This window comes from Selenomonas sp. oral taxon 136, assembly GCF_001554015.1.
In the GTDB taxonomy this organism is placed as follows: Bacteria; Bacillota; Negativicutes; order Selenomonadales; family Selenomonadaceae; genus Centipeda; species Centipeda felix.
On sequence record NZ_CP014239.1, the window covers coordinates 1 to 230,686 of the forward strand.

The 230,686-nt window shown below is 55.0% G+C and carries 199 protein-coding genes, 4 tRNA genes, 1 other RNA gene, 6 pseudogenes and 2 riboswitches (1 of these 212 cut by a window edge); of the genes and pseudogenes, 29 read left to right on the top strand and 181 right to left on the bottom strand.

The genetic code is table 11. The features are described 5' to 3' along the window. Positions 1-8 precede the first annotated feature (8 nt). The 13 genes from rlmD to mnmA all read right to left on the bottom strand — a co-directional run bounded on the left by rlmD (position 9) and on the right by mnmA (position 13,082). Positions 9-1,418 (bottom strand): 23S rRNA (uracil(1939)-C(5))-methyltransferase RlmD, encoded by a 1,410-nt coding sequence (gene rlmD, locus AXE86_RS00005; RefSeq protein ID WP_061943271.1) that lies wholly within the window; start codon positions 1,416-1,418, stop codon positions 9-11. After that, positions 1,415-2,083, bottom strand: a complete 669-nt coding sequence (locus AXE86_RS00010; RefSeq protein ID WP_061943275.1) for an HAD family hydrolase — start codon at positions 2,081-2,083, stop codon at positions 1,415-1,417. The genes rlmD and AXE86_RS00010 overlap by 4 nt, the downstream gene beginning before the upstream one ends. A gap of 59 nt (positions 2,084-2,142) precedes the next feature. Further along, on the bottom strand, positions 2,143-3,582 hold the full coding sequence (gatB, locus tag AXE86_RS00015) for an Asp-tRNA(Asn)/Glu-tRNA(Gln) amidotransferase subunit GatB (RefSeq protein ID WP_061943278.1): 1,440 nt from the start codon (positions 3,580-3,582) through the stop codon (positions 2,143-2,145). After that, on the bottom strand, positions 3,579-5,045 hold the full coding sequence (gene gatA / locus AXE86_RS00020) for an Asp-tRNA(Asn)/Glu-tRNA(Gln) amidotransferase subunit GatA (RefSeq protein ID WP_061943280.1): 1,467 nt from the start codon (positions 5,043-5,045) through the stop codon (positions 3,579-3,581). Before gatA ends, gatB begins: the two co-directional genes overlap by 4 nt. Positions 5,046-5,057: 12 nt before the next feature. Further along, positions 5,058-5,348, bottom strand: coding sequence for an Asp-tRNA(Asn)/Glu-tRNA(Gln) amidotransferase subunit GatC (gene gatC, locus AXE86_RS00025; RefSeq protein WP_061943283.1), 291 nt, complete (start codon positions 5,346-5,348; stop codon positions 5,058-5,060). 144 nt (positions 5,349-5,492) lie between these two features. After that, complete coding sequence (speB, locus tag AXE86_RS00030; RefSeq protein WP_061943286.1) at positions 5,493-6,374, bottom strand: agmatinase; 882 nt, start codon at positions 6,372-6,374, stop codon at positions 5,493-5,495. Continuing rightward, the gene (gene speE, locus AXE86_RS00035; protein WP_006689405.1) at positions 6,355-7,215 is read right to left on the bottom strand and encodes a polyamine aminopropyltransferase; all 861 of its coding nucleotides are present in this window, start codon (positions 7,213-7,215) and stop codon (positions 6,355-6,357) included. Before speE ends, speB begins: the two co-directional genes overlap by 20 nt. A 3-nt stretch (positions 7,216-7,218) precedes the next feature. Then, entirely contained in the window at positions 7,219-8,673 is a 1,455-nt protein-coding gene (locus AXE86_RS00040) for an aminotransferase class I/II-fold pyridoxal phosphate-dependent enzyme (protein ID WP_061943289.1), read from the bottom strand. Beyond that, positions 8,673-9,614: an ABC transporter substrate-binding protein gene (locus AXE86_RS00045; protein ID WP_061943292.1), complete on the bottom strand. Its 942-nt coding sequence runs from the start codon at positions 9,612-9,614 to the stop codon at positions 8,673-8,675. The genes AXE86_RS00040 and AXE86_RS00045 overlap by 1 nt, the downstream gene beginning before the upstream one ends. Then, complete coding sequence (locus tag AXE86_RS00050) at positions 9,611-10,012, bottom strand: DUF3783 domain-containing protein (protein ID WP_061943295.1); 402 nt, start codon at positions 10,010-10,012, stop codon at positions 9,611-9,613. The genes AXE86_RS00045 and AXE86_RS00050 overlap by 4 nt, the downstream gene beginning before the upstream one ends. Positions 10,013-10,025: 13 nt before the next feature. Beyond that, positions 10,026-10,907 (bottom strand): NYN domain-containing protein, encoded by an 882-nt coding sequence (locus AXE86_RS00055; RefSeq protein ID WP_061943298.1) that lies wholly within the window; start codon positions 10,905-10,907, stop codon positions 10,026-10,028. An 11-nt stretch (positions 10,908-10,918) separates the two neighbouring features. After that, entirely contained in the window at positions 10,919-11,968 is a 1,050-nt protein-coding gene (locus tag AXE86_RS00060; RefSeq protein ID WP_061943301.1) for a hypothetical protein, read from the bottom strand. Positions 11,969-11,996: 28 nt separating this feature from the next. Next, positions 11,997-13,082: a tRNA 2-thiouridine(34) synthase MnmA gene (mnmA, locus tag AXE86_RS00065; RefSeq protein ID WP_170950753.1), complete on the bottom strand. Its 1,086-nt coding sequence runs from the start codon at positions 13,080-13,082 to the stop codon at positions 11,997-11,999. 147 nt (positions 13,083-13,229) lie between these two features. On the opposite strand from mnmA, the gene AXE86_RS00070 reads away from it, so the two are divergent. After that, positions 13,230-14,477: a tRNA(Met) cytidine acetate ligase gene (locus AXE86_RS00070; protein ID WP_061943309.1), complete on the top strand. Its 1,248-nt coding sequence runs from the start codon at positions 13,230-13,232 to the stop codon at positions 14,475-14,477. Positions 14,478-14,499: 22 nt separating this feature from the next. Continuing rightward, positions 14,500-15,738, top strand: a complete 1,239-nt coding sequence (locus AXE86_RS00075; RefSeq protein ID WP_198145272.1) for an ATP-binding protein — start codon at positions 14,500-14,502, stop codon at positions 15,736-15,738. 8 nt (positions 15,739-15,746) lie between these two features. On the opposite strand, the gene AXE86_RS00080 is transcribed toward AXE86_RS00075, so the two are convergent. The 29 genes and pseudogenes from AXE86_RS00080 to AXE86_RS00215 all read right to left on the bottom strand — a co-directional run. Continuing rightward, positions 15,747-16,631 (bottom strand): diacylglycerol/lipid kinase family protein, encoded by an 885-nt coding sequence (locus tag AXE86_RS00080; protein WP_009441992.1) that lies wholly within the window; start codon positions 16,629-16,631, stop codon positions 15,747-15,749. Then, the gene (locus tag AXE86_RS00085) at positions 16,628-18,283 is read right to left on the bottom strand and encodes a putative polysaccharide biosynthesis protein (RefSeq protein WP_198145273.1); all 1,656 of its coding nucleotides are present in this window, start codon (positions 18,281-18,283) and stop codon (positions 16,628-16,630) included. The genes AXE86_RS00080 and AXE86_RS00085 overlap by 4 nt, the downstream gene beginning before the upstream one ends. Positions 18,284-18,430: 147 nt before the next feature. Beyond that, positions 18,431-19,750 (bottom strand): glutamate-1-semialdehyde 2,1-aminomutase, encoded by a 1,320-nt coding sequence (gene hemL, locus AXE86_RS00090; protein WP_061943318.1) that lies wholly within the window; start codon positions 19,748-19,750, stop codon positions 18,431-18,433. A gap of 12 nt (positions 19,751-19,762) precedes the next feature. Beyond that, positions 19,763-20,734 carry a porphobilinogen synthase gene (gene hemB / locus AXE86_RS00095; protein WP_061943321.1) on the bottom strand — a complete coding sequence of 324 codons (972 nt, stop codon included), beginning with the start codon at positions 20,732-20,734 and terminating at the stop codon, positions 19,763-19,765. After that, positions 20,731-22,251, bottom strand: coding sequence for a uroporphyrinogen-III C-methyltransferase (gene cobA / locus AXE86_RS00100; RefSeq protein ID WP_061943324.1), 1,521 nt, complete (start codon positions 22,249-22,251; stop codon positions 20,731-20,733). The genes hemB and cobA overlap by 4 nt, the downstream gene beginning before the upstream one ends. After that, positions 22,248-23,183 carry a hydroxymethylbilane synthase gene (gene hemC, locus AXE86_RS00105; protein ID WP_061943327.1) on the bottom strand — a complete coding sequence of 312 codons (936 nt, stop codon included), beginning with the start codon at positions 23,181-23,183 and terminating at the stop codon, positions 22,248-22,250. The genes cobA and hemC overlap by 4 nt, the downstream gene beginning before the upstream one ends. Next, entirely contained in the window at positions 23,101-24,462 is a 1,362-nt protein-coding gene (gene hemA / locus AXE86_RS00110) for a glutamyl-tRNA reductase (RefSeq protein WP_006689390.1), read from the bottom strand. Before hemA ends, hemC begins: the two co-directional genes overlap by 83 nt. Beyond that, positions 24,416-25,078, bottom strand: a complete 663-nt coding sequence (locus AXE86_RS00115; protein WP_061943330.1) for a precorrin-2 dehydrogenase/sirohydrochlorin ferrochelatase family protein — start codon at positions 25,076-25,078, stop codon at positions 24,416-24,418. Before AXE86_RS00115 ends, hemA begins: the two co-directional genes overlap by 47 nt. A gap of 140 nt (positions 25,079-25,218) precedes the next feature. Then, entirely contained in the window at positions 25,219-25,980 is a 762-nt protein-coding gene (gene surE / locus AXE86_RS00120; protein WP_061943333.1) for a 5'/3'-nucleotidase SurE, read from the bottom strand. A gap of 79 nt (positions 25,981-26,059) precedes the next feature. Beyond that, positions 26,060-26,135, bottom strand: a tRNA-Lys gene (locus AXE86_RS00125). Between the two features lie 136 nt (positions 26,136-26,271). Next, positions 26,272-27,222 carry a malate dehydrogenase gene (locus tag AXE86_RS00130; protein ID WP_009441983.1) on the bottom strand — a complete coding sequence of 317 codons (951 nt, stop codon included), beginning with the start codon at positions 27,220-27,222 and terminating at the stop codon, positions 26,272-26,274. A gap of 196 nt (positions 27,223-27,418) precedes the next feature. Next, on the bottom strand, positions 27,419-27,574 hold the full coding sequence (locus tag AXE86_RS12525; RefSeq protein ID WP_198145316.1) for a hypothetical protein: 156 nt from the start codon (positions 27,572-27,574) through the stop codon (positions 27,419-27,421). Between the two features lie 233 nt (positions 27,575-27,807). Further along, positions 27,808-27,884 (bottom strand) — tRNA-Met (locus AXE86_RS00135). A 2-nt stretch (positions 27,885-27,886) separates the two neighbouring features. After that, positions 27,887-27,972 (bottom strand) — tRNA-Tyr (locus tag AXE86_RS00140). A gap of 56 nt (positions 27,973-28,028) precedes the next feature. Continuing rightward, complete coding sequence (lysS, locus tag AXE86_RS00145) at positions 28,029-29,534, bottom strand: lysine--tRNA ligase (RefSeq protein WP_061943336.1); 1,506 nt, start codon at positions 29,532-29,534, stop codon at positions 28,029-28,031. Positions 29,535-29,545: 11 nt separating this feature from the next. Next, the gene (gene greA, locus AXE86_RS00150) at positions 29,546-30,016 is read right to left on the bottom strand and encodes a transcription elongation factor GreA (protein WP_006689565.1); all 471 of its coding nucleotides are present in this window, start codon (positions 30,014-30,016) and stop codon (positions 29,546-29,548) included. A gap of 13 nt (positions 30,017-30,029) precedes the next feature. Then, positions 30,030-30,326, bottom strand: coding sequence for a GIY-YIG nuclease family protein (locus AXE86_RS00155; RefSeq protein ID WP_061943340.1), 297 nt, complete (start codon positions 30,324-30,326; stop codon positions 30,030-30,032). Next, positions 30,323-30,931 carry a peptidylprolyl isomerase gene (locus AXE86_RS00160; protein ID WP_061943343.1) on the bottom strand — a complete coding sequence of 203 codons (609 nt, stop codon included), beginning with the start codon at positions 30,929-30,931 and terminating at the stop codon, positions 30,323-30,325. Before AXE86_RS00160 ends, AXE86_RS00155 begins: the two co-directional genes overlap by 4 nt. A 23-nt stretch (positions 30,932-30,954) precedes the next feature. Further along, on the bottom strand, positions 30,955-31,671 hold the full coding sequence (locus tag AXE86_RS00165; RefSeq protein WP_061943346.1) for an MBL fold metallo-hydrolase: 717 nt from the start codon (positions 31,669-31,671) through the stop codon (positions 30,955-30,957). Between the two features lie 6 nt (positions 31,672-31,677). Continuing rightward, a complete protein-coding gene (locus AXE86_RS00170) occupies positions 31,678-32,598 on the bottom strand; it encodes a YitT family protein (protein WP_061943349.1) in 921 nt (306 codons plus the stop codon). Then, positions 32,595-33,257, bottom strand: coding sequence for a hypothetical protein (locus AXE86_RS00175; RefSeq protein WP_083501133.1), 663 nt, complete (start codon positions 33,255-33,257; stop codon positions 32,595-32,597). Before AXE86_RS00175 ends, AXE86_RS00170 begins: the two co-directional genes overlap by 4 nt. 25 nt (positions 33,258-33,282) lie before the next feature. Further along, the gene (locus AXE86_RS00180) at positions 33,283-34,515 is read right to left on the bottom strand and encodes an aminopeptidase (RefSeq protein WP_061943352.1); all 1,233 of its coding nucleotides are present in this window, start codon (positions 34,513-34,515) and stop codon (positions 33,283-33,285) included. Between the two features lies 1 nt (position 34,516). Next, on the bottom strand, positions 34,517-34,960 hold the full coding sequence (dtd, locus tag AXE86_RS00185; RefSeq protein ID WP_061946895.1) for a D-aminoacyl-tRNA deacylase: 444 nt from the start codon (positions 34,958-34,960) through the stop codon (positions 34,517-34,519). 79 nt (positions 34,961-35,039) lie between these two features. Then, positions 35,040-36,323, bottom strand: a complete 1,284-nt coding sequence (locus AXE86_RS00190; RefSeq protein ID WP_061943355.1) for a M18 family aminopeptidase — start codon at positions 36,321-36,323, stop codon at positions 35,040-35,042. Between the two features lie 67 nt (positions 36,324-36,390). After that, positions 36,391-36,467 (bottom strand) — tRNA-Pro (locus AXE86_RS00195). Positions 36,468-36,585: 118 nt separating this feature from the next. After that, positions 36,586-37,656 (bottom strand): IS30 family transposase, encoded by a 1,071-nt coding sequence (locus AXE86_RS00200; RefSeq protein ID WP_061943358.1) that lies wholly within the window; start codon positions 37,654-37,656, stop codon positions 36,586-36,588. 125 nt (positions 37,657-37,781) lie between these two features. Further along, complete coding sequence (tadA, locus tag AXE86_RS00205) at positions 37,782-38,243, bottom strand: tRNA adenosine(34) deaminase TadA (RefSeq protein WP_009442474.1); 462 nt, start codon at positions 38,241-38,243, stop codon at positions 37,782-37,784. Further along, on the bottom strand, positions 38,233-38,511 hold the full coding sequence (locus AXE86_RS00210) for a hypothetical protein (protein ID WP_009442475.1): 279 nt from the start codon (positions 38,509-38,511) through the stop codon (positions 38,233-38,235). The genes tadA and AXE86_RS00210 overlap by 11 nt, the downstream gene beginning before the upstream one ends. A gap of 163 nt (positions 38,512-38,674) precedes the next feature. After that, a pseudogene (locus AXE86_RS00215) lies at positions 38,675-39,661 on the bottom strand (transposase); the annotation flags it as partial. A 181-nt stretch (positions 39,662-39,842) separates the two neighbouring features. Between AXE86_RS00215 and AXE86_RS00220 the strand changes: the two are divergent. The 8 genes from AXE86_RS00220 (at position 39,843) to AXE86_RS00245 (ending at position 52,606) form a co-directional block, all read left to right on the top strand. Next, positions 39,843-40,802: an AAA family ATPase gene (locus AXE86_RS00220; protein WP_061943361.1), complete on the top strand. Its 960-nt coding sequence runs from the start codon at positions 39,843-39,845 to the stop codon at positions 40,800-40,802. A gap of 5 nt (positions 40,803-40,807) precedes the next feature. Beyond that, positions 40,808-43,156 (top strand): S8 family peptidase, encoded by a 2,349-nt coding sequence (locus AXE86_RS00225; protein WP_198145274.1) that lies wholly within the window; start codon positions 40,808-40,810, stop codon positions 43,154-43,156. 215 nt (positions 43,157-43,371) lie between these two features. Further along, complete coding sequence (locus tag AXE86_RS13540; protein WP_071884664.1) at positions 43,372-43,605, top strand: helix-turn-helix domain-containing protein; 234 nt, start codon at positions 43,372-43,374, stop codon at positions 43,603-43,605. Continuing rightward, entirely contained in the window at positions 43,592-43,675 is an 84-nt protein-coding gene (locus AXE86_RS13545; protein WP_442983650.1) for an IS3 family transposase, read from the top strand. The genes AXE86_RS13540 and AXE86_RS13545 overlap by 14 nt, the downstream gene beginning before the upstream one ends. Positions 43,676-43,922: 247 nt before the next feature. Beyond that, entirely contained in the window at positions 43,923-46,811 is a 2,889-nt protein-coding gene (locus AXE86_RS00230; protein WP_061943364.1) for an ATP-dependent helicase, read from the top strand. Positions 46,812-46,825: 14 nt separating this feature from the next. Next, the gene (locus tag AXE86_RS00235) at positions 46,826-48,688 is read left to right on the top strand and encodes a site-specific DNA-methyltransferase (protein WP_061943367.1); all 1,863 of its coding nucleotides are present in this window, start codon (positions 46,826-46,828) and stop codon (positions 48,686-48,688) included. Next, positions 48,689-51,316 carry a TnsA endonuclease N-terminal domain-containing protein gene (locus AXE86_RS00240; RefSeq protein WP_061943370.1) on the top strand — a complete coding sequence of 876 codons (2,628 nt, stop codon included), beginning with the start codon at positions 48,689-48,691 and terminating at the stop codon, positions 51,314-51,316. It begins immediately after the preceding gene. Between the two features lie 375 nt (positions 51,317-51,691). Beyond that, positions 51,692-52,606 (top strand): Fic family protein, encoded by a 915-nt coding sequence (locus AXE86_RS00245; RefSeq protein ID WP_061943373.1) that lies wholly within the window; start codon positions 51,692-51,694, stop codon positions 52,604-52,606. Positions 52,607-52,651: 45 nt separating this feature from the next. Here AXE86_RS00245 and AXE86_RS00250 read toward each other — a convergent pair whose 3' ends face one another. The 57 genes and pseudogenes from AXE86_RS00250 to AXE86_RS11785 form a co-directional block, all read right to left on the bottom strand. Continuing rightward, on the bottom strand, positions 52,652-53,167 hold the full coding sequence (locus tag AXE86_RS00250; RefSeq protein ID WP_157064387.1) for an O-acetyl-ADP-ribose deacetylase: 516 nt from the start codon (positions 53,165-53,167) through the stop codon (positions 52,652-52,654). A 192-nt stretch (positions 53,168-53,359) separates the two neighbouring features. Next, complete coding sequence (locus AXE86_RS00255) at positions 53,360-53,707, bottom strand: histidine triad nucleotide-binding protein (RefSeq protein WP_061943379.1); 348 nt, start codon at positions 53,705-53,707, stop codon at positions 53,360-53,362. Between the two features lie 66 nt (positions 53,708-53,773). Then, entirely contained in the window at positions 53,774-57,568 is a 3,795-nt protein-coding gene (gene addA / locus AXE86_RS00260) for a helicase-exonuclease AddAB subunit AddA (RefSeq protein WP_061943381.1), read from the bottom strand. Beyond that, entirely contained in the window at positions 57,522-61,118 is a 3,597-nt protein-coding gene (locus tag AXE86_RS00265) for a PD-(D/E)XK nuclease family protein (RefSeq protein ID WP_061943384.1), read from the bottom strand. Before AXE86_RS00265 ends, addA begins: the two co-directional genes overlap by 47 nt. Next, positions 61,115-64,195, bottom strand: a complete 3,081-nt coding sequence (locus tag AXE86_RS00270; RefSeq protein ID WP_061943387.1) for an AAA family ATPase — start codon at positions 64,193-64,195, stop codon at positions 61,115-61,117. Before AXE86_RS00270 ends, AXE86_RS00265 begins: the two co-directional genes overlap by 4 nt. Beyond that, a complete protein-coding gene (locus AXE86_RS00275; RefSeq protein ID WP_061943390.1) occupies positions 64,192-65,337 on the bottom strand; it encodes an exonuclease SbcCD subunit D in 1,146 nt (381 codons plus the stop codon). The genes AXE86_RS00270 and AXE86_RS00275 overlap by 4 nt, the downstream gene beginning before the upstream one ends. A 69-nt stretch (positions 65,338-65,406) precedes the next feature. Further along, positions 65,407-67,440 carry an NAD-dependent DNA ligase LigA gene (ligA, locus tag AXE86_RS00280; RefSeq protein ID WP_061943393.1) on the bottom strand — a complete coding sequence of 678 codons (2,034 nt, stop codon included), beginning with the start codon at positions 67,438-67,440 and terminating at the stop codon, positions 65,407-65,409. Positions 67,441-67,447: 7 nt separating this feature from the next. Then, complete coding sequence (gene pcrA / locus AXE86_RS00285) at positions 67,448-69,688, bottom strand: DNA helicase PcrA (RefSeq protein WP_061943397.1); 2,241 nt, start codon at positions 69,686-69,688, stop codon at positions 67,448-67,450. A 79-nt stretch (positions 69,689-69,767) separates the two neighbouring features. Further along, a complete protein-coding gene (locus tag AXE86_RS00290; protein ID WP_039980876.1) occupies positions 69,768-71,414 on the bottom strand; it encodes a putative manganese-dependent inorganic diphosphatase in 1,647 nt (548 codons plus the stop codon). A gap of 129 nt (positions 71,415-71,543) precedes the next feature. Further along, positions 71,544-71,900: a YraN family protein gene (locus tag AXE86_RS00295; RefSeq protein ID WP_061943400.1), complete on the bottom strand. Its 357-nt coding sequence runs from the start codon at positions 71,898-71,900 to the stop codon at positions 71,544-71,546. Beyond that, positions 71,897-72,208 carry an EscU/YscU/HrcU family type III secretion system export apparatus switch protein gene (locus AXE86_RS00300; protein WP_006689416.1) on the bottom strand — a complete coding sequence of 104 codons (312 nt, stop codon included), beginning with the start codon at positions 72,206-72,208 and terminating at the stop codon, positions 71,897-71,899. Before AXE86_RS00300 ends, AXE86_RS00295 begins: the two co-directional genes overlap by 4 nt. Positions 72,209-72,304: 96 nt before the next feature. Then, positions 72,305-74,458, bottom strand: a complete 2,154-nt coding sequence (locus tag AXE86_RS00305; RefSeq protein ID WP_061943403.1) for a hypothetical protein — start codon at positions 74,456-74,458, stop codon at positions 72,305-72,307. Beyond that, positions 74,448-75,227, bottom strand: a complete 780-nt coding sequence (locus tag AXE86_RS00310) for a ribonuclease HII (RefSeq protein ID WP_061943406.1) — start codon at positions 75,225-75,227, stop codon at positions 74,448-74,450. Before AXE86_RS00310 ends, AXE86_RS00305 begins: the two co-directional genes overlap by 11 nt. A gap of 26 nt (positions 75,228-75,253) precedes the next feature. Beyond that, positions 75,254-76,144, bottom strand: coding sequence for a ribosome biogenesis GTPase YlqF (gene ylqF, locus AXE86_RS00315; RefSeq protein WP_061943408.1), 891 nt, complete (start codon positions 76,142-76,144; stop codon positions 75,254-75,256). A 205-nt stretch (positions 76,145-76,349) separates the two neighbouring features. Next, a complete protein-coding gene (locus AXE86_RS00320) occupies positions 76,350-76,970 on the bottom strand; it encodes a hypothetical protein (protein WP_061943412.1) in 621 nt (206 codons plus the stop codon). 44 nt (positions 76,971-77,014) lie between these two features. Next, a complete protein-coding gene (locus AXE86_RS00325) occupies positions 77,015-77,551 on the bottom strand; it encodes an N-acetylmuramoyl-L-alanine amidase family protein (protein WP_061943415.1) in 537 nt (178 codons plus the stop codon). Beyond that, a complete protein-coding gene (locus tag AXE86_RS00330) occupies positions 77,548-77,973 on the bottom strand; it encodes a phage holin family protein (protein ID WP_061946896.1) in 426 nt (141 codons plus the stop codon). Before AXE86_RS00330 ends, AXE86_RS00325 begins: the two co-directional genes overlap by 4 nt. Continuing rightward, complete coding sequence (locus AXE86_RS00335; RefSeq protein ID WP_061943418.1) at positions 77,973-79,076, bottom strand: hypothetical protein; 1,104 nt, start codon at positions 79,074-79,076, stop codon at positions 77,973-77,975. The genes AXE86_RS00330 and AXE86_RS00335 overlap by 1 nt, the downstream gene beginning before the upstream one ends. A 4-nt stretch (positions 79,077-79,080) precedes the next feature. Beyond that, a complete protein-coding gene (locus AXE86_RS00340; protein ID WP_061943421.1) occupies positions 79,081-79,302 on the bottom strand; it encodes a hypothetical protein in 222 nt (73 codons plus the stop codon). Continuing rightward, entirely contained in the window at positions 79,299-80,993 is a 1,695-nt protein-coding gene (locus tag AXE86_RS00345) for a hypothetical protein (RefSeq protein ID WP_061943424.1), read from the bottom strand. Before AXE86_RS00345 ends, AXE86_RS00340 begins: the two co-directional genes overlap by 4 nt. Further along, positions 80,990-81,910 (bottom strand): hypothetical protein, encoded by a 921-nt coding sequence (locus AXE86_RS00350; RefSeq protein WP_061943427.1) that lies wholly within the window; start codon positions 81,908-81,910, stop codon positions 80,990-80,992. Before AXE86_RS00350 ends, AXE86_RS00345 begins: the two co-directional genes overlap by 4 nt. A gap of 10 nt (positions 81,911-81,920) precedes the next feature. After that, on the bottom strand, positions 81,921-82,334 hold the full coding sequence (locus tag AXE86_RS00355) for a hypothetical protein (protein WP_061943430.1): 414 nt from the start codon (positions 82,332-82,334) through the stop codon (positions 81,921-81,923). A gap of 2 nt (positions 82,335-82,336) precedes the next feature. Next, complete coding sequence (locus AXE86_RS00360; protein WP_083501135.1) at positions 82,337-82,690, bottom strand: phosphoribosylformylglycinamidine cyclo-ligase; 354 nt, start codon at positions 82,688-82,690, stop codon at positions 82,337-82,339. Continuing rightward, positions 82,650-85,202 carry a hypothetical protein gene (locus tag AXE86_RS00365; protein WP_061943433.1) on the bottom strand — a complete coding sequence of 851 codons (2,553 nt, stop codon included), beginning with the start codon at positions 85,200-85,202 and terminating at the stop codon, positions 82,650-82,652. The genes AXE86_RS00360 and AXE86_RS00365 overlap by 41 nt, the downstream gene beginning before the upstream one ends. A gap of 186 nt (positions 85,203-85,388) precedes the next feature. Then, positions 85,389-85,703, bottom strand: coding sequence for a phage tail assembly chaperone G (gpG, locus tag AXE86_RS00370; RefSeq protein WP_061943436.1), 315 nt, complete (start codon positions 85,701-85,703; stop codon positions 85,389-85,391). 11 nt (positions 85,704-85,714) lie between these two features. After that, a complete protein-coding gene (locus AXE86_RS00375; protein ID WP_061943439.1) occupies positions 85,715-86,314 on the bottom strand; it encodes a major tail protein in 600 nt (199 codons plus the stop codon). Position 86,315: 1 nt separating this feature from the next. Beyond that, positions 86,316-86,678, bottom strand: coding sequence for a tail completion protein gp17 (gene gp17 / locus AXE86_RS00380; RefSeq protein WP_061943442.1), 363 nt, complete (start codon positions 86,676-86,678; stop codon positions 86,316-86,318). After that, positions 86,675-87,073 carry an HK97 gp10 family phage protein gene (locus tag AXE86_RS00385; RefSeq protein ID WP_061943444.1) on the bottom strand — a complete coding sequence of 133 codons (399 nt, stop codon included), beginning with the start codon at positions 87,071-87,073 and terminating at the stop codon, positions 86,675-86,677. The genes gp17 and AXE86_RS00385 overlap by 4 nt, the downstream gene beginning before the upstream one ends. Beyond that, entirely contained in the window at positions 87,066-87,392 is a 327-nt protein-coding gene (locus tag AXE86_RS00390; protein ID WP_061943447.1) for a phage head closure protein, read from the bottom strand. The genes AXE86_RS00385 and AXE86_RS00390 overlap by 8 nt, the downstream gene beginning before the upstream one ends. A 12-nt stretch (positions 87,393-87,404) precedes the next feature. Beyond that, positions 87,405-87,680 (bottom strand): head-tail connector protein, encoded by a 276-nt coding sequence (locus AXE86_RS00395; RefSeq protein ID WP_061943449.1) that lies wholly within the window; start codon positions 87,678-87,680, stop codon positions 87,405-87,407. Between the two features lie 28 nt (positions 87,681-87,708). Then, positions 87,709-88,881 carry a phage major capsid protein gene (locus AXE86_RS00400; protein WP_061943451.1) on the bottom strand — a complete coding sequence of 391 codons (1,173 nt, stop codon included), beginning with the start codon at positions 88,879-88,881 and terminating at the stop codon, positions 87,709-87,711. Between the two features lie 13 nt (positions 88,882-88,894). Next, complete coding sequence (locus AXE86_RS00405) at positions 88,895-89,590, bottom strand: head maturation protease, ClpP-related (protein WP_061943454.1); 696 nt, start codon at positions 89,588-89,590, stop codon at positions 88,895-88,897. Continuing rightward, complete coding sequence (locus tag AXE86_RS00410) at positions 89,580-90,836, bottom strand: phage portal protein (protein ID WP_061943457.1); 1,257 nt, start codon at positions 90,834-90,836, stop codon at positions 89,580-89,582. Before AXE86_RS00410 ends, AXE86_RS00405 begins: the two co-directional genes overlap by 11 nt. 14 nt (positions 90,837-90,850) lie before the next feature. Then, the gene (locus tag AXE86_RS00415; RefSeq protein ID WP_061943460.1) at positions 90,851-92,452 is read right to left on the bottom strand and encodes a terminase large subunit; all 1,602 of its coding nucleotides are present in this window, start codon (positions 92,450-92,452) and stop codon (positions 90,851-90,853) included. 12 nt (positions 92,453-92,464) lie between these two features. After that, positions 92,465-93,031, bottom strand: a complete 567-nt coding sequence (locus AXE86_RS00420) for a P27 family phage terminase small subunit (protein ID WP_061943463.1) — start codon at positions 93,029-93,031, stop codon at positions 92,465-92,467. Positions 93,032-93,142: 111 nt separating this feature from the next. Further along, positions 93,143-93,499, bottom strand: coding sequence for an HNH endonuclease signature motif containing protein (locus AXE86_RS00425; RefSeq protein ID WP_061943465.1), 357 nt, complete (start codon positions 93,497-93,499; stop codon positions 93,143-93,145). Between the two features lie 109 nt (positions 93,500-93,608). Next, the gene (locus AXE86_RS00430; protein ID WP_061943468.1) at positions 93,609-94,037 is read right to left on the bottom strand and encodes a hypothetical protein; all 429 of its coding nucleotides are present in this window, start codon (positions 94,035-94,037) and stop codon (positions 93,609-93,611) included. 72 nt (positions 94,038-94,109) lie between these two features. Then, positions 94,110-94,481, bottom strand: coding sequence for a hypothetical protein (locus tag AXE86_RS00435; RefSeq protein ID WP_061943470.1), 372 nt, complete (start codon positions 94,479-94,481; stop codon positions 94,110-94,112). 13 nt (positions 94,482-94,494) lie between these two features. Then, positions 94,495-94,881 (bottom strand): annotated as a pseudogene (locus AXE86_RS00440) (single-stranded DNA-binding protein). Continuing rightward, on the bottom strand, positions 94,878-95,306 hold the full coding sequence (locus tag AXE86_RS00445) for a hypothetical protein (protein ID WP_061943473.1): 429 nt from the start codon (positions 95,304-95,306) through the stop codon (positions 94,878-94,880). Before AXE86_RS00445 ends, AXE86_RS00440 begins: the two are co-directional and overlap by 4 nt. A 76-nt stretch (positions 95,307-95,382) precedes the next feature. Beyond that, on the bottom strand, positions 95,383-95,850 hold the full coding sequence (locus AXE86_RS00450) for a class I SAM-dependent methyltransferase (RefSeq protein WP_232294888.1): 468 nt from the start codon (positions 95,848-95,850) through the stop codon (positions 95,383-95,385). 19 nt (positions 95,851-95,869) lie between these two features. After that, positions 95,870-96,265, bottom strand: coding sequence for a dATP/dGTP diphosphohydrolase domain-containing protein (locus AXE86_RS00455; RefSeq protein ID WP_232294889.1), 396 nt, complete (start codon positions 96,263-96,265; stop codon positions 95,870-95,872). Positions 96,266-96,312: 47 nt separating this feature from the next. Then, positions 96,313-96,759, bottom strand: coding sequence for a hypothetical protein (locus tag AXE86_RS00460; protein WP_061943478.1), 447 nt, complete (start codon positions 96,757-96,759; stop codon positions 96,313-96,315). Positions 96,760-97,096: 337 nt separating this feature from the next. Beyond that, positions 97,097-100,042 carry a DUF927 domain-containing protein gene (locus AXE86_RS00465; RefSeq protein ID WP_061943481.1) on the bottom strand — a complete coding sequence of 982 codons (2,946 nt, stop codon included), beginning with the start codon at positions 100,040-100,042 and terminating at the stop codon, positions 97,097-97,099. 20 nt (positions 100,043-100,062) lie between these two features. Further along, positions 100,063-100,455 carry a VRR-NUC domain-containing protein gene (locus AXE86_RS00470; protein WP_061943484.1) on the bottom strand — a complete coding sequence of 131 codons (393 nt, stop codon included), beginning with the start codon at positions 100,453-100,455 and terminating at the stop codon, positions 100,063-100,065. A 3-nt stretch (positions 100,456-100,458) separates the two neighbouring features. Further along, positions 100,459-101,823, bottom strand: a complete 1,365-nt coding sequence (locus AXE86_RS00475; protein WP_061943487.1) for a DEAD/DEAH box helicase — start codon at positions 101,821-101,823, stop codon at positions 100,459-100,461. 6 nt (positions 101,824-101,829) lie between these two features. After that, positions 101,830-102,375 carry a single-stranded DNA-binding protein gene (gene ssb, locus AXE86_RS00480; RefSeq protein ID WP_061943489.1) on the bottom strand — a complete coding sequence of 182 codons (546 nt, stop codon included), beginning with the start codon at positions 102,373-102,375 and terminating at the stop codon, positions 101,830-101,832. A 15-nt stretch (positions 102,376-102,390) separates the two neighbouring features. Further along, positions 102,391-103,071, bottom strand: coding sequence for an ERF family protein (locus AXE86_RS00485; RefSeq protein WP_061943492.1), 681 nt, complete (start codon positions 103,069-103,071; stop codon positions 102,391-102,393). Continuing rightward, the gene (locus AXE86_RS00490; protein ID WP_061943494.1) at positions 103,068-103,571 is read right to left on the bottom strand and encodes a siphovirus Gp157 family protein; all 504 of its coding nucleotides are present in this window, start codon (positions 103,569-103,571) and stop codon (positions 103,068-103,070) included. Before AXE86_RS00490 ends, AXE86_RS00485 begins: the two co-directional genes overlap by 4 nt. A gap of 11 nt (positions 103,572-103,582) precedes the next feature. Next, on the bottom strand, positions 103,583-103,930 hold the full coding sequence (locus tag AXE86_RS00495; protein WP_061943497.1) for a hypothetical protein: 348 nt from the start codon (positions 103,928-103,930) through the stop codon (positions 103,583-103,585). A 15-nt stretch (positions 103,931-103,945) separates the two neighbouring features. Further along, on the bottom strand, positions 103,946-104,170 hold the full coding sequence (locus AXE86_RS00500) for a hypothetical protein (RefSeq protein ID WP_061943499.1): 225 nt from the start codon (positions 104,168-104,170) through the stop codon (positions 103,946-103,948). A gap of 223 nt (positions 104,171-104,393) precedes the next feature. After that, positions 104,394-104,579, bottom strand: coding sequence for a hypothetical protein (locus AXE86_RS00505; protein WP_061943501.1), 186 nt, complete (start codon positions 104,577-104,579; stop codon positions 104,394-104,396). Next, positions 104,576-104,887: a LysM peptidoglycan-binding domain-containing protein gene (locus AXE86_RS00510; protein ID WP_061946898.1), complete on the bottom strand. Its 312-nt coding sequence runs from the start codon at positions 104,885-104,887 to the stop codon at positions 104,576-104,578. The genes AXE86_RS00505 and AXE86_RS00510 overlap by 4 nt, the downstream gene beginning before the upstream one ends. Continuing rightward, positions 104,887-105,198, bottom strand: a complete 312-nt coding sequence (locus AXE86_RS00515; RefSeq protein WP_061943504.1) for a helix-turn-helix domain-containing protein — start codon at positions 105,196-105,198, stop codon at positions 104,887-104,889. The genes AXE86_RS00510 and AXE86_RS00515 overlap by 1 nt, the downstream gene beginning before the upstream one ends. A 76-nt stretch (positions 105,199-105,274) precedes the next feature. Continuing rightward, positions 105,275-106,027, bottom strand: a complete 753-nt coding sequence (locus tag AXE86_RS00520) for a BRO-N domain-containing protein (protein WP_071884665.1) — start codon at positions 106,025-106,027, stop codon at positions 105,275-105,277. Next, positions 106,024-106,242: a hypothetical protein gene (locus AXE86_RS00525; protein ID WP_061943507.1), complete on the bottom strand. Its 219-nt coding sequence runs from the start codon at positions 106,240-106,242 to the stop codon at positions 106,024-106,026. The genes AXE86_RS00520 and AXE86_RS00525 overlap by 4 nt, the downstream gene beginning before the upstream one ends. A gap of 39 nt (positions 106,243-106,281) precedes the next feature. Next, complete coding sequence (locus AXE86_RS11785) at positions 106,282-106,515, bottom strand: helix-turn-helix domain-containing protein (RefSeq protein WP_335338515.1); 234 nt, start codon at positions 106,513-106,515, stop codon at positions 106,282-106,284. 53 nt (positions 106,516-106,568) lie between these two features. On the opposite strand from AXE86_RS11785, the gene AXE86_RS00530 reads away from it, so the two are divergent. The 4 genes from AXE86_RS00530 (at position 106,569) to AXE86_RS00545 (ending at position 111,009) form a co-directional block, all read left to right on the top strand. Continuing rightward, entirely contained in the window at positions 106,569-106,940 is a 372-nt protein-coding gene (locus AXE86_RS00530) for a helix-turn-helix domain-containing protein (protein ID WP_198145276.1), read from the top strand. A 6-nt stretch (positions 106,941-106,946) separates the two neighbouring features. Then, the gene (locus tag AXE86_RS00535) at positions 106,947-108,026 is read left to right on the top strand and encodes an ImmA/IrrE family metallo-endopeptidase (RefSeq protein ID WP_061943510.1); all 1,080 of its coding nucleotides are present in this window, start codon (positions 106,947-106,949) and stop codon (positions 108,024-108,026) included. A 196-nt stretch (positions 108,027-108,222) separates the two neighbouring features. Continuing rightward, complete coding sequence (locus tag AXE86_RS00540; protein ID WP_061943513.1) at positions 108,223-110,298, top strand: AAA family ATPase; 2,076 nt, start codon at positions 108,223-108,225, stop codon at positions 110,296-110,298. A 36-nt stretch (positions 110,299-110,334) separates the two neighbouring features. Further along, positions 110,335-111,009, top strand: coding sequence for a Fic family protein (locus AXE86_RS00545; protein ID WP_061943516.1), 675 nt, complete (start codon positions 110,335-110,337; stop codon positions 111,007-111,009). 45 nt (positions 111,010-111,054) lie between these two features. On the opposite strand, the gene AXE86_RS00550 is transcribed toward AXE86_RS00545, so the two are convergent. Both AXE86_RS00550 and AXE86_RS00555 read right to left on the bottom strand, forming a co-directional pair. After that, entirely contained in the window at positions 111,055-111,402 is a 348-nt protein-coding gene (locus AXE86_RS00550; RefSeq protein ID WP_232294890.1) for a type II toxin-antitoxin system PemK/MazF family toxin, read from the bottom strand. Further along, on the bottom strand, positions 111,386-111,580 hold the full coding sequence (locus tag AXE86_RS00555; protein ID WP_061943519.1) for a hypothetical protein: 195 nt from the start codon (positions 111,578-111,580) through the stop codon (positions 111,386-111,388). Before AXE86_RS00555 ends, AXE86_RS00550 begins: the two co-directional genes overlap by 17 nt. A 193-nt stretch (positions 111,581-111,773) precedes the next feature. Between AXE86_RS00555 and AXE86_RS00560 the strand changes: the two genes are divergently transcribed. Continuing rightward, entirely contained in the window at positions 111,774-113,045 is a 1,272-nt protein-coding gene (locus tag AXE86_RS00560; protein WP_061943522.1) for a tyrosine-type recombinase/integrase, read from the top strand. A 255-nt stretch (positions 113,046-113,300) separates the two neighbouring features. Here AXE86_RS00560 and AXE86_RS00565 read toward each other — a convergent pair whose 3' ends face one another. From AXE86_RS00565 to AXE86_RS12535, 22 genes are all read right to left on the bottom strand, one after another. Then, the gene (locus AXE86_RS00565) at positions 113,301-113,792 is read right to left on the bottom strand and encodes an SF0329 family protein (protein ID WP_061943524.1); all 492 of its coding nucleotides are present in this window, start codon (positions 113,790-113,792) and stop codon (positions 113,301-113,303) included. A gap of 237 nt (positions 113,793-114,029) precedes the next feature. Continuing rightward, positions 114,030-116,477: a DNA internalization-related competence protein ComEC/Rec2 gene (locus AXE86_RS00570; RefSeq protein ID WP_061943526.1), complete on the bottom strand. Its 2,448-nt coding sequence runs from the start codon at positions 116,475-116,477 to the stop codon at positions 114,030-114,032. After that, on the bottom strand, positions 116,474-117,040 hold the full coding sequence (locus AXE86_RS00575) for a helix-hairpin-helix domain-containing protein (protein WP_061943528.1): 567 nt from the start codon (positions 117,038-117,040) through the stop codon (positions 116,474-116,476). Before AXE86_RS00575 ends, AXE86_RS00570 begins: the two co-directional genes overlap by 4 nt. 26 nt (positions 117,041-117,066) lie before the next feature. Continuing rightward, positions 117,067-117,861: an adenosylmethionine decarboxylase gene (gene speD, locus AXE86_RS00580; protein WP_061943530.1), complete on the bottom strand. Its 795-nt coding sequence runs from the start codon at positions 117,859-117,861 to the stop codon at positions 117,067-117,069. 29 nt (positions 117,862-117,890) lie between these two features. After that, the gene (locus AXE86_RS00585) at positions 117,891-119,228 is read right to left on the bottom strand and encodes a replication-associated recombination protein A (RefSeq protein ID WP_061943532.1); all 1,338 of its coding nucleotides are present in this window, start codon (positions 119,226-119,228) and stop codon (positions 117,891-117,893) included. A 170-nt stretch (positions 119,229-119,398) separates the two neighbouring features. Next, the gene (gene hslU, locus AXE86_RS00590) at positions 119,399-120,796 is read right to left on the bottom strand and encodes an ATP-dependent protease ATPase subunit HslU (RefSeq protein ID WP_009442560.1); all 1,398 of its coding nucleotides are present in this window, start codon (positions 120,794-120,796) and stop codon (positions 119,399-119,401) included. Then, positions 120,793-121,332, bottom strand: coding sequence for an ATP-dependent protease subunit HslV (gene hslV, locus AXE86_RS00595; RefSeq protein ID WP_061943534.1), 540 nt, complete (start codon positions 121,330-121,332; stop codon positions 120,793-120,795). The genes hslU and hslV overlap by 4 nt, the downstream gene beginning before the upstream one ends. Next, positions 121,329-122,651: a methylenetetrahydrofolate--tRNA-(uracil(54)-C(5))-methyltransferase (FADH(2)-oxidizing) TrmFO gene (gene trmFO / locus AXE86_RS00600; protein ID WP_009442562.1), complete on the bottom strand. Its 1,323-nt coding sequence runs from the start codon at positions 122,649-122,651 to the stop codon at positions 121,329-121,331. The genes hslV and trmFO overlap by 4 nt, the downstream gene beginning before the upstream one ends. After that, a complete protein-coding gene (gene topA / locus AXE86_RS00605) occupies positions 122,648-124,978 on the bottom strand; it encodes a type I DNA topoisomerase (protein WP_198145277.1) in 2,331 nt (776 codons plus the stop codon). Before topA ends, trmFO begins: the two co-directional genes overlap by 4 nt. Continuing rightward, on the bottom strand, positions 124,941-126,032 hold the full coding sequence (gene dprA, locus AXE86_RS00610) for a DNA-processing protein DprA (RefSeq protein ID WP_061943544.1): 1,092 nt from the start codon (positions 126,030-126,032) through the stop codon (positions 124,941-124,943). Before dprA ends, topA begins: the two co-directional genes overlap by 38 nt. Positions 126,033-126,224: 192 nt before the next feature. Next, positions 126,225-126,887, bottom strand: a complete 663-nt coding sequence (locus AXE86_RS00615; RefSeq protein WP_009442565.1) for a C40 family peptidase — start codon at positions 126,885-126,887, stop codon at positions 126,225-126,227. Between the two features lie 36 nt (positions 126,888-126,923). Continuing rightward, positions 126,924-127,282: RNase P RNA component class A (rnpB, locus tag AXE86_RS00620), an RNA gene on the bottom strand. 147 nt (positions 127,283-127,429) lie between these two features. Then, positions 127,430-128,362: a dihydroorotate dehydrogenase gene (locus AXE86_RS00625; RefSeq protein ID WP_061943547.1), complete on the bottom strand. Its 933-nt coding sequence runs from the start codon at positions 128,360-128,362 to the stop codon at positions 127,430-127,432. After that, positions 128,352-129,137 (bottom strand): dihydroorotate dehydrogenase electron transfer subunit, encoded by a 786-nt coding sequence (locus AXE86_RS00630; protein ID WP_061943549.1) that lies wholly within the window; start codon positions 129,135-129,137, stop codon positions 128,352-128,354. Before AXE86_RS00630 ends, AXE86_RS00625 begins: the two co-directional genes overlap by 11 nt. After that, the gene (gene carB / locus AXE86_RS00635) at positions 129,109-132,336 is read right to left on the bottom strand and encodes a carbamoyl-phosphate synthase large subunit (RefSeq protein ID WP_061943552.1); all 3,228 of its coding nucleotides are present in this window, start codon (positions 132,334-132,336) and stop codon (positions 129,109-129,111) included. The genes AXE86_RS00630 and carB overlap by 29 nt, the downstream gene beginning before the upstream one ends. A gap of 4 nt (positions 132,337-132,340) precedes the next feature. After that, positions 132,341-133,414 carry a glutamine-hydrolyzing carbamoyl-phosphate synthase small subunit gene (gene carA / locus AXE86_RS00640; RefSeq protein ID WP_061943555.1) on the bottom strand — a complete coding sequence of 358 codons (1,074 nt, stop codon included), beginning with the start codon at positions 133,412-133,414 and terminating at the stop codon, positions 132,341-132,343. Beyond that, a complete protein-coding gene (locus tag AXE86_RS00645) occupies positions 133,411-134,703 on the bottom strand; it encodes a dihydroorotase (RefSeq protein WP_061943558.1) in 1,293 nt (430 codons plus the stop codon). The genes carA and AXE86_RS00645 overlap by 4 nt, the downstream gene beginning before the upstream one ends. Then, positions 134,704-135,651 carry an aspartate carbamoyltransferase catalytic subunit gene (locus AXE86_RS00650; RefSeq protein ID WP_061943561.1) on the bottom strand — a complete coding sequence of 316 codons (948 nt, stop codon included), beginning with the start codon at positions 135,649-135,651 and terminating at the stop codon, positions 134,704-134,706. Positions 135,652-135,934: 283 nt separating this feature from the next. Then, positions 135,935-137,335 carry an MATE family efflux transporter gene (locus AXE86_RS00655; RefSeq protein WP_061943564.1) on the bottom strand — a complete coding sequence of 467 codons (1,401 nt, stop codon included), beginning with the start codon at positions 137,333-137,335 and terminating at the stop codon, positions 135,935-135,937. 27 nt (positions 137,336-137,362) lie between these two features. After that, entirely contained in the window at positions 137,363-138,655 is a 1,293-nt protein-coding gene (locus AXE86_RS00660; protein WP_061943567.1) for a nitrogenase component 1, read from the bottom strand. Beyond that, the gene (locus AXE86_RS00665; RefSeq protein WP_061943570.1) at positions 138,648-139,955 is read right to left on the bottom strand and encodes a nitrogenase component 1; all 1,308 of its coding nucleotides are present in this window, start codon (positions 139,953-139,955) and stop codon (positions 138,648-138,650) included. Before AXE86_RS00665 ends, AXE86_RS00660 begins: the two co-directional genes overlap by 8 nt. Then, complete coding sequence (locus tag AXE86_RS12535; RefSeq protein WP_232294891.1) at positions 139,945-140,115, bottom strand: hypothetical protein; 171 nt, start codon at positions 140,113-140,115, stop codon at positions 139,945-139,947. Before AXE86_RS12535 ends, AXE86_RS00665 begins: the two co-directional genes overlap by 11 nt. Positions 140,116-140,302: 187 nt before the next feature. On the opposite strand from AXE86_RS12535, the gene AXE86_RS00670 reads away from it, so the two are divergent. Continuing rightward, a complete protein-coding gene (locus tag AXE86_RS00670) occupies positions 140,303-141,238 on the top strand; it encodes an aldo/keto reductase (RefSeq protein WP_232294892.1) in 936 nt (311 codons plus the stop codon). A gap of 77 nt (positions 141,239-141,315) precedes the next feature. On the opposite strand, the gene AXE86_RS00675 is transcribed toward AXE86_RS00670, so the two are convergent. The 18 genes and pseudogenes from AXE86_RS00675 to trmD form a co-directional block, all read right to left on the bottom strand. Then, a complete protein-coding gene (locus AXE86_RS00675) occupies positions 141,316-142,086 on the bottom strand; it encodes an ABC transporter ATP-binding protein (protein WP_061943576.1) in 771 nt (256 codons plus the stop codon). Further along, positions 142,083-143,078, bottom strand: coding sequence for a FecCD family ABC transporter permease (locus AXE86_RS00680; RefSeq protein ID WP_232294893.1), 996 nt, complete (start codon positions 143,076-143,078; stop codon positions 142,083-142,085). Before AXE86_RS00680 ends, AXE86_RS00675 begins: the two co-directional genes overlap by 4 nt. A gap of 20 nt (positions 143,079-143,098) precedes the next feature. Then, positions 143,099-143,980, bottom strand: a complete 882-nt coding sequence (locus AXE86_RS00685) for an ABC transporter substrate-binding protein (RefSeq protein WP_232294937.1) — start codon at positions 143,978-143,980, stop codon at positions 143,099-143,101. 21 nt (positions 143,981-144,001) lie between these two features. Further along, on the bottom strand, positions 144,002-144,199 hold the full coding sequence (locus tag AXE86_RS12960) for a hypothetical protein (RefSeq protein WP_232294894.1): 198 nt from the start codon (positions 144,197-144,199) through the stop codon (positions 144,002-144,004). A gap of 102 nt (positions 144,200-144,301) precedes the next feature. Beyond that, positions 144,302-145,360, bottom strand: coding sequence for an ABC transporter substrate-binding protein (locus tag AXE86_RS00690; RefSeq protein ID WP_232294895.1), 1,059 nt, complete (start codon positions 145,358-145,360; stop codon positions 144,302-144,304). An 87-nt stretch (positions 145,361-145,447) separates the two neighbouring features. Further along, a complete protein-coding gene (locus AXE86_RS00695; RefSeq protein WP_061943582.1) occupies positions 145,448-146,233 on the bottom strand; it encodes an ABC transporter ATP-binding protein in 786 nt (261 codons plus the stop codon). After that, positions 146,233-147,237 carry a FecCD family ABC transporter permease gene (locus AXE86_RS00700; protein ID WP_061943585.1) on the bottom strand — a complete coding sequence of 335 codons (1,005 nt, stop codon included), beginning with the start codon at positions 147,235-147,237 and terminating at the stop codon, positions 146,233-146,235. The genes AXE86_RS00695 and AXE86_RS00700 overlap by 1 nt, the downstream gene beginning before the upstream one ends. Positions 147,238-147,319: 82 nt before the next feature. Continuing rightward, positions 147,320-147,475, bottom strand: a riboswitch (molybdenum cofactor riboswitch). A 165-nt stretch (positions 147,476-147,640) separates the two neighbouring features. Further along, a complete protein-coding gene (locus AXE86_RS00705; protein WP_061943588.1) occupies positions 147,641-149,611 on the bottom strand; it encodes a TonB-dependent receptor plug domain-containing protein in 1,971 nt (656 codons plus the stop codon). Positions 149,612-149,693: 82 nt separating this feature from the next. Next, the gene (locus AXE86_RS00710) at positions 149,694-150,641 is read right to left on the bottom strand and encodes an ABC transporter substrate-binding protein (protein ID WP_061943591.1); all 948 of its coding nucleotides are present in this window, start codon (positions 150,639-150,641) and stop codon (positions 149,694-149,696) included. Beyond that, complete coding sequence (locus AXE86_RS00715) at positions 150,634-151,503, bottom strand: ABC transporter ATP-binding protein (RefSeq protein ID WP_232294896.1); 870 nt, start codon at positions 151,501-151,503, stop codon at positions 150,634-150,636. The genes AXE86_RS00710 and AXE86_RS00715 overlap by 8 nt, the downstream gene beginning before the upstream one ends. A gap of 20 nt (positions 151,504-151,523) precedes the next feature. After that, entirely contained in the window at positions 151,524-152,546 is a 1,023-nt protein-coding gene (locus tag AXE86_RS00720; protein WP_061943594.1) for a FecCD family ABC transporter permease, read from the bottom strand. Between the two features lie 164 nt (positions 152,547-152,710). Next, positions 152,711-154,072 carry a heme anaerobic degradation radical SAM methyltransferase ChuW/HutW gene (gene hutW, locus AXE86_RS00725; protein WP_061943597.1) on the bottom strand — a complete coding sequence of 454 codons (1,362 nt, stop codon included), beginning with the start codon at positions 154,070-154,072 and terminating at the stop codon, positions 152,711-152,713. 435 nt (positions 154,073-154,507) lie between these two features. Continuing rightward, positions 154,508-154,687: a FeoB-associated Cys-rich membrane protein gene (locus AXE86_RS00730; protein WP_061943600.1), complete on the bottom strand. Its 180-nt coding sequence runs from the start codon at positions 154,685-154,687 to the stop codon at positions 154,508-154,510. 27 nt (positions 154,688-154,714) lie between these two features. Then, positions 154,715-156,267: pseudogene (gene feoB, locus AXE86_RS00735) on the bottom strand (ferrous iron transport protein B). Positions 156,268-156,280: 13 nt separating this feature from the next. Beyond that, positions 156,281-156,505 (bottom strand): annotated as a pseudogene (locus tag AXE86_RS00740) (FeoA family protein). A gap of 218 nt (positions 156,506-156,723) precedes the next feature. Beyond that, positions 156,724-157,590, bottom strand: a complete 867-nt coding sequence (locus AXE86_RS00745) for a shikimate dehydrogenase (RefSeq protein ID WP_061943603.1) — start codon at positions 157,588-157,590, stop codon at positions 156,724-156,726. A gap of 17 nt (positions 157,591-157,607) precedes the next feature. Beyond that, positions 157,608-159,065, bottom strand: coding sequence for a nicotinate phosphoribosyltransferase (locus AXE86_RS00750; RefSeq protein ID WP_061943606.1), 1,458 nt, complete (start codon positions 159,063-159,065; stop codon positions 157,608-157,610). A gap of 37 nt (positions 159,066-159,102) precedes the next feature. Beyond that, positions 159,103-159,897: a tRNA (guanosine(37)-N1)-methyltransferase TrmD gene (trmD, locus tag AXE86_RS00755; RefSeq protein WP_061943609.1), complete on the bottom strand. Its 795-nt coding sequence runs from the start codon at positions 159,895-159,897 to the stop codon at positions 159,103-159,105. A 159-nt stretch (positions 159,898-160,056) separates the two neighbouring features. Here trmD and AXE86_RS00760 point away from each other — a divergent pair, with 159 nt between their 5' ends. Then, a complete protein-coding gene (locus AXE86_RS00760) occupies positions 160,057-160,830 on the top strand; it encodes a DUF4931 domain-containing protein (RefSeq protein WP_061946903.1) in 774 nt (257 codons plus the stop codon). Next, a complete protein-coding gene (locus AXE86_RS00765) occupies positions 160,818-161,717 on the top strand; it encodes a transglycosylase domain-containing protein (protein ID WP_083501136.1) in 900 nt (299 codons plus the stop codon). The genes AXE86_RS00760 and AXE86_RS00765 overlap by 13 nt, the downstream gene beginning before the upstream one ends. Before the next feature lie 45 nt (positions 161,718-161,762). On the opposite strand, the gene AXE86_RS00770 is transcribed toward AXE86_RS00765, so the two are convergent. The 9 genes from AXE86_RS00770 to AXE86_RS00810 all read right to left on the bottom strand — a co-directional run bounded on the left by AXE86_RS00770 (position 161,763) and on the right by AXE86_RS00810 (position 171,787). Then, a complete protein-coding gene (locus AXE86_RS00770; RefSeq protein WP_061943612.1) occupies positions 161,763-164,372 on the bottom strand; it encodes a TIGR03960 family B12-binding radical SAM protein in 2,610 nt (869 codons plus the stop codon). Positions 164,373-164,630: 258 nt separating this feature from the next. Beyond that, positions 164,631-165,737 carry a rod shape-determining protein RodA gene (rodA, locus tag AXE86_RS00775; RefSeq protein WP_009442583.1) on the bottom strand — a complete coding sequence of 369 codons (1,107 nt, stop codon included), beginning with the start codon at positions 165,735-165,737 and terminating at the stop codon, positions 164,631-164,633. After that, the gene (gene minE / locus AXE86_RS00780) at positions 165,734-166,015 is read right to left on the bottom strand and encodes a cell division topological specificity factor MinE (RefSeq protein ID WP_061943615.1); all 282 of its coding nucleotides are present in this window, start codon (positions 166,013-166,015) and stop codon (positions 165,734-165,736) included. The genes rodA and minE overlap by 4 nt, the downstream gene beginning before the upstream one ends. A gap of 12 nt (positions 166,016-166,027) precedes the next feature. Next, positions 166,028-166,822, bottom strand: a complete 795-nt coding sequence (gene minD, locus AXE86_RS00785) for a septum site-determining protein MinD (RefSeq protein WP_061943618.1) — start codon at positions 166,820-166,822, stop codon at positions 166,028-166,030. Positions 166,823-166,832: 10 nt separating this feature from the next. After that, entirely contained in the window at positions 166,833-167,480 is a 648-nt protein-coding gene (minC, locus tag AXE86_RS00790; RefSeq protein ID WP_050344266.1) for a septum site-determining protein MinC, read from the bottom strand. A 9-nt stretch (positions 167,481-167,489) separates the two neighbouring features. After that, positions 167,490-169,277: a penicillin-binding protein 2 gene (gene mrdA / locus AXE86_RS00795; protein ID WP_061943622.1), complete on the bottom strand. Its 1,788-nt coding sequence runs from the start codon at positions 169,275-169,277 to the stop codon at positions 167,490-167,492. A 46-nt stretch (positions 169,278-169,323) separates the two neighbouring features. Then, positions 169,324-169,818 (bottom strand): rod shape-determining protein MreD, encoded by a 495-nt coding sequence (gene mreD / locus AXE86_RS00800; RefSeq protein ID WP_061943625.1) that lies wholly within the window; start codon positions 169,816-169,818, stop codon positions 169,324-169,326. Further along, positions 169,815-170,756 carry a rod shape-determining protein MreC gene (gene mreC, locus AXE86_RS00805; protein WP_061943629.1) on the bottom strand — a complete coding sequence of 314 codons (942 nt, stop codon included), beginning with the start codon at positions 170,754-170,756 and terminating at the stop codon, positions 169,815-169,817. Before mreC ends, mreD begins: the two co-directional genes overlap by 4 nt. Further along, positions 170,753-171,787, bottom strand: coding sequence for a rod shape-determining protein (locus AXE86_RS00810; protein WP_061943632.1), 1,035 nt, complete (start codon positions 171,785-171,787; stop codon positions 170,753-170,755). The genes mreC and AXE86_RS00810 overlap by 4 nt, the downstream gene beginning before the upstream one ends. 309 nt (positions 171,788-172,096) lie before the next feature. On the opposite strand from AXE86_RS00810, the gene AXE86_RS00815 reads away from it, so the two are divergent. Beyond that, entirely contained in the window at positions 172,097-172,555 is a 459-nt protein-coding gene (locus AXE86_RS00815) for an S-adenosylmethionine decarboxylase family protein (protein WP_061943635.1), read from the top strand. 257 nt (positions 172,556-172,812) lie between these two features. Here AXE86_RS00815 and AXE86_RS00820 read toward each other — a convergent pair whose 3' ends face one another. Beyond that, complete coding sequence (locus AXE86_RS00820; RefSeq protein ID WP_009442592.1) at positions 172,813-173,262, bottom strand: Fur family transcriptional regulator; 450 nt, start codon at positions 173,260-173,262, stop codon at positions 172,813-172,815. Between the two features lie 193 nt (positions 173,263-173,455). Here AXE86_RS00820 and AXE86_RS12965 point away from each other — a divergent pair. From AXE86_RS12965 to AXE86_RS00830, 3 genes and pseudogenes are all read left to right on the top strand, one after another. After that, positions 173,456-173,578: pseudogene (locus AXE86_RS12965) on the top strand (secretion protein HlyD); the annotation flags it as partial. Positions 173,579-173,597: 19 nt separating this feature from the next. Beyond that, entirely contained in the window at positions 173,598-175,787 is a 2,190-nt protein-coding gene (locus AXE86_RS00825; RefSeq protein WP_061946905.1) for a Tex family protein, read from the top strand. After that, a complete protein-coding gene (locus tag AXE86_RS00830) occupies positions 175,784-177,547 on the top strand; it encodes a nicotinate-nucleotide--dimethylbenzimidazole phosphoribosyltransferase (RefSeq protein WP_061943638.1) in 1,764 nt (587 codons plus the stop codon). Before AXE86_RS00825 ends, AXE86_RS00830 begins: the two co-directional genes overlap by 4 nt. Positions 177,548-177,571: 24 nt before the next feature. Here AXE86_RS00830 and AXE86_RS00835 read toward each other — a convergent pair whose 3' ends face one another. Genes AXE86_RS00835 through AXE86_RS00855 form a run of 5 tightly spaced genes read right to left on the bottom strand, consistent with a single transcriptional unit; the run spans position 177,572 to position 181,864 of the window. Continuing rightward, positions 177,572-178,474, bottom strand: coding sequence for a hypothetical protein (locus tag AXE86_RS00835; protein ID WP_061943641.1), 903 nt, complete (start codon positions 178,472-178,474; stop codon positions 177,572-177,574). A gap of 16 nt (positions 178,475-178,490) precedes the next feature. Then, on the bottom strand, positions 178,491-179,435 hold the full coding sequence (locus AXE86_RS00840) for a nitronate monooxygenase (protein WP_061943644.1): 945 nt from the start codon (positions 179,433-179,435) through the stop codon (positions 178,491-178,493). Positions 179,436-179,446: 11 nt separating this feature from the next. Further along, positions 179,447-179,923, bottom strand: a complete 477-nt coding sequence (gene ispF, locus AXE86_RS00845; RefSeq protein WP_061943647.1) for a 2-C-methyl-D-erythritol 2,4-cyclodiphosphate synthase — start codon at positions 179,921-179,923, stop codon at positions 179,447-179,449. After that, positions 179,920-180,690 carry a 2-C-methyl-D-erythritol 4-phosphate cytidylyltransferase gene (gene ispD, locus AXE86_RS00850; RefSeq protein ID WP_061943650.1) on the bottom strand — a complete coding sequence of 257 codons (771 nt, stop codon included), beginning with the start codon at positions 180,688-180,690 and terminating at the stop codon, positions 179,920-179,922. The genes ispF and ispD overlap by 4 nt, the downstream gene beginning before the upstream one ends. 22 nt (positions 180,691-180,712) lie before the next feature. After that, the gene (locus tag AXE86_RS00855) at positions 180,713-181,864 is read right to left on the bottom strand and encodes a PIN/TRAM domain-containing protein (RefSeq protein WP_039980903.1); all 1,152 of its coding nucleotides are present in this window, start codon (positions 181,862-181,864) and stop codon (positions 180,713-180,715) included. A gap of 528 nt (positions 181,865-182,392) precedes the next feature. Between AXE86_RS00855 and AXE86_RS00860 the strand changes: the two are divergent. From AXE86_RS00860 to AXE86_RS00875, 4 genes and pseudogenes are all read left to right on the top strand, one after another. Then, positions 182,393-184,818, top strand: a pseudogene (locus AXE86_RS00860) (TonB-dependent receptor plug domain-containing protein). 22 nt (positions 184,819-184,840) lie between these two features. Further along, a complete protein-coding gene (locus AXE86_RS00865) occupies positions 184,841-185,461 on the top strand; it encodes a MotA/TolQ/ExbB proton channel family protein (RefSeq protein WP_061943653.1) in 621 nt (206 codons plus the stop codon). Continuing rightward, positions 185,461-185,868, top strand: a complete 408-nt coding sequence (locus AXE86_RS00870; RefSeq protein WP_061943656.1) for an ExbD/TolR family protein — start codon at positions 185,461-185,463, stop codon at positions 185,866-185,868. The genes AXE86_RS00865 and AXE86_RS00870 overlap by 1 nt, the downstream gene beginning before the upstream one ends. A gap of 4 nt (positions 185,869-185,872) precedes the next feature. Then, a complete protein-coding gene (locus AXE86_RS00875; RefSeq protein ID WP_061943659.1) occupies positions 185,873-186,679 on the top strand; it encodes a TonB family protein in 807 nt (268 codons plus the stop codon). Between the two features lie 41 nt (positions 186,680-186,720). Here AXE86_RS00875 and AXE86_RS00880 read toward each other — a convergent pair whose 3' ends face one another. The 3 genes from AXE86_RS00880 to pheS are packed head-to-tail and all read right to left on the bottom strand — an operon-like array spanning position 186,721 to position 190,470. Then, entirely contained in the window at positions 186,721-186,978 is a 258-nt protein-coding gene (locus AXE86_RS00880; protein ID WP_061943662.1) for a cell division protein ZapA, read from the bottom strand. Between the two features lie 15 nt (positions 186,979-186,993). Then, the gene (gene pheT / locus AXE86_RS00885) at positions 186,994-189,429 is read right to left on the bottom strand and encodes a phenylalanine--tRNA ligase subunit beta (protein WP_061943665.1); all 2,436 of its coding nucleotides are present in this window, start codon (positions 189,427-189,429) and stop codon (positions 186,994-186,996) included. 12 nt (positions 189,430-189,441) lie between these two features. Next, a complete protein-coding gene (gene pheS / locus AXE86_RS00890) occupies positions 189,442-190,470 on the bottom strand; it encodes a phenylalanine--tRNA ligase subunit alpha (protein ID WP_009442608.1) in 1,029 nt (342 codons plus the stop codon). 226 nt (positions 190,471-190,696) lie between these two features. On the opposite strand from pheS, the gene thiT reads away from it, so the two are divergent. Further along, on the top strand, positions 190,697-191,350 hold the full coding sequence (gene thiT / locus AXE86_RS00895) for an energy-coupled thiamine transporter ThiT (protein WP_061943669.1): 654 nt from the start codon (positions 190,697-190,699) through the stop codon (positions 191,348-191,350). Positions 191,351-191,389: 39 nt separating this feature from the next. On the opposite strand, the gene AXE86_RS00900 is transcribed toward thiT, so the two are convergent. From AXE86_RS00900 to AXE86_RS00915, 4 genes are all read right to left on the bottom strand, one after another. Then, positions 191,390-192,049 carry a TatD family nuclease-associated radical SAM protein gene (locus tag AXE86_RS00900; protein ID WP_061943672.1) on the bottom strand — a complete coding sequence of 220 codons (660 nt, stop codon included), beginning with the start codon at positions 192,047-192,049 and terminating at the stop codon, positions 191,390-191,392. Positions 192,050-192,283: 234 nt separating this feature from the next. Next, a complete protein-coding gene (locus AXE86_RS00905; protein WP_061943675.1) occupies positions 192,284-193,117 on the bottom strand; it encodes a pyridoxamine kinase in 834 nt (277 codons plus the stop codon). Further along, complete coding sequence (queF, locus tag AXE86_RS00910; RefSeq protein ID WP_061943678.1) at positions 193,114-193,605, bottom strand: preQ(1) synthase; 492 nt, start codon at positions 193,603-193,605, stop codon at positions 193,114-193,116. Before queF ends, AXE86_RS00905 begins: the two co-directional genes overlap by 4 nt. Further along, the gene (locus tag AXE86_RS00915) at positions 193,605-195,296 is read right to left on the bottom strand and encodes a sensor domain-containing protein (protein ID WP_061943681.1); all 1,692 of its coding nucleotides are present in this window, start codon (positions 195,294-195,296) and stop codon (positions 193,605-193,607) included. The genes queF and AXE86_RS00915 overlap by 1 nt, the downstream gene beginning before the upstream one ends. A 283-nt stretch (positions 195,297-195,579) precedes the next feature. On the opposite strand from AXE86_RS00915, the gene trxA reads away from it, so the two are divergent. Then, complete coding sequence (gene trxA, locus AXE86_RS00920) at positions 195,580-195,894, top strand: thioredoxin (RefSeq protein ID WP_061943684.1); 315 nt, start codon at positions 195,580-195,582, stop codon at positions 195,892-195,894. Positions 195,895-196,165: 271 nt separating this feature from the next. Here trxA and AXE86_RS00925 read toward each other — a convergent pair whose 3' ends face one another. From AXE86_RS00925 to AXE86_RS00970, 10 genes are all read right to left on the bottom strand, one after another. After that, the gene (locus AXE86_RS00925) at positions 196,166-205,747 is read right to left on the bottom strand and encodes an autotransporter outer membrane beta-barrel domain-containing protein (RefSeq protein WP_061943687.1); all 9,582 of its coding nucleotides are present in this window, start codon (positions 205,745-205,747) and stop codon (positions 196,166-196,168) included. Positions 205,748-205,774: 27 nt separating this feature from the next. Next, positions 205,775-208,297 (bottom strand): TonB-dependent receptor, encoded by a 2,523-nt coding sequence (locus AXE86_RS00930; protein ID WP_061943690.1) that lies wholly within the window; start codon positions 208,295-208,297, stop codon positions 205,775-205,777. Positions 208,298-208,537: 240 nt separating this feature from the next. Beyond that, positions 208,538-208,712, bottom strand: a riboswitch (cobalamin riboswitch). Between the two features lie 92 nt (positions 208,713-208,804). Then, entirely contained in the window at positions 208,805-209,635 is an 831-nt protein-coding gene (locus AXE86_RS00935) for a TrmH family RNA methyltransferase (RefSeq protein ID WP_061943693.1), read from the bottom strand. 50 nt (positions 209,636-209,685) lie between these two features. Further along, a complete protein-coding gene (gene rplT / locus AXE86_RS00940; protein WP_061943696.1) occupies positions 209,686-210,039 on the bottom strand; it encodes a 50S ribosomal protein L20 in 354 nt (117 codons plus the stop codon). Between the two features lie 50 nt (positions 210,040-210,089). Next, entirely contained in the window at positions 210,090-210,287 is a 198-nt protein-coding gene (gene rpmI, locus AXE86_RS00945) for a 50S ribosomal protein L35 (RefSeq protein ID WP_039980908.1), read from the bottom strand. Then, positions 210,274-210,840, bottom strand: a complete 567-nt coding sequence (infC, locus tag AXE86_RS00950) for a translation initiation factor IF-3 (protein ID WP_009442622.1) — start codon at positions 210,838-210,840, stop codon at positions 210,274-210,276. The genes rpmI and infC overlap by 14 nt, the downstream gene beginning before the upstream one ends. A gap of 195 nt (positions 210,841-211,035) precedes the next feature. Continuing rightward, a complete protein-coding gene (gene thrS, locus AXE86_RS00955) occupies positions 211,036-212,955 on the bottom strand; it encodes a threonine--tRNA ligase (protein ID WP_061943699.1) in 1,920 nt (639 codons plus the stop codon). A gap of 144 nt (positions 212,956-213,099) precedes the next feature. Continuing rightward, the gene (locus tag AXE86_RS00960) at positions 213,100-213,456 is read right to left on the bottom strand and encodes a LysM peptidoglycan-binding domain-containing protein (RefSeq protein WP_050749692.1); all 357 of its coding nucleotides are present in this window, start codon (positions 213,454-213,456) and stop codon (positions 213,100-213,102) included. Positions 213,457-213,645: 189 nt separating this feature from the next. Beyond that, a complete protein-coding gene (locus tag AXE86_RS00965; protein ID WP_061943701.1) occupies positions 213,646-217,953 on the bottom strand; it encodes a 2-hydroxyacyl-CoA dehydratase in 4,308 nt (1,435 codons plus the stop codon). 127 nt (positions 217,954-218,080) lie between these two features. Beyond that, positions 218,081-219,691 (bottom strand): MBL fold metallo-hydrolase RNA specificity domain-containing protein, encoded by a 1,611-nt coding sequence (locus tag AXE86_RS00970; protein ID WP_061943704.1) that lies wholly within the window; start codon positions 219,689-219,691, stop codon positions 218,081-218,083. Positions 219,692-219,855: 164 nt separating this feature from the next. On the opposite strand from AXE86_RS00970, the gene AXE86_RS00975 reads away from it, so the two are divergent. Then, entirely contained in the window at positions 219,856-220,716 is an 861-nt protein-coding gene (locus AXE86_RS00975; protein WP_061943706.1) for an NAD(P)-dependent oxidoreductase, read from the top strand. 112 nt (positions 220,717-220,828) lie between these two features. Here AXE86_RS00975 and rbr read toward each other — a convergent pair whose 3' ends face one another. The 8 genes from rbr to AXE86_RS01015 all read right to left on the bottom strand — a co-directional run. After that, on the bottom strand, positions 220,829-221,362 hold the full coding sequence (rbr, locus tag AXE86_RS00980) for a rubrerythrin (RefSeq protein WP_039980914.1): 534 nt from the start codon (positions 221,360-221,362) through the stop codon (positions 220,829-220,831). Positions 221,363-221,468: 106 nt separating this feature from the next. Next, positions 221,469-223,112, bottom strand: coding sequence for an FAD-dependent oxidoreductase (locus AXE86_RS00985; protein ID WP_061943709.1), 1,644 nt, complete (start codon positions 223,110-223,112; stop codon positions 221,469-221,471). A 74-nt stretch (positions 223,113-223,186) separates the two neighbouring features. Beyond that, the gene (gene ahpC / locus AXE86_RS00990; protein WP_039980918.1) at positions 223,187-223,765 is read right to left on the bottom strand and encodes an alkyl hydroperoxide reductase subunit C; all 579 of its coding nucleotides are present in this window, start codon (positions 223,763-223,765) and stop codon (positions 223,187-223,189) included. A 170-nt stretch (positions 223,766-223,935) separates the two neighbouring features. Then, complete coding sequence (locus tag AXE86_RS00995; protein WP_061943711.1) at positions 223,936-224,463, bottom strand: NapC/NirT family cytochrome c; 528 nt, start codon at positions 224,461-224,463, stop codon at positions 223,936-223,938. Positions 224,464-224,476: 13 nt separating this feature from the next. Continuing rightward, entirely contained in the window at positions 224,477-226,219 is a 1,743-nt protein-coding gene (locus tag AXE86_RS01000; RefSeq protein ID WP_061943714.1) for an FAD-dependent oxidoreductase, read from the bottom strand. A 123-nt stretch (positions 226,220-226,342) separates the two neighbouring features. After that, the gene (gene nspC, locus AXE86_RS01005; protein ID WP_061943716.1) at positions 226,343-227,479 is read right to left on the bottom strand and encodes a carboxynorspermidine decarboxylase; all 1,137 of its coding nucleotides are present in this window, start codon (positions 227,477-227,479) and stop codon (positions 226,343-226,345) included. Next, positions 227,479-228,678 carry a saccharopine dehydrogenase family protein gene (locus AXE86_RS01010; protein ID WP_061943719.1) on the bottom strand — a complete coding sequence of 400 codons (1,200 nt, stop codon included), beginning with the start codon at positions 228,676-228,678 and terminating at the stop codon, positions 227,479-227,481. Before AXE86_RS01010 ends, nspC begins: the two co-directional genes overlap by 1 nt. A gap of 124 nt (positions 228,679-228,802) precedes the next feature. After that, on the bottom strand, positions 228,803-230,686 hold the 3' portion of the coding sequence (locus tag AXE86_RS01015) for a methyl-accepting chemotaxis protein (RefSeq protein ID WP_061943722.1). It continues 123 nt past the right edge of the window; only the last 1,884 of its 2,007 coding nucleotides appear in the window; its start codon lies beyond the right edge, outside the window; the stop codon is at positions 228,803-228,805.

Here is a 230,686-nt window from a genome sequence, read left to right on the forward strand (position 1 = left end):
TATCCCGTTCATTTGGCTGCTGGAATGTCTCGTGACAATTTCGTGATGGTCTCCACGTGCGAAGTTTGTGGAAACAGATCGACCGGCTGTACTTCCTGCGCATGATAACCAAATTCTTTCAGTATGGCGAGGTCGCGTGCGAGAGTGGCGGGATTGCACGAGACGTAGACGATGCGCTGCGGCTTCATATCGGCGAAGGTTTTGAGGACGGTCGGCGTACAGCCCGCACGCGGCGGGTCAACGACAACAACGTCCGGACGAATGCCCTGTTTGTAGAGTGCCGGCATGACTTTTGTCGCGTCGCCGACGATAAACTCTGCATTTTTGACATGGTTATCGCGGGCATTCTTTCGTGCATCGAGAATGGCAGGCTGCACGATTTCGATGCCGTAGACCTTACGTGCTCTCTGGGCAAGAAAAAGGGTGATTGTCCCTGTGCCGCAGTAGGCGTCAATGACGGTCTCTGTCCCATGGAGATCCGCATAGGCAAGTGCCTGTTCATAGAGACGTTCAGCCTGCTGCGTATTGACCTGAAAAAAGGATCGCGGTGAAATGTGAAAATGCAGCCGTCCGAGCGCATCGAGGATGGTCGGCTTTCCCCAGAGGAGCACAGTGTCGCGTCCCATGATGACATTGTTCCGATAGGTCTGGATGTTTTGATGTACACTGACGAGGTTCGGTAATCGTTCTCGTAGCAGTCGAACAAAATCCTTTGCGCGTGGCAGCTGCTTGGTCGCTGTGACGATCACCGCCATAAGGTCGCCATTCTGCCCGACACGCCCGACGATGTGACGCAGGATGCCCTTGTGTGTGTCCTCATTGTAGACAGGAATGCGAAGCTGCGCGGCAATAGCACGTACGGCATTGGCAAGCGCATTATTCGGCTCACGCTGAATATGGCAGTTCTCCGTATCGATGATCGTATGGCTTCCCTGTGCGAAACAGCCAACGACGATTTTTCCCTTAGCGAGGCCGACGGGAAACTGCATTTTATTGCGATAGTTCCACGGTGACTGTGCCGCAAGTGTCTCCCTGACCAAGACATGAGGAAGTTTGCCGATATGGGACAGTGCATCGATCACCTGCTGACGCTTCGCGCGCAGTTGCGCCGCATAGGAAAGATGCTGGAGCTGACAGCCGCCGCACGCCTCATAAAGACTGCATAGAGGTGTAATGCGATCATTGCTCTGCTGAAAAATTTCCGCCAAACGTCCACGGGCATAGGAGGTTTTTACCTCCTCAATGCGTACCGTGACCCGTTCGCCGGGAAGTGCATTAGGGACAAATACGGTAAAGTTATCATATCGCCCGACGCCCTCGCCACTCGTTCCGAGCCGGTCAATGCAAATCTCATAGACTCCCCCTCGACGTACGGGAACCATCTGTACGCGTGTCTGCGCCTTTTGTGTTTTTTTCATGCCTCTCGAAACGTCACCTTTTCAAATAGTTCCATCGGAGTATTAAGGAGCACATCCGCGTCGTGTTCCCGGAGCTCCTGCTCCGTGCGAAATCCCCAGAGAACGCCCACCGCAAGCGTTTCTGCATTGCTTGCGGTGTCCATGTCGACCGAGCTGTCTCCGAAGTACGCTGTTTCCTGCCCCGTAACGCCAAGCTCTTTCATGATGTGCAGCACTTTCGTTGGATCCGGTTTTCGCGGAAGTCCCTCCCGATCACCGATGATCTCCCGAAACATATGCGGAGGAAACAGTGCCGTGATGATGCGTTCTGCCGCACTTTGATGCTTATTCGTGCAGACAGCCAATGGAATACCGCGACGGCAAAGCTCCTCCAGCATCTCCATAATACCGTCATAGGGAACGGTCTTATGCAGGAGGTTTTCAGCATAGCGTTCTTTGTACTCTGCCATAAAACGATGGACAAATGCGGCGTCCTCCGCCTGATGCGGCGGCAGAATCCGCTCAATCAGTTTCTGTGTCCCATTTCCGACAAAATATCGATACTTCTCCGCTGTATATGTCGGAAAATGATATGCTGACAGGACAGCATTGGCACTGTCCGCCAAATCTTCAAGCGAATTGATCAACGTGCCGTCCAAATCGAAAATCGCAGCCTTATACTGCATGGCAGTCTCTCCTTTTGAGAAAAACAGCCTTTCCCCTGCGGAAAAGACTGCTTGCTTTCTCAGCCAAGTTTTTTTGCCAAAAGTTCATTGACCATCTGCGGGTTTGCCTTGCCCTTGGACTGTTTCATCACTTGTCCGACCAAGGCACCAATCGCCTTTTTATTGCCGCCCTTGTAGTCCTCTACCGCCTTTGCATTGGCAGCAATGACTTGATCGACGATGCCTTCGATCTCCTTGGTGTCCGTAATCTGGATGAGCCCCTTGTCCTTGACGATCTTCTCGGGAGCATCAGGAGATGTCCACATTGCCTTGAACACGGTTTTGCCGATCTTAGAAGAAATCGTCCCCTTTGCGATGAGGAGAATCATCTCGCCGAGGCGCTTTGCATCGACAGGAGAGTCCTCGATCGTTTTCCCTTCTGCGTTCAGGTTCTTGGAGAGATCGCCCATCAGCCAGTTTGCCGCCAGTTTTGCATCCGCTCCTGTTGCAACAATGGCATCATAGTACTCAGCCATCGCACGCGAGCTCGTGATGATGCCCGCATCGTATGCGGAGAGTCCTGCCTCGTCCATCAGACGCATGCGACGGGCGTCCGGCAGCTCCGGCAGCTCACGCCGTACCGCCTCAATTTCCTCTTCACTCGTCACGATGGGCGGAAGATCGGGCTCCGGCATATAACGGTAGTCATGCGCCTCCTCTTTGCTGCGCATGGAGAGTGTCATACCACGCTCTGGATCCCACGTGCGTGTCTCCTGCACAATGTGTCCGCCGTCCTCGAGCACCTCCGTCTGACGCTCGATCTCATAGTTGATCGCATCTTCCAACGCTTTGAAGGAGTTGATGTTTTTCATCTCCGTCCGTGTGCCGAGCTGGTCTGAGCCGACAGGACGCAGGGAGACGTTGATGTCCGCACGGAGATTGCCCTCCTCCATGCGGCAGTTCGAGACATCAATATACTCCATGATCGACTTGATCTTCTCCATGTAGGCACGTGCCTCCTCGGCTGAGGACATATCGGGCTCGGAGACAATCTCAAGCAGGGGAACGCCAGTGCGGTTGTAGTCCACATTGGACGAAGCAGAATCCTTAATCGTCGTACCGGAGTGAACGAGTTTTCCTGCGTCCTCCTCCATGTGGATGCGCGTCAGGCGAATGCGCTTCTTCCCCTCTTCCGTATCGATATCCACCCAGCCATGTTCGGCGATAGGCAGGTCGTACTGCGAGGTTTGGAAGTTCTTCGGCAAATCCGGATAGTAGTAATTCTTGCGGTCAAACTTGCTGTATCCGTTAATCGTGCAGTTCGTCGCCAGCCCCGCCTTGATGGCGAAATGGACGACCTCACGGTTGACGACAGGGAGAACGCCGGGCAGACCGAGGCAGACGGGACAGACATGTGTGTTCTGCGGGGTTCCGAACCCCGTAGCACAGCCGCAGAAGATCTTGGTCTTTGTCTTGAGCTCGCAGTGAATCTCAAGGCCGATGACGGTTTCGTATTTCATGCCCTTCCTCCAATCGGCGCCATTTTCGTATGGAAATCATGCCCCTGCTCATAGGCAAACGCCGCACGCAGGATCGTCTCCTCCGCCAGCGGACGACCGATGATCTGAAGTCCGATCGGAAGTCTCTCCGCAGTGAAGCCGCAGGGGACGGAGATCCCGGGGAGCCCCGCGAGATTCAGTGGAACGGTCGAAATATCCTGCAGATACATCTGCAGGGGGCTCGTCATTTCACCGATGCGATACGCCGGTGTCGGTGCTGTCGGTGTCATGACGACATCCACCTGCTCAAAGGCTCGCGTAAAGTCCTGCTGAATGAGTGTCCGTACCTTCAGTGCCTTGAGGTAGTACGCATCGTAATATCCGGCGGAGAGTGCATAGTTGCCGATGAGGATGCGCCGTTTTACCTCCGCGCCAAATTTCTCCGTGCGCGTCCGCGTCATCATATCGACGAGATCCTCTCCGTCCACCCGTGCGCCATAACTGACCCCGTCATAGCGTTCCAGATTCGTCGCAGCCTCTGCAGGTGCAATCAGATAATAGGTGGAGACGGCATAGTCCGTATGCGGCAGGGAGATTTCACGAACCTCTGCCCCCATCGCCTCCATATCCGCAATCGCCTTGCGGACGGATGCCTCAACCTCCTGATCCATTCCGTCGATAAAATATTCCTTCGGGAGTCCGATCTTCAGCCCCTTGACATCTGCACGGAGTGCCTGTGTATAGTCGGGAACATTGGCGCGGCTGGCCGTCGAGTCCATCGGATCATGCCCTGCAATTACGTTTAGGAGATGGGCTGCATCCGTGACATCACGCGTAAGCGGTCCGATCTGATCGAGCGACGACGCATACGCCATCAGACCATAACGAGACACACGCCCATAGGTCGGCTTCAGTCCGACAATACCACAGAATGATGCGGGCTGACGAATTGACCCGCCTGTATCGCTGCCGAGCGCCCAAATCGCCGTTCCCGATGCCACGGCAGCGGCACTGCCGCCCGATGACCCACCGGGAACACGTGCCGTGTCCCAAGGGTTGTGCGTCGGCTGAAAGGCGGAGTGTTCCGTCGAGCCGCCCATGGCAAACTCATCGAGATTCGTCTTTCCGAGAATGACGGCGTCCTCTGCATGCAGCTTCGTCATGACCGTCGCATCATAGGGCGGAACAAAGTGCTCCAAGATCTTGGACGCGGCTGTCGTGCGTACACCGATGGTACAGATATTATCCTTAACAGCACCCGGAATCCCTGCGAGGAACGGAATCTTCTCTCCTGCGGCACGTTTTGCATCCACGGCATCTGCCTGAGCAAGCGCACCCTCGCGTGTTTCCAAAAGGTATGCGCCAACATCGCCCTCCACGGCATCCATGCGCGAAAGCACATCCTCGGTCAGTTCACGGGCGCTGATCTCGCTGCGCGCGAGCATATCGTGCAGGACATGCGCCGGTTTTTCATATAGACTCAAAACAGCCCCTCCTTACCCTTCGAGTACCTTCGGCACTTTGAAATACCCGTCCTCCTGCAGCGGTGCATTCGAAAGCGCCGCCTCGTTGGAAAGGGACGAGCGCACCTCGTCTGCGCGAAAGACATTCTCGATGGGCAGTGCATACGTCGTCGGCTCCACATCTTCCGTATCAACACGCGAGAGATTATCCACGTATGAGAGAAAGTCTCCCAGAGACGCCAGTGCCTCTTCCTTTTCCTCGGTCGGAATCGAAAGACGCGAGAGATGCGCGGTTACCCTGAGATCCTGTTCCGTTACCTTCATAGACTCCACCATCTTTCCATGCTTCGGGAAGCACTGATAAATGCGGTACGACCATCCGGCACACCTCGTTTTATCAGCGATTCCCTTAGTCGCAGTTTCCTCGCTATTATAACAAATCACTTCATCGGTATCAAACGGAAATCACTACACCTGCGGCGGACGGATAAAATCTGCTGAAAGTGCGAGCAGAATCTCCCGCAGGAGCTTGAGTGCCGTTGCCGTCGATGTACCGCTGGCGTCAAGCGGCGGCGAGAGCTCCACCATGTCGCATGCGACAACCCTGCATCCACGCACAACGGAGAGTGCCGCCTTCATCAGTTCGATGAACGTGACACCGCCTGCCTCCGGCGTTCCCGTACCGGGGAAGACGGAGGGATCGAGGACGTCGAGGTCAATCGTCAGATAGACAGGACGTCCGTGGAGGCCGGCAATCACATCCGAGAGCCCTGCAAAGGTAAATGGATGGAGATCCGTATGCCCTGCCCGTGCCCACTGCCATTCCGCACATTCGCCGCTGCGTATCCCAAACTGATGGATGCGCCCATCGCCGAGCAGATCCCACGCACGGCGGATAACGGTCGCATGGGAGAGTTTGTTGCCGAGATATTCTTCGCGCAGATCAGTATGTGCATCGAAGTGAATGACGGAGAGATCGGGATATCGCTTCGCCGCAGCTTCGATTGCGGGGAGGCTGACCAGATGCTCCCCGCCGATCAGAAAGGGCAGCTTTCCGCTGTGCAGGATCGCCTCTGCGCGCTCCCTGATCATCGCCAGTGCTCGTTCGGTATCGCCAAAGGGCAGCTCCAAATTCCCCCCGTCAAAGACGCGTGCATCCTCGAGATCGAGTTCCTGATACGGGCTGTACGTCTCCAGTCCGTATGACTCCGCCCGCATTGTACGGGCAGCAAACCGCGTACCCGGACGATAGGAGGTCGTCGAGTCAAACGGCGCACCAACGAGGACGATATGGCTCTCCTCATAGGTGTTATCGCAGCCGAGAAATGTTTCAACGTTGCGGTTCCACATCTTCGAGTATCTCCTCCACATAGTTCGGCAGAGCAAATGCTGCTGCATGAAGCTGCGTATTGTAGTAGCGCGTCCGAATGCCGAGTGCCTTCCATCGTGCAAAATCGACGCCCTCCACGGGGCGGCGGTTCTTGGATGAGAAGCCAAACAGCCAATGCCCCGACGGATACGTCGGAATATGCACCTGATAGACGCGGCTGTATGGGAACGAATGAACAATGCGCTTGTGCATCCGCTGCATGGCATAGGCGTCCTGCTCATAAAAGGGGCTTTCATGCTGGTTGATCATGATGCCGTCAGCTTTGAGCGCCTTGAAGCAGTTGCCATAAAACTCTTTGGTGAACAGTCCCTCTCCTGGTCCGAACGGATCCGTCGAGTCCACGATAATGAGATCGTAGACATCGACCGGTCGGCGCACAAAGCGCAGCCCGTCTTCACAGTGGATGCTCACCCGCGGATCATCCAGTCCTGCCGCCGTCGACGGCAGATATTCACGGCAGACATCGATCACCATCGCATCGATCTCCACGAGATCGATATGCCGCACCGACGGGTAGCGCAGCAGCTCCCGTACCGTCCCTCCATCCCCGCCGCCGATCACGAGGATGTTCTCTGCCTCCGGATGCACACACATCGGTACATGGGTGATCATCTCATGATAGATGAACTCATCCTTCTCTGTGAGCATCATATAGCCGTCAAGCGTCAAAAATCGCCCGAACTCGGGCGACTCGAATACGTCAATGCGCTGGAACTCGCTCTGCCCGCTGTAGAGCTGACGATCTACACGGATGGAGAACCGCACGTTCGGTGTATGTTCTTCCGTATACCAAAATTCCATGGTCTATCTCTCCGTCATTACATTGAGACGTTGTATACTCATATCCTCCGGCCCTGTGATCTGACAGCCCTTTTTCTTCGCATAGCGGATGTAGGTCAGAATCTCGTCCGTGATCTCCTCCCCCGGTGCAAGGATCGGGATACCGGGAGGATAGCACATGACAAACTCGGCACAGATACGTCCCTTGGTCTCTTGGATGGGCAGGGACTCCTTCTCCGCGTAGAACGCATCCTGCGGACCGCAGACGACCACGGGGTCGATATACTCCATCTTGAGCGTCTTGGAGGGATCCTTGCGATAGTTCCGACGGATCTCCGCCAGTGCCGCGACAAGCCGCTCAATATCCTTCGGACGGTCGCCAACGGAAACATAGGCAAGCAAGTTTGCGATATCCCCGAACTCGGTCTGGATGTCATAATCATCGCGCAGGATGTCATAGACCTCAATGCCGGCGAGCCCTGTTGCACATGTAAAGATGGACAGCTTCGTCGTATCGAAGTCATACACGGCATCACCGTCGATCAGCTCACGCCCATAGGCATAGTAGTCTCCGATGGTGTTGATCTCATCACGGGCATAGGCGACAAGTCCGATGATGCGGTCGATCACTTCACGGCCGCGCAGTGCCAAATTGCGGCGGCTGATATCAAGACTCGCGAGGAGCAGATACGAGGCACTCGTTGTCTGTGTGATATTGATGATCTGATGGACATATCCGAGCGGCATCGTATCCGCACAGAGAAGAATGGAGCTCTGCGTCAGCGAGCCGCCGGACTTGTGCATGCTGATCGCAGCCATATCCGCGCCCGCATCCATCGCCGCTGTTGGAAGCCGATCACTGAAATAGAGGTGCGTACCGTGCGCCTCATCGACCAATACCTTCATCCCGCGGGCATGCGCTTTCTCCGTAATGGCACGCAGATCCGAGCATATTCCGTAATAGGTCGGATTGTTGACAAATACCGCCTTGGCGTCCGGATGGCGCTCCATTGCTGCTGCAACATCGTCCGTGCGCATTCCGAGCGCAATCCCAAGCGTATCCTCAATGCCGGGATTGACATAGATCGGCACAGCGCCGCAGAGAATCAGTGCATTGATGGCACTGCGATGGACATTGCGCGGCATGATGATCTTGTCACCGCGTCCTACCGTCGATAGGATCATTGCCTGCACCGAACCCGTCGTCCCGCTGACCATGAAAAAAGCATGGGCGGCACGGAAGGCTTCTGCTGCCAGATGCTCTGCATCGCGAATCACAGAGACGGGATGGCAGAGATTGTCGAGCATCTTCATCGAGTTTACATCGACATCAAGACAGGCAGCTCCGAGGAATGCCGCCAACTCCGGATTTCCGCGGCCACGTTTGTGCCCCGGCACATCGAACGGAACGAGGCGTGCCCGCTTCATCCGTACAAGTGCCTCCTCTATGGGCGCATTCGTCTGGGAGAGATAGGGCATTACTTCTCCTCCGAAAGGAGGCGAGAGACCAGATCATCATAGCCGTAGGCGGCCGCATTTCCCTTACTCGTCACCCAGCGCACAGCCTCCGTCACATCCGACTCTGCCGGACTTCCCGCATGACGATAGGACGGCAGCACGAGAACATCCTTCGCCGCAGGCGGGAATCCACTCCGCTCCACGACGAGGTCCAGATACTCGGACTGCAGCGTATGGTTCAGATCGTCGACTGCTTTATTGTAGGCGCGATACATCGCCCGAACGGATTTCTCCTTATCCTGAAGGGCGGATTTGGAAAAGACGATTACCCCCGGATTGATACCGAGATCACCCGAGCCGATCACATAGTTACTGCCCGATGCCGCCGCGACGCTCGCCATCGGCTCAGGCAGAACTGCCGCTCCGAGATTTCCGCTGCGGAGCATCTCAAGACGTACCGGAATCTGCGGAATGACAACCTTTGCGACATCCTCTTCACGCATTCCGTTGGCGGCGAGAATCTCATCCGTCACATACTCGATGATCGTGTTCTTGGAAACGGCGATCTCCTTGCCACGCAGATCAGCAGGGGAGGCAATCCCCGCACCATCGGATGCAACGAGATTGTAATTGCCGTCCGTATAGGAAACAGCACGGACATCAAATCCGCCGGAACGGGCGAAAATCACAGCCAGAAGGTCAGACACCGCTCCATCGAGATTTCCGCTTTGCAGTGCCGCATCACGATCCATTGCACTCTTGAACGGCTGCAACTCTACCTCAACGCCTTCCTCGGCAAAGTAGCCGCGTTCCGCTGCAATAATGAACGGAATAGAGTCCGTATCGGGCATCAGCCCGATGGTCAGCTTCGGGAGCGGCTCACTTTTCTCCTGCACAGGAGCCCCACAGCCTCCCACAAGGAACAACGTCAGACAAAATAGGCAGGCAAGAATTTTCCTCATTCTATATTCCCTTCTATAGGCACTCTGCCGCCGTGTTCCTTCGCCATGTGCTCACACAGATAGCGCAGTGTCCACAGCGTATTGTACGGTGTAATGGATGATTTGTAGGTGATATGTGGAACGCCCGCATCTTCCACGGCATGGAGAACCTGTGTCAGGCGCTTCCCCTTCACCCCATCCAGCAGCATCACACGATGCGGAAATGAGAACACATCCCCCTCCTGCGCCGTTTGCTTCAAAAAACCTTTGCGGCCAAGGAGATAGCCGACCTTCTCACGCCATGCATCCGGCGAAAGGATCTGAACGCCCACTCCCATCGGACGCAGTGCACCCGTAATCAACTCCGCCTGATCTGCGGGAAACTGATAGAGCAGAACACGCTCCTTGCTGTTCGCCATGGCAAGCCCTCCATCATTTTGCTGAGAGACCGCGCATGAGGAGATACGTCACAAGTTCGTCCAGAGAGACTTCCTCTTCAAGCACCTTGCGGTCGAGGGATGCACGCAGGCTCTTGGGCAGACGAACAGTGAGAAATCCATTCATGACAGCGTTGCCCGCCTCATTCTTCGGCGTTGCTTCCTTTGCCGCAGACGCCGCTTTTGCCTTGGATGTCGTCTTCTTTGTCTCCTTGGGTGCAGGTGCCTTTTGTGTTGGTGCCTCTGCCGTGTGTTCTGCCGCGTCTTTCTTCTTCGCCGCAGCTGTCGTGCGTTTTTTCTGCTCGCGTGCCTTCCCCGCTGTTTCTGCGTTTACTTTTGCATTATTCTTCGTCGTCTTTTCTTCTGCTGCTTTCTTCTTTGCCACGTTTTCCTCCGTTTTCTTCTCCTCCTTTTTCCGTGCTGCCTTCTGCTCTTTCTCCATCGGCGGCGGGTATACGAAGAACTCGTTGTATGCGTTGCGCAAGTCCTCACTTGCCTGCTTTGTTCCAATGCCGATAATGTACGATGGATCCTCAGCGTTCAGCGACTCAGCAATACGTACGAAGTCAGAATCCGTTGTTATGATAAAGTACTTGCGCACCCCCTCTTGATAGAGGATCTGCGCCGAGTCATAGAGGGCAGAATCCAGAGAATTTTTTCCCAGAAAGGTACGGCTGATCTGTCGAAAGGTAAAGTCCGGGGACTCCATGAGCCGATCCCAACGCTTCTGATCGGGATGTGCCTCCCAATCCGAGACGACGATCATGCGGCATGGCTGGTAACGCTGTGCAATATCAATGGTATACTGAAGCATTTCAATCGGCGCATTCTCTATGTCGTAGAGGATCGCCACGGTATCATTGCTCGAATCGAGCATCCTATCTCTCCTCACTCTTCCGCATCGAAAAACAGACGCCGTGCGCGTTGTGCCAGGAAGGTTGCCTCTCCCTCGAGCACATCTGCCTGCCGCAGATTCGTCTCGGCAGAGCGGATCGTCGCTGCGTTCTTATCCGTCATCCACGCTGCATATCCCTCCGCGTAGGCGATATGGAGATCGCAGATCTTGATACGCAGCTGCTGGAGACTCTGCATCGTACGGGGAACGGAAACAGCACTCAGCTCTTCGCGCCGTTCCTGCCAGTCCGCGAGGACATCCTGCTCCATGATCTGGCGTGCCATGTCCCGTGTTGTCTGATTCCCCAGTGCGCCTGCGCCGAGCACACGATAGAGACGCATCTGTGCCGCACTGACGCTCTGATCATGCCGCCGAATAATGGCATCCGTCTCCTCAAGATACTGCTGAACCCGCAGGCGGCGCGCATTGCCCAAGAAGGCTGCATAATCATATAGATTCCGTATTGATACGACCTGCCAATCCCCATCATCCGAAGGAGCAAGGCAAACCTGAAACGTGAAATCCGCATCTGCTTCGTCCTGATGCGCAACGACATCGACCACCGCCGTACGTGCTGCCTGATCCACCGTCAGATTTGTCGTCTCACGGAACGAGAGGTCACGCAGGCCGATACGGGACAGGATATTCTCTGCGTCCGAACCGTCCTTTGCAGCATCCGCCGGCGGCCAATCGCCCTCCGTCAGATACGTATGAACCGCATCATTCAGCATTTTGATAAACGCCGGCTTGAGCATCTTTGAAAAATCCGCCAGAGCCGCAGACGTATCATGCGCTCCACCGAACTCCGTATCCATCGTCCCGGCCATGAAGTCATCATAGCCCATGTCAAGGACATCATCCAGACGCACATAACGCAAAAAAAGCGTCTCATCCCGCGTCTCAAAGGCGCGCTCAATTGAGCGAAGCGCATACTCCGGCGTCTTCGTATAGACGCGAAAATACCAAAAGAGCCCTGCAAGCACCAGCAGCACACAGAGCAGTGCGGCACATGCGGCCTTTATTTTCATGGCATGGCTCATCATCGTTGTTCCCTCTCTCCATCATAGCGGCTCATGGTATCACATGGTCGATGCTGCCGCCGCCCAGTACGGCATCGCCCTCATAGAATACAATGGACTGCCCCGGTGTCACAGCACGCTGTGGCTCGGAAAAATGTACCGCCACAGTACCATCGCCCTGTGGCTCCATCCACGCATCTGCCTCGCGTTTTCCATAGCGTATTTTTGCCCGCACACGACGAGGTTTGTGTGGTGGCCGCGACAGTGTCCAACTCAGATCTGACGCCGTCAGTGCGTGTGCAAAGACCTCATCAGATGCACCGACAATCACACGGTTTTCAGACGCATCCAACGCCGTCACGTAGAGCGGATGCTCTGCCGCAATCCCGAGTCCCCTGCGCTGCCCAATGGTATAAAAGGCAATGCCTTCATGTGTGCCGAGGACATGTCCCGTACGATCCGTGATCGCCCCCGTCTGCATCGTCTGCGGTGCGTGCGTACGCAGGTAGGACTTATAGTCGTCACGGGGGACAAAGCAGATCTCTTGACTCTCCGCCTTGTGGGCAACGGGAAGCCCATAGTCCTCCGCCATACGCCGAATCTCGTCCTTGCGATAATCCCCGAGCGGAAAGAGAACATGATCCATCATCTCCTGTGTCAGATGATAGAGCACGTAGGACTGATCCTTCGCCGCATCAATGCCCTTTCGCAGATGGTAGGTTCCATCTTCCGTATGCGTGATCCGAGCATAATGCCCTGTGGCAATATACTGTGCACCAAGCGCCCGTGTTTTCTCCAGCAGCCCTTCAAACTTAATATAGCGGTTGCACGCAATACACGGATTCGGCGTGCGCCCACGCGCGTACTCCTGCGTAAAATAGTCAATCACCAGCCGCTGAAATGGATCGGTGAAGTCCATCACATAGTGTGGAATCCCCAAGATATCTGCGACACGGCGCGCATCGTCCACACTCGAGAGAGAGCAACAGCTGCGCCCATCGAGGTCGGCGTCGCGCGCCTCCTCCGAGAGACGCATCGTCACACCGACGACTTCATATCCCTGCTCCTGAAGAAGTGCCGCCGTGACCGAGCTGTCCACACCTCCACTCATCGCGACGACAACACGTTGTTTCTCCATCCTTTGCTCCACTATGAAATTCAATCAAATGTGAATTTAGTATAGCATTCGCATTCCGAAAATACAAGATATTGTATTTGTGATCGAAGGGCTACACAAACGTATTCTTTTTTGATAAAATTAAAAAGAAAAAAGGGGAGGTGAACTATGGGCGTCATCGGGGTAATCGCCGAATACAATCCATTCCATTACGGTCATGCCTGGCAGCTTCGTGAACTGCGCCGAAGATTCCCCTCCGCAGGCGGCATCATCGTCGTCATGAGCGGCAGCATAACGCAGCGTGGAACGCCTGCCGTTCTCGACAAGTGGACACGGGCAGGGCACGCCGTCGACGGTGGTGCTGACCTCGTACTTGAACTCCCCTTTGCCTTTGCCTGCCGCAGCGCACAGGACTTTGCACGCGGCGGCGTCTCCCTCCTCATGCAGCTCGGCGTCGTCAGTCACCTTGCTTTCGGCACAGAGGCTGCGGACATTGCCCCGCTCGAAAGAGCTGCACGGGAGATCGACACAGAAAAAATCCAGCACAGGATTGCACATGGACTCTCCATGGGACTGTCCTACGCAGCGGCACTCTCCTCTGCCCTAGCGGAGCAGCTTGGCATCGAAGAACGCATCCTGCGTACGCCGAACAATATCCTCGGCATGGAGTACCTGCGCGCACTCCACGCCAAGGATGCAGACATCACTCCGCTTGCCCTGCCGCGCAAAACAGCGGCGCACGGAGAGACACGACTGCGCAGCGGCATCACCAGTGCATCCTCCATCCGCACAGTACTGGAACGGGACGTCCCCTCATGGGAGCACATCGCAGCGTGTGTCCTGCCAAACGTGCTTGGTGATCTGCGCCGTACCCATCCGCACGCACTCCCCTCTCACAGAGAACTCCTGCGTCTCCTGCGCTATGAGATCCTCACCATGACGGACACAGAGCTCCACAGCATCTACGGTATATCCGAGGGGATCGAAAACCGTCTGGTGCGTGCACTGCGTATGGCAGAGACCTACGAAGAGCTGCTGACACATGCATCATCCAAGCGCTATCCAAAGAGCCGCATCGGACGTCTCGCCATCCACCTCCTGCTCCGGCTGCAAAAAGTGCAGACAGAGGAATTTGACCATGCCGGCTGTCTCTACATCCGTCCATTGGTATTTAATGAAAGAGGAAAAACACTGCTGCGGCGCATCAAAAAAAATTCTCCACTTCCGATCATCACGCGTACGGCAGAAATTTTGTCGAGTGACGCGCGTGCGCGCTCCCCTGCAAAGCTGTCTCTGCTGCAGCAAATGCTTGCCTTCGATACGCGCGCCACAGAGCTGCGTATGTTGACACTGCCGCAGCAATACGGCAGTGCGTGCGGCACAGATTTTCTCTCATCACCGATCTATCATGAATGAGTTACAGAAAGGACTATGTTCTATGGCACCACAAGTCAATCTTTCCAACTTGCTCACCCTGCATAATTTGCGCATGGATCCTGTTCTCGCCGCACTGGAGGACGCCATAATGTACGGAGATGAGGGTGCAGAGGAGCGTAGTGAATGCTGCGCCGTGCTGATTGCCGCTGCAGAGAATCTTGGTCTGCGCGGAAATCTGCTGCCGCGTTACCTTCTTCACAGCATTACGCACACACCAAATATTGTCTCGGAGACAATGGAGCGGACGGGACTGCCGCCAGGAAATAGCCTGCGCCATATCTTCCATCAGGATATTGCTTTGCTGTATCCGATCTTCACACTTCCGACCAGTGCTTTTTTGAGGACTGAGGCGCTGGACGACTACGAGCCAACGAAAAATATCTATGATAAGACAGAGGACTTCATTCTTCCCTTGCTCGATGCGGCAAAGACGACGGAGGACTACGCCGAGGCATTATTAACATTCTACGCCCGCTATGGCTGTGGAGATATGGCATCCTATTCCGTGTTCCGCTGGGACAGTACGGCGCATCACATCTGCGGCATAGATCACTTTGAGCGTCCGCGTATGAAGGACATCATCGGGTATCAGCACCAGAAGGAGCTGCTCATCCGCAACACACACGCCTTCGTCCTCGGCAAGCCATCCAATCATGTACTCCTCGTTGGAGCACGCGGTACAGGAAAATCCTCTGCGGTTAAAGCTCTGGTCAGTGAATACGAAGACAGCATACGTCTTGTACAGGTGACCAAAGATCAGCTGCGTGATCTGCCCGCAATCATGAATGAACTGCGTCGCTACGCAGGACGAAAGTTTATCATCTTTTTGGACGATCTGTCCTTCGAGGACTCTGACACGGAGTTCAAGGCGGTCAAATCTTCCATCGAAGGAAGTGTATCGTCCTGTCCGTCCAATGTACGAATCTATGCGACGTCCAATCGTCGTCACCTCATCCGTGAAACATGGCGTGAGCGCGAGCAGGATGAGGTCTATCGCGACGACAGCATCAACGAAACGATTTCCCTCTCGGATCGATTCGGTCTCATCATTCAGTACCATACGCCGGATCAGGAGGAATATCTGGCGATCATCGACCACATGCTCACACAAAAAGGCATCCACCTGACCCCCGAGGAGCTGCGCATCGCTGGACTTCGTTGGGAGATGACGCACAGTGGGCGCAGTGGACGCACGGCGCAGCAATTTGTCGCCTACTATTTAGGAAACAACGAATCATAGGAAGAGGCTCAGCAATACACGGAGAGTGCGAGTGGGACGGTCTTCACACACAGTGGAAGACGCGGTCCGCATTCCCCGTCCACATCGCTAAAGAGCTGCGCACCCGTTGCAAGCTCAAACGTCCGCGCACGTATGTGTAGGATGTTGTCTCGCTCCGATACCGGTTTTCCGGCAAACAGGTCTGCCGCCACAGACATAAACTGCGGCAGGCCTGTTTTTTTTACGGCAAGGAGATCGAGCATCCCGTCATTGATCGCAATACCGCTGCCGATCTGCTTCATCCCGGCCACCACAGGGCTGTTGGCGATGACGAACAGAAAAATTTCTTCCTCATAGTGCTCACCATCCGCCGTAATGCGCACCGGAAATGAATGCAGGCGCGGAAGCTCTCCGATTCCCTTCAGATAGTAGGCGATTCTGCCAAGCGCATTCTTGTAGGCCGACTTCACCTCATGGGCGATCCCCGTCAGAACACCGGCACTGAGGACGTTAACAAAATAACGCCCCTGCCCTTCCAGAACTCCCAGATCGACGCGCCGCGACTCATCCGCCGCGATGCGCTCCACATAGGACTCCCAATCTCCGCCGATCCCAAGGTGCGTAGCAAAATCATTTGATGTTCCGCTGCCTAAGATACCGAGTGGTAGGTCGATCTTTGCATCCTGCAGTGCATTCACTACTGCGTGCACCGTTCCATCACCGCCTGCCGCCAGTACGCCAGCAGGGGCAATCTCACAGAGGAACTGGCTGAGCTGATCCTGCCCATTCCCACGCGTGCGATAGGGGCAAAGCATGATGTCGTGACGCTGAAAAAGCTCAATCAGCATATCCAGCTTCCCCTTGAAGAGAGCATGTCCCGAGACCGGATTGTAGATCAATGCCATTTTCTTCATGACTTATACACTCCAATCCGCTGTAAAAATCGGATGCCGACCGCGCCGACCATCGGCAGACGATGCAGATCCTCCTCGATCAGGCCGCGCAGCAGGATCATCGCTGCCACATAGACAAAGCAGCCGAAGAACACCGCACCGAAGGTAGAAATCGCAGCAATCCCCCACCATGCCAGTGTCCATGCGTAGAAAAAGTGGACAGCACATGCCATAATCCCGGCAGAACATATCGTCTTGATGAGCTGGAGGAGCTCGATACGATAGCCAATAAAACGGTAGATAAAGTAAAGATTGATGATCGCCGCGACACCCATATCTGCCGCCGTTGCCCATGCAGCGCCCATGATGCCGAGCCATGGGATCGCCGTCAGATGCCAGTTTAGAAAAATCTTTGCCGCCGCTGCGAGCACCATGTTCACCATGGGGATGGTCGGATGACCAAGTCCCTGCAAAATTCCCGTTGAGACTTGATGCAGACCGAGCAGGATGATGCTCACCGCCGAGATCATGACCGCAGGCCCCGCGCCCGGTGCATTGTAGATCAGCGAAGAAATTGGCGTCGCCAAAATAAACACAATGACAAAGGCGGGAAAACAGACGAAATTTGAAATGCGCACGGACGCCGCCGTCTGATCGTAGACGCGCGCCTGATCGCCAAGCACGCGTGACTCCGAGATGGCAGGCACAATACTCATCGCCATGGATGCAGTCAGGATCGTTGCCAGATTGACGAGCGGGACGGCCATGCCGTTCAGATAACCGAAAAGCTCCGTCGCCTCACTGATGCTATAGCCTGCTGCCTCAAGACGCTGCGGAACAATCATCAGATCTAGATTCGAGACCACGGGCAGCATAATGCTCGCCGCCGAGACTGGAAGTGCCAGCTTAAAAATACGATGAATGATCGAAAACCGCGTCTCGTAAGGAACATTCGGCAGCGGTTTCAGCTCCGTCCCGTAATCACGAACAATATCCCGCTCCAGTTTGATATGGAAGTAGACGAGAACAATGAGTCCTGTCACCGCCCCTGCAAAAGCCCCGAGCGACGCGCCGGCGGCTGCATAGTCCAGCCCCCATGGCATGAGAAGACTCGCAAGGACAATCATGGTCACCACGCGGAAAATCTGCTCTACGATCTGCGACACCGCCGTCGGCGTCATGCGCTGCCATCCCTGCAAATACCCGCGTGAACTGGCGAGCAGGGTCACGAAAAAGACCGTCGGGGCAAGCACCACCACAGCCTTGTAGGCACGCGCATCACGAATCAGCTGCCACTCGATCAGCCAGTCTGCCGCCAAATAGGTCAAAATCGAAAAGAGCAGTCCTGTCAGCACCATGAGCATCATAGAGATGCGAAATACACGCTTCGCTCCGTAGATATCCTTGAGTGCGACGCGCTCCGCCGTAATAATCGAAATCGCTACCGGAACACCGGCCTGCGAGACCGTCATGGCAAAAAAATAAATGGGGAACGCCATCTGGTAGAGACCAATACCTTCGCCGCCTAGAATGCGGGAGACGAAGATCCAGTTCAGCGACCCGATCACCTTGACCACAAAACCTGCGATGGTCAGAACAAAAGTACCCTTGAGAAAGGATTCTCCTTTGCTCTTCTTCCCTTCCGCAACATTCATCTCACTAATGAGAAACACCGCCTCAAATGCTAATTATGAGAATAATATCGATTGAATTATATCATGAACTGCTTCCACTATCAATGGACTTCACTCACACGGACAGATGTTTCAAATCACAAAAAGACCTCACACGATGCAGTCGCATGAGGTCTTTGCTGAAAATTATTTTCGTGCTTTTTTGACTGCGGCAAACGCCTTCTCCGAAGCGGCAACTGTGCGTTCAATGTCTTTGTCCGTATGCGCTCCCGACATGAATACCGTCTCAAACTGGGACGGAGCCAGATACACGCCCTCATCGAGCATCGTCTCAAACCAGATGCGGAAGGCATCCTGATCAGCAGCAGCGGCATCCTCATAGTTATAGACATCACGATCAATAAAGAAGATGCCGAACATCGATCCCGCCTGATGTGCACATATCGGCACGCCTGCCTCCTTTGCTGTGCGCTGCCAGCCAAGCAGGAGATTCTTCGTCTTGATGGTCAGCTCACGACTGTAATCCGCTTTCCCTTCTTCGGGGTCTGCCGTGATAAGCTTCAGCGTCTCAATGCCCGCCGTCATGGCAAGCGGATTGCCTGAGAGAGTGCCCGCCTGATAGACGGGACCCGAGGGCGAAATCTGCTCCATGATCTCACGGCGTCCGCCGTATGCCGCAACGGGCAGGCCTCCGCCGATGATCTTGCCGAGGCAGGTGAGATCGGGACGAATGCCATAGGCAGCCTGTGCACCGCCCAAGGACGCACGGAAGCCGCACATCACCTCATCAAAGATGAGAAGCGTGCCGTGCTGCTCGGTCAGCTCGCGCAGCAGAGAGAGATAACCCTGACGCGGCAGCACCAGCCCCATATTTCCCGCGACCGGCTCAACGATGACGGCGGCAATATGATCGCCCTCGCGCTCCATCACATCGCGGATGGCGTCCTCATCGTTGTACGGAACAGCAATCGTGTCCGCCGCTGTCCCCTTCGTCACACCGGGAGAACTTGGGACGCCGAAGGTCGCCATGCCTGAGCCTGCGCTGACGAGGAGGCTGTCGTTATGCCCGTGGTAGCATCCGATGAACTTGACGATTTTATCCCGTCCGGTATAGCCGCGTGCCAGACGCAGTGCACTCATCGTCGCCTCGGTTCCCGAGTTGACCATGCGGATGGATTCAATGGTTGGATAGACCGACTGAACGAGCTTAGCCAGCTCCGTCTCCATGAGCGTCGGTGCACCGTAGCTCGTCCCACGCGCCACAGCCTCCTGCAGAGCCTTCACCACCTGCGGATGTGCGTGCCCGACGATCATCGGCCCCCATGATCCCACGTAGTCGATGTAGGAGTTCCCATCAATATCGTAGATATATGCCCCCTCTGCACGTGAAATAAAGAGCGGATTGCCTCCCACATTGGCAAACGAACGGACGGGACTGTTGACCCCGCCGGGCATATACTGTTTTGCCTCATCAAAGGCAGCCTTTGATTTTTCGGTATGGCGCATATAGCTCTCTCCTTATCCGTTCATCCAGTCAGCAGCATCCAAGGCATGATAAGTGATGATGATCTTTGCACCGGCGCGCTTCATGCCCGTCAGTGTCTCCAGAACAATCCGCTGCTCATCAATCCAGCCGTTTACTGCCGCCGCCTTGACCATGGCGTACTCGCCGCTGACATTATAGACGGCAATGGGGCGATCAGTCACCTCATAGACACGACGTACCACATCGAGATAGGTAAGAGCCGGCTTTACCATAATGATGTCAGCACCCTCTTCCACATCCAGTGCAGTCTCTTTCAGTGCCTCACGGACATTCGCCGGGTCCATCTGATACTGCCTGCGGTCGCCGAAAGCGGGCGTGCTGTCCGCCGCATCGCGAAAAGGGCCATAGTATCCAGAGGCATACTTTACTGCGTAGCTCATGATGGAGGTGTTCTCAAATTTATTTTCGTCAAGTGCCTCACGAATGGCGGCGATGCGTCCATCCATCATATCGGATGGTGCAACGATGTCTGCCCCCGCCTTCGCCTGACTTACGGCAACCTTCTGCAGGAGTGCGAGTGTCCTGTCATTATCGACATAGTGTCCCGTGAGATGCCCACAGTGTCCATGTGTCGTATACTGGCAAAGGCACACATCACCGACAACCAGCAGCTCAGGAACGGCATCCTTGATCGCAGCGATCGCGCGCTGGACAGGACTCTCCATATCCCATGCAGAGCTGCCGTCCTCATCCTTATAAGCAGGAAGGCCGAACACCTCGACGGCGCGAATCCCACGCGCTGCGATCTCGTATGCGAGTGCTGCGACCTGATCCACAGAGTAGTGGAAACACCCCGGCATACTCGGGATCTCTTCTTTGATCTTCTCTCCGGGAACAACAAAGATCGGATAGACAAAATCGCGCACCGACAGTTCTGTCTCACGCACAAGATCGCGCATCCCGGACGAGATGCGCAGACGGCGCGGACGCTGGATCATACTCATTCTACACTCTCCCTTATACAGTCTACCAGTCCATCAATCGTATAGGTCATGGCAGTCATGGCAGGCACCAGCGCATAACTCTTTACGGTCTCCGCTGTTACCGGTCCAATGCAGGCAATCTTCGTATGCTGCAGCGGCGTAATATTGCCGAGCATGCGCACGAGGTTCTTGACGGTGGAGGAACTGGTAAAGGTAACGTAGTCAAACGCACCGTCCATCATCTGGGTAGCGAGCTCTTCCCCATGTTCTGTCTCGGGTACCGTCTCATAGGCTGCGGCAACATCCACAGTCGCCCCATGTGCACTCAAGGACTCAGGAAGAACGTCGCGTGCCTCCTGTGCGCGCGGCAGGAGGATATGGGCACGCGGCGGCAGAATCGGACGGAGCGCATCCACGACTGCCTCTGCGCGGAACTCCTGCGGCACAAGATCTGCCTCGATCCCGTAGGTGCGCAGACGATCCCGTGTCGCCGTACCGATGACAGCAATTTTAGCATAGCCGAGTGCTCGTGTATCCTTTCCTGCGTGATGAAGCCGCGCAAAGAAATGATCCACACCGTTGACACTCGTAAAGATCGCCCAGTGATAGTCCTGCAGTTTTCCGATGGCAGAATCCAGTCCAGCATACGAATCGGACGGCGGAACAATGCGAATCACCGGTGCCTCGACGCAGGATGCACCGAGTGCCGTCAGTTTCTCCGTCAATGCCGAGGCCTGAGCACGCGCACGTGTGACAAGAATGCGCTTCCCAAAAAGAGGACGGAACTCTCTGCGGTCGAACCAGCGCAGACGATCTCGCAGGCGCACCACATCTCCCACAATAAAGATCGCAGGAGGACGTATCCCATCACGACGTACCATCTCAGCCGCCTCACCGACCGTCGTCACGTACGTCTCCTGATCGGCACGCGTCCCCCATCGGATAAGTGCTGCCGGGGTATCTGCGGGACGCCCATTCTCGATCAAATGCTTCGTGATCTCAGGCAGATTTGCCACTCCCATCAGAAAGATCAGTGTATCCACACCTGTCGCGAGATGCTGCCAGCGGACATGAGACTCGGGTTTCGTCGGATCCTCGTGTCCCGTGACCACGGCAAAGGAAACCGCCACACCTCGATGTGTCACAGGAATACCGGCATAGGCCGGCACGCTGATCGCAGAGGTGACACCGGGCAGAATCTCAAAAGAAACTCCACGTTCCAGCAAAACAAGAGCCTCTTCCCCACCGCGGCCAAAGACGAACGGATCTCCGCCCTTCAGACGAACGACCGTCTTTCCCTCCTCCGCCTTGTCTGCGAGCAGGACATTGATCTCCTCCTGCCGCATTGTATGATGGCAGGACTGCTTGCCGACATAGATCCGCTCTGCTGCCTCAGGCACATAGGAGAGAATACTCTCATCGGCAAGATGGTCATAGACAACAACATCCGCCCGTTTCAGGCACTGCATCGCCCCCACGGTCAAAAGGCGCGGATCTCCGGGACCCGCGCCAACAAGAAACACCATTCCGTTCTTCATGCTGTAATTCCAATCTCTTTCAAAATCTCACGTCCGCCGGCATCGAGGAGCTCCTCGGCAAGAGCAGTTCCCAGAGCCTCAGCCTGCTCGCCTGCTCCGTGTGCATCAGAACGGCAGATACGCTGTCCATCGACCGAAGCAATCATAGCATCAATGGAAATCTGACCGTTAGCATCGACCTCAGCATAAACCCCGACAGGGATCTGACAGCCGCCCTCAACACGACGCAGGAAAGCGCGCTCTGCCTGTGCCGCCGTCGTCATACCTGCATCACGCAGAAACTCAATGGCGGAAAGAATTGCGGCATCCCCAGCACGGCATTCAATGGCAAGAGCTCCCTGCCCAACCGCAGGAAGCATCACAGAGCGCGGCAAAATGGTGCGGATACGACGTTCAAAACCGAGTCGCTTTAGTCCTGCCGCTGCAAGCACAATCGCATCGAACTCCCCTGCGTCGAGCTTGGCAAGACGCGTATTGACATTTCCGCGCAGATCACAGATCGTTAAATCGGGGCGCACGGCGAGAAGCTGTGCGCGGCGGCGCAGACTCGACGTACCCACGCGTGCCCCGACAGGAAGATCCTCCACTGCAGCGTAGTGTGCACTGACAAAGGCATCACCAGGGTCAAGCCGTGTTGTAATCGCACCGATGACCAGTCCGTCGGGAACCTCCGTCGGCATATCCTTCAGACTATGCACGGCAAGATCGACCGCATCATCCAGCATCGCCTGCTCAAGTTCCTTCGTAAAGAGCCCCTTGCCGCCGATTTTAGCGAGCGGTGCATCCATGATGCGATCTCCCTTCGTCGTCAGCTCACGCAGCTCCACACAGCAGGACGGATGTTCCTTTTTAATGGCCTCCGCCACATAGTTCGCCTGCCACAGAGCCAACTTGCTCGCTCGTGTACCGATAGTGATTGTGCCGCTGTTCACTGGTTCCTGTCTCTCCCATCGCATCTAACTTAAAAAGAGAACGCATTGCTTCGATGTAAAATGCCTCATCCTTGGTTCCCGCAGACGACCGCAGCTTCATCATCGGGATGCGCAGTATCTTTCGCACAATCATGCGGCTCATGTGCTCAACCTGACGGCCTTCCTCTTCCGAGAGATCGGGCAGCTTCGCGCTCACACGCTTGATCTCACGCGCGCGAATGCGCTCACATCGTCCTGAGAGCAGTGCCATAAGCGGCTGAAAGGAAAGATACTTGAAGCGTTCCTGAAGGGCAGCAACTTCCTCCTCCACAATTTTCTGTGCCTTGACCGCCTCCGCCTGCCGTTCTCCCAGGTGCTCATCCACCACTGCCTCGAGTGCGTCAATATTATAGAGCTCAATTCCCTTGATCCCCGCAACATCGGGGTCAACATCACGCGGAACGGCAATATCGATAAAGAAGATTTTGCGTCCCTGACGACGCGTCATGAGGCGGCGCGCCTCCCACGCCTTGATTACATAATGCGGTGCCCCAGTCGATGTAACGACAACATCAACATTTGTCGCATAGTCCATGGCACGATCAAACGGAATGGCCTCTCCGCCGATCCGCTCGGCAAGCCCCCGCGCGCGCTCAATATGACGGTTGGCAACATAGATCGTCTCAATCCCATGCGCACGCAGATGTTCTGCCGTCAATTCCGCCATCTTCCCTGCACCGAAGATCAATGCTCCGCAGCCGCCAAGCCCTCCCAGAGACGCAGCAGCAAGCTCGACAGCAGCATAGCTTACTGACACAGAACGGTAAGCGATGCGCGTTTCCGTCCGTACGCGTTTTCCCGTAGCAATAGCACGGTGAAAGAGCAAATTGAGGATCGTCCCGGTCACGCCTGCCTCTCGTGCCAACGCATACGCCCCCTTCACCTGTGAGAGAATCTGCCCCTCACCGAGTACAAGCGAGTCGAGACTCGACGCCACGCGGAAGAGATGCTCAATCGCCGCATCGTCAGTGTACGTATAGAGATATGCATCCAGATCATCGCCGCCCTGCGCCAGATCGCACAGGAACTGCCGCACGGAGCGCTCCCCCTCCGCGAGATCCTCCACAGCAGCGTAAAGCTCCGTTCGGTTGCAGGTAGACAGAACTACAAGCCCGCTCACTCCATCGTAATCGCCTAGGTTCTGGAGCCCCGTGCGCAGTTCCTCGCGCGAGAACGAAACCCGCTCACGTACATCAATCGGTGCAGTCCGATGATTGAGCCCCAAAGTCAAGAGCCGCATTCCGTAGTTCAACCTCTGCTTTCTCCATCGCACCATGACGAACCATGGTCAAAATATCGGGGCACAGTGCCGTATGCCAAAAGCGCGTGCGTGCACTGCTCGATGAAACACTCTCCTGTAGTTCCACCCGCAGGGATGATACACGCTCCAGCCACATTCCGAAGGCGGGCGGATACATCTCCTCCAGTTCCATCCGTATCGCACGCGAGAGCGCCGGACTGCCGCCTGCGGTCGAGACGGACAGCATCAGTTCGCCGCGGCGTATCGAGGCAGGTACCTGAAAAGTAGATGCCGCAGGATCATCAATGACATTGACAGGAATCCCTCTGCGTTTTGCCTCCGACGCCACGGCCGCATTGACCTCGCGCAGATTCGTCGCCGCGTAGATGAGAAACGCACCTTCGAGCATTCCGTCCGCATAGCATGTCTGCTTCCAGCACAGCCTGCCTGCCGCGGCATGCTCCTGCAGCACAGAAGTGACTTTTGGTGCGATAACACAGATGGATGCCTCCGTCCCAGCAGAGAGAATGCTGCATGCTTTACGCTCTGCCACCCTGCCGCCGCCGACAAGGATAAGAGAACGTCCGCTCAGATCGACATTCAGCGGATACAGCACACAACTCACTCCTCTTCACCGCGCGAATTTTAACTAAAGAAACATGAACCACATTCATATTTAATATTATACCGCATACAGGAATGAAAAAAAAGAGGAGAAGGCCGAATCTCCTCTCTTTATAGTGATTATCAATGTGGTTATAGCGCATCACCCAGTTGGCGCAGCAACGGATAGTCCGTCATATCCACGCCCAGTGGGGTCACCGCGATCAGCCCATGCTCCACCGCATAGATATCCGTTCCAATTCCCTTATCCGTATCGGACACCTCGCCTGCTACCTTGTAATGCACACGCCCCTCTTCCATCTCAATGCGCTCAAATGCATTCACGTAATCGCGTCCGCCCTGGCGGCAGAACACAAATCGCGGCTCATTCCCCGCCAGATCCTTCGGGAAGTTGATGTTCAACAAAAATGGCTGATCTGCAGCAGCAAGAACTTGTTCCATGAATGGGACAAAACAATCTGCCGCATCGGCAAATGAAAGACTGCTGCCATCAAGAAGCGAGAGTGCAAACGATGAAATTCCATGGAAATATCCCTCAAAAGCGGCACCAACCGTTCCCGAGTAGATCACATCCGTACCGAGATTTGACCCGTGGTTGATCCCTGAAAGCACAACATTTGGACGTTCCTCTGCAATCGCATCCAGGTAGAGCTTCGCACAGTCCGTCGGTGTGCCGTCGATCGCCCACGCCGCGACATGACACTCTGCATCGAAATTCTCATCCTCACGCACCTCAATCGCACGCCCGATCGTCAGCGCGTGAGACGTACCACTCTGCTGATGCATAGGAGCCGCAACCGTCACATGATGTGCTCCGGACAGGCGGCGCGCAAGTACATGAATCCCCTCTGCAGCAATCCCATCGTCATTTGATATCAGGATATTCAAAGGCATCTTCCTCTCATTTGCTTGATACACGAAAGGCAGGTTGGTATGCCAACCTGCCTAAAACCGCATATGCGGCCAACATTCATGGTGACCCACCACGGAATCGAACCGTGAACCTACTGATTAAGAGTCAGTTGCTCTGCCAGTTGAGCTAGTGAGTCGTCTGCACCTTGCGGTGCATAGCTATTATAGAGGAACAATACATGCCTGTCAATCCCCTTCGCGTGTTTTCCATAATCACGCGTACAAAAAAGGATCTCCGAAGAGATCCTTTTTTATTCCTTCACGGAGAAAAGATTACTTCAGTGCATCAGCGAGCTGTGCATTGACAGCACGTGCAGCCTCGACACTCTCCTCGAACTTCACCTTCTCCTCGCCCTCGAGCTTGACATCGACAACTTTCTCAAAGCCGCCCTTGCCGAGGACAATAGGAACACCGACGCAGAGTTCCTTCTCGCCATACTCGCCTTCGAGGTAGACGCAGCAAGGAATAACCTTCTTCGAATCGAGCGCAATCGCCTCAACCAGCGTTGCAGCAGATGCGCCCGGCGCATACCACGCAGACGTACCAAGAAGCCCCGTCAGCGTTGCGCCGCCGACCTTCGTCTTCTGGACAACATCAGCAAGGACATCCTTCGAGAGGAGCTGCGTGACAGGAATGCCGCGGAGCGTTGCAATGCTGACGAGCGGAACCATCGTCTTGTCATTGTGTCCGCCAATGACCATACCGTCCACATCGGTCGGGGTTGCAGGATGCCCTGCCTTGTTGAGTGCCTCAGAGAGATAATAACGGAAACGGCTGCTGTCAAGCATGCCGCCCATGCCGATGATGCGGTTGCGCGGAAGTCCTGTGGACTTGAGTGCAAGATAGGTCATCGCATCCATCGGGTTGGAGATGATGATGAAGATCGCATTCGGGGAATGCTTCAGCGCCTGCTCCACAACACTCTTGACGATCTTTGCATTGACGCCGACAAGCTCCTCACGCGTCATGCCCGGCTTACGCGGAAGACCGGAGGTAACAACGATAACATCGGAATTTGCCGTCGCAGCGTAGTCATTCGTAACACCCTTGACCGTCGTGTCAAAGCCGAGCGCATGCGAGCACTGCATCATGTCCATTGCCTTGCCCTCGGAGACACCCTCTTTGATGTCGATAAGGACAACCTCACTCGCAAACTTCTTGAGCGCAACGACGTTTGCTACGGTAGCACCTACGTTACCTGCACCAACAACAGTTACCTTCATACGTATTTCCTCCTTAGTAAAGCTCTTGTGCTGCTTGTTTCACAATAAACAACACAATTAGAACAAGGTATACCAATAGATCTGAACTATGAAATCATTATAACATCTCCATTCAGAAAAATCAATTACTTTTCCGTACTCAATGTCACAGTTACAGAAAATAAATGAAAAATTCTAACGCTGAGCGATGCTTTCTTCATTTTTGGAAGAATTTGGTCATAAATCGAGACGGCGGATCGGTCATCATAACATGGATGCCCATATAGAGACGATTTTTCTCCTCATACACCCGGCAGAACGCCGTCATATATTCACATAGTACATAGTCTGCCGGATTATATTTATACTCCATCGTCATCACCTCCCATAGGATTCATAAGCCAAATTATTCCTCATTATGAGACTCAATCCTCTGGTATCAAATCCACAAAATAATCGAGGACTCTATCAATAAAAGCCTCCTTCATCTTTATTAATTCCTTTAACTATTTATTCTAATTAAAATTTATGCCCTTTTATCTATAGACATGGCATTAAAAAATCCCCTCGTCCGAAAATCATCAGACGAGAGGATATATGTTCATTTGGTGGCGGCACAGAGATTTGAACTCCGGACACTGCGGGTATGAACCGCATGCTCTAGCCAACTGAGCTATGCCGCCGATGGTGGGCAGGGATGGATTCGAACCATCGTAATCCGAAGATGACAGATTTACAGTCTGTTGCCTTTAACCACTCGGCCACCTACCCAAAAACTTTGACAAGTATATGCGATAAGGCGCTCCTTTGTCAAGGAGTTTTTCCCGTTATTCAGCAAGCGGTTTCATCGTCGGGAACAGCAGCACATCGCGGATGGACGGGCTGTCCGTCAGGAGCATGACGAGGCGGTCAATGCCGATGCCAAGTCCGCCTGTCGGCGGAAGTCCGTACTCAAGTGCCGTCACATAGTCATGATCCATGACATGTGCCTCGGCATCCCCTGCCTCGCGCTGTGCGAGCTGATCCAGGAAGCGCTGTTCCTGATCGATGGGATCGTTCAGCTCCGTAAAGCCATTGGCGAGCTCACGCCCATAGATGAAGAACTCAAAGCGATCTGTGATGCGCGGGTCGTCCGCATTCCGCTTGGCGAGCGGCGAGATCTCCGTCGGATGTCCCGTGATGAAGGTCGGCTGCATCAGAGACTCCTCGACCTTCTCCTCAAATGCCGCATTGAGAATTCCACCGATGCCATGACGCTCCTCGAACGGGACGTGAATCTCGCGCGCCATGGCGCGTGCCTCGTCCACTGTACGGCAGGAGAGGAAGTCCTTCCCCGTCGCCTCACGGACAGCATCATTCATACTGATGGTACGCACCTGTCCGAGGTCGATCTCAACCCCCTGATACGTGATCTTCGTCATCCCCAGTACATCCTCTGCCGCCTGACGGACAATGCCCTCTGTGATCGCCATGAGATCGCGATGGTCAGCAAATGCCTGATAGATCTCAATGGAGGTAAACTCAGGGTTATGCCGTACGTCCATCCCCTCGTTGCGGAAGACGCGCCCCATCTCGTAGACGCGATCCAGTCCGCCGACGATCAGACGCTTTAGACTGAGCTCGGTCGCAATACGCAGATAGAGGTCGATGTCGAGCGCGTTGTGATGTGTGACAAAGGGACGCGCCGCTGCCCCGCCCGCGAGTGTGGAAAGCACGGGCGTCTCAACCTCTAGGAAGTCGCGCGCATCGAGATAGCGGCGAATCGATTGGAGGATTGCTGTGCGCTTGCGGAATGTCTCACGCACCTCCTGATTGACCATGAGATCAAGATAGCGCTGACGATAGCGTGTATCCACGTCCTTCAGTCCGTGGAACTTCTCAGGCAGAGGACGAAGCGCCTTGGCGAGGAGGTCAAAGTCCTCGACACGCACAGTCACCTCGCCGCGCCGCGTCTTAAAGACGACACCGCGAATGCCGATGATATCGCCAATATCGAGCCGCTTGAACTCTTCCTTGTACTTCTGTTCGCCGAGCACGTCAAGCTTAAAGTACACCTGAATGTTCCCCGTGCGGTCATTCAACGTGGAGAAGGACGCCTTGCCATGCCCGCGAATCGCCATCAGGCGTCCCGCGATGCGAACTTCCTTCCCTTCTTCATCCTCGGCGAGATGATCGTATTCCTTTTTCAGATCCGCCGCATAGTCCGTGACCTCATAGCGATGTCCAAACGGGGCAATCCCCATGGCGCGGAACGCATCCATCTTTTCCCGACGGACGCGCATCATTTCATTCAGATCCTGTTCCTGAGCAACGGATGCATGTTCTTCAGCCATCAATGTTCCTTTCACTTCTTGATATCGATAATCTTGTACTGGATGACACCCGCGGGGGCATTCACATTGATGGTGCGCCCGATTTTCTGTCCGAGGAGCGCCTCACCGAGCGGGGACTCATTCGAGATCTTTCCCTCATCGGGATCCGCCTCTGTCGAGCCGACGATGAGGAACGTCTCCTCCTCGTCAAACTCCAAATCCTTAACCGTCACACGGCTGCCCATCGTCACAGTCTTGCCGTCGCCCGCCTTGATGATGTCGGAGTTGCGAATCTTGTTCTCGAGCTCCTGAATCTCGCCCTCGAGAAATGCCTGCTCATTCTTCGCGTCATCGTACTCAGAGTTCTCGGAGAGGTCACCGAGAGCAATGGCGGCCTTTAAACGCTCTGCGATCTCGATGCGTCGAACGCTTTTGAGATAGTTGAGTTTCTCAACGAGCTTGTTGTACCCATCTTCGGTCAGCATGACCTTTTTCTCTGCCATGAAATGATCTCCTTCACTCTATGTGTACTTTTTTATTGATTTCATCCAGCAGAGCGGTGAGCTCCTCACCGCCTGACAGGACTAATGCTTCTCTTTGTGCATGCCGGAGTTTTTTGATCTGACATTCCCTCCGCTGCGCCTCCTCCTTCGTCGCAAAGGACTCGACATAGGCGAGGAAAACGGGGCGGTGCGCACGCGTGTACTTTGCCCCGCTGCCGTCGTTATGCGCACGAAGACGTCGCTCAAGGTCGTTCGTCCAGCCCGCGTAAAGGCTCCTGTCCGCGCACCGCAGGAGGTAGGTGTAGTTCATTCGTCCGCGGACTTGATCGTGATCTTCTCGATCACAACATCATGCACGGGTCGGTCTGCATAACCGGTCTGTGTGTGTCCAATGTCACGTACGACATCCATCCCCTCGATCACCTTTCCGAAAACGGAATGATGATCGTCCAGCCACGGCGTCGCAGCGAGCGTGATGAAGAACTGACTTCCGCCCGTATTGGGGCCCGCATTTGCCATGGAGAGGATACCCTCATCATCGTGACGGAGTGACGGGTCGAACTCATCGGGAATACTGTAGCCCGGACCACCCGTGCCATTCCCGTTCGGATCTCCGCCCTGAATCATGAATCCGTCGATGACGCGATGGAAAATCAGCCCGTCATAGAAGCCCTTCTCCACGAGGTCGATGAAATTCTTCGTCGTGATCGGTGCCTTGTCCTCAAACAGCTCGACCTCAAATGTTCCCTTATTCGTTGTAAAAATTGCGATGCGATTTGCCACGGTGTGTTGTTCTCCTTTTTGATTCTGTAACAGCTTGTTGAGTGACATCCCTGCGTTCCCGCTGTGCGCGATGCAAAGCACGGCAGCCAGAACGGCAACAACGAGCGCAAGGACAGAAAATTTCTTTCCCATTCTACCGAATGCTCTCCTATATTTCAACCAAAATTGGAAAATTTATGCCGCTCTCCCGCCGTGCAGGGGGACCACACAGGAATTTCACGCCCCTTGGCAAAGAAATCTGCGGAGGGCTGCCATGCGGGATAGCCAACGGAATGCATCGCAACGAGTGCGCGCGGGTTCGTCTCGGCGCAGAACACCTTCGCACCGCGTTCCATGGATGGCCCGAGACGCCCGTCCACGGGGAAAAACGCGACGTCACACGAAAGCCCTGCCAGCCGTTTCATCTGTTTCCGAAAGCCGTTCTCGGCAAACTTACGGTTCACCTCGGTGTCCCCTGTCCAATCCCACCAGTTGAAATCACCTGCATGGAAGATACGCTTTCCGTCCGCCTCGACGAGGAACGATGTTCCCTCATCCGTAGAGGAGAACGAGGTCACGGATATACACTCATCCTTCCACGCATCATAGCAACCGATCCACGTGGTCTTATCCTGCGGAATCCGTGCTGCTCCTGCATTCTCACGAATGTCCTCACTGAGGATATAGCGTTTGGTGTGTGCCGAAAAATCGGCAATCATCGGATTAAAGTGGTCAAAATGTGCATGTGACGCGAAAAAATACAATGGTGCATCCCCATGTGCCCCAATCTCCTTGGGTAGTACGCCGGCAGGATCATCAAACGCATCGAACACGAGCAGAATCTCTCCCACACGGATAAGAAAGCCGCTGTTCAGCAAATAGGTCGCTTCCATGAACACTCATCTCCTTTCATTTTCATCTTCCGCATTTTCATCGGATGCTGCGGCATCGTTTTGATTGATTCGCCCGAATCCACGCCCCATAACCTCATTTGCCGACATAATGATGACGAAGGCATGAGGATCGACATTATGGACGATAAATTTCAGTTTTCCGACCTGCGTTGTCCCGACGCAAACGAAGACAACGTTGCGCTCACGGCGCGTATATGCTCCCTGTCCATGCAGGAATGTGACACCGCGGTGCATGTTGTCGATGATACTCTCCGCGATTTCCCGATGGCGATCGGAGACAATCAGCACGGCCTTGCGCTGATTGAAGCCAGCGACGATCTTATCCACCATCGTCGCATTGATGAACATATAGATCAGCGTAAACATCGCCGGTGCCATGCCAAAGAGGAATGCGGCCATCAGCATGATGAGACAGTTGAGCGAGAAAAGCACGCCTCCCATGTGCAGATCATAGTACTTTCGCACGATCGCTGCAAGGATGTCGAATCCGCCCGTACTGCCGTTCATGCGGAACACCAAGCCGTAGCCGAGTCCTGCGAATACACCGCCGTACACTGTTGTCAGCATCATATCGTTCACCGGTGCATAGGCATTAAGTGGACGTGTGAGATCGAGCAGAAAAGAAAAAATCGCTGTACCGATGATAATATCGACTGTATACGCACGTCCCATCAGCTTCCACGCCATGAAGAGCAGCGGAATGTTATAGACGAACGTCTGCAGACCGATCGGCAGTCCGAACAGATAGTAGACAATCATCGCAATTCCGGTTGCACCGCCCGTGAGCAAATGCGCCGGAACGAGAAATAGATTGATCGCGCTGCTCGCGATGAGACATCCCAACGTGATACCGGCATAGCGCATGACGCGATGCCCCAGCATACGCATGTGCAGATGATGCGTCATGTTCCGTATCCTCCCAGACGAACAGGAGCAGCAGACGGCAGCGCAGTCACGTCAATCTCCTTCTGTTCGATGAAATCACGCGCAAGATCCTGCACACCAAACGGACTGTATGGAGCGCGTGAGAGTTCCTCTGTCTCCTCCTCGGTCAGCGGCAGCATGGTCATCCGCGCGGAAAGCAGTGCTCCGTGCTCGGCATCCAGATTCAACACGAGATGGCGGTGCACATTCATCGGATCGTCATAAACATAGCAGGTATGATCATCCCTGAACTGCCGCTGTGCTTTTCCAAACACACGAAAGATGTAGCTGCTCGTCGCACCATAGCGCACATCTTGCCGCAGACGGTACGCTTCTCCCATGAGGCTGATGTCCACCACCTTCTTTCCTGCGACAGTGGTCGAGACGACAACATCCCCGTATGTGAACGTACGCAGATGAATCCCATGAACCATCTGCGTCCCCTCTGTATCCTCCTCACCCCAGGCCTGTTTGAGTGACTGCTCTGCATCCCCGAGGGAAATGCCACGATAGGAAAAGTCCGTGTCCTGTATCTGCCCCGCCGCTTCTCCTCTTGCAAAGAGAACACAGAATGCCAGCATACAGGAAAGAAAAAAGAGGATGCTCTGCGTATTGTTCCGCATATTCTTCACCTCAACCATCGGAAGCAATCAGATAGGGACGTTCTCAAAAGGAAAAGCTGCCATGCTCCATGATCGTGATCTCCTCTCCCGCCCGCGTCCTGCCGATGACGGATAGATCTGCCGTTCCGATCATAAAGTCCTCGTGAACAAGGGAATGATTGACTCCATGACGGAGAAGCTCCTCCTCCGTCATGCCATCGCCTCCCCTGATGCACGTCGGATACGCCTTACCCAAGGCCAAATGACAGGACGCATTCTCATCAAAGAGCGTATTGTAAAAGAGGATACCGCTCGCAGAGATGGGCGACGCGTGCGGCACGAGAGCCACCTCGCCAAGGAAGGGTGCCCCCTCATCTGTCTGCAAGAGCTCGCGCAGATGCTCCTCCCCGCTCTCCGCATGGTAGTCCGTTACCTTCCCCGCACGGAATGTCAGCGAAAAACCAGAGATCAGATTTCCGTTATAGTGCAGGGGCTTCGACGCAACAACAACACCGTTCACACCGTCTCGCTTCGGCAGTGTGTAGACTTCCTCCGTGGGAATATTCGCGACAAACATCGTCCCCGATGCCGCCCATTCCGCACCGCCCATCCAGATATGCCCCTTGGGCAGCTCCACATGGAGATTCGTGCCCAGACCGTTCCGATAGTGAAGTTCCGAAAAATCATGTGCATTCAGAAAATCTGCCGTCTTCTGCAGAGCGGACACGTGCTCCTTCCACGCCGCAACGGGGTCAGACTCCTCCGACACGCGTACGGCACGCAGAATCTCCGTCCAGAGACGCGCGACCGCCGTCTCTTCTGTCTCATGTGGGAATACCTTGCACGCCCACGCAGGCGTAGGAGCAGAGACAACACACCACGTATTCTGATTGCTCATCAGCCGCGCACGATAGTCCTGCAGAGCCTTGCCTGCTGTCTGCCCCGCCTCCGTCAGACGCTTCGGGTCGACATCGGAGAAGAGATCCGGATTTTCCGCCGCGATGGAGATAAACGCAGCTCCCTGCGCCGCACTTTCATCATAGAAGGCCTTCCGCCATGCGGGAAACTCACGGAACCGTGCCGCAGGCGCCTGGCGAAAGCGGATGTGTGAGAACTCCTCATCACTCCAGTTCACGGCAACATCATGCGCACCCGCATTGTAGCCCTCCGCCGCGAGCGCATGGACAAAATCTGCACAAGTGATCGGCGCATGAATAACGAGCGGTTGGTCTTCCTGAAGATTCACGCCGACACGTACCACAAGAGCGGCATATTTACGAAGCAAATTCGTATTCATTCTATACCTCATCCGTATCAAAGAGGAGCGTCACGGGACCGTCGTTGACCGATGCCACCCGCATATCCGCACCGAATTCTCCATGTGCGACAGAAACGCCGTGTTCCCTTAGATGCGTCATAAACGCCTCATACATAGGAATTGCCACATCCGGCTTTGCCGCCTTGGAAAATCCCGGACGGCGCTTTTTGAGATCCGCAAAGAGCGTAAACTGCGAGATCACCAATACTGCACCGTTCACCTCAGAGAGCGCACGGTTCATCTTCCCCGCATCATCAGAGAACACGCGCAGATGAACGATCTTTTCCGCCAGATGCGCTGCATCGGCGTCCGTATCCTCCGGTGCAATACCAAGCAGAATGAGATAGCCCGTCCCGATCTGTCCATGCAGGACCCCATCAATATGGACGGATGCCTCCTTGACACGCGTGACCACTGCTCGCAACATATCACCCCGTTGTATTCTCCGTATTTTCTCTACATAATGTGCTCTATTATAACACGCCTTGCCGCGGATGTCTTTCCTATGCGGAGAAAAAAGACGAAAGAAGCCGCGTAAGTGCTGTCTGATCCTCTGCCCCCATGGTCTCGCGTGCAGAGTGCATCCCAAGAACAGGGACGCCGATATCCACCGTCCGCATTGGCAGCTGTGCCGATAGAATCGAGCCAAGTGTCGCCCCGCCCGGCGCATCCGAATGATTCGTAAACACCTGATAGGGGGTCTCCTCGTCCTCGCACAGTGTCCTTATGACAGCACGCCCGTAGGCATCCCCTGCATAGGATTGATTCGCCGCCACTTTCAGGACGACGCCTCCATTCAGCACGGGCTGATTCGTCGGATCTGCCTTCTCTGGTACATTGGGATGGAGTGCATGAGCAACATCCACCGAGAGACAGAATCCTTGCAGAATCGTCTCAAGATACTCCTCACGTGAGCATCCGAGGGCCGTATAGACCTGCTCCAAGATCATCCCCAACACAGCCGAGCCTGCGCCCTGCTTCGTACGGCTACCGACCTCCTCATTGTCAAAGAGCGCTGTGACACGGATCCCTTCTGTGCCATTCCAGTCATTCACAGCATCGAGACATGCCTTGACCGAGGACAGATTATCGAGGCGCGGCGCCGACAGAAACGCATTGTCCGCTCCCAGCAGGCAGCCGCACTCACAGGGATAGGCATTCAGATCATAGGACAGGATCTCCTCCGGGGGAGCATTCAGCTCCTCGGCGAGAAGTGCGATCAGTCTATCCTCGTCAGCGCCTTCTTCACGACCGTCAAGGAAGAGCAGCGGCAGGAGATCCTTCTGCGGCTTCAGCTCCACTCCCTCATTCACTTTACGGTTCATGTGTATCGCAAGATTCGGAACGATCATCAGCGGGCGGCGAAAATCGACACAGTGCATCTGCGGAGCAAGAGGATCTGCACTACGCACAGCCACAGCCCCTGCGAGGGAAAGGGGACGATCCATCCACGTACTGCGGATCATCCCGCCGTATACCTCCACATTGAGCTTGCCATAGCCGTGCTCATGCATCACCGCATGCGGCTTGACGCGCAGACATGGAAAATCCGTATGGGCACAGACAATGCGCAGCGGACCGTGCACATTCTCGCCAATCGAAACGACAACGCCGCCCGTATCAAACAGGGGAAAATAATAGCTGTGCCCCGCAGAAATTCCTTCCTCAGGAGACAGATGTGCCCCGAGCAGTGCATTGCACGTCCTGCCTGCCACATGATATGGCGAAGTCGCCGTATCAATAAAGTCAATCAATTCCTCGGCACATTTCATCTCTTCGTAGGTCACGTGAAAGCCCTCCGCCCCATAAACAGAAAAAGACCCGCCCACCGGCTGGTCTTCACTAAACAAAAAATGGTCGGGATGACAGGGTTCGAACCTGCGGCCTCATCGTCCCGAACGATGCGCGCTACCAAACTGCGCCACATCCCGACAACGATATGTATTCTAGCAAGTTTCATCGGAAAATGCAAGCATTATTTTTTCAGCTTGTCTGCCAAGGCAAATTGCAAGTTTAATTGTCGCAAGGTCTCGTTAAACTTTTAGCGAGTTATATCATCGCAGCATACATATCATTTGCTGACTTATATCCGAAAATTTTGGGCGGATAGTTGTTAACCCAATCTTCGATCCGCTGCAGTTCCTTCGGCTTCAATTTGCTGAAGTCCGTTCCCTTGGGAAGAAACCTGCGCAGCATCCGATTTCCGTTTTCGTTGCTTCCACGCTCCCAGCTGCTGTACGGATGCGCGTAATATACCTCGCCGCATTTGGCGGCACGCTTCATTCCTTCGCCATCCAAAAACTCTGACCCCTTGTTCGCCGTGATACTCTTGAATACGTGCGTAAAGTCTCCTTTGACGCGCCGCTGCAACCGACGAAGTGCTTGCAGTACTTCTTTTTGGCTCTTGTTCTTTATCAGAACATAGAGTGATTTCCTCGTCTGTCGTTCGACCAATGTTAAAATTACCGGCTTTGTCCCTTTGCGACCGACGACCAAGTCAATCTCCCAATGTCCGAACTCCTCTCTCCGATTCACCGGCTCAGGGCGCTCGTCGATGCTTTTCCCGTCCCGGTTATTCCACGCAACGCCGCGCCTGCTGTTTTCTGTCTGTTTGTCTCGATTCTTTTTGTAGAGGAGGTCGTCGTTTGTGAGTTCGAGAAACAGCTGCTGATCGATATAGTTATACAGGGGCTTGACACAAATGCGGACATCATAGCTCCAGCCGCGTTGACAGAGCTCACCGATAACTGCCGCAGGAGACCATTTTTCTGTTTTGATCTTATGTTCAATGTGTCGAGCAAGCGCGTGGTCTTTATCGATTTTCAGCCCCCGCCCTTTACGAGCAGCGTTTTCCTCGTGTCGCCTTTGTGCTGCATCGGCAAGATACACCCACTGCACCTGCAGGTCTCCGCAGGTCTTGATATTCTTCGTCGCAGGTTTGAGCTGTGCTGTCATTCCAAGACGCCGCTCCCGCTCAATCGTACGCTTGGAGCAGCCAATGTACGCGGCGATTTCCTGCGGCTTCAACCCGGCCTGGAAATAGGCTTCGATTTTGTACCGATCCAGCTCCGTCAGCTGTTTCCATTTCCCTGTTCTTGTAGTACAATGATTCTGTTCCATTTTGCAGTCTCACTTTCAGTTTCTTTTTGTGTTGTGACTAAAAGTTTAACTGAACCGTTTGCAAAATGGAACTTTTTGCGTCAATTTATTTACAACTTACGTCAGCTTGTCTGCCAAGCACGCAATCAACCCCTTTTCCGCCGCTCTCGAAAGAAGTTCTTGAGCAGAGCGGCACACTCCTCGGCCAATACCCCGGCACACACATCCGGTTGATGGTTCAGTCCCGGACATCCTGTGATATTGAACAGGGATTCACACGCCCCTGCTTTGCTGTCTGTGCTCCCGTAGACGACACGGCTGATGCGGCTCATCACGATTGCACCGGCACACATGGGACACGGCTCAATGGTGACATAGAGCGTCATCCCCGTCAGTCGCCAACGCCCTAGTGCCTTACAGGCACGGCGGATCGCAATCAGCTCTGCATGTGCTGTGGCATCGTGCTCCGTCTCACGTAGATTGTATCCACTCGAAATGACACTGCCTACATCATCGAGGATGACTGCACCGATGGGGACCTCTCCGCATTGATAGGCACGCCTCGCCTCTTCCAAGGCGAGGCGCATGCCATGAAGATCATCCGGCATGAGGCAGTTTTCTCTTTGCATCGGAAATGTCAGCCTTTCCCTGATAAAACAGGGACTGCGTTGCACGCCCGATCTCCAGATGATATGCCGTCTCGGAATCCTCCTGCTTCATCTGTCTCTTTTTCTTCTTTTCTACCTCATCTTCAAAGATAGAGGAAAAGGATTCATCCTTTTCTCGCTCTTCAAACCCTTTTCTGCGCTCAAAGAGCTCATCGTTATTGAAGCGGACGCGCTTAATGCGCATGACACGTTCAACTCGTTCTACCATTGCTGACACCTCCTTACATTCCAGAATGGATGTTATTTACGATCTCACCTTTAATATCGACATTTCGATGTAAACCTTAAACAGAAAGGGGCTGTTGCACGAAGGTAAATGATCTGACCCCCAAAAGTTAGATTCTATAAGTCTAACTTTTGGGGGTCAGATCATCAGCCACGAGTTTCCGGCTCCTTTTTCCGATGTGTGCATGAAAATCCTCCAAAAACGGGATGAGTGTCCGTGTATCTGTCGGGTTCGGGTAAACACCTGCCCATACGATAAAGGATGCCTCCACGCCATATTGCAGATTATATGCCGGCTTTAACTGCCCGTTCTTCATTGCATCTTCTTTCATCCGCATGAAGGTTGCCTCATAATCTGTCTTGGAAAAGCTGTTGCGGTCCCCGCAGATGTGCAGCTTCTTTGTGTAGTCCTTCAGACGGCTGATGTAAGAGTCCAGTATCTCCATGGTACGCTGAAGCACGGTCTTTCGTTTTCCGCTCCCGTAAACGAAGATGATGTTTTGCTCTTTTTGGATGCGTTTCAGATGGTGCAGGCGAATCTCAGAGCCACGGCGCAGGTGGATACCGAACTCTTTTTCTACGCCGGCAAGAAAGGTGTCGAGTTTCTCCATGAGTTTGGTACGGTTCTTTGCAATGCCTTTTTTCCAAACGAAGGTGTACTTGCCCGCAACTGCTTCGATCTTTGTGCCGTCGACAAAGAGGTTCTCAAACGAGATGGCTCCAACGGATGCAAGAAACTGTACCATTTGTGCCAGAATCTCCTTGGCGTAGGGGGCAAAGTGCTCCCTGCGAAAACGGGCAATGGTTGTGTGATCGGGTGCGGGTCGCCCTTCGAGCAGATACATGAAGTGAATGTCCCTTAGGCATACCTCCTCAATGCGGCGGGAACTGTAGATTTGATTCATGTATGTGTAGATGAGGATGGCAAGCAGCTGATGCGGTGATACGAGATCCCGCTCGGCACGCCGAAAGCTCTTGTAAAGAGGCGTAAGATCCATTTGATGGATGCAGTGGAGCAGGAGACGAACGGGATCGTCCTTCTTGATTTGAAATTCAAAGTTGAGGGGGAGGCTGGGTTGAAATGTGCCTCCGTAGGATGTATAATCCTTATGTAAAATTTGTTGCATACTCATATTTTACGCCAGAAGCCGGTGTTTGAAAACACCGGCTTCTGTGTTTTTTGCACAAAATTGAGGCTGTTGCACGTTGGTTTCGTGCAACAGCCCCTTTGTTATATTTTCAAACAAACGATTGTATTTATCTCAAAACCATAGTATCATATACAATGAATTATACTTCATGGGGGGTGATGATATGGCAACAGCGGATCAAATGAAAAGCCTTGTACGAGCATATGTCGATCATGATGATGCAAGGTTCAAGACCATCGTATTACAGATCGCTGCCCACGAAGCAAAACTAGGTCATGATGCCGTTGCACGCGAGCTTAAGACACAGATCGATAAACTGGGAAAACGAGTGGCTAGTATTGTTCAGCTCACACCACAAAATCCCATGCTTTTATTATCACTACCCAAACATGATCTATCAGAGCTCATTGTTCCGGACGAAATGTCCGAAAAGATTCAACGCATTCTGAACGAATATCGCAATCGGAGCAAACTTCATTCCTACGGTTTGATGAACCGACGCAAAATCTTAATCGAGGGACAGCCTGGGACAGGAAAGACCTTCACCGCCTCGGTCATTGCATCAGAGCTGTCTCTTCCACTCTATACGGTGCAGATGGATAAGCTTGTCACCAAGTTTATGGGAGAGACCAGCGCAAAACTACGTCAAATATTCGACAGCATCAACACACTCACCGGAGTGTACTTTTTTGATGAGTTTGATGCTATTGGAGCGGATCGCAGTCTCGACAATGAAGTCGGAGAAATGCGCCGCATCCTAAATTCCTTCCTCCAATTCATCGATCAGGACACATCTGACAGCATCATCATTGCAGCAACGAACAATCAGAAGCTACTGGATCAGGCTCTGTTCCGCCGCTTCGACGATGTACTGCACTACACACTTCCATCCGAAAACGAAATCCGCCGTCTGCTGGAATCCAAGCTCATCAGCTATTACAGACATTTCAAAATAACAAAGACGCTGATAAAGGCCGCCGACGGTCTCAATCATGCCGAGATCGTCAAAATCTGTGACGACGCCATAAAGACCTCCATCCTATCAGATCAGCCCTTGAGCGCAAAACAGATTGCATATCTATTGCAGGAAAGGAAAAACATCTATTCCTATAAGGAGGCGTAAGACAAATGGCAGTCGACAAAAAGAATATTTTTCTATCCCATACGGCTGCGCCATACCCATATTCCTCTAAATCGCATCCTGTGAAAAAGAATTATCCGCAACGGGATCCGGCGGCTCACGCCGCCTATATTCAGCGAAAACTATCCGAAGCCTATGTTGCTCATAATCTTACACAGAGTCAAGTCGCAGCGATTCGATATAAGGACGGCATTTACCTCGAGGTATCCGGCGCTGCCGGACATGATTTAGAAACACAGGGATTGGAAAGTCCCAGACAGGGAATCCGCCTCGTAAATATAAAAAAAGATCCTCAGACACAAACAGAAACCGCACTCGTATACATCCCCAATGGAAAAGAGTCCTATCTCATCAAAAAAATTGAAAGCTATGCCAACGAAAAAACACCGAAAAACCATCCCAGATATAATGAATTAGTCAGCAGCATCGAGGACATTCGATTAGCCCTGTTCAAATCATTTTGGTTCGATGCTCACACGATGTTCCCAGATGAAGAGCCCGTATGGTGTGAACTTTGGCTGCGATTTGGCGAATATGACAAATCCGCAGAAACTTGGGATAATGCTGAAAAAACGATCACCTCGATATGTCAGGATCTCAACATCCTAATCAACGAAAATCGCATCGTATTCCCAGAACGCCTCGTAAAGCTCATATATGCAAATGCCAACGGTCTAAGATCACTCGTCGAAAGCTGTTCTTTCATCGCCGAGATGCACCGTGCACCCGAGCCCACAGCCTTCTTTACAGAGCTGTCAAATCCCGATCAAAAAGACTGGGCAGACGAGCTATTATCCCGCACAACATTTGAACGTGAAAACGTTGCCGTATGTCTATTGGATACAGGTCTGAATTCTGCGCATCCATTATTAACCTCTGCTGCAGATAACGACCATATTCAATCGGTCGATGCCTCTTGGCGAACAACCGACCATCACGGACACGGCACTGAAATGGCCGGCGTTTCACTCTACTATGATTTGAAACAAGCACTGCTCTCAAAATCTCCGCTGAAGATAGCGCACGAAATTGAATCCGTAAAAATATTACCGCCGACAGGAGAAAATCCACCTGAACTATACGGAGCCATAACAGCGCAGGCCGTCGCGCTTGCCGAAATCGCGAATCCAATGGCAAAGCGTGTCCTATGTATGGCAGTGACCGCTCCCGCCTATAACACCAGAGACGGCAGCCCGACCTCTTGGTCTGCCGCAATCGACAACATCACATCCGGTGCAGAGGAAAATGATGAAAAACGCCTATTTGTAATCAGTGCCGGAAATGTGCATCCAAATGAGTTCGACTCAAGCCCATACCCGGAGACAAACAGACTGCACAGCGTCGAAAGTCCGGGGCAATCATGGAATGCCATCACCGTCGGTGCTTACTCCGATGACAGCACGATCAGCGATCCTGTTTTTCACGGGTTCACACCTCTTGCCAAAGCTGGAGCACTATCCCCCTACAGCTCAACGTCTTCTACTTGGGACAAAAAATGGCCGATAAAGCCGGAAGTTCTATTCACTGGCGGCAATGTTGCATCCAACGGCACCGACTATGATGCCTGCTCCGACCTTTCATTGCTGACAACGAATTATCAGCCGCTCAGAAAACTATTTTCAACCATCTGGGCAACGAGTGCAGCCACAGCACAAGCTGCGTATTTCTGTGCACAGCTGCTCAGTGAATATCCCGATATATGGCCGGAAACTGCTCGTGCCCTGATGATCCACTCTGCTTCCTGGACACAGGAAATGAAAGCGCAATTTTGCACCGAGGATACCAAAAGTAAAGGCAGACGTGATCTCCTGCACACGTGCGGCTATGGCATCCCAAACCTCGCTAAGGCAATCCAGTGCATGAACAACAGTGTCAACATGGTGATCCAGGGAGAACTGCAGCCCTTTGACAAGAAAAGTATGCACGAGATGCACCTGCATACCCTTCCTTGGCCAAAAGAAGTTCTGGGAGAGCTAGGCGAGACTCCTGTTACATTGAAATTGACCCTGTCCTACTTTATCGAACCGGGGCGGGGCGAGGTCGGTTGGAAGGACAAATATCGCTATCCGTCCTGTGGACTTCGTTTCGATGTCATCAACTCCAACGAAACCGAAGAGGACTTCAAAAAGCGCATCAACATGAAGATGCGCGGCGAAGATAAAAAAGACAAAGGCGATGGATCAAGCGGCAGTGACCGCTGGTACTTAGGCGCAAGCAATCGTGATGTCGGCTCCATCCACTCTGACTTTTGCGAACTGAGTGCCGTAGAGTTATCCGACTGTAACCTCATCGCAGTGTACCCCGTTGTCGGATGGTGGAGAGGCGCGACTATCTGAAACGTTATGACAAGAGCGTTCGATATTCGCTTGTCGTCTCCCTATCCACACCGAGCACAGATGTAGATTTATATACACCTATCATTACCCAGATTACTCCTGCGATTGAGATTCCAATTCCAACGCAAAGTTCCTCATAAAAAAGTAGGCAGATCTCGTCATGACCTGACCCCCAAAAGTTAGACTTAGAGAATCTAACTTTTGGGGGTATTGTAATGGCAAAATACAGTACAGAGTGTAAGCTGAAGGTTGTGCAGGAATATCATGCAGGACGCGGAAGCTATAAAACACTATCGAAGCTCTATCATGTTTCGCGCAAATCCATTGAGGAATGGGTAAAGGCTTATCAGGCATTCGGTGACGATGGACTCCGACGCTCCCGTGCACAGCAAACATACACTTTCAAATTTAAGTGTTCTGCGGTAGAATGTTATCATCTACTACAATGAATGCCGCATCAAGGAGTCTCTCGGCTGGCTCAGTCCTGTTCAGTTCCGTCGCAAACATCTCGCCGCATAGAAAAAAGCGCAGGAAATCGCTTTCCCACGCTTTCAGGTCTAACTTTTTGGGGTCACTACATCATTGAGTTGTCTGCTTTTTTATGAGGGATAGCTCCTCGATCTAGGAAGGAATTTTTATCTTCATGAAGAAGTAATTTGAACCATAAGGATTCGAAAAGTATTTTTAAAAAAATGATCACTGAGACCTGAGATAGTAGCTCTGAAATATTTGAGAAAAACATCATAACAGAAGGGACATACGAACCATGTTTGATTTTGGAAATGCAAACGATAGCCAACGAAAGGCGATCACCTCCACAACAGGTCCCGTCCTTATCACAGCGGGGCCTGGGACAGGCAAGACCTATACCCTCGTCCAGCGTACAATCTATCTCATAGAGGAATGTAACATAAAGCCGGAAAACATCCTCATCGCCACCTTCACAGAAAAGGCTGCGAAAGAACTGATCACTCGCATCACGAACGAACTCTCAAATCGAAACATCACAGTAAACCTCAACGAAATGTATGTCGGCACGTTTCATTCACTTTGTCTTCGTATTCTAAAGGAGCATTTGGAGTTTACACGAATACGTAAAAACTACCGTCTCCTAGATGCCTTCGATCAGCAATATATGGTATTTCAGAACATCGATCGTTTCAGAAGCATCCCGGAAATCAATCTTGTTCCGATGACCGGAGGTACATGGAGACAAGCAGGGCGAATCTGTAACTATGTCAATAATCTCTCCGAGGAACTGGTGCTTCCAGAGACCTTGCTCTCCGATCCTGCCCCGACGATTGCAGTGCTAGGCCGCATGATGAAAGAATACCATGATATCCTCACGGAAGATAACCTCGTTGACTTCTCATCGATTCAACGGGAAACCTATCATCTCCTTCGACACCATACGGACGTATTGGAAGAGTTCCACGCCAAGATTACACACATTATGGTCGACGAATACCAAGACACAAACTATATCCAAGAACAACTCATATTTCTCCTCGCAGGAAATCACAAGAACATTTGTGTGGTGGGGGACGATGATCAGGGCTTGTACCGCTTCCGCGGGGCAACCATACGAAACATCCTGGAATTCCCCGGAAAATTCCCCGTCGGTGAATGCCAAATCATACCGCTTGTCATCAATTACCGCTCCAACAGCGATATCGTTGATTTTTACAACGACTGGATGGCAACAACAAGTGGTGCAAAATTCAAATTTCACTGGAATGACTTCAGGTACGAAAAAAGAATCATACCTCACAAAAGGCCCTCATCCCCCTCGCCGGCAGTGGTACGGCTCTCAAGTACAGATGATATTGATGACTGGCATGAGAAGGTTTTGCATTTCATCAAAATGCTAAAATCTTCCGGCAAGCTCAATGATTATAATCAGATTGCGTTTCTCTTCCACTCGGTAAAGTCCAAACAAGCAACCGATCTCGCTAAATATCTGGAAGAAAACAACATAAATGTATACTCGCCGCGCTCGGATATGTTTTTCCAACGCCCCGAGATCAAACTTGCCATCGGCTGCCTCATGCTTATGTTCCCTCTCTATGTACAAGGTCTGGAAAATGATGATTATCGCTTTCTCCAATCAGAACATACACTCTACTACCGGCAGTGCATCCAGCTGGCAAATGACTATTTGATGAAGCCTGTGCATTCAAATCTTCTGAAGTGGATCCGCCGTCGCGGGGAGACTCATACCACTTTGACAGGCACCACGGATTACGCCTACTGCGACCTGATCTATCAATTATTTGAGTTTGATCCTTTCGTTCAGATTCTCGATACCAACCTAGATGCCGGGGTAGTCGATATCAGACCTGCACGAAACATCGCAAAGCTCACACAAATCATCGGGAAATTTGAATATCTTCATCGAATAGATGTTTTGGATGCAAAAAAATATCAGGGAAAGCGCCGTGTTGACCAGAATACGGAAAAACTATTCAACCTCTACCTCCGTCTACTTTATGACGGAGGCATTACAGAGTACGAAGATGACTCAGAGTATGCGCCGAGTGGCTGTGTCTCGTTCCTCACGATTCACCAGTCCAAGGGCATGGAGTTCCCCGTCGTCATTGTGGATTCCTTGTCAAGTGTGCCGAGAAAGAACCTAGATACACTGATGGTAGAGGTTGAGAAGAAATACTTCAAGCGCCCCACATTCGAACCGTATGAGACGATAAAGCTCTTTGACTTCTGGCGCCTCTACTACACGGCATTCTCTCGCGCACAAGATTTACTTGTTCTGACGTGCAACGAAACCACGCGCTCCCCAAGCAAATACTTCAAAGATCCTTATGCGAAACTTCCATCCGTAGAAAGCACCGCATTTGATATAGGTGACTTTGAGCTTCAAACGATAAAAAACGTGAACATAAAGAGCACATACTCGTTCACATCACACATCACAGTCTACGAAACCTGTGCCTTGCAGTATAAATTCTATAAGGAGCTGGACTTCATGCCTGTGCGAACGAACGCGATGCTCTTCGGCACACTCGTACACGAGACGATCGAGGACATACATCGAGCAGCTCTAAGACACGAAGAGCAGACAATCACAGAAAAAAACATCACCCGATGGTTTGACACGAACTACGGATCACTGACAAAGATGGAACACGCATACCTTGCGGCTCCTCAACGAGAGGCGGCGTTGCGGCAGGTGCTTCGCTATGCGGCAAGGCAAAGCGACAACTGGTCGAGCATCCAAGAAACAGAGGTTGATGTATCCCTGGTAAAGCCAAACTATATCATCGAAGGCAAAATTGACCTCATTCGTGGCGAGGGGGATACCGTCGAAATCGTTGACTTCAAATCGGAACGCAAGCCCAATCTAGAAAAAACGAAGGCTCGGCTCGAACGCTATCGACGCCAACTCCACATCTATGCCTATCTGGTGGAGGAACGCACCGGACAAAAAGTCAGCAAAATGCACCTCTATTATACCGGCGAGGATGAGGGCATACCAACGATCACCTACCCGTATACAAAGTCTGCTATAGATGGGACAATAGCAGCTTTTGATGATACAGTGCAGAAGATCATGAAAAAGGATTTCACTCACCGTGCTGATGACGCAAAGATTTGTAGGGAGTGTGATTTCCGATTTTACTGCAAGAAAAATCGCTGATTGGAGATTTTAACATGGATGAACAGATTTCTTTTGAGTTTGAACCCCGCCCCACGATCAAAGGCTTCCCTGAACTTCGCTGGACAGGAAAGCGCCCCTATCGCTCCACACAATACTATCCGGCGCAGCTCCGAGAATCGTATGGTCATGCGCAAGATAGTTGGATGAATAAGATTTTCTGGGGAGACAACCTCCAAGTCATGAGCCATATGATGAAAGAATACCGTGGCCAAATTGATCTTATCTACATCGATCCTCCGTTCGACAGTAAGGCGGACTACAAGAAAAAAATTGCGGTCAGAGGTCTTGGTAAAGCCGCATCGGATAGTTCATCCTTTGAAGAGAAACAATACACTGATATTTGGACGAACGATGAATACCTTCAATTTATGTATGAACGTTTGACAGTTATGAGAGAACTACTTTCTAAGCATGGAAGCATATATTTACATTGCGATTGGCACAAATCCCATTACCTAAGAACCATTATGGATGCAGTTTTTGGATCAAACAACTTTAAAAATGAGATCATCTGGTATTATCGCAGATGGAATATTACAAGTACTTCATTCGCAACCAACCATGATACACTCCTTTTTTATGCAAAAGGTGAAGCGCCACACACATATAACCAACTTTACATTCCTAAAAGTGAAAAATCAAGTGCCCAAGGAAAATCATGGAAAAGTATAATTGGCGAAGATGGTGTTCGTCGCTCCATCCAGACAGATGAGCCAACAAAAGGTGTCCCGATGCCGGATGTGTGGGAAATTTCTATGATAAATCCTGTTGCTAAAGAAAGAACATCTATTGGCTATCCTACACAGAAGCCAGAGGCTCTGATAGAAAGGATAGTAACTGCCTCCTCTAACCCTGGTGATCTTGTCTTTGACTGTTTTATGGGAAGCGGAACGACACAGGCCGTCGCTATGAAGCTTGGCCGGCGCTTCATAGGTGCAGACATCAACCTCGGTGCTGTCCAGACGACGACCAAAAGATTGATCTCCATTGCGGCAGACCTGAAGTCCTCACAGAAATCTCGGGGCTACGATTTCCAAGAGCCCGCCCTTTCGATAGCAGCATCTCCCTTTGCACCGTATCTTTCCTCATCGAAAGAAACGCCGCATGATGGGCAGGAGTCTGCTGAAGAAATTAAAGTTCTGTCCCGAGAAGATATCAAGTACACCGGCTTCGATGTCTATAACGTAAACAATTATGATTTCTTCCGTAATCCCATAGAGGCGCGCGATCTTCTGATTGCTGCTCTGGAAATCCAGCCGTTCCCTCAGAGCAACCTGTGGGACGGGGAGCTGGATGGCAGGATGGTTAAGATCATGCCGATTAATCGCATCGCCACCAAGGCAGATTTGAAGGAACTTCTCGCCAACCTCCCTTATAAAACCTACGAGAAGCGTAAGGGGGAGAATGCAAGCCAGCCGGTAGAACGCATCACCCTTGTCTGTATGGGGCATGAGCCCGATCTCAAGGCTGCACTGGAACAGGAACTCATCGAGTACAAGGTAGATGTCGAGATCATGGATATCCTTCGTGACAAGGCCAGTATCCAACTAAAGAGAGACTCTGAGGCGGAGGTTGTGCGTGAGGGAGAGAAACTCGTCATCCGTGCATTCTACCCCATGAACCTGATGCAGAAGCTCTCGCTCCAGAAGGAGTACATCGAGGACTGGCGCCAGCTCGTTGATTCGGTCATGGTCGATTGGAACTACGACGGTGTCGTCATGCAGCCGTCCGTGACGGATATCCCGAGTAAAGACGAGTGGGTCAGCGGGATCTACGACATCCCGAGTGACGCCGGCACAATCAAGGTCAAGATCACCGATCTCCTCTCTGAGTCGTTGGAACTGGAGGTGTCTTAAATGCCCATAGGATTTGACTCAACTTTTTCTTTCCACCAAGAACTGCTGGACTACTACAACTCCAACCGCAGGAAGATTCGCTCCCGTTATAATGACCTTACGAGAAAATTCCTCGCATACAACGACAGCGAGGAGAATCCCCACGCCTTTTTGCGCAAGCCACAGTTTGAGGCTCTGGAGATATATGTTTTCGTGAAGGAGTTCATGGATAATAAACAGGTCTACGAGATGTTTGATGACTGGCGTCATAGAAGAAATCACTTCTCCGACGCTTCCTACTACTCCATCGACAAAGGCGGTCAGGTCGAAATCTTCGCCAAGGTCACTGAGGAACAGACAGATGTGCTCTTCAAGCAGATGAAGAAATACCGAGAAGAGTACTCGAATTACATCTATGCTCTCACAATGGGGCTAGGAAAAACCATCCTCATGGCCACCTGTATCTTCTATGAGTTTCTGCTCGCAAAGAAGTATCCGAAAGATGTGCGGTTCTGCCACAACGCCCTCGTCTTCGCTCCCGACAAAACAGTTCTCCAGTCTCTCCGCGAAATCATGTCCTTCGACAAAACAAAGGTGGTTCCTCCGGAGTACGCACACGTACTCGATTCGAACATCAAGTTCCACTTTCTGGAGGAATCAGGAACTATCCTTCATACGATTGATGACTCCGATTTTAATATCATTATCTCCAATACGCAGAAAATTATCGTGAAAAAGAGCCGCAAAGAAGTGTCCCCTGCTCAGAAGCTTTTTAACAGCTCTCCTCTGCTTTCCACTGTCTATGGCACAGGCGATGATGTGCAGAGTGACGATGTATGGGATGATGGCACACTGAAGGACAATCAGAGGTTCAAAAAACTCTGTCGTCTTCCACAGCTTGGGGTCTATGTCGATGAGGCTCACCATCTCTTCGGAGCAGATCTGGAAAAGCAGATCCGCTCCGGCAAGACGAATAAAACGACCCTTCGAGACACCATCAATCTTCTTGCAGCAAACACCTCTATCGTAGCTTGCTATAACTACACGGGCACCCCGTATGTAAAGAATCAGGTTCTGCCGGAAGTAGTTTACGCCTACGGCCTGCGTGAATCTATCTGGAATGGTTTTTTGAAAGATGCCGACCCGCTCGGCTTTGAAAATGTCAAGAACGATGCGTTTCTTACCGCAGTCGTCACCACCTTCTGGGAACGCTACAGTACCAAGGTCTACGAGGGTCTAAATCCGAAACTCGCCATTTATGCAGCAAGCATAGAGGAAGCAGTCTCCGAGATACGCCCCGCTCTTGAGAAACTTCTTGTAAAACACGGAATCCCCACATCCAAGATTCTCTTAAATGTGGGCGATGCAAAGTACACAAAAGACGATGACATCAGGAATTTCAACAATCTTGATATCCCTGGAACAGAGGGAAACGAAAAACAGTTCATTATCCTTGTCGAAAAAGGAAAAGAAGGATGGAACTGTCGCTCTCTTTTTGGCGTGGCACTTTTTCGCAGCCCGAGATCAAAAGTCTTTGTTCTCCAAGCAACGATGCGTTGTCTCCGCGCACTTTCAGAGGATCGCCTGACTGCCACCATATTCCTCTCCAAGGAGAATTATGACACACTGGACGAGGAGCTTCATAAAAACTTCAACATGAAGATAAATGATATCAAAAAGCCACCAAGCGGCAATCGACATAAATATCAAGTACGAGTTCTTCCACCGCCAAGGAAGATTACGCTCAAACGAGTATGGCATGAATATAAACTTCATAAGAAGGAGTATTCCGCACCTGTAGATTTCAAATTGACAGACATTGACCTCTCGAAGTATGCCAGCATTATGTATGGACGAGACAGCCTTGCTCGCGATACTACTGTCAAGGAGAAAAATATTGATACTCTCCAAGAGAATATGAGGTACAGTGAACTCTCTCTCTCTGGAGAGGTGGCAAGATACTTAAATATCTCATGTATCCTCGCCGCAAGAATTCTCCGAGAATCTGTAGATGGAATCTCTGCTATTTTGAAGGTGGTCAACCGTTATAATGAGGTTATGGATGATTACATCATCCCCACTGTGTTCCATGCGCTCTTCGAAGTCACCTCAGAACTTAGGACAGAGGACAAAGAGCTAACTCTTCTGCACGAACCGGAGTGTGCAGAATACTACGAGTTCTCTGCGAAGGATGACTTGGTGATCACAAACCGCTACCCAGGCTTTACCCAAGATCAACTTAAGAAGAGCTTCCATGCCGACACTTACTGTTTCGACTCCATTCCTGAGCGGGAGTGCTTCATACAATATATCACCAGTGATAAGGTTTCAGAGATTTACTTCACAGGGATGTTTACCTCCAATCAAGGTGATCTCTCTATCCACTACTATGATCCCGAATCTGGTCGAGTTCGACAATATTATCCGGACTTCCTTGCAAGGATGGCCGATAACTCCTACCGGTTAATCGAAGTCAAAGGAGATAACAAAATTGATGATGCTGTAGTCAAAGCAAAACAAGCTGCTGCCGAGGAGCTCGCCGTGGCGAGTGGCATGAAATATCTCATATATGCCGGCAGCCATATTATCAATTCACACATACTGGCTGAAGGAATCGCTCCTACACAACAGGAATCAATCAACGTTTAATCTGTTCCCACAAAGGCGATACGTCGAAGCGGTCCTATGTGTATTTGGGTACCGAAACGGCTTCTGTTTGCAACAATAAAAACAGACGAACCTATTAGTATTTTCTTAAGGAATCGCTGATAAAAGATGCACCAAGATTGCGGTGCCAAATTTATCAGTACTTCCTTAGATTTGTCTCAATACAACATAATGATATCCTTACAGTCCCCAATCAAATACAGACAGGCACTCTAATTTGAATAGTTTTTATGATCTTCCGCGTTTCGTCAGTAACAGATTTTATGAGTTTAACTTTTCTTCCTTTACTTTTGTGGACAACCTCCTTTACTTTTTCCAATTTTGTGTAATAATAAGTAAAGGGGCGAGGTGAACGTCATGGTTTCATACGGTGGGCTGTTACAAAAGTTAAAATCCAGGCAACTAACAAAGACGGCACTTGCTGCACAGCTGGGCATTTCCTCTCGAACGATCGCTAAAATCGGACGAGGTGAGAGGATTGCCGATCATGTGCTTGTGAGGATTGCCGCATTCCTCGATTGTACGCCGGAGGAGCTCTGTCGCAGTGTGTCGGACAACGTTCTGCTCCAGACGCTGCACGACGAGAAGCAGATCCGAATGCCGGGCGGTCTGTACCACGAGCTTCAGATACGCATGACGTACAATTCCAATCACATCGAGGGCAGCAGACTCAGCGAGGATCAGACGCGAATGATCTTTGAGACGAATACCGTGGATGTTGCCGGAGGTGTTCCGGTCGACGATATCATCGAAACGGTCAACCACTTTCGTGCCATTGACTATGTAATTGACAAGGCGGAGGAGCCTCTCACGGAGGACACGGTAAAGGAGCTGCACCGCATTCTGAAACAGGGCACGAAGGACGCCGCCCTTGGATGGTTTGCCATCGGTGACTATAAGAAACGGGCAAATGCGGTCGGCGGGCGCGAAACCGTCGCACCGAGAGAAGTGCCTGCGCGGATGAATGCTCTCCTTTCCGCTTACGAATCTCTTCATTCGGTCACGATCCATGACATCATCCGCTTTCATCACGATTTTGAACGCATTCATCCCTTCCAAGACGGGAACGGCAGAGTAGGGCGATTGATTGCGCTCAAGGAGTGCCTGCGCTACGCCATTGTCCCGTTCATCATCGAGGACACAAAAAAAATGTTTTATTACAGGGGGCTGTCCGAATGGGAGCGAGAAAAAGGCTATCTGACGGACACCTGTCTTGACGGGCAGGATACCTTCAAAAAGATGATGGCTATGTTTGACCTCTCTGTGGAGTGATCATATTCATTCGTATTCCCTCATCTCATTTCGCCCTGCACATTTTTACCGGAGCTCTCTTTGTAGGTTCTGATAGACCGCATCATCCTGCGCGCTGAAGCTCACGATGGTCACGCACATGCCCGCATCTGGATGTGCGTCAAACCACTCCCGAATCGTCATGAGGGCGATCTCTGCCGCCGCCTCCTTCGGGTAGCCGTAGACACCGGTCGAGATGGCAGGGAACGCGATGGTATGCAGCCCGTGTGCCCGTGCGAGTTCAAGAGAGTTCCGATAGCAGGAGCGCAGGATCTGTGCATCGGATGCACTGCCGCTGTAGACGGGTCCGACCGTATGAATCACATAGCGCGCGGGCAGACGGTATCCTTTCGTGATCTTCGCCGCGCCCGTTTCGCAGCCGCCAAGGGTACGGCACTCCGCGAGGAGCTCCCTGCCCGCTGCCCGATGAATCGCTCCGTCAACCCCACCGCCGCCAAGGAGGCTTCGATTCGCCGCGTTTACGATGGCATCTACGGCGAGCGTCGTAATATCCCCCACGAAATAGACTATCTCATTCTTCAATGCGTTTGTCTCCAACATCATCATTCCTTCCAAAGGATGTATAATCCTTATGTAAAATTTGTTGCATACTCATATTTTACGCCAGAAGCCAGTGTTTGAAAACACCGGCTTCTGTGTTTTTTGCACAAAATTGAGGCTGTTGCACGTTGGTTTCGTGCAACAGCCTCGCTGATGGTAAAATACATACTCTTCTCAGCCGGGCGGCCATGCGAATGCACGTCCGCCGAGAAGGTGAAAGTGCAGATGCCCGACAGTCTGTCCCCCGTCTTCCCCTGTATTGGTGACGAGACGGAATCCGTCACCATCCACGCCAAGGCTGCGGGCAAGCTGCGGAACGACCTCTGTAAGAATATGTGCCGCCAGAGCTCCATCTTCCGCGCCAAAGTCCAGAACGCTGCGGATATGCTTCTTCGGTATGATGAGTACATGCTCCGGTGCCTGCGGGTCTAGGTCGCGAAAGGCAAGCACCGTATCGTCTTCATAGACTTTGGTCGACGGAATCTCTTCCTGTGCAATCTTGCAAAAAATACAATCTGCCATGTAATTCACTTCCTTTCAAGGAATCGCTGATATCAACAGGATTCGACGCAAGGAAGAATTTTCCTCCTATGCACTGGCCGCCTGACGCTCCATGCGTACTTCACGACCTGTATCCAGCAAAAACAGGTAGCATTCCTTCACTGGTCGCCCAAGGATCGTCTCTACGGCATCACAGTATAGGTCAATCTGGAACTGATAGCGTGTGCGTGCATCCTGCGGAGAAATATGACGATCCGTCTTATAGTCGAGAAGAATATAATCGCCGTTTTCTTCCTCAAAGAGGACGTCGATGATACCCTGCAGGAAAATGCGATCTGCCTCGTCCTGTGCCTCCTTATAGTATTTCTTCGCCGGCAGGAGCCGCCCGAACGGCAGCTCACGATATACACGCTTCGCCTCACGCAGACGGCGTCCGAGCGCCGAGGAAACAAACCGCCACACATTGCGGACATCGAGGCTCTGATATGCTTCTTCGGTCAGGATTCCCTGATCGAAAAGGGATCGTGCCTGACGCTCAATGGCCGCAATGTCAGGCACCTCCGCGAAATCAAGATGCTGCATGAGTGCATGCATGGCCGTGCCGCGCTCCATCGGACTCAATGCAGCACACTTTGTCGTGCGCAGAAAACGCGGCACTTCCCATTCCTGCCCGCCTGCCCCCGCGCCGACAGCAGGCGCAAAGGACGGCAGAACCTCCTCATCGGGGAAGTTTTCACGCTTGAGTTCCGTTACGCTGGTCTTTGCGTGGATCTGTTCCGTTCCCCTGCTGTCATACGTCCAACTGAGAACAGCGTCGACATACGGTGCACGTACTCCCGGCGGAAGCGGCTTTCCGCTGCGAATGGCAGAAAGTTCGGCATCTGCCGCCCTCTCCTCCTCACTACGTGACGTACGTACATCTGCTTTCTCAATCTGCACGGTGAATCGCGCTTTTTCATCGCTCCATTCCCGCAGCTGGATGCCCTCGACCCCCTCCATCAAGGCCTGTCCATCGGGATGCCGCATCAGTGTTAGGGCAATCCAGTCCAGATAGCAGGATGCACCGAGGATGGCAGCATCCGGGAACGTCTCTCCCTCCTCCCTCGCGTATTGCTGGCAGAAATCCCGCAGCTGCGCCAAGCGGCTCAAGCCGCTCCGAGAGGTGCGCAGTGTCCCCGTCAGGATGAGTTTTTCCTGCGCGCGTGTCATCGCAACATAGAGGATACGCATTTCCTCCGCGATCGTCTTGCGGCGGATCACCTCTTTGACGCTTCGCCGACCCAGCGTATCATATTTCTGCCGCCCGATTTCCGTGTTCTCATATACACGCACGCCGATCCCAGCATGTGCATGATAGAGGACGTCTCCTGATATATCCTGCGTATTAAACGCACCGGCTATATTTGCGAGAAAAACGACGGGAAACTCCAGTCCTTTACTGCGGTGAATGGTCATGATCCGCACGACATCTTCGCTCTCACCCAATGTCCGCGCGGCAGAGAGATCGGTACTGCGCCGCCGCAGAGCATCCATATAGCGCAGGAAACGAAACAGACCTCGTTCATTCGTACGCTCAAAATCGCCCGCACGATCGATGAGCATGCGCAAATTTGCCTGCCGCAGAATGCCGTCGGGAAGTGCGCCGACATAGTCATAGTACCCCGATGTACGGTATAGATGCCAGAGTAGCTCAGGCACACTGTGCAGCAATGCATCACGTCGCCAGCACCTTATCGTCTGCAGTGCCTCCTTTGCCTTATTTCGTACAGCAGGCGGAACCTCCTCTGCGTCTGCTCCCTTCAGAGCATCGTAGATCGAGCCAACAGGTGTGTGAATGCGCAGCAGGGCAAGTTCCTCCATCGACATCCCGATCATCGGCGATGTGAGGACGGCCGTCAGCGGAGTATCCTGCCGTGCATTGTCCAGGACAGCGAGAAGGGAAAGCATCATGCGTATTTCGCTTGCCTCAAAATACCCTGCCGTATCATCTGCATAGGACGGAATGCCCGCTTCTCGCAGGGCATCCATCAGGATAACTGCCCGTTCCTTTGCGCCGCGCAGCAGGACGACAATATCGCTCCAGCGCAGAGCTTTTCCGCTCTGGACAGTATATCCTGCATCGACCAGCTCTTTGATGCGACGCGCGATATAGTGTGACTCCACCGCAAAGGCAGCCAGCTCTTCGCCCTCATCGTCCGCCTCCTCTGCGGAGTAATCCGCATCCAGGAGATCGATCTCCAACGGCGATGCCAAAGATTTCCCCGCAGGATCGTCGTCAAAGGTGCGTCCCGAATTCAGGCGTGCACTCTGATCGTAGGCGATCTCGACCGCCGACTCCGTCATGATCTGCGAGAATATCTCATTGATGGGCTGCAGCACCTCGGCGCGGCTGCGGAAGTTCTCTGACATGGTGATCAGTTCACCGGCAGAGCTGCCCTGACGATAGGCACGATAGGTATGTTGGAAAAGGCTCGGATCCGCCAGCCGAAAACGATAGATACTCTGCTTCACGTCGCCGACAATAAAGCGGTTGTCATCACGCGCGATCTGCCGCAGGATACCCTCTTGAAGCCCATTCGTATCCTGATATTCATCCACCATGATCGCTGCATAGTATGCACGAAGCTCCTCTGCGATATCCGTCGGATCAACGGAATTCAGATCATCCTGCAGCTGCTCTGGATGCCGACACAGGAGTGCCAATGCACGATGCTCCAGATCACTGAAGTCCAAAAGAGAACGCTCCAATTTCTCCTTTTGAAAGGCATGATGAAAATCCAATGCCAGACGGGCATATTGGCGAATGGCGGTATTCGCTCTATTCTCCGCGGCACAGAGCTCCTCTGCTGTGGCGGGCAGCTGATCGACAGCGGCGTCCCATGCCTTGTAAATGTTCGTTATCTTTTTTTTCAACGCACCGCCAAGCTCTGGATCATAGTTCTCGATGGACTTGTGCGGGATGCTTTTCCGCTGTTTCTTTGCAGCAGCCGCATCCACACGAAAGCGTTCCCATGCCTGATCTTTTGCGCCGCTTATGAGGAGCTGCAGCCCGCCCTGCAGTTCCTCATAGAGATCCAGATTATAATGGATGACTGTCATGTATTTCTCAGCTGCCGTGCGCAGTTCCGCATCCCCCTGCATCAGAACGTCCATTGTGCTGTGGTATCCGGCACATAGATCGGACAGTTTTTCATGCAGCTCTCGCGCCAGCACATCAAACCCACGCCGCTTCCAGTACGGCGCATCATCTTCTTCCTGTCCCTGCCGGCTGAGCCATACCGCAGGCGAAGGCTGACTGAGCGCGAAGTCATAGAGTGCGAGCACCTCTTCCTTGAGTTTCTCATCGTCCCCCTTGACACCTCCATAGGCATCGGCAAAGGCAAGAAATTCATCACTGCTCCCCTGTGCTGCCTCCTCGTATTTTCGCTCAAGGAGTTCATCCATGACATCGCGTTTGAGCAGACGTATTTCCTGCTCACTTGCCAGACGAAATGTCGGAGGAATGTCGGTCGCGTCGATATGCGCCTGCAGAAGTCGCTGGCAGAATGAATGAAACGTGGAAATGTCTGCGCCTGTCAGCAGAATGCGCTGACGCTCAAGGCGGTCAATTTCCTTGCTGATGCCAGCATCCCCGGCAATGGCATCGATCTCCGCATTGAGTGCTGCCTCGATACGCTCGCGCATTTCAAGAGCGGCGGCCTTCGTAAAGGTAAGAACCAGAATACGATCTAGGGACAGCTCCTCATTCCGCACCTGCGAAATAATCCGCTCCACCAATACGCGCGTCTTCCCGGAACCTGCCGCCGCTGCCACGAGAATATTGTGTCCTCTCGCATCAATCGCACGCTGTTGGTCTGCTGTGAATGTCAGCCGATCCGCCATCGCAATTCCCCTCCTCTACGATCCGTGCAATTTCTTCCATCGCCTCCTGCGCATTATCGGCGATATCATGATATACGTCCCCCTGCCGAAGTGTAGGATCGAAAGCGCAGATGGTATGATAGTCACAATACGTACACGCATTGCGATCCTGAAAGCGATAGGGGTAGACGCGGATATCTCCGTGCAGAATGTCCTCCGCCGTCGCGCGGATCAGCTGCGGCAAAAAGGAAAGCAGCTGCTGAAATTCCTCGTGTGAACGCACAAATTTCGCCGAGGATTTGGAGAGACTGTTATCTTTGTTGAACGAGATGCAAATATGATCCGCCGCCTGATCGAGCTGCTTCATGATATCCGCATCGTCGAGCAGCATCCCCGTGAGTGCCATGCCCTTCATCACCTGGCGTCGGAGAGCCGTCTCATCCAGGCGCACGTTACAAGGGACAATTGGGTTTTTCACCGGAGCATAGAGCATCCCTGCGGGAAACACCTCCCCCGTATCCAGGATGGAGCGCACGACGAAGAGATACAGGAGAAGCTGCATCTTCAGTCCGTGCCGAATCTCAGGCAGGAGGAGGGACGTCGCCCCCGTTTTATAGTCGAGAACCAGATAGTAGGCATGATGATCCATCACATCCAGACGGTCGATCTGCCCGCGCAGAGAGAGTGTCATGCCGTCCGCAAGCGGAAAATCCGCCAGGCGGACGCCGTCATTTCTGCGCCCGAAGCTGATCTCAAACCCATAGGGATGAAAGGAAGATGCCGCCGCCCATGACGTAAGATGCTGTATTGTCTGTTGTGCTGTGCAGCGGATCCTTTCGATGCGGTGCCGATAGCTGGCACGGCTCATCAGCACGGTGCTGTGCACCTGCGGGATCAGTTCCTGCAGCAGTTCCTCGATCTTCTCTGGAGCTTCTGCCAATGCCACGCACCAATCGTTGCCGTATGCACTGCGCACCCACTCACCGTAACCGCGCAGGATGCCGTGCAGAAGTGTCCCGAAGTCATTGCTCTGAAATTCGTAGCGATCACGCTGCTGCAGCCGCAGCCCGTACATAGCAAAGTGGCGGAACGGGCACTGGCGAAACGTCTCCAGCCGTGTGGTACTTCCGCTGAGCCGACGGTCGCGCGTAAACAGCCGAGCTGCCACGGGAGCAGGGATGGACACTTCGCGCGGTGGGAGAAAAAGTCCATGGAGCATACGCCGCAGGAGCGGCTGCATCACAGCATCCTGCAGCATCCAGTTGTAGACATCCCCCCACATGGCGGGCATTTCCCCGCGCTCTTTCTTTTCACGCAGCGCAGCAGTCAGATGCGAGAGTGCAGGATACGGTGCAGAGAGGAGCAGCGGATCATCTCGCCCAGCCAAGGCAAGCGGGATGGAGAAAAAGGAACTGCTGATTCGGCGCAGCCGTGCGATCAGCGGCGACGGAGCAAGGGTCGAACCATCCACCGAAGAAAGCGCATACGACACCCAGAGGTAGTCGCGTGCCTCCGTAAATCCACGGTAGAGCTGATACCGTTCCAAAAAGCTCTGCTGTGTGCGCCCCCCAAAGGCGGTATGCCCGGAATCCGCTCCCGCCGTCTGAAGAGACTCACCGATGAAGAGGAGTTCTGTATCGGAAAATACGCCGCTCGTCGTTCCCGCGCGCGGCATGATGCCGGCATTCGCCCCAATGACAAAAACAGCACGCGCTCCCGCGATGCTGTTCTGATCAAAGGAGGCAACGGTGACATGATCCAGCCCCGGCGGAATCAGGGCAATGGACATGGCGTCAAGTCCATCGCTCAAGAGCTCCTCATAGTCCCGGCTCGATAGCGGGTCGTCTCCGCGCACCTCGACCAGCTGATCAAAAAGTGCCATACAGGAGCTCCAGATCTGGCGATGAGCGGCAGCATCCGCCAATCGACCTTCCCGATCTGCCGTTTCGCTCCACAGGCGGAGTGTCTGCGGAACACATAACTCATCGAGGAAGTCGTAGAGTGCCTTCGTACGCACACGCGCCGTGCTCTCATGCCGTCGCAGGTGCCCGGTCAGGAGGGAAAGCGGTTCTGCAATCCGACGGCGCAGATGATCCAGCCACTGCTCTTCCCTGAGGCGTTCTTCCTCCTCGTCCAAATGCAGCTCATGTTCTGTGACCCGCCGCTGGACAAAGTCCCACGGCTCTGTCGCCGTCCACTGTGATTCACTGCGAATCCCGTAGGCAAGGCAGTAGTTTTCCAGACGATCGACAGCCTCCTGCCAATCCGCACAGAGTGGAGGAGCATCTTCGTCCTCCTCTGCTTCGAGCAACGGAAAGAAGCCTGTGCGCAGCGCACGGAAGACAGTCTCATACGCCCACCCACGCCACGTCATCTGTGCAACAGCACGCAGGAGCTCAGCAAGCGGATGATGCGCACTCGGGCGTTTGACATCCAGATAAAATGGAATGCCGCAATCCGCAAAAGCAAGTGAGAGCAGATCGCCGTAGAGATCGACATCACGCACAAGCACGGCGATCTCGCGGTAGCGATACCCATTGTCGCGTGCGAGGCGGAGGATGTCTGCCGCCGCCGTCTCCACCTCAAGACGCGGATTGGCTGCCTCGACGATACGTATGGAATCATCCTTCGCGGGCGTGATATGTCCGTGGCCGAACAGCTGTGCTTCCAGCAGACGAAGCCCCTCCGTCCGCGCCCGATGCTGCACTGGCATCAGTCGAATTCCAATCTCCGCCGATGGCTGCTCATCCGTAAAGATCTGCTGCAGGAGGTGCATCGTCTGATAACTGCGCGCAAACAGCCCCGTATCATAGATATTTTCCGGCAAATTGGTAAATACATGCGTTCCATCATCACGTCCGTCCATCGTGAGGCTGACATGAACGGTATCAACAACGCGAAACAGCGCGCGAAAGACCGCAAGTTCCTGCGGATTGAAAAAATCGAATCCGTCCACCCACAGTTCGGCGCCGCGCAGAAATGGTGCATCAATGAGCTGTGCGGCGAGCCGCTCCATCCGATCGGTGTGATCGGTCAGTCGCCCCTCCATGCGGGCAGCGAGTTCATCCATGATCGTGGCAAGCTCTGTCAGCTTCGCTGACAGCCGTGCATGCTCTCCTGTACTGACATCTGCTGCCTGACGCAGATGATCGGAGCTGAGCCGATCACGCTTCAGTTCTGCGATCGTATGCCCGAGTACCTCCGTAAACCCACGCTTGTGCACGGAGCGCTGAAAGACGGAGAGTTCTCTGCTGTGCTGCAGCAAAATATCCTTGAGCAGGATACGCCTGCCGATATCGCTGATGCGCGGCAGATGTTCCCCGCCGGTCTCAAGCAGCACCTGCCGACCAAGGCGACGAAACCCAAATACATACACTTGAAGGAATCCCGCTCCATGCGTCAGAGCCTCGGCCAGTGCCCGCTCCGCCGCATAGGTCATGTGCTCGGGAACGAGAAGGATGCGCTGACGCCCGAGCGGCTCCTCCCGCAGCACATCCTTCATCGCCGTGAGACAGTCATATGTTTTGCCCGTACCCGACCGCCCAATGATAAACTCCAGCCATGCCGTCATAATGCCAATCTCCCGCTTTGCGTAAAGGATGCATAGCTGCCGTTCTGCCCGCGGCACACTTCCAGATGGACGGGAATCCGTGCACGCAGTTCCTCGATGTGAGAAATGATGCCAACCAGCCGACCGCCCTCACGCTGCACATCGAGAAGCGCGCGAATGGCAACGTCAAGCGTCTCACTGTCCAGAGATCCGAAGCCTTCGTCGATGAAAATCATATCGAGATGCATTCCGCCCGCATAATGCTGCACGACATCCGAGAGCCCAAGTGCCAGTGACAGGGAGGCGAGGAATGTCTCTCCGCCGGAGAGGGTGCGTGCGAGACGCGGGAAACCCGTATACTCATCAAAGACATCGATCTCAAGCCCCCACCACTTCTTCTTTTGTCCGCCCTCCCCGTGGATAAAGCGGTAACGTCCCCGGCTCATCATCATCAGCCGCTCGTTCGCGGCATCGATGACATCGGACAGAATCGAGCGCAGGACATAGGTCTGAAAATGGATCTGATAGGGTGGTTTTGCCGCAGCGACATTCGCGAGTTTCCCGATCACACGGTAGCGCTTATCGCGGGCTGCTCCCGCCCGTTCCAGCGCATCCATTTCCTTGGTCATGCGCGTATAGAGAGCCCTGCGCTCCATGCGGACGCCCTGTGCTCGCGCGCTGTCCTGCACACGCTGATCGGCGATGCGCTCCGCTTCGGTCAGTGCCTCCATGTCCGGCGGACAAAGCCCCTTTGCTGCTGCCTCGGCCGCCTTCACCAGCTCCTCTGCCGCCTGAAACGCCGTATCATACGCGGTGATACGTTCACGTACTTTTTCCAGATAGTCGCTCTTTGCCCAGTCTCCCACAATCGCATGATGGTATTCTTCCTCGGTCAGAAAATCTGCTGCACAATATGCAGCCGTATACGCTTCCTGCGCCGCTTGCCGCACTTCTTCCGCTTCCTTCAGAACGCGCTGCGCCGCCGCCTTAGCACTCTCCGTACGAGCACATTTCTGCTCCGCCGCCTTCTCACGCTTCTCTGCTTCAGCGCGGGCGGTTTCCGCTGTTTTTACTTCCCGTTCCAGAAGTGCCGCCGCTTCCCGTACTGCCTCTGCATCACGATACTCCTCGGGCAGCTGACGCTCCAATGCATTCTTCTCCCCCTCATGAAGCCCTATGAGATTACGATTCTTTTGAAGCAGGGCTTCCTGCTCTTTCTGCAGCTCTTTCCGCGCAAAGAGCTGATGCTGCTCTTCGGCATACGTTTTCTCAAGGGCTTTGCACGCATTCTGTGCACGGCGGAGCTGCTTTTCCCGTTCCGCGACACGCACACAGAACGCCTCCATGGTTTCATCCGCGAGAAGCTCTTTTATGTGTTTTTGCTCATGGAGAAGCTCCTGCTCAAGCCGAAGGCACGCTGCCTTTTCCTGCTCTGCCTGAGCAGTGCATTTCTGCAGCTCCTTTTCTGCTGTTTCCACATGCTGCATGCATACATCCATCTCTTGTGCGGACGGGATCTCCTCCGCATGGACGGCAGGACTTGGATGTGCGAGAGATCCGCAGACCGGACAAGGTGTGTCTGCCTGCAGTGTCTGCGCCAGACGTGCGGCACTGCCCATGTCGTAGAGGGTGCGCAGACGGCGCTGCGTCGTCCGTACGTCGGATAATGCCTCCTCTGCCGTCTGCAGTTTTTTCTGCGATTTTTTGACACGTGTGCGTGCTGATGTCAGTGCATCTTCTAGTTCACGTATGTGGTCCGACGCCTTTTGGCAGTGTTCAAGCCGTTTCTTCTCCTGCTGAATGATCTCACTCCCGACCAGGATCTGATGCAGTCTTGCACGTTCTTCTTCGTACTTCTTCTGTGCCTCGGTGAGACGTTCAATCTCCGCTGCGCCGCTTTTATATTTTTCTTCTCCCTCTGCGGCACGGACGCGAAGATCGCGCAGGGCAGAAGTACATTCCTGGTAACGGTTCGCCAGCGGAGCGTAATCCCTCATGCGGCGCAGCTGCTCCACATTTTGCGTATGCTCATCTGCATGGGCTTCCACTTGCTTTAGGCATTCTATGGATGCATCATGTTCCGTCTTCGCAGCAGCGCAGTCCTTTGCTGCGGATACGTATGCCTCTCTGCGGGTGCGTTCCGTGTTCAACGCTTCGATGTAGCTGCGCTCCTTGTAGAGCACCGGTTGTGCACGCTGTGCACGTGACAGGCGTACACGAAAGTTGCGGACAGACTCTGCCTGTTCGCGCTTTTTTTCCAAATCACTTTGTGCCGCATCCCGTGCACTGAGTTTCTGCTGTGCAGCAGCCCCCTCTTCACGTGCCCGCCGTGTACTCTTCTGCACCTTTTCGAGCTCCCGTAAGATTTCGTCCTGACGGCGTATCTCCTCCGAAAGTTCAGAGAGACGCGTGCGGAGTTCGTCCGATGACGCCATTCCCTCTGCGCGCAGAATGCCTTCCGCGCGCTCACGCTCCGTCTGTGCCGTCCGCTCAAGCTGCTGTGCCTCTTTCGTCAGTGCTTCTTCAATGCGCTGATACCGTTCCGTACGGAAAATACGCTGCATAATGGCGCTGCGATCCTTGACTTCTGCCAACAAAAACCGCTGAAACTGTCCCTGTGGGAGGAGAACGACCTGACGAAACTGGTCAGCATCGAATCCGATCAGCTGACTGATGCGTTCCGAGACATCCGTGATATTCGCGGCAAGCAGTTTTTCCTCGCCTGTCTTGCCAACATCGGGCAGTCGAAATAGTTGTCCCGTCGCTGCCCGCCGCGTCATCTTTCCGCGTGACATACGAGAATAGGCAGGAGAACGCAGCACGCGGTAACGACGTTGCCCGAGCGCGAATACATACTCCACCTCCGTCGTCCGATCCGGCGATGCTGTAGAGGAACGCAGCATTGCTCCCTCGCGTATATCCCCGCTGGACTCTCCGTAGAGGGCGAATACGATCGCGTCCAAAATAGTGGTCTTTCCGGAGCCCGTCACTCCATGGATCAAAAGGAATGGGGCATCAGCAAGGGCTGTCTCAAAATCCAAAATCTGCTCGTCCACATAGGAGCCGAACGCCTGGATGCGGAGTTTCAGCGGTCTCATTGCATTCTCTCCTCCTGTTCCAACGCATCGATGATATGCGTAAGTTCCTCGGTCTCCTCCTGCGTCATTTTCTCCGTGGTCATCTCCGCATAGAAATCCGCAAAGAGATGGAGATCTGACTTGCCGCGCTCATAGTTTCGCACTTCGTTGGAGGAATGTCCCATGTGAATGTTCGGGCGCGTGATGAGAAAAAGATTTGGGTAGACGCGACGCAGCTTTTCATGGGCGGCGAGTACGGCATCTGTGTCGGTAAGCTCCACGCAGATATAGTCCTCGTGTGAAAGAGGATCGAACTCATCAGACATGATCTCAGCCATTTTTCCTCTCACGATCCGCACATCATGCCGCGGTGTCAGCGGATAGAATGTGTGGGAGACAGCCCCTGCCGCATCGATATCGACCAGTGTGACTCCCTTTTTCTGATGTGACTCATCAAAGGAATACTTGAGCAGAGATCCGGCATAGCGAATCTGCTCCGCCCCCGCGCGCTGGGGCGCGTGCAGGTGTCCAAGCGCCGTGTAATTGTATGGCCTGAATTTATCCGCGTGTACCTGATCACTGCCCCCCACGGAGAGGGTATGCTCGGATTCGGAGGTCTGACCGCCGATCACAAAGGCATGGGCAACGGCAACACTGCGTGCGCCCTGCGGTATCATCGCCCGTGAGGAGGCAATCTGAACATCCAATGCCGTATCGAAGGACGGCGTTTCGTCCAGTGAAAAAGACTCGCGGATATGCGGCGGATCGCCATAGGGAAGCAGCGAGAAGTACACGTCCCCGAATGCATCGGACAGCACGACGGGAGCTGCCTCCGCGTCGAGAGTGCCTGCAATATACACGCCGGAGGATTGCAGCAGCTGTGCACCGAATGCCAAACGAACTGCACTGTCATGATTTCCTGCAATACAGAGGACCTTGATCCCCTGCTCTGCCAGTCGTGTCAGCACTGTATTAAACAACGCTACGGCTTCGGGCGGCGGCACTGCCCGATCATAGACATCGCCCGCGAGAACGAGTGCATCCGGTCGGACGTCGCGGCACAGCGCCAGAAGTTCTTCCAGCACATACGCCTGGTCTTCCGTCATGTGCCGCTGTCCGAAAAGTTTGCCCAGATGCCAGTCTGCTGTATGGATAAAGCGCATAATAGACCCTCATATTGGATGACAACAGTCTGATTTCATTCGTACGATCGTCGATAGCTTTCTCGCCGTTTACACGTCGTCCTTTTCTTCCGAAATCATGGCGCGAAGAGCCACCTCATCCAAGACGGGGATGCCGAGATCCTCCGCCTTTTTCAGCTTGCTTCCTGCCGCTTCTCCCGCGACAAGATAATCGGTCTTCTTTGAAACAGAGCCCTTCACCAGGCCTCCGTGAGCCGTGATAAGGGCACTGCATTCCTCACGGGACAGAGTCGGCAGTGTCCCCGTGATAACAAAACTCTTTCCGGCGAGTGCCGCCCCCACACGCTCCGTTCGTGTTCCTGCAAAGTTTACTCCGGCTGCACGCAGACGATCCAGCAGTGCACAGGCGGATGCAGAGGAGAAGAACTCCGCCAGCTTCTGTGCCGTAATCTCACCCATATCCGGGACAGCGAGAATGCGTTCAGGGGACTCGCGCGCCGCCTCCTGCAGGGCATCAATGGATGAAAACTCCTGCATCAGCGCAGCAGCTGCCGCGCGTCCGATGCCTGCAATTCCCAATCCTGTCAAAAGACGCTCGGGAGGGTTTTGCTTGCTCGCTTCGATTGCTGCAAGACGCTGATCGACACTCTTTGCGCGTCCAATCAGACCGGAGGCAATGAGTTCCTCTCGATGCGTATGCAAAGAAAAAATATCCGCGATATCGTGAATATATCCTGCGTGGACAAGAGCAATAACAGCAGCTGCTCCTAGCCCCTTGATATCCATCGCGCTGCGGCTGACGAAGTTCAGGAGATGGTTTTCGATCTGTGCTGGGCATACAGGATTTTGGCAGCGCATATCCGCCGTATCTGCTTCGCGTACGACATGTGCGCCGCAGACGGGACAGACATCCGGAATCACATAGGGGCGGCTGTTCTGCGGCCGTTTTTCCTTCAGCACCGCCTTGACGCGCGGGATGATTTCTCCCGACTTATAGACGAGAATAGTATCACTGATACGAATGTCCAGACGGTCAATATAGTCCTGATTGTGCAGGGTCGCCCGCTCGACGCGCGTTCCGCAGAGCCCCACGGGATCGAACACGGCAGTCGGTGTGATGCGGCCTGTCCGTCCGACGGAAAGCTCAATATCGCGAAGTACTGTCTCCTTCTCCTCCGGCGGATACTTATAGGCAATCGCCCAACGCGGTGCCTTTGCTGTCACTCCGAGTTCCTCGCGCATAGCAAAGGAGTTCACCTTAACCACGGCTCCATCGATATCATAGGGCAGGCTGCCGCGCCGCGCACCGATCTCCTCGACGGCGGCCCAGACCTCCTCCGCCGTACGGCAGACACGATAGTTCGCAATCGTCTTGATCCCCTGAGCCTGCATGAAGGCATACGCCTCGGTATGAGAGGAAAATACGCGGCCGTCACTGCGCTGCAAATTGAATACGAACATAGACAGCCTGCGCTCCTTTGTGATGCGCGAATCCAGCTGCCGCAGAGTTCCTGCGGCACAATTGCGCGGATTGGCAAAGGCCTTCAGCCCGAGGAGTTCCTGCCGCTCGTTGACCTCGGCAAATGCGGCGCGCTCCATATAGACTTCACCGCGCACCTCAAAATATGGCAGCGTCTCATGCAGCTCCTGTGCAACATCGTCGATCACACGTGCATTCACCGTCACGTCTTCTCCCTGCACAATACCGTCACCTCGTGTGATCGCACGTGCAAGCACACCATTCTCGTAGCGAAGTGCCAAAGACAATCCGTCGATCTTTTCCTCGACGACAAATTCCGCCGCAGGAAACTGCGCAAGAACACTATCGACAAACGCACGAATCTCCTCCTCGGAGAATACATCCTGCAAGGAGAGCATCGGTACATCATGAGGAACAAGTACGCCGACTTCACGTTGTGCTGAGCCTCCCACGGTGCGTGTCGGTGAGTTCTTCGTAATGAGCTCCGGATACGCCGCCTCAAGTTTTTTCAGGCGCATCATCAGCATATCGAAGTCATAATCCGAAATCTCAGATTCATTATCGTCATAGTACTGCTTAGAATACTTCCGTATTTTACGCCGAAGCTCTGACAGCTCTGTCTTTACCTCATCAATCTTGCTCATGATTTCCTCACAGCTTCAAAATCGGTGCATACTTTTGCACGAACTTCTTGATTCCTTCCCCCGGGAATGCAATGGACAGCTCGGCATCCTCACCTGATCCGCTGATGGCGACAATGCGCCCGTCCCCCCACTTACTGTGGCGCACAGCATCCCCCGCCTGAAAGGCTGCCGACGCGTCAGGGCGGATCACACTGCCGTCCGCCGCCGTATGCTGCGGCGGCGGCATATAGCGTTTTCGCTCCGTGCGGGTACTGCGCTCACTCCATATATTGGACGGTGCGCGCAGATCAGCCCCGCCAAAGAAGTCCGCCTCCTTATGCTCGACCAGCTCCTCCGGAATCTCTGCCAGAAAGCGTGAAGGCCGCGACATCTCCGTACGTCCGTAGATCGTTCGCTGTCGTGCATAGGTGAGATAGAGCCGGCGCTCAGCGCGTGTGATGCCAACATAGCACGTACGCCGCTCCTCCTCGATCTCCGTATCATCAAGCAGCGTGCGGGAATGCGGAAAGAGCCCCTCCTCCATCCCCGCCATAAAAACGGTGGGAAACTCCAGCCCCTTCGCTGCGTGAAACGTCATGAGCGTCACTGTCCCGTCCGACTGCTCCGTCTGATCGACATCGGAAATCAGCGCAATCTGTGCGAGGAAATCCGCAAGCCCGCTCTCCCCCTCCGCTGCACCATCATCAAAGTTCTTCGCCACACTGATGAACTCACGCAGGTTTTCGAGACGGTCACGATTGTCTTCCTTCTTCTCCTCCTCAAGCGCAGCGGCATAACCAGACGTCTCGATCACATCCTCGACAATCTCATGGATGGGACGCGTCCCGAGCTGTCCCATAAAGGTAAAGATCATGGCGGCAAACTCCTCCAGTGCCAGCTTTACCTTGGCGGAGAGTTTGGGAATCATGGAGAGCAGCTGAGCGTCCGTAATCACCTCAAAGAGAGAGATGCGGTACTCCTCTGCCGTCTCCATCATGCGGGCGATGGACGTAGGGCCAAGACCACGGCGCGGGACATTGATGATGCGCAGAAGGCTCAGTGTATCGCGAGGATTGTAGATCACACGCAGATAGGCAATAATGTCTTTAATCTCACGCCGGTCATAGAAGCGAACCGAACCAACCATTGCATACGGAACACCTGTCGCGTAAAAAGCCTCCTCAATATTACGTGACTGCGCATTAGTGCGGTAGAGCACGGCAATATCGCCGTACTTGACATGGAACATCGTGTGCAGACGCTCCACCTCCCGCACGATATAGGAAGCCTCATTCTTTTCCGTTGCTCCCTCATAGATCGTAATGCGGTCGCCGGTCGGATTATCCGTCCAGAGTTCCTTCTTCTTGCGCGTCAAGTTGTTCTCAATCACAGCGTTCGCCGCCGCAAGAATATTCTTCGTCGAGCGGTAGTTCTGCTCAAGCAGGATAACTGTCGCCTCCGGGTAGTCCTTCTCAAAGTTCATGATGTTCCGCATATCTGCGCCGCGCCAGCCGTAGATCGACTGGTCTGCATCGCCGACGACGCAGATATTGCGGTGCTCTGCGGCAAGCAGCTTGGTGATCGCATACTGTGCGCCGTTCGTATCCTGATACTCATCCACAAGAATGTACTGGAACTTCTTTTGGTACTTCGTCCGCAGTTCCTCATTCTTCGTGAGGAGTTCCACCGTCAGCATCAGCAGATCATCAAAATCCAGTGCATTGTTCTCCTGCAGCTTGGACTGATAGAGTGCATAGATCTTGGCGAGCTGCTCGGCAAAGAAATCCGTTGCCTGCGCTGTAAATGCCACGACATCGAGCAGACGGTTCTTCGCATCGGAAATATGCACCTGCACCGCGCCGGGAGCGGTATGCTTCTCGTCGATATTGAGCTCTTTCAGGCACTCACGGAGCAGCCCCTTGCTGTCCGCAGCATCGTAGATGACGAAGTTCTTCGCATAGCGCCCATAGTGCTCGAGCTCCATGCGCAGAAAGCGGGCACAGAACGAATGGAATGTGCTCAGCCAAACGTCCTGCGCCGCATCTCCGATCAGTGCATCCACGCGTTCGCGCATCTCGCGGGCAGCCTTATTGGTAAATGTAATGGCAAGGATGCGGTAGGGCGGAACACCATGTTCCAACAAATTGGCGATGCGAAATGTCAGCACACGGGTCTTTCCGGAGCCCGCTCCGGCAACGATGAGGAGAGGTCCCTGCAGGCACGCGACAGCGCGCTGCTGTGGCTCGTTCAGCCCTTGCATCAAATCCATAGAATCGTCCCTTTCACTCCAAATAAGAAAGGCGAAGCCGCCGCCACGGCAACTCCGCCCCTCCCATATACAGTATCCCTTATGTCTTAATTCGCTTGACCGCTTCCGAGAGCGGCGGAATGATCTGCTTCTTGCGCGACATGACGCCCGGCAGATAGAGATGTGTTCCGCTCGTATCCTTGCGGAACGCCTCTCCGATCAGCGTGCGCGGCGATCCCGTAAAGAGCAGATAGGTTGCCTCCTCGAGAATATCCGTAATCATAACGAGACTGAGATCAAACCCCTCCGTGTCGCAGATGGACTTCATCGCTGCGAGGAGCTCATCCTCCTTTGCCATGATTTCCTTCGTGTCCATCACCGAGGTCTGACTGACGACCACACGATAGGCACCAATGGTGAACTCCTTGAGGTCGTTGCGTACAATCTCCATCGGCGTCATATTGCCGACACTGGAGCCCGCCTTCAGCATCTCGAGGCCGTACGCGTTCATATCCACGTCTGCGATCTCAGCGAGACGCTCCGCCGCCTGTTTATCCTTTGGCGTGCAGGTCGGAGATTTGAACAGCACCGTATCAGAGATGATGGCGGAGAGCAAGAGACCTGCAATCGACGGAGGAATGTCGATGTCGTTCTGCCAGTGCATATTAGAGACAATCGTTGCCGTGCACCCGACTGGCTCGGCGTGAGTGTAGATTGGTTCGCTCGTACTGATCCCACCGAAGCGATGATGATCGATGATCTCGATGATCTTCGCCTCCTCGATGCCCTCGACCGCCTGATTGCGCTCGTTGTGATCGACAAGAATCACCTGCGCCGGGTCGGAGACCCCCAGTCGGTCACGGCTCACGAGACCGACGATGCGGCCGTTCTCCAATACGGGATAATTACGGTAGTTGGTCTCCTCCATGATTCCCTTGATATCAGACAGGAGATCGAGCGGCTTGAAGCAGACGGGATTATCGTGCATGATGCGCCGAATGGGCACACACTGGTTGATGAGCCGCGCCACGGTATAGGTATCATACGGCGTCGAGAGGACGAAGATACCACGCGTCTCCGCTTCCTCCAGAGCCTCAGCCGGAACACGGCCGTCCCCGGTCACGACAAGGCAGGAAATCCCCTGGTTAATGCAGGTCAGAATCGTCTCGGGCTTTCTGTCGCCCACGAGCACGATGTCGTTCCCTTTGATGATCTTCTTAATCGTTGCGATACTTCCGGCAGCGATGCGGATCTGTCCCTTGATTGTCTCCGACTCATCACCGGAGACAAGCACCTGACTGTCGGTGGCATGAATGATGTCGCGATAGCGTACGCGCATGTCTGCGAGATTCGTCATGCCGAGCTCCTGAAAATACCGCTTCGCAAGATCACTGACCGAAACGATGCCAACGAGAAGTCCCTGGCTGTCCGTCACGGGAATCGACCGCAGATCATTCTCGCGCAGAACCTCCCCCAGATTGCGCAGGGTATCGTGCTGACGCACGACAATCTTGCAGTCCATCGCAATATCCTTGACACGCGGATAGAGATCGGGGATCAAGAGCGGCTTTTCGACATGGAAGTACTCCAGTGCAAACCGCGTTTCCTTATTCACTTTGCCGGCGCGTGCGGCAATGGCATTGACGCCCATGGCCTGTTTCAGATGGGCATAGCCGATCGCGGAGCAGATCGAATCCGTGTCCGGATTACGATGCCCAATGACATAAATTGGCTTCGCAACGTTCAAAATAGTACCTCCTATTACGGTTCTGTCCACCGCATATATCGTTGTCATTATAGCATATTCACTGATTCGATTCCATAAGCAAAAGAAAAGATGCAGGACATGAACCGCACCTGCATCCTTTGTTCCGCATCACACCTCAAAGGCACCCTTGAGATGATGGATCCTCCACTCGCTTCCCGCGGCATAGACCTCAACGATGTCAAAACGGCAGGGTGTTTGATCCATCTGTTTTTCGCGCAGATACAGCATCGCCGTCTGTATGATCCTGCGCTGCTTCCGGTAGTTTACCGCTTCTGCAGGAAGTCCGCAGCGGACGCTTCGTCGTGTCTTTACCTCGACAAAGACCAACGTATCATGATCCTTTGCGATCAGATCGATCTCCCCTGTTTTCGTGCGATACTTCTGCGCCAGAATTCGATATCCCTGCGCGCCGAGATAGCGAGCAGCACAGGACTCCCCGCGATCTCCCAGCACCTTATTGCTCATGGCGATTTTCTGCTCCCCATGTGACGGTCGATCCGATAGACATGGGCGAGCACTTCGGCGATCGTACGATAGAGCTCGGGAGGGATCTCGCGGTCAATCTCAAGCGCCATCAGCATATTGACGAGCGATTTATTCTGATAGACCGGTATGCCGTTTTTGCGTGCCTCCGCCAAAATGCGGTCAGCAACGAGAGAACGGCCTTTTGCCGTCACGCGCGGCGCACGATCCGACTTTGCATCATACTTGACGGCAACAGCACGCGGTTCTTCTTCGCGCTGCTCCTCTTCCCTGTCCGCGTGATCCGGCATATCTCACCATCCTTGTCTTTTCGTCCCGCGATCCCTCAGCAACATTATATGAGGCGATCTCATGATCGTCAATAGGCTATACCATGACTGTCATCATCAGTTCGTGAAGAAACGACGCTCACCTATCGCGCCGATCTGTATGCCCTCGATCACCAAAGAGGTTCCGTCAGCGGACTCACGTATACTGTCGAGTTCGTTACGGAACTCCCATGCGGCATCTGCATCAGAAAAATAGAGACGCATATCGACATGATTCTCTTCGTAGATGCGATTGATGAGTTCGACAGTGCCGATGTGATCCGTGAGAACACAGATTCTGAGCCACGTCTCTTTCTTGACCTGATCCGTCGCCTCATCCTTATGGGACTCATCATAGACATGAATGTAGGCGGGATACTCGGTCTCCCCCATGAAAAGTGGCATCACATAGCTCATGGAACGCTGTCCTGGCTGCGGCGCCGCATTCTCTCCCTCAAGTGAGTGACGCATAGTCAGAGCCAGTGCTGCGACATCCCGCCCCGCACGTCTGTACTGCTCTGCTGTCATCCTGCGCGTCTTGACCAGATCTGCCATCTGCATAAATGCCCATAGGCGCGGGAGATCCGGCATCTGCTGCTCAAAAGCCGCTTGGCGAACAGTCCCCGGAATATTCTGCTGCGTCAGCTGGATGAGTTGCTGAAGCTGTTTTGCATCGCCCTCGCTCAAGATCTGCGTACGTCCGCTGACGAAGTTCTGGAGCAGCAGTGTCTCACGCTGGCTGAGGTTTTCATTCTGCAGCAGCACTCGTGCCAAATCACGAAGCGTACTCATCATCTGCGGCACATTCTCCATGGGGCGTGTGATGAACTTCGGAATGAGCGTCGGCGTCTCGGCCGTCTTTACAGCATCTGAGCCCTGCATCGTGGAAGCTGGCGGCTGTGCCGCCGCTGTCTCCGCCCGTCCCGCTTGTGAACGGGCGACCTGCTCCGTGCTCTGAGGCGTTTGCTTTGCGGCTTCTGCGGTTCCTGTCCGCGCCTCTTCGCCAACGGGCTGACGAGCAGGATTCAGTGTCCCGCCCGTGCCGTCCTGACGCACTGGTGCACTGCCCTGCGGGAGAGGAGTCTCCTGCTGCACGGTAGTCTTCCCCTGCTGCGCAGCGTTTTCCTGCACCATCTCCGTGCCCTGCCCGCGCTGTGCCTCTGCCGCAGATAGAGAGGGCGTGGCATTGCCTTTCGTGCCGATACCGACTGCGGCAGTATCTGCCTGACGAAGTGCAGGGGCTTCCGTTCCCTTTGCCGATGGTACAGAGGAGCCCTCCCCCTGTTTTGCCCCCTGTGTAATGTTGTCGGCGGGAAGTTCCTCTGGGGCAGCCGCTGTATCTGATGCAGCTGTGGCAGCAGGCGCAGGATTTTGCATAGCTCCCGCTGCGGGCGCTGTCATGCGTACAGTCTGTCCACTTGCCGGCATCTGCGCCGCGCCCTCTTCTACGGAGAGTGCTGCGCTTCCCTGCTGCGGTGTTGCCTGTGCCTCTCCTGTCTGCACCGGTGACTGCGTCCCTCCCTGCTGCGGCATTGTCTGCTGCGTCGCCGCTCCCGCGTCACGTGGCATCAGCAGCTGAACCAGCTGATTTAGAAACGTCATGGAGGATGTACCGCCGCCGTTTGCCGCAGCGGGTGCAGCACCTGCACTTGCATTCAGCTGAGAGAGGACGGTCTGTAAATCCTTCGGGAGGAGTTCGGCGTTTCCTGTATCAATCAGCTGAAACGCGGCTTTCGTCAGCATGATCGGCTCAAATGTTCCGCCCGCATCCTTGGCAATGGCACTTTTCAACGCCGCAAGCAGGGTCGCCACGTCGTCGCTGACACGGGGAACTTCGTTTGTCTCCGCCATCGTTCCCATCTGATTCAACATCCGCGCCAGCGTCGTCAGCTGATCCGTCGAAAAGCGCTGACTTGCCGCCGTACTGCCAAGCCCCTGTGCAAGTGTGGACTCAATCGAAAAAGACTGCCGAATGATATTCCGTATGACCTCTTTGAGCTCCTGCGGAATCTGCTCAACATTCGTCTGCTGACGTCCGCTGATTTTGGACAGAACATCCGCCATACGGTCAATCGCAGTCTCAATGGACACGTTGGTACGCTGACTGAATGCCGCTGAGGCATTCTCCTGATCGCCGCGGCCTTGTACTCCTTCGGTCGGGCGTTCCGATGAAATCCGCTGTGGTGCGGAGACGGCAGCCGCTGCTGCAGTTGCATTTGCTTCAATCGGCACAGTATTCACAGCCTTTTCTGTTAGTTATCATCGAGCAAATGGGCTCGAACGTTTTACGATGCAATGGACAGATCCCATAGTTGCGGATCGCGTCGATATGTTCCTGTGTTCCATAGCCCTTGTGCTTAGCAAAGCCATACACCGGATACGCCTCGTCATACGTCAGCATCAGGCGATCTCGTGTCACTTTTGCCAAGATCGACGCCGCCGCGATTGATGCGGATTTGGCATCCCCTTTGACAATCGACTGTGATGCCATTCTCAGATGTGGAAGCGCCACAGCGTCAATCAGAACCTCCTGCGGTGTCGGCAGAAGCGCAGCGACAGCATCATACATCCCTTTACGTGTCGCCTCCAAGATGTTCATTCGGTCAATCGTCTCAGCGTCAATGAGCTCGACATGATAGGAAACAGCATCCGAAACGATTCTTTCGTAAAGCTCTTCCCGTACTTTTTCAGACAGCTTCTTTGAGTCGTTCAGGCGCAGAAGCAGGTACTCCTGCGGCAGAATCACCGCCGCTACTGCGACGGGACCCGCCAGAGGACCACGCCCAGCCTCATCCACACCGGCGACGATACAGTGCCCGCGCTCGGCGGCACAACGCTCATACGCATACATTGCATAGAGACGCGCACGCTCCTGCTGTGTACGTTCGTAACGGCGAAGAATCGCTTGGACGGTTTTTCGCGCGTCACATTTGCAGGTATTGAGGAAATCCTCCGTCACATCTCCGCGACGAAAAACGTCTTCTATCTCTTTTATCGTCATTTTCTCTGATTCCTTCACCGCACTGCTTATGCTGATGGGATGCACGGCACTGCATCTAGAGAAATCCGCCCTAGTCTGCCACTCCGAAAATCCGACAAAATTACCTGCTCTGCCTTTTCGTAATCAATTTTGCCGCCAGCGCGGAGGCATCCGCGCTTTCGTCCAATGGCATCAAGCAGCTCAATCCCCTCAGGCAGAGGTTCATCCAGTCGATAACGCGTACACAACGACTGCGGAGTGTCCTCTCTCAAACGATTCAGGAGAAGCAGCACCACACTTCCTACATCGTAAACATTGTCATTGATTGCCCCTGTAAATGCAAGATGAAGCGCCGCCTGCTGATCCTCAAATTTTGGCCAGAGGATGCCGGGCATATCCAGCAGCTCGAGCTGTGCACCAAGGCGAATCCACTGCTTTGCGCGAGTCACACCGGGACGGTTCTCCACCTTCGTCTTTGTTCCGCCCGACAGCCGATTGATCAGCGATGACTTACCGACATTCGGGATGCCTAGAATCATACAGCGCGCGGCGCGCGGTTTCGCTCCATGCTGCACCAATTTATCCGTTTTTGGCTTTGCGCACCGTGCAATTGCCTGTACGAGTTCCTTCGTTCCCTTCCCCTTCACGGCATCCACGGGAACCGCAGAAAGCCCTTCTGCGGCATAATACTTGACCCACGCACGTGTCACATTTTCATCCGCAAGATCCGCCTTGTTCAACACAATGAGACGCGGCTTACCGCCCACCATCTCGCGCAGAATAGGATTCGCAGAGCTCATCGGAATACGCGCATCGAGAAGCTCCACCACCACATCCACCGACTTTAGATTCTCCTGAACCAGACGCTCCGCCTTCCGCATGTGCCCCGGGTACCACTGGAGGCTTGGGATGTCGATTACGTTGTTGTTATCAGTCATTATGTGTATTCCTTCCGATGCCTGATTTTACTGGATTTTATCAGCATACGTAAATGTATAGAGCGAGAAAATCATAATTCATCATTATCAGTACTATATCATATTTTAAGTGAAAATCCCATAAACGGGAGACAAATGGGAGACGAGGGCGCAATTTGGGAGACAACAAAAATAAGCCCCAGAGCCGTAGCTCCGGGGCGATGAATTACCACTCGGCGACCGTATACATTACACTGCCGCCCTTAACCTTGCCTGCCTGTCCATGCACAAGACCTTCCCAGCGCCCGAGCTGTACGCCCGCCGTCCAGTAGGTCTGCGTATCAATCTGCGTGATACCCGCCTTGATGCGGTGATCTTTGCGGAGGTTGATCTTATAGACGTCGACTTTCTGCTCTTCCGGCGGCAGGTCTTTGCCGTCCGCATCTTTTGTGATCGGCGTGACCACAGTCCGGTCGGTTTTCTCACGCGCCGCGCGCGGCAGTGTCGGATTGTCCTCCTTGATCTGCCGCTCTACTATCTGCGCAGCGCGCTCCACTTTCGGCGCCTGCACATAGTACGTCGCAGACGGCGCACGCTGTCCCGCTTGTACGTCGGCAAGACGCCGCTGGAGTGCCTCAGCATTCGCCCGCGACACATCCAGCTGCGCCCGTAGCTGCTCCGCATCCTGCGTCGCCTCCTGCGTCATGACGGCTGGTTTCTCGGCTGTGGTCTGCTCCTCGGCAGAGTGGCGACCGACAGCATAGGCGACACCGATGAGCAGAATACACAAGAGCACTAGGATCAGCACTTTGTGCTCCGTAAGAGTGTGCTGCATTCGCTCAAGCATAGCTTACCTCCTTTCAGTCTTTTATACAATCTTATGTGAATGCATCACTGTAGGGCGTAGTCGGTCACACCGCGTGCAATGGCACGGGCAAATTCGTCTTGCCGTTCTCGCAAGAGTGTTGCATCGCTTTCATTGTCGATAAAGGCGAGCTCAACGAGGACGGCGACCGCGTCAGTGTTGTTGAGAACATACAAACCGTTGACGCCGGGCTTTGCCCCCTTCACACCACGATCCACAGTTCCGAGCGCATCCACAATTTGATTCTGGATGCAGTCTGCCAGCTTTTCTCCCTCGCCGCTTCCGTAGTAGTGCCAGACCTCCGTCCCGTTCGCACTGCCGTTGCACGCATTGCAGTGGATGGAGATAAACACATCGGCATCCGCACGGTTGGAAGCCGTAACGACTTCATGCAGACTGTCGGATTGGAGACTCCCCACAACTTCTACACCTGCGGCAGCGAGATAACCCGCAACAAGGTCTGCGACATTCTTCGCCACGTCACACTCGCGCAGTCCATACCCGCAAGCACCAGGATCCGGATTTCCATTCGGGGCGTGCCCCGGGTTCAGAAATACTTTCATTTCTTCTTCTCCCCTTTCTTGTTTGCAACGTTATTGCCTTGTAGCTGCAATATCATATCTTGAAGCTTTTGCGGCACAGGAAGCCCTATCCTCGTCGCATTCTCGATGATGGAAATTCCTTCATTCGAGATGTAGAAGAATATCACGGCGGAACGCAGGACGCACCCGCTTCCGATGATGTGGGTATCGAGGACGTTCGCCACGCCCACAAGAGTGAAGATGCAGACTTTCTTGCAGATGCCCTTGAAGCCGATGGCACTCGACAGCTTCTTCTCAACAATCGCACGGAGTACACCCGTGATGTAGTCCGTCACAACAAAAGCGACGAGTGCATAAAGCAGATCGTCAAAGCTGCCGAGGATCTCTCCGACAAAGATGCCGATGCCCGCCGCATAGAGACGTGTTGTCAAAATCTGATCCATCATCGAAAACCTCCTGCCTTTTTCCATTTATTGAGATTGCTCATCCTGCGCAGACGGCGGTTCAGACAGCCTTTCATTAAAAGCGTAAGCTGCCCGTCTTCCCATAGGTACAGTTCGGAGGTCTCATTGCCCAAGATGGAACTGGGCACCACGCTGACCAGATATTTCCCCTGTCCCAGAGGGCAGAGACTTGTACGGGCAGTCGGATTCGTTTCCAGTTCCATGAGCAGCTCATCTTTCGCACTGTAAATCTTTGAAATATATTTTTTCCCGGAGATAAGATAATCAAGGTTTGCAGGAAAGCGCATATACATTCCGTCATGGAGCGGATAGCGGACACTGTAATCCGGTGCGCTCCATCTGCTTTCCGAAGTATGAGATTCCCCTGTAACAGAGTCACTTGATGTTGTTTTGGTGTTCTCCATCCACGGCTCAAGATTGCTGCCATCGAAGAACACATAACGGTCTGTTCTGACATGGCTTCCGTCTCCCCCATGCTCTGATACAGAGTGCCATATCATCACTTTGAAGTTCCCTTCTTTATCCACCCGCCCTCCTACGGTTTGACAGCTATAGCGATCAGTGGGATCGGATACGGCGGGAGCACCAAACATCTGCACAAGATCGTATGCGGCGATGACCTCGCCGTTGCATTTAACCGCGAGAATACTGTCACGCTGATCTACCCCAGTGAGGGGGAATACGAGGACATTCACAGCTTCGAGGGTATAGAGATTCCCTCGCTCATCCATTTCGGCATCAAGTATTCCATAGCCTGAGACATACGCGAAGTGGCGGCTGCTGTTGACCATCCATGTCTCTTCTTTGGAAAAGCCCAGTTCGTGAAGTTTGCCCTTCGCATAATATGAATAGCACATTCGCTCTTTGTGATCCGTCCACTTGAGTTGAAGAATCGGTATACCGGAAAGGACATTCGTCGGAACATAGCTGTTGCCGCCCCCGGATTCATGCCCGTAGACGCAGCGACCGTCTGTCCAGATCCACTCTCCCTCACGAACCGTTCGATTCCCAATGCAGGTGAGCCATGCACCGTCTGCAAGGACTTTATCGCCGCGCACGGCTTTCACTATCGCCCTGTGCATCGCCTCACGCTCCCACGATAACGGCAGTGCCACCCTTTGAAATCTGTACCCACACCAAACTGCCATCTGATGTGTTGCAGTCCACTGCCGCACGGAAGGGATACGACCGCTCTCCGATATGAACACGCCCATTCTGAATCCTGCCGCGCTGAGCCTGTGACTCAACCACCTTCGAGTTCTTTATCCCTGCTTGGATCGCCGCCGCAAGCCCCGGAACGCCGTTCATTCGTACCACCTCACCATCTTGATTGTCTGCCGCAGAAGGCGCGGCGTGAGTTCCACCGTATTGGACTGAAGGAAGTATTCGTGCCCCTCGAAGCGGATGCGCTCGGTAAAATCGACGATGTGGTCAATGTCGGGAACGCCGCTACGAATCCGTGCACGAATCTCCACCGTGATTGTCTCCTGCGTCTTGCGATTCAGCCATTCAATCTCCTGCGTCAGCATCCGTAAATAATCCGCGCCCACAACAGGAAACTCGGTGTCGATGAGCGAGGAATACGGAAGTCCATCGTCACTGGCATAATGCGCACCAAGGCTGAGATTCGACTGCTCAACGGTGAACTGGCTTGCCTTGCCGCCGGGTTTCCCCTGCGACAAACTGCTTCCCTCCAATACGCCATCGACATAGACGGTGGTCGCATACCATCCATAGCCGAGCGGCGCGTGGTAGGTAATACGCTCTGTCCCCTTCTCACGGCTCCAATCCTCCCAGTCATATTCCGTGTGCTTCTTTCCGTCATTGACTGCCTCTGTGGTACGCTCCCATTCCTTGAAGAGATACACGTCACGCCCTGTGGAGGCGTATGCGTAATCCGTGCGGCTGGTCGATCCGTCCACATTGTGCGTACGCTTTTCGGCGAGATACTCCCCATCATAGGAATAGGTGCTGTAGCCGTTCTCATTTGTCTCGCGGACGAGAAAGCCGTTGGAGTAGGTGCGGCTGATCTCTTTGAAGGAAATCGTTCCCGTGAAAGGGATAGGCGCAGTATCTTCCTCATTATGCGCTCCGCTCTCATGATTGTTGTTCGCGCTGTGCCAGATAGAGCGCAGGAGTTTCCGCTCGATGGTCGGCTGCGCATACGGCCAGTCCGTGATGTCGATGACGGATTCCTCCATCCCGCGCTGGATGATATGAAGCGTATCTCCACGAATGAATACGTTGATCTGACGCTGCGGCAGTTTTGCCGTCCATCCGAAAAGAGCCGCGATAAAGTCATGATACGTCATGCCACTGCCCTCAAAGTTCTGGGATGGGGTGAAATCATCGGTCAGACGATGTAATTTCAATCCAAGTGCCGCCGCAATCTCGGTCACATACCGTGATACATTTGCCCGCTCGACGTAGATATGGATGGGCGTGTAAAGGAGCGTGTCCTTACTGTACGCTCCATTGACGGACTGCACGATACCGCGCTGACTCGTTTCTTCGACGAGGAAGCGGAAGGCATAATCCAGTACGCGCCCCTGAACACACGCGCCGACGGCAAGCGGCTGGACGGTTTCGAGTTGGATATTGTCGGAAAGCGTAAGCTCGCCGAGCGTTACGGAGAACGAGCGAATCTCCCGCTCCTTGAACTCTGCATAGGTCAGTGTATAAGGAATCTCTATCCTCGTATCTGCAAGAAACCGTGACTGCTTAACGAGTGTCCGCTTCGTATCTGCCAACACCGTTTCACAGCGACCAATGCGCCGCTCTGTGTCGCCCGTTACCGTGATTTTCTTGACGATCCGAATATCGCGCAGGGTATCTGCATGAATGGAACAAGACAGGTTGAGGCTGCGTGACGTATCTCCACGTACCTTGACCGCTTGACGGAATACGGGAATCACCGTGGCATATATGATCGATTTTAGGTGAATACGCCCCATCGGCAGCCACGGAATGCAGACAGCAGGTTTCAGCTTGATGCTCATGTTCCCGCTCTCCATCCGAACTGCCGCCCTGAGAGTTCCGCAATCGTCATGGAGACAGTGCGCGTGTCCATGACGGTAGAATTCGGATTCTGTTCGGCGATATGTCTGCCGTATTCCGTGATATTCCCGCCGCTCTTTTCAAGAGCCATCAAAGCACACAGTCCTTCTGCTGTACAGTAGGCAGGATTGCCGAGAAGAGAAATCCCCGTCACACGGGAATCTGCTCCGTACTGCGTAATAAGTGATGCGGTATCCACAGATTGCAGAAGCTCCTGATTCGCAGCCGTCGCCTCATAGCTTCCATCGCCGCAGTCGGTCATATTGGTATGCGTTTCTTTGACGGGCAGCATGATGACCTGCTCCCGCGGGCTGATCTCCTCATTCGAGAGGATGAGGTTAGATAACAGGGCATCGCTGCTTTTGCTGCAGAGGGTTACTGTCTTCGCTTCGGAATCCCCGGCATACCAGAGTTCTTCGTTCTGCGCATGGTAGATTTCATACCCATTGACCATGACGTGCATGATTCCATCGGCATGCTTACCCTGCTTGATATGAAACCACAACGTGTTGACAGCATCCGTGCGGATCACCCCTGCGGTGTCGCTGAGACTATATATATTACGGCCATCTTTACGAATCTCGATGTCCCATACAGTGCGATCCGGGCTGATCTTGATGCCGTTATAGTATCCGATACATACCCACACAAGTGCATCTTCTACAATCGTTGGATTTTTTAGGAACACATCAAACCGCCCGTATAGCTCCGTCGGGATCTCCGAGAGCAAAAGCCCCCTGTTCATCTGCGTTTGCCAAAAAGATATGCCCGTTTTACTGTACTGCTCCCCCGTCACCGTTGTGCCGCCACGAACCGAAAGCAACTCCGCATAGCCCGGATTGATGTATTTGAACGCCATATAGACCTCCTCAGCCCGACACCAGAAGCCCCTCTGCCTGAATGTCCACGCTCGTATCCTGTTGCGGCTGTTCATCTGCACTGCTGAGCGCCTTGACCCAGAAAATTACATTTGTGTCACCGACATCGGACAGCACGATGCTGTCTTTCCAGTCCGCAGATTCCAACGCCGTATCGACGGTGTATCCGTTATTGCTTGCCACTTTCCACTTGTCCGCATGATCGCCAACGAATTTGATCGTCAAGGCTCCGTCGATATGGAAGCCGCTCTCGCAGCGCACGGCGCACTTGACGGCTTTCTGCTCGCCCTTGCCCGCATCGAGCAGGACGGAGATGGGCGCAAGTTCCGTGCCGGAGCTGACCTCCGTCCCATCTTTGCCGCCCTCGGTCGGATTGTTCATATAGATATGCAAGAGTTCTGCCATTGTCACACCCTCCAAAATTCCAGAGACAATTTATATACCTTCGGGAAATGTGCCATATACTCGTAGGACTTCACCACGACACGCATAGAGGACAGGATGTTCCCGCCCTCATCGGTCACGGACACCATTGCGCGGCTGTCCCAGTAGCCCTTGATCTTTTCCCAGTCACGAGCCGTTACAACAACCGCGCAGGAAATACGGTCGCCCTCTGGGATATGCCCGAAATCCTGCACGACCGCGCCGCCGACAATTTCCAAAAGCTGTTGACGGTCGTCTGGAATAGTCTGCCAGTTTTCAACGGATAATGTCCGTACCTCACCAATGTGAATATGAATTGGAATCACCTCCAAGGGCATTCTCGACGGCGGGACGGATACGGTCGGCAACGTGGTCAGCAAGCATCCGCATTCCCTCGTTGTCCTCCGTGACGGCGTTCTCGATTTGCACCTGTATGTGAATCTGGCGGTTGTCTGTCATGGATGGCGTAGACTGAGCACCATTGGAGGAAGAAGTGACATTTTGTCCCCCTCCCTGCACAATCTGCGCCTGTTGTCCAAGCCCTGCCATCATCTGTGCATACGAGAACTCCTGCCCGTTGACACGAATGCGGGAACTGTCCTCACGCTGCTCGGAGCGGAAATTCGGCAGCAGATTCTCCATCGCCCATTTGCGCCCCTCTTGGAACTGCTGCAAGAGTTCCGGTGTCAGCCCCAGATCCTCTGCCGTGAATTTATTCTTCTTGCGAAGATACTCCATCAGCCCGACCTGCCCGGATGCCTTGAATACCTTCAACTCCTCCTTCTGGGAACGCAGGACTTCCAAAGCGGCATTGCGTTTGGCATCGAGTTTCTGCTTCTCAGCCCAGCGCGTCGCTTCGACCTCGTCCAGCCCCTTCTGTACCCACGCATCCTTCTCGCGCTCGATCTCCGCAAGGCGATTCTCAAGCTCGGTTTTCCAGATGGAGTCAATATTGGATGCAACATCCCGTTCCCATTGCTCCATCACCCGCGCCTTGCTCTCGCTGACCCACGCCTGCGTCTCTACCTCATCCAAGCCCTTCTGACGAAAGGCATCGGCTTCGCGGACGATGGAGTCCAGCTTGTTCTGCAGGTCGGTCTTGTAGAGCGCATTCGCCTTGTCCACAACGTCCCGCTGAAAGTCAACGTAAATCTTCGCTTCCTTTGCCAGACGGTATTTGTCGATGAGATGAGGATCTGCACCCTTCTGTAAGAAATCAAAGGATTCACGATCCAGAGTGTGTAGACTGTTCTGGATGTCCGTGTGTGTCAGTGTATATAAACTGTCCGTCAGTTGTGCGGTCGCTTTTGCAGATTCGCTGACCGTCTTCGCGGCATCTTTCTCGGCTGCTGCACGGATTTTCGCAGCTTTGGCATTCTGCTCCTGCGCCTTGGCATTCTTCTCCGCTTCGGCACGGGCGCTCTCCTCTGCCGCAGCCTTTTCTTTGGCGAGTTTCTGCTGTTCTTGGTACCGCTTGTATTCATCACCGTAGAGCGCGTCGAGAACGCTGCCGCCGAGGAACGGAACAGCAATCAGCGGAGATGCCACGGGATGATTTTTGAGGAGCCATGAATTCGCCTCGGCGTGCTCGCTGACCTTATGAATCTGCTCCCCGACAAAACCTGCAAGCTCTGCGACGGTCTTGAGTGCCTCGCCCCAACCGAGCACGGCATCCTTGATCTCGTCCTTGTTGTCCCGAATCATTTCAACGAAAGACTCGAAGCCTTCATTGATCTCGGGCATGAGTTCCTCGGCGGCAGGAAGCAGTGCTGCACCGAGAGCAAGTTTCAGCTGCCCCGCTTCCATCTCCATCTCGCGCCATTTAAGATAGGTCGCGTGTGCCTGCTCCGGGTCGAGTAACCCCGTGGTCTTGACGCGCGAGGAAATGGTCATCAGATCGTCATACTGCTCAAGAATCGGGATAAGCGCCGCCCCGCGTGCTCCGAGGACTTCTGCGGTATATGCTTCCTCCATGCCCGCTTCGCTTGCGGTCTTATATCCCTTGGCAAGCTGTGCGAGCTGCTCATTCAGCGGCAGGAGATTCCCCTGTTGGTCTTTGAGGGCAATCCCGAAACGTGAAAGGGCGCGGACGGTATCGTTGCCGGAATTGCCCGCAGCGGATACCTGCTTGTCAAGACGAGCGATGAGAGGGATAATGCTCTTGATGTCCATATCCGCAAGCTGAAACACCCGATTGAGCGTCGCCGCCTCACCCGCAGAGACGTGAAGCCGCTGCGTCAGCTTGTAGACGTTCTCGCCCGCAAGCATCGCGTCCTTTGTGATGTTGAACAGTCCCGCGCCTGTTGCGGCGACTGCCATAACTGCGGCCATCTTTGCAGAGAGGACGTTGAATCCACTCGTGAGATTCTTGACACCCGCCTGTGCCGCCGTCATGCCCGCTGAGATACGTCCACCGAGCGTTCCGGAGAGTACCGCACTTTCTTTTAGGCGGTTATTCAGTTTCCGCACCTCGGCTTCGGTCTGTGCGACGGTTCTCTGCTGACGCAGGAGATTGCTCTCGGCACGGCGATAGGATGCGCTGTCCACGCCGTCATTCTTCTTTGCGGATTGGAGGACAGCGGCAAGGATCTGCTCCTTCTGCCGCTGAATATCCAGTTCTCGGTTGATCGCCTGATGGCGCACCTTGATCTTGTCTAGTTCCGTACCCACACCATCGAGCTTGGCAAGGTCGGCATCCAGTTTGAGGTGAATATTGTTTGCCTTGCTGTTGAGTCGCGCAATGGAATCCGATACGGTTTTCCCCGCCGTGTCAAAGTCCAGCTGCAGCTGTGCGATGTTGAGACCGATGTCGAGATAGAGTTCATCAATCTTCTGTCCGCGCTTTGCCACCCTATCTCCCTCCCTACATCACATCGTCAATAAATCGCTCGGATTGCTGCTGTTCGCATAGTGCCGTCACTACAAGCTGATCGAGCAAGAAGCCAATCTCGTGTCCGTCAATTTCCTGCATTGTCCACCCGTAGGCGGACTGCAGCCGCTCGTAGTAACGCAGTAGATTCTGGTACGGAGAAAGAACTACGCCTCTTTCCCCGTCTTTCCGTTTGGGAGGTTCACCAGTTTGGAGAAGGTCAGCGACTGAATCCATCGGAAAAGCGCACGTGTCAGTGGTACAATATCTGCGACATCCACATTCTCCTCCACGGATTCCCTTGTCACTTCCTCCCGTCCGAAGCCGAGGACGATCAATCGGACGTGTGCATCCAGAAAGTCCTCAAGATTCATGTCCTTCTTGTCGGCATCAAAAAAGGCAAGGAACTCGCGCCAAACCTTCATCTTTGGAGGGTTTGGCGTGATCTCCCTGCCCGCAATATGCAGTTTCGGCGTATCCATCGTGTCCTCCCTCAGACCTGCTCGTACCACTTCGAGCCTGTCTCTGCGGCAAAGCCCGCTGCCTCCTCGTCAGCCTTGGCGTAGGACAGCCCGTCCGAGAGACGGTATATTGCCTTTGCCGTGAGCGTCGGTGTGTCGAACTGGATGCTCCCCTGCTTCGAGTTGCCGCTCTCGGAGGGTTCCGTGAATTGGACTTTGTAGAACTTGGTGTACCTCTTCTTGCCGTTCCTCTTATCCGACTGAAAGAGGACGGCGAAGTACGGAGCGACATCGTCCTTGCCCGCCTTCATCACGCCGTTTTCAATACTGTGTCCCAAAAGGTAGGCTGTGTATTCCAAAGGAAGCGCGGCAGTATCGAAGGTAAGGTCATAGGATGCGGTATTGGATGCCGTATCTACGGACTGCCCGTCGGCAAAAAGCTCCGCCTGATTCGTCTGCGGCTTGATGTCCACTTTGCGCAGGAGCTTCCCGAGCGGAATCGGAGCTTCGTAGGTCGCCGCCCCTCCTGCTACATCGGTGAGCATCTTTGCGATATGAAGTTTCTGGATGTTGATGAACTGCCCGCTCGTCAGATTCCCTGCGGGCTTTGTTGCCGGTGTTGGACTTGGCATTTTATTCTCCCTCCACTGCTGTTTTATAGTCTGTGATTTCCACGAATATATCTTTTTCGACAAGTTCCTGCGTCTGCACACGGACAAAGCCGAGCGGCAAGAGCACGTTCTGCACGGCGCGATGAATCTCTCCGAATCTCCCATCCTTCGTCAGAATGTGGATACGCACCGTGATTCGGCGTTCCAGTTCCGTGCCGTCTGCCGAGAGCGCAGGCACGTCGGAAATGACGGAGTAGACGAGAATCGGATACGTCCCCGCATTGGGACTGCGCCCGTGATAGATGCTCTTCTTTCCGTGAGCGAGAAGCTGCGTCAGCTCCTTTGAACGCACAAGTGCTTGATACACCATCCGTGCCGTGCTCATTTCCCCCGCCTCCGAATGGCAGACCGCACGGCATCGACGATAGCAGAACGAATCCCGTCCTCCTTGGCATCGAGCGCGGGATAGAGGAATGGTCGGTTGATGCGCGGGCTGAACTCAACGAGCACGCCGTAGAATACACCATCTTGAGACTCTGCATCTGCTGCGATCCTCCAAACAGAGCCGTCCTTTCGTCGCAGACGTTTGTGGATGGAATCCCGCAGCGCGCCTTTGATCACGCGCTTATCTGATCCCGTATAGACGGGACAGCGGTTCTTTGCCTCTGCAACCACATCGTCTGCGCCGTGCGCGAGGGCTTCCTTTGCCGCAGCCGTCGTCTCCGCGCCGAGTTCCGAGAGAATCTTTTCGGCAGAGACGAATCCTCGGTATCTAGCCATCCTCCACCAACTCCCTGCATTCTATAACAAGCCATCGCTTCTTCCCGCCGAGCGGATACGGTGGCGCAATCGGCGTGAGTGTTTTATTACCCCAACGGACACGATCCGTCACTTGTACATCTGTGCGGTAGCGGATAACGACGCGGTAATCCACCTCCTGCACCTTCTCCGCATACCCGTCCGAGATTTTCGCGGCAAACGGCAGAACGAGCGCCCACGCCTTTTCGACCTCCACCACAGGAGAGGAGAGAATATTTCCCTCCTCGTCCGTATCCGCAACGGGACGAAGGATGGTGATGCGATGCCGCAGCTCGCTCATCGACACTCTCACCTAAAAGCCCTCCTTCCGCACGCCGAAGAGGAGCGACCGCAGTGTCAGCGCAAGCCCCCTGTGGTCGGCTTCCTCCCTGTGTTCGTAGAGATAGGATACTGCGTAGAGAATCGCAATCCGTACGACAGCACTATCCTCCACCTCCGACAGATCCTTTACGCGCAGGAGCGCCGTACAAAGCTGCTCTGCCGTCTCTGCAAAGCTCGAAAGAAGCAAATCCTCGTCGTTTCCATCAATGCGAAGGTACTGCTTGACCTCCTCAAGCGGCACAAGCATAGAACCACCTCCCCTCTGCCGCCGCAGCTTACGCCTTGATCTTCAGCACCTGCACGGCTTCCTTCTGCACCAGCTTTCCGTCCACGCGCTCCTTCATAACGAAACCGACCATGCCGTGTTCGGCAAAGAGCTCCTTGAGAACCTGCATGGAGCGGACGCCGCGATCCCCGATGTTGTAGTAGGAATAGTCGCCGAACGCCAGAACAATCTTCCCCGCCTCCACGATCGGCATATAGGGCGTCGTATAGACAGGATAGCCGAAAATGCGGTCAGGTTCGCCCATCTGATACGACGGCTGCCAGAGATAGACGCCGTTTGCATCCTTCAGCTTGCGGATCGCCGCAAGCGTCTGATCGTTCGCGATGAATGCCGCGTTCTTGCGGTAGGGACGCTTCAGTGCGTAGACCAGCGAAATCAGCTCATCTGCCTTGAGCTTCGCTTCCTCCGTCTCGAGTGCGTGCGCCGCCTCCAAAAGCCCCGTCGGCTTATGCGCCCCATCGCCGAGCAGGAATGCCTCCTCCTCCTTGTCGCCAAGCGCCTTGCCGAACTCGGTGATTAGATAGTGCTCGAGGTTGAACGCATTGTCATACAGTAGCTCCTCCGACACCTTGACCGCGACGTGGAGCTTGTGCGCATCGAGAATCATCTGCGCGAACGTTGCGTCTCCGAAGGTCAGCGCCGCCCCCTCATCAATCCACGCCGCAGCGGGCTTCGTCGCCGTGATGTTGATCTTGTGCTCGCCGCTCGTCGTGATCGTCGTCGCAAGCGGGCGCAGCACATTCTCCTCATGCAGTACATCGATCAGACGGTGGTCATACTCCTCCGGCACAAGATAGCCGCCGCTCGCGTCCGTCCCCTCGATGAGCTCATTGTCAACCCGCTGAAACTTCGAGCGGAGGGCACGGAGCATCGCCTCACGGTACGCATCACTCGCCCTGCCCGTTTTTTCTGCGCCGACACTTCCATTCGGCGTGTTCGTGATTGGCGTCGTCGTCGGCTGCAAAAGCTGCGCGTCGAGAATTGCCTGACGCTCCATACGCTCGATATCTTTGCCGAGCGCAAGTACCTCCTGTTCCATCTTCTCATACGTCTTTGCATCCTCGGCCGAGAGTCGACCGTCATGCGCATGCTCTTCCAAAAAAGCCTTTGCGTTCTCCCAGAGAGCGGCGCGCTTCTCGCGCATTGCCAAAACCTTGTCCATAAATAGTCCTCCTTCAATGTGCCATAGAAAAGAGCCGCCTTTTCAGCGGCTCCGCATCGACATGATTCCTCGTCTTCCCCTGCCCGATCTTGGAGAGCAGGGAGTTCGTGACGGCAGCGCGGGAGAAGATCAGCCCGTCTGCCACTTCGGTCACAGGACGCTGAACGTCCGCATAGAGAACGGAATCTGCAAATCCAAGCTCCACTGCTTTCTTTGCATTCATCCACGTCTCGGCATCCATCAGCCGTGAAATCTTCGCACGGGACATCCCCGTCTTGAGTTCATAGGCGTTGATGATGCTCTCCTTGATCTCGGCAAGGAACGTGATCGTCCGCTCCATCTCATGAGTGTCACCGATGGAGACGGTCATGGGATTGTGGATCATGAGCATCCCCAAGGGAGAAATCTCGACGCTCGATCCTGCCATAGCGACAACGGATGCGGCAGAGGCGGCAATCCCGTCAATCTTAACGGTGACATTTCCCTTATACTCCATGAGCATATTGTAGATCTGTGCCGCCGCATAGCAGTCGCCGCCCGGCGAGTTGATCCAGAGGTCAATATCTCCCTCGGCGGCATTCAGCTCGGAACGGAACATCTGAGGTGTGACTTCATCGCCCCACCACGTCTCATCTGAAATCTCACCATCGAGAAGAAGCGTTCGCTTCTCTCCCTCGTTCCGCACCCAGTTCCAAAATTTACGTTTCATTGCCCTCTCCTTTCTGTGGCTGACCTGCAAAGAGTCCCGCATCCTCGAGTTTCGTCATATTTCCGTTGATGAGATAGAGATCGCCGCCCTCGTCTGCATTGATAGGATTCATGTCCTCAAGGCTGCGGATGTCGTTCGCTGATAGCCATCCGTTCTGCCGCCCGATGGCATATCCCTCCATGCGGCTCTTGTAGTCCCCGCGCAACAACCCATCCACGTTGAAGCGAATGAAGTAATCCTTCCGCTCCTTCTCCGTCAGCAATGCCTTTTGAAGAGACTGCTCCCAACGTACTACCCACGGGTTCAGTGTGTATTTCACGAACTCGAGAGATTGTTGCTCAATGTTCGAAAACGAGGATTTCTCCAAGTCTCCGACCATATGCGGCGGCACGCGATAGAGCCGCGCAATCTCATCGATCTGGAACTTCCTCGTTTCAAGGAACTGCGCCTCCTCGGGTGGTATGGCAATCTGCTGATACTTCACACCTTCCTCAAGGACAGCGATTCTGCCTACATTCTTCGTACCGCCGTAGATGGACTGCCAGCTCTCGCGCAGCTTCGACGGATCCTTGAGTACACCGGGATGTTCAAGCACACCTGCGGGGCGTGCCCCATTCTGAAAGAATGTCGCACCATATTCCTCCGTTGCAAGTGCGATTCCGACGGCGTTTTTTGCCATAGCAATGGGAGAATACCCGACAAGACCATCGAAACCGAGTCCCGGAATATGCAACACATCCATCCGGTTCAGACGAATCTGCCCTGCACCTTTGAAGTTTGGATTTTCCTCGGCGTTTCGCGTGTAGAGATAGTACAGCTCACCCGTACGGCTGTCTCGGTTCACATCCATCCGATCGGGCAACAGCGGATAGAGTCCGACAACCTGTCCTCTGCCATCACGAAGAATTTGCGCATAGGCATTGCCCCACAGGAGCAGATGTGCCATAAGTGTTTCGCGGAACACGAAACTCGTCATTTCTGGATTTGGTGCGTCGTGCAATAGCCGATAGAGCGGATGCATCGGCGTTCGCTCTTTTCTCTGCCCGTGATAGGCGTAGACATGAAGCGGCAACCCTGCAATGGACTCGGCGAGAATACGCACACATGCGTAGACTGCCGTCGTCTGCATCGCAGAGCGTTCGTTGACAACCTTTCCCGCAGCCGTCTGTCCGAACAAAAAAGTCAGACCGCCCAGTAAATTCTGCGGCTTGTCCCTCGATCGAAAAAATCTGCTGAAAAAATTCATGCGCATCACTCCTTTCAGAACACCAGTATGCCGCGCGTATCGTAGATAGATTCCGAGAGGTCATTTCCGCAGCGGATCGCACGGTCGAGCGCCATGATGAGTGCAATCACGCCGTCAATCTTCTCTGTAGATTTTTCCTTGTCCGCCTTGATGTTCCCCGCAGGATCGGTGCGAATGAAGATATTGTCTGCCATCCAGCGCATGACGGGATGCCCACCGTGCGCTATTTTCTTTTCCAGCGTCAGCTTCATCAGCTCCTTGGTCGGTGGACTCATATCTTTGAAGCCCTGCCCGAATGGGACAACAGTGAACCCCATCCCCTCAAGATTCTGCACCATCTGCACCGCGCCCCATCGGTCAAAGGCAATCTCGCGGATGTTGTACTTCTCGCCCAGTTTCTCAATGAACGCCTCGATGAAGCCATAATGCACCACATTCCCCTCGGTGGTCATAAGAAAGCCCTGCCTCTGCCACAAGTCATACGGAACGTGGTCGCGCCGCACACGCAGGTCAATGCTCTCCTCGGGAATCCAGAAGTATGGAAGGATGGCAAACGACTCATCTTCCTCCATTGGCGGGAACACCAGAACGAATGCCGTGATGTCCATCGTGGACGAAAGGTCGAGTCCGCCGTAGCATAGGCGGCCTTCCAGTGCCTCTGCATCCACAGGAGCGGCACACGCATCCCATTTGTTCATCGGCATCCAGCGCACAGACTGCTTGACCCACTGATTCAGACGAAGTTGGCGGAAGCTGTTTTCCTCAGTAGGATTCTGCATCGCAGAAGTACAGGCCGCCTGTACCTTATCCATACCAACTGTAATCCCGAGCGATGGATTCGCTTTTCTCCACACTGCGGGATCCGTCCAGTCCTCATCGACTTCAGCCCCGTAGATCACTGGATAGAAGGTCGGATCAATCTTTCGCCCTTCCAGAATATCCTTCGCTTTCTGGTGCGTCTCGTAGCAGATGGACTGTGTATCTGTCCCCGCCGTAGTGATGAGGAAGTAGAGCGGCTGCATTCGCGCATCGCCGGAGCCTTTCGTCATAACGTCAAAGAGCTTGCGATTCGGCTGTGTATGAAGCTCATCAAATACAACGCCGTGAATATTGAACCCATGCTTCGTATAAGCTTCTGCCGAGAGTACCTGATAGGTGCTGTTTGTTGGCAGGTATTTCATATGCTTCTGCGAAGCAAGGATTTTCACCCGCTTGTTGAGTGCTGGACACATACGCACCATGTCAGCATCAACCTTGAACACGATGCTTGCCTGTTGCCGATCAGCAGCACAACCATATACCTCTGCTCCAGCCTCCCCATCACCACAGCAGAGAAGTAGCGCTATGGCGGCGGCAAGTTCACTTTTTCCCTGTTTCTTCGGAATCTCGATATATGCCGTGTTGAACTGTCGATAGCCGTTCGGCTTCAGCACGCCAAAGAGGTCGCGAATGATGCGCTCTTGCCAATCAATGAGCTCGAAAGGCTTTCCTGCCCACGTCCCCTTCGTGTGACAAAGGCACTCAATAAATCCCACAGCATAATCCGCAGCAGCTTTGTCATAGTGGGATTCCTCTGCCATGAACTTTGTTGGTTTGTAGTCCGTCAATTTCCGCAAAGAGTCACCTTCCTACTTTTGCATGCGCGTCCGCAGTAATCTCTCCATAGGATCTTCCTGCGCCGAGCCGCTGAAGTTTGTCGTGCCGTTTTGCTTTACAATGTCGAAGATCTCATACCAAAGCAGATTGGATTGCTTCTGGAACGACAATGCCATCTGTACAAACGGACTTGCAATCGCGCCGCCCGTGGTCGGATGCTTGCCGAGCAGACCGTATTGACTCACAGCCTCCTCGCATTGGATATAGCGAGCGAACGCCTGTGCATAGCTCTCGATGAGCCGAGGATTCACAAGACGTTCACACCCGCGCTCCTTGAGCCACTGCCACGTTTCACGGAAAATATCGTCTGCACCGAGCGTCTTTCCATCCTTCTGACATGCCGACAGATATGCACTTGGACGCGGCATGTCAGTGCCGCATAGATCTGCCGCCTTCATGCCGTCAGCACTGCCGAGATCCACTCCCGGAAATTCCAAAACATTTGCCGTCTGCCCGTCCGCGACCTTATCCGACAGTACCTGCGGTTTTCTTCCGGCGCGGGGGCGTCTGCCGCCACGGTTCGTACCGTCCCGCGCCATCTTCTCACCCCATTTTTTAATACCCCGTTTGATTTACCATTTTTTCACGTATGCCCCAGCACCGGTCGCAAAGCAATGCGTTTTTAGAGATTTCACCGCCCCCTAGGGGGTCTAGCGGTCGCCACTGCCACGCCGGTGCATCCGCTCATGACACGATACGCAGAGCGACATCAAATTCTCTTCGTCATGCGTGCCGCCGTCAGCAATCTCTTTGATGTGATGAACGAGCGTTGCGCGGACGTATCTGCCCTGCTCCTTGCACTGCTTGCAGAGCGGATGGAGTGCTATGTGCCGATCGCGAATCCGTCTCCACGAGCCCCCGTATCTCTCCTGCCGGTCGTACCCGCGTGTGAAGCGGTCATAATGCCGCTGCATCGGCTTCTCATGAACGTCACAATAGCCGCTTTTTCGGTCTGTGAGATTCGGACAGCCCGACATGCGGCATGGTCGTTTCGGCTTTCTCGGCATCTGCACCACCTCCCTTCTTACCGTTTTCATCGCATACAAAAAGAGCACCGCCGCAGCTGTGCCCTTATGTTTCTCAGCCTATACTATAGCACAGGTCGTATGTGAGATTCTATGAGAGCTTTCCGAAGACAGCAAAACTCTGCAATGCTTTGCCGTGCATCCACAGCACATGCCGATAGGTGTACCCGAGACCGACAGCCACCTGTTCCCATGATTGCCCGCAGAGGTATCGCCCCAGCAATATCGCACGATAGCGCCCATCCGGTATCTGCTCAATCTGAACTCTTACCTCTTTTCGCAATGCAATCAAGCAATCCAACTGAATGTTGATCTCCTCCGCGTATTTCTCCAACGCTACGATTGCATCGGAAAGATCGCCAATCTTTCCTCCGCTGACCTTATTCGTGTCATACTGGATCGCTTTCAGATGCAAGATATTAGCTTTTGCTTGTTCATACTCCTGTTCAAGCAGTTTCAGATCCCGCTCTATATCATGGACACGCCAGAGATACGCCCGCACTTGTTTGATTTCAACCATTCTGCTTCCCCCCTTGTTTCTCATGTCTATGCGCACCAAAAGAGCGGCACATAACCGCTCTTTTTTTATCGTCTACACCGGTTCCCCCGTTGTGAGGTCATATTCTTTGCAGTCCGTACAATACTTTATATGTCTTGCATATCCGTGCTTATCTGCCCATTCACGGAATGTTTTTGTAAGCATTGCGGATAAATCCTCTATGCCATCTTTCGGAATATTCAAAGACCAGAAGAAATCAACCTCTATCCCTTCCGCGTCTATATCATCATCAATCTGATCGAGCACCGCTTGACCATCTACACGAAACTCAAACACATCCTCCCGTCCAATGTTGACCATCTTATCTTCGTCAGCATTCTTTCGCGCATCATCCAGAGCCTCTGCAATGCTCTTAAAATATCCCTGTCCGCGTTCTCCATTTTCGCCGAATCCGTAGATATACAATTTGCCCACTCCTTCAAAACGGAATATCCGAATCAGGCACAACCGCCCCGGGGTACTCATCCGCACGCCCAGTACTGCTGCCCGTGTCTCTTCTCTCGCAGAACTCCATACTGTTGACAACAACCTCTGTCACATAGCGCTTGCTTCCATCCTGCGCGTCATAGCTGCGCGTCTGGATGCGCCCCTCGACTGCGCTCTTCTGTCCCTTTGAGACATACTGACTGATGATCTCCGCTGTCTTTTCCCACGCAACGCACTATATGAAATCCGCCTGTTGCTTGCCGTCCGTGCTCCTGCGTCTGTCAATCGCAAGCGTAAATCGGCATACTGCCTTCCCGCTCTGCGTGTACCGCACCTCGGGGTCTCGCACAAGACGCCCGATGCCTATCCATGTGTTCATTTGGATTTCTCCTCTATAGGCTTTCCTGTTTGCAGATTGTATAAGCCGAGTAACATGACCGGAATATCTACCCCGTATTCAATGCCGCGCTGCTTTGCCCAACATACAAATGTCGCCGTGAGCATGTCACTCAACATATCTTTATCCTCTTGCGACACATCGTCGAAAAATCCCCCATATTCCAGCAGGTCTTCAAAATAGGACGGATAGCGCTGTGCGCATTCATTTTCGATATCCTCTTGCAATTGATTAATGACAGTACCATGCCGAACATAAGGTACAAACTCCTCCGTCTCGAAAATACAGATAGTCTTCGCTTCCGGCTTACGCTTTCGCGCCGCCGCAAGAGCATCCTCAACACTTACAAAACCAGTCCAATATCCCGCACCGTAAAGATCGTAGATGTAGGCGTATTTCTTATCCATAATCTCCACTCCTTCATCACGTTTTTCGCATAGATAGTTGTCATATTTTCCCGTTTTTGGTTAATATTCGATACTTTCAACCGTATTTTTTTGGTTGTGGTTGTTGTTCCTCCGGAAATTTCATAAAGCACATCCAATGCGTGTTCATGTTCTTTCCGCTACGATGTCCCAAAAGAGGCGTCGCACCTATCGCCGCCAGCACCTCACGCAACGGAATCTCCACATTGCTCCACTTAAACACAAGTGTTCCATACGGTTTCAATACGCGCATACACTCCCAAAATCCATCATGAAGCACCTGCGGCCAATCCTTGTCAAGACACCCATACTTGAGCCGCATCCACGATTTTGGACCTGCGCTCGTAAGGTGCGGCGGGTCAAACACTACAAGATAAAAACTCGAATCCGTAAACGGCAGATGCCGAAAATCACATACTGTATCAGGGCTAATCTCGATGTAACGGTGCGGATAAAATTCATGTCGCGGTACTTCCCGTATATCACAAAACGCGACATACGGATTCTCCTTGTCGAACCAAAACATCTTACTCCCGCAACATGCGTCAAGTATTTGCTTCATTCCGCTTTTCCTCTTTCTCGTAGCAATCCGAGCGTATCCATTTCCTCAGCTCCGCCCACAGAGCCTTGTTCTCCTCCCTGAGCGCATCAATCTCCTCGGGATCGTAGTTCTGATCCTCCTCCCTTTCCATTACGCGCGCCATCATGCAGCGCATACTCGCGTTGATGATATGGCTGTCACTCCGATCACCAGCGAGCCACATCGAGAGATGCCGCAGAGCTCTCGCCGCATGCTCCTCTGCGGGGATACTCCGCCACGTTTCGCCCGGATGCTTTTCTGCTCCTGCTGTCAACCCCTCCGCGATTTCATCCAGCCACTCAAAATCAATGTATCGGTATTCGTTTATCTCCGCGCTCTGCGGATATTTCTGTTCTGTCATTCTGCTCCTCCCTCAAAGCGCTGCATTTATGCAGCGAAATCATTTCATTACGCAGCGTCATCATACGCAATCATCCGAAGGAGACTGACAAGCTGCTGCACATAGCCATCCAGGCAATGCTTTTCAGACTCGTATTGCTCCATGCTCAGCCAACCGCTCGCATTATCGCCTGTAATGATCGGCCGCAGTACATAGCCCCATTGCGGATGCCGTACAAGCTGCGTCCCACCTCCGCGAATATAATAGAGCCGCGCATAAAATTCCTTGTCGATCTCACGCGCCTTGCTGAGCAGGATAATCCAGATCTCCGAGTCCGCCGGCGAAATATCTGCGGATGGATCCACGCACGCATAGTTCGTTGTCCGCTGCTCCTCACGTTCAAGCATTGCATAAGCGCGCTGCTCAATGCGTTCGATCATGGACATATACGGACTTGTGTCTGACATTTTCGGCTGCGCCTGTGCTTTTGGCTTCACATGTTCGAAATAGTCCATAAAACTACCTCCGAATGAACTAGGGTTCCCGCTGAAAAAGCTGTTCCCACACACAGTACCCACGATTTTTTAGGCTTGCGGGAACCGCACTTTCCTTAGAGCCGCAAGGCTTTAGGGGCAATAGTTCCCACAGTTCCCACGGATTTCGACATATATATATAAACTTTTTATACCCCCCTTATACCCTATATACCATAGTAAGGGTGGTTACATAGTATATATATATTATGTGGGAACTGTGGGAACTCTCTCTTATATATACCGCAACCCCTTGCAAATACTGGATTTTTGCGGTTCCCACAATGGTTCCCACAGGGTTCCCATAGTTCCCATAAATTCATAAAAGGTGCTTCATTTCCTGTGGAATTTGCACAACATGAATCTTTGCGCCTCCATAGCTGACCCGTTTTGTAAATCGACATTTTCCTTTTTCAGGTGTCGAACAGATCAGCCCGCTCTCAGCAAACTCCTTGAGAAACTTATTCGACGAAAAGCCCGCATCATCGAGTGCCGCACGCAGATACATCGGGTACACATTGACATATCCACTGCGGATGAACCCGTATTCCGGTGATAGCTTGGCACGTGAGTCGTATCCATTGTCGTTGCTGAAATGCTGCCAGTTACTGACAATCCACTCATCCACAAAATCCCACGCACGCCGCGTATCGGAGATCTCCTGCTTGGTTGCCTGTTCGCCCATAATGGCAATTGCCATATCATAGGCGCCCTGCTGAGCCGCCTCGGGCGACTCGCCGAACAGCCACATACTCGCCAGCATATCCGCGATGGCGACTGTCGCCACGTTGTCGATATGCGGCTCGAAATGATCGGGACACTCCACGCGCAGGCGATTGATAAGTGCCTGCCGCGCCGCCAGAATCTCCGCGTACTCTGTCCCTGCATCCTGGAGGAGACGCGCGATGAACGCCCTGCCCGCCGTGCCGTGCTGCTCCTCGTCGATTGTATAGACCATTTTTGCCGCCTGCTCCGGCAGTACCGGATAGGTATTCAGCTCGATGAGGCGCGTCTTGACGCCCTGAATGCTCGACTCCTTCGACAATGGTTCTTCCCCCGACGTCATTGCGATTGTGCGCCACGTCGCCGTCTTTCGGATGCCGGACTTACTCGCACGCACCTTACCGTGCCCACCCTCGAGCATATAGACGAGACTCTCCAATGCTTCCTGCTTATTGTTCCCCATCATGACCTGCCGCTCATTGATGACGAGCGGGAAGTCGTTGCTGTACTCGGCAGCGCGTTCAAGTCCGTTCGTTGTCCCATAAAACGATTTCATCAGCCGCGTCGGATTGCCCCAGACCGTGAGCGCAAATCGCTGCGCCGCCGTCTTGCCGCCGCCCGATGTGCCCCAGAAATAAATCATGAAGTTGCGGTTCTTGCAAATGCGTAGAAGCGGGGTCGCGAACGCAGCCGCCAGAACAAAACGTGCGAAAGTGTGCTTTCGGATCTCCTGCGCCGCCTCCTGCCATGCGGCGAGTGTCCCGCACGATGTGAATGCAGCGGAGAGCTCGCCATCGTCATCCATATCCACCCGGTATCTGCTCGATGATGGAATGACAAACTCACTCAGTCCGTACGGCCGCCAGCCGATCTTGGAGACGGCATGAACGAGCGGAATATTCGGATTCGCCGCCTCAAGGGCTTGGAGATATTTCACCAGATACTTTGCCGACTCACTCGATGTATTCAGTCCGCGATCCGTGAGTGCGATGATATTACGCGAAGAAAACGCTTCCGACCGCTTGCAGATCGTATGCACCCAGTGATCGTAATAGCGGAACGAGATTTGTATTTTCTCCGTCTGTGTATCGACGTTGTACTGCTTTTCTGAGATGATGACGGGCGTTCCTGCAGCGAGCCGCTGAACCTGCCCCATCTCCGTCATACGCACCTCATAAACGCCATCTGCACCGTAGGAAAAATTTGCAGGGATTGCAAGATCGAGCGGTGTGTCCGGCACGAGCGCGCATGTGCGTATATCGCTGAGTTTCTGCCCCGTCCCGAGTGCGCCACCCTCGACCACCGAAAGCCCTGCCTGCGATGCCTGCACGCGCTTTACCTCGCGCTGCAGGTCATTGAGATTCACATTTCCCTTGCAGCGCTCCTTAAAGCGCGTATATTCCAGGCTGTTTTCCTTCTTGACCAGCGCAAGTGCACCAAGCGTCTCCTCATTCAGTGTATTCTCTGCATTCGGCAGTGCGATCTGCCGAAGCTTTGCGATTGCCTGCGGCACCTTGCCAAGTGACCATGCGCAGGGCGACTTGATGCCTGGACAGTCCGCACATCCCTTGAACCCCAGCTCCGATTGAATGTGCGCGCAGGTCTGCGGCGTGCACTCGTTCAGATAGTGCGCGAGTTTCTTGCGTGTATCATCTTCATTGAACTTCGCACCGAGCCATTCCTTGACGAGCGGCAGGATGATTTCCTCGCCGCCCACACCGCGCATGAGATTCGTACACGCTGCCTTCCAGATTGGCTCCGGCAGTGTTTTATAGTTCTGTTGGAAGTGCTGGAGAAACGTGCAGCTTTCGAGCATCAGCTGCGCATCTCCGTCCGTTGGCCGTCGCTCAAAAGTCTCTGTTCGCTCCGTTTTGCTGACTGCTTCCACGGGCGGCAAAATGTCGAAGTCCTCTGCATTGTAGCGCAGCCCCTCGGAGTACTCCGCGACCACACAGGGCACCGTTCCGCCGCCCTTGCGGTTCAGTGTGCCAGGGACGCGCAGCACACGACAGAGATCGGGGACGCTATCCACTTGCCATCCATGTTCCGCTGCACGTGCACGCACAGCCCCCTGCAGGCGCCGCAGCAGATCCTCAGCAGTATGACGCTCCGCATCCGTGCGTGTGTCCAGAAGTTCACGAAAGGCATAGTACGCATGAATCCCATGCCCGCTGTCCACAACGATTGACGGATCCAGCATCTCCGGCAGGAGCGCACGCGCCGCCGCATAGTCCGGCGGCAGGGACTTCGCGGCATGAGCGTCACCTGCGATATCGATATCCACCCAGAGGGCAGGAATGGCGACAATATCCGCACTCTTTGCTCGTTCATGCGCCCGAAACGGCCGCTCAGACACGCCAACGGAAAAATAGACATCCTTGCCCGTGTCCCCTGTCTTTCGCGCCGCCTGTGCCATCTCAGCGTGCGCAGCGGCGGCAAACACTTGCGTCCGCTTATCCGGCATCGTCCAGAGATAGGTATGTCCTTGTGCATCCTCCGGATAGAGTGCACGGAAAAATTCTATCGTGTCAATGACACTCACCTCGTTTCAGCCGATCGGATTCATAGGTGGCGCAGCAGCTTGATTGCCTCCTCGGCAGAGCGGGCAATGCCACCAACGGCGCCCGCCTCATGCAGGAATGCGTGCATCTTTTCCTGCGCACGGCTCGTGCGTCCGCCGGGCTTTTTTACCTCGAGGAAGGCAAAGACAGCGAGCTTTTTGCCGACCATCTCTGGCGTCACCTCGACCGTACGAAAGCCGAAAAGGTCAGGAAAGCCGATGGGAAGCCCCGTCGAAAAGGGCCGCGCGCAAGACAGCATAATCATATTATCGCAGCACACAACCTTATTGCCCGTCCACGCCTTGCCGACGTTTGCGCGGAAAAGCGTTGCCGCTTGCGTCGTACCGACCGCGACGCGGATCTCATTCTGTATCTCATGCTCTGATTTCTTCATACGTTATCCTCTCAGTCGTTTCAGATCTGCCATGCGCGACACCCAGCGCAGCGAGTAGCCGCGCTTTATGGCAATCTCCGTGAGGTCTGCGACGCTGCGCGCACTGCCGACCTCCTGTCTCTTCTTGCGCTTGATCTCCTCAATCTTCATGAGCGTGCCATCCTTCTCGGTAAATGTTCGCTCCTCGGGTGCTGAGGCAAATATATGTCCGCAGGGACAGACGCACGCTGTGCTCGGCACCGCCGTATAACAGGCAGGGCATATTTTGATTGCCATGGCACGCGTTTTCCTTTTCTTCGTTTCAAGTGACCATTCCCGATCCTCATCCGGCATACCGTGCCGAAACACATTGCCGACATGGTCGATGATGACCGCACGCTTTTCGGGATTGTTGGGATCCGGCCGCAGCGGACGCATACTCTGTTGGATATAGAGTGTCAGTGATGCTGTTGGCCGTGCAAGAATGACTGCTTCCATTGCCGGAACGTCAAAGCCCTCGCCGAGAAGTTCCGCGTTGCATAGAATCTGAATCTTTCCTAGGCGAAAATCTTCGATGGTACGCACGCGGACGGCTTTGTGTGTCTCTCCGTCGATGTGTGCTGCAGGGATACCCGCTGCGCGAAACGATTCCGCAACATGCTCGCTATGCGCCCTGTTGATGCAGTAACAGATGGCGCGTTTCCCCGCGGCGAGATTCTGATAGTTCTTCACGATGTCGCCGATCACATCCGCGTCGTCCATCTGGTGGATGAGATCATTCTTGACATACTCTCCAAAACGCACATGCGCTGCAGCAGGATCAAACTTCGAGGGCGGCGCGTAGTAGTCATATGGCGTCAGATTGCCGGCGGCGATGAGCTCTGCGGCGGTTGGTCCGAGCACAAGCGACTGAAATATATCACCGAGCCCCTGCCCGCCAATCCGCTCCGGCGTCGCCGTCACGCCGAGCACATAGGCAGCGGTGAAATGCTCCAAAATTCTACGGTACGTATTGGCAACGATATGATGACACTCATCGCAGATCAAAAGATCGGGCGGCTGCACCTCATGCAGACGGTGGGTGAGCGTCTGCACCGAGGCGATCTGCACGGGCAGATCATATTCCTTCGCCGTTCCCGCTGCGATCAGCCCGTGACGGATGCCCATTGCCGTGAACGTCGCAGACGTCTGCTCGATGAGTTCCTGCCGATGCACCATGAAAATAGCGCGCCGCCCCGAAAGTGCTGTGCCGCGCGCCATCCATGCCGTCATAATCGTCTTGCCCGCGCCGCAGGGAGCCACAGCGCACACCCGCCGCCGCCCCTCGGAGAACTCATACCCGATGTCATCAATCAGCTGTTGTTGGTATGATCTGAGGCTGATATCCATAGCGTTTTAGTATGGAGCCGCTGCGTAGTTCTGCGCAGGTGCGGGCTGCGCAGGAGCACCGTATGCAAGTCCCTGCTGCGGCTGTCCCCCGTATGCGGGCGGTGCCCACGGTACCGCACCCGTCTGCATCGGCGGCGGGATCTGCGGCGCATACCCTGCAGGCACTGCCTGTGCGGGAGGCACCTGCGGTACCTGTGCCGGTGCCGCGCCCTGCTGACGTGCTGCCGATTCTGCCTGCGTGTCTACAAAGTCAAAGCCATTCATCGTGACGTTCATGCTGAAGTGTGGCTGATTGTCATTGTTGCCGACCCATGCACGAGCATCGAAGATATCCCCATGAATCACAATACGGCTGCCCTTGGTGAAGTATTTGACGATATTCTCGCCCTGCTTGCCGAACGCCGACACATCGATAAAGAGCGTCTTTGCCTTGCCGTCCTGCCCCTTTGCCTGCACCTGCGTTGCAACAGTGAACGCCGTGTATGTTGTTCCCATCTGGTTTGTCTTGACCTCGGGTGCCTTGGTCAGTCGGCCAAAAAATGATACATTCATTGGAATACTCCTTTCTTATTGGAACGGGTAGCCGTCATCAAACAGCCGCCCCGCATAGCCCGGTGTTCCCTTGCGCGACTCCGTGATGCAGAACTTGATCTGCTCCTGCAAGACCTTCTGAAAGAACGCGGGCGTCTGTGATGTATTCATATTGAGTGCTCGCGTGGCAAGATAGTTTTCGATATTCGCCGTGTCCCATCCCATGAACTGCCAGAGACGGACAAGCTCCTCACGCGCCGGTTTATTGATATCGCAGCGGAATGCGCGACCGCTTGGTGATTCTGTCGTGGATGCGGGTACGGCGGGTGCAACGGGATCCTTGCCCGTCACCGCCTCGATCTTGTCCGACTCCACAATCTCAAACATCGCAATGTAGAGATAACGCCGGAGATACGTCTGCACCGCTCCGAGATTCTGCACCGGATGACACGCCTTAAGCTGCGCCGTCGACATCGGCGTTGTGATCTCTACCTTTGCCTCGGGCTTCTCGCAGTCATAGACCGTGAGTGTTGCTGTCTCTGCCATAAAGGACACTACGGGGAAAATCTTCTGCTCCTTGCACAGCTGCATGATGCGCGGAAGGAAGTCGCCGAGCTCATAGTAGGTATAGCCCGCGTACTCGTTCTTCTTACCTTTCTTCAGTCCACTTTCAGAGAGCTTGACGCGTATCGTTTGGATTTTTTCAAAGATATTCACTGGATGCGCAGCCCCCTTGTCTGTGTGCGGAACGCGCCCGGCACATCAACCCCTGCCCTCAGCGCCTCCTTGACTCGATCCATATTCAGTTCCAGATGCTGTGGTACGATGTCGAAGTACGTCTCAGGGATCTTCTCCATGTTCCACAGCTCGCGGGGATAAGCGGGCGGATTATTCTGCACGCGCATCGTTCCGCGATCCGTGACGACCTTATCCTTTCCCATCGCGTCGAGATTCTTTGCGTACCACGTCTTGATCGAGCTGATGCGGTTGTCGATCACGCGCTGCCGCTCCGTAAGGCGCTTTGCTTCCGCCTTCATGCCGTCGCGCAGATTCTCGAGCGAACGGATGAGCCCGATTCCTCTCTCACACTTGACAGCGATGTCTGCCTCAATCGACTGCAGGCATTCCTCGAGCACTTTGAGATCCATCGTCTCATCCAGCACCAGATCCATGACGCCGTTAAATGCGTCACCAAGGTCATATAGTGTTCTTGTCATTGTATGCCTCCTTATGCGGGGATAATTGCCTTGAGGATCATCCGCAGCTCGCGGATCAGCTCAATCATCTGCGCGATCGTTGTCTCAGGATCATGGATGCGGTCAAGGCACGCATCCGCCGCCTGGCGGTAAGCGTCCTGCTTGTACTCGTGGATTGGATTGTTGTCATCCTCCTCGCGGTAGGGGCGCAACATCTGCACCCCGTCGACAGGATCCACATCGATAAATCCGCGCCGCTTGAGCCGGTGCTTGTACCGGCTTACCTGCCGACGCTCCCAGTCGAGCGCAGTCATAACTTCGTCAGCCGTGGCTTTCGGATGCTCGATGAAATAGTTGTAGAGCTTTTCACAATGTGTCATGTCAGATCTCCTGTCTTACACCTGCATTCCTTCGAGATACTTCGTTGTGAGCGGTCGGTAGTTCGGGTCGATCTCCTGCTCCGTCTTTCCGCACTGTGGGCATTTCATCTTGGGGATAACATTCACATGGAAATTTGCATCGTCATAGCCCCGCTTCTCACATTCGTACCCGCAGGCCTCGCAGCGAAAGATTGCCCAAAAATCTCGGCGATACTGACGCTGAATCTGTTTGATCTCCATATTGCATTGTCTCCTATTCTCATGCTACAATGAGCGTGAAAGAGTTTTTCACCGTATTCGCTCAGTCTGGCAGTCACCGGACTGAGCGACTTTTTTGTGCGTGCATTTTTGCGTGGCAACCCTGCACAGCGCGTCATTGCCGATTCCTCTGGCGTGCATTGGATTTTGTCACAGCCTGTGCATTTCGCCAGTTTGCAGGTGAGACACCCGCGCCCCGGGCGGCTCATGGCGTGTCCTCACTGTTTAGGCGCTTTGCCTCGGCATTCGCCTCGCTCTTTTTCCGATAGATACCCGCGTATTCTTTATTTTTTGCTTTAGCAGGATCAACCAGTCGGATGACTTGATACCAATGCGATGGGCCATCTCCACTGTAGCAAAAGCATTCTTCCACAAACCACTTTCCCTTCATTCAGTGTCTCCCTTCACCCAATATGTGAGAGTCAACTTATCTCCGGGATAGATCATCCCGTGGCGTTCGAGCAGCCAAGGATTCAGCTCCTCGATGCCGCTCTTGTACTCCAAGATATAACGGCGCGTGCCCGTGTTCTTCTGGATATACTCCTCGGCAATCCCCCAGAGGGAATCACCGGGCTTGACCGTGTAGACCTCTTCGATGAGGACGGCGTTCTTGCCGTCCTCCCACGGATTGACCGCGCCGGAGCAGAGGATCGCCGCCCCTGCGATGCAGCATCCGACGATGAGTTTCATTGCATCCATCATGCGACCGCCTCCCTTCTCCCGATCGGAACGGGATTCCGAGGATCCTCCAAGTCCATCCCGTCCATTGCAGCCATCCAGCGCTCAAGCTCACGCCGGCGTACCTTCATGCCGTTCAGCTTGATGCCCCGAATAATGCCGGACTGCACCAGCATATTTGCATAGTTCTTACCAACGCCGAGTACCTCGGCGACCTCTACGACCGTGAGGAGCTCGTCTGGTGTTTGACGCTCCCTCACAACAGCGACCGATCTGCTTGCGCGTTCGATCGCACTGGCGATGATGGACTCCATCGCTGCGGTATCCATCATTGCACCTCCGTTCTATCTGTTTAGCCTCACATTATCCTCTACCGTCCGGCGAATTACTGCTGCGGCATCCCTCCTCTCAGCGCAGGGCATCAACAACTGACTCGTTCCAGCGAATCTGATAGCCGCTGTGACCGTTTCGCTCATACGGCATCTCCTCACCGTAGCACTTGCCCTTGTTCGTGATGCGCCACTCCTTGCCGATCTTCATCTGGAGACCCGCATTCTTGAGGAGCAGGTTGGTATCCTTTGCGCTGATGCCGAGCTTCGCGCCGATTGCGGTAGGATTGAGAAAGCCTGTGTCGTGCTCTGCCGGAGGAATGAGTTCCTTGACCTCGGGCATCTCTACACCGTATGCCCGCTCAATCATGCTCGTCGCCTTCGCGAGAGCGATGCCATCCTTGACGCCGAAGAGTTTCTGCAGTTCTGCCGCCGTGCTGCGGACATCCCGCACTGCCGTTCCGATCATGCGGGTGCGGTACTTCGGGTTCTTCTCAAGTTTCGGGACGGTGTAGCTGCCGGTCTTGCGAATCGCGGGGAGGACTTCGGACGTGACCCAGCGTTTGAATTTCTTCGCAGCAGGGAGCTTTGAGGCGACAATCAGCGCGTAAAGCCCTGACTCGTTGATAAGAAGCCCCTTTGTCCCGTTGACGGTGAACGATTCGTTCACCGTCCTGTCCTCGTCGTCCACATGGTCACGAATCGCTTTTTGCGGGTTCGTATATCCAAGAATCTCTGCAACATCCTTGCCGACGAAGTACGGTTCTTTGTCGATGAGTACCGTTCGGACAGTGCCGAAGTCGGTGCTCTCGAAAATTTGAAGTTTGTTCATGCATTTACTCCTTTCACGGGTCCATAGACAAGCGGCTTGATCGCAGACATCTCAAGTCCGTAGGCCTCCTCTGCGAGGCAGACCGCCTTGTTGATTGCGACATGACGCTCGATGCCAAAGATTTCACGGAGTGCGGCTGCGGTGATCCGGATGTCCTGTACGATCTCAGCGACGGTGCGGGCATGGCAGCGCGGGTGTTTCTGGTTGTTGTTCATAGGGCTCCTCCTTTTTATTTGTCACGTTTCGCGACATATCTAGTCAAAAAAAATAGATTCAACGGAAACAGAATAAAACTTTGCGAGACGGATTTTAACTTCATCTCGAGGCACTCGCTCACCGTTCTCGTACATGCTTAGCGTCGAAGGGCTGATACCACAAGCATTCGACACTTCCTTAATTGTACGTCGCCCTCGTAAGTCCCGAAGCCTTTCTGCTATACGTGGTCTATTAAACACCATATCACCCCCCTCCATTCTTATCATATACATTATCACTTGTCGCGTTTTGTGTCAACACGTTTCGCGACATTTTTTCACAAAACGTGTTGAAGATTGACGCGAATTGTGATAGACTCAAAGAAAAAGGAGGTGTGTTCATGCCTTTCCACCTTGTATTGCGAAGCTTGCGCCAAAACAGAGGCCTTACGCAAGAAGAATTAGCGAATGCTACGGGTATCAATAGAAGTACCCTCGGTATGTATGAATCTGGACGCCGTGAGCCGAACTTTGAAACATTAGAGCTATTCGCTGATTTCTTCAATGTAAATATGGATACTTTACTTGGGCGAGATGAGCAAGACCCAAGCCCGCCGTCCATCCTGTTACGCGCAGAGAAGGAACTTCCGCCCGAGGACTTGAAGACGCTGGCGGATATGGCGGAGTTTTTTTTAAGGAAGAATACTCCAAAGGGATGATTGTGTTTGCGTTTCTCTGAGATTTTCTATTGGGCGCGCGAAGTGATGTTTGCCGCCGATCTTCACTCTTTGCCAATCAATCCGTTCCTTGTTTGCAATAATCTTTATATCCGGATTGTTTCATATACCGAGGCACGCAGCTACGGATTTACCGAAATCATAGAAAAAATCAACCGTGTGGATGTGGACGGATTTTGCTACAAGGGCGGCGGTGACAGCTATATTATTTTCTATGATGACGCCCGTACACCGAAAGCACGGATCAATTTCACGATTGCACACGAACTTGGGCACATTGCTTTAGGTCACTTGAAGAATGTGAGTATGCGTCCACGCTATATGACGAATCGAAAGAATGACCCGCAGGAGAGAGAAGCTGACACGTTCGCCGGCGAGCTGATCCGCCCGCCGATCCCGTTCGTGTTCACTGGCTGCACTCGTATCGATGATATTCAGAGCGTTTGCAATATCACATATGAAGCGGCTACGGTCTGTTCGAAGCTCGTTCAGAAGATGCAGGAGCGACGCAATAATCCTTACTTTTCCAATGACTTTCGATTTTATCATGAACAGTTTTTTGATTTTCTATACGCCAAGTACTGCGGTCGATGTAGGCACATGTTTGTCAGTACGGATGCAAAGTTCTGCCCGATGTGCGGCAACGACCGTCTACAATGGTTCAATGAGCGGCTTCCACTGATGGTGTTGGCGGCCGATGGCTTGAGAGGAGAGCTGGTTGTGCAATATAGAGAGTACCCCGTGAACGAGCAGAATCAAGTTATCCGCTGTATCCGCTGCGACAATGAGGATCTGAATCCAGAGGATCGCTACTGCAAGATCTGCAGCGCGCCTGTGTACAACTACTGTGCCGGAAGATACTTTGTCTCGCCTCATGGAGATCGTGTCCTTGCGGTTGATCAGGCTTGCGGTGCTCCCCTGCCCTCCAATGCACGCTATTGCACACATTGCGGCGGGGTATCTGCGTTCTACCACGCTCAGCTTCTTTCAGATTGGCAGAGTGAGAGTCCGCCAATAGAGCTGCCGGAACCGCCGGAGGATCCGCCTGATTTTGATATTTTTGGATAGAGGTGTGACCTCTCTAAAATACAAAAAGCTGTCCTAAAAGGACAGCTATATTGGGATAAAACAGGAAAAGCAACCGTCTAGCACACTTTTTTCTCCCACGCTGCGCTGCATAGGTTCATAAAAGTGCTGCATGCCCCAGCACGATTGCTTAACGATTTCATTATATCAAAAATCTATGTGAAAGGGAATATCTATTATGAAATTAACCAGTTTTAGAGTAAAAAACTTTCGTTCCATAGATGATAGCACATGGGTTGATGTGAACGACATCACAAATATTATTGGTGTGAATGAATCTGGCAAGTCAAACATCCTATTAGCTCTTTGGAAGTTAAACCCGGCTACTGATGATGGAAAGATAAATTTGCTTGCTGATCTTCCGCGAGAAAGATATGCTGAGCTCAAAGACTCGTGCCAAAGGCTTTATTTTATAGAAACCTATTGGGATCTATCAAAAGATGAAGATCTTTTAGAAAGACTGGTTGAATATGGCCCTTTCGAAGAAAAAGAGTTTTACACATTACATTTTTGTAGAAACTATTCCGGTCGTTACTTCTTTAATTTCCCCAACTTAAATATCCAAGAAAAACGTCCTTCAAAAAAGATACAGGCAGCGCTACATCAATTTTTGGATAGTTTCAGTAAAGATAATATTCCAGAGGAATTACCTGCCGAGCAACGAGAAGCATTGATTTCCTGTGTAAAGAAACTGTCTTCAAACATCGCCAAAACAGAAACACTAACAAAAGAAGCTGCGATAAATCTGTATAACGAACTCTCTGCATTTTCAGAAGTAAATTATGGAGATTCTTTTGATACGCTGCTTGATATTTGCGAAACGGAAAAAAACATTTTAACTAAAAAAGATATAATTTATGCTGGGGAATTATTTTCAAAAACACTCAAGCCCGCCATTCCCCACTTCGTTTATTATTCGAACTATGGTAATCTGGACTCTGAAATCTATTTACCAACTGTAATAAACGATATGAATAGAACCGATCTGACTGGAACCACTGCCGCCAAAGTTAGGACACTGCGCATTCTGTTTTCTTTTATCAATTTGAAACCTCAGGAAATCCTTGAGCTTGGAAAAGACATTATGCTTGATGGTTATGGAAACCCAGTATCCAACCCTAGCGATGAACAGTTAAAAGACTTCTCGGCAAAGAAAAATGAGCGAACTGTTTTATTAGACTCTGCCTCCGCAAAATTAACTGCAAAATTTCGTGACTGGTGGAAACAAGGAACCTATGATTTTTCACTTCGTGCAGACGGATATTCTTTCAAAATCTGGGTATCAGATGAGAAGCGCCCTGCCAAAGTTGATTTAGAGTCTCGAAGCACAGGATTGCAGTGGTTTCTAAGTTTTTACCTAACGTTTTTGGTGGAGACAGCAGAAACTCTCTCAAATGCTATTCTTCTTTTAGATGAAGCAGGGCTCTCCCTGCATCCGTTGGCTCAAAAGGATCTAGTTCATTTTTTTCAAAGTTTGGCAGAAAACAATCAAATTATACATACCACTCACTCTCCCTTCTTAGTTGATACAGACAATATTGATAATGTAAAGTTAGCCTATGTCGATGATAGCGGGCACACCGTATTATCAGATGATCTAAGGGCAACACAAGATCCCAAACATTCGACATCAATATATGCAGTTCATGCCGCATTAGGGCTGAGTGTCTCAGATATATTGCTCCAAGGATGTATGCCTATCATTGTTGAAGGTGTATCTGATCAATATTATCTAAATGCGATAAAGTTATTCCTTATTAGAAATAAAAAGCTCGCCCCTCAAAAAGAGATTGTTTTTATCCCTGTCGGCGGAGTAAAGTCAATTCGTCCAGTGGCAAGCTTAATGTCTCCCGGAAATGATGACTTGCCATACATTGTTGTTGATTCAGATAAATCTGGACAAGATTACAAAAAAGCGCTCCTTAAAGAGTTATATGCGGGATCAGAAAAGAAGATCATCGAGATAAAAGATGTATTTGATCTAAACGATTCTGAAATAGAGGATATTATTCCATTCAGGTGTCTAGAACAAGGCATTACTCGATTGTTCAGGGATATAGAAGATGAATTTATCCCAGATCAAAATATGCCGCTTATTCCACAACTAGAAAGTTTTGCTCAGAAATATAACATTCAATTACCTAAAGGCTATAAGGTTCCTTTAGCTAAAGGGGCTAAGCGAAAGATTATTGATACAAATAAGACTGATGCGATCGTTTCAGTATGGGTGAACCTTTTTAAGAAATTCAAATAATATGGATATAGATCCAATGTAGAAAGGAGGATCACGATGACATACTCCCCTGAATATCTCAGCGATCTCATGGTGCGAATGGCACATCACTCGACGGCGATTGAGGGGAATACGCTGACGCAGGGCGAGACGAAGAGCGTCCTCGTTGACGGCTATGTCCCGCGCGCGATGGACATGCGCGAGCTGAACGAGGTGCTGAACTACAAGGCGTTCATGACGTTTCTGGTGGAACAAACAACCTCCGGCACACCGTTCTCCCTGTCGCTGATCCGTGAGGTGCACGCGATCCTGTGCAGGGATGCGATTGAGAGTGTGCCGGGGCAATTCAAGCAGCGGCCGAATATGATTATAGGGGCGAACTTCACGCCGACACCGCCTTACCTCGTTCCGTCGGCACTGACGGACTGGATCGACAACCTCGCTGCGCAGATGGATGCTGCTGTGTCCGATTCAGATAAGGTATTCACCATCTGCCGACAGCATATCGCATTCGAGCATATTCATCCATTCCCGGACGGCAATGGACGTGTTGGACGTGCGTTGATGGTGTACAGCTGTTTCCTCTCCGACATGACACCGATCGTGATTCCGGTGAATCGACGCAAGGAGTATATCAACTATCTCAATACGGAGGATTTGCAGGGATTCGCAGCATTTGCAGAGGAGCTGCAGGAAGATGAACGGAAACGTATAGAGATGTTTGCAAAATAAAAAACCGCCCAGAGTTACTCCTAGCGGTCGAAGGTATCAACGTGTTTATTTGATTCCGTAATGCCCCATGTACTGCATGAGCAGATTGGTGATGTTATCCCAATCATCATCTGATACTTTTCCGAGTTTCTTCAGAAAATCAGATACGGGAATGACGATTGTCTTGCTGATCCGTGCAGTCGAAATATGATCTAAGGGGATCTCTGTCCAATCAAACACCTCAATGTCGTATTCATCTCGTGGTTCTGTTGATGTGAATGGAACGGACATCACAACAGCCTTGTCGCCATCAACATCAATAACCAAGACAGGGCGGTACTTCCCTTCGTCCGGGCGATCTTCGTACCGAACCCACGCAGACCATACTTCTCGCTCTTTAATTTGCTGCTGCAATGTAGCGAACCCCCTGGTGATCGCTTTCGTGCTGATCGGCATCCCACACCGTATCATTCATCCAAGGGTCATCCTTCGGGAAGATACAATGCCCCTCCTCATCGTGCTGGCAATTGCCATACGCCACTGCATACATCTCACGACGATTCTTTTCAATAAATTTCTGAAAATCTCGCATTGTGTCCACCTCCTCTGATTACCCCTATTATATCAGATTTATTCGGATAATGATAGATAATTATAGATTAAGATAAAAGCCGCCCGGAGCACCACCTCCGGACGGCAAAGAATAAATGTGAGGCTAATCACATCTACGCCAACACCTATTATATGGGATTAGCCTCCAATTTTCAACATGGGAGGCTTTTATCATGTCAAAAAAATCAAATAACCCACTCGATCACGTCCGCGTAAAGCAACGCGGAGCATCATGGGCATACTATTTCGAGAAGGCAAAGGTCGACGGCAAGCGCCGTCGCGGCGAAGGCGGTGGGTATGCCACAGAGCAGGATGCACGCATGGCCGGAGTCGAAGCATACAACGCCTACATCGGCGGTGGTGCAAAGAAGAACGATGCCAGCATCAGTTTTGCCGACTATCTCGATATTTGGTACGAACGCACGCGCTTATATGCACGAAACAACACATTAGAACTACGAGAGAAGAACATTCGTCTGCACATAAAACCTGCGCTCGGCGAGTATCGTTTATCCTCCCTCTCCCCCGCCATCATTGACCGATTCGTCCAGCAGAAACGCAAAGACGGCTATGCCTATGAGACTGTTGCGCGGATACTCAGCAATATCTCCACGGCACTCGACTATGCGATCTATCCGATGGAGCTGCTGCGGGAGAATCCTGCACGCCTTATCAAGGTACCGGGCAAAGAGTTTGCCCCGCTCAGTCGTCGACAGCCGCGTCGCCGCATTGAGGACAATGAGCTGGCAATGATCTTTCAGCGGCACCCGTTCGGCTCGACATTCCACATGCCGCTTGTCATTGGTCTCTATTTCGGCACGCGCATCGGCGAGGCACTCTGTCTCTCATGGGATAACTGCAATATGCAGCGCATGACGCTTTCCATCACGCAGCAGATACAACGGCTTGCCATGCGCGGAAAGGTCGGCCTGCATTATGTCTGCGATCTCAAGACTGACAGCAGCCGTCGGACGCTTTCTTTTGATGCACAGGTCATTCTCCCCCTCCTCCAACGTTGGAAACGTCAACAGGCGAAGAATGAACTCTATTATGGAGAGGATTATTTCTACAACTACATTGTCCCGGCGAAGGATTATCAGGGGCGTGATATCCGAAAGATTGTCTCCCTTGAAAAGGGTTATCCTGCTCCGGGTCCGCGCATCGATATTATCTGCACGCAGCCGAACGGAAAGTACATCAAGCCGACAACCTTGGGATATCAGTGCAAGCGTATCCGCGAGCTCGGTGTTCATGATTTCGATTTCCACTGCATGCGGCACACGAATCTCACTATGCTCGGTGAGTCGCAGGCCGCTCCGAATGACATCATGGCGCGCGCGGGGCATTCGGACTATGATACAACGCTCCGCTATATTGCGAACCGCCCAGAGATGCAGGCTGTTCCGGTGCAGATCATCTCCGGCAAAGTGAAGAATGTGCTGTAAAACACTTGTCTCCCGTTTGTCTCCCAATTTTTGAGGGAGACAAACGGGAGACATTTTTCTTGAATGGGAGACGGGAAACAACGAAATCCCTTGAAATATAAGGGTTTTCTTCCCTATTTCCAGATTCGCCCCGGGTACCACTGGAGACTGGGAATGTCGATTACGTTACTGTTTTCCATCATTTTTTTCATCCTGTCCGCTTTGAACCATGCCACGCGAATGATATCATTCACTAAAAAACGAATTTATTTCTCTCTACTCCAATTCTTCTGCCTCCGTACGGATGGCGTAAAACTCCTGAAACACAACGGGTTCTTCCGTGATGGATTCTTTCATTGCAAGCAGTCTCCTTTTCCCAACGCGCCGATCCAGCACAGCGAATATGCGTACGAGCAAGTTTTCGCTCTTGAGGCTCGCTTCGATGCTTTGCCGCTCAAATTCCCTAAAGGCGCGATAGAATGAGCGTTGATCGAACACGCCCAACCGTAAGGCAGTGTCATCCATAAACGCAAATTCTTCTTTCATGCGTTTTTCGTAAGTTTCATCTTGTGGAAAACGAGTTGCTTTCAGCCAATTATTGTAGTAACAGCCCTTGATGATTTCTTTTCCATTGTATCGTATCGCGGCACGTCCCTCGTGATCCGGGCTCCTGCTATACGATGTCGCATAATACTGAATATGCCCTCTGAGGCTCAGCGCCAGATAGTCCTTTTCGAGTTTTTTTCGGATTCCGCTCCAGCTTGCCATGTTTTCTTCTCCCAAGAAGCTGACACATCCATCCCGCTCATTTGGCTGGCAGGATGCCCTGTGACAGTGCGGATATTGTCTCTACGTGAATTCTGTCCTCAATTATAGTTTATTCTATCAGCCATTCTGTGAATGCGTCAAGTCTCACTCGGATGTCCTGCGGAAGTACGTTTCCAGTGCTGTGGTAATCCAAAGCAAAATCCCATGAGTGGGAGACAAAAGGGAAACCATAGGATGCTACTTTTCGTTCATTTCACGTATCAGTCGCCCCTCGGCAAAGGTTTCCACCGAGAGATGATGCCCGTCGGTATGAAAGACAATCGCGCCGTCCTCATCCGTTCGGAGCGTTTTTATGCCCATCCGATCATAGCGCTCCACCACGTCGGCATGCGGATGTCCGAAGCTGTTCCCTGCACCGACACAGTAGACGGCATACATGGGATGAACGGCACGGATAAATTCCTCTGAACTGGATGTATGCGAGCCATGATGCGGTATTTTTAGAACGGTTGCAGAGGCATCCGTGCCCGCACTGAGCATCTTCAGCTCATGTTCCCGAACGAGATCGCCCGTAAATAGGAAGGACGCATCACCGTAGCGGATACGGTAGACGTTCGACACCTCGTTGCCCGTCGCATTGTCCGATGGGTCACGTGCCGGTGCATAGATCACCTCCACGGTAACTCCGTCCAGAACAAAGGTCTCCCCCGCCTCCGCCCGGCTAAGTTTCGACAGCAGAGGATTTGCATCACCGAGGCGCATGCTCATGGCGTAGGCATGGCGTCCCTCATCCGCCGTATAGACGTGTTTTACCGGCAGACGGGAGAGAATCGCCCCCGCGCCTGCCGCATGGTCTTCGTGGGCATGCGAGAGAAAGATGTAGTCCACCTCGCGCACACCGTAGTGGAGAAGATAGGGAACATCGACGCGTGCGCCAACATCAAACGCACCGTCTCGCGTTCCGCCCGTATCAAAGAGCATCGCATGTCCGTGCGGCGTCACAACGAGGGCACAGTCCCCCTGCCCCACATCGATGAAGTTTACGGCCATCTCGCGCGGCATGATCATCCGCCACGCACACACACCGACAAGGAGGGCGAGACACAACACAGCGACAATATGGCGATATGCCAAGAGACGCGATAGGATCTTCCTGCGCATCTCGGATGGTGCACAGAGGATCAGGATCACCACATAATAGCAGACCGATGGGAAAAGCCCCATCGACGGCAGCCATACCTTGGACAGGGGAAGAGCTGCTAGGGCGCGTGTCAGCTCAAACGATATGCCGAGCAAGACGCTGTCAGCGGCAAAGAGAATGCCGCCGAGGAGCGGCAGGAGATAGGTGACAATACCGGCAAAGAGTCCCATGATGATGATGAGTTCAACGATGGGCACAACGATAAGATTGGCGAGGAGCGCGGAGATCGACACCTGATTGAAATACCATGCCAGTACGGGAAGCACCATGAGTTGCGCGGCAATCGTAATGGAAAAAGCCATAGAAACGAGGCGCGGCAGACGATGCATCTTTCCTGCGAGGACAGGGGCGAGGAAGAGAAGCCCTGCCGTCGCCAAAAAAGACAGCTGAAAACTGATGTGAAAGAGGAGCAGCGGCGACACCATAAGCATGAGCAGCCCTGTCAAAAGGAGCAGATACTTTGCGTCGCGCTCGCGTCCGAGCACCAGTCCGATAAAGGCGGCCCCGCCCATGATGCCGGAGCGTACAGCAGGCGGAACCATGCCCGCCAGCAAAACATAGAAGAAAATCGCAGAAAGTACAGCAGCGGCACTGAGCCCTCGCGGCAGACGCAGGGTCACAGCAATCCACGCAATCACGGCGGCAATCAGACTGATATGAGAACCGGACACGGACAGAATGTGGACGATCCCCGTTGTCGTATACGCCTCTAGCAGGGCGGGGTCGATTCCCTCATAGCCGCCGAACAGCATCGCAAAAATTGCTGCTGCATCCGTCTGCGGCATGACTGCACGCATGTGCTCAAGATAGTGTGTCCGGATCTCTGCTGCGCGGCGCATCCACTGTTCCCATAGAGAGATATCATCACAGGACTCGATAGATACACTGCCCCGCCGTGCCGAAAGAGCTGCCGTGATCCCCTGCACGCGCAGGAGGAGTGCAGTGTCAATCTGCCCCGGATTTTGATACCCATGCGGACGGCGAATCTTCCCCTCTGCCGTGATCCTGTCTCCAATGCGCCCCACATCCTGCGGCATGTCCGCATCCAGACGTTCGTAGAGGAACAGCTGTCCGCTTGCCGCACGCTCTGCATCGCCTTGCCCCAGAGCGTATACCGCTGCAGTATAGCGAATCTGCCGCGCCCCATCCGTGCGCTCCGTGATACGCGGCATCTCCGTGATGATCCCAGAGACAACAGTCTCCTCTCCTGCCGCACGAGATATATCCTGCGCCGGCAGCTCATACGCCCCCGCAAAGCGAAACATCCCCGCAACGAAAAAAAGCCCCACAAACGCGATCCATGTTCGTTCATGCTGTTTCAGAACGAGGATAACGGAGGCTGAAAAAAGAATCAGTATAGCGATGATAAGATAGATACGATGCACGGAAAGAGAAATACCGCTGCAGGCACCACAGACAATGCCGAGACAAAACACCGCCAACAGCCCCATGAGGAAACGCAGCGGATACTGTCCCGTTTTCATAGCGTCACACGGTCTTTCAGTTTTTCAAATTTTGACGCGCCAATGCCACGCACCTTCTTGATATCGTCGATGCTCTGAAATGCACCATTACTCTCACGGTACTCCACGATACGCGCAGACATAGCAGGACCGATGCCGGGCAGCTCCTGCAGCTCCTTCTCGGTTGCCGTGTTGAGATTGATCTTTCCGTCCGCCTGCCTGCCGGGAGATGCCGCCGCTCCCTTTTCTCCTGCGTCGCGCAGACGCATGGGCACGCGAACCTGCATTCCGTCCTCAAGATGTGCCGCCATATTGATATGGTCGACATCTGCTGTCTCGATCACACCGCCGGCAGCATTCACCGCATCAGCGACGCGTTTGTCCTCATCCAGCGTGACCAGTCCGGGCTTCTTTACCTCACCCGAGACATAGACGGTAACCTTGCGCAGGGGCTCGATGTGCTCAGTCGTCGCCGCGTCGAGCGCGATGGAATCCTGCTCTCGATAGTAGCCGTAGGTCGCACCGATCAGGACTGCACCGAGCAGTGTCATGAGAATCAAAAGTGATTTTTTATAGAGCGGCATCCGATCATCTCCCAGCACACAAATACCTAGTACACGTTTCTCCCGCTGAAGATCTCGATCATCTCGCGGCGCAGACTCGTACTGATGAGAAGGCGTGTCTTGGGCGGGATCTCATCGACATCCGTATTGAAGAGGTAGTTTTGGAGCTGTGGCTCCTTGATCAGCATCCGCGTATGGAAAAGGCTTGCCTGATAGAGGTTGATGTCCACGGCGTCATACTCATCCAGTGTCTCCTGTTTGATAAACTCCTGGATGGAGGTCATCTTGCTGTCCATAAACAGCTTGCGGCCCTGCAGATCGCGCGTAAAGCCGCGTACGCGATAGTCCATCGTGATGATGTCCGAGTCGAACTGACTGATGAGATAGTCCAGCGTCTGCAGTGGTGTAATCTCTCCGCAGGTCGCGACGTCGATATCCACGCGAAAGGTTGCGATGCTCGTATCAGGATGAAACTCGGGATAGGTATGCACAGTGACGTGGCTCTTGTCTAGGTGAGCGAGGATCGTCTCCCCCGTCAGTGCCGTTCCGTTGATGGGCTTCTTGCTTCCTGAGATGACCGCTGCCTCCTCGGCGATGAGCATCGTCACGCTCGCCCCCTGCGGCTCGTAGTCCTGCTTTGCAATATTCAGGATCCGCGCACCGATCATATCGGTCACCTGCGAAAGGATCTTCGTGAGACGGTCGGAGTTGTACTGCTCATCAATGTACTTGATGTAGTCCCTCTGCTCACGCGCCGACTTCGCATAGCAAATATCATAAATATTGAAACTCAGCGCCTTCGTCAGGTTGTTAAACCCGTACAGTTTCAGCTTCCCATCCAACGCAGGAGCTCCTTCCTCGTCATACATATTTATCCATTATTCTTCTTGGGGGCATGCTCTGCCTTCCACGCCTTGATCCACTCCAGCCGCTCCCGAAAACGGCTCTCCATCCCCTGATCCGTCGGTTGATAGTACGCGCGTCCCGCCAACGCGTCCGGAAGGCACTGCATATTGGTGATATGCTCCTCTGCATCATGTGCATACTGATAGCCCTTGCCATAATCCAGATCCTTCATCAGCCGCGTCGGTGCATTCCGTATCACCAGCGGCACAGGCTCGGCGAGCATCGTGCGGGCATCGGCCGCCGCCGCGAGATATGCAGTCTCCATGGCGTTCGATTTCGGTGCGAGCGAAAGATAGACGACAGCCTGCGTCAGATGGACGTTACACTCGGGATACCCGATGTAGTGACATGCCTGATAGGCGGCGACGGCAAGCTCCAGCGCACGCGGGTCGGCAAGGCCAACATCCTCCGCAGCAAAACGCGTCACACGGCGTGCCACATAGAGTGGATCCTCCCCCGCCTCCAGCATCCGCGCGAGCCAATAAACTGCCGCATCCGGGTCTGAGTTACGCATGGACTTGTGAAGTGCTGAGATGAGATTATAGTGCTCCTCGCCGTTCTTGTCATAGAGCAGGGATTTTCGCGTAATGCACTGTGCGAGATTCTCCTCCGTGATGTATAACTCGCCATCCCGCTCATCCGCATTGAGGACGAGCATCTCGAGCGTCGAGAGCGCACTACGTGCATCACCGTTGGCAAAGGCGGCAACGGCAGTAATCTCATCATCGGACAGATGGATATGCATCTGCGACAGCTCTCTATCCGTTGCGATCGCATGGCGGAGGAGGCGTTCGATGTCGGCCTCCGTCAACCCCTGCAGGACAAAGACACGACAGCGCGAGAGCAGAGCGTTGTTGATCTCAAAGGAGGGATTTTCCGTGGTCGCGCCGATGAGGACAATGCTTCCCTTCTCCACAAACGGCAGAAACGCATCCTGCTGTGCCTTGTTAAAGCGATGAATCTCATCGACAAAGACAACGATGCGCTCCCCGTACATACGGCGCCGATCCGCCTCCTGCATCACCGTGCGGATCTCCTTGATCCCGCTCGTCACGGCAGAGAACGTGATGAACTCCGCCTTCGTACGCGCGGCGATGATCTGCGCCAGCGTTGTCTTGCCGACGCCGGGCGGTCCCCAGAAAATCATCGAGGTGATGCGGTCACTCTCAATGAGGCGGCGCAGTATCTTCCCCTGCCCCAGGAGATGCTCCTGCCCGACAAAGTCGTCAAGCGTGCGTGGACGAACGCGCTCCGCGAGCGGCTGATACGCCGCCCGTGCAAAGAGCCCCCCCTGTTCGTCCATAGCCATACCTCCTGCACAGATTCTTTCACTCTGAATTATCTCATAAAATGCACACTTAGGCAATAGAAAAAACGGCCTGGACTCATCCAAACCGTTCTTATCGGAAGCACGGATAAAGTGAAGTCCGTCAATCGTGATGGCGTGGCTGCGTTTATCCTTGCTTCCTGTTGTCAGAGAATAAATCGCGATACGTCGTGGTCGCCGGCGATGTCCGCGAGACAACGGTCAACATACGCCGCGTCGATGACGACCTCCTTCTCCGTGAGATCGGGCGCGTCAAAGGAAAGCTCCTCCAAGAGTTTTTCGAGCAGCGTGTAGAGGCGTCGTGCGCCGATGTCCTCCGTCTGCTCATTGACGGTCTCCGCCAGCTGCGCAAGGCGGCTGACGGCATCATCTGCAAAGCGCAGAGAGACGCCCTCCACGCCGAGCAGCGCACTGTACTGCTTGATGAGTGCGTTGCGCGGCTCGGTGAGGATGCGCTCGAAGTCCTCCTTGACGAGCGACTTCAGCTCGACGCGAATCGGAAAACGCCCCTGCAGCTCGGGAATGAGGTCCGACGGCTTCGCCGTATGAAATGCCCCCGCCGCGATGAAGAGCACATGATCGGTCTTGACAGGGCCATACTTCGTAACGACCGTAGAGCCCTCCACAATCGGCAGGATGTCACGCTGAACGCCCTCACGCGAGATGTCGGCACCCGCACTGCGTCCATTACTCACGGCGACCTTATCAATCTCATCGAGGAAGACGATGCCGCTGTATTCGGCAGCGCGCACCGCCTCCTCGGCGACGACATCCATATCGACGAGTTTGTCCGCCTCCTCGGCCGCGAAGATCTTGCGTGCCTGTGCGACTGTCACCTTGCGCTTGTGACGGTTTTTCGGCACGAGTTTCCCGATCATGGACTGGAGGTTGTCGCTCATCCCCTCCAAGGAGGAGCCGGCAAACATATTGCCCATCGGGCGCGCGGATTCCTCCACCTCGACTTCGATGACATCATTTTCGAGCTCACCGGAGCGCAGCCGCTTGCGCATCCACTCACGTCCCGCCTGATACTTCGGCGGCTCTTCCTTTTTCTCCTCCGGCTCATCCTCCTGCGAGGAGAACAGGCTGCCGAGCGGATTTGTCGACTTCTTTGGCGGCGGAACAAAGACATCAATGAGACGCTCCTCTGCATTCTCCTTTGCCTTGTCCTCCACTTCCTCAATCTTCTGCTGACGCACCATCCGCACGGAGGTCTCGACGAGATCACGCACGATGGACTCCACGTCGCGTCCGACGTAACCAACCTCGGTGAACTTGGTCGCCTCCACCTTCAGAAATGGCGCACGCACGAGGCGCGCCAGACGGCGGGCAATCTCCGTCTTGCCGACACCGGTCGAGCCGATCATGAGGATGTTTTTCGGAATGATGTCCTCGCGCATATCCGCATCGAGCTGACGGCTCCGCCAACGGTTGCGCAGAGCGATCGCGACCGAGCGCTTCGCCTCATGCTGACCGACAATATACTTGTCGAGCTCGGCGACGATCTCGCGCGGTGTCTGTTCGTTGACTCCGATCTGACTCATGATTCCAGTACCTCCACCGTGATGTGATGATTCGTATAGACGCAGATATCCGCAGCGATCGAGAGAGACTCCTTTGCTATTGCGGGTGCATCCAGCGCCGAATGCGCCACGAGAGCGCGTGCCGCCGCAAGGGCAAAGAACCCGCCTGAACCAATCGCCGTGCAGTCACCATCCGGCTCAATGACCTCGCCGTTGCCGGAGATCATGAGGATGCTGTCCTGATCCGCAACGAGGAGAAGTGCCTCCAGTTTGCGCAGTACCTTGTCCGTACGCCAGTCCTTCGCCAGCTCCACGGCAGCGCGTTGGAGATTGCCGCTGTACGACTCCAGCTTGACCTCGAACTTTTCAAAAAGAGTAAACGCGTCTGCGACCGAGCCCGCGAATCCCGCGAGGATTTTTCCATGATAGAGACGCCGCACCTTGCGCGCGTTCGCCTTCATGATCGCACGCTCGCCGAAGGTCACCTGACCGTCGCCCGCGATGGCAACCTTGCCATCCTTTTTGACCGCCACAATGGTTGTTGCATGAAATGTCACAGTGTCTCTCCTTCCAGAAAGTGCTCCAAGTCCTCCAATGCACGCTCTGCCAGCATCCTTTTTTTCTCCGGTTTACGCGTGCGGCGCGGCAAGTCCGCGAGCGGTGGGAGCAGCCCGAAGTTGATGTTCATGGGCTGAAAGTGTTCTGGATCACAGGTCGTGATATAGTGTGCGAGTGCGCCGTGGCAGGTACTGACGGGAAATACGACAGGTGATTCCCCCTGTACCAGCCGCGCGGCATTTTTCCCTGCGACAAGCCCCGATGCAGCGGACTCGACATAGCCTTCCACACCGGTCATCTGCCCCGCAAACAGCAGGCGGTCATCTCCAGTGTACTGGAACGTCGGACGCAGATGCCGTGGTGCACTGATAAAGCTGTTGCGGTGCATCACACCGTAGCGGAGGAACTCCGCCGCTGCCAGCCCCGGAATCATCTGAAAAACACGCCGTTGCTCCGGCCACTTGAGATGGGTCTGGAATCCGACGATGTTGTAGATCGATCCCGCTGCGTTGTCCTGCCGCAGCTGCACCACAGCGTATGGACGCTCCCCCGTCACGGGATGCTCAAGGCCGACGGGCTTCAGCGGACCGTAGAGGAGTGTATCGCGCCCGCGCGCTGCCATGACCTCGACCGGCATGCAGCCCTCGAAGAAAATTGCTTTTTCAAAATTATGTGTCTCTGCCGCCTCCGCCGTCGTCAGTGCCTGCCAGAAGGCATCGTATTCCGCTTCATTCATGGGGCAGTTGATGTAGGCGGGCTCGCCCTTCCCATAGCGCGAGGCGCGGTACGCCACATTCATATCAATGCTGGAGAAGCTGACGAGCGGTGCCGCTGCATCATAGAAGTACAGCCCATCATCGCCAAGCAGGCGACGTATCGCCTCCGCAAGCTGCCCATCGGTCAGTGGTCCGGAGGCGACGATGAGGACGCTGTCATCCGTGGAGGGCAGCTCCGTGATCTCCTCGTGATGCACATGGATCAGTGGATGCTGCACAATGCGCTCCGTCACATAGGCGCTGAACGCCTCGCGATCCACCGCCAGTGCGCCGCCGGCAGGAACAGCCGTATGATCTGCCGCCTGCATGATGATGGAGTTCATGCGGCGCATCTCCTCTTTGAGCACGCCGACGGCATTCATCAGCCCCGCCGCCCGCAGGGAGTTGCTGCAGACGAGTTCCGCAAAGGCATCCGTCTTATGTGCCGGCGAACGGCGCAGCGGACGCATCTCAAAAAGCTCCACGGCAATTCCTGCTTCAGCCGCCTGCCATGCTGCCTCGGCACCAGCAAGCCCGGCCCCGATGATGCGTACGCCGCTCACGAGCGTGTCCCCTTACGCGCACTTGTCTTTCGTTTCGTTGCCGGCTCCTTTGCCGCAGCATCAGTCTCCTTCGTCTTTTCAAGGGCTTCCTGTGCACGCTTTTTCTGGCGCGCCAGTTCCTTTTCGATGGGGCTGCCAATACGCGAAGGGCATGCCTCGTTGCTGCAGTAGAGAATGGCGCGCCCCGTACGGTAGCGATGCTTCTGCATAAAGGCACCGCAGGTCCTGCAGGTCTCCTTCTGGGGCTCATCCCACGTTGTATAGTCACATTCGGGATAGCGGTCGCATCCGAAGAATGTGCGCCCGCGGCGGCTCTTTCGCTCGACGATCCGCCCGCCGCACTTGGGACACGCGACACCCGTGTCGCGCAGGAGCGGCTTTGCGTTGCGGCACTCAGGGAAGCCGGGACACGCAAGGAACTTGCCAAAACGCCCCTGTTTGACGACCATCATGCGGCCACACTTATCGCAGGAGATATCGGTGACCTCCTCGGGGAGTTCCACCGTACCGATGGCATCCTCCGCCTTTTTCAGCGTCTGTTCAAACGGTTTGTAAAAGCTGCCGAGCAGCTCATTCTTGTCGAGCGTCCCATCGGCGACACCGTCGAGTTCTCCCTCCAGATTCGCCGTGAACTTGACATCGACAATGTTCTTGAAATGCTCCTCGAGCATATCCGTGACGATAAAGCCCAGCTCCGTCGGACGGAACTGCTTTTCCCGCCGCTCCACGTAGCCGCGCTTCTGGATGGTCTCGATGATGGGCGCGTACGTGCTCGGACGCCCAATCCCCAGTTCCTCGAGGGTCTTGACGATCGACGCGTCGTTGTAGCGCGGCGGCGGCTCGGTAAAGTGCTGCTCGGGATTCAACGCCCCCAGCGTCAGAGGATCACCATCCATAAGGTCGGGCAGGAGCGTGTCCTTCTCCTTCTTTGCTGTTTCCGCCCCGACATAGACAGCGGTATAGCCCTTGAACTTCAGCTTTGATCCATGCGCGCGGAGACGATAGTCCCCTGCTGCAATCTGTGCCGCGATGGTGTCGTAAACGGCGGCAGACATCTGACTGGCGGCGAACCGCTGCCAGATGAGCGTATAGAGACGGAGCTGATCGCGGTTCAGGTAGTTTTCCACCTCTGCGGGCGTACGCAGGATACTCGTCGGACGGATTGCCTCATGTGCGTCCTGCGCCTTCTTCCCCATCGCGTAGACATTGGGACGAGATGGAACATACTCCTTTCCGTACTCCTCACTGAGAAAACTGCGGGCCTCATCCACGGCGAGATTTGAAATGCGCGTCGAGTCGGTACGCATATAGGTGATAAGACCGGTCGCACCGTGACGCCCCAGAACGATGCCCTCATAGAGCTGCTGGGCGATCATCATCGTGCGTCCCGACGTAAATCCAAGCTTGCGCGCCGCATCCTGCTGCAGGGAACTGGTCGTAAAGGGCGGTGCAGCTTTCTTCCTGCGCTCACTGCGCTTGACCTCCTGCACGGAAAATTTCTGCTGTGCCAGATCATCCGTCAGTGCCTTCGTCTCTGCCTCGCTGTGCAGGGCGAGTTTCTTGCCGTGCGCATGGGTCACCTCGGCGATAAAGGCGTGCTTATCCTTTTTCAGCTTCGCCTCGACCGTCCAGTACTCCTCGGACTGAAAGGCCTCGATCTCGCGCTCACGATCGCAGATCAGGCGTACCGTGACCGACTGGACGCGTCCGGCAGAAAGCCCCTTGCGCACCTTGCGCCAGAGGAGCGGTGAGAGCTGATAGCCGACAATGCGGTCCAGCATGCGTCGTGCCTGCTGGGCATCGACCTGCGCCATGTGAATGGGACGCGGATGATGCACAGCCTCCTCAATCGCGGGCTTCGTAATCTCGTGAAAGACGATGCGGCAGTCCGTCGCAGGGTCAACGCCGAGAATGTGTGCCAAATGCCAAGCGATTGCTTCCCCCTCGCGGTCAGGATCGCTTGCCAGATAGATTTTATCGGCATCCTTTGCCTCTTTTTTGAGCGCACGGATCAGGTCCCCCTTGCCGCGCACATTGATGTATTTCGGCTCAAAGTTATGTTCCACATCAATGCCGAACTGACTTTTCGGCAGATCGCGCAGATGTCCCATCGACGCACGAACGGTATACTGTTTGCCAAGGTGCCGCTCGATGGTCTTTGCCTTTGCAGGAGACTCCACAATCACCAGAATTTTTTTCTGTGGTTTTTTCCCTGCCGTTTTCGCTGTCTTCGTTTTCTTCGCTGTGCCGGCTTTCGCCTTGCGGGCAGATGCTTGCGTCGCCAATCCGTCAGTTCCTTTCGGCACGCCGATAGGCGTGCATTTCATTCTCTATGATAACGCCCTTCAGCTGCATTTGCAGGAGAAGGAGCGGGAGGCTCGTTGTCGTGCTCACGGGCAGACTGTCGATGATTTCATCCATGGTCAGCGCATGATCGAAGGAGAGCACCTGATAGACGTGTGCCTCATCCGGCGTCAGCTGTGCACGCGCAGAGCGGCGCGGCTGTGCCACGAGGTGCATCTCCTCGAGAATTTCACGTGGAGATTCCACAAGACGCGCCCCTGCACGGATGAGGTTATGGCAGCCGCCGCTCTGCGGCGAATAGATGCTGCCGGGAATCGCATAGACTTCACGACCCTCGCTGAGTGCCATCTCAGCAGTGATCAGAGAGCCGCTGCGCCGTGCCGCCTCAACGACAAGCACCCCCTCCGCAAGTCCGCTGATGATGCGGTTGCGTGCAGGGAAGAACATGGGCAGTGGCTGTGTCCCGGGGGCATACTCGGAAAGGACTGCTCCGTCCGCCGCGACGATCTCCGTCAACAAACGGCGGTTCTCGGGCGGATAGGCAATATCTACGCCACAACCAAGAACCGCAACCGTTCGTCCGCCGCGCAGTGCACCGCGATGCGCGCGCGTGTCGATCCCACGCGCCGCACCGCTGACAACGGTGACTCCCGCCGCCGCGAGATGCTCCGCAAACTCGAGCGCGGCAGCCTCCCCATAGCCTGAGAATTTACGCGCACCGACGATGCCAATGCGCCGTGCATCGGGCAGAAGTGTGCCGCGATAGTAGAGCACGAGCGGTGGGTCAAAGATCTCGCGCAGAACGAGCGGATAACATTCATTCTCCATCGTCACCATCGACACATCAGCGCGTCGGCAGTCCTCCGCAATGCGTTCCGGCAGATTAGGATCCCCCTGTATGTGCCGCGCAAGTGCGTCGGCAGCGGCATCCGTGAGCACTCCTGTCGCACGCAGTTCCGCGGCAGTCATCGACCATATGTCCTTTGCCGCAGGACATACGCTTTGCAGCCGCTGCATACGAACGCTGCCCACCTGCGGACAGCGCAGAAGCGCCGCCAGATACCACCGATCTTCCACCTTCTACACGCTCCTCATCTTACCTAAATTTAGGAAAGAATGCAACTATCTTCTATATTATTATCGTGGAAACAGCTCATCGCCAAAGACATAGTAGACCATCAGAAAGATAAGCAGAAGCAAGAAAATATCCGCCATCCGAACCGCTCCTATCAAAAAAGAGGGGCTGAGCCCCTCTCAGATTCTGCATCATCACATCACGCGACGTGCACCGATATAGCATGCGCCCCAATAGCCGCCGTACAGGTTATCAATTGCGACTCCACGGCTCGACGAGGCATTGATGAAGTTGCCATCACCGAGGTAGATGCCGACGTGCGACGGACCATAGTCATACGTGGAGAAAAAGACGAGATCGCCGGGAACCATCTCTGCTGACGAGACTGGATAGCCGACCTCATACTGCGCATCTGCCGTACGCGGGAGATAGATCCCTGCATTGGCAAAGACGTAGCGGACAAAGCCGGAGCAGTCGAACCCTGCCGGTGTCGTTCCGCCGAACGAATACGGCACACCGAGGTACTGCATGGAGTCCGAAACAATGCGGCGCACGAAATAGTTCGAGCCGCGGCTAACCTGCGGCATCGCCTTTCCGAGAAGAGCCTCATAGGTTGACGGTCCCACAAGACCATCCACAGCAAGGCCGTGTGCTGCTTGGAACTCCTTGACTGCCTCCGCCGTTGCCGGGCCGAAATCACCATCAGCGGCAACATCATAACCATAATTAGAAAGCTGACCTTGAATCTCGGCAACATCCGTTCCCTGATCACCGATCTGGAATGACTCTGCGCTCGCGATTGATGCGGAGCAGAGAAGCATAGCGGATAACGCAAGAATCTTGATTTTCTTTCGCAAGCAAACACTTCCTTCCACAAGTGCACAATTACATTGGCTACGAGAAACCAATAAGCCGAGTTCTGTTCCGCCCCCAAAAAGGCGGTGACAATCATTTATCTGGGACACCTGTTGCCAGGCATCTCAAGCGACACTACCCGGAAGGCCGACGGGCCGCCGGAAATCCTTCCCTATTTGGTCTTGCTCCATGTGGGGTTTACCGAAGCCGGCCGGTCACCCGACCGCTGGTGCGCTCTTACCGCACCTTTCCACCCTTACCGACAATGTCGGCGGTTTAAATTTCTATGGCACTGTCCCTGAGGTCACCCTCGCTGGACGTTATCCAGCACACTGCCCTATGGAGCTCGGACTTTCCTCATCTGCTGAAACGCAGACGCGATTGTCTTGGTCTCTCATACCAACGGGGAGATTATACCACATCTGGGGGAGAGGTGTCAAAAACGCCCCAACGCCTTGTAGGATGCGGAAAGAAACGATTCCATAGGAACAAAGCGACGATTTTGGATCAAATTTCTCTAAAAATTATTGGAAAAACACATCGATTACCATGCTTTTCCGACAATTTCCTGTATATTCGATAGCTGTTTATCGTGCAGATACTGTCCAAGACCGTCACAGATTTTCATCGTAATCTCGGGATCAGCAAAGTTCGCCGTGCCGACAGCGACGGCAGACGCTCCCGCGAGAAAGAACTCCACCGCATCCTGCCACGAGGCAATCCCGCCCATACCGATCACGGGAACACGGACAGCATGAGCCACCTCCCACACCATACGGACGGCAACCGGCTTCACGGCAGGGCCGGAAAGTCCGCCCGTCCGATTGCCGAGAACAGGCTGCCAGCGGTGTATATCAATCTGCATCCCGATGAGCGTATTGATGAGCGATATGGCATCCGCCCCCGCATCTTCTACAGCGAGAGCCATCTCCGTGATGCTGGTCACGTTCGGAGACAGCTTGGCGATGACGGGATGCGTGCTCTCCGCGCAGACCGCACGCACGACCTCTGCCGCCGCACGCGGATCCGTGCCAAAGACAATCCCGCCCTCCCTGACGTTCGGACAGGAGATGTTGACTTCGAGCGCCGCGACACCCGTGACATTTAGCCGTGCGGCGAGTGCCGCATAGTCCTCCACGGAGCTGCCTGAGATATTGACAATGACGTTCATGCCATAGTCTGCGATGCGCGGCAGTGTTTCATGGAGGAATACGTCTGCCCCGGGGTTCTCGAGGCCGATGCAGTTGAGCATCCCCTGCGGCGTCTCCGCAATCCGTACCCCGTCATTTCCACGTCGCGGGAGGAGCGTCGTCCCCTTGACCATCACGCCACCGAGACGCGCGAGATCGACAAAGTCCGCGAACTCTTCGCCGAAGCCGAATGTCCCGGACGCCGCAAGCACAGGCGTCCGCATCGCAATGCCTGCGACATTGGTGCAGAGCAGCACGTCATACCGCGTCGCAGCGCTATGAGGCATTTCCGTACACCTCCTCGGCAGAGAACACGGGGCCGTCCTTACAGACCTTGCGGCGTCCGCTGCGCGTATCCACGGCACAGGAAAGACACGCCCCGAGGCCGCACGCCATGCGGCGCTCCAACGACACCTCACAGGGCAGCCCAAAGGACGCCGCCATCTGAGCGACGCACTCCATCATGATCGGCGGGCCGCAGACGGCGACAGCATCATAGTCCCCCTCCTGCAAAAGCTCCGGCAGAAGCGTTGTCACAAAGCCCTCCGTCCCGTATGAACCGTCATCCGTCGTCGCGTGAACGGCGCGGACATGGGGGCGGAAAAGCTCCTTCCAGAAGAGCTCCGCCTTCGTCCGCCCGCCCATCAGCACGGAGGAGCTGCCATGCGCCGCCGCGAAAAAGAGAAGGGGCGTCAGCCCCATCCCTCCGCCAACAAGCAGCGGATGTCGATACGTGACGTTAAAGCCATGTCCCAGAGGGCCGAGTACAGAGATCGTCTCTCCCGCGTCCGCCGCAGCGAGGAGCTCTGTCCCACGCCCGATAACGCGATAGATGAGGCGAATCTCCCCTTCCTCCGCAGAGGTCTCCGCGATGCCGAGCGGACGCCGCAGGAGTGCTCCGCCATGCGGAACAGCGACCTCAACGAACTGTCCCGGCCGTGCACTGCGGGCAATCGTCGGAGCAGAAAGCGTCAGATCATAGACCCCCGCCATCGGACTCCGCTGATGCAGAACGCGGGCATCCTCACATACCTTAGGCAAGATCATCCCCTCCGCCGACATAGTCCTGCAGTGCAAGCGCATAGACGAGGCGCCGCTTCTGCATAAACTCGAGGACGCGGAGCACCTCCCAAGCCGTATCGAGCGAGGTGAGGCATGCAATCCCATGCTCGACCGTCGCGCGGCGAATCTTAAAGCCGTCGCGTGCCGAGTGCTTCCCCTGCGTTAACGTGTTGATGACCATGCTGATGCGCCCGCTCTTGATCATCTCGATGATGTCCGTGCTGCGCTCATGCACCTTGCCGACGATCTCAACGTCAATGCCGAGCGACGCGATGACTTTCGCCGTCCCCTCCGTCGCCGCGATCTCAAAATCGAACTCAGAGAACGCCTTTGCAAGCTGCTTGAGCTCGTCCTTATCTTTATCCGCCACCGTAAAGAGCAGGCACCCCTTAGTCGGCACATTGAGCCCCGACCCGACAATCGCCTTGTAGAGCGCACGGGCATAGTGATAGTCAATGCCCATGACCTCACCCGTGGACTTCATCTCAGGGCCAAGCGAGATATCGACATCCGTCATCTTGGCAAAGGAGAACACAGGGGCTTTGACAGCGACGTAGGGACGCGGCGGAACGAGCCCCGAGTGGAAGCCAAGTTTCTTCAGCGTATGCCCCATCGCAACCTGCGTTGCAACGCGAACCATATTGACGTTCGTGATCTTCGAGAGGAATGGAACGGTACGGCTCGAACGCGGATTCACCTCGATGATGAACACCTCGTCATGCACCACGACAAATTGAATGTTGAGCAGGCCTTTGACATGCAGGGCAACGGCAAGGCGCTTCGTATAGTCGATGATCGTGTAGATCACGCGTGCAGACAGCGTCTGCGGCGGATAGACCGCGATACTGTCCCCCGAGTGGACGCCGGCGCGCTCGATGTGCTCCATGATGCCCGGAATCACAACATCCACACCATCGGAAATGGCATCAACCTCGACCTCGGTGCCCTGCATATAGCGATCCACGAGCACGGGATGATCCGGCGTCACCTTGACGGCACGGCTCATATAGTCGCGCAGCTCATCCTCATTGTAGACGATCTCCATCGCACGGCCGCCGAGGACATAGGAGGGGCGAACCATGACGGGATAGCCGATGCGCGCCGCACCTGTGACAGCATCGTCGAGATTCGTCACGCTGATGCCTTCAGGACGTGAAATCTCCGTCTCTGTCAGCACCTCTTCGAATCGCTCACGATCCTCGGAGCGGTCAATATCGTCAACGGACGTGCCATAGACATGCAGGCCGGCGCGTTCAAGTTCAGCCGCGAGGTTGATGGCCGTCTGTCCGCCGAACTGGACAATGATGCCGTCCGGTTTCTCCTTGTCGGCAATGTTCAGCACATCCTCCACCGTCAGCGGCTCGAAGTAGAGACGGTCGGAGATGTCGAAGTCCGTACTGACCGTCTCCGGATTGTTGTTGATGATGATGGCTTCGATGCCCATCTCGCGCAGCGCCCACACGGAATGCACCGAGCAATAGTCAAACTCCACACCCTGACCAATGCGGATCGGCCCCGAGCCGAGCACAATCACCTTTTTCTTGTTCGATACGGCGACCTCGTCCTCCGTCCCGCGGAAGGTAGAATAGTAGTACGGCGTCATCGCCTCGAACTCAGCAGCACAGGTATCCACCATCTTATAGCACGGCAGAATATTGTTGCTGCGGCGCATCGTGCGGATCTCATCGCGCGTCTTATGCGCGATCTCGGCGATGGAAACATCGGCGAGACCGACCCACTTTGCAGCGGCGAGAAGCTCCGGCGTGAGCGGCTCCTCCGCAAGCTGACGCTCAACATCGGCGATATGCTTCAGCTTATGGATGAACCACTTGTCCACCTTTGTGATGCGCGAGATGTCGTCCACGGACAGCTTGCCGCGGCGCAGCACCTCCGCCATGACAAAGATGCGCTCATCGTTGATGAGGGCAAGCTGTTTTTCCAGACGTTCATCATCCCAGTCGGCAAAACGTTCCAGATAGAGACGGTTCACGCCGATCTCGAGGGAACGAGCCGCCTTGAGAATGGCGCCCTCAAAACTGCGGTCAATGGACATGACCTCGCCCGTCGCCTTCATCTGCGTGCCGAGCGTATGATCCGCGTAGACGAATTTGTCGAACGGCCAGCGCGGGAACTTCACCACACAGTAGTCAATGGCAGGCTCGAAGCAGGCCTTTGTCTTCTTCGTGACCGAGTTGACGATCTCATCCAGCGTATAGCCGATGGCGATCTTCGACGATACCTTGGCAATCGGGTAGCCCGTTGCCTTTGACGCGAGCGCCGAGGAACGGCTGACACGCGGGTTCACCTCGATGACGTAGTACTGATCGCTCTTCGTATCGAGCGCGTACTGTGCGTTGCAGCCGCCCTCAATGCCGAGCTCGCGGATGATCCGCAGACTGGCACTGCGCAGCATCTGATACTCGTGATCGGTCAGTGTCTGTGCGGGCGCAACAACGATACTGTCTCCCGTATGAACACCGACAGGGTCAAAATTCTCCATACTGCAGACGGTAATGCAGTTGTCGTTCCCGTCACGGATGACTTCGAACTCGATCTCCTTCCAGCCCGCGACACTGCGCTCGATGAGCACCTGCCCGATCATGGAGTAGTTCAGCCCCTTGATGACGATGGCAATGAGTTCTTCCTCATTCTCAGCAATGCCGCCGCCCGTACCTCCCATGGTATAGGCAGGGCGAACGATGACAGGGTAGCCGATCGTGTTGGCAAAATCCACAGCTGCGTGGACATCCTCGACAATCAGGCTCTCGGGGATTGGCTCCCCGAGTTTCTCCATTGTCTCCTTAAAGCGCTCACGATCCTCCGCCTTCTCGATGGCATCAAGAGACGTGCCGAGGAGCTCCACACCGTACTCCGCCAGGATGCCCTTCTCCGCAAGCTGAACGGCAAGGTTTAGCCCCGCCTGTCCGCCGAGCGTGGCGAGAAGACCATCTGGCTTCTCCTTGGCAATAATCTCCGTCAGGAACTCCACCGTCAGCGGCTCGATGTAAACACGGTCGGCGATATTGGTGTCCGTCATGATGGTGGCGGGATTGCTGTTGACGAGGACGACCTCCAGCCCGTCTTCCTTCAATGCACGGCAGGCCTGTGAGCCGGCATAGTCAAACTCTGCGGCTTGCCCGATAATGATGGGGCCGGAGCCGATCACCATGACTTTATTGAGATTTTCCTTACGCGGCATCCTCTCACTCCCCCTTCATCAGTGCCCAGAACTCATCAAAGAGATACATGTTATCGTCGGGTCCCGGCGCGGCCTCGGGATGATACTGCACCGAGAAGATTGGCAGCGACGTGTGCCGCAGTCCCTCGACGGTATCATCGTTGACGTTCGTATGCGTAATGACGAGCGGTGTCCCCTCAAGCGAGGCGGGGTCAACCGCATAGCCGTGATTCTGCGCCGAGATATGCACGCGGTTCATCCGCAGATTCTTGACAGGCTGATTGCCGCCGCGATGGCCAAACTTCATCTTATAAGTCTTTGCGCCAAAGGCGAGCGCGAGCAGCTGATGCCCGAGGCAGATGCCGAAGATCGGCTTCTTTCCCGCCATCTTCTGAATCTCCGCGACGATCTCAGGCACATCCTGCGGGTCTCCCGGTCCGTTGGACAGAAAGATGCCGTCGGGATTCAGCGCAAGCACCTCCTCGGCACTCGTATACGCAGGCAGTACCGTGATCTTCGCACCAAGGCGGTTGATATTTTCCAAAATGCTGCGCTTGACACCGAAGTCCAGCGCGGCAATATGCGGCGCGTCCTCCTGATCCGTCTCCATGACATAGACTTCGGGCGTTGTAACCATCGCCACGAGATCGCGCGGCAGCTCCTCCGCCTGCAGTGCAGCGATCTCATCCGGCTCCGTGCCGTCGGGGACGATCACGCCCTTCATCGAGCCCGCAGCGCGGATATGTCGCGTCACTGCTCGCGTGTCTACGTTATAAAGGCACGGAACCTTGCTCTGCGTGAGAAAGTCAATCAAGCTCTTCTCAGACTGCCAATTATTCGGTGCATCGCAGAGCTCACCGATGACAAAGCCGCGCACAAAGGGGCGGCGGGACTGCATAAATTTCTCTGCCGTACCATAGTTCCCAATCAGCGGGTAGGTCATCGTGAGAATCTGTCCGCAGAACGACGGGTCGGTCAGACTTTCCTGATACCCCGTCATGGTCGTCGTAAAGACAACCTCCCCCACCGTCTTTGCGCTGCCGTCCAGAAGCTCTCCCGCATAGGACGAACCGTCCTCCAAAATCAGTTTTCCTCTCATATTGTTATGACTCCGCCCTTCATTACAATATTCCCGTCCACGACCGTCAGCACAGCCTTTCCTCGAAGTTCCCGTCCGACAAACGGCGAGTGACTTCCCCGCGTGTAGAACTTTTTCTCGTCCACCGTCCATACACAGTTCGGATCAATGACTGTCACATCCGCCGGTGCCCCCTCGCGCAGCGTCCCTGCATCGAGATGAAAGACGCGCGCAGGCGCATAGGTCATACGCTCGATCAGCGTCTCGAGCGGGAGCCTCCCCGTGTGGACCAGCTCCGTCATGAGCACGCCGAGTGCCGTCTCAAGCCCAGGGAAGCCGCTCGGCGCATAGATGTACTCGCGATCCTTCTCCTCACGTGCGTGCGGTGAATGATCCGTTACGACCATATCAATCGTTCCATCGAGCAGACCCGCCAGCATGGCCGCTGTGTCTTTTTCCGTCCGCAGCGGCGGATTGACCTTTGTCGAGCTATCCGTTGGATCGACGCAGTCCTCCGTCATCGTGAGATGATGCGGGGTGACCTCTGTCGTCACGTGCACACCGCGCGCCTTCGCCTCGCGTACCAGCTGGACGGCACGCGCCGAGCTGATGTGAGCGACATGGACATGCGCACCCGCATACTCGGCGAGCATGATGTCGCGCGCCACGGCAATATCCTCGGCGACAATCGGACGCCCCTTGATGCCGAGCATCGCACTGCGATGCCCCTCATTCATGGCTCCCTCCTCTACGAGAGAGGTATCTTCCTCATGATTGATGATTGCCTTATCAAACGGCGCAAGATAGTCGTATGCACTGAGGAGAACCTTTGCCGACGGATCGAAGTGACCATCGTCTGAGAAGGCGACCGCTCCCGCCTCAACCATATCGCCGAGCTCCGCCAGCTCCTTGCCCTCCTGGTTCTTCGTCACGGCACCGATGATGCGGATGTGCATGACCGCCGTCTCTTCGGCGCGCTTCTGCAGACTCGTCACCAGTGCCGCCGTATCGACGACAGGGCGCGTGTTCGGCATCGTCGCAATCGTCGTATATCCCCCTGCCGCTGCGGCGCGCGAGCCGGAAGCAAAATCCTCCTTTGCCTCCTGACCGGGCTCGCGGAAATGCGTGTGCATATCGATCAGACCGGGCACAACGACCTTTCCCACAGCATCGTAAATCTCCGCGCCGTCGGCGGAAAGATTTGCGCCAACGGCGCGGATCACACCGTCCTCGACGAGGACATCGGCAACTTCATTTCGTTTGGAGGCGGGATCAATCACCCGTCCCCCTTTCAGCAGCAACGCACGCATTCAGGCCTTCCCTCCCATCAGTACCAGTGTAAAGAGCGCCATCCGTACGGCGACCCCGTTTTTAACCTCCTCCTGGATCCGAGACTGTACGCCGTAGGCGACGGACTCGGAGATCTCCCATCCCTTATTCATCGGGCCGGGATGCAGCACGAGAGCATCCTCCTTCGCCAGTGCGAGCCGCTCCTCACTGAGCCCGTAGATGCGCGCGTACTCACGCGTCGACGGGAACAGCCCGCCCTTCATGCGCTCGAGCTGTATGCGCAGCACCTCGACTACGTCAGCCCCCTCAAGAGCATCCTCCACGCGGTCATGGATCGTGACGCCCTCCTCCTCACACAGAAAGCGCGGCAGGAGGGTGCGCGGTCCCGCGATATGGACATCCATCCCCATCTTTCGCATGCCCTGAATGTCAGAACGCGCCACACGGCTGTGCAGAACATCACCGAGAATGGCAACCTTCAGCCCTGCGAGTTTCCCCTTGTTTTCCTCAATCGTATAGAGATTAAGCAGCCCCTGTGAGGGATGCGCATGCGCGCCGTCCCCCGCATTGATGATGACGGGAGAGACCGCCTTGGCGGCGTAGGCAGCTGCGCCCTCAGCTTTATGCCGCATGACAATGGCATCCACGCCCATCGCCTCGATCGTATAAAGCGTGTCGCGCAGGCTCTCCCCCTTCACGATGCTCGATGCGCTCGCCGTGATGTTCACCACATCGGCGCCCAGATACTTTCCCGCCAGTTCAAATGACGTCCGCGTCCGCGTGCTCGGCTCATAAAAAAGCGTCACAATCGCCTTCCCGCGCAGTGCGGGCACCTTCTTGATGTCACGCCCGACGATATTCTTCATCTCGCGTGCCGTACTGAGAACCAGACGGATCTCCTCGGCGGAAAAATCCTCCAGACCGAGCACATCCCGTCCTTTGAGCGACAACTCCTGTCCCATGTGCATCCCCTTTCAACAAAAAAGCCTTCTCACGCCGAAAGAAAGGCATAAGAAAGCTTTGCATCCAAAATAAACTCGAATGACCGCGTCGAATATTTCATTGAAAACTCCCTTAAGGCCTCACAGGACCTCTTAAAAGGCAATATAGAGAAGAGTGCATCAGCACTCACTTTCTTTTTTATCATTATACGAGGTCATGACAAAAAAAGCAATGGAAAAATCGCGGGGGGCATTGTGTTCTTAGATTGTAAACGCAATCCCCAAAACACAGTAATCGCATACGATACTTTTATCTCTGTTCCAGCACTTCCCCCCGCTCCATGCGTGTCAGCTGCTGCCAATGCCGGTACATCGTTGACATAGCGAGGACGAAGGCGAGGATCTCGGCGATGGGGCCCGCGTACAGCGCGCCGTCCAGCCCAAAGATGCGCGGCAGGAGGATGAGCAGCGGCAGGAGGAAGAGACCCTGCCGCGAGAGGGAGAGTGTGAGCCCCGTTCGCACGCTGCCGATCGCCGTGAAATAGTTGACGGTGAGCGGCTGGACGCCGCTGATGCAGACCATCATCAGATAGATGCGCAGATATTTTTCGGCAAAGTCAAAATAGAGCTCCGACCCGCCGCCGAAGATGGCGGTGATTTGGCGTGGAAAGAGCTGAAAGACCAAAAAAATCGCTATACTTAAAAGCAACGCAAAAACAAGCCCCTTGCGATAGGTCTCCTTGATGCGCCCGTAGTTCTCCGCCCCCATATTAAAGCTGAAGATCGGCTGACACCCCTGCGCCAGGCCGACGGTAAAGGCGATCAGCACACTGTTGAGTTTCGTGACAATCCCCGCCACAGCGAGCGGAATATCCGCACCGTAGACGCTCGCCGCACCGTAGTGCGTGAGGATATTGTTGAGCGTAATGCCGACGGTCATCATGATGATCTGATTCAAAAAGTTCGACAGCCCCAGTTTGGCGATACGGAGCATCTCATGCCTCCGCATCCGCAGCATGGAGCGCACGATCAGAAACGCCTGAAAGCGGGAAAAATAACGAATACATACGAGGAATGAGACGATCTGCGCCATGACGGTAGCGAGCGCCGCCCCCTCCATTCCCCAGCCGAATCCGAGCATGAAGAGTGCATCCAGCAAAATGTTCAGAACGGCTCCGCTGACCATACACCGCATCGCATAGGACGGCGCGCCATCCGCGCGGATGAGCATACTGTTCGCCGTGAAAAAGAGGAGAAACGGCAGTCCGCATGCCGTAATTCCGAGGTAACGCTGTGCATACGGCAGAACGTTCTCCGTCGCTCCGCAGAGCAGGAGCACAGGTGTCTGGAAGATGAAAATAAGACCGCCGAGCAGGATACCGAGCACGGCGGACATGACGAGCCCCGTGCCGACGTAGCTGCGTGCGGCGTCCTGCGCCTTTTCCCCCATAAAGAGGTTGAAATTTGCCGCCGTCCCGATGCCCACGAGCTGCGCCAGTCCCGTGGAGAGAATCACGATGGGAAAGGCGGTATTCGTCGCGGCATTTCCCAAGATGCCGACCGTATGCCCGATGAAGATCTGATCCGTGATGTTGTAAATCGTATTGACGAGCATACTGACGATGGCGGGCAGGGCAAACTTTCGAATCAATCCGCCCACGGGCGCAATGGCAAGCGGATTCTCCTTTGGTGTCACAATGGATTCCGTCATAATGCTCTCCTGACTAGCGCGGTATCGTCATTGGTTCTTCCATGCGCGGACAGACAGTTCACGCCGCAGGACGCTCCCGTTCCAAAGCGCGTCCTCCATACAGCGTGCGCCGCGCAGCCCCATAAAGGGAAGATCGGAGAGCAGCAGGCGATCCACAACAGGATAGGCGACGGGCAGATAGAGCATTCGGCGAGGGTCGGCGTACACGGACTCGCTGCTGCTGCCCATGAGCAGCCCGTGCTCCATCGCCGCGAGGAGTTCCTGCGCCCGCGCCGTATCCGTCTCCGCCAGCCGCTCATCGGCGATTGCTACACCAGCCTCATCTGCTCGTAATACTGCTGCAACAGCAAGGTGGCGTACATCCGCCCACTCTGTACGCAGTGCCTGCGCCATCCCCCACGCCGTCGTACGCGGCGCACGAATGAGCACTGTATCAAAGCACAGCTCTCCCCACGTATTCTTGAGATCATTAATCCGCAGGAAATCCCTGCGCTCCGCCGCATGGATCTCCGCCATCGCCGCCGCCATCTGCGGAGGCGGCAGTACGGCACAGATCTCCTCCAGCCATCGCCGCGTTCCTGCTCGTCCGTAGGGAGGCAGCGGAGCAATATAGGGCATACCGCAGCGTTCCTCGAGGTACTCTGCCGCCGCCAATCCGAGCTCGTCATGCACGACGATGTTCAGCTCCGCCTGAGCGAGAGAATCGACATCCTCGGGGCGCATGCCGCAGCCGAATACATGGCGGACTTCATAGCCTGCCCTCGTCAAGAGGCACACGAGTTCCCGTGCATCGTTCTCCCCGTTGTAGTAGGAGGAGGTCATGCCGATGAGGTTGACGCCCCGGCGCACGGATGGCTCCGTCGCCCGAAGCAGCACTTCAAGCGCCGCACAGGAAGCGCGCCGCCATCCATCCGCAAAGCTCCCGATCAGTCCGCCGCTGTCAAGGGAAACAATGGGACAGGTCACCCCTGCGGCACGTACAATCGCGCCGACATCGTCACCGATTAGGCTCGCCGAACTGCCGCTGATGACAGCAAGCAGCGCAGGCGGATACGCAATATACGGCTGAAGCACCTCGCGCAGATACGCCTCTGCACCGAACACAATCGCATCGTTATCGAGCTGTGTGCATTGCATTCCATGCGAGATATCGCTCTGCGTCTGTTCGATATGCCGTTGTGTAAAGAGATAGCACCAGAGCGGCCCATTGACGATGACCGCACAGCCCTTCATACCGGCAAAGAACGCCGCCGCCCCCGTCAGCGCGCAGCTCTCCATCCACATGGACATATCGTCAAAACTGAGATTGCCATCATCCATAGATCAGCCCTCCCCTCTCAATATGCCGATAGAGTACGTGCTCCATATCCTCAATCAGCTGGCGCTCCATCGCCCAGCCGACCGTGGGCAGCTTGCCGAGCAGAATCTGACGCAGCTGCACATCCACGAGTTCATGTGTCGTAAAGGCAAAATCCACTGCGTGCAGCAGCTCCTCGCTTGTGGGATCGTCTGCGTCGAGAATCGGCGCGTCGGTACATTGGTGCAGTCCGTCCTCTACCCCCGTCCGCTGTTCGGCAGTAAAAAGATCGAGGAGGATGATGCCCGCGAGATGCACTCCTGCCTTTTCGATCAGCCGCAGGAGGATCTCTGGCTGCAGCCAGTGCAGTTCCCGCCCGACGACGAGCACGGTGCGCCGCCCGTTGAGCATCTCCCGCGCACGGACGAGCACGCGATCAAATGCCTTTTTCTCGCGCTCTATGACCTTCTCTGCCGCTGCCGTACGCCCACAGCATGCCGCGATGGCGCGCAGCCAATGCGCAGTCTCCTCCGCACCGCCCGCAAATGCATCGGCAAAGTACGGCGTGCCAAAACGCGCATGGATCTCCTGTGCAAAGGAAATCAGCATTTCCTGTTTCTCATCCGACATCGCACTCCCGAGCACAACAAGCAGCTCTGCCTCCGGCACCGCCTGCATCTCATCGAGCGGCATATAGGTTGGGAACTGCCCCGCAAGATGCAGCCCGATCCCTTCGAGCAGCCGCTTCAGCTCCTGCACATAGGCACTGTAGAGCCCGCCGCAGTCACCGAGGAACACGACCGTCCCCCTGCGCGTCTCCTTGGGCTGCTGCATAAAGCGTTCCACCAGCACACGGCCAACGGACAGGTAGCCATCGAAGGACACATCATCCAAAAAGCCGCCCGTCGGAATGGCGATGATGGGCAGACCGAGCTCCGCCTCCATCCCCTCCGCCGCTGCACGCGTATCATCTCCGATGATGCCGCTCACGCACGATCCGCCGATAAAGACCGCTCGCGGATGATACTTCTCTGCAGCATAACGCACGCACGCGCGCAGGCGCTCCACCGCACCGAACACCGCATCGTTCTCGCCGATTCCGCTCGTGAGAAGCGGCACGGGCGACGGCGGCGCATACGTCTCCGCCCCGACCATACGATGAAACGTCCCGACATCCTTTTCGCGCACGACATGAGCACAGGAACGCGGACTGTGAAAGATCACCAACGCGCCGCGCGCGTACGACAGCGCCCACCAGACGGCAGGCATACTGCAACTGCACTGGGCACGCCGCACACCGGCGCGCTTTACCTCAATCCCCATACTGCTCCACCCTGTCCTCCAGCTCCTCGAACGTCATCGGCGTCGGTACCCTGAATTGTTCGTTCCGATCAATGTCCTCCGCCAGCTTTCGACAGCTCTGCGCCTGTGCGGAGTCAGGAGCATAGGCGATAAGCGTCTGCCAGAACGCAATTTGTTTCAAACTCATCTCTCCTTATTGTATTTTCATATAGAATACCACAACGGCGCGGAAATTTCTGTGCGTTTTGCGCCATCCGCCCATGGATATAATGCTCTGCCGTTTTGCCGAACACCGACAATTTATGATATACTATCGATAGAACAACACAGAGAAAGGATTCAGCACAATGGGAATGGGAGGACTCACAATGACAAAAATGCCAAAGATCGCACTCGGCACATGGGCATGGGGCAACGACGGCACGTTCGGCGCGGCATACACGGAGGATCAGCTGCGCCCCGTCTTTGATTTCGCCATGCAGCATGGACTGACCCTCTGGGACACGGCTTATGCATACGGGAACGGCACAGCGGAGAAGACACTCGGCGTATTTCTCAAGGGGCATGCACGCGACTCCTTCCTCCTCTCGGATAAGCTCACACCGCAGTGCATGGATGAGTCATCCGCCAGTCCAGTCGCGGATATGTGGACCATGCAGAAAAAGCAGCTCGGCACAGACAGCATCGACATCTACTGGGTGCACAACGCAATCGAGGCACCACAGTGGATCAAGCACCTTGCCGCATTCTTCGAGAAAGCGGAACACGCGCCCATCATCGGCATATCGAACCACAACATGGGACAGATCGAGGAAGCAGATACCATTCTCCAACATCATGGACTGAAACTCGGCGCGGTACAGAACCACTTCAGCCTGATCAACCGCTCCTCCGAGGAGGCCGGAATCCTTGACTACTGCCGCAAGAAGGATATCCCCTTTTTCTCCTACATGGTGCTCGAACAGGGCGCGCTCACAGGTCACTACAGCACGTTGTATCCGATGCCGGCGGACGCGGCGCGCGCAGCAATCTACAACCCGATCATGGACAAGATCGACACACTGAACCTCTCGCTAAAACTGCTCGCAGACAAGTACAAGGCGAACATCGCCCAGATCTCCATTGCATGGGCGATCGGCAAGGGTACGGTTCCCATCATCGGCGTGACCAAGGAACATCACGTCACTGATGCACTGCGCGCGACGGAGATCACACTCACCGCCGAGGAGATCACCCTCCTCGAGAACACGGCGGACAAGCTTGACTTTGACATCATCCGCGACTGGGAAAAAGAGATGGTGTAGATCAGCACAAATGCAAAAAGGCTGCGGTACGAAGTGTATCCCCGTACCGCAGCCTTTTTGCATTCCAAATCATTTCCTCAGGCAATATCTCCGCCGACGCAGACCGTTCTCGTGCCGATCTGCCCGGTATGAACGGGCAGTCCGTAGAGTGCGCTCATGCCCGCCTCGTCGATGACCTCCGCCGCCGCACCGTGCTTCCAGAGGGTCTTATCCTTCAGCACGAGCGTCTCCGCCGAGAGGTAAAGCGCGTGATCGGGGAAGTGCGTCGTCATCAGGATGCCGATGCCCTGCGCATGAAGTCGTTGCACAAGATGGAGGAAGCGGTGCGCGTTGCCGAAGTCGAGGTGTGCTGTCGGCTCGTCGAGGATGAGGAGCTCAGGGCTTTGCGTGAGCGCCGCCGCGAGCAGGACGAGCTGACGCTCGCCGCCCGAGATGTTCGTATAGGGCTGCTCCGCGAGATGCGCGATGCCAAGAAAGTGCAGATGATGCAGGGCAAGCTCCGCCTCGCGTTCCCCTGGCGAACCGAAGTAGCGCATGTGCGCTGTGCGCCCCATCATGACGACATCGAGCACACGGAAGGGAAAGGTCGGCGTGTGGTTCTGCGGGATGTAGGCGATCTTTCGCGCAAGTTCCCGCTGCCCATACGCACCGCGCTCCTTCCCATCGAGGAGCACGCGCCCTGTACCGCCATGCTCGCTCACAATACATTTCAGCAGGGTGCTCTTGCCCGTGCCGTTCTTTCCGAGAATGCAGTAAATCCCCGTGCCCGCGAGGGAGAATGTCACATCCTCCAAGATTGTGCGCCGCGCATCGTAGGAAAAGCCCAGCTGCTCTACGTCCAGTCTCACCAGCGCACCTTCTTTCGCAGGATGAAGTAAATGAAGATCGGAATACTCACAATCCCCGTAATGACACCAATGGGGATTTCAAGTGCCGTCAGCGTGCGGCAGAGATCGTCGATCACGAGCAGATAGACGATGCCGAGCGATGCGGACACTGGCATCAGCCGCCGAAAATCGGGGCCGACGATCATACGTGCGAGATGCGGGATGACGATGCCGACCCAGCCGATGATACCGGAGATACTGACGACAAGCGCAGTGACGAGGGTCGCGGCGAGAATGATGACGGCGCGGTCACGCCGGACGGCAACGCCCATCGACTGCGCCTCCTGCTCGCCCATGCTGAGGATGTTGATGCGCCAGCGATAGAGGAACAGCAGCGTGAGTGCCGCAAGATACGCGGGCAGGATGAGCAGCAGCCCATCGAACTTGACACTTGCAAGCGAGCCCATGAGCCAGTAGACGATCTGCGGCAGCTTCTCCTGCGGATCGGCGGTGAATTTTAAGAGTGCGACGAGCGAGGAAAAGAATGCGCTCACAAGCATGCCCGAGAGAATCATCGTGACAGATGCGCCGCGCTTTCGTCCCGCGAGGAGGAACGTCAGCCCCACGGACACGATGCCGAACACGAGTGCCGCCATCTGCACGCCCGCCGCCGGCAGAGACAGCACGATCGCAAGTGCCGCGCCGAATCCCGCGCCGTTTGATACGCCGAGCGTATAGGGGCTCGCGAGCGGGTTGCCGAAAAGTGCCTGAAAGACACCGCCCGCAACGGCAAGCCCGCAGCCCGCAACGACCGCGCCGAGGATACGCGGCAGGCGCACATCATAGATCATCGAAACCTCCATCGCGGTCACGTCGGGCGGCAGCACGCCCGTGAAGTCCGCAAGGAGAATCTGGTAGACGTGCGTCGCCGAGATATGATATGCGCCGAGTGTCAACGAGTAGAGGATGCACGCCAAAGGGAGCAGGACGAAAAGAGCGTCCTGCCCCCCCATGACGTATTTACTTACGCGCGTCATTTCCGCACGATGCCGCCTGCGACCTTGCCCGTGAACGGCACGCCGTAGAACGTCTCATAGAACTTCTTCGCGCGCTCCATGACCACGTCTGCGCTCACCTTGTCCGGATAGAACATATGTGCAAGCCAGAGCTCACCGAGCGCGACCGAGTCCGCATCGGGGTTGCCCCACGGCTTTGCCCAGTACGGTGCTTCGATTACATTCCCGTTCTGTACGGCACGCAGCTGTGCGTAGGCAGGATCTGTCGTCAGTTCCTTGTAGATCTCGGGATAGCGATCCTGAGAGATAATGACCTCGGGATTCCACTTCGCGAGCGACTCAACGTTATACTCGCCATTTCCTTGGATATCCTTCGCCGCAGGGTTCACGCCGCCCGCACGCAGGAGCATGCAGCCGACGTACTTGTCGTTGCCGTAGACCATGTGCTTGCTGCTGACGGGGATTGCCGTCACACGCTCCGCGTCGGGAATACTGCCAACCGCCTTCTCGACGATGGCGCGGCTCTCCTCGGCAAATGCCCAGAGTTCCTTTGCCTTCGCATCACGACCCGTGAGATGCCCCAGAATCTCAATCGCACCGCGCAGCCCATCCGTATATGCCTTGTCTGCGTTCGACAGGCGCGGGTTCTGCGCCTCCGCCTGCTTGCCCTCGCCGCGCAGCGAGATGACCGCGACGGGAATGCCCATCTCGCGCAGCTTCGCGGCCGATGCCTGATCGGACTGCGAGGCGACAATGACGATGTCGGGCTTCAGCTTTGCGATCTCCTCGATGTTCGGCTGCGTGAGCGTGCCCGGCGTCGGCAGCTCCTTGATCGCCGGCCAGATGTCCGCGATGTAGTCACCAAGGTCACGCTGCCACGTCGACTCGACGCCGACGATCTTGTCCTGCCCGCCGAGCTGTCAGATGATGTCAAGCGAGTGATGCTGCAGGACAACCATGCGCTCCACAGGGGCTTTGACCGTCACCTCATTGCCTGCCTGATCGGTGAACGTGTAACTCTCCCCTGCAGACGCCTTCTGTTCCACCGCCTGCTTTGCTTCTTGACCGCAGCCGACGAACAGCGTCATTGCCACGATGACGGCGAGAAGTGTCGTCAATACGCGAGGAAAAATACTGTCATACCTCTTCATTCGTATCCCTTTCCAAAAACTACAGAGTTGTGCCATTGACACGTCTTTCTCATACAGGAGAAAAGCAAGTCAGTTCTTGGCAGGCGCCTCGCCCTTGATGATGCGCTGTGCATCCGCCTCGCTCAGGTCATAGTGAAGGAACTGCTTGTAGAAATTCACCGTCTCCTTCACGAGATCGACATTGGCAAAGAGCTGCGGCTGGATGGTCTGTGCCGCCCAGAGGAGCTGCAGTGCGGACTCGGCACTGTAGCGATCCCAGTTGAACGTACCGACGGGGTTCGCATAGATGCGCCCGTTCTTGACCGCCTTGAGGCTCGACCACTGCGGATCGTTCTTGATTGCCTCGATCCCCTTCGCCGACTGCGTGCCGCCGATGATGATGATGTCGGGATCCGCCTTGAGGACTTCCTCGATGGTGGTCTTGATCTGCGGACCTTTCGCCGTGATGGCATTCCTGCCGCCACCGTAGCGAATCCACTCGTCAATGATGGTCTCCACGCCGTCCACCTTGAAGAGGTCATCGCCGCCGACAATGTGGAGCACGACGGGGCGGTCGGCATCGCTGAGCTTCTTCGTGCGCTCATCCGTGAACTTCGTCTTCTCGTCGAGGTAGGAGAGGTACGTCTCTGCGTTCTTCGGCGCGTCGCCGCCGAGCACATCGCCCGTGATCTTCACAACCTTGCGCAGCCCGTCATAGGTCGCAAAGTTGACACGCACCGCCGTATAGCCGTTCTTGCGTGCCGTCTCGATCTGCTCCTTGCTGCTTGCAAGCACGACCTGCGGCTTCTCCTTCTCAACCTCTTCCCAGTTCACATCCGTGCCCTTGACCGGCGCGGAGATCTCCGCGATACGCGGATAGACCTGCGCGAACCATGGGAGCCCCTGCACATTCTTCGTCGTTGTGACGAGCTTATCCGCGCCGCCGAGAAGCAGCACAACCTGATTGTTCGCGTGCCAGAGGTCGGCGATGCGCTCCACGTTCGCGGGAATCGTGACCTCCGTGCCGTCGATGTCCGTGACCGTGCGCGTCGCGTCCTGCTTGCCCTGCGCGGCGTTCTCCGTCCCGCAGCCTGCCAGTGCCATGACCATCATAACGAGGGCCAGCAGCGCAATGAGATTTTTCTTCATACCATCCACCCTTTCATAGAGATGTTGTTTATTTTAAAGCAGAGCAGCTCCCACGGAAAACGCCGAGAGACATACACTGCGGATTTCCTACAGCCGTGGGATCACACAGACCGTACGCTGCACATTGTCGCTGTGGAAAAGGCTCAGCTTCGTCCCGTACAGCTCCTCCAGATGCGATGCCCGCACCTCGTCCACGGATTCGTAAAAATCCATATGCGTGCCGAAACAGAGCGCGACGCGGCTGTTCAGCAGCAGTGCCTGCTCGGGCAGATGCGTTGTAAAGACGACACCGTAGCCCTTTGCACGCAAGCTATCGATGGTCTGCAGGACGAGCACCTGATTGCGCACGTCAAGTGCTGCCGTCGGCTCGTCCATAAGGATCAGCCTCGTATTTTGAAGCAGTGCGCGTCCGATGGCGACCAGCTGCCGCTGCCCGCCGCTGAGCTCCCTGCACTGGCGGTCGCGAATGTGTGCAATGCCGAGCTCCTCGAGAATCGCATACGTCTGCGCATAGTCCGCCTTGCTCGGCGCGGAGAACATCCCTGTGCGCACCGTCGCGCCGAAGGACACATAGTCACGCACCGTAAACGAACTCTCCGCGCTGATGATCTGCGGCACAAACGCGATCTCCCGCGCGCGCTCACGCGGCGACATCGCATAGATGTTCTGCCCGTTCGTATAGATGCGTCCCTGCGTCAGCTCCTGAAATCCCATCAGGCACGCGAGGAGCGTTGACTTGCCGACACCGTTGCGCCCGAGGAGCGCGAGCACCTCACCGCCCTTGATCGAAAACGAAATATGCTCGAAGATGTACGGCGCGTCCGTGCGATAGCGAAACGAACCGTCGTCGAGCCAAAGCATTGCGCGCTCCATCAGAAATACCTCCGCTGGCGGTAGAGAATCCACGCAAAGAACGGTGTGCCGACGAAGCCGCAGAGAATTCCGAGCGGCACCTCCGCAGAGGTCAGCGTACGCGCGAGGAGATCGGCGAGCATCAGGAAGGACGCGGCGAGTACCGCCGTTACGGGCAGGAGATGCGCGTGATTGCCGCCGACCAGCATTCGCGCCAGATGCGGCAGGATGAGACCGATCCAGCCAATCGTTCCGCTCAGGCACACCGCCGATGCTGTCAGCAGGGTTGCGAGCGCGATCACGGCAAGACGCTCGCGCTGCACATTCACGCCGAGACTCGCCGCCTCCTGATCCGAGAGCGACAGCACATTCATGCGCCAGCGCATTGCGATCAGCCCCGCAAGCGTGAGCAGGATAATCGGCGTCACGTAGGAGAGACTATCCCATGAGACCTTCGCGAGGCTGCCGAGCTGCCAATAGACAATATCTGCGAGCTCCGTATCGGGATCGGCGAGATACTTGAGGAGCCCGATCACCGCCGCCATAAATCCGGAGACGATAATGCCGCAGAGCACGAGCACAATGCGTGAGCGATTCTGCACGAGTTTCGGCAGCATGAGGGTCATCGTCACCGCCGCGATGCCGCCAAGAAATGCCGTGACCGCCGTGCCGCCGAGCGTCAGATGCGCGAGAATCGCAAGACACGCGCCCACGCTCGCGCCCTGCGAGACACCGAGCAGATCGGGCGAGACGAGATCGTTGCGAAAGACACCCTGATACGCTGCGCCCGACACGGCAAGCGAAATACCGACAAGAATCCCGCCGAGCACGCGCGGCAGACGAATCTCCATGATGACGTTATACATGGACGCATCCCATGTAATTGGCAGATTGATGAAATGCGATGCAAGAATTAATATCACCTGATCGAACGGGACGTAGAACCGCCCCACTGAAAGTGACACGATAAAAAACACTGCGGCAAGCACAAGCCCCACCGCCATCATACGAGGATACTGCCCCATAAAGTCCCTTCCCTATTCTTCAAAATCCCCAAAAGACAACAAAAAATCCCCGGAAATCCGGGGATTTGCACACAAAAAGAGCAGCCATCCCGCCGGTTTTCCTTTGCAATGCAGACAAAAGTCTGCGGGCAGGGAAGGACGTTTCCATACCTTCCCCCGTGATCTGCGGGATTCCGCGATCAGGCCGACGCACCATAGCATACGCCACAGGTACGGCGGCTCGAAAAACATAGCGCGTAAGAAAGCACTGATCTATTCGGCACAACCATCGATCTGGCACACCTCATCGTATCAGCGATTTCTCAAATTGTTCGCTTAGTATAACATGAGAATCGCATGAAGACAATGATAAAATTGACAGATGGCAGTGTTTTTGTCACAATGTGTGAATGCCCTTGTCTCATCAGAATGTCATGCGTACCCCCGTGCGCCAAATGCGCCCGTCGGAGGCAAGTGCATTGCTCGATTTGTCAAAAATATTGTCAATGCCGAGATAGGCACTAAAGCGGTCGCTGAACTTCTTGCGAATGACAAAATTCATAAGGCTGAGATTGGCATCACGCGATACAGAAGCCCTGCCGACTTGCTCTGAGTAGCGATAGCCGCTTGTCCAGTCATTCCACAGGATAGCATCAATCCCGTTTTTCGGGTTCTCATAGCTGAGCTGCAGGCTTGCCGTATGGCGGGCCCGCCCCTCCAGCCGCTTCCCTGTCGTGTCATCCCGCGCATCAAGATACGTGTATGTTCCGCGCAGAGAAAATCCCGCACCCAGAGGACGCCTAAGTTCCGCCTCGATGCCCTGCATCGTCGCACTCGATACGTTCTCATAGACGCCGTTTGCCAACATATGGAATGTCGGGAAAGGTACAGGTGTGAGCGTCGTATTGATATTGATCAGGTCATCGACCTTGTTGTGGAAATAGGTCAGTTTGCCAAAGTGCTTCCCTCGCTCTGCCTCAATGCCCAAATCAAAGTTGAGTGCCTTCTCGGGCTGTAGATTCGGATTGCCGTGGATATGTACCACCATCGCGGCATTGGGGGTATGCTGCCAGTCAAAGTAGAGCTCACTTGCAGTCGGAGCACGATATGCTGTCCCGACGTTTGCTTTGATGCGCGTATTCTTGCTGAGCTGATACGTCGTGCCGAGTTTTCCCGTCACCTCTGTACCAAACGTGTCGTTATAATCCCAACGAACAGAGGGAATCAGCAGCCATTTGGGACTGATGCACCACTCATCCTGCAGATAGAGCGCAGCATACTTCATCGTGCTGTCGCCAAGGTGATTGGTGGTGCCTTCTCGAACGAGCGTCCCCGCGCCTTGAATCCGTGTGCTCTCCATATCCTCCACACGATATTCGCCGCCAAAGGTCACCAGATGATTGTCGCCGAGCTGCACACTGCGTTTCCCGTCCAAAATATAGGAATTGAATTTCATCACGTCGAAGCTGGAAAGCGCGCTGGTAAGACGGTTTCGCGTATTCTGATCCTTGTTAAAATACGTATAATACGCCCGCAGGTCATAGCTTCCGCGTTTGTCTTCTCCGGACAGCGTTACCCCCGTAGAAATACGGTCATGATTGTAATCCGTTCCCTGCGTCGCCGAATCCTTCATATAGAGATTCTCACGCAGATAGTCGAGAAACACATCCACTCGTTTATTTTTTGTAAGTTCCATGCGTCCATCGATATTGAAGAAGTATTTATCCCCATACATATTGCTTGCCGCGTTCGTGCCGCGCTCATGGATATCCGTCATCTTAAAGCTCGACGAGAGCGCCCACTTCCCCCTCTTCTTTCGTTCCACGCGGATGCCGCCGTCTTTCTGCCGCGTTGTCCAGTCCGTCAAGACACTCACGCTGTCTTGCTTTGGTGTCTTTCGGATGATGTTGATGACGCCGCCAAGTGCATCCGCACCGTAAAGCGAGCTTGCTGCACCGCGCACGACCTCGATACGATCAACATCGTCCATATTGATGCGCTGCAGTTCATAGTAATTCGCCGTCTGACTCGTATCCTCGGTACGGATCCTTCGCCCATCGATGAGAATTAGTGTCTGGTTCGTACTAAGCCCGCGAATGGCAGACTGATTGCCGACCATCCCGTTCTCACGTATATCGATGCCAACAGCCAAACGGAGTGCCTGAGCAAGATTCTCCGCTCCCATCCGATCGATGTCTTTACGTGTAATGACCTCCGCAGAGGCAGGTGACTCTCTCAGCAGCTGTTCGGTACGCGATGCGGTGACAACGATGGGGTCTGTCTTGACCTGCAGCGAATCTGCATCTGCATCAGCTGCATAGGCCGGCAGGGAGAGCGCACTGAGTACGGCAGTGGTCAGCAAGGCATTTCTCTTTCTCATAAGTGAATGAATCATGTAGAAGCTCTCTTTCTAAAACAATTAATAACAAAACGACAACAGGGCAACGCGTACCGTGCTGGGCGATACAGCGCGTGTCCTAGTCCTCTGCATACATGGCATCTGCGAGCACCTGCAGCGCATCTGCCGCACGTATGCCCGGATTCACAGCAAAGAGGTCATACGGCAGGACGTAGACACGTCCTCTCTTTACGGCAGAAACATCTGCCCATGCAGGGTTTTCCTGCAGATCGTGACGCATCTTCGGCTCCAATGTTTCGGTCGGACCATGGACGATAATGAAGATAACATCGGGATTTTCCCGCGCGACAAACTCCATCGAAAGCGGTGCGTATGCACCGTCTTCCTCTGCCGCATCTGCGATATTGCCGCCGCCGAGCATGTTGATGAGTCCGCCGGTAAAACACCTTCCTGTCCCCATATTAAAGCTGTCCGGTGCGCCAAATACGAGCAGGCTTTTCGGTGGTGTTTTTCCCTTCACTTGCTGCTCTACTGCGGCCATTTTTTCCTGAAGTGAAGCGACTGCCTCCTCTGCCCTCTGCTCACTCCCTGTCAGACTGCCGTAAAATCTAAGCGCCTCATAGAGAGAGGGAACATCATCAAGAGCACGGATGTAAATGGGGACTCCTGCCTCACCGAGCGTCCCTTCAAGATCCGTATGAAAGGGCACATTGGTACCGATGACAAGATCCGGCTGTAGAGAAAGGATCTTCTCCAGATCCGGCTGATGAATGATGCCAACCTCTTCGGCAGAGGCCGTTGCCGCCTGAACCTCCTCTGAAAGTGCCTGAGATGTCGGTTTCCCAACAACAGCATCTGCACCTCCTGCCGCGACGAACAGATCCAGATTGGATGCGTTGAGGCATACAACACGCTTTGGATGGACAGGAATGGACACCTCGCGCCCCGTGCTGTCCGTCACCGTCAGTTCAGTCGGCTGCGACACCTCCTTTTCTTTCGGCCAGAGTGCGAATACGGCCGCAGCAATCATGCAGAGTGCTGCAAGAATGACGATGATTTTACGCATACAAAACCTCTCTCTTCTCCCGTGCTACGCACTGCGGAAAGCATAGCCGTGTGCGTTGCCCCGCAAACTCCATATCCCGCACGAGGCTATCAACGCCATAAAGATTACGCACCAGATCGCAGGTAAAAACGTCCTCCGGCACACCATCCGCCATCACACGGCCATCGGCGAGTGCAACGAGATGACTGCTGTAGCGCATGGCCTGATTGAGATCGTGGAGCACCATGATAACAGTGAGCCCAAGCGTATCGTGTAAACGTTCGACGAGTTCCATCAAAGCAAGCTGATGACAAACATCGAGATACGTTGTCGGCTCATCGAGCAGGAGAATCTCCGGCTGCTGTGCCAATGCCATGGCAAGCCGTACACGCTGCCGCTCACCGCCGGAGAGCGCGGTCAGCGGCCGCGCAGCAAAGGGCAGCAGTCCCGTCTGCCGAAGTGCTGATTCACTGGCTTCGGCATCTGTTTTGGAAAAACCATCCCAGAAGCCACGATGCGGCAAACGCCCCATACGTACGAGCTCCATCACGGTGATGTCGGCCGGCAAATCCGCACTTTGTGGAAGAAAGGCAATGCGTTGTGCAACTTTCCTCATAGGCTGTTCCCATATATCCTGACCTGCCAGTTCGATTCTGCCGCTGCGCAGCGGCAGAATCCGCGCAAGAGCCTTGAGCAGGGTCGATTTTCCTGAACCATTTGGCCCAATGATTGTGACGATCTCCGCACGATGTATGGTGAGGCTTACCCCGCGCACAATATCTGTCTTCCCATAGCCAAGCGTAAGCTCCTTTGCGGAAAGGATGACCTGCTCGCTAGTTCCCTTCTTCTCCCATTGATTCTGTTCCATCTCGCTGCACTCCATCTGCATAGCCTCCTCTCCCATCACTCTTTCATGCCTTTCTTCAAAAGGTAAAGGAAAAACGGCGCGCCAAGAAAGGACATAAATACGCCGACGGGGATCTCGACGGGCGCAAACACCGTCCGCGCTGCCGCATCTGCCCCCGTAATCAGTGCTGCGCCCCACAGAGCTGCCGCCGGCAGCAGATAGTCAAAATCTGCCCCCGTGAGGAGACGTACAATATGCGGCACAACGAGTCCGACGAAGCCGAGCATCCCCGCCGCACTGACAGCAGATGCGGCAAGCAGTGAGGCAAGCACAAGCAGGACAAACCGTGCACGCGGCACGTGCACCCCGAGACTTCTTGCCGTCTCCTCGCCGAGCTGCAGCGCATTTAACCATCGGCTGCCAAGAAAGGTTCCGGCGATACCGATCAGAGTGTATGGCAGTACCATCTCGACATGCGTCCAACTGCGTCCGGCAAAGCCGCCTGCCATCCAGTTCACCGTCCCCTGTACGCGATCAGAGTAAAAGACCATAAGCGCAGTCATCGCTCCGCCAAAAAATGCAGCGATTGCGACACCAGCAAGAACCATGCGCATGGGGCGCACACCGTTTTCCCACGAGAGTGCAAAGACGAGTGCCACAGCAACCATCGCACCGCAGAATGCGGCCAGCGGCACAAAAGAGGTTTGTGCCGGAAGAAGGATCATGATACACATAGCCGCCAATCCTGCCCCGGAAGAGACACCGATGATGCCGGGGTCAGCCAGTGGATTTTTGAGGATCCCCTGCAGGATGCACCCTGCCAACGCGAGATTGATCCCTGTGAGCGCACCTGTCACGATACGGGGCAGACGGATGTGGAAAAGGATGCGGTAGTTCTCCGCTGACCCATTTCCCATAAGAGTCGGTATAATATCATACGGTGCGATGGATACTACGCCAACCGAAGCACTCACGACGAAGGTCAACACCAAGGTGAGTAAACCTATTCCTAGGGCAAATCTCCGCTTCATTGTGCGCGGATGTGTGTCTACAGCCGCACCTTCTTTCACAGGCCCCATCGTTCATCTCCATTCTTTTTTCGAATAAGGTTTTCATTCTCATTCATTCTTCAAAAAAGAAAAGAGGATTTCCTCCTCTTTGTCTATCTGCACCGTCAGCCGCCCCTCCGTGATTCACGGCAAGAATCTCAACGACTCCCCTGTTCGATCCTCCACGCTGTTGTTTATGCGCACATGAGTATTTCTGCACACTCAACCATAGACTGCGTCATGCTGACATACCAAAACTCCCCATCTGCGGTCAGGTGATACAGGTCGTTTTCCTCATACATCAACCCATTTTTCCGCCAGATGCACAGCAATATGCGAAGTTCTTCCAGCCTCGTGTCGAGGCTCGTGAGCCGATGCAAATCAACGAATCCTTTTTCAAGCCCTGCAATGATCTCGTTGGACACACTGCGCAATTTTTTCGGCTTCTGTTGCTCCATCATCATGATGGGTTTCTCTCCGCGTGCAATGGCCTCGTGATACACCTCAATGCTGCGGTGATGCATAAAGGAGATCCCACCTACATTCCCGCCTGCCCCACAGCCAAATGGATATACGACTGCTCCCGTCTTCGCCAGTGTATTGTATAAACTGCGCTCACGCGGGTCACGGCGCCAATGACAGAGGCTCAGCCGCTCGATGCCATGTGTCGTCAGGAAGTCGCGTGCCGCATGATAGAGATCCGCCTGTCCTGCAATATCTGCGCAGGGCGGTACCCGCCCCGCCTGGACAGCACGTGCGAGATCTCCATGCGGAAATACGTTGAGTTGGTATAGATCCATTCCATCGATCGAGGCTTCCAAAAGGGTTGCGATGTCCTTCATCCACAGATCGAGCGTCTGCCCCGGAAGCCCATAGATCATGTCAACAATGACCGTCACATCCCAGCGCTTCAAAAGTGTCAGCCGTGCAAGGACCTCTTCACGCGGCTCAATGCGCCCGACACGGCGACGGAGTATGGTGTCAAAAGACTGAACGCCAAGTGATATCCGGTTTACGCCGCCTGATAACCATGTCTCAATCCGCTCGGGGACAAGGTCATGTATACGTCCCTCGAAAGTCAGTTCATAATCTGTGCATAAATTCAAATTCTCCCGTATCGCTGCAAGCAAACGTGCCGCATTCCCCACAGAAAGCGAGGACGGTGTCCCGCCGCCAATAAAGATGCTTTTGATGTTAGCGTTTTTTAGGTGCGGCATCGCTGCATCGCGTTCGATTTCCGCAATGAGATCATCGATATACACGTCTTCGATCTCTTGGCGGCTTGCATTTTGATAAAATCCACAATATAAACACTTCGTTTGGCAGAAAGGGATATGAATATAAACGGTATACGTACGTTCACCATCCGGCGGCATACGCATGGCACGATGCCAAACGTTCTGATATTCCTCCGGTGCAATCAGTCTTCCGGAGAGGCCTGCATGAACAACACGCTTCTCTGTAAACGCCGCGTGCCTTACATCGGATGTTTTACGTCCGATCAGTGCTGTTCTCTTCTCGTCCGATAAACGGTCCAGGTATTCTTTCAGTGGCACAGCTCACCTCTTTATGTATCATAGATAAATCTCGCTTTATCCCTAATTCCTTAAATGCTCTCCATAGGAAGATATAGATTATCAATTTCGAATAAAACTTTAACATGACGAATTCATTTTGTCAATGTTGAAACATTCATTTCAATTCATTATTCATATATCTACAAAGGACGTGCTAATCTCCCACTTTCGTCAAAAAATAATTAAGAACTCACTGATAAAATGAGGTACACCCGACTGGTGTAGATATTTTTAAGGCAGCAAACCGGACGCATAGCGAGGGCTATGTGGAGGATTCCAGAGCACCTATAGCGTCATCCATCCAAAAAGAGCACGGAACGAGATGGCATACATCTCTCACAGCAGAAGAAAGCCCCATGCATCGCATTAGACGCATGGGGCTCTTTTCCATAGATATGATTCGGAATCACGAAATCATCCGTGATTTCTATTTTCGTGCATCCCAACCTCGTGACAGCACGGCTCATGCTCTTTGCAGGATGAGCAGCTGCTGCCGCAGCAGTCCTCCTTCCCCGTGCGGAAGTTCCGATAGACATGGCGCACGGCGAAGAAAAATGCAGCCGCTGCGAATGCACCGACGATATAGGTTGCCATACAAATCCCTTTCTCTTGTGGCGGACATCAAAATCCAAGCACTCTGCCAATCTGATACACAAGAAGCGAAACAAACCATGCAATCGCAAACATATAGAAGGCAGAGAACGCAACCCACTTCCACTTGCCTGTCTCCTTCTTGATCGTACCGAGGGACGTAACGCATGGCGTGTAGAGCTGTGAGAACACCATGAAGGCAAATGCTGAAAGGCTCGTGAACGCCGCGCCCATCCCCGTCTGGAGCATCGTCGATGCCGTATTGGCAGCATCCGCCGCCTCGGTCGAGACATCGCCCGCACCATAGAGAATGCCGATCGTGGCGACGACCGTCTCCTTTGCCATAATGCCCGAGAGAACCGCAGCGCCCGCCTCCCACGACGCGAACCCTTGGAACGCAAAGAGATGCGACATCCAGCCACCGAGCACAGCGAGGATGCTGTCCTCGATCTCGCACGGGCCACTGAAGTTATAATTCGACATGACCCAGAGGATGACCGATGGGAGGGCACGGCACAGCCGACCCCCATCATCAGCGGCATGATGCCCTTTCCCGTCAGACCACAGCGATGCATGATCGGATCCATGATGAACGCAATACGCGCCATATAGCCCGTACCATCGAGGAACGAAAGGCAGAAGAACAGAACGAAGATGAGCGAAACAAACGTCAGCACCGAGCCAACGCCCGAGATAACCCCGTCCGTGACGAGTGAGACCATCCAGTCCGCAACGCCCACTGAGACAAGGGCATCCTTTACGAAATGCAGGAGGCCATCGTTGATCAGCGCCTCAAGCGCATCCGCAATCGGCTACCCGATCCATGTGAATGTAATCTGAAATACGGCGTAAAGGATTAGGAGGAAGATCGGGAGTGCGAACACACCATTCGCCAGTACGCAATCGATCTTCTCCGAACGCGTCATACCGACATTCTGTGTTGTCACTGCATACGCCACCACTTGGTCGATGAGGGCATAGCGCGCCTCGATGACCGCCTCCTCCTTCTCCAGTTCCGAGCGCGCACTCTCCTCAATGGCGCGTATCTTTGCGATATGCTCCTCTACGCGCTTGCTCGGCCGATAGTTTGCCATCACCGTATTCGTAAAGACATCGAGGAGATGCTTCGTACTCTTGCTGCTGCGCCCCGTCGTCTTCACCACGGGCATCCCAAGCGCTTCCTCAAGCTTCGCCGTATCAATCCGGATCCCACGTCGCTCCGCATCGTCCTGCATATTGAGATCGATGAGGAGCGGAATCCCCTTTTCGAGAAGCTGAACGGTGAGAAACAGATTGCGCTCAATATTTGAACTGTCCACGACATCCAGAACGAGATCCAGCTTCGTATCCGTCAGATAGTCGATGACGATCTTGTCCTCGGGAGAACGCGCATTGATGCTGTACGTTTCCGGAAGATCAACAATTGAGATCGCGCGCCCCTTGTAGTGCGCATGGCCGACCTTCTTGTCGAGCGTAACACCGGGCCAGTTGCCGATCTTCTGACGTGCGCCCGTCAGCGCATTGAATATCGTCGATTTCCCCGTATTCGGATTTCCCGTCAGGGCGACTGCTAGTGCTGACATCTTTCCCTCCTCCTCATCCGACCTGCTCGACAGATACGAGCGCCGCATCCGCGCGGCGCAGCGCAAGATTGTACGACCGAATCCCAATGGCCATCGGGTCGCCAAGCGGCGCGGAACGCAGAACCGTCACCTTCGTTCCAAGAATTAGCCCCATCGACATGAGCCGCTACTTGAGCGGAGAGTCGTCAATATGCAGAACCATCAAGGTCATCCCTGTCTTCCCATCCCTAAGCGTCAATGCAAAGCCCCTCCATACATTATGATAAATGGAAATCATACTATATTGACAAGGATTATGATAACCTGTTTCATCTTATTTCGTCGAGGGATAAAACGATTAAATTATCCATACAACACGAGGAACGCATCGCATCGACAAGACAAAAATAGTGTGCTCAATGAAAGCATCGAGCACACCACGCAAATCATTTTGATCGAGAGAATTACTGATCTTCCCTAGGCTCTACGTATAAGTTCCTCGCGCAAAGCGCGCTGCATGAGATCGGTGTTCGGACGGACGCCCGTCCAGAGATAGAATGCCTCCGCGCCCTGCATGACAAGCATGGTCTCACCGTTGATCGTCGTGCAGCCATGCGCTGCTGCCGCACGGAGAAATGCGGTCTCAGCAGGGGTATAGATAAGATCGTAGACGGCGGCAGACGGGCTGATTGCCGCAGGATCCACAGGCGGCATTGCATCCGTCTGCGGGCTCATGCCGATCGGCGTGGTCTGCACGACAATGTCTGCCGTACAAAGCACATCCCGAAAGTGCGGATCGTCAAAGCAGTACACGGCAAGTGTGCCGTCTGCCGCAAAGTCGGTGCAGAGCGCCTTGCCTTTTGCGAGATTCCGCACACCGATGCACACAGAGGATACGCCGCTGCGCAGGAGTCCCCAGAGGGCGGCACGTGCTGCACCGCCCGCGCCGATGAGGACAGTGCGTTTTCCCGCAAGCCCAATCCCACACGCGGCAAAGCCTGCCATAAAGCCTGTTACATCCGTATTGTGCCCTGTCATTGTCCCGTCTGATGCAATCACGACGGTATTGACCGCCCGAATCCGCTGTGCATCCTCGCTCAGCACATCGAGGAGCGGCATAATCTCTGTCTTGAACGGAATCGTAACGTTGAACCCTGCCACACCCGCGTCGCGCAGTCCGCATACCGCCGAGGCGAGTGCCTCGCGGTGCACGGGAAACGCCGTATAAACATAGTCCAATCCTGCCTCATGCAGTGCCGCATTCTGTATGATCGGCGATAAACTGTGTGCAATCGGCGCACCGATCACCCCCAGTATTTTTGTTTTCCCCGTAATCACGTGCATCCCTCTTATCTTTCCCGTCAGCTGTGCTTCCCGCGCACCTCTTCGAGCAGTCCCATCTTCAGCTCGTAGTAATTCGGCGTCGTATCGAGATAGTGCCGATGCGGATTCTCAAACCGCTGTTCCTCCGGCCAGATCTCCTCCGCCAGCTGACGGCGCACATATGCGCGAATCTCCTCCAAGGGCGGCAGCTCCTCGACCCGCTCCCCATCCCTGACATAGAGACGGCGCAGGTTCACCGCCGAACCACCCTCGAAGAAGCGGTTTTTCCATGGCTTACGCGGATCAACATAGCGGAACGGCTGCGTGAGGTCGACCGGTTCACCCTGCACTGCAATCATATCTGCGACCGCCTTGCCGTGACGGTCATAGATGCGGTAGAGATCCTTCAGTCCCGGATTCGTCAGTTTCTCGACATTCTCTGACATCTTGATGCGCGGCTGAAAGATTCCGTTCTCCTCCACAGCAACAAGCTTATACACGGCGCCAAAGACAGGGTCGGACTTTGCTGTGATGAGCCGTTCGCCGACACCGAAACTGTCCACGCGTGCGCCCTGCAGGAGGAGGGATGAGATGGTGAACTCATCGAGGCTGTTCGAGAGGATAATCTTGCAGTCCTCCAGCCCCGCCTTATCGAGCATTTGTCGAATGCGCTTCGAGAGATAGGCGAGGTCGCCCGAGTCCACACGCACGCCTGCGAGACGATGTCCCTGCGGCGCGAGAACCTCACGGGCGATACGGATGGCGTTTGGGATACCCGAGTGAAGCACATCGTAGGTGTCGACGAGGAGGACGGTGGCCTGTGGGTAGATCTCTGCATATTGTTTGAACGCCGTGTACTCATCCTTGAAGAACATGACCCAGCTGTGCGCCATAGTGCCCGAGATGGGAATATTAAACTGCTGCCCTGCCGAGACCGTCGCCGTCATGTCGATGCCGCCGATGTACGCCGCGCGTGCCCCATAGGTTGCCGCGTCCATATTATGCGCGCGCCGCGCACCGAAGTCCGCAACTTTGCGCCCCTCGGCGGCACGCACGATGCGCGACGCCTTTGTCGCGACGAGGGACTGATGGTTGATCTGCGCGAGGATCGCCGTCTCCACAAGCTGTGCGTCGATGATCGGTGCAACAATCGTCAGGAGCGGCTCATTCGGATAGATGATCGTTCCCTCAGGCATGGCGTAGATATCGCCGCGGAAGTGGAAACCGCGCAAGAAGTCCAGGAATTCCTCGGAGAAAAGGTTCTGTTTGCGGAAATAGGCAATGTCCGCATCGGAGAAGGAGAGATTCTCCACGAACTCGATGACGTGCTGAAGCCCCGCAAAGATGGCGTATCCCCCCTTGTCGGGGACGGAACGGAAAAAGAGATCGAACGCCACGCGAACATCGCGGTTCGGCTGATGAAAATATCCATAGGACATGGTCATTTCGTAGAAATCCATCATCATGGATAGATTTCGTTTATCAAACTGTGTCACAGCGCGTTCCCCCTATCGGGCATAGAAACAAGACAGATCAAATCGAGTCCATTATAGCATTTTCTGGAGATTCACGCAAAAATTCTTTATTTTCTTTTGTTTTCGTCTGCTGCTCTAAAAAATCACGATCTGCCTGTGACAGCGTGACGCGTGCGAGGAGCTCAGGGCGATGCCGCAGTGTCGTGAGAAGTGCCTGTTCGCGCCGCCAGCGGGCGATCTCTGCATGATTGCCCGAGAGGAGGACGTCGGGGACAGCTTTGCCCTCGAAGTCACGTGGGTGTGTGTACTGCGGATAGCCGAGCAGCCCATCGAAGAAGGAGTCTGTTGCGGCGGATGCGGCATCACCGAGCACGCCCGGCAGCATCCGCGCCGTAGCGTCCACGGTCAGCATAGCAGGAATCTCCCCGCCCGTCAGGACAAAATCGCCAACGGAGATCAGTCGATCTGCGAGATCATAGATTCGCGCGTCAAAGCCCTCATAGTGTCCGCAGATGAGCACCAGCTGCTCATACGATGCGAGTTCCTTTGCTGCACGCTGGGTAAACACCTCCCCTGCGGGATCGAAGATGATCGTACAGCGGTGTTCCGCATACGCAGCAGTCTTCCCGTACACGTCGCGCACGGCGGCGTACAAAGGCTCAGGCTTCAGCACCATGCCTGCCCCGCCGCCGCACGGCGTATCATCCACATGATGATGCTTATCCGCCGCGTAGTCGCGAAAATCTGTATAGTGGATGTCGATGAGCCCGCGCTGCACTGCGCGTCCGATGATGCTGCTGCCAAATACGCCCGCAAACATCGCGGGAAAGAGCGTCACAAGGTCAATTCTCATAGCTGCTTCATCCTACTTTCTGCATATCCTTCATTATAGCATGAAGCCGCAGACAAATTGCGGCGTCTCTGCAAAATATTTGATAAATATATTCAGAAAAACTGCACTTTGATATATAATGGAGAAGTCAACACTATGGCAGTGATTTGGAGCGGTACCATGGAAATCAACCTTGCACATTTCAATGTCAGCATCGGACGGCAAAAGCCTGAGAATATCCTGCACAGCAATGTTCCCTGCCCGTTCTGCGACACGTCAAAACTGACGGGCATCATCGAAAGGGACGGCGACATCATCCTGCTCAAAAATAAATACAATGTGATTGAGGAAGCCGACCAATTCGTCCTCATCGAGGGGGCAGACTGTTATGCCGATATTCCCGAGTATTCCAAGGCGCATATCCGCCGCCTCATTGCCTTCGGCATGCGGCACTGGAAGAAGATGCGCGAGAGCGGCGCATACGATACAGTGCTCTTTTTCAAGAACTACGGTCCGTACTCAGGCGGAACGATCCGCCACCCGCACATGCAGCTCGTCGGCTTCCCCCATTTTCGTCCGGAGCTTGCCTTCTCCCGTGAGGAGTTTGAGGGACTGACGATTGACGAAACGGACGGCGTGACGTTCACGCTCTCCACGCATCCGCGCGTCGGCTTTCGCGAGCTCAATATTATCCCGCGGAATGTGCGTGCAACCGATGTGATTGCCGACTACATACAGATTGCCGTGGATTTTATCCGGCGGCGCAATGACAGCTATAATATTTTCTTCTACCATGACGGCGCGGATATCTTCATCAAGATTCTGCCGCGCTTTGCCACCTCCCCCGTCTTTATCGGCTACAACATCCGCCTGCTTCCATCAAATCTAAAGGAGATGCGGGATGAGATCCGAACAATATATTTTGAAAGTGACGATACCAAATGCAGGACATGAACGACACGATTGAAGAAATGCCGCGCCGCAGGAAAACGCGGCGGAGAAGCAGCGAGCGAAAGAAGCCATCACGCAGAAAAAAAACGCCCCTTTCCCTCGGGCGTTTTTTCATGATACTGATTCCTATACTGCTTCTCGTCTGCGCGGGGACGTTCTTCTTCGCTCCACATACATGGCAGGAGCTCGGTGCGCTGCTGCCCGAGGCGGAACATCAAAAGCCTGCGAATCAGCTGCATGAGATCCGCGAGCCGGATGCGGCCGATCGGATTCTGCGCGTGCTCTTTGTACGACGCGCCATCGATGCGCGTCTTGACCGTGCGGACTACGTCCCCATCGGACACATTGCCCCCGATCTGCAGCATGCCATCGTCGCCGTAGAGGATCGCCGTTTCTATGAGCATCATGGATTCGACATGACGGGGGTGGCACGCGCGACCCTCGTCAACATCCAACACGGGCGCATCGAAGAGGGGGCGAGCACGATCACACAGCAGCTGGTGAAGAACCTTTTCTTCGGCAGCGAGCAGACCTTTGCACGTAAAGCCGAGGAGCTTCTGCTTGCCCTCGACATCGAGATCGCCTGCTCAAAGGAGGAGATCCTCGAGATGTATCTGAATGTCGTCTACTACGGCGGCGGATTTTACGGCGTACAGGCGGCATCTGACGGGTACTTTGGAAAATCTCCCGCGGCACTCGATCTGCCCGAGGCATCCATGCTCGCAGGCGTTCCGAATGCACCGTCCGAGGTCTCACCATTCGTGAACTTCATCGCAGCGAAGAAGCGACAGGCCATCGTGCTGGACACAATGCAGGCACAGGGAATGATTGACGTGCGGACAGCGGAGGATGCGAAGATGCAGGCTCTTATCCTGTGCCCGCGCCATTAGGAGGTATAGGGAAGTGGAAGTACGGATAAACTCAGCACTGCCGTCTTAGCGGTCGATGAGCGCTGCTCCCTCCGCAAAGAGTCCCGTGCGCGTCACGTATGCCTTGGCAGGATCGATCGGCAGAGCAAAGTCCCGCGCCATCACGCTGAGCACCTCGATGGGCTTTACACTGCCCGCAGGAGTGACAAGAAGATTCATCCAGAGAATGAGGCATCCATTTTCGTACTGAAACGAAATGGGTGCCTTTATGTATTCCTTCGTCTCAATGCTGCGGCGCTTCTTCGGGGTCACACGCTCCCATACGGCGTGCGCGGCACTGTTGTAGCGGCATACGCTCTCACGTACGGGTGCGAGCTCTCCTTCGTAGGGGATCTTGAGCCGATAGCGTGCCTCATCCACCTCTGCCATCAGAGCGCGGTGTTTCCCCTCCTGAAGGCGCAGGCGGATGATCTCCGCCCCGCGCGGGAGCTGAGCACGCAGCCGCTGCATGACCTCATGGGGCGGCAGTTCCTCGGTCATCTCAAAGTCCACATACTCCGCATCGCTCGCTGCGCCCAACGAGAGCGCCGAGGCAAAGGCGACCTTCATGTGTGGGTTAAAGCCCTCTGAATATGCCATGGGAAGCCCTGCGCGCTTGCACGCGCGGACAAAGAGGTTTGCATAGTCGAGATGGGAGACGTAGCGCAGCTCCTCCCCCTTCGTGATGAGTCCGCGATAGCGTACGGTCGTGCGTTCCTGCGGCGTACTCTCCTGCAGTGCAGGATCGGCAGTCACACCCGTTTCCCCATGCTTTTCCTGCCGTTCTTCCTCGCCGGCATAGTCGATCACATCGACGCCGAGCGTCGGACAAATCCCGCAGCCCGTACAGTGCGTGCGGCGGCAGTCCTCCGTAAGAGACGCTGTGAGTGCCTTCTGCCACTCCGTTTTCAGATAGCGTTCGAGCACGCCGGGCGAGGTGTGCGCCCACGGCAGCGGTTCACCGATCGTGCGCGTGCGGCGGCTGTAATACGTCCAGTCGATGCCGCAGTCCGCAAATGCGGCGAAATAGTGTGCATCGTCGAAAAGATCCGACCAGCCGTCAAACTTTGCCCCACGTTTCCATGCAGCGTACAGCGCTGGCGCAAGGCGTCGGTCGCCGCGCGCAAAAATCCCCTCGATCACGGAGAGCCGTGCGTCGTGATAGTGGAACGTAATGGCACGATCCGCGATATGCTCCTTCAGAAGTTGCTGACGGCGCTGAAACTCCTCCATCGAGAGCTGCCCGAACCACTGAAATGGTGTGTACGGTTTCGGCACGAAACAGGAGACGGAGACGGTGACCTTGCACCCACGCCGTCCGCGAATCTCCGTATAGAGATCGACGACCTTCTTCGCGAGGCGGGCGATTCCGATGATGTCCTCATCCGTCTCCGTCGGCAGTCCCATCATAAAGTAGAGCTTCACCTGCTTCCACCCGTGGCGGAATGCCGCCCCACACGCCGTGAGCAGATCCTCCTCCGTCACCCCTTTATTGATGACATCGCGCAGACGCTGCGTCCCCGCCTCAGGCGCGAAGGTCAGTCCGGACTTGCGCACGCGCTGTACCTTCTGGGCAAGCTCCACTGAAAAGCTGTCAATGCGCAGGGACGGAAGGGAGACGCTGACCTTCTCGTCCCGATAGTCACCGATGAGATCATCCACCAGACAGCCAAGCCCCGAATAGTCCGCCGAGGAGAGTGAGGTTAGGCTCATCTCATCATAGCCACTGGAGGAAATCATCCCATGCGCCATCTTGCGCAGACGCTTCTCCGTGCGCTCACGCGCGGGGCGATAGGCGATGCCTGCCTGACAGAAGCGACAGCCGCGTGAACACCCACGAAAGAGCTCAAGCATGGCACGGTTGTGCACGATGTCCATGTAGGGGACGATGGGATGTTCTGCCGAGACCGCATCGTTCATATCCTTCACGACGCGCTTGTAGATTACGGGGCGCGCATCGGGGTGAAGCGCATCCATGCGCACGAAATCCCCTCGTGCATCGTAGACGGGTGCATAGAACGACGGCACATAGATGCCGTCCACACGAAGCAGCTGGGTCAAGAACCCACGCCGTCCGCTCGGTCTGCCCGCTGCATTCCACCGGATAAAGCAGTCGCAGATCTCGGGCAGTACCTCTTCCCCCTCGCCAATGACGAAGAAGTCGAAGAAGTCGGCAATCGGCTCGACGTTGTAAACGCATGGACCGCCGCCGACGATGAACGGCATGTCCTCACCGCGCTCCTCTGCATACAGTGGAATACCCGCCAGATCGAGCATATTCAGCACATTCGAGTAGATCATCTCGTATTGGAGAGAGAAGCCGATGAAGTCAAAGGCACGAACCGCATGGCGAGATTCCAGTGAAAAGAGAGGTATCCCGCGTGCACGCATCTCCTCCTCCATATCGATCCACGGAGCGTAGACACGTTCTGCCGCAAGATCCGCACGGCGATTTAGAATCTCGTAGAGGATGGCGAGTCCGAGATTGCTCATGCCGACCTCGTAGACGTCGGGCAGAGCCAAGGCAAATTTGCAGCGAACGCTGTCCCAGTCCTTGTGGACGGCGTTCCACTCGCCCCCCGTATAGCGCGCAGGCTTCAGCACCGACTGGAGCATGCTGTGATCGAGATGTACCATTTCCTATCCCCCACATTGTGTCGTTCACAAGAAAAGGGGGCTGCGCTGCACGAAGGCAGACAGCCCCGAAGTGTCTACAGAGTCAATAACTCCTTAAGGAAGCACTGATAAATTCGGCACTACCATCTTAACGCATCTTTTTCACCCGCTTTTCGTTAGCAAATCCTCCACATAGCCTTTGCTATGCGTCCGGTTTGCTGCCTCAATCGGACAAAAAATCTACGTCAATCTGGCAGACCTCATTTTATCAGCGATTCCTTAAAAGAGTAGCTTTTGTCGCCGCAGCTGGATGTTCAGCAGGATGGCAATCGCCATGATGTTGGTCGTCAATGAGCTGACACCGTAGCTCATGAGCGGCAGCGGTATGCCCGTGACGGGCATAATGCCCATCGTCATGCCCACGTTGACGAGGACATGGAAGGCGATCATCGATGTGATGCCGACCGCGAGCAGCCGTCCGAACGTATCACTCGCATTCTGCGCGATCCGTATCCCGCGCCAGAGGACGATGAGATAGAGGAGGAGCAGAACCGTGCAGCCAACGAAGCCGAGTTCCTCGCCCACAACGGAGAAGATAAAGTCCGTATGGTTCTCGGGCAGGAAGTTCAGCTGACTCTGTGTGCCGCCGAAAAGCCCCTTTCCAAAGAGCATGCCCGAGCCAATCGCAATCTTCGATTGGATGATGTGATAGCCCGCGCCGAGCGGATCGACGTTCGGATCCATGAACACCATGATGCGCATTTTCTGGTAGTCCTTGAGAAAATGCCAGAGCACAGGCATCGCCGCAAGTCCCGCGGCAAAGATGCCAAAGAAAAGGCGCAGTCGTATCCCCGCCGCAAAGACCATGCCGAAAAAGATCGCCAGAAAGACGAGCGACGTACCGAGATCCGGCTGCTTCAGAACGAGAAGGAACGGAACGCCGACATACGCTGCCACGGGGACGAGGTCCACGATGGAGTCAATCTTATCGCGTTTTTCGATCATGGCGGCAAGCGCGATGATCATGATGAGTTTGGAGAACTCCGACGGCTGTATGCTGATCGGACCGAGCGCAATCCATCGCTGCGCACCGAGTGCCGTCTGTCCGACGAGCATGACGAGGATGAGCAGCACGAGATTGAACACGTAGAAGTGATTCCCATAGCGCTGCAAGATCTTATAGTCAAAGTTCATCAAGAACGCTGCGAGGGCAATATCGACGATGATCGAGATACCCTGCCGCTGAACGAACCAGTAGCGTTCCTCACTCAGCGTATTGACATGGGTCGCACTGCCGATGATGACGAGACTCATGACGACAATCGCCGCAGCCGCGAGAATCAGCGTGACATCCGTACGGCGCAGAAGCCGTTTTGAGAGGATCATCTCCGATCCCTATGCGCGCCGCCATGCTGTACGCTGACAACGGGGATGTTGACAACGAGTGCCATGGCATCATTCTCGTTCTCAAGCGCGAACTCCATCTCGCGCGTGTCGATATACATATACTTTGAAATGACCTGCACGATCTCTGCCCTCATGCTGTCCATGATCTCAGGCGAGACATTTGCGCGGTCATTGATGATCACCAGCTGCAGACGACGGCGTGCCACATCGCCTGAGCTCTCTTTCTTTCCAAGAAGTTTTCTCAGTGCTTCAATCACGCCAACGCCTCCTTACTTCTTCCCAAAGAGTTTTCCCTTGATTGTTTCCCAAAGACTCTCTTTCGCCAACTCACGGAAGGGAACGTCCTCGCCGCAGAGCCGTGCAACGACATCGAGGTACGCCTGCCCCGCCGGAGAGTCCTTCATCGTAACACATGGCTCGCCACGGTTCGTGCTCGTCACGACCATCTCATCATCAGGAATCTGCCCGATGCACGTGACCGAGAGGATCTCGTCGATGTCGTCCATATCGAGCATATCGCCCTTTTCGATCATCTTCGGACGGATGCGATTGACGACGAGGCGGATATCCTCCTTGTCCGCGCGTCCGAGCTCGCCGATGATCTTGTCCGCATCACGCACCGCCGAGATCTCCGGCATGGTAACGACGATCGCCGTATCGGCGGCGACAATCGCCGTCTTGAATCCCTGCTCGATCCCTGCGGGGCAGTCGATGATGATGACATCGTAGGAACGACGCAAATCCTCACAGAGCGCCGCGAGCTCCTCGGGATTCACGGCACTCTTGTCCTTGACCTGCGAGGTCGGCAGCAGGTAGAGTGAATCGTATTTTTTGTGGCGGACAAGTGCCTTTTTGTACGGCACATGCCCCGATGTCACATCGATGAGATCGTACATGATACGATTCTCGAGTCCGAGCAGGAGATCCAGATTGCGCAGCCCCGTGTCGGTATCAATGAGCACGACACTCTTTCCGCGCATGGCAAATCCGACGCCGATGTTCGCTGTCGTCGTCGTTTTTCCGACGCCTCCCTTACCCGATGTCACCACATAGATTTCACTCATACCTTAGAACCTACCTCTCTATTGGTTCAATGACGATTTGACCGTCTTTTACATAGGCGCGCTCTGCCTTGCCGCTGTCTTCGGGCTCATCCGGGGAGCGCGCCACATAGTTTGCGATGCGAATCTGGGTCGGCATCAGCCGATCCGCGATGATGAATGCCGTCGAGTCCCCTGCTGCTCCGGCATGGATCACGCCGCGGCATGTGCCGCGCACATCAATGCTCCCCCCCGCCGTGATCTGCGCCCCGGGGTTGACGTTGCCAAAAACAATGACTGAGCCCTCGGTCTCAATCGCCTGACCGCCGCGCAGCGTCTTATCGACAACGACCATCTGCTGCAGCTCTGGCTCGCCCTTCCCTTTGGCGGACGGCTGCGGGGCAGATGTCTGCGGTGATGCGACAGGCGCGGACTCTGCCGCAGGCTTTGCCAGCCGGCAGATCAGCCCGTGCGTCCGAAAGAGCTCCTGCACATCGGCGAGTTCTCCCTGCGAGAAGCGATCACGCGGAACACGAACGAGCGTGCCTCGCAGAAAGAACCCAGCCCCCGAGTCCAGTTTCTTCCCCAGTTCCTCCATGATCTCCGAAAAGGGCATGGCGGCGGGAAAGGCAAGCGACAGGCCGCCGTTCTCCCCTTTGATCTTGATCTTTTCCTCACTCATTTCCATCCCTCACTTGCTCCCTGCGGGCTGCTCACGATCCAGACCAAAGGCGGCTTCCATAATCCTGCGCCCGATCGGCACAGCTGACATAGAGCCAAAACCACCCTGCTCCACAATCACGGCAACCACAATATTCGGATTCGCAAACGGCCCGTACGCCACGAACCAGCCGTGGTCGCGCCCCTGCGAGTTCTCCGCTGTCCCTGTTTTACCGGCAATATCAATCGAAAATCCAGCGAACACGCCGGCTGCCGTACCGAACTTCGTCACCTCGTGCAGTCCCTCCTGCACCTGACGAATAACCCCTGGATTGACATCCAATTCGGAGAGCAGGACGGGCTGAAAGTCACGCACCGTATTGCCGTTGACATCGACAATACGCTGAACGAGATGCGGCTGATAGCGTCTGCCGTTCGCCGCAATCTCCCCCATGACCATCGCTGCTTGAAGCGGGGTTACAAGGTTAAACCCCTGTCCGATCGCCGCATCGAAGGTCTCAGAGAGATACCAGTCACCGTCCTCGTAGTTGTCCTTTTTATACTGGCGGTTCGGCACTAGTCCCTCCGCCTCAAAGGGGAGATCAATGCCCGTGCGCTGTCCGAGACCGAACATCCGCGCATAGCGTTCGAGTGTATCGACACCGAGACGGTTGCCCATCTCATAGAAGTAGACGTTGTCCGAGTGCGCCATCGCCTGCTGGAAGTTGATCCAGCCAAGTGCCTCGCCGCCCGCGTTCGTCTTGGGGATAATCCAGTGGCGGCCGGAGTCGAAGATCTTTTCCTGCGGCGTCACCTTGTGCTCTGCGAGCGCCGCCGTGCCCGTGACAATCTTAAAGGTCGAGCCCGGCGGGTACTCTCCCGTAATCGCCTTGTTGTCCATAGGGTGAAACGGGTTGTTGTTCAGGACATTCCAGTTCTGCGTGGAGATGCCGCCCGCAAAGAGATTCGGGTTGAACGCGGGGCGGCTGACCATGGCGAGCACCTCGCCCGTCTGCGGGTTCATGGCGACGGCGGCTGCCGCATTCGCATGGACGATGGCTAGCTGCTCATCGACGGCGCGCTCCGCTGCCTCCTGGATGTGCTTGTCGATGGTGAGAACAAGGTCATTGCCCGGCACAGGGGACTGACGTCCGAGGATCTGCACGGGGCGTCCCGATACATCGACCTCCACCTGATCTCCGCCCTTGACGCCGCGGATCTCCTTGTCGTAGACACGCTCCAGCCCGAACTTTCCGATGATGTCACCGGATTTATACCCCTCATCCTTTCGCTTTTCAAGCTCCATCTCATTGATCTCGCTCACATAGCCAAAGACGTGTGCCGCATACTCGCCGTATATGTAGTCACGCACGGGGAGAACCTCGATGACGACACCGGGATAGTCGTCCTTCTGCTCCTCGATAATGGTAACGATATCGGGCAGAACATCATTCTTGATGCGAATGGGGTCAAAGCCGACGTGAGCATCGATCTTTTTTTGAATCTCGGCAACGGGAACATCGATGAGCTTTGAGACGCGCGCGATCACCTCGGGGGAAATCGGCTCGGTCAGCGGCAGGAGTGATACCGTAAAGCCGGGGCGGTTCGTGACCAGCAGCTCTCCGTTTCGGTCGAAGAATGTTCCGCGCGCCGCCTCCGCCGGAATGATGCGGATGCGGTTGCCCTCCGCCAGCCTTGCATAGAGTTCCCCATCGTAAATCTGGAGATACGCCGCGCGCCCGATGAGAACGGCGATGATGAGAACGATCACACCGCCGAGGACTTGCAGACGTCCGCTGAAATCTTCATGTTCGTTCAAAATTACACTCCGAGAAAACTGTCTGAGGGATCAATGATACACTCCCTTATTGTGGTTCATGTATGCGCCGGCTGATGTAAAAGGTTGCCCAGTGAATCGGATAGGCAAAGACCACCTGGAATACGAGTAGGACAAAGAGCACGCGCTCCATGTGCAGGAAGAGATTGAAGCGATAGCCGAGCAAATAGACAATCAGTGCCGAGCACAGATACTTTGCCAGTGTTGCTGCAACCGACGCCGCGAGCGGCAAGAAGAACTGTTCCTGCAGTACGCGATCCGAAAAGCGACCAAAGAAGAGTCCGATCAGTGTCAGCAAAAATGCGTTCAGTCCAAAGAATGCGCCCGCACTGAGATCCTGCATGAGACCGAGCGAAAAGCCGATCAGAGCCCCCCATGCGCTGCCGCGCAAAAAGGAGAAGGAGACGGTTGCCAAAACGAGGAGATCAGGAACCACACCGTAGACGGAAATCAGCGGGAGAAAGGAAAACTGCAGGACAAAGAGGACGAGGAAAAACAGGACAAAAAGCCGATATTTCTTCACTGTGCTGCCGCCTTTGTCTGTGCTGCTGAGATCTGTGCCGCTGCCTCAGCCCCCGGGCTGAGGGGCGTCGGCTGGATTGGCGTCGGAGGCGCTTCGCGCGACGCTGTAATGATCGCGACGTCCTCAAGCCGCTGGAAGTCCACCGCCGTTTCAATGACAGCGACCTTCAAAAGGCCGCTGTCGTCGCTGTGCTGTGCAGCGACATGCCCAACGGCAATCCCCTTGGGATAGATGCCGCCGAACCCCGATGTGACGACTGCATCGCCATCCTCTACGTCTGCATTTCGCGGGATATCGACCATCTGCGGCATATAGGGATTATCCATCGTTCCCGTGAGGATGCCCGTCACACGCGACTCAGGCCGCTGAATGATCGTACCGACCGAGGAGCGCGCATCGAGGATGAGCTGCACCTTGGAGGAGACCGGGCCGACCTCGGTCACGTGACCGACAAGCCCCTTGCCCGTGACCACAGGCATATTCTCCCGCACACCGTCCTTCGAGCCACGGTCGACGACAATCGTACTCGTCCACAGCTCCGCATCTCTGCCGATCACGCGTGCAGCGAGGAGATCGAACTGATGCGCTCCCTGCTTGTAGGCCAAGAGCTCGCGCAGACGTTCATTCTCAGCGGCGTACTCCGCCGCTGTCGTATTCTCCTGCCGCAGCTGCTCGACTTCGTTTTTGAGCATCTTGTTCTGCTCATGTACCGTCGCAATTTCCCATACGTTCGCCGTAACGGTCTGGATCTGCTGTCCAATGAAGGACGCCGCCATCTCAAAGGGCGCGAGCACCGTGCCCACCGTCCCCGTCGATGCTGTAACCTGAAATCGACCGCGTGCCGCAAAGAAAATAATGCAGAAGAGGGCAAGCAGAACAAAGAGCAGCGCCCAGATCTTGCGTCCGGACTGCCGTGCCCGTTCGAGTCGGTCAATCATTGTTTCAATTTCTTCGAGGACATGACGACATTCTTGAGCAGCCCGATGTTCTCAAGTGTGCGCCCCGTCCCCTCACCAACACAGGAGAGCGCATCCTCCGAGACAAGCACGGGCATCCCCGTCTCATGCGAGAGCAGCTTGTCGAGGTTCATGAGGAGTGCGCCGCCGCCCGTCATCATAATGCCGTGATCCATGACGTCCGCCGCGAGTTCCGGCGGTGTCTTCTCAAGCGTGTTCTTCACTGCATCGATGATCTTGTAAATTGGCTCGTTGAGTGCTTCGCGGATCTCCTTGGCATGGATCGTCAGCGTCTTCGGCAGACCGCTCACGAGGTCGCGTCCGCGGATGTCCATCGTACGATCCGTATCGGGCGTCACAATCGCCGTACCGACAGAGATCTTGATCTCCTCTGCCGTACGCTCGCCGATCATGAGGTTATACATGCGCTTAATATACTGGACGATGGATGAGTCCATCTCATCGCCGCCGATGCGGATGGAGCGGCTCGTAACGATGCCGCCGAGCGAGATCACGGCGATCTCCGTCGTGCCGCCGCCGATATCGACGACCATGCTCCCCGTCGCTTCTTCGACGGGAAGTCCCGCACCGATTGCTGCTGCCATCGGTTCCTCGATGAGATACGCCTCGCGCGCGCCCGCCTGCTGTGCAGCATCAATGACGGCACGCTTCTCCACCTCGGTGACCCCCGAGGGTACGCCGACCACCACGCGCGGACGAGCGAACGACTTGGAACGCATCGCCTTGCGGATGAAGTACTTCAGCATTGCCTGCGTCACGTCAAAGTCTGCAATGACGCCATCCTTCATTGGGCGAATGGCCACAATGTTGCCTGGTGTACGGCCGATCATCTGCTTTGCTTCCTCGCCCACCGCGAGTACGTCCCCCGTATCACTTTTTATCGCAACCACGGACGGCTCACGCAGCACGATCCCACGTCCTTTGACGTGAACGAGCGTGTTTGCCGTACCGAGATCAATCCCCATATCGTGTCCACCAAAAAGACCAAACATTGTTAATGGAGTCTCCTTCCGCAATATGTGTAGCATGATATACATCCACGCATTGGCAGAATTTCCAAATCAAGGGAATCTGCTCCCTGCCATCTGTCAATGGATGTGCAGAATCAGTATAACATAAGAAGTGATTTTTTTCCATGTGACACGAGATTTTATCGAGATTTTATTTTATAGAAACAACATCGCGTCCATTCTCTTGCTATCCATACATATTCGAGCCTTCTGCGATATGCCTTGACGGGAGCACCATTCTTCCTCTATAATGAGTGTAAGATTATACATGTAAGAAGGAGACTGAAGCAGATGGAGATTCAATCAAGGCTGCTGACCGTGGATTTTTATGATTGTAAAGGCGATCGGTGCAGCACGGAAGAAGCCCTGCGCGATCAAGTCTCTGATGCACTGCGCACGGTAGGGCTGTCACCCATCGAGATCATCAGCAGCGGACAGGAGAGCGGCGTGCTCTCGCTGCTGGCACTCGTGCCGGGTGGACATGTTGCCCTCCATGTGCACCCGGCCATGCGCCACGTCTCCCTCGACGTCTACCTCTGTCGGGAAAACGTGCCACTCGACCCCATCGCCCACGTCCTGCGCAAATTTTTCCAACCGGACAAGATTAAGAGCACGCATCTGCGGCGCGGTGATTTCCATGCCCCGACGGAGATTCGCCCCAAGACGACGACGCGCGTCGCCCCCATCCGCAAGATCAAGAGCACGGGCGCAAAGGTCATTCGCATTCTCGCACGCAGAAATCGCCGCTGACCGGTATAATTCAAAGGGACTGCTGCACGAAGTTTACAGCTTCGTACAACAGTCCCTTTTGCTTTAGTACGGATCATTTCAGAAGATCAGCAATCCCGCCTCTATTTTACGCGTCGAATTATCAAGTCAAGTGCAACTTAAGGAAGCACTGATAAATTCGGCACACAAAAAACACCCATACGATACCGTATTTCAGTTCGTATGAGTGTTGCCAATAACGCTCATGAGCGGCGCACAGTATTTCCCTATTTACAAGCTCATGCTCCTGCTTTCTTCTTTTGGCATTCGGGGCAGTACCCGAAGAAATACATCTGTTGAGAGACGATGCGGTACCCCGTCACCGAGGCAACATTCTTGTCCAGTGCCGGAAGCGCCGTAATCGGGACGTCTGCCACCCTGTCACAGGACATACAGCGGATGTGAGGATGTGGCGAAATATCCGCATCGTAACGAAATGCCTCCTCGCCCACATTTAGCTCGCGGACAATGCCGATCTCACAGAATGCATCGAGGGACTTATAGACCGTCGCCAGACTCATGGTCGGATAGTCGGCGCGCAGCTCCTTATAGAGCGTCTCCGCCGTCGGATGCTCTGTCGTATCGGCGAGAGCCGCATAGACGGCAAGCCGCTGTGGTGTCACTTTTTTCTTGTTCCGGCGAAGGATGTCCGTCACTTCGCTCGGCGTTAATAATGTACGTTCGCGCATAGTAATTCCTAATTCCTATAAATCTAAAATCATTATTATTTATGTATTATAATACTCTATCCACGGGTTTCTGTCAATAGTCCTAATACCGATTGATCGGCTGTCTCTTTTGCACCAAAAAAAATTCATGTTATAATGATGACGGAATCACAAGGGAATCGCTGATAAAATGAGGTATGCCAGATTGGCGTAGATTTTTTGTCCGATTGAGGCAGCAAACCGGACGCATAGCAGAGGCTATGTGGAGGATTTGCTAACGAAAAGCGGGCGAAAAAGATGCGTCAAGATGGTCGTACCGAATTTATCAGTGCTTCCCAAGAGAAAGGTTGGATGTCATGCGTATTTCCGATATTCCTGCGTCAATTGCCAAGGAGCTCTCCATTCGGCCGAAACAAGTAGAGTCCGTCATTTCCCTCCTCGACGAGGGCAATACGATCCCGTTTATTGCGCGCTATCGTAAGGAGGCGACGGGCTCACTCGAGGATGAAGTGCTGCGCCGCGTGGAGGAACGACTGACCTATCTGCGCAGTCTCGTCAAGCGGCAGGAGGAGATTCTCACGCGCATTGAGGAGCAGGGCAAGCTGAACGAGGAGCTGCGCACGGCAATCGAGGCGACCGAAAAGCTGCAGACCCTAGAGGATCTTTACCGCCCCTACAAGCAAAAAAAGCGCACGCGTGCTTCGATGGCACGCGAGCGTGGGCTCGCACCGCTCGCCGACGCGATCCTCCTACAGCGCGAGACGAAGGACAATGCCGAGGAATACGCCGCTGCCTTTGTCAATTCGGCAGCAGACGTCCCCTCCCCTGCCAACGCATTGGCAGGGGCACGCGACATTCTTGCCGAGCAGATCATGGACGAAGCAGAGGTGCGCCGCACCCTGCGCGACGTATACCGGCGCACCGCCATCTTCGAGACATCCCTTGACCACACGGCGGAGGGAGCGGATACCTTTGCGATGTATGACGGCTACCGTGAGCCCGCCCGTACCCTCCCCTCTCACCGTATCCTCGCCATTAACCGCGGTGAGAAGAAGGGCTGTCTCACCGTACACATCAGCATAGATCACGAGGAAAACATTGCATGGATCAGTCGGCGTATCCATCGGCGTCCGTCAATTTTCACCGAGGAGCTGCGCGCTGCCGTGGAGGACGGCTACAAGCGTCTCCTCGTTCCTGCACTGGAACGCGAACTGCGTGCCGACCTGACGGCACAGGCGGAGGAAAAGGCAATCCGCATCTTTGGACACAATTTGCGCCAGCTGCTCCTGCAGCCTCCGCTTGCGGGGCATACGGTACTCGGGCTTGATCCCGGCTACCGCACGGGATGCAAGATGGCGGTCGTCGACGCGACGGGTAACGTCCGCGCGAGCGGCGTCATTCAGGTGACACAGAGCGACAGCGCGCGCGCGGCAGCCGCAAAGTCGGTGGAGAAGCTCGTGGCAGAACACGGCATCACGCTCATCTCCATCGGCAACGGCACGGCATCCTATGAGACGGAGCAATTCGTTGCGGCACTGATCCGCACGAATAAGTGGAAGAACGTGCATTATCTCATCACAAACGAAGCAGGCGCATCGGTCTACTCCGCCTCCGCACTCGCCAAGGAAGAGCTGCCGGACTACGATGTGACGATTCGCGGCGCAGTATCCATTGCGCGCCGCGTGCAGGATCCGCTGGCAGAGCTCGTTAAGATCGACCCACAGGCGATCGGTGTCGGACAGTATCAGCATGACGTGAGTCAGAAGGAACTGAAGGAAACGCTCGATGCGACCGTCGAGGACGCCGTCAACCATGTCGGTGTGGATCTCAACACCGCCTCCCCGGCACTCCTCGGTCGTATTGCGGGCATCAATACCGCGGTCGCCAAGAACATCGTCGCCTACCGCAACAAGCATGGCCGTTTCAAAAGCCGCAGTGCTCTGCACGATGTGGCGCGTCTGGGCGATGCTGCGTTTACCCAATGCGCAGGGTTCCTGCGCATCCATGACGGGGAAACGCCGCTCGACGGCACGGCGATCCATCCCGAGTCCTACACGCTTGCGCGCAGCATCCTCACCGAACTCGGTGCATCAGAGAGTGATCTCAGCGACCGCACAAAGCTGCCTGCACTCGCCCAAAAGACCGCCCACACCAGCCCACAGGCACTGGCGGAAAAACTACACGCGGGCATCCCGACCGTCACCGACATTCTGAAAGCGATTGCACGACCCGGGCGCGACCCGCGCGAGGACCTGCCCGCGCCGCTGATGCGGCAGAATATCGTCAAGCTCTCCGACCTCGCCGTCGGCACGATCATGCGCGGAACCGTGCGCAACATCACGGACTTCGGCGCATTCATCGACATTGGCCTGAAGCAGGCGGGACTGCTCCACATCTCGGAGATGAGCCGCCGCCGTGTTAAGCATCCGCTCGATGTGCTGTCCGTCGGAGACACGCTCGACGTCATGGTTATCAGCCTCGATGAAGAGCGCGGCCGCATCGGGCTCTCCCTGAAGCGCATGGAAAAGGAGAAAAAGAACGCATGAATCTCCTGCAAAAAACCATCGCCGCTATCACTGTGCCCGATGCTGCGCTCGCCAGCCGCGTGACCGCTGCGCTCTGCACGCGCAGCGGGATTCATTTCGGGCAGCTGGGCGATGCCCTCGCACGCTATATTGCACTGACAGGTGAACGTCATCCTGCCCCACCGCAGACGAGTGTCGTCATCTCCTGTGCCGATCACGGTGTTGCCGCAGAGAGCGTCAGTGCGTACCCGCCTGAGACGACGCTGAACATGATGTGCAACTATCTGATGGCACGAGGCGGCGCGGCAAACGCCGTCGCCAACTACGTCCCCGCCCGTCTCTGCGTTGCCGATCTCGGCGTCAATGCCGACACGGCGGGAATCCCCGACCTGCTTTACCGCAGCATTGCACGCGGGACGGCAAACATGACCAAGGGTGCCGCCATGACGCACGCACTGGCAATACAGGCAATCGAGACAGGGATCGGTCTCGCGGCGGACTGTGCTGCACGCGGCGACCGCTGCATTCTGCCCGGCGAGATGGGAATCTCGAACACAACATCGAGTGCCGCCATCACCGCCGCCATCCTCCGCCTCACCCCTGAGGAGGTCACAGGGCGCGGGGCAAATATCTCGGATGAGCGTCTGCATCACAAAGTGGAGATTGTGCGGCGTGCGCTCGCCGTCAATCAGCCCGATCCGCAGGACGGCATCGACGTACTCGCCAAGGTTGGCGGCTTTGAGCTTGGCTGTATCGCGGGCATCATCCTCGGTGCCGCCGCACATCACATTCTGGTTGTCCTGGACGGCGCAAATACGACATCAGCGGCACTCATCGCGCACGCCATTGCACCGAACTGCGTGCACGCGCTGCTCGCATCCCACGCATCACTGACGGAGCACTCTCAGCCCCACGCACTGCGCCATCTGGGACTCACCCCAATGCTGCGGCTCGACATCCGCCTGAGCGAGGCGGCGGGATCGTCGATTGCCCTGCGGATGCTGGAGCTGATGCTCATGGCATGGGCGGCGACGGACGCTTCACCGCGTTGCTGCGAGCCCTTTCTCCTGCCGCCGCACAGGACACTCCCTGCCTCCTCAGCAACTGGGGAAAATACATACGACATCCACGCGCCAAACCGCACGGTGATGGATGCGGCACAGTACCGTCTCGACAATCTCGCAAAGCCGATTCACAGTCTCGGGTTCCTTGAGCACATCGCGGTACAGCTTGCAGGAATCACGGGGAAAATTCGTCTGCCGTCAAACAGCAGGGCAGCACTCTGCCTTCTCTCTGGCGGAGAGGAACTGCCCGCCGAACGCCACGCCATCATCTCCGCCATGACAGCAGCGCGTGATATTGACGTATACCTGTTCCCTACAGCGATGGAAAACGCGGAGTGTCATGCCGCCATGCACGCCGTCGCCGCCGACCATCCGCTCCTCATCATCGGCAGCATGGGGAGTGACGCACCAGCTGTCCGTACGGCACTTTGTGCAGCGGCAGAGGGCGGTGCACTCGTTCTCCCGGGGGATGCGGCGACCGACCACATTGTGCGGGAGTACTGTGTGATAAGCCCAGCCCTTACCCACTATGTGCTCCATCTCCTGCCAGAGATGATCACAGCGGAGATCGATGCCCCCGCCGGCATCGTCGGCATCCTCGGTCTTGAGATCGTCCACGCCGCCCTCCATATCATGAACGATATGAAGACCTTTACCGAGGCAAAAGTTGCGGTCGCCATCGACGGAGCAGGGGCAGGACGGCAGGTACGGGAATAAAAAACGGCAGTGATCTGCCGTTTTTTATTGTTCCGCCTCTAACTGACCGCGCCGAAACACCTTGCCGATCGTACCGAACTGGAAGATCGCCGCCTCTTTGATCGTGAACCGTCCATAGGTATTCCCCAGACGATAGTTCGAGTTGAATGCCTCGCGCATCCCGCCCGCCGTATGCATCTCCTCTCCGTAAACGAGAAAGGGATTCGGCACAACGGCAAAGAGATTATTGCCGAGCGGCATGCCCCAGTAGTCCGCATCCCGCGTCGGCGTCACAGCGACAAAGCGCGGCTCAAGCTCGGGGCGGCTGTGACGCAGCTGCATATTCGTACAGCGCATCCCCTGCACCTCATAGTCTCGGATGAAATCGTCCTGTGCCTTCTTCTTCTGGAACATTGTTCCCGGCACATCATAGAGGGCATTATAGTCCCGCACAAAGTCCGCCGTCCGCTCCTCAGGAGTTCGCTCGCGCAGCTCATGCTGCGGAATCCCCGCCAGCGTTGCCTCGGCGGTTTTTTTGCGTGCGGCTTCCGTCTGCTTTGCCTGATCGTTGACCGCCGGCTCCCTGCCGCCGCCGGCGCGCGCATAGCTGCCGGCCGCACGCTGCATGGCATTCGGCGGTTTTTCCATTTTTTTCTCGGGTGGCTTTGCGGGCTGTGCACCCGTATAGGCACGCGCCAGCTCGCGCTTCATCTCCTCATCGAGGAGATCGCTTACTGATGGAACGGAGCGTGCCACCTCTTCCTGTGCGGCGCGTTCCTTCGCATCTTCCCTCTCCTGTGCAGGGCGTGTTGACGTCCCTGTGACGTGCTGCGCCTCAAGAGCCTGCGTCAGTTCGTCGATACGGCTTTGCTGACGCAGTACCATCTTCTCGAGCAGCGTGACACGTTTCGCGAGTTCATGAATCCGTGTCAGTTCGTCGGTTCCCATTCCCCCATCTTACCTCTCAGACTGTGATCGACTGTGCGCGGGCAAGCGTCGCACGCGCCTCACGCACAATGTCGTCGATGATGGTCTTGACCGGCTCGACCTTGCGCAGCAGCGTCAGTGTCTCACCCGCCTGCATCATGCCGTTTACAACATCGCCGTCGACCGCCGCCAGCTTGTTCGTGCCTGTCGCACGGTCGAGGAGCTCCTGCTTCGTCGCCTTGCCCGAGTACTCGAGCGCGACGAAGTCCTCGGCGAACTTGTTCTTGATGCCGCGCACTGCGCCGCCGATGGTGATGCCCGTCACGATGGTATCCGTGTCCACCGCTGCGATCAGCTTTTCCTTCATATTCGGATGGACAACACACTCCTCCGCAACGAGGAAGCGCGTGCCCATCTGAACGCCGGCCGCGCCCATGAGGAGTGCAGCGGCGAGTCCGCGCCCATCACCAAAGCCGCCCGCCATGATCACGGGCAGCGAGACCTCGGGGATGACCTGTTCCATCAGCGGCATCGTGGAGAGAACGCCGATGTGGCCGCCCGCCTCCATGCCCTCGACCACGATGGCATCGGCGCCCTTTTCCTCGACGCGCTTTGCGAGCTTCACGCTCGGCACGACGGGAATGACCTTGACTCCTGCCGCATGGAGTTTCTCAAAGTACGGGACAGGGTTGCCTGCCCCGAGCGTGACGAATGCAGGTTTTTCCTCGCAGATTACATCCACGATCTCTTCCTTGTTGGGCGCCATGAGCATGATGTTGACCCCGAACGGACGATTGGTCAGACTGCGGCAGCGGCGAATTTCATTGCGTGTGTACTCCGTCGTGCGTCCGCCCGTCGAAATGATGCCCGCACCGCCCGCATTGGATACCGCAGAAGCAAGGTTCGCCTCCGAAATCCACGCCATACCGCCCTGCAGGATGGGAACATCCAGCCCCAAAAGTTCCTTCAGCTGATTTGCCATGTGAATCCCTCCTATATACGTTCTATGCCTGCTATGGCATGGGCGGACATCCCTTCGCCCGCTCCGGTGAACCCAAGTCGTTCCTCCGTTGTCGCCTTGACGCTGACATCGCGGAGGTCGATGCCGAGCCGATCGGCGATGTTCGCACGCATCGCCGGAATGTGCGGCTGCAGTTTCGGTGCCTGCGCCACGATGACAGCGTCCACGTTGCCGATGGAAAACCCTGCCGCGCGGACGAGCCGTGCCGTCTCGGCAAGGAGCTTCCCGCTGTCTGCGCCCGCATAGTGCGGGTCGGTATCAGGAAAATGCTGCCCGATGTCGCCGAGCGCCGCTGCTCCGAGGAGTGCGTCGGAAATGGCGTGCAGCAGCACATCCGCATCCGAGTGCCCCAGCAGCCCCTTTTCATACGGTATATCCACGCCGCCGAGGATGAGCTTGCGTCCCTCCACCAGTCGATGCACGTCGTAGCCGATACCCACTCTCGTCATACGCTGTCCTCCTTACGCCGACGGACGACACCGCCAAGTAGGCGCTTTGCCTCGTGAACGGCGGTCTTCATCAGCTCTCCCGCGCCCATGTCATTGCGTAGGATCGCCTCCGCGACCACCATATCCTCTGGCGTTGTCACCTTGATGTTGCTGTACTCCCCCTGCACAATGCGAACGGGAACGCCGATGCGCTCCACCAGGCTCGCATCATCCGTCCCGAGAAAACCATCCGCCTCCGCCCTGCGGTTCGCCTCGAGCAGGATCTCCTTGCGAAAGCCCTGCGGGGTCTGCACCTGCCAGAGCGTCTGGCGCGGCGGCGTCGCAGCGACCGTACCGTCCGCGGCGGCAATCTTGATCGTATTCTTCTCCGGCACGGCGACGATGCCCGCGCCCTCTGCGCGCACGACGCGGATCAGCTCCTCGATCGTCTCGCGGCGGATGAGCGGCCGCGCCGCATCGTGGACGAGGACGATGTCCGCCTCCTCCGATACGACGGCAAGCCCGTTGCGGATCGAATACTGCCGCTCCGTGCCGCCCTCGACCACGCGCCACGGAGCAAGTCCCTTAACACGACTGAGCAGCCCCTTGACCGCCGTCACCTCATCGGCACCGACCGCGATAATCAGTTCGCCGACCGCTGGAACCTTTGAAAAGGTCAGCAACGTCCGCAACAGCATTGGCTTTCCCGCGAGGGTCAGAAAGACCTTGTTGAGACCGACCCGCATCCGATGCGCCTGCCCTGCCGCCGGAAAAACTACACTTACCATACATTCCTCCCAATGCACTCCATCATCGTGCCATTTTGGCAAAAATCATCCGTCCCGCTGCCGTCTGGAGTGCCGAAGTCACCTCCACGGAGACGACCTCATTCATGCAGCGGAATCCACCGTCCACAACGATCATCGTACCATCATCGAGATAGGCAAGCCCCTGTCCATGTTCCTTACCCGGTCGGACAATCTGTACGGACATCAGGTCGCCCGGAATCGCCACGGGCTTGACCGCATTCGAGAGCGCATTGATATTGAGCACGGGGACACCGCGCAGTTGCGCCACCTTGTTGAGGTTGAAGTCGTTCGTGATGATCTTCCCGCCGACCTCCTGTGCGAGCTGGAGGAGTTTGGAATCCACCTCGGCGATATCCTCAAAGTCCACCTCCGTGATCTCCACCTTCATGCGCGACTCCTTGCGGATCTTTTGCAGGATATCGAGCCCGCGCCGTCCACGCACGCGTTTCAGGGCATCCGGCGAGTCGGCGATATGCTGCAGCTCCTCCAGCACAAAGACGGGGATGAGCAGCGTCCCCTCAAGAAAGCCCGTCTCACAGATATCCGCAATGCGGCCGTCGATGATGACGCTCGTATCGAGCAGCTTGTACTGCCTGTCCTCCTGCCCATCTCGCACCGCCAGCGGCATGGAGGTACGCACATCGGGGCGCATGCGGATCACCTCGCGCAAAAAGCGCGGAACGAAGTCAAAGACCTCGGCGATCTCCTGCTGTTTCTGCACCATGATATGCACACCGAGATACCCGATCACAATGCTGAACACGATGGGGATGTAGTCACCGACAATGGGAATCGTAGAAAACGCATCGCTTAGGAGGCGTGCTATGATAAGTCCGATAAAAAGCCCAATTGCCCCGGCAATCACATCGCGTGTTGGCATCTTCGCGAGCTGCCCCTCCACCCAGATGGAGAGACTGCGTAGCCGTCCGGTAAAAAATGGAGCCAATGGATAGCCGATCAGCCCGCCGAGCACCGTCCCGCACAGAATACAGAGCAGTCCCGCAAGCGACAGGTCGAAGATCCCCAGCTCCGTATGCCAGAGCGGCGCAGAAAAATAGGCGTTCGCCGTCGGAACGGCAAGCTCAAAGACAGTCGCACCGACAACTGCCGTAATGAGTACGATGAAAAAGCGTAAAATTCGTTCGAATAACAAACATTCACCTCCCTTCTCATCCGAAAGATTGGGAAAATGCCATAAACACAATCTCCCCAACATGCCCAGTATAATAAAAAAAAATCCCATTGTCAAAACAGAGTGAACAAAGAAAGCACGGAGATTTTCGGTCGCTCGGTCTTAAGAAAGCAATGATAAACTTAGCACCGTCGTCTTAGTCCATCTTTTTCGCCCGCTTATCGTTAGTAAATCCTCCACAAGCCCCTGCTATGCGTCCGGTTTACTGCCTCAATTGGGTAAAAATCTACGCCAATCTGAGAGACCGTTTTATCAGCGATTCCTGAATATATCTTTTTCTCGCACGTCAGCAAAAAGTCCTAGGCAGAGTCTCGCTCTGCATCCTGCTCGCCGCCTTGTTCCTGTAAAAATCTGCGCGTATCTGACAAGTTTTATTCATGATGCCCAAGATAAAATTTAAAAATATGAATTTTTCTATTGACACTTACATTATTTTGTCTATAATGATAATCACATTCATAAATGGCAAGAAAGAGGAAGAGACGAACAATGTCATTTCATGCTAAACTACGACACGGAAGGTATGTGATGGTGACCGCTGCCATACTCGCCTGTATGGGCAGCAGTATCACGTACGCTGCACCAGCGGAGGATGAGGGAACCCACGTATCAACTGACGATATCCATGTGGATGCGGATTTCGATAAGGAGATGCTGAAGGAAGCCCCTGAAACGAAGACGATCATCTCCCGTGTCGATCTCGACAGGAAAGGCGCGCGAACACTGTCCGATGCGCTCTCTGCCGAGCAGAGCATCCAGATGGGCACGGACAACATGGGACGAAAGACGGTCAGCATCCGCGGCGCAGATGCGCGTCACACGCTCATTCTCGTCGATGGACGCAGGCTCGCAGGAGGACTGAGCAAGTTCTACGGTGCAACGGACGAGGTGAACCGCCTTGGTCTCGACGACGTGGATCACATTGAGATCATTCGCGGCTCGGGCACAGCACGCTACGGGGCAGACGCCATCGGGGGTGTCATCAACATTATCACGAAGGTCTCGCATCGCAGAGGCGTACGTCTCACGACCGAGGGGTCGTGGATCGACGCGGGCGGCAGCCCGTACAATCACAGCATCGGTTACTCCACGGGCGACCTCGGCGGCGGCACGTACATGGACTTCTCCTATGGCTGGAGCAAGACCGCGCCCTTCCTCTACGACAATGACGGCACATCGATGCAGTATTACGGCAAGCGCAATCCGATGAGCCTGCGCGCTGAATTTACACTCGGCAAAGATGAAACCCTCACCCTCTCGGCGGATCGCCAGACGGAGGATCTGAAAAAGGATACGACGCTCGGAAAATTTACGGAGGGGAAAGGGATCGCCATGGCGGCGTCGGAAGACGCATGGCGCAATAATTTCAGCATCGACTGGAAGAAGCAAACGAGTCATGCGGACTACCGCGTGCGCCTCTATCAGACGGAGCATGATTCCGACGTGAACTATCATGTTTTTGGCAAAGGGGTACCTTATCGTCATTTCTATTTCGATAATTTCAATCGCAAGGACAATGTGATCGAGGCCTCGGTCGGTGTGATGGCACAGACAAGCACTATGTCACTGTCGGTGCAGACTATCATGATGAATACGGCGAGGGAACGCGCATCACGGTACCGGGACAGACGCCTCACGAAGAGACACGCATCTACACCTTCCCGAACCCCTCGGATCCATCCAATCCGAATAAACGCTCCTATACCGGTAATATCTATGAGACATCCCTGAACTACTACAGCGCCTATATCTCGGACGATTGGCAGGTTGGCAAGAAACTGCTTGTCATCCCCTCCCTGCGCTATACGAATCACAGCCAGTTCGGCGTAAATCTCTCCCCATCCATCGGTGCGACATACAAAGCACGCAATAACGTCCGCATCAAGGCGAACATCGGCACGAGCTTCGCCACGGGCGGCATCGCCGAGCTGTACCACGACTGGGAGATGTACGAGCCGTCACTGAACGCCTCACCGCCCATCCGAAACGGCTGGCTGTTCGAGGGCAATCCCGAGCTGAAGCCCGAGAAAGCACTCAATATGGACATCTCCGTTGAAAAGGACTTCGACAAAAAGACGAGTGCAAAGATCACACTCTTCCGCAACGACTATAAGGACTATATGCAGATCATGTATAAGGGGGAAAAGGACAGCAAGAATCTCTACGGGCGCACATATTATGATACGCATATACGCTATCCAGATCCATGGGGATTCAGCGGCTATGACGATCTCGTGAATGCATTGAACGCAGCGTCGAATTGGACCGATATCGAGAACAACGTCATCGATGAGTCGGTTTTTGCATCCGGCGTTCCCGCAACAGATGATGTCTATTCGTACGAAAATATTTCCAAGGCACGCACACAGGGCATCGAAGCAGAGGTGACGCATAAAGTATCGCGTGACTTTACGGTCAAGGCAGGCTATACTTATCTTGATGCCTATGACCGTCAGACGGGCAAGCGACTTGAGGGTCGCGGACGTCACATGCTCAATCTCACGATGAGCTACAGTGATCCGAAGAACGGATGGCGCGCAACCCTCTGGGGTGACTACACGCGCAACTACCTCGATATCCGTGACCGTATTGCAACGGGACGCATCATCGGTGCTAATGGTGTTCAGAATTTGGAACATGTTGATTTCACAGATCCAAACACAGGGGAGGTGTATCATCTGGTCCGGAGCGATGCGGAGGCAAGGATGTTTATGAGAGGCGACATTGAGCACGGCTACACCCGTGAGAAAGTCGCCCGTGAGAAGAACTACGGCCTGTGGAATCTGATGATCGAGAAAGACTACCACCACTTTCTCACGTTCTACGCCGGCATCACGAATCTGTTCAACCATTATGACCCATACCTTGGGATGGGCGGGCGCATCTACCGCTTCGGTATGCGCATGACCTTCTAGTTTATATAAAGGAGACAAAGATATGTCAGGATTTGAAAGTGCAGTACATCTCTTCCACAGCGGCGGGCTGGTCATGTACCCCCTTCTGATTCTCTCGCTCATCACGCTTGCGATTGCGGTGGAGCGGTTCTACTACTACCGCGTCAACCGCAGGGGGTCCCGCGCATTCTTTCATGGGGTCTATCACTCTGCTGTCCAGAAGGACTGGGATACGATCATCAATCTCTGCAAGGAGTACCCCTCCGCGATCAGCCGCATTGTCGAGAGCGGCATCGAGAACGACCGCACGGAAAATGCGATGAAGAATGCGTTCTCCGACCGTATGTCGATGGAGTCGATCAACTTTCGCCGCTATCTCGACTATCTGAGTGCGATCGTTACGATCGCCCCGCTGCTCGGCCTCTTGGGCACGGTCACAGGAATGATTCAGACGTTCAGCGTCCTCGATGCGGGCGGCGGTGCGGCTGCCATTACGGGCGGTGTCGGGGAGGCACTGGTCGCGACAGCAACCGGTCTTTGCGTGGCGATCATCGCCTTCTGCGTCTACACCTATTTCAGCCATCAGCTCGACGCGATTGTCACGGACACGGAGCGTCTCTGCACCACGATTGTCACGGCGAAGAAAGAAAGTTGGGATGCGTAATGAATTTTAGCAATCACCGCCTCAAAAAGAAGCCGGAGTTTATGATTATACCGATGATCGATATCATCTTCTTCCTGCTTGTCTTCTTTATGATGAACAGCCTGCAGACAGTGGCGCAGAAGGCTCTCGCCGTTCAGCTGCCGCAGGCACAGACCGCGACTGCACCGGCACAGCTGCCGATCATCATGACGCTCGATGCAGACGGGCATATCACGATTGACAACAATCCCGTGAGCATCACGGAGTCCGCGGCGATCATGAAGCGTCACATGGAGGAGAATCCGAAGGCGGCGGTCGTCCTGCAGGCAGATCAGCGCACGGCGCATGGGCAGGTGGTCGCCGTGATGGACATGCTCAAAGGAGCGGGGGTCAAACGGCTCTCGATCGCAGCAGAGCAGAAGGGATAGATCGATGGAGCAACATCTCTCATGGAGAAAAGCATATATCGTTTCTGCCGCCATTCACGTCGTCATCTTTCTCCTGCTCGCCGTCGGACTTGCTGCCGTCGTCGCAAAGCAGGAGCAGCAAGTCTACGAGATTGACCTGCAGGCATCGGATTTCAGTCAGGGCAGCGGGCATGAGGGCGGCGGCAGTGCCGAAAGTCTTTTCCCGGAACCGCTGAAGGCGGAGGAGGTCGCAAAGCGCGTCGAGACGGTACAGCAGATGCCGGTGCCCATAACGCCGTCCACAGCTGCCGTCCCATCCCCGGATGCAGTGACCATACCGGATGCGGCATCACCTGCTGCATCAGCGACAGATTCCTCCGCGGCACCATCATCCTCCCCAAGCGGCTCTGTCTCAGGCACCAGCGGCGGCGGAGAAAGCGGCACAGGTTCGGGATTAGGAAACGGCAGCGGCGACAGTACGGGTGATGGAAAAGGTGCCGGTGCCGGAGCGGGGGCAAGTCAGGGATCAGGGGACAGTACGGCCCCCGGTACAGGCACCGCACCATTTGATGTGGCAGGATTCCGTGCCGCGGTCGATGCGAATAAGGAGTACCCCTATATGGCACTCAAGCGCCACCTGGAGGGAACGACGACGATCACCACAACGATCAGCGCCTCGGGAGTAATCACAAGTGTCTCCGTCTCCTCCCCCTCCGGACACAGCGTTCTGGATGAGGCGGCTGTCGCCGCAGCGTATGCGGTCGGCAGCTATCCCAATCCCACCGGCAAAACGGTAACCGTAGATACGAACGTACGATTTAACATTCAGTAAAAAAAAAGAAGCTATGATGTGTGTGCATCATAGCTTCTTTTTTACTTTTCCTCAAGGATCTGAACGAGCTCATTGTAGTCACGCCGCAGCTGATCATATTCATCCATCAGCTGGAGCACGGAGAGCACTGCGATGCGCTGAACATCGAAGCTGCGAACCTTCTTCGACATCTCCTTGATGCGGCGGTCACTCTCTGCCGCCAGCCGCTTGAGACGATCCGGCTCATCGGTCTTGAGCTGGTAGCTCTGCCCAAACATCTCGACGACAACACGCTGTATCGTCTGTTTTTCCTCTGCCATGGCTCTCACCGCCTTTTATCCGCGAAGCTGTGCGTGAAGCTGCTCCTCCGCTGCCTGCAGGATTGCGGCGAATGCCGCATCCACTTCCTCATCGGTCAGGGTCTTGTCATCGGACTGGAAATGCAGGTGGAACGCCATGCTCTTCTTTCCCTTGCCCACCTGTTTGCCCTCGTAGACATCAAAGAGGGTCGCACCACGGAAGTAACTGCCGCCCTTCTTCGCAATGACGCGCTCGATCTCCGCCGTCGTAAGGCCAGCATCCACGAGGATTGCGAGGTCACGCGTCGATGCGGGGTACTTCGGCAGGGGCTTAATGGCAGCCTTTTTCTTGCGGTAGCGCAGCAGTGTCTCAGCATCCATCTCGAAGACGTAGACACTCTGTCCAATGCCAAAGTTCGCGGCGACCGTCGGATGAATCTCACCGAGGACGGCGATCACGTCGCGTCCCTTTTTGAAAAATGCCGTCTTGCCGGGGTGCATCGCAAAGTGCTCGCCACGCTCCACCGTGTATTTTTGTACGCCGATGGCAGAGAGGAAGCGCTCCAGTACGCCCTTTGCATCGTAGAAATCGACCATCGCATTATCCGTATCCCATGCGATAGGATTGCGCCGCCCTGTGAGGAGTCCTGCCACCTTGCGCTTTTCCTCGACGAGTTCCGTGACAGGCAATGCCCTCGGGAAGAAAACAGGCGCAATGTCAAATAACCGGAGATCGAGGTTCCGACGGGCGACATTGCGCGCCGCATTCTCAAGAATGCTCGTCAGAAGGGTCGTGCGGACGAGCGGATACTCCTCCATGAGCGGATTCATGATGGGAACCGCATGGCGAAGCATACTGTCCTCGGGCACACAGAGCTTGTCGAGTGCCGCTGTGCTCGTAAAGCTGAACGAAAGCTCCTCCGTCATGCCGAGGGAGGCAAGTGTTTCACGCATGGTATCGACAAACGCCTGCATCTCACTGACCGATCCCTGCAGGACTGCCCCCGACGGCATCTTCGATGCGATGTTGTCAAAGCCGTAGAGCCGCGCAACCTCCTCCGAAATGTCCTCCATCAGCGTCACGTCGCCGCGCCATGAGGGAACGACGACGCGATAGGTCTCAATCCCCTCCTCCTCGACGATAAAGCCGAGAGAGCGCAGTGCCGACGCCATCCACTCGCCCGGGATGTTCACACCGATGCGCTCCGCGACGGTGCGTGCACGAAACGTGAGTACCGTCGGGACGCGCGGCGTTGGATTGACGTCAATCGCCCCCTCTGCCACGGTGCAGGCATCCATCTCCGTGAGGAGCTGTGCGGCACGCGTCACAGCACGAATGGTCTCCGTCTCATCCACACCGCGCTCAAACCGTCCCGATGCCTCGGAGCGGAGGCCGATGCGCCGCGCCGTGCGGCGGATGGTCGGCCCATGGAAGGAGGCCGCCTCAAGGACGACCGTCGTCGTTTTGTCCGTCACCTCGGAATCGAGCCCGCCCATGATGCCGGCAAGCCCTGCGGGCTTCTCGCTGTCGGCAATGACGAGCTCATCTCCGACGGCGATGCGGTTGGAATCATCCAGCGTATGAAGCTGCTCCCCTGCACGAGCATGCCGCGCCGTCAGCGTATGTCCTGCGATACGGTCATAGTCGTATGCGTGGAGGGGCTGTCCCAGCTCCAGCATAACGAAGTTCGTCACATCGACAACATTGTTGATCGAGCGGATGCCCGCACCGCGCAGACGATCCACCATCCATGCGGGCGTAGGAGCGACCTTCACATCGCGCAGAACACGCGCGGAGAAACGGCGGCACAGCTCCTCATCGTCGATGTGAATGGAGACAAGATCCGCAGCGCGCACGCCCGCCGTCTCCTTCACCTTAATCGTCGGCATACGAAGCGATTTGCCCGTCAGCGCGGCGACCTCCCGCGCAATCCCGATGACACTGAAGCAGTCGGCGCGGTTTGCCGTCAGCTCGAACTCTAGGATCACATCGTCGAGGCCAAGTACCTGCGCCGCCGGTACACCGACAGGCGTATCGGGCGGCAGAATGTAGATGCCGTTCACCTGCTCGTCGGGCAGCCCCTCGGTATCAATGGCAAGCTCTCCCGCCGAACACATCATGCCGTTCGAGAGAATTCCGCGCAGCTTGCCCTTCGAGATCTTCTTGCCGCCGGGGAGCACTGCGCCGACCGCAGCGACCGGGACGATATGCCCCTCGCGCACATTGGATGCGCCCGTCACGATCTGCGTCAGCTCCGCACTGCCCATGTTCAGCTGACAGACGAGCAGATGATCGGAGTCCGGATGCGGTGTGATCTTCTCGATACGCCCGGTGATGACCTTTTCAAGCCCCTCGTCGGCACGCACAATACGCTCGACAGGCACGCCTGCCATCGTCAGGCGATCGGCAACCTTCTCCACCGGCTCATCTATCTCCACATAGTCCTTCAGCCATTTGATGGAAACCTGCATAGTCCCGCCTCCTTAGAATTGATGTAAGAAACGCACGTCGTTGTCGTAGAACAGACGCAGATCATCCACGCCGTACGCGAGCATCGCGATGCGCTCCACGCCCATGCCAAATGCAAAACCCGACACTACATTTGGATCGTAGCCGCTCATGCGCAGGACGTTCGGATGCACCATGCCCGCGCCGAGGATTTCGAGCCAGCCCGTGCCCTTGCACACGCGGCAGCCCGCACCATGGCAGGCGGAGCAGGAAATATCAACCTCGGTGGACGGCTCGGTGAACGGGAAGAAACTCGGGCGAAAACGCACCTTGGCGTCGACGTCGAAGAGCTCATGCAGGCACAGCTCAAGCGTTCCCTTGAGATCGGCAAAGGAGATGTCCTTGTCGATGACGAGCCCCTCCACCTGCGTGAACATCGGCGAGTGCGTCGCATCGTAGGAGTCGCGGCGATAGACGCGCCCGGGCGCGATCATGCGGATCGGAGCATTCGGCTCGTTCTTCTGCATCGTACGCGCCTGCACGGGCGAGGTCTGAGAGCGCAGCAGAATATCCTCCGTAATGTAGAAGGAGTCCTGCATATCGCGTGCGGGGTGATCCTTCGGCAGGTTGAGCGCCTCAAAGTTGTAGTAGTCCGTCTCGATCTCAGGGCCTTCCTCTACCGTAAAGCCCATCTGCAGAAAGATCTTCTTGATGCGGTTCAGCGTGATCGTGAGCGGGTGCAGATGTCCGATCTGCATCGTGCGGCCGGGCAGCGTGACGTCGATCTGCTCGGCGTCGATCTTGGCCGCCAGTTCACGCTGGGCAAGTTCCTCTGACTTCTTCGCGAGGAGCGCCTCGAGCTCGGCACGCGCCTCGTTGACGATCTTGCCGATGCGCGGTCGTTCCTCCTGCGCGAGGGCGCCCATGCTGCGCATGAGGGTCGTCAGCTCTCCCTTTTTCCCCAGAATCTTGACACGTATATCGTTAAGCTCACTCAGCGAGCCCGCCGTCTCTGCAATCGCAGCTCGGGCACGCGCCTTGAGTTCTCTGATCTTTTCGTCCATAACGTCCTCCTGTATGTGCACGTCGTCACGACACAAAACGATTCAAACAACAATTCTCAGTTTACCATATTCACGCCAAAAAATCTATGGACATGCGGATAAGATGAAGGGAATGTCTGCAAAGAGCACATTTTCAATTTGAACAAACATCGTTTTTATAGTATTCTATACGAAGTACCGGACACCGATGTCCCCCACACAAATTGTATCCTCACAGGAGGTCTCCATGGACACACTCATGAAAAGTACTGCCGATCTGATCGCGCAGCCGACCAGTCTCTTTGCGCTGCTCGCCGTACTCATCCTGATCCTCGGCTATCTGCAGATGCGGCGCATTCACTTCACGACCCACATGCTCATCAGCGTCACACTGATGCTCGCGCTCACGATCGTACTGCATCAGCTGCGCATCTTTCACATGCCGCAGGGTGGCAGCGTCACCATCGGCGGGATGATTCCCCTCCTCTTTCTCACCTACCGTTACGGGGCGGGCATCGGCTGTCTCGCGGGCTTCCTCTACGGCATGATCAACCTCATGCAGGATGCGTTCATCCTGCACCCCCTGCAGGTGCTCTTCGACTATCCGCTGCCCTATATGGCACTCGCGATTGCCGCTGCCGTACCGGGACGGATCTTCACGGGAGCCGCACTCGCCTTTGCGGCACGCTTCGCTTGCCACTTTATCTCGGGTGCTGTATTCTTCGGCTCGTACGCGCCGGAGGGAATGTCGCCCTATCTGTATTCCCTCGTGTTCAACGCGACCTACCTCGTCCCCGAGGCGGTGATCTGCTTCATCCTGCTGCGCGTACTCCCCGTGCCGCGCCTCCTCGCCGCGATGGACCGGCAAACGCCGCTCTATGGGGCGAAGCTGACGCTATAATGGCTTAGGGAATGACGGTGATCTGAAAGCAGTGAGCCCTTAGCTGTCCTCGTACGTGCGCACGCGCAGGGTCAGTCCGCGCTCCGCACAGATCTTGCGGCAGCGAGCGATCTCCTCCTCGTTCTCCACCTTCTCCACGACGGTGAGTACGACATTTGGAATATAGGGCTTGCAGTGCTCGGCAAAGGTGAGCATCGCCTCATAGGAACCGATGCCGAACTTCGAGCGCGTGAGCGCAAGATAACGCTCGGCATTCGATGCATTGAGACTGATGGAGATGGTGTCGAGCAGCCCTGCAAAGCGCTGTGCAAAGACGGTGCCATGCTCCAGCTCGCCCAGTCCGTTCGTATTGACGCGCGTCGGCACCTGCGGATGATGTTTCTTGACATGGCGCAGGACACCGAGCACTATGTCTAGGCGCATCAGGGGCTCTCCGAAGCCGCAGCATACGACTTCGGAGATGTATTCCCACGGCAGGCGGTCGAGCTCTTCCGTGATCTCAGAAAGTGTCGGGTCATGGTCAATCCAGAGCGAGGACTCCTTCGCCATCTCCTTCATGCTGCGCAGACAGAAAACGCAGTCACAGTTGCAGGAGTTCGTAATATTGACGTAGATGGCACGCTTGCCCTCAGGCTGCTCGCGCAGACTCTCCTCCATCGGCAAATAACGTCCGCCCGCATGGGTCGCGTAAACAATCATAATATGCTCCTAATCATACACAGAAATGAGAAAAGCTGCCCTTACGGCAGCTTTTTTGTTGTACAGCCTTACGGAAGCACTGATAAATTCGGCACAGCCATCTTGACGTATCTTTTTCGCCCGCTTTTCGTTAGCAAATCCTCCACATAGCCCTCGCTATGCGTCCGGTTTGCTGCCTCAATCGGACAAAAAATCTACGCCAATCTGGCATACCTCATTTTATCAGCGATTCCCTTACAGTTTGGTCAGCTCGCCCATAAATTCCTCAAAGGGCAGCCCGTAATTCCACGGCAGATCCAGCTCCTCCGCATAGGCAAGACAGTGACCGATAAAGTCGGCGGCACATTTCACTCCGTCCGCAAGGGGAATGCCGCGCACGAGGGACGCCGCGACAATCGCCGCAAACACATCGCCGGAACCGGAACGGTCACGCCCAATCTTCACATGGTCGTAGCAGCGGCTCTCTCCATCCTCATAGAGGTACGTGCGCACGCAGTCACCCGCGTGAAGGCCGGTAATGACAACAGCACGCGGCCCCATCGCGGCGAGCTGGTGCGCCATGTGAGACAGCGCTGCATCGGTCACCACGCCGTCCGGCGGATACGGCAGATCGAGGAGCTGACATGCCTCCGTGAGGTTTGGCGTCACGACGTCTGCGTACGGCATAAGCTGACGCATCTTTGCACAAAGTGCGGGCGTATAAGAGGAATAAAGCCTGCCGTTATCCCCCATCACAGGGTCGACAATGATCAGTGTATCCTTGCCTTTGAAACGATGCACCGCATCGAGCACGACCTCGATCTGCTCCTCCGAGCCGAGAAAGCCCGTGAGGATTGCATCAAAATCGAGATTGTTCTCGGCCCAGTTCTCCATGTACGGGCGCATACGCGCCGTGTAGTCGTCGAGATAGTGGTTCGGAAAGCCCGTATGTACGGAGAGGATCGCCGTCGGGAGCGGGCATGCCTGGACGCGCATCGCGGAGATCAGCGGAAGCTGCACCGTCACCGAACAGCGTCCAAATCCTGTCACATCATTGATGAGGGCAATCCGTTTCTGCCGCGCCGTCAACGGTTATCCACCCGTTCCAGTACGCGGTCGTGCTGAGCGAGGCGCTCCCACGCCAGCGCCTCATACCTCGTCCCCGGGATGCCGTAGTTTGCATAGGGGTCGATCGAGATACCGCCGCGCGGCAGGAATTTCCCCTGTACCTCGATGTACTTTGGTGCCATCAGGTGGATCAAATCGCGCATGATGGCATTGACAACATCCTCGTGGAAGTCGCCGTGATTGCGAAAGCTCACCAGATAGAGCTTCAGCGATTTGCTCTCGACCATGCGCTCCGCCGGCATATAGGAAATATAGATTGTTCCGTAGTCCGGCTGCCCCGTGATCGGACAGAGTGTTGTAAACTCGGGGCAGTTGAAGCGTACCCAGTAGTCATGATCCGTATGCTGATTTTGAAAGGTCTCCAATGCCTCAGGCGCATAGTCATATCCGTAGTCCGTCCGCTGCGCGCCGAGTGAGGTCAGCCCCTCCTCTGCTTTTTCTCTTCCCATTACATCCCCAAAAACTTTTGTTCAAATACATCCTGCGGTTCAGGGCGTCCAAAGAGATAGCCCTGAATCGTATCGGTCTTGCAGATCTTGACGAGGCAGTCGTACTCGTCCTGACTCTCTACCCCCTCGATGCAGGTGGTCTTGCCGATACTGTGGCAGAGCTCCACCGTATACTCGACGAGCTTCTGATCGAAATGATTGTCCAGAATCCGCATGACAAACGCACGGTCGATCTTGATGATATCACAGTTCAGATTCTTGAGTGAGGACAGCGAAGAATACCCCGTACCGAAATCATCCATGGCGATTTTGATGCCGTGCATCCGAAATGCATCGAACTGCGCATTGACAAATTTCAGATCGCTGACGATCTTGCTCTCCGTCAGTTCGAGGACGACGGCATCCGGCGGCATATCATGCCGATGCAGGCAGTCCTCGATGAACTTAAGGAACGAGAGATCCTTGATCTGCTCATAGCTCATGTTGACACTCATGCAGAAGTTCGGAATCTTCTTCCGCCACTCCTTGCAGACGCGCAGTGCCTGCTCAAAGATCCATCGCCCGACGGGCACAATGGTCTTAGTCTCCTCAAGGATGCGGATGAATTCCATGGGCGCGACCATGTGCCCCTTTTCGTTCTTCCATCGGAGCAGCGTCTCCGCACCGACAATATGCTGGTCGTCGCCTGCGACCTGCGGCTGGAAGTAAAGCTCGAAATTGCGGCAGCCAGCCTTGACATCCTCAAGAATTTGCTCCTGAATCGTCAGCGACCGCAGCCAGCGGTTATAGACCTCCTTTGAGAACGCATTCAGTCGGTTCTTTCCGCCGGCTTTCGCCGTATCCAGTGCCGCCTGCGCGTATTTATGCAGAACAAGAGGATCACGCGCCGCCTGTGGATAGAACACCATGCCCGCCGACATGGTGACAAGATACTGCCGTCCGTCATATACCTGCGGGTGCGCGAACTCACGCTGAACGCGGATGAAAAACTCCTGCAGCATCTCCTCATCTGCCTCCGGATAGATGAGTCCGAACTCATCACCATCCAGGCGATAGAGTGAAAGACGCCGCGGCACATTCTGCAGGATACACTCCGAAATCTCCCGCAGAATCACGTCACCGATCTCATGGTTAAACGCCTCGTTCACCGTGCGGAAATTATCGATGCCCATGACGAGGAGACCGCCGCCCTTCCCCGTCTCACGTGCTGCGCGCAGTGCCTCGCCAAGATCCTCAGTGAACTGATAGCGGTTCAGCAGTCCCGTCACCGAGTCTGCTGCATTACGACGTGCAAGCTGGCTGATCGTCCCAACGAAGAGATTCGGATGTCCATCCTCGGACAGTCCGATATTCCCCTTCAGGCGCAGCCATGTGAGATCGCCCTTCGCATTCGTAATACGAAAGTCCAGCTGCCGTTCCCGCCCCTCCGTCACGTCCATCAGCGAGGAAAATATCGCATCAAAGGCGCGGCGATCCTGTACGCAGATCAAGGGATGCAGCACGTCGACGACATGAGTCAGCGTCTCCGATGGCAGCGCATAATCACGGACAAACGTGGGTGAAGCAAGAAACACATCGGCAGCCGGATCCATCATGAAGGCATAGTCGGAGGTCGTGTTTTTCATCAAATCAAAGATCCGCTTGTTCTGCCTGAGTATCGGGCTCAGCGGTGCTCTTTTCTTCCCTGCCATCTTCCGTTCCCCTCTTCTCCATCACTCTATGGCAAATAAATTAAACTTCCATTTCTATCATTATATACTTTTTCTCCGGCACATGCAACCGACGGACGCTAGGAAGAGCTTATTTCATTAGGAAAAAAGTTTCAATGACTTTTTTCCTATACCTATTGAAAAATCTCTTGTTTTCTTTTATGATAATAGACAGCGTTCATAAAAATGCGGATAAACGAAAATTCGTCATCATTGATGTGGCGTTCTCCGTACATCCCATACTACGGCAAAGGAGATTCAGGCTGTGGCTGTCATTGAATTAACAAGAGAAACATTTGCCTCCGAAGTCCTAGCGGAAAAGCGTATGGTCGTCGTCGATTTTTGGGCGTCATACTGTATGCCGTGCCGGATGCTCATCCCCGTGCTGGAGGAAGCCTCCACCGCACGCAGCGATGTCAAGTTCTGCAAGATCAATGTGGATGATGCACAGGACATTGCCGAGCGATACGGCGTGATGAGCATGCCGATCCTCATCTTCTTCAAGAACGGAGAACCCGTCGATGAGTCCGTCGGGCTCATCACGAAGGATGAACTGCTCGCCATGCTGGAGAAGTGCTGATCATTCAGCACCGCCGATCTGACGGACTTCATTTTATCAGCAATTCCCTAGAAAGAACAAATAGAATAGTCGCTCTGCTGCATGACGGTGTTTCACTGCGTGCAGCATTTTTTATATGATATCCCCTGCGCAAGCCACCGCCATCGGTATAAATTCACCAATCGAAATGGCCTTTTTTCCTGTACACGCACAAAAAAAGCGCAGAAAAACTTTCCTGCGCTTTTTTATCAATCTACGCTGCCCCGACAAACTTCATCTTATCAGCAATTCCCTAGAAGCTCCAGCGCATACCGGCATCCATACGCCATGCGGTTTTGATGTCGCCGCCGAAGGTCTTCTCGAAGTTGCCGTACAGGTTCGTGCGGTCGTTGAGTTTCACCGTGCCGCCGAGCTGTACGCCGACCCACGTATCACTGCCGTTCTGCATCGTGCTCTTCGGTGTAAAGCCGTCCGAGTAGTCCGTATGCAGGTCGCCTGCGAACTCGTGGTAGAGCGAGACTCTCGCATAGTACGTGCTGCGCTCGGTCTCCTTGCCAAAGCCAAGGCCGAGACGCCCGATGAAGCTGTCAAACGGCTTCTGGTGCACATACATGTTCATGCCGATGTAGTCTGTGCTGCCGGTATAGCTTACACCGTTCAGATGGCTGTAAATCAGCTCAACCTGCGGCTCAATGAAGGTTCCTCCCTTCATTGCGATGCGCTTGCCGTACTCTGCCGAAAGCGAACCGCCCCATGTGCTGTAATCACCCTTCACATAGTGGCCGAAGTCGTTGTAGACGGTGTACTCGTTGTTCAGGCGGCCGACCTTTGCGATGAGATCGACATACTGTCCGGATTTGCCCGTCCATGTGCCGTAGATGCCGAGGTTGCCCTCTTTGTTCTTGCCGCTGCCGGCTGCGTAGGTGGAGGAGCCCTTCATGTAGCTTCCTGCAATACCGACGCGCCAGTCATTTCCAACCTTCTTGTCATAGCCGACCTGAATGGTGGAGTAGTTCATGCGGAAGTTGGCATTGTCCTTGTTGCTGGTGGCTTTGCCGCGGTAGGCACGTGCCCAGATACCGGTATCCTGCGGAGAGAGACGGAGGTCGCCCATACGCTTCATGAGGTCGTTCGCCTCAGCCCGCCAAGCCATCGAGGATGCGGTCATCGCGGATTTGACGCCGCTCATGAGTTTTGTCTCATAGTCACCGTATTCGATCTGCGTATTTGGATTGGGATTTGGATTGGGATTCGGATTGGGGTTTGGATTGGGGTTCGGATTGGGATTGGGGTTCGGGTTGGGATTCGGGTTCGGTTCTGTTGCCGGCGTGTAGACGTAGCCACCCTGGCCGCTCGCTGCATCGAATGTGATGTTCTCGATGCGCTTGCTTGCAGACGATGTCGTGAGACCCTCAGCGATCTCAGCCTTACCCGTGAGATTCCTCTCTCCTGTCGTATAGGCCGTATAGTAGAGCTTGTTCGCGAGTGCGTTGAGCGCTGCGCTCACGAGATTCTTGTCTGCTGCCTTTGTGGATTCCGTATTGAGGCCGACATTGTCTGTCACCATCTTGACGAGACTGCCTGCCGCCGCTTTCCCGATCGTGACCTTTCCGCCGTAGATCGTCGTCGGCGTCGCTGCGTCGTGGCGATAGAGCATCGTCGTCGAACCGTTGAACTCATCGATCATGAGATCGCCCGTCTCGCCAAGTCCCTTCTCCTCAATGGAGGAAGAACCCGTCTTTACCGGGGCGCCGCTGAGGCTTTGACTCGACGCGAGGAAACGGTTCGTTCCCGTCATATCGATGAAGCCGCCTTCGCCCGTGAAATACTTAACTTTGCTGATTGCGGCGTTGTTGTCCTGGTCTTTCTGCTCCGGCGTGATGGCATTGTGCCAGATCGCACCGTCGGAAAGTTTAAGCTGCAAATTGTCTCCAATATTGAAGCCTGTCCAGTTCGTGCCCGCGCCGCTCATCTCCACCTTCATGGAGCCGTTGGAGAATCCCTTCCAATAGGCACCGTTCTTCATAAAGAGGTTGACTGCACCGAGCTGGCCCGGCGTCACACCGTAGCCGCGCGTATCGGCATAGTTGCCGATCCAGTGTGAATCCGCGGTCGCAAGACCAACGCTCACACGGCCTTTCGTGCCCATGCCGCCGTTCGTGACGATATCGCCCTCGACAACGGCGCGGTTCGTACCGGCACCGTTCGCGAGACCGTCCGCTCCCTTCGTGACGTTGAAGTTAACGGTACCGTAGTTCTGCGTGACAAATTCGCCATAGGCGCGGATCGCTGCCCATGCACCATTGATGGCACGGATGGAACCGCCGCCGATGTCAATCTTTGAGGCGACAGCACTCACCGCTTCATTTGCGCCCTTGCCGTTTGCCGCATCATTTCCGTCCGCCAGCACATCGACAAGACCGTCGATCGTGATGTTCGACTCGACACCGTTCACACCATTCATCGACTTGATGACGGCAACATTCGTCTTTGCGGTTCCGTTGGAACGTACCTTCAGTACCTTATCCTCAAGGTTGCTGCCACCGTTCTGAATGTGGATCGCGCCGCCGCCGTTGACAAAGAGCGCCGCAGTCTGTCCGCCTGCCGTGCTCTCTGCATCAATAGAGATGGCTCCGGCATTCTTGATATTGACTTTCGAGTTCTTGCCAATGGACGAGATGCCAGTCGTGCTGACATCCGTCTTTGTATTGACGGCGAGGTTCTTTCCGCTCAGATCGATATCGAGTATCTTTCCATTATTGGCACTGGATATCGCCGCGCTGATATTGCTCATCCACGCGCCGGCCGAAATCAAATCCTTGCCGGTCGTAATGGTGGAGTCTTTCGTGAAGATATACCTGCCGTCTGCCTTGCGGACACCGGCATTCACATACGGAGCATCATGCACCTCGTCGCCTGTGATGGCGGTGGTGAACTCCGTCTGTGTCTGAGCGTCCGGTGGCTCCACAGCGGGGGTATAGACATAGCTGCCCTGGCCGCTCGCCGTGTCGAACGTGATGTTCTCAAGGCGTTTGCTTACAGACGATGTGGTCAGACCTTCGGCAATCTCCACCTTGCCTGAGAGGCTGCGTTGACCGCTCGTATATGCGGTGTAGTAGAGCTTCTTTGCCAGAGCGTCGAGCGCTGCGTTCACGAGATTCCTGTCGGCGGCCTTTGCAGATTGCGTATTGAGTCCCGCATTGTCCGTCGTCAGTGTGATGACGCTGCCGCCCGCTGCGTTTTTGATGCGGAAGTCGCCGCCCGTCATCACCGTCGGCGTCGCGGCATCGTGCTCGTAGAATACGCGCGCATAGCCGCTGTAGTTGTCGATCGTGATGTCATTGGCGTTCTTCTGGAAGATCACACCCGCATGGGAGGCGTCACTGCCGCCCGTAAACGAGGCAAGATGACTGCCCAGCCACTTGTTTGTAACACCGGATTTTCGTTCATTCGTCCAGTGGGCACCATTTTGCAAGGTCAAATTGAACTGCCCCACATCGTGTGCCGTGAAGCCGCCCTTCTGGAAATCCGCCCGATTGACGTCATACGTCGCGGCGCCCATCCACGAAGAATCTGCCGTTGTCAAAGAAACATTCAGTACACCATTCGAGTCAAAATCGACAAGTTGTCCACCGGTGTATTCGACTGTCTTCTTTCCATACTCACGCGTAACATACATATCACCTGTGATGTTTGTCTGTCTGCTTCCGCTGATGCCCTCTGGCGTATTGATGTTCACCGTGCCCTTTTGGACATGTACGGCACGATACTGCTTCGTTTGATCGACGTCCTCGGCAGCCGACATCGTACCGCCGCAGACATCGATCACGCTGTCTGCGCCGACAGTCTTCAGCACACTGCCCTTGATATTCTGAATATCGACATTGCCCTTGACTGTAATCTTGGACTCATCGGCCGTTGTTTGGAGTGCAGCCAGATTGCGTCCGTCATCTGCGCCCTTATTTTTCGTATCCACGCGGTCAGCACGCACGGACTGCACGGTGAGATCACCGTCGATCGTAACGTCGCTCGGAGAGCCGATGGTACCGGAGGTCTGAATAGCCGTCGCATTGTATCCCTTCGCATGAACGTCTTCGATCGTAACAGGTCCTTGAATATAGATATGGGCATTCGCATCCGTCTGGATGCCGTTCGCCGCACGTGTATCCGTATTCGACGCCTTAATGGTCAGCGCCTTTTTCTCACCACTGTTCACAATCCGAATGCTCTTGTTGTTGCCGCCGTAGATCGCACTGGCAATCTGGTTCTTACTGTTTGCCTCAATGCGCAGGCTGTGCCCGTTCATATCGACGACCATCGGATGCTGCTTGTCATAGGCACTGTTTTCTGTATAGAGCGCCGAGACGACGCGGTTTCCCTTGGTATTTGGCTGTGCGGCAAGTGCCTGGCGGTCATAGGTCAGCGTTTCCGATTCCTTAATCGGATCGGTCGTCACCTCGGACTGCGGCGTATAGACATAACGTCCCTGTCCCGTCGTCCCGTCGAATGTAATATCCTCGATGCGCTTGCTGGCCGCCGATGTTGTCAACCCCTCGGCGATCTCCGCTCTGCCCGTGAGATTCCTTTCCCCCGTCGTATAGGCCGTGTACCAGAGCTTGTTGGCCAGCGCATTGAGCGTCGCGCTGACAAGGTTCTTGTCCGCCGCTTTCGTCGATTCCGTATTGAGACCCGTGCTGTCCGTCGTCAGCGTGATGGCGCTGTCTGCCGCCGCGTTCTTGATGCGGAAGTCGCCGCCCTTCATCGTCGTCGGCGTTGCCGCTTCATGCGCGTAGAATACGCGCGTATAGCCGCTGTAGTTGTCGATTGAGATATCCTTGTCGTTCTTCTGGAAGATCACCCCCGCATTGTTGGTATTACTGCCGCCTTTCAAAGAGACAAGACGGCTGCCGGCAAAGGTATAATCATAGTCATAACCAAGTTGGTTATTCTCTTTATCCGGCACTGTGCCACCATATTGTTCATTGTTCCAAACAGCACCGTTCTGCAGCCAAAAGTTAATCTTCCCCTTGCCAAAGGCAAGACCGTTCACTCCCGAATCCTTATTCACCATAGCGACATCGATACGGCTTGTTTTCCCCATAGCGCCGACGTTGCCGTCGAATTTTACCGTATTTCTGCCCATATTGCCATCTTTTGCGTTGACATAAATTTGTCCCGTTCCACCTGTGAAGAGAGCCACCGCATCGTTGTAGGCTGCTACACTTGCTTTCAGCCCCTCAAGAGTTACGGTTCCTTCGGTTGCTTCCACAGCGCGACTTGATTCATATCCTGTCGCATCTATTTCTGCTACGCCCGAAATATTGGTTGTCCCGCTCTCATTCAGAATTCCCCAAGAATATCCGGCATCACTCACTTCTTTTTCGTTCGTGAACAACCGAAGCGTATCTGCTGTAATATTGAGCTTTTTGCCCGCATTCTTGATGGATACCGCTTTTTGTGCTCCATCCACTCTTGTTTCAACGGTAAGCGTGTGATCTGACGCATCGATCTTCACATCTTCTGTTGGAGTGATGACACCAGCGCCTTCATCCTCCGTATTGGTGTAACGAATCTTCGAATCTTTCGTGAAGTGATACGTGCCATTTGCCTGACGAACATTCGCATCGATGTATTCCTGATCCGAATCCGTACCGAGAAGCTGCGTCGTAAACTCCGTCTTCGTCTGCTCCCCGCTCGGCGGGGTCGGAGGGGTTGGCGGAGCCGGTGTATAGCTGCCTTGTCCGCTCGCCATATCGAATGTGATATTCTCAATGCGCTTGCTGGCAGCAGAAGTGGTTAGTCCTTCAGCGATCTCCGCCTTGCCGGAGAGATTCCTTTCGCCCGTCGTATAGGCCGTGTACCAGAGCTTGTTGGCGAGCGCATTGAGCGTATTATCCACCAGCTTCTTATCGGCGCCCGATGCTGCCTCCGTATTCAAACCGCTGTTGTCCGTCGTCAGCGTAATGCTGCTGCCCTCAGACGCCTTGCCAATCTTCAACGCAGCGCCGATGATCGTTGTCGGCGCTGCAGCGTCATGCGTATAGAATACACGCGTATTGCCGCTGTAGTTGTCGACCATGATATCCTTGCTGTCTCTCTGGAAGATCACGCCCGCATGGGCAGCATCATCGCCGCCCTTGAGGAAACGCAGCCAACTCCCTGTGAATTTCGCTGCAGTGAGTGCACTCTTCTGCTTGTTGTAGTCCCCATTCGCCCAAACTGCACCGTTCTGCAGGGTCAGCACATTGCCTTTTGCTGCGCCGTTTTGCTGAAGAATGACCGGGAGACTGAATGCTTCATCCTCTTCTTCATCCTCGCCGTCGCTCGGCGCCACCTTTTGGATGACGCCGTTCAGGGCGGACTGTCCTGTCGTCAGCGAGATATTGGTGTTTCCTTCCTCACCCGTCTGGACATTGCCGTTGATGACCACCTCACGGCTGCCATCGCTGTTGACCGTAACCGTGCCATTGCTGTTGCTGATGGCCCAAGCGCCGCCCACCGAATCCTTGTTCAGCTCTACATGCAGCCCATCCGTTTCAATCGCTGCGCCTCGACTCGTGACGAGCCCCTGCGCAGTCTGGTTGCTCTGCGCCTTGATATCGAGATCACCCTTGATTGTGATGACAGAGCCGTCCTGATTATTGCGTATGCCAAAAGCACGACCGTCGCTGCTCTTTACATCAATCTTCAGCGTATCCGCCGTGATCTTTATGCCATCCTCGCTGTTGTTGTCCACACCGAGGATAAAGTTGCTGCCGTCGCCGATCAAGGTCAGCTTATGCTCCCTTGCATCGACATTGAGCAGCTGTTTTGGATAGGTTGCTGCTGCGATGATGCCGTCATAGGAGCTTCTGCGAATCGTCGTGTCCTTCGTGAACTTGTAATTGCCGGGCGACGGCTCGACATTGGCCGCCTTGTACTCGGCAACTTCCTTCTGTGTAAGCTGCGAGGTGAACTCCGTCTTTGTCTGTTCCGTGCTTGGCGGCGGAGGTGTAGGACCTCCACTGACGTAGCTGCCGCGTTCCGTCGCAAAGGTAATGTTTTTATTGATGGAGGAGGCCGTCAGTCCCTCACCGATCGCGAGTTTGCCTTTGAGTTTCCCGTCGGCGAAATTCTTGTACGTCAGCTTATTGGCAAGCGCATTCAATACGGTGTCTTGATTGGCTGCTGTCACCCCGTTTGCGTCGGTAAAGAGCGTGAAAACATTCTCAGTTCCCACAGCCTTGCCGATGACAATATCACCCCCCTTAAAGGCTGTTGGTGTTGCTTCATCATGCCGATAAACAGCTGCTGTATGGCCGCTGTAATTATCAAGCGTCATTGCATCCGAATCCTTTTGGTAGATGATGCCGCGTGTGGCCTCTGTCGTACCGCCATAGAAATTGGTGACACGGCTTCTGCCGACATAGATCTTCTTTCCTGCGACATCAGTGAGCGCGCCCGCGCCGATGTCTTCGTTGTCCTGATAGTAGCGCGCATTGCGCCCCTCATTCAGCCATGCTGCACCGTTCTGCAGATAGAGATTTGCCGTACCGCCGTTATCCACAAGGCCGTGCAGGTAGGACTTGTCTGTCATGAGGGCGACGTCGAGTCTGCCCTTGGGCAGCACAAATAGGTCGCCGTCGAGCTTTACATCAGCAATTTCATTTATTTTTTTGCCGTTGCCGAGTTTCGTCCCGTCATCGCCCATATTCATGGAAATCGCGCCCTGATAGGCGGCAAGCGCATAGTAGCTGTACTTCATAGCGGCAGGCACTTGGATGGAGCCGCCGCCTGCGATGCGTACGCTGCTGTCCTTCGCATTCGTCGTCACGCCGTTGCCGTAGACGGTCATATCTACATCGCCGTTTACGGTCACATTGCTCTTTTCGACCTGCGTAAGAATGCCTGCATTGTTGAAGCGCGAGAATACATTCTCACGATTGAGCGGAATACCCCACTGATCCGTCTGTTCACCTGCGATCTTCAGATTGCCGTTGATGCGGATCCCCGATGCGGTGCCCGCTTCATAAGATTTTTCTCCAAAACGGTCACTCTTTTGGATCGCGACGCCGTTGCCGCCAAGGCCGCCTGTCATCGAGATACTGAGCGGTCCGTTGATGGTAAGCTGCGCCGCCTTGTTTTTCATCGCATCAAGCTGAACGGCATTTGTCAGGGTATTGCCGCCGTCAAGCCCTCGCGTGAGGATATTGATGCCCTTTGCCGCACTTACCGTGAGATCCGTTCCCCTAGCATAGATTCCCGTCGGATTTCCCACCGTGTTTTCCACCTGCAGCTGCAGGAGGTTTTTCTTTGCGCTGATATTAAGGCGCTTACCTCCGGCTGCAGAAATCGCCGCAAGCACATTCGTCGACTTGTCGCCGAGCTTATCCTGCCCGATGCTGACAACGGTATCACCGTCCCAGCTCTGCCGCGTCGTGACCGTATCGGTGTATACGGCATTGTCTTTCCAGATGGCATTCTCATTGCGTGTCGCTGCGGTCGTCGTTCCGCCCAGTTCCGGCGGCAGCGTCATGACGACGGATGCCGTCGTGCCGTAGACCCAGTCCGGCTCGATCATCGTGATCTTGTTGAAGCGGCTGAATGCCTTGTTCTCGGAGAAATCCTTCGCCTGCCATATATGTTTCGCCGCATCATCGCCGTCCGTATAGGCCTGCAGAGTATCGCCAAGCTCCAGCCAGAGACGCTTCGTATAGTATTCGGCGTTGAGCTTGCCGAACCATCCCTCCTGTTCGTGCGCAACGGCAATCTCCGTCCAATCGTCGGGATGTTCCGACATCAGATTGGACATGGTCGTCTGGTAGACATGCGCATTGATCTGGCTGCCGCTTGGGCTGAGATTGTACGTCATGACGTAGGCAGTGCCGTTCGGCAGGATCTTCAGATCGCGCATATCCTCGCCGGTTCCCTTGACATGCTCTGGAATAGAAGCGCGGCGCTGCTCCGTGCCCAGGATGCGCCCCGTATTCTGATCGATCTTGGCGATGTTGAGCGCCGTATAGTGGGTATTGCCCGTCCCGTTATAGTGCTGATAGCCGCCGATGCAGGAAATGAGGATATGGTCGTTGAACTTATTGAGTCTGCCCTGATCGATGTTGCGGCTGATGCGCGTATAGCTGCCGAACTTCAGGGTGCCGTCGTCCTGGATGTCGTACTGCATCAGGAAGCCGTCATCGTAGGGATCATAGCCCCCAAGCGGATTGACGGACGCCGCCACATAGAGCCTGCGCCCCTCGACGAGCAGCGCCTCACCGTGCACCTGTGCTTTTGCAGGGTCACCCGTGTAGGTTTTGTCTTTCTCGCCCTTTGAATCTTCGTCGAGGTTTTTGAACGTCTCGGTGAAGTTGTAGCCGCAGTACTGCTTGATGTCATTCTTGAGGTTGACAACAGCTCTTTTGTTTTCCATCAATCGCTTGTCGTTTTGGCGCACGACACCGATCTGCCCGAGATCATAGCCGGTCATATAAATATATTCATCGCTGCCTGCCGCCGCATGCATATTCGGTACATCTGCCGTCTTTCCGCTCGCCACGCTCGCCGCCGCACCAGCAGAATTTGGATCGATGAGCTTCGTCCCTTCCAGTTCCGTCGTGCTATAGGTGTATTGACGCAGCAAGACCATACTCTTGCCTTTCTGATGGAAGCCAAAGGATGCGGGATCGCGGTTGAGGTTTTTCAGCACGCCGACCTGGGGATCGGCATCCACCTGCGTCGTCACTCGGGAACCAGTCACGGTCCCCATCTCGCTGTTTCCGTAGTCCGATGGGACGGTCGAGACGAGGTTTGCCGCACTTGCAGTCGAAGCACAGAGCAGTCCGCCCATAATGAGAACAGAAAGCCGCATACGCTGCACTTTACCAAAATGCGATTTCATAATGCTCCTCCTTTTATCGGTGATTCTTTAGAACTCATAGCGGAAGCTCATATAGTAAGTGCGTCCCTGCAGCGGATACTCGATATTTACCCAACTGGGTTCGCTTAAGTAACGCTGCACGCTGTGCACCTTTAGCTTCGACGCTGCATCGAACACGTCATTGCAGCCAATCGACAGCGTCATATCCTTGCGCGGCGACCACTTGAATCCCAAGTTGATTGTTTTCAACGCTGCTCTCGGCCTGCCGGAAAGTTCCTTTTCCACAGGATCCCTGACCTGCGGGATGGCATAGTGCGTGTAGTACTGCGAAACATAGTGTCCCTCACTGAAGAAGAGCCACTTCTCCGTCGGGCGATAGGTCAGTCGGAGATTGCCTTCCCACTTCGGTTGATAGGTTGGGCGCACCTCGAACCAATCATAATGGACGCCCGGGGAGGAGTCCCTGCGCTGCGCCGCTATATTGAGGTACGTGCCTTCGAGGTCGAGATCAAATTTCTTCCAGTGGAAATTCGTCTGCAGCTCAATGCCGTGCGCCTTCCCGCGCATATCGTTGAAGTACGAGCTGTAGTTGAGTCCTGCACGGTAGAGGTAGAGCATGCGCTGTGTATCGCGCCAGAAATATGTGAGCGTCGTTCGATTATCTGCCCCAAGGAACTTGCCGTCCCAAATGGCACTGAGATCAAACTGCTTGCCATACTCGGGCTGTGGAAATTTCGCGCCGCTCCCCTTGTAATCCATTGGAGCCGGCATGATTCCTGCGCCGTCACCTGCGATTTCGTACATATTGAGCAGGCGGAAGTAGGTGCCGCCCGTCATACGCATCGTAAAGTGGTTGTTGAATTCTTTTTTTAATGCGAGCTGCCATGTCACCTTGGAATCCACCTGACTGTCCTCCGGGTGAACCCAGCGATATGTTTTGAGTGGATTGAATCGACCGAACTGACTGTATCCTATAATCTGTGAACGATTGTAGCGGATGGCAGGCGTCAGCTGCCATGAACGCTTCTTGTCAAGCGTAATTGTATCCTGCAGCTGCAAGTTAAAGATATTTTGATCGAACTGGTTGCGCATCTGTGCCCAGAGATTTCCGATACCCGCCTGCACGTCATCGATGACCTCATTAAGCCCATCGCCGTCAATATTCATGCGCTCGTGAGAGTAATTCATCTGGAAGTCGAGCATATTGTTCTTGCTGAGCTGATAGGTGCCGTCCACCTGTACATTGTATTTCTTCGAGCGATAGCGGCTCCACTCCCGCATGGGAATCTTAATCATGTATCGCAGACCGTCGTGAATATTCTCGGCGCGGTAATCCTTGCTCTGGGTGAGGTAGTCGACCATCCAGCCCCATTCATAGTTCTTTCCTATATAGCGGCGCTGTACGAGCAGCTCCTTTGCACTGATTTTTTGATGCCGCTTGTCGTATTTATAGAGATCGTATTTATCAACGAGAAGCCCCGGCTGAATCATATCGAAATAACTTCGATAATCGACCCAGAGACTGTCGGGCAGATGCCGATCGACAGTCTTGTATGTTCCCTTGATCATCCAATCGTCATTCTGCCATTTGACAAGCAGATCCGAATTGCTGTAGTCATTGTATTGCCGCCGGCGGTGCGGATCATCCGCAGCAGTAACCAACCGGCCCCCATTGTCCTCCAGCCACTGGATGCAATCATCTACATTCTGCTGCCATGCTCCGGCGCCATGTGCGATATCAAACGCGGCTTTCCCTGCCGGTGTCATAGCGAGGTAGCCTTGGAGTTCTGTCCGTGTCGCAACGATCTGTCGTCCAATGTCGGTATTTGTATAGAACTGCTCCGCCGCATAGCTGCGGTAGGGGAAGTCACCATCACGCGATTCGTGATTGTAGCCAAAAAGCAGGCTGCCGGCACCTAGGGGGGCTGTGATCTCAACGGAGGCTTTTTTCCCGCCGAAGGAGCTCGGTCCAATCTCGGCGGATCCATGTGCGCCCGTCGGTTTCTTCGTCACGACGTTAATGATGCCGCCGATGAAGGTGCCCGCAAAGCGAGCCGGGATGTAGCCGCGGTAGACTTCGATGCGCTCGATATTGCTGACGGGGATCGTCGAGATATCGACCGCCGCATCGCCGCCGAGATTCGTCAGCACGCCGTCGACGAATACGCCGACCTGTGCTGCCGTCGAGCCGCGTACGGTGACCGTCGTATACTGCCCCTTGCCCTGCACCTCGCGTACATGCACGCCGGGAACCATCTTGAGAAAGTCAGGCAGTGTCTTTTGTTCGCCCTTGAACTCCTCCGGGCGTATAATGGTCACGGTGCCGGGGGAGAGAATATCTTCCCATGTGGGACGCTTCGCCTCGACGGTGATATCAGAAGTGCTATATTTCAACGGAGGACTCGATGATGTCGGCTCCATATGAACCATGGCAGATGCCTGTTCTTCTTCCCCGCCAGTATCAGTTGCGGTACCTCTTGCTGCGGCAATCATCGGATGAAGCAGCGCACCAGACAACAGCATACCCATAACGCCCAACACAAGCCGTCTTTGTTTCCATCGAGACAACATAGATTATCCTCATTTCTGTAGAATTACCAAAATAAATAATCCCGTCATTATATTCAGTCAATAGTATAGAACATACTGGACTCTCCTTTCAAAAAAATACCGCCTTCTGAACGAAGGCGGTCATATCATTTCAAAAAGGCGGCAGAACAAACCTGCCGAAGATACTCTGCTTCACAAAGAAGCAGAGATGATCCCCTTCCCATCGCTCGCAGGTACCGATTCCGAACAACGTCCGAATCGACGGTGATGTTAAAGCAGGCAATTCTCCTGGCTCAGATTCCTCACCCTGTCAAACCTTCCCAGAATTTCTTCCAGTGGCATACGATGACGGGGCTCCTCTTACAGTGGCGGGACCGCTTCGGCTTATACCGAATTCCTTATTAAGTCTTTCGACACCTGTTTCCTTACAATATGAATTTTTTCACTCTTATGATATTACAAATTAGTTTATTTTGTCAATAATATAAAAGAATCTTTTTATAGTTCTATGTGATAAAACTATATCTATTATATCCCTGCGTAGCTGCGCTGACGCATGGACTCATAGAGGATCGCTGTGGCGGCCGAGGCGACGTTGAGCGACTCCGCCTGCCCGCACATTGGGACGTAGAGGTGCTGACACGCGCCCAAGAGGCGCTCCGATACACCGTTTGCCTCGTTGCCGAGGACGACAATCGTGGGGCGGCACAGATCCGCTGCAAAATGCGTCACAGCATCGGCGTCGCACGCAGCCGCATAGAGATATAGGCTTTGCTCCTGTGCGAAACGCAGGAGTTCCTCATCATCGACGCCGCTGATAAAGGGAACGTAAAACAGAGAGCCCATCGTTGCACGGACGACCTTGCTGCTGTATACATCCGCACAGCCGCGCAGGAGTATCACGCCCGCTGCGCCCGCTGCATCTGCCGTGCGCAGAATCATGCCGACGTTGCCGGGATCCTGCACACGATCAAGAGCCAGATAAAACGGTACTTTCTCCGCCGCGTGTACGAGATCGGTCAATGATCTGCGGGGGGGACGCTGCATCAGCAGCAGGATTCCCTGCGGCGCGTCCGTCTCCGCGCAGGCGGCAAAGAGCCGCGGCGGGACACAGTTAACCGGCACGCCGCGCAGATGCAGCTGCTCTGCCAGTATGGCAGCTCGCTCCGCTGCCAAGGCACGCTCCATCAATACGGCGTGTAGGATCTGTCCGTCTGAGCGCGCTGCCATCTCGGCAAGGCGTAGTCCCTCCACCAAGAATACATTTTCCTTGGCGGCGCGGCGCGGACTTCGTACCAGCACGGAGAGGCGGCGGATGAGTGGGTTCTCCGCACTCGTGATTGTCTCGATCTTTTTCATCGTATAAAAAGAGCCTGATGAATCCGATGACTCATCAGGCTGCTCCCATCTTACTGATTTTCCTTTGCGACGTTCACAAGCTGCGTGAATGCCGCTGCATCGGCAATGGCGAGATCGGCAAGCATCTTGCGGTTGACCTCGACCCCTGCATTCGTCAGACCCGCGATAAAGCGGCTGTACGAGATGCCGTTCGCACGCGCTGCTGCATTGATGCGTGCGATCCAGAGACGACGGAACGTGCCCTTCTTTGCACGACGGTCACGGCGCGCATAGTAAAGCGCCTTCATGACGGTCTCGTTTGCCTTCTTGAACTGCTTGCTGCGCGAGCCGCGATAGCCCTTGGCAAGCTTTAAAATCTTCTTATGACGACGGTGTGCCGTAACACCGCTCTTTACTCTTGGCATAGCAATTCCTCCTGTTTCCTACCCACGTAGGGTTCTCTTCATTGCCCCGTTTATGCGTAGGGGAGCATCTTGCGGATGCGCTTGTAGTCCGAATTGTCGGCAAGTGCTGCCTTGCGCAGGTTGCGCTTGCGCTTCGGCGTCTTCTTCTCCAGAATATGTCTCTTGTATGCCTTGTTGCGGCGGAATTCTCCGCTCCCTGTTACGGTGAAGCGCTTCGCTGCAGCGCGGCGCGTTTTAATCTTCGGCATCGCCATTTCCTCCTTTATCTTCCTGCTTCGCGGGTTTTGCCGCCTTGGCGGGCTTCTGCACCTTCGGCGAAAGAATCATCGTCATATTCTTTCCCTCGAGCTTCGCACCGCGTTCGATCGACACGAGATCGCCCAGCCGTTCGGAGACGCGGTCGAGAACCACGCGCCCGAGTTCCGGATGGGAGAGCTCACGCCCACGGAACATGATCGTCACCTTGACCTTGTTGCCCTCTTCGACGAAGCGGAGCGCATTCTTCAGCTTGACATTAAAGTCATGCTCGTCGATGTTCGGACGCAGCTTGACTTCCTTGATGCTGATGGTCTTTTGCTTCTTCTTCGCTTCTTTCTCACGTTTCTGCTGCTCATAGCGGAACTTTCCAAAGTCCATGATGCGGCAGACGGGCGGCTTCGCCTTCGGCGCCACCTCGACCAGGTCGAGATGCTGCTCCTCCGCCATGCGAAGGGCATCGCGCGTCAGCATAATGCCAAGCTGTTCCCCCTCCGCACTGGTGACACGCACCTCACGGATATGGATTTCCTCATTGATTCGCAAAGATTCCCTGCTTATGGCAAGAACACCTCCTGGTACGGATGCGCATGATTACGCCATCCGGCAATAGAAAAGGGCGGCATAAAGCCACCCTCATACATTCTCTCATGCAACCCGTCAGACATCTATGCCCGCAGGTGAGAAGCGGTGGCTTCTGCTTTCAACGTGAGATATATTACCACAGATCGGAGTATCCTGTCAATACTCCAGTGCACGCGTCGCAATTTTTTCCTGTACGAGCGCGATAAAGTCCGCGACAGGCAGGACTGTGCTGTCCTTCTCTCCATACTTGCGGAAGGCGACTGTGCCGCTCTCCATCTCCTGATCGCCGACCACCAGCGTGTACGGCGTCTTCTTGACCTGGCTCTCACGGATCTTGTAGCCCGTCTTTTCGTTGCGTGCATCCACCTCGACGCGGAGGCCAAGGTCGAACATCTTCTTATACAGTTCCTCCGCGTATGCGGCATGACGCTCCGTGATCGGCAGGATACGTACCTGCACGGGTGCCATCCATACGGGGAACGCACCTGCATAGTTCTCGATCAGGATGCCGATGAAACGCTCAATCGATCCGTAGACCACACGGTGCAGCATGACAGGGCGATGCTTTTCGCCGTCCTCGCCGACATAGGTGAGGTCAAACTTCTCGGGCAGACTCATATCGAGCTGGATCGTGCCGCACTGCCACGTACGTCCGATGGAGTCGCGCAGGTGGAAGTCGATCTTCGGACCGTAAAATGCGCCGTCTCCCTCGTTGACGACATAGTCCAGACCACGGTTGTCCAGTGCCTTCTGCAGGCCATTCGTCGCCATCTCCCACATCTCGTCCGTGCCCATCGAGTCCTCGGGGCGCGTCGAGAGCTCCGCCTTGTACGTCAGACCGAACGTGCGGTAGACCTCGTCGAAGAGGTCAATCGTGTGCTGGATCTCGCCCTCGATCTGATCGGGTGTCACAAAGAGATGCGCATCATCCTGCGTGAAGTTGCGGACGCGGAAGAGCCCGTGCAGAGCACCCGAAAGCTCATGACGATGGACAAGTCCCAGCTCGGCAAGACGCAGCGGCAGGTCGCGATAGCTGTGCAGCTGGGAACGATAGACGAGCATGCAGCCGGGGCAGTTCATCGGCTTGATTGCGTAGTCCTCTTCGTCGATCTCCGTGGTATACATATTCTCGCGATAGTGGAACCAATGCCCCGAGGTCTCCCAGAGCTTACGGCTGAGGATCACAGGCGTGCTGATCTCCTGATAGCCGTAGCGGCGATGCACCTCGCGCCAATAGTCGAGCAGTGCGTTGCGCAGTGCCATGCCGTTTGGATGGAAGAATGGGAAGCCCGGTCCCTCCTCGTGCAGGCTGAAGAGATCCAGCTCTCTGCCGAGTTTTCGGTGGTCGCGCTTTGCCGCCTCCTCCAACATGTGCAGGTAGGCATCGAGTTCTTCCTGCTTCTCAAACGCCGTGCCATAGATGCGCTGCAGCATCTTATTCTTCTCACTGCCGCGCCAGTATGCACCTGCGACACTTTGCAGCTTAAATGCCTTGACCTTGCCGGTCGAGACGACATGGGGGCCTGCGCAGAGGTCGGTGAACTCGCCCTGCGTATAGAGGGAGATTACCTCGTCCTCCGGCAGATCCTCAATCAGCTCCACCTTATAGTTCTCACCCTTCTCACGGAAGAGTGCAATCGCCTCTGCACGGGGAATCTCACGGCGGACAAGCGGCAGGTTCTCCTTGACGATCTTCTTCATTTCCTTTTCGATATCGCGAAGATCGGCATCCGTCAGCTGGTGCTCCATGTCGAAATCGTAGTAGAAGCCGTTCTCGATCGCAGGCCCGATCGCGAGCTGCACATGGCTCTCCGGATACAGGCGCTTCACTGCCTGCGCCATGACGTGCGCCGCCGTATGGCGCAGAGCGTGGCGGCCGCCCTCATCATCAAAGGTCAGCACGCGCAGTACAGCATCCTTCGTGACCGGCGTCGTCAGATCGACGACCTCGCCGTCGAGGCTCGCCGCAAGTGCCTTTTTCGCCAAGGAGTTGCTCATCCCCTTGACGACGTCCAGTATGCTCGTTCCTGCCTCTGCCTCGCGAACGGAGCCATCCGGCAGTGTCAGCTTTATCATAAAATGCTCTCCCTTCCAAATATACAAAAGCCCTGTCCCTGTGGGATAGGAAATCCATCCTCTCGGGGACAAGGCGACAGGAAGCACCGTGATTTCGTGCTCCCATAAGTTTCCACCCTAATCGGTAAGGTCATTATAAGGCGGTCAATTCTCTGTGTCAAGGGATTTGTGTTCTGCCATTGCCTGCAGCTGCTCTGATGGGGCAATCACGGGGATGCGAAGATGTCTCCCCGCATGGATTGTGCCGTCGGGCGGCAGATCGTTCACCTCAATGATTGCTTCCTCAAGATCCTTTGCCGTGGATTCTTTTGCCGAGTAGGTCTGTGCAATCGACCAGACGCTCTCCCCATGTGCGACGGACACCTCAACAAAGTCTGCCGAGCGCAGATAGGGATTCGTCAGATGCAGGGCAGAAACTCCCATCCAGATGAGCGCGATTACGCCGAAGAGAAGTCCGACGCGCTTCTTATTCACTGTTCTGCGTGTTTTTCTGCGTCTCATATCCGTACCTCCGAACACTCATATCGCATATACATTCTCAAAACTTTTGTTCGTATATAAGATAACACAGAAAAGGTGTTCGGTCAAGTATTTTCGAACGCATCTTTGCGAAAAATTTGTTCGCAGAACGAGTTTTTGTAAAAAAAGAGATGCTGCACATCGTACAACATCTCTTTGATAAACTCGGTACTATTTAGGCAAATTGACCGCCCGATCCATTTGCGCCTCAGGATGCTCCGCTTCCTGCGGGCGACGCTCCTTTGCCACGGCAAGCATCAGTTTCAGGCGATTGAGCTGGTTGACCTCACTCGAGCCCGCATCGCAGTCGATCGCCGTGATGTTCGCGCCGTGATACGCCTTACGCAGGTCGTGCATAACGCCCTTGCCCGTAATATGGTTCGGCAGACAGCCGAACGGCTGCAGGCAGACGACGTTGGGGACGCCCTCCTCGATGAGCTTTACCATCTCACCTGTGAGGAACCACCCCTCCCCTGCCATGTTGCCGAGGCTGACGTGGCGCGCCGCAAGCTCCGCCGTATGGTCGATGGACTGCGGCGGACGGAAGTGACGGCTTTCCTTCAGTGCCTTGCGCATCGGTGCGCGGAAGAACTCGATCACCTTGATAAACATACGTCCATAGAGACGATCCTTGTACGAGCCCGCAAGCAGCTTGTGCTGTGCGATCGGGTCGTAGGCGGAGTACAGAAAGAAGTCAATGAAGTCGGGCATCACGACCTCTGCCCCCTCCCCCATCAGTACCTTTTCGATGTCGTTGTTCGCGACGGGGTGGTACTTGACGAGGATTTCGCCGACGATGCCGACCTTTGGTTTCCACAAGGTCTCGTCGATAGGGATATGGTCAAAGTCACGCACAATGTCCTTCACCATGCGGCGGAACTTGAAGATGCTGCCGTGCAGCAGCTCCTCCTTTGCGCGCGCCATCCATTTCTCATACGCCGCCTGCGTACTCCCCTTGACCATTTCGTACGGCATCATGCGGTTGCGCACGTTCATCAGGAGATCGCCGTAGATCGCCGCTTTGATGGCGTCGACCATCATCTCGCGGCTAAAGGCAAAGGAATCCGTCTCCTCGGGAAGACCGCGCACGGCAAAGACCGCAACGTTCGGGAAACCCGCATCACGCAGCGCCTTGCGCAGGACACCGAGGTAGTTGGTCGCACGGCAGGCACCGCAGGTCTGAAAGAGCGCAATGCTCGTGTGATCGGGATCGCACAGTCCCGCCTTCAGTGCGGCGAGGAGCTGTCCGATGACGACGATGGCAGGGTAGCACATATCATTGTGCACATAGCGCAGACCAAGGTCAATGGCTGCTTTGTCCGGCATCGGCGGAATGACGACGTTATAGCCGTGCTTTCTCATCGTCGTACGGAACAGATCAAAGTGAATCGGTGCCATCTGTGGGGCGAGAATCGTATGCGTCTTCCGGCAGTCCTCGGTAAAGCGCGGGCGCTCGATGACAGGCACGTCATGGTAGACGGGCATCTCCCGCCGCGCGAGAGCCGCGATCAGCGAGCGCAGACGAATGCGCGCTGCGCCGAGGTTTGACACCTCATCGAGCTTGATCATCGTGTAAATGCGCTCATGCGACTCGAGGATCTCGCGTACCTCTGTCGTCGTGAGTGCATCGAGACCGCAGCCGAAGGAACTCAGCTGGATCATCGTAACATTCGGATGCTCCGCAACGAACTGTGCCGCATGATAAAGACGTGCATGATAACTCCACTGATTGACGACCTGCAGACGCCGTTTGCTGACCGGCATGTGGTATACTGCATCCTCGGAGAGAATCGGCAGCTTATAGGACTGGATCATCTCGGGGATGCCGTGATTGATCTCGGGATCAATATGATAGGGACGACCCGCTAGCAGGATGGCGTGCTCGCCCGTCTTTTCAATACGGTCGAGGATCTTCTGCCCATAGTCACGGACATCCTGACGATACTGCTCAATCTCGGCATAGCCGGCATCAACTGCCGCGGTAATCTCCGCCCTGCCAATGCCCTCGGCTGTTCCAAACTCCTCCACCAACCGCTCGATCATGCGCTTGCGGTCATTGATGGGCAGGAACGGCTGCAGGAAGCGGATGTTCTTCTCACGCAGGACATCCATGTTGATGCGGATGTTCTCCGCATAGGATGCGACAATCGGACAGTTATAGTTGTTCGCCGACGAGTCGGTCTTGTCCTCCATGTTGTGCGGTTCGCACGGATAGAAGATCGTATCGACGCCCTTTTCGATGAGGTCGGCAATATGCCCGTGGGCAAGCTTTGCCGGGTAGCAGAGGGAATCCGACGGAACGGTCGCCATACCCTTATAGAACAGCTGAGGAGAGGACTTTCCTGAAAGAACGACGCCGTAACCAAGCCGATCAAAGAAGGTAAACCAGAACGGATAGTCCTCGTACATATTGAGCGTGCGCGGGATGCCGATGCGGCCGCGGCGCGGCTCATCCGGCGACTTATAGTGCTTGAAGAGACGGCGATACTTGAACTTATAGATATTCGGCGTCTCATCCGCTGCCTTCTCACCGCCGATGCCGCGCTCGCAGCGGTTGCCCGTAAAGTAACGCTCCCCATTGGGGAACTGCTGCATCGTGATGAGGCACTTGTTGCCGCATTTTCCGCAGCGGTAGGTGCTCGTCTTGGAGGAAAACGCGCCCAGCTCCTCCGCGCCCAGCAGAGAGGAGTGCTCCGTCCCCGCCTCCATCGCAAGGATCGCCGCGCCGTATGCGCCCATCAGCCCTGCAATGTCAGGACGGATAACGTGCTTGCCGAGCAGGTTCTCGATGGAGCGCAGGACGGCATCGTTGTAGAACGTCCCGCCCTGCACGACAATGTGGTCGCCGAGGGCATGAACATCCTTCAGCTGCATGACCTTAAAGAGAGCATTCTTTACGACAGAAAGAGCAATGCCCGCCGAAATGTCGGCGACCTCCGCCCCCTCCTTCTGCGCCTGCTTGACCTTGGAATTCATAAAGACGGTACAGCGCGTGCCGAGGTCAACGGGTGCCTTTGCGTCGATCGCCTTGGCGGCGAACTCCGCCGGCGTCATGTGCAGCCCCTCGGCAAAGTTCTGGATGAAGGATCCGCAGCCTGCCGAACACGCCTCATTGAGCGTGATATTGCCAACACTGCCGTTCTGGACGAAGAAGCACTTCATGTCCTGTCCGCCGATATCGAGCACAAAGCTCACCTCGGGGCAGAACTCCTGTGCAGCGCGCAGGTGGGCGAAGGTCTCCACCTCACCGCCGTCCGCATGAAGTGCCGCCTTGACAATCGCCTCGCCGTAGCCTGTCGTCACAGCGCCTGCGATGTGACAGCCCATGGGCATCACATCATAGAAGTCCCGCAGTGCCTCGATGACCGAGCGCAGCGGCGAACCCTGATTGCTGCCGTAATAGGTGTGAAGCAGCTCTTTGTCTTTTCCGATGGCGACGAGCTTCGTCGTCGTCGATCCTGCATCGATGCCGATCCAGACCGGACCGCGATAGGATGAAAGCTCGCCGCGCCGCACGCGATCCCGATCATGCCGCTCCTTGAACGCGGCATAATCCGCTGCATCCTTAAAGAGCACAAAGTCCGCCGTGCGCGTTTCCGCTGCCGCAGCTGCCTCCGCACGCGCAATGCACGCCTCCATCTCCCGCATATCGGTTGCCTTGGCATCATCGGAGAGCGCCGCGCCAACCGCGACGAAATAATTGCCATAATCCACATTGACGACGTGTTCCTCGTCAAGCTTCAACGTCTCGATAAAGCGTCGTTTCAGTTCCGGGAGAAAGTGAAGCGGTCCGCCAAGAAAGGCGACCTTGCCCTCAATGGGACGCCCCTGTGCGAGGTTGCCGATGGTCTGATTGACCACCGCCTGAAAGATCGAAAGCGCAATGTCCGCCTTCTCCGCACCGTCGTTCATGAGTGCCTGAACATCCGTCTTGGCAAAGACGCCGCAGCGCGAGGCGATTGCATAGATGCGCTTTCCCTTTTCGGCAAGTGCATTCAGACCGATTGGATCCGTTGAGAGCAGGGATGCCATGTGATCGATAAAGGAGCCCGTCCCCCCTGCACAGACACCGTTCATACGCTGTTCCGGCGCATCGCCGAAGTACGTGATCTTGGCGTCCTCACCGCCGAGCTCGACGGCTGTCGAAGTCGCAGGAATGAGCCGCCGCACTGCCGAGGCGCACGCAACAACCTCCTGCACAAAGGGCAGGCCGATGCGCTGCGCGATCCCCATGCCTGCCGACCCCGTCAGAGCAAACGAGAACTTCGACTCACCGACGACATCGCGCAGCTGGCTCAGGTTCTCCTGCAGCGCCTTGCCGATCTCTGAGAAATGCCGCGCGTAATTCTTATAGAGAATTTCGTGCTGTTCCCCCATAACGACCAGCTTGATGGTCGTCGAGCCGACATCTACACCGACGCGAAATGGTAATTCCACTATTACACCACCCATCATTTTCCATAGGAAAACGAGGGACATGTCCCTCTTTCCTTCATTCTGTATTAAATTAGGAAAGCCCTTCTCAAGGCTTCCCTATTTTAACGTATTTCATAAAGAGATGCAAGCACAGACATCACAGCTCACGGCATTCTGCCGCGCTGTCCCGTCAGATGTTGTACGGAGCGATGAGTTTCTTGAAGTAGGTGCGCGCCTTCAGGAGGGCGCGGATGAGCGGCTCCATCAGTTTCGGCTGTCGTACGACGGCACGGATGAGCGACTTGCGCAGAAGACGATACTCGGCGTCGAAGTCGCGCAGCGCATCCTCCATCTCCGCTTCGATGGAGACGGCGGGACTGTTCGACGGGATCAGAACGGCACTCCGCCCCTGAAGCGTTACAAGATCGCCGAGGAACGGCGCGTAGACTTCGAGCCCGAGTTCCTCCTGGATGCGCTCCTTCAGAGCCTCCTGTGCCTGCCCTTCGCCGTGTACCAGAAATACCTTTGCAGGACGCGGTGCGGTGACTGCACGCATCCACTCCACGGTCTGCGCTGCATCCGCATGGGCGGAGAACCCGTCGAGTACCTCGATCTTTGCCTTGACGGCGATTTCCTCGCCGAGGACGCGCACGCGCTTGATGCCGTCCACCAGCCGCCGCCCAAGACTCCCCTCCGCCTGGTAACCGACGAAGAGCACCGTCGACTCCGGCCGCCAGAGGTTATGCTTCAGGTGATGGAGCACGCGCCCCGCGTCCGCCATCCCCGAGGCGGAGAGGATGATCGCCGAGCCCTCTGCCGAGTTGAGTGCTCGCGACTCTGCCGCCGTCTCAGCGATACGTACCTGCGGAAACGCCGGAATCATGCCTTCATGCCCAAAGAACGCAATCGTCTCCTCGTCAAACTCCTCATAGTTTTTGAGAAAGACGCGCGTCGCCTGAATCGCAAGAGGACTGTCGATGATGATCGGGATGTCGTCATCGAGACGCCCCTCCTTCCACAGATTGTAGAAATAATAAAGGAGCGTCTGTGTCCGCCCAACGGCAAAGGAAGGAATGATAACATTGCCGCCGCGGTCCATCGTATCGCGGATGACCTCGAGCAGAGCCGTCTCCTTGTCATAGTCGCGATGAATACGATCGCCATAGGTGGACTCGACAATGAGGAAGTCCGCCCCCACAATTGGCTCCGGGTCGCGCAGGATTGGCTGATGCGGCTGTCCAAGATCGCCCGAAAAAACCAGTTTGGACTCCTGCATCCCCTCGCGCACCACGATCTCAAGGATCGCCGAGCCGAGAATATGCCCCGCATCACGGAATGTCACAGAAACAGGCCCCAGATCCACCGTCCCCTGATAGGGTACAGGCGTAAAGTGCTCCAATGCAGCAAAGACATCTGCCTGTGTATAGAGCGGCGTAATCGGCGCCTCGCTGCGTCGTGCGTTCTTGCGGTTCAGCATCTCCGCATCGCTCTCCTGGATATGTGCCGAGTCCGGCAGCATGATGTGCACGAGGTCACAGGTAGCACGCGTGGCGTAGACTCTGCCCACAAAGCCCTCACGAACGAGGCGCGGAATCCGCCCGCAGTGATCGATGTGCGCGTGGGTCAGAAAGACCGCATCGATCTCAGCAGGGTTGAACGGGAATGGCTCATAGTTCATCTCGCGCAGCCGCCGCGTGCCCTGATACATGCCGCAGTCCACCAGATACTTATGGTCACCCGTATGGATCAGAAAGCACGAGCCCGTAACGACATGTGCTGCCCCTAAAAATTCCAATCGCATCCGTCATCCGTCCTTCCTACTGTAATTCAAATCTGAACGTTCCTATTCTTTATGTATAAGATTCGGAATCCATTGAAAAAATCCTGCAATGATCCGTGATTCCCTTGATTTTTTGCTTTATCCTGCTACACTGAAGGTATATGAAGGAGAATGGAGGAAATGATATGAAAAAAATTGGATTCATCGGCCTCGGCATCATGGGCGCAGCGATGGCAGGACATCTCATCGATGCAGGCTATGAGCTCAGCGTCTACAACCGCACGAAAAGCAAGGCGGCACCGCTTCTTGCGCGCGGCGCACGTTACTGCGAAAGTCCGGGCAAGTGCGCGGCGGGGCAGGATGCCGTCATCACCATCGTCGGCTATCCAAAGGATGTGGAGGAGATCTATCTTGGCACGGACGGCATTCTCGCAAACCTTTCCGCAGGCACATACACTGCCGATATGACGACTTCCTCTCCCTCGCTCGCCGTCCGCATCTATGAGGAGGCGAAGAAACGCGGCATCCACGCCCTTGATGCTCCTGTCACGGGAGGAGATATGGGGGCGCGAAACGCCACGCTGAACATTCTGGTCGGCGGCAACGAGGCCGCATTCCGCGCCATGCGGCCCATCTTTGCCGCGATGGGCAAAAATATCGTCTATGAGGGTGCTGCGGGTGCGGGACAAAAGACGAAGGCAGCGAATCAGATTGCCATTGCGGGGACGCTCGCAGGCGCCTGTGAGGCATTTGCCTATGCGCGTGCTGCAGGACTTGATCCTGAGAAGGTGTTTTCCTCCATCTCAGGCGGTGCGGCCGCGAGCTTTCAGATGAGCAACATGATCCGCAAAGCACTGGATGGAGACTTTGCTCCCGGGTTCATGATCAAGCATTTCGTTAAGGATATGAACATCGGTGCTGAGACGAGCCGGGAATACGGCATCGACCTCCCCGTACTCGAGCAGGTCCTCCGTGAGGCGCGCTCCCTGGAGGAGAGCGGCGGCGGTACGGAGGGAACACAGAGTCTGCTGAAATACTATGAATAACGAAACATCTGGCTGATTTAGCATATCGTTTTATTGCTATTTCCTAATGACAGCAAAAAGCCCCGCCAAACGGCGAGGCTTTTTAGTATTCCGCTGCCAAAGCAGCGCTTCCTTAGTAGTTACGAACAAGCTGCTGGAAGAACGACTGCGGATGCTCGCAGACCGGGCACTTTGCCGGTGCCTGCGGGCTCTCGCAGACATAGCCGCAGTTCAGGCACTGCCAGATGATCTTCTCATCGCGGCGGAACACCTTGCCCTCCTCCACATTCGAGAGGAGGATCTTATAGCGCTCGTCATGCTCCTTCTCAATCTTGCCAACTGCGTCGAAGAGACGGGCAATCTTATCGAAGCCCTCTTCGCGCGCCACACGGGCAAACTCGGGGTACATGCTCGTCCACTCGCCATGCTCGCCGGCAGCGGCATCGGCAAGATTTTCCTTTGTGTCGCCGACACCATGCACGAGCTTGAACCAGATCTTAGCATGCGCCTTCTCGTTGCGCGCCGTCTCGTTAAAGATGTCCGAGATCTGCTGATAGCCATCCTTCTGCGCCTGCGAAGCGTAGTAGAGGTACTTCGTATGTGCCTGCGACTCACCCGCAAATGCTGCCCAGAGGTTCTTTTCCGTCTGTGACCCCTTCAGTTCCATCATGTTTCTCCTTCCACAAATACACAATACACATATATTACATCTATCAAAAGTGCCGCTCTGCGCCCTGCTCAGAGGCGCAGCATATTAGGAAATCACTGATTCCTTAGGCACGACTGACCAAAATATCGGCAATCTCATCGATATTCTTCCTGCCGAAGAAAAGCTTCTCTCCCACGATAACGCAGGGAACACTCATGACATTATACTTTTTCTTCAGGTCAGGGAAATAGCGAATGTCATAAATATCGGCACGCACATCCGCACGCTCCGCCGCAATGCGCTGCACAGCAGTGACCACATCGGGGCACATCGTGCAGGAGAGGGACATGAGCACCTTGACATCGGCGGGTGCTGCGATCTGTGCAATCTTCTCGCGCGTATCAGCGCGAAGTTCCTGTCCCGGCCCTGCGACATTGTAGAGCGCGAGGATAAATGAGTTGAACTCATGGCCGCCCGGAACGGCGTGGTAAACGATCCCGCTCGGCGTACCGTCCGCGTACAGGATGGCGATCCCCGGCTCTTCACCGGAGCCTATCGGGATCTCCGTGCAGCTCACCTTGGGCGACAGCTTCGCGAACTCATCCATAAAGCCGCGCAGCTCGGCCGAAAGTGCGCCGCTATCAAAACGACCGACCAAGCGAACCGTGGAGGCAAATTTATCAAAGACAGGCAGCAGCTGCTCGCGCAGCTCCTCGGAGATGAAACCTTCCTCCTCATCACCGACAGCCGACTTCTTCTCGATGGAGGCCTTGCGCTGCTCAAAACGCTTCGGATCCACACCGGAGCGCGGAAACGAGGGCAGTTTCAGGCGGTCATGGACCGCTGCCGCGTGACGCTCCGCCGAGACGGCACTGACAGCACCGTCAGAGACCGCCGTCACCACCTGACGCAGAGACTTGATGCAGACATCGCCGGCGGCAAAGACGCCCTTGATATTCGTCTCCTTGTCCTCGTTCGTGATGATGTAGTTTTGCTCATTGAGATCGATCCGTCCACGAAACAGCTCCGTATTCGGTACGTAGCCGGCAAAGACAAAGACGCCAAAGGTCTCGCCCTCTTCCGCCATGTGATGCTCGACTTCACCTGTCGCATTGTTGCGAAAATCTGCATAGGAGATCATTGCATCGCCGCCGACACGCTCCACCACGGTATTGAAACGCACGCTGATGTTCTCGTAATCCGCGAGCGCATCCACTGTCGTCTGCGGTGCTCGGAATTTATCGCCGCGTACAAGAATCGTGACCGAACGCCCGTAACGGGACAGAAAGATGCTCTCCTCGACGGCGGAAAGACCGCCGCCGATAACGAAGATATCCATCCCCGTGAAGAACTCTGCGTCGCAGGTCGCACAGTAGGCGACGCCGCGCCCACGGAACTCCTCCTCACCGGAAAAGCCAATCCGGCGCGGATTCGCGCCCGTCGCGAGAATCACGCTCAGCGCCTGTACGGCACCGGCGGTCGTCTCTATTTCCTTGATGTCCTGATCCAGCTTCAGTCCCGTGACCTCGGCACTGACGAACTCCGCCCCGAAGCCGCGCGCCTGATGTTCCATCTGCGCTGCAAGCTCGGTGCCGCTCACACGTCCTGTCCCGGGATAGTTGACCACGTCGGCAGTGATGGTGATCTGCCCGCCGATCTTCTCCTTTTCGATGACAAGCACCTTGCACTTCGCGCGCGCCAGATAGATCGCGGCAGACAGTCCTGCGGGACCGCCGCCGACAATCACGGCATCATATATTGTATCCACAAAACCGCCTCTTTTCCGCCTCATAGGAAAAAGCACCTCACGAGCGCTCTCGCGAAGTGCCCCACTCCATACGCTTAGAGTTTGCCAACAAGATCAAAGCTGGGCTTCAGTGTCTTTTCACCCGGCTTCCAACGTGCGGGGCAGACCTCATCGCCATGCTCTGCGACGAACTGCAGTGCCTGCACCTTGCGCAGGAGCTCCTTCGCGTTGCGTCCGACGTTGCCCGCACTTACCTCATAGGAGACGATCTTGCCCTCGGGGTTCACGACAAACGTGCCGCGCTCAGCGCGCCCGTCATCCTCGATGTAGACGTCGAAGTCGCGTGCAAGCTTTGCCGTCGGGTCAGCGAGCATCGGATAGGTGATCTTGCCGACGAGCTCGGAGCTCTCATGCCATGCCTTGTGGACGAAGTGGGAGTCGCAGGAGACACCGAAGATCTCGCAGCCAAGCTTCTGGAACGCTGCATACTCGTCCTGCAGATCCGCAAGCTCCGTCGGGCAGACAAACGTGAAGTCTGCAGGATAGAAGAAGAACACGCTCCACTTACCCTTGAGATCCGCCTTTGTGTACTGCGTGAACTCGCCCTGTGCGCCTGCCTTCTTCTGGAAAGCATCTGCTTTAAAATCGCTGATTTCCTTGTTAATGAGTGACATGAATATCCTCCTTTGTTGATGGAAATGGCCGTCTATCATTTGCACGACCATCGTTGTTCTTTTGATGGTCACATCATAGCACGGAAGATTTTCCATGTCAATAGAAATTTATACTTTTTAATAATTATTTTTGTTTACATGGATATTCTCAAGGTACTTTGCCTTCTCCCCTATTTCTCCCAACTGGAATCCAGTTTCCAGCTCACAGGATGACAGGCCGTACATTTCTTTGCCGACTGCGGATGATGCATTGAATGGCAGTCCGCGCAGTTCTGCGGATTCTCATTGTCCGCCAGATGGACGGGATCATGCGGGTTTTCCTTGCCATAGCGTGCCGTCGCCTGTTTGATCCCCTCAAAGGTGTGGCAGGAGAGACACTGCTCATTCGTATAGCCGTACTTCGGCATGGGGTCCTCATAGTTCCCCGTTACGAAGAGCCAGCCCTCATTCATCTGCTGGAGCAGCGTCGGCTCATGACAGTCGTGACAGGTTACGCCTGCATCTGCATGCTGCTTCGCGAGCAGATTCCCCTGCGCATAACTGTCGTACTCGGGCTGCATATTGTGACAGCTTACGCAGAAGGCAGGGTTCGCACTGACCTGTGAGAGGATGGCGAGTCCGCCGAAGCCGCACGCTGCGAGTACGATCACGAGCACCAATAGAGTACGCGGCTCTTTGAATTTCTGAAACATCTTCATTGTCCCGCCTTTCTCAGAGCTGTGCCGTAACATTGCCGACCAGCCGCCCATAGACGAGTGCAAAGGCATGACTGACGCCTGCCGTCACAACGGGGTAGTCTCCCACAAAGCGGCCGCCCTGCGTATTGCCGACGGCATAGAGTCCGGGGATGCCGTGGTACTCTGCATCCAGTACGTTGCCGTCCTCAGGGTTCACCGTCAGCCCGCCCATGTTGACGAGGAGTGCGCCGCCAAGCATCTTGCCCGCATAGAACGGCGGCTTCTCAAGGGGAAAGAGGCGCTTCGCTGCCTTACCGAAATACCGATCCTGATGCGCATTGGCAAGCTCGTTATAGCGTGCGATCTCCGCCAGTATCGTACGCTGTACGGCAGGGCGGTCCGGCGCGAGTGCCGCCGCGAGTTCCTCGATGCTGCCCGCCTTGATGAGTCCCGGCGTCTTATCCAGATCTTCGCGCGAGGTATAGGACGTCCGTCCGAGCGACCACTGGCAGTCCGGCGGGAGTTTCGGGTTCTCGGCGGCAGAGACGCAGTGGTTTACGCTCCCGTGGGAAACGCCCATCGCGCCCAGCTGCTCCGGCCAGTTGTCATCAAAGATCTGCCATGCGTAGCTGCCGCGCTGACGATAAATGGCGCAGGAGAGCTGCTGGCCGCCAATGTCCTCGTTGACGAACCGCTGTCCGTCGTCGTTGAGCAGGAGATAGGCATCGACACCGAGCGGACCGCCGAGCGTATGGATCATCGGCGCGTGAGGACCGTCCTCGATCTTGCCGCCGACCCATGCCGCCATCCGATGCCCATCGCCCGTATTCGTCGGCGTATCCCATGCGTCGCGATTCGGGAATACGTTCAGATAATCGACTGCCCATGGAACAAAATACGCCATCATTTCCTTGTTGTTGCCGTAGTCCCCTGTCGCCAGAATCACGGCTTTGCGTGCCGTACACTGGACGATCTTCCCATGAATGTCCTCGCCGATCACCGCCATCACGCGTCCGCCATCCTCTTCACGGACGAGCTTCTTGGCACGCGTTGCATAGATGAACTTGCAGCCCTGCGCGAGGCATTTCTCATAGACCAGCGTCAGCAGCGGCTCCTGACTCGGCAGGAGCGTCATGACGGTCGGATAGGTTGGGCTATTCTCCTCGCTGCGATTGTACCCCGACGGGAGCGGATAGTGCATCATCTGCAGGTTGATCTTCGTGCGGTCGAGCTCTGTATCCGTCTCTTTCATCACGTGGACGGCAGGCGCGAGGTCGAGCATCCAGTCAAAGTCCTCGCCGCTGTGCTCCGCCCAGTAGTTCCACATGCGCTGATCAGCACGGTAGCCCATCTGCTTCATATTTTCGAGGATGGCGGCGTTCTTGTCAAAGCTGATGCCCAGCTCCCGCTGATAACGGTTGCCGATCGTGCCGAACTGTCCGCTGCGGCACTGCCATGTACTCGCCCGCTCCATGACAAGAACAGACGCCCCGTGCTCCGATGCTGCGCGCGCCGCCGTCAGGCCTGCAAGTCCTGCGCCGACGATGACAATGTCCGCACTGTACGTATCGCTGATTTTCTCCGCTGGGATCTCCGGTGCTGTTCCAAGCCATGCGGGCGGCGGCGGTGCTCCTTCCGGTGCCTTGGGTGGGATGAGGTGATCGTCGGGATTCGCGGCGCAGCCCGTCAGCAGTGTCGGCGCAGCGACGAGTCCTCCCAATGCAAGTGCGCTCCCTTTGAGAAAGTTTCTGCGGCTCAGTTCCGCGTTCTCTTTCATACGATCTGCTCCCTTCTATGGGAATATTATAAGGCGGCGCAGAAATAAACACAAGTTAGTTTGTCATAGGCAATATCTATTCAAAAGGAGAGAATCTGCCCTCACAGCAGTTCTCCCCTTTGGTCAAAGTCTCATCTTAAAATCATCATAGCCGAATGTACGTACCGTCTCCCATTCTCCCTGCGGAGAGACGGCAATGATATGCGGCAGCGGCATCCCGTTGAACGTATTGTTCTTCACCATCGTATAGATCGCCATATCGCCGAATACGACACGGTCGCCGATGCGCAGCGGTGTGTCAAACGAGTAGGTCCCTATCGTGTCGCCCGCCAGACAGGTTGGACCTGCCAGCGTGTACGTATGCGCCTTCTCCCCCGCTTCGCCCGCGCCGACGACAGGCGGGCGGTAGGGCATCTCGATGACATCCGGCATGTGGCAGGCGGCGGAAGTATTCAGGATCACGTTCCCGCCCGCCTGTACGTCGAGTACCTCAGAGACGAGAAATCCCGCATTCAGCGCAACCGCCTCGCCCGGTTCGAGATAAACCGCCACATGATATTTTTCCTGTACGCGGCGGATCAGCTTCTTGATCAGGGAAATATCATAGCCCACACGCGTGATATGGTGACCTCCGCCGAAGTTCAGCCACTTCATCCCATGGAGGTACTTCCCGAACTTTTCCTCTACGGCATCAAGCGTCTCTTCAAGCGCATCCGCCCCCTGCTCACAGAGTGTATGAAAGTGCAGGCCGTCGAGCCCCGCGAGGAGATCCTCGCGAAAGTCCGCAGTCTTTACGCCGAGGCGTGACCCCGGTGCACACGGATCGTAGATGGCATGATCCTGCGTCGAGCACTCGGGGTTGATGCGCATCCCGCAGGATACACCGTGCAGACGTGCCGCTGTGCCGAACCGTTCCCACTGGGAAAATGAGTTAAAGATGATATGATCGCAGATCGACGCGAGCTGCTCGATCTCCTCATCCTCATAGGCGGGCTTAAAAACGTGGTTTTCTTTGCCCATCTCCTCCTGCGAGAGACGCGCTTCATAGATGCCGCTCGCTGTCGTCCCTGCCAGATAGCGCCCAATCAGCGGATAGTAGTGATACATGGAGAAGCACTTTTGTGCGAGGAGAATCGTTGCTCCCGTATCCTCTGCGACCTCGGCAAGGACTTTGAGGTTCTTCTCCAAGAGCTCCTCATAGACGAGATAGGACGGCGTGGGAACCTCATTCCACTCCGCACGCCATGCATTCGCCGCCATCAGTCCACCAGCACGGGGTCATGGCTCTCCTGCCACGGCAGCCCCCACCGATTCAGCGCATCCATGAACGGATCCGGGTCGAACTCCTCGACATTAAAGACGCCGGGTTTGCGCCACTTTCCTGTCATGACCATCATTGCACCGATCATCGCAGGTACGCCCGTGGTATAGGCGACCGCCTGCGAGCCGACCTCGGCGTAACATTTCTCATGGTCGCAGACATTGTAAAGATAGTAGTTCTTCTCTGCACCGTCCTTCTTCCCACGGAAGATGCAGCCGATGTTCGTCTTGCCCTTCGTCCGCGGCCCAAGGCTCGCGGGATCTGGCAGCACTGCCTTCAGGAACTGGAGCGGGATGATCTTCTTTCCCTCAAAGTCAATCGGCTCGATCGAGGTCATGCCGACATTCTCGAGGCAGCGCAAATGCGTCAGATAACTCTCGCCGAACGTCATAAAGAAGCGGATGCGCTTGATCCCCTTGATGTTCTTCGCGAGAGACTCCAGCTCCTCGTGGTGAAGGAGGTACATATCCTTTTTGCCGACCTCGGCGAAGTCATAGACACGCTTGATCTCCATCGGCTTCGTTTCGACCCACGCGCCGTCCTCCCAATAGCTGCCGTTTGCCGACACCTCTCGAATGTTGATCTCCGGGTTGAAATTCGTTGCAAAGGGATAGCCATGGTCGCCTCCGTTGCAGTCGAGGATGTCGATGTAGTTGATCTCGTCGAATTCATGCTTCATCGCATAGGCGCTGAAGACACCCGTCACACCGGGGTCAAACCCCGAGCCGAGGAGAGCCGTCAGCCCTGCCGCACGGAAGCGGTCAGCATACGCCCACTGCCAGCTGTACTCAAACTTCGCCGTATCCTCTGGCTCGTAGTTCGCCGTATCCACATAGTGAACCCCCGCCGCAAGACACGCATCCATGATGTGCAGATCCTGATACGGGAGTGCCAGGTTCAGCACGACGTCGGGCTGAAAATCCTTGATGAGTGCCGTCAGAGCAGGTACATCGTCTGCATCTGCGGCAGCGGTGCGAATCTTCGTTTTGCCGCCGTCCAGTTTCGCCTTCAGCGCATCACATTTTGACTTCGTACGCGAGGCGATGAGGATCTCCTCAAACACCTCGGGATTCTGACAGCATTTATGCACGGCAACGCTCGCCACGCCGCCCGCACCGATAATCATCGCTTTTCCCATGAAAACGCCTCCTTCATCGATGTTTCTATCATACAACAGGAAAAGGGTCACTGCAAGAGCAGCGACCCTCATTGAAGCTTTACGTTTTAAGGAAGTACGGACCGCTTCACTCTATCCGTACTTCTCAGAGCTTGAACTTCTTCGTCTCATCCGCAAGCTCGTCTGCAAGCCCCGAGAGGCGGCGCGTCGATGCCGCAATCTCCTGCATCGAGGCAGACTGTTCCTCCGTCGCCGCCGATACGTTCTGTGCGCCGTCCGCATTCGCTGTGCTGACCTTCTGGATCTCCTCGATCTGTGCACGTACCGTCTGCGTCTCATCCTCCATCTTTCGGATGCCTGCAGTGATATCCTTCACGCCGTCGCCGAGCTGCTGAATTGACTCTGCAATCGACTGGAACACCTCATCCGCCGTACGGACTGAGTCCAGACCATGCCCGACGTACTCATCTCCGTGCTTTCCTGCATCGATGGCACGTTCCATATCTGCCTGCACGGACTGCATCGTCTCAGAGATCTTCTTCGAGAATTCACCGGACTCTTCGGCGAGCTTTCTGACCTCTTCGGCAACAACGGCAAATCCGCGCCCGTGCTCACCTGCACGAGCCGCCTCAATCGCAGCGTTTAAAGCAAGCAGATTCGTCTGCTCGGCAATGCTGCCGATGACCTCGACGCTGTGGCTGATTTCCTCCGAACTCTTGCCAAGCGCAGAGATTGCGGCATCCACGGTCTCCGAGCCGGTCTTGATCTGCTCCATATACTTGACGACCTCGTCGATGGAGCGACGTCCCTCGCGGACGCGTTCTACCGTATTGTTCGTCACCTCCGCGACTGTTCCGACCTGTTTCGACATCTTTTCCGCATGGCTTGAAATGGACGCCGTGGCATTTGCGACAGAGGAGGAAGCCTCCGACTGACGCTCTACGCCTTCTGCGATCTCGGTGATCGACATGGCAACATGATTGGATGCCTCTGCAGACTGCTGAGAAGCATCGGTAAGGCCCTCTGCTGATGTCGAAAGTTCCGCCGCATTGGACTGAATCCGCTGAATCAGCGTATTGAGTGTATGGCGCATCTTGACCAAGCCGTCCGAGAGCTGCCCCAACTCATCCTGTGAGGTAATTGTCTTTGGCGTTTCGCGCAGATCCCCGCTGTTGATAACCTCGCAGACGTGTACCGCCTTCTGAACGTTTGCTGCGAAACTGTTCGAAATGAAGAAAATAATCACCGAGATGGCGAGGAGGATAACGACCGTCAGTCCCGCGAGCACCATCAGCAGCGTATGGGCATCTGCAAGGATCTCACTGTCGGACGCCTCCGACATAATGACCCAGCGCCGTCCGTCGAGGTGAATCGGCACAAGCGTGCCCGTCATCTCCTCGCCTGACTCGCGCTCATAGTGCGCGAGCGCGGGTTCATCCTTGTCGATCACAGATTTGAAGGCATCCACAAGGCTCGTCGAGATCTTAACACTCGATACTTCCTTGCTGAAATCGAGCTTGCCGACCTGCGCCGGCTCGTTCGGATGAATGATGACAAGCCCCGTCTCATCCATGACAACGAGCTGCCCTGTGTGGTACGTCGCCATCTTCGACAGGGTTTCATCAAAATGTGAGAGCCCAATTGAGCCGCCAACTACACCGGTAACGACTCCGTTTTCTATGACAGGAACAGCAATCACGCTGACAACCTTACCGGTAACATCTGAAATCACCGGCTCAGAGACAATCGTCTTGCCCGACTGCACCACTTGAGGAAGATAGGCACGGCTGGAACGGTCCAAATCATTGCCGTCGGAATCGAAGCCGATCCCGTTGACATCGGTATAGGCGAGATTCGAAAACACTTCTGTATGCTGCTTTACATCCTGCAGTGCTCGAATCTTTGCTTCCCGGTCACCATGAACCATAGCATCGCTCTTTGCCGCGATCTTAAGGTACGCTTCATTCGTATCAAAGAGACGCTGCACCTCAAGCGCTGCCTGCTTGCCGACGCCCTTGCCGATCGTATC

Coding starts and splice junctions, on each gene's coding strand:
- rlmD (WP_061943271.1), bottom strand. CDS start 1,418: ATGAAAAAAACACAAAAGGCGCAGACACGCGTACAGATGGTTCCCGTA.
- AXE86_RS00010 (WP_061943275.1), bottom strand. CDS start 2,083: ATGCAGTATAAGGCTGCGATTTTCGATTTGGACGGCACGTTGATCAAT.
- gatB (WP_061943278.1), bottom strand. CDS start 3,582: ATGAAATACGAAACCGTCATCGGCCTTGAGATTCACTGCGAGCTCAAG.
- gatC (WP_061943283.1), bottom strand. CDS start 5,348: ATGAAGGTAACGGAACAGGATCTCAGGGTAACCGCGCATCTCTCGCGT.
- speB (WP_061943286.1), bottom strand. CDS start 6,374: ATGTGGAACCGCAACGTTGAAACATTTCTCGGCTGCGATAACACCTAT.
- speE (WP_006689405.1), bottom strand. CDS start 7,215: ATGGAATTTTGGTATACGGAAGAACATACACCGAACGTGCGGTTCTCC.
- AXE86_RS00040 (WP_061943289.1), bottom strand. CDS start 8,673: ATGCCCTATCTCTCCCAGACGAATGCGCCCATAGAGGAGGCACTTGTA.
- AXE86_RS00045 (WP_061943292.1), bottom strand. CDS start 9,614: ATGAGGAAAATTCTTGCCTGCCTATTTTGTCTGACGTTGTTCCTTGTG.
- AXE86_RS00050 (WP_061943295.1), bottom strand. CDS start 10,012: ATGGCGAACAGCAAGGAGCGTGTTCTGCTCTATCAGTTTCCCGCAGAT.
- AXE86_RS00055 (WP_061943298.1), bottom strand. CDS start 10,907: ATGCTCGATTCGAGCAATGATACCGTGGCGATCCTCTACGACATAGAG.
- AXE86_RS00060 (WP_061943301.1), bottom strand. CDS start 11,968: ATGATGAGCCATGCCATGAAAATAAAGGCCGCATGTGCCGCACTGCTC.
- mnmA (WP_170950753.1), bottom strand. CDS start 13,082: ATGGAGAAACAACGTGTTGTCGTCGCGATGAGTGGAGGTGTGGACAGC.
- AXE86_RS00070 (WP_061943309.1), top strand. CDS start 13,230: ATGGGCGTCATCGGGGTAATCGCCGAATACAATCCATTCCATTACGGT.
- AXE86_RS00075 (WP_198145272.1), top strand. CDS start 14,500: ATGGCACCACAAGTCAATCTTTCCAACTTGCTCACCCTGCATAATTTG.
- AXE86_RS00080 (WP_009441992.1), bottom strand. CDS start 16,631: ATGAAGAAAATGGCATTGATCTACAATCCGGTCTCGGGACATGCTCTC.
- hemL (WP_061943318.1), bottom strand. CDS start 19,750: ATGCGCCATACCGAAAAATCAAAGGCTGCCTTTGATGAGGCAAAACAG.
- hemB (WP_061943321.1), bottom strand. CDS start 20,734: ATGAGTATGATCCAGCGTCCGCGCCGTCTGCGCATCTCGTCCGGGATG.
- cobA (WP_061943324.1), bottom strand. CDS start 22,251: ATGAAGAACGGAATGGTGTTTCTTGTTGGCGCGGGTCCCGGAGATCCG.
- hemA (WP_006689390.1), bottom strand. CDS start 24,462: ATGCGGCTCTTGACTTTGGGGCTCAATCATCGGACTGCACCGATTGAT.
- surE (WP_061943333.1), bottom strand. CDS start 25,980: ATGCCTTTGAATATCCTGATATCAAATGACGATGGGATTGCTGCAGAG.
- AXE86_RS00130 (WP_009441983.1), bottom strand. CDS start 27,222: ATGAAGGTAACTGTTGTTGGTGCAGGTAACGTAGGTGCTACCGTAGCA.
- AXE86_RS12525 (WP_198145316.1), bottom strand. CDS start 27,574: ATGGAGTATAAATATAATCCGGCAGACTATGTACTATGTGAATATATG.
- lysS (WP_061943336.1), bottom strand. CDS start 29,534: ATGGCTGAAGAACATGCATCCGTTGCTCAGGAACAGGATCTGAATGAA.
- greA (WP_006689565.1), bottom strand. CDS start 30,016: ATGGCAGAGAAAAAGGTCATGCTGACCGAAGATGGGTACAACAAGCTC.
- AXE86_RS00155 (WP_061943340.1), bottom strand. CDS start 30,326: ATGAACTACACCTACCTCCTGCGGTGCGCGGACAGGAGCCTTTACGCG.
- AXE86_RS00160 (WP_061943343.1), bottom strand. CDS start 30,931: ATGGGAAAGAAATTTTCTGTCCTTGCGCTCGTTGTTGCCGTTCTGGCT.
- AXE86_RS00165 (WP_061943346.1), bottom strand. CDS start 31,671: ATGGAAGCGACCTATTTGCTGAACAGCGGCTTTCTTATCCGTGTGGGA.
- AXE86_RS00170 (WP_061943349.1), bottom strand. CDS start 32,598: ATGACGCATCATCTGCACATGCGTATGCTGGGGCATCGCGTCATGCGC.
- AXE86_RS00175 (WP_083501133.1), bottom strand. CDS start 33,257: ATGGTTGAGGTGAAGAATATGCGGAACAATACGCAGAGCATCCTCTTT.
- AXE86_RS00180 (WP_061943352.1), bottom strand. CDS start 34,515: ATGAATACGAATTTGCTTCGTAAATATGCCGCTCTTGTGGTACGTGTC.
- AXE86_RS00200 (WP_061943358.1), bottom strand. CDS start 37,656: ATGGAACAGAATCATTGTACTACAAGAACAGGGAAATGGAAACAGCTG.
- tadA (WP_009442474.1), bottom strand. CDS start 38,243: ATGCCGGATGATCTTCATGGCATGCGCCTCGCCTTGGAAGAGGCGAGG.
- AXE86_RS00210 (WP_009442475.1), bottom strand. CDS start 38,511: ATGGTAGAACGAGTTGAACGTGTCATGCGCATTAAGCGCGTCCGCTTC.
- AXE86_RS00220 (WP_061943361.1), top strand. CDS start 39,843: ATGGCAACAGCGGATCAAATGAAAAGCCTTGTACGAGCATATGTCGAT.
- AXE86_RS00225 (WP_198145274.1), top strand. CDS start 40,808: ATGGCAGTCGACAAAAAGAATATTTTTCTATCCCATACGGCTGCGCCA.
- AXE86_RS13540 (WP_071884664.1), top strand. CDS start 43,372: ATGGCAAAATACAGTACAGAGTGTAAGCTGAAGGTTGTGCAGGAATAT.
- AXE86_RS00230 (WP_061943364.1), top strand. CDS start 43,923: ATGTTTGATTTTGGAAATGCAAACGATAGCCAACGAAAGGCGATCACC.
- AXE86_RS00235 (WP_061943367.1), top strand. CDS start 46,826: ATGGATGAACAGATTTCTTTTGAGTTTGAACCCCGCCCCACGATCAAA.
- AXE86_RS00240 (WP_061943370.1), top strand. CDS start 48,689: ATGCCCATAGGATTTGACTCAACTTTTTCTTTCCACCAAGAACTGCTG.
- AXE86_RS00245 (WP_061943373.1), top strand. CDS start 51,692: ATGGTTTCATACGGTGGGCTGTTACAAAAGTTAAAATCCAGGCAACTA.
- AXE86_RS00255 (WP_061943379.1), bottom strand. CDS start 53,707: ATGGCAGATTGTATTTTTTGCAAGATTGCACAGGAAGAGATTCCGTCG.
- addA (WP_061943381.1), bottom strand. CDS start 57,568: ATGGCGGATCGGCTGACATTCACAGCAGACCAACAGCGTGCGATTGAT.
- AXE86_RS00265 (WP_061943384.1), bottom strand. CDS start 61,118: ATGACGGCATGGCTGGAGTTTATCATTGGGCGGTCGGGTACGGGCAAA.
- AXE86_RS00270 (WP_061943387.1), bottom strand. CDS start 64,195: ATGAGACCGCTGAAACTCCGCATCCAGGCGTTCGGCTCCTATGTGGAC.
- AXE86_RS00275 (WP_061943390.1), bottom strand. CDS start 65,337: ATGCGCTTTATCCATACAGCAGACTGGCATCTGGGCAAACTTTTCGGA.
- ligA (WP_061943393.1), bottom strand. CDS start 67,440: ATGAGCAAGATTGATGAGGTAAAGACAGAGCTGTCAGAGCTTCGGCGT.
- pcrA (WP_061943397.1), bottom strand. CDS start 69,688: ATGGATTTGATGCAAGGGCTGAACGAGCCACAGCAGCGCGCTGTCGCG.
- AXE86_RS00295 (WP_061943400.1), bottom strand. CDS start 71,900: ATGAGCAATAAGGTGCTGGGAGATCGCGGGGAGTCCTGTGCTGCTCGC.
- AXE86_RS00300 (WP_006689416.1), bottom strand. CDS start 72,208: ATGCCGGATCACGCGGACAGGGAAGAGGAGCAGCGCGAAGAAGAACCG.
- AXE86_RS00310 (WP_061943406.1), bottom strand. CDS start 75,227: ATGACGATAAAAGAGATAGAAGACGTTTTTCGTCGCGGAGATGTGACG.
- ylqF (WP_061943408.1), bottom strand. CDS start 76,144: ATGACTGATAACAACAACGTAATCGACATCCCAAGCCTCCAGTGGTAC.
- AXE86_RS00320 (WP_061943412.1), bottom strand. CDS start 76,970: ATGCTTGAGCGAATGCAGCACACTCTTACGGAGCACAAAGTGCTGATC.
- AXE86_RS00325 (WP_061943415.1), bottom strand. CDS start 77,551: ATGAAAGTATTTCTGAACCCGGGGCACGCCCCGAATGGAAATCCGGAT.
- AXE86_RS00330 (WP_061946896.1), bottom strand. CDS start 77,973: ATGGATCAGATTTTGACAACACGTCTCTATGCGGCGGGCATCGGCATC.
- AXE86_RS00335 (WP_061943418.1), bottom strand. CDS start 79,076: ATGCACAGGGCGATAGTGAAAGCCGTGCGCGGCGATAAAGTCCTTGCA.
- AXE86_RS00340 (WP_061943421.1), bottom strand. CDS start 79,302: ATGAACGGCGTTCCGGGGCTTGCGGCGGCGATCCAAGCAGGGATAAAG.
- AXE86_RS00345 (WP_061943424.1), bottom strand. CDS start 80,993: ATGAGCATCAAGCTGAAACCTGCTGTCTGCATTCCGTGGCTGCCGATG.
- AXE86_RS00350 (WP_061943427.1), bottom strand. CDS start 81,910: ATGGCGTTCAAATACATCAATCCGGGCTATGCGGAGTTGCTTTCGGTT.
- AXE86_RS00355 (WP_061943430.1), bottom strand. CDS start 82,334: ATGGCAGAACTCTTGCATATCTATATGAACAATCCGACCGAGGGCGGC.
- AXE86_RS00360 (WP_083501135.1), bottom strand. CDS start 82,690: ATGCCCTTGGAGGTGATTCCAATTCATATTCACATTGGTGAGGTACGG.
- gpG (WP_061943436.1), bottom strand. CDS start 85,703: ATGGATACGCCGAAACTGCATATTGCGGGCAGGGAGATCACGCCAAAC.
- AXE86_RS00375 (WP_061943439.1), bottom strand. CDS start 86,314: ATGCCAAGTCCAACACCGGCAACAAAGCCCGCAGGGAATCTGACGAGC.
- gp17 (WP_061943442.1), bottom strand. CDS start 86,678: ATGAGCACGGCACGGATGGTGTATCAAGCACTTGTGCGTTCAAAGGAG.
- AXE86_RS00385 (WP_061943444.1), bottom strand. CDS start 87,073: ATGGCTAGATACCGAGGATTCGTCTCTGCCGAAAAGATTCTCTCGGAA.
- AXE86_RS00390 (WP_061943447.1), bottom strand. CDS start 87,392: ATGAGCGAGCTGCGGCATCGCATCACCATCCTTCGTCCCGTTGCGGAT.
- AXE86_RS00395 (WP_061943449.1), bottom strand. CDS start 87,680: ATGCTTGTGCCGCTTGAGGAGGTCAAGCAGTACCTTCGCATTGATGGA.
- AXE86_RS00400 (WP_061943451.1), bottom strand. CDS start 88,881: ATGGACAAGGTTTTGGCAATGCGCGAGAAGCGCGCCGCTCTCTGGGAG.
- AXE86_RS00405 (WP_061943454.1), bottom strand. CDS start 89,590: ATGAAACGTAAATTTTGGAACTGGGTGCGGAACGAGGGAGAGAAGCGA.
- AXE86_RS00410 (WP_061943457.1), bottom strand. CDS start 90,836: ATGAATTTTTTCAGCAGATTTTTTCGATCGAGGGACAAGCCGCAGAAT.
- AXE86_RS00420 (WP_061943463.1), bottom strand. CDS start 93,031: ATGGCGCGGGACGGTACGAACCGTGGCGGCAGACGCCCCCGCGCCGGA.
- AXE86_RS00425 (WP_061943465.1), bottom strand. CDS start 93,499: ATGCCGAGAAAGCCGAAACGACCATGCCGCATGTCGGGCTGTCCGAAT.
- AXE86_RS00430 (WP_061943468.1), bottom strand. CDS start 94,037: ATGGTTGAAATCAAACAAGTGCGGGCGTATCTCTGGCGTGTCCATGAT.
- AXE86_RS00445 (WP_061943473.1), bottom strand. CDS start 95,306: ATGGATAAGAAATACGCCTACATCTACGATCTTTACGGTGCGGGATAT.
- AXE86_RS00450 (WP_232294888.1), bottom strand. CDS start 95,850: ATGTTTTGGTTCGACAAGGAGAATCCGTATGTCGCGTTTTGTGATATA.
- AXE86_RS00455 (WP_232294889.1), bottom strand. CDS start 96,265: ATGACAGAACAGAAATATCCGCAGAGCGCGGAGATAAACGAATACCGA.
- AXE86_RS00460 (WP_061943478.1), bottom strand. CDS start 96,759: ATGGACTATTTCGAACATGTGAAGCCAAAAGCACAGGCGCAGCCGAAA.
- AXE86_RS00470 (WP_061943484.1), bottom strand. CDS start 100,455: ATGAAGAAATCAGAGCATGAGATACAGAATGAGATCCGCGTCGCGGTC.
- AXE86_RS00475 (WP_061943487.1), bottom strand. CDS start 101,823: ATGGATATCAGCCTCAGATCATACCAACAACAGCTGATTGATGACATC.
- ssb (WP_061943489.1), bottom strand. CDS start 102,375: ATGAATGTATCATTTTTTGGCCGACTGACCAAGGCACCCGAGGTCAAG.
- AXE86_RS00490 (WP_061943494.1), bottom strand. CDS start 103,571: ATGACAAGAACACTATATGACCTTGGTGACGCATTTAACGGCGTCATG.
- AXE86_RS00495 (WP_061943497.1), bottom strand. CDS start 103,930: ATGACACATTGTGAAAAGCTCTACAACTATTTCATCGAGCATCCGAAA.
- AXE86_RS00500 (WP_061943499.1), bottom strand. CDS start 104,170: ATGGAGATCAAACAGATTCAGCGTCAGTATCGCCGAGATTTTTGGGCA.
- AXE86_RS00505 (WP_061943501.1), bottom strand. CDS start 104,579: ATGAAGGGAAAGTGGTTTGTGGAAGAATGCTTTTGCTACAGTGGAGAT.
- AXE86_RS00510 (WP_061946898.1), bottom strand. CDS start 104,887: ATGGATGCAATGAAACTCATCGTCGGATGCTGCATCGCAGGGGCGGCG.
- AXE86_RS00515 (WP_061943504.1), bottom strand. CDS start 105,198: ATGATGGATACCGCAGCGATGGAGTCCATCATCGCCAGTGCGATCGAA.
- AXE86_RS00520 (WP_071884665.1), bottom strand. CDS start 106,027: ATGAACAAACTTCAAATTTTCGAGAGCACCGACTTCGGCACTGTCCGA.
- AXE86_RS00525 (WP_061943507.1), bottom strand. CDS start 106,242: ATGAACAACAACCAGAAACACCCGCGCTGCCATGCCCGCACCGTCGCT.
- AXE86_RS11785 (WP_335338515.1), bottom strand. CDS start 106,515: ATGTATATGATAAGAATGGAGGGGGGTGATATGGTGTTTAATAGACCA.
- AXE86_RS00540 (WP_061943513.1), top strand. CDS start 108,223: ATGAAATTAACCAGTTTTAGAGTAAAAAACTTTCGTTCCATAGATGAT.
- AXE86_RS00545 (WP_061943516.1), top strand. CDS start 110,335: ATGACATACTCCCCTGAATATCTCAGCGATCTCATGGTGCGAATGGCA.
- AXE86_RS00555 (WP_061943519.1), bottom strand. CDS start 111,580: ATGCGAGATTTTCAGAAATTTATTGAAAAGAATCGTCGTGAGATGTAT.
- AXE86_RS00560 (WP_061943522.1), top strand. CDS start 111,774: ATGTCAAAAAAATCAAATAACCCACTCGATCACGTCCGCGTAAAGCAA.
- AXE86_RS00565 (WP_061943524.1), bottom strand. CDS start 113,792: ATGGCAAGCTGGAGCGGAATCCGAAAAAAACTCGAAAAGGACTATCTG.
- AXE86_RS00570 (WP_061943526.1), bottom strand. CDS start 116,477: ATGAAAACGGGACAGTATCCGCTGCGTTTCCTCATGGGGCTGTTGGCG.
- AXE86_RS00575 (WP_061943528.1), bottom strand. CDS start 117,040: ATGCCGCTCTATAAAAAATCACTTTTGATTCTCATGACACTGCTCGGT.
- AXE86_RS00585 (WP_061943532.1), bottom strand. CDS start 119,228: ATGGACGAACAGGGGGGGCTCTTTGCACGGGCGGCGTATCAGCCGCTC.
- hslU (WP_009442560.1), bottom strand. CDS start 120,796: ATGAGTCAGATCGGAGTCAACGAACAGACACCGCGCGAGATCGTCGCC.
- topA (WP_198145277.1), bottom strand. CDS start 124,978: ATGAAATGCACGCCTATCGGCGTGCCGAAAGGAACTGACGGATTGGCG.
- AXE86_RS00625 (WP_061943547.1), bottom strand. CDS start 128,362: ATGCCTCATAGCGCTGCGACGCGGTATGACGTGCTGCTCTGCACCAAT.
- AXE86_RS00630 (WP_061943549.1), bottom strand. CDS start 129,137: ATGTCGGCGGAGGGGATGATCTTGCCTAAGGTATGTGAGGATGCCCGC.
- carB (WP_061943552.1), bottom strand. CDS start 132,336: ATGCCGCGTAAGGAAAATCTCAATAAAGTCATGGTGATCGGCTCCGGC.
- carA (WP_061943555.1), bottom strand. CDS start 133,414: ATGAGAGGAAAACTGATTTTGGAGGACGGTTCGTCCTATGCGGGAGAG.
- AXE86_RS00645 (WP_061943558.1), bottom strand. CDS start 134,703: ATGCGTGCGTTGCTGCTGAAAGGGGGACGGGTGATTGATCCCGCCTCC.
- AXE86_RS00650 (WP_061943561.1), bottom strand. CDS start 135,651: ATGCACATGGGACAGGAGTTGTCGCTCAAAGGACGGGATGTGCTCGGT.
- AXE86_RS00655 (WP_061943564.1), bottom strand. CDS start 137,335: ATGACGGAATCCATTGTGACACCAAAGGAGAATCCGCTTGCCATTGCG.
- AXE86_RS00660 (WP_061943567.1), bottom strand. CDS start 138,655: ATGGATGATGGCAATCTCAGTTTTGACGATATGTCCATGTGGATGGAG.
- AXE86_RS00665 (WP_061943570.1), bottom strand. CDS start 139,955: ATGGGGATTGAGGTAAAGCGCGCCGGTGTGCGGCGTGCCCAGTGCAGT.
- AXE86_RS00670 (WP_232294892.1), top strand. CDS start 140,303: ATGACAAAAATGCCAAAGATCGCACTCGGCACATGGGCATGGGGCAAC.
- AXE86_RS00680 (WP_232294893.1), bottom strand. CDS start 143,078: ATGGGGGGGCAGGACGCTCTTTTCGTCCTGCTCCCTTTGGCGTGCATC.
- AXE86_RS00690 (WP_232294895.1), bottom strand. CDS start 145,360: ATGAAGAAAAATCTCATTGCGCTGCTGGCCCTCGTTATGATGGTCATG.
- AXE86_RS00695 (WP_061943582.1), bottom strand. CDS start 146,233: ATGGAGCGCGCAATGCTTTGGCTCGACGACGGTTCGTTTCGCTATCGC.
- AXE86_RS00700 (WP_061943585.1), bottom strand. CDS start 147,237: ATGGGGCAGTATCCTCGTATGATGGCGGTGGGGCTTGTGCTTGCCGCA.
- AXE86_RS00705 (WP_061943588.1), bottom strand. CDS start 149,611: ATGATTCATTCACTTATGAGAAAGAGAAATGCCTTGCTGACCACTGCC.
- AXE86_RS00710 (WP_061943591.1), bottom strand. CDS start 150,641: ATGCGTAAAATCATCGTCATTCTTGCAGCACTCTGCATGATTGCTGCG.
- AXE86_RS00715 (WP_232294896.1), bottom strand. CDS start 151,503: ATGGAGTGCAGCGAGATGGAACAGAATCAATGGGAGAAGAAGGGAACT.
- AXE86_RS00720 (WP_061943594.1), bottom strand. CDS start 152,546: ATGGGGCCTGTGAAAGAAGGTGCGGCTGTAGACACACATCCGCGCACA.
- AXE86_RS00730 (WP_061943600.1), bottom strand. CDS start 154,687: ATGGCAACCTATATCGTCGGTGCATTCGCAGCGGCTGCATTTTTCTTC.
- AXE86_RS00745 (WP_061943603.1), bottom strand. CDS start 157,590: ATGCACGTGATTACGGGGAAAACAAAAATACTGGGGGTGATCGGTGCG.
- trmD (WP_061943609.1), bottom strand. CDS start 159,897: ATGAGAATTGACCTTGTGACGCTCTTTCCCGCGATGTTTGCGGGCGTA.
- AXE86_RS00760 (WP_061946903.1), top strand. CDS start 160,057: ATGGAAATCAACCTTGCACATTTCAATGTCAGCATCGGACGGCAAAAG.
- AXE86_RS00765 (WP_083501136.1), top strand. CDS start 160,818: ATGCAGGACATGAACGACACGATTGAAGAAATGCCGCGCCGCAGGAAA.
- AXE86_RS00770 (WP_061943612.1), bottom strand. CDS start 164,372: ATGGTACATCTCGATCACAGCATGCTCCAGTCGGTGCTGAAGCCTGCG.
- rodA (WP_009442583.1), bottom strand. CDS start 165,737: ATGATCCTCTCAAAACGGCTTCTGCGCCGTACGGATGTCACGCTGATT.
- minD (WP_061943618.1), bottom strand. CDS start 166,822: ATGAGTGAAATCTATGTGGTGACATCGGGTAAGGGAGGCGTCGGAAAA.
- minC (WP_050344266.1), bottom strand. CDS start 167,480: ATGAGTGAGGAAAAGATCAAGATCAAAGGGGAGAACGGCGGCCTGTCG.
- mreC (WP_061943629.1), bottom strand. CDS start 170,756: ATGATTGACCGACTCGAACGGGCACGGCAGTCCGGACGCAAGATCTGG.
- AXE86_RS00810 (WP_061943632.1), bottom strand. CDS start 171,787: ATGTTTGGTCTTTTTGGTGGACACGATATGGGGATTGATCTCGGTACG.
- AXE86_RS00815 (WP_061943635.1), top strand. CDS start 172,097: ATGGAGATTCAATCAAGGCTGCTGACCGTGGATTTTTATGATTGTAAA.
- AXE86_RS00820 (WP_009442592.1), bottom strand. CDS start 173,262: ATGCGCGAACGTACATTATTAACGCCGAGCGAAGTGACGGACATCCTT.
- AXE86_RS00825 (WP_061946905.1), top strand. CDS start 173,598: ATGCGTATTTCCGATATTCCTGCGTCAATTGCCAAGGAGCTCTCCATT.
- AXE86_RS00830 (WP_061943638.1), top strand. CDS start 175,784: ATGAATCTCCTGCAAAAAACCATCGCCGCTATCACTGTGCCCGATGCT.
- AXE86_RS00835 (WP_061943641.1), bottom strand. CDS start 178,474: ATGGGAACCGACGAACTGACACGGATTCATGAACTCGCGAAACGTGTC.
- AXE86_RS00840 (WP_061943644.1), bottom strand. CDS start 179,435: ATGGCAAATCAGCTGAAGGAACTTTTGGGGCTGGATGTTCCCATCCTG.
- ispF (WP_061943647.1), bottom strand. CDS start 179,923: ATGACGAGAGTGGGTATCGGCTACGACGTGCATCGACTGGTGGAGGGA.
- ispD (WP_061943650.1), bottom strand. CDS start 180,690: ATGGTAAGTGTAGTTTTTCCGGCGGCAGGGCAGGCGCATCGGATGCGG.
- AXE86_RS00865 (WP_061943653.1), top strand. CDS start 184,841: ATGTCAGGATTTGAAAGTGCAGTACATCTCTTCCACAGCGGCGGGCTG.
- AXE86_RS00870 (WP_061943656.1), top strand. CDS start 185,461: ATGAATTTTAGCAATCACCGCCTCAAAAAGAAGCCGGAGTTTATGATT.
- AXE86_RS00875 (WP_061943659.1), top strand. CDS start 185,873: ATGGAGCAACATCTCTCATGGAGAAAAGCATATATCGTTTCTGCCGCC.
- AXE86_RS00880 (WP_061943662.1), bottom strand. CDS start 186,978: ATGGCAGAGGAAAAACAGACGATACAGCGTGTTGTCGTCGAGATGTTT.
- pheT (WP_061943665.1), bottom strand. CDS start 189,429: ATGCAGGTTTCCATCAAATGGCTGAAGGACTATGTGGAGATAGATGAG.
- pheS (WP_009442608.1), bottom strand. CDS start 190,470: ATGGACGAAAAGATCAGAGAACTCAAGGCGCGTGCCCGAGCTGCGATT.
- thiT (WP_061943669.1), top strand. CDS start 190,697: ATGGACACACTCATGAAAAGTACTGCCGATCTGATCGCGCAGCCGACC.
- AXE86_RS00900 (WP_061943672.1), bottom strand. CDS start 192,049: ATGATTGTTTACGCGACCCATGCGGGCGGACGTTATTTGCCGATGGAG.
- queF (WP_061943678.1), bottom strand. CDS start 193,605: ATGGGAAGAGAAAAAGCAGAGGAGGGGCTGACCTCACTCGGCGCGCAG.
- AXE86_RS00915 (WP_061943681.1), bottom strand. CDS start 195,296: ATGGCAGGGAAGAAAAGAGCACCGCTGAGCCCGATACTCAGGCAGAAC.
- AXE86_RS00925 (WP_061943687.1), bottom strand. CDS start 205,747: ATGAAATCGCATTTTGGTAAAGTGCAGCGTATGCGGCTTTCTGTTCTC.
- AXE86_RS00930 (WP_061943690.1), bottom strand. CDS start 208,297: ATGTTGTCTCGATGGAAACAAAGACGGCTTGTGTTGGGCGTTATGGGT.
- AXE86_RS00935 (WP_061943693.1), bottom strand. CDS start 209,635: ATGAAAAAGATCGAGACAATCACGAGTGCGGAGAACCCACTCATCCGC.
- rplT (WP_061943696.1), bottom strand. CDS start 210,039: ATGCCAAGAGTAAAGAGCGGTGTTACGGCACACCGTCGTCATAAGAAG.
- rpmI (WP_039980908.1), bottom strand. CDS start 210,287: ATGCCGAAGATTAAAACGCGCCGCGCTGCAGCGAAGCGCTTCACCGTA.
- thrS (WP_061943699.1), bottom strand. CDS start 212,955: ATGATAAAGCTGACACTGCCGGATGGCTCCGTTCGCGAGGCAGAGGCA.
- AXE86_RS00960 (WP_050749692.1), bottom strand. CDS start 213,456: ATGAGACGCAGAAAAACACGCAGAACAGTGAATAAGAAGCGCGTCGGA.
- AXE86_RS00965 (WP_061943701.1), bottom strand. CDS start 217,953: ATGTCCCTCGTTTTCCTATGGAAAATGATGGGTGGTGTAATAGTGGAA.
- AXE86_RS00970 (WP_061943704.1), bottom strand. CDS start 219,691: ATGCGATTGGAATTTTTAGGGGCAGCACATGTCGTTACGGGCTCGTGC.
- AXE86_RS00975 (WP_061943706.1), top strand. CDS start 219,856: ATGAAAAAAATTGGATTCATCGGCCTCGGCATCATGGGCGCAGCGATG.
- rbr (WP_039980914.1), bottom strand. CDS start 221,362: ATGGAACTGAAGGGGTCACAGACGGAAAAGAACCTCTGGGCAGCATTT.
- ahpC (WP_039980918.1), bottom strand. CDS start 223,765: ATGTCACTCATTAACAAGGAAATCAGCGATTTTAAAGCAGATGCTTTC.
- AXE86_RS00995 (WP_061943711.1), bottom strand. CDS start 224,463: ATGAAGATGTTTCAGAAATTCAAAGAGCCGCGTACTCTATTGGTGCTC.
- AXE86_RS01000 (WP_061943714.1), bottom strand. CDS start 226,219: ATGAAAGAGAACGCGGAACTGAGCCGCAGAAACTTTCTCAAAGGGAGC.
- nspC (WP_061943716.1), bottom strand. CDS start 227,479: ATGGCGGCGAATGCATGGCGTGCGGAGTGGAATGAGGTTCCCACGCCG.
- AXE86_RS01010 (WP_061943719.1), bottom strand. CDS start 228,678: ATGGGAAAAGCGATGATTATCGGTGCGGGCGGCGTGGCGAGCGTTGCC.